The organism is Gordonia rubripertincta (assembly GCF_038024875.1).
Classification (GTDB): Bacteria; Actinomycetota; Actinomycetes; order Mycobacteriales; family Mycobacteriaceae; genus Gordonia; species Gordonia rubripertincta.
This window is the reverse complement of sequence record NZ_CP136136.1, coordinates 5,001,966-5,174,650: the sequence shown is the minus strand read 5'-3', so window position 1 is coordinate 5,174,650 and position 172,685 is coordinate 5,001,966. Positions and strand designations below refer to the sequence as shown.

At 67.2% G+C, this 172,685-nt stretch carries 161 protein-coding genes, 2 tRNA genes, 3 rRNA genes, 1 other RNA gene and 7 pseudogenes (1 of these 174 only partly in view); 103 read left to right on the top strand and 71 right to left on the bottom strand.

What is annotated here, in order from left to right:
* The coding region (locus RVF83_RS23670; RefSeq protein WP_341261977.1) for a YlbL family protein at positions 1 to 708 on the top strand (708 nt) is incomplete at its 5' end.
* Positions 709 to 731: 23 nt separating this feature from the next.
* Here the strand turns inward: RVF83_RS23670 and RVF83_RS23665 are convergent.
* Positions 732 to 1,289: a PPA1309 family protein gene (locus RVF83_RS23665; protein WP_005199603.1), complete on the bottom strand. Its 558-nt coding sequence runs from the start codon at positions 1,287 to 1,289 to the stop codon at positions 732 to 734.
* A 210-nt stretch (positions 1,290 to 1,499) separates the two neighbouring features.
* Between RVF83_RS23665 and RVF83_RS23660 the strand changes: the two genes are divergently transcribed.
* On the top strand, positions 1,500 to 4,457 hold the full coding sequence (locus tag RVF83_RS23660; protein ID WP_210735923.1) for a UPF0182 family protein: 2,958 nt from the start codon (positions 1,500 to 1,502) through the stop codon (positions 4,455 to 4,457).
* A gap of 72 nt (positions 4,458 to 4,529) precedes the next feature.
* On the opposite strand, the gene RVF83_RS23655 is transcribed toward RVF83_RS23660, so the two are convergent.
* Positions 4,530 to 4,829 (bottom strand): hypothetical protein, encoded by a 300-nt coding sequence (locus RVF83_RS23655; RefSeq protein WP_005199605.1) that lies wholly within the window; start codon positions 4,827 to 4,829, stop codon positions 4,530 to 4,532.
* A 227-nt stretch (positions 4,830 to 5,056) separates the two neighbouring features.
* Here RVF83_RS23655 and RVF83_RS23650 point away from each other — a divergent pair.
* From RVF83_RS23650 to rrf, 4 genes are all read left to right on the top strand, one after another.
* Positions 5,057 to 5,133, top strand: a tRNA-Met gene (locus RVF83_RS23650).
* Positions 5,134 to 5,993: 860 nt separating this feature from the next.
* Positions 5,994 to 7,514, top strand: a 16S ribosomal RNA gene (locus tag RVF83_RS23645).
* A gap of 465 nt (positions 7,515 to 7,979) precedes the next feature.
* Positions 7,980 to 11,111 (top strand): 23S ribosomal RNA (locus RVF83_RS23640).
* A gap of 114 nt (positions 11,112 to 11,225) precedes the next feature.
* Positions 11,226 to 11,342, top strand: a 5S ribosomal RNA gene (gene rrf / locus RVF83_RS23635).
* The 16S, 23S and 5S rRNA genes sit together here, the layout of an rRNA operon.
* Before the next feature lie 117 nt (positions 11,343 to 11,459).
* On the opposite strand, the gene RVF83_RS23630 is transcribed toward rrf, so the two are convergent.
* A complete protein-coding gene (locus RVF83_RS23630; protein WP_005198422.1) occupies positions 11,460 to 13,298 on the bottom strand; it encodes a flavin-containing monooxygenase in 1,839 nt (612 codons plus the stop codon).
* A 163-nt stretch (positions 13,299 to 13,461) separates the two neighbouring features.
* On the opposite strand from RVF83_RS23630, the gene RVF83_RS23625 reads away from it, so the two are divergent.
* The 6 genes and pseudogenes from RVF83_RS23625 to RVF83_RS23600 all read left to right on the top strand — a co-directional run bounded on the left by RVF83_RS23625 (position 13,462) and on the right by RVF83_RS23600 (position 18,795).
* On the top strand, positions 13,462 to 14,697 hold the full coding sequence (locus RVF83_RS23625) for a helix-turn-helix domain-containing protein (RefSeq protein WP_039880405.1): 1,236 nt from the start codon (positions 13,462 to 13,464) through the stop codon (positions 14,695 to 14,697).
* Between the two features lie 88 nt (positions 14,698 to 14,785).
* Positions 14,786 to 15,166 (top strand): annotated as a pseudogene (locus RVF83_RS23620) (pyridoxamine 5'-phosphate oxidase family protein); the annotation flags it as partial.
* A gap of 406 nt (positions 15,167 to 15,572) precedes the next feature.
* Entirely contained in the window at positions 15,573 to 17,453 is a 1,881-nt protein-coding gene (locus tag RVF83_RS23615; protein ID WP_005198425.1) for a propionyl-CoA synthetase, read from the top strand.
* A gap of 14 nt (positions 17,454 to 17,467) precedes the next feature.
* Positions 17,468 to 17,950: a DUF6790 family protein gene (locus tag RVF83_RS23610; RefSeq protein WP_005198426.1), complete on the top strand. Its 483-nt coding sequence runs from the start codon at positions 17,468 to 17,470 to the stop codon at positions 17,948 to 17,950.
* A 15-nt stretch (positions 17,951 to 17,965) separates the two neighbouring features.
* Positions 17,966 to 18,430, top strand: a complete 465-nt coding sequence (crcB, locus tag RVF83_RS23605) for a fluoride efflux transporter CrcB (protein WP_005198427.1) — start codon at positions 17,966 to 17,968, stop codon at positions 18,428 to 18,430.
* Positions 18,415 to 18,795, top strand: coding sequence for a fluoride efflux transporter FluC (locus RVF83_RS23600; RefSeq protein ID WP_005198428.1), 381 nt, complete (start codon positions 18,415 to 18,417; stop codon positions 18,793 to 18,795). The genes crcB and RVF83_RS23600 overlap by 16 nt, the downstream gene beginning before the upstream one ends.
* A gap of 76 nt (positions 18,796 to 18,871) precedes the next feature.
* Here RVF83_RS23600 and RVF83_RS23595 read toward each other — a convergent pair whose 3' ends face one another.
* Positions 18,872 to 20,110 (bottom strand): acyl-CoA dehydrogenase family protein, encoded by a 1,239-nt coding sequence (locus tag RVF83_RS23595; protein WP_005198429.1) that lies wholly within the window; start codon positions 20,108 to 20,110, stop codon positions 18,872 to 18,874.
* A 26-nt stretch (positions 20,111 to 20,136) separates the two neighbouring features.
* Positions 20,137 to 21,504: an acyl-CoA dehydrogenase family protein gene (locus RVF83_RS23590; RefSeq protein WP_039880450.1), complete on the bottom strand. Its 1,368-nt coding sequence runs from the start codon at positions 21,502 to 21,504 to the stop codon at positions 20,137 to 20,139.
* 161 nt (positions 21,505 to 21,665) lie between these two features.
* Between RVF83_RS23590 and RVF83_RS23585 the strand changes: the two genes are divergently transcribed.
* Positions 21,666 to 22,124: a DUF2752 domain-containing protein gene (locus tag RVF83_RS23585; protein WP_005198431.1), complete on the top strand. Its 459-nt coding sequence runs from the start codon at positions 21,666 to 21,668 to the stop codon at positions 22,122 to 22,124.
* 18 nt (positions 22,125 to 22,142) lie between these two features.
* Entirely contained in the window at positions 22,143 to 22,802 is a 660-nt protein-coding gene (locus RVF83_RS23580; RefSeq protein WP_005198432.1) for an MBL fold metallo-hydrolase, read from the top strand.
* Here RVF83_RS23580 and hisN read toward each other — a convergent pair.
* Positions 22,799 to 23,620 (bottom strand): histidinol-phosphatase, encoded by an 822-nt coding sequence (hisN, locus tag RVF83_RS23575; protein WP_051989289.1) that lies wholly within the window; start codon positions 23,618 to 23,620, stop codon positions 22,799 to 22,801. The genes RVF83_RS23580 and hisN overlap by 4 nt on opposite strands.
* A 19-nt stretch (positions 23,621 to 23,639) precedes the next feature.
* Here hisN and RVF83_RS23570 point away from each other — a divergent pair, with 19 nt between their 5' ends.
* The 7 genes from RVF83_RS23570 (at position 23,640) to smpB (ending at position 28,976) form a co-directional block, all read left to right on the top strand.
* Complete coding sequence (locus RVF83_RS23570; RefSeq protein ID WP_005198434.1) at positions 23,640 to 24,041, top strand: hypothetical protein; 402 nt, start codon at positions 23,640 to 23,642, stop codon at positions 24,039 to 24,041.
* Positions 24,042 to 24,119: 78 nt separating this feature from the next.
* Complete coding sequence (gene prfB, locus RVF83_RS23565; RefSeq protein ID WP_039880451.1) at positions 24,120 to 25,235, top strand: peptide chain release factor 2; 1,116 nt, start codon at positions 24,120 to 24,122, stop codon at positions 25,233 to 25,235.
* Positions 25,232 to 26,194 (top strand): mechanosensitive ion channel family protein, encoded by a 963-nt coding sequence (locus tag RVF83_RS23560; RefSeq protein ID WP_005198436.1) that lies wholly within the window; start codon positions 25,232 to 25,234, stop codon positions 26,192 to 26,194. The genes prfB and RVF83_RS23560 overlap by 4 nt, the downstream gene beginning before the upstream one ends.
* Positions 26,194 to 26,673 carry a hypothetical protein gene (locus tag RVF83_RS23555; protein WP_005198438.1) on the top strand — a complete coding sequence of 160 codons (480 nt, stop codon included), beginning with the start codon at positions 26,194 to 26,196 and terminating at the stop codon, positions 26,671 to 26,673. The genes RVF83_RS23560 and RVF83_RS23555 overlap by 1 nt, the downstream gene beginning before the upstream one ends.
* Before the next feature lie 88 nt (positions 26,674 to 26,761).
* On the top strand, positions 26,762 to 27,448 hold the full coding sequence (gene ftsE, locus RVF83_RS23550) for a cell division ATP-binding protein FtsE (protein WP_005198440.1): 687 nt from the start codon (positions 26,762 to 26,764) through the stop codon (positions 27,446 to 27,448).
* A gap of 55 nt (positions 27,449 to 27,503) precedes the next feature.
* Positions 27,504 to 28,412 (top strand): permease-like cell division protein FtsX, encoded by a 909-nt coding sequence (gene ftsX, locus RVF83_RS23545; RefSeq protein WP_005198441.1) that lies wholly within the window; start codon positions 27,504 to 27,506, stop codon positions 28,410 to 28,412.
* An 87-nt stretch (positions 28,413 to 28,499) separates the two neighbouring features.
* On the top strand, positions 28,500 to 28,976 hold the full coding sequence (gene smpB, locus RVF83_RS23540; RefSeq protein ID WP_005198442.1) for an SsrA-binding protein SmpB: 477 nt from the start codon (positions 28,500 to 28,502) through the stop codon (positions 28,974 to 28,976).
* A gap of 25 nt (positions 28,977 to 29,001) precedes the next feature.
* On the opposite strand, the gene RVF83_RS23535 is transcribed toward smpB, so the two are convergent.
* Positions 29,002 to 29,358 (bottom strand): hypothetical protein, encoded by a 357-nt coding sequence (locus RVF83_RS23535; RefSeq protein WP_005198443.1) that lies wholly within the window; start codon positions 29,356 to 29,358, stop codon positions 29,002 to 29,004.
* 128 nt (positions 29,359 to 29,486) lie between these two features.
* Between RVF83_RS23535 and RVF83_RS23530 the strand changes: the two genes are divergently transcribed.
* Positions 29,487 to 30,038: a TetR/AcrR family transcriptional regulator gene (locus tag RVF83_RS23530; RefSeq protein ID WP_005198444.1), complete on the top strand. Its 552-nt coding sequence runs from the start codon at positions 29,487 to 29,489 to the stop codon at positions 30,036 to 30,038.
* A gap of 89 nt (positions 30,039 to 30,127) precedes the next feature.
* Positions 30,128 to 30,503: a transfer-messenger RNA gene (gene ssrA / locus RVF83_RS23525) on the top strand.
* A gap of 55 nt (positions 30,504 to 30,558) precedes the next feature.
* Here the strand turns inward: ssrA and RVF83_RS23520 are convergent.
* The 8 genes from RVF83_RS23520 to RVF83_RS23485 form a co-directional block, all read right to left on the bottom strand.
* Positions 30,559 to 31,056 carry a hypothetical protein gene (locus RVF83_RS23520; protein ID WP_039880407.1) on the bottom strand — a complete coding sequence of 166 codons (498 nt, stop codon included), beginning with the start codon at positions 31,054 to 31,056 and terminating at the stop codon, positions 30,559 to 30,561.
* 268 nt (positions 31,057 to 31,324) lie between these two features.
* Entirely contained in the window at positions 31,325 to 31,480 is a 156-nt protein-coding gene (locus tag RVF83_RS23515; RefSeq protein WP_005198447.1) for a DUF6131 family protein, read from the bottom strand.
* Positions 31,481 to 31,638: 158 nt separating this feature from the next.
* Positions 31,639 to 32,514: a metal ABC transporter permease gene (locus tag RVF83_RS23510; protein WP_005198449.1), complete on the bottom strand. Its 876-nt coding sequence runs from the start codon at positions 32,512 to 32,514 to the stop codon at positions 31,639 to 31,641.
* Positions 32,511 to 33,284, bottom strand: a complete 774-nt coding sequence (locus RVF83_RS23505; protein ID WP_005198450.1) for a metal ABC transporter ATP-binding protein — start codon at positions 33,282 to 33,284, stop codon at positions 32,511 to 32,513. Before RVF83_RS23505 ends, RVF83_RS23510 begins: the two co-directional genes overlap by 4 nt.
* Entirely contained in the window at positions 33,281 to 34,204 is a 924-nt protein-coding gene (locus RVF83_RS23500) for a metal ABC transporter substrate-binding protein (RefSeq protein WP_005198452.1), read from the bottom strand. Before RVF83_RS23500 ends, RVF83_RS23505 begins: the two co-directional genes overlap by 4 nt.
* A 117-nt stretch (positions 34,205 to 34,321) precedes the next feature.
* Complete coding sequence (locus RVF83_RS23495) at positions 34,322 to 35,461, bottom strand: ABC transporter permease (RefSeq protein WP_005198454.1); 1,140 nt, start codon at positions 35,459 to 35,461, stop codon at positions 34,322 to 34,324.
* Complete coding sequence (locus RVF83_RS23490; protein ID WP_005198457.1) at positions 35,458 to 36,297, bottom strand: ABC transporter ATP-binding protein; 840 nt, start codon at positions 36,295 to 36,297, stop codon at positions 35,458 to 35,460. Before RVF83_RS23490 ends, RVF83_RS23495 begins: the two co-directional genes overlap by 4 nt.
* An 18-nt stretch (positions 36,298 to 36,315) precedes the next feature.
* Entirely contained in the window at positions 36,316 to 37,557 is a 1,242-nt protein-coding gene (locus RVF83_RS23485) for a CaiB/BaiF CoA transferase family protein (protein ID WP_005198462.1), read from the bottom strand.
* A gap of 142 nt (positions 37,558 to 37,699) precedes the next feature.
* Here RVF83_RS23485 and RVF83_RS23480 point away from each other — a divergent pair, with 142 nt between their 5' ends.
* On the top strand, positions 37,700 to 39,478 hold the full coding sequence (locus tag RVF83_RS23480; RefSeq protein ID WP_005198464.1) for a long-chain-acyl-CoA synthetase: 1,779 nt from the start codon (positions 37,700 to 37,702) through the stop codon (positions 39,476 to 39,478).
* A 30-nt stretch (positions 39,479 to 39,508) separates the two neighbouring features.
* Here RVF83_RS23480 and RVF83_RS23475 read toward each other — a convergent pair.
* Both RVF83_RS23475 and RVF83_RS23470 read right to left on the bottom strand, forming a co-directional pair.
* Positions 39,509 to 39,840: pseudogene (locus tag RVF83_RS23475) on the bottom strand (hypothetical protein).
* A 58-nt stretch (positions 39,841 to 39,898) separates the two neighbouring features.
* The gene (locus RVF83_RS23470) at positions 39,899 to 40,549 is read right to left on the bottom strand and encodes an alpha/beta fold hydrolase (RefSeq protein ID WP_005198466.1); all 651 of its coding nucleotides are present in this window, start codon (positions 40,547 to 40,549) and stop codon (positions 39,899 to 39,901) included.
* Between the two features lie 144 nt (positions 40,550 to 40,693).
* Between RVF83_RS23470 and pgm the strand changes: the two genes are divergently transcribed.
* Positions 40,694 to 42,337, top strand: coding sequence for a phosphoglucomutase (alpha-D-glucose-1,6-bisphosphate-dependent) (pgm, locus tag RVF83_RS23465; RefSeq protein WP_005198467.1), 1,644 nt, complete (start codon positions 40,694 to 40,696; stop codon positions 42,335 to 42,337).
* Here pgm and RVF83_RS23460 read toward each other — a convergent pair whose 3' ends face one another.
* Positions 42,338 to 43,036 carry a VIT1/CCC1 transporter family protein gene (locus RVF83_RS23460; RefSeq protein WP_005198468.1) on the bottom strand — a complete coding sequence of 233 codons (699 nt, stop codon included), beginning with the start codon at positions 43,034 to 43,036 and terminating at the stop codon, positions 42,338 to 42,340. It lies immediately after the preceding gene.
* 182 nt (positions 43,037 to 43,218) lie between these two features.
* Between RVF83_RS23460 and RVF83_RS23455 the strand changes: the two genes are divergently transcribed.
* The 7 genes from RVF83_RS23455 to RVF83_RS23425 all read left to right on the top strand — a co-directional run bounded on the left by RVF83_RS23455 (position 43,219) and on the right by RVF83_RS23425 (position 49,032).
* Entirely contained in the window at positions 43,219 to 43,968 is a 750-nt protein-coding gene (locus RVF83_RS23455; RefSeq protein WP_005198469.1) for a DsbA family protein, read from the top strand.
* 109 nt (positions 43,969 to 44,077) lie between these two features.
* Positions 44,078 to 44,150: transfer RNA gene (locus RVF83_RS23450), tRNA-Ala, on the top strand.
* 538 nt (positions 44,151 to 44,688) lie between these two features.
* The gene (locus tag RVF83_RS23445) at positions 44,689 to 45,852 is read left to right on the top strand and encodes an ABC transporter substrate-binding protein (protein ID WP_005198470.1); all 1,164 of its coding nucleotides are present in this window, start codon (positions 44,689 to 44,691) and stop codon (positions 45,850 to 45,852) included.
* Positions 45,833 to 46,897: a FecCD family ABC transporter permease gene (locus RVF83_RS23440; RefSeq protein ID WP_005198472.1), complete on the top strand. Its 1,065-nt coding sequence runs from the start codon at positions 45,833 to 45,835 to the stop codon at positions 46,895 to 46,897. Before RVF83_RS23445 ends, RVF83_RS23440 begins: the two co-directional genes overlap by 20 nt.
* Positions 46,890 to 47,693, top strand: coding sequence for an ABC transporter ATP-binding protein (locus tag RVF83_RS23435; protein ID WP_005198474.1), 804 nt, complete (start codon positions 46,890 to 46,892; stop codon positions 47,691 to 47,693). Before RVF83_RS23440 ends, RVF83_RS23435 begins: the two co-directional genes overlap by 8 nt.
* On the top strand, positions 47,690 to 48,325 hold the full coding sequence (locus RVF83_RS23430; RefSeq protein WP_005198476.1) for a hypothetical protein: 636 nt from the start codon (positions 47,690 to 47,692) through the stop codon (positions 48,323 to 48,325). Before RVF83_RS23435 ends, RVF83_RS23430 begins: the two co-directional genes overlap by 4 nt.
* The gene (locus RVF83_RS23425; RefSeq protein ID WP_005198478.1) at positions 48,322 to 49,032 is read left to right on the top strand and encodes a hypothetical protein; all 711 of its coding nucleotides are present in this window, start codon (positions 48,322 to 48,324) and stop codon (positions 49,030 to 49,032) included. Before RVF83_RS23430 ends, RVF83_RS23425 begins: the two co-directional genes overlap by 4 nt.
* A 132-nt stretch (positions 49,033 to 49,164) precedes the next feature.
* On the opposite strand, the gene RVF83_RS23420 is transcribed toward RVF83_RS23425, so the two are convergent.
* Positions 49,165 to 50,223 (bottom strand): N-acetylmuramoyl-L-alanine amidase, encoded by a 1,059-nt coding sequence (locus tag RVF83_RS23420; RefSeq protein WP_005198479.1) that lies wholly within the window; start codon positions 50,221 to 50,223, stop codon positions 49,165 to 49,167.
* Positions 50,224 to 50,377: 154 nt separating this feature from the next.
* Here RVF83_RS23420 and RVF83_RS23415 point away from each other — a divergent pair, with 154 nt between their 5' ends.
* Positions 50,378 to 50,791, top strand: coding sequence for an NUDIX hydrolase (locus RVF83_RS23415; RefSeq protein ID WP_083877530.1), 414 nt, complete (start codon positions 50,378 to 50,380; stop codon positions 50,789 to 50,791).
* Between the two features lie 67 nt (positions 50,792 to 50,858).
* On the opposite strand, the gene RVF83_RS23410 is transcribed toward RVF83_RS23415, so the two are convergent.
* Positions 50,859 to 51,473 (bottom strand): TetR/AcrR family transcriptional regulator, encoded by a 615-nt coding sequence (locus tag RVF83_RS23410; RefSeq protein ID WP_005198488.1) that lies wholly within the window; start codon positions 51,471 to 51,473, stop codon positions 50,859 to 50,861.
* A 220-nt stretch (positions 51,474 to 51,693) separates the two neighbouring features.
* On the opposite strand from RVF83_RS23410, the pseudogene RVF83_RS23405 reads away from it, so the two are divergent.
* Positions 51,694 to 53,508 (top strand): annotated as a pseudogene (locus RVF83_RS23405) (multicopper oxidase family protein).
* A 70-nt stretch (positions 53,509 to 53,578) separates the two neighbouring features.
* On the opposite strand, the gene RVF83_RS23400 reads toward RVF83_RS23405, so the two are convergent.
* The 6 genes and pseudogenes from RVF83_RS23400 to RVF83_RS23375 form a co-directional block, all read right to left on the bottom strand.
* A complete protein-coding gene (locus RVF83_RS23400) occupies positions 53,579 to 53,812 on the bottom strand; it encodes a hypothetical protein (protein WP_005198493.1) in 234 nt (77 codons plus the stop codon).
* A 68-nt stretch (positions 53,813 to 53,880) separates the two neighbouring features.
* Positions 53,881 to 54,357, bottom strand: coding sequence for a hypothetical protein (locus RVF83_RS23395; RefSeq protein WP_005198495.1), 477 nt, complete (start codon positions 54,355 to 54,357; stop codon positions 53,881 to 53,883).
* A 15-nt stretch (positions 54,358 to 54,372) separates the two neighbouring features.
* Positions 54,373 to 55,572, bottom strand: a complete 1,200-nt coding sequence (locus RVF83_RS23390; protein ID WP_005198496.1) for an NAD(P)/FAD-dependent oxidoreductase — start codon at positions 55,570 to 55,572, stop codon at positions 54,373 to 54,375.
* Between the two features lie 51 nt (positions 55,573 to 55,623).
* Positions 55,624 to 56,364, bottom strand: a complete 741-nt coding sequence (locus RVF83_RS23385; RefSeq protein ID WP_005198499.1) for a pyrimidine reductase family protein — start codon at positions 56,362 to 56,364, stop codon at positions 55,624 to 55,626.
* Positions 56,361 to 56,868: pseudogene (locus tag RVF83_RS23380) on the bottom strand (flavin reductase family protein). The gene RVF83_RS23385 and the pseudogene RVF83_RS23380 overlap by 4 nt, the downstream one beginning before the upstream one ends.
* A 160-nt stretch (positions 56,869 to 57,028) precedes the next feature.
* Entirely contained in the window at positions 57,029 to 57,994 is a 966-nt protein-coding gene (locus tag RVF83_RS23375) for a hypothetical protein (RefSeq protein WP_039880413.1), read from the bottom strand.
* A 389-nt stretch (positions 57,995 to 58,383) separates the two neighbouring features.
* Here RVF83_RS23375 and aqpZ point away from each other — a divergent pair, with 389 nt between their 5' ends.
* From aqpZ to RVF83_RS23355, 4 genes are all read left to right on the top strand, one after another.
* Positions 58,384 to 59,184 (top strand): aquaporin Z, encoded by an 801-nt coding sequence (gene aqpZ / locus RVF83_RS23370; RefSeq protein ID WP_005198505.1) that lies wholly within the window; start codon positions 58,384 to 58,386, stop codon positions 59,182 to 59,184.
* Positions 59,185 to 59,225: 41 nt separating this feature from the next.
* Positions 59,226 to 60,881 (top strand): ABC-F family ATP-binding cassette domain-containing protein, encoded by a 1,656-nt coding sequence (locus tag RVF83_RS23365; RefSeq protein WP_005198506.1) that lies wholly within the window; start codon positions 59,226 to 59,228, stop codon positions 60,879 to 60,881.
* A 73-nt stretch (positions 60,882 to 60,954) separates the two neighbouring features.
* Complete coding sequence (locus RVF83_RS23360; RefSeq protein WP_005198507.1) at positions 60,955 to 61,329, top strand: ArsR/SmtB family transcription factor; 375 nt, start codon at positions 60,955 to 60,957, stop codon at positions 61,327 to 61,329.
* 3 nt (positions 61,330 to 61,332) lie between these two features.
* The gene (locus RVF83_RS23355) at positions 61,333 to 61,818 is read left to right on the top strand and encodes an SRPBCC family protein (protein WP_005198508.1); all 486 of its coding nucleotides are present in this window, start codon (positions 61,333 to 61,335) and stop codon (positions 61,816 to 61,818) included.
* Positions 61,819 to 61,841: 23 nt separating this feature from the next.
* Here RVF83_RS23355 and ygiD read toward each other — a convergent pair whose 3' ends face one another.
* Positions 61,842 to 62,702: a 4,5-DOPA dioxygenase extradiol gene (gene ygiD, locus RVF83_RS23350; RefSeq protein ID WP_005198510.1), complete on the bottom strand. Its 861-nt coding sequence runs from the start codon at positions 62,700 to 62,702 to the stop codon at positions 61,842 to 61,844.
* Positions 62,703 to 62,815: 113 nt separating this feature from the next.
* On the opposite strand from ygiD, the gene RVF83_RS23345 reads away from it, so the two are divergent.
* The 3 genes from RVF83_RS23345 (at position 62,816) to RVF83_RS23335 (ending at position 65,989) form a co-directional block, all read left to right on the top strand.
* A complete protein-coding gene (locus tag RVF83_RS23345; protein ID WP_039880414.1) occupies positions 62,816 to 64,048 on the top strand; it encodes a serine hydrolase domain-containing protein in 1,233 nt (410 codons plus the stop codon).
* 33 nt (positions 64,049 to 64,081) lie between these two features.
* Positions 64,082 to 64,666 carry a DUF1707 SHOCT-like domain-containing protein gene (locus RVF83_RS23340; protein ID WP_005198513.1) on the top strand — a complete coding sequence of 195 codons (585 nt, stop codon included), beginning with the start codon at positions 64,082 to 64,084 and terminating at the stop codon, positions 64,664 to 64,666.
* 81 nt (positions 64,667 to 64,747) lie between these two features.
* Positions 64,748 to 65,989: a cation:proton antiporter gene (locus tag RVF83_RS23335; protein WP_005198515.1), complete on the top strand. Its 1,242-nt coding sequence runs from the start codon at positions 64,748 to 64,750 to the stop codon at positions 65,987 to 65,989.
* Here the strand turns inward: RVF83_RS23335 and RVF83_RS23330 are convergent.
* On the bottom strand, positions 65,943 to 66,989 hold the full coding sequence (locus RVF83_RS23330) for a PHP domain-containing protein (protein WP_005198516.1): 1,047 nt from the start codon (positions 66,987 to 66,989) through the stop codon (positions 65,943 to 65,945). The genes RVF83_RS23335 and RVF83_RS23330 overlap by 47 nt on opposite strands.
* Positions 66,990 to 67,079: 90 nt before the next feature.
* Positions 67,080 to 67,424: a histone-like nucleoid-structuring protein Lsr2 gene (locus RVF83_RS23325; protein WP_005198517.1), complete on the bottom strand. Its 345-nt coding sequence runs from the start codon at positions 67,422 to 67,424 to the stop codon at positions 67,080 to 67,082.
* A gap of 1,094 nt (positions 67,425 to 68,518) precedes the next feature.
* Here RVF83_RS23325 and RVF83_RS23320 point away from each other — a divergent pair.
* The 6 genes from RVF83_RS23320 (at position 68,519) to RVF83_RS23295 (ending at position 74,001) form a co-directional block, all read left to right on the top strand.
* Positions 68,519 to 69,364, top strand: coding sequence for a rhodanese-related sulfurtransferase (locus RVF83_RS23320; protein WP_005198519.1), 846 nt, complete (start codon positions 68,519 to 68,521; stop codon positions 69,362 to 69,364).
* Positions 69,352 to 70,416 carry a CobW family GTP-binding protein gene (locus RVF83_RS23315; protein ID WP_005198520.1) on the top strand — a complete coding sequence of 355 codons (1,065 nt, stop codon included), beginning with the start codon at positions 69,352 to 69,354 and terminating at the stop codon, positions 70,414 to 70,416. The genes RVF83_RS23320 and RVF83_RS23315 overlap by 13 nt, the downstream gene beginning before the upstream one ends.
* A 233-nt stretch (positions 70,417 to 70,649) precedes the next feature.
* Positions 70,650 to 71,660 carry an N-acetylmuramoyl-L-alanine amidase gene (locus RVF83_RS23310; protein ID WP_373278662.1) on the top strand — a complete coding sequence of 337 codons (1,011 nt, stop codon included), beginning with the start codon at positions 70,650 to 70,652 and terminating at the stop codon, positions 71,658 to 71,660.
* Positions 71,661 to 71,693: 33 nt separating this feature from the next.
* Positions 71,694 to 72,617, top strand: a complete 924-nt coding sequence (locus RVF83_RS23305) for an SDR family oxidoreductase (RefSeq protein ID WP_039880416.1) — start codon at positions 71,694 to 71,696, stop codon at positions 72,615 to 72,617.
* Entirely contained in the window at positions 72,614 to 73,393 is a 780-nt protein-coding gene (locus tag RVF83_RS23300; RefSeq protein ID WP_005198523.1) for a fructosamine kinase family protein, read from the top strand. The genes RVF83_RS23305 and RVF83_RS23300 overlap by 4 nt, the downstream gene beginning before the upstream one ends.
* Positions 73,394 to 73,443: 50 nt before the next feature.
* Positions 73,444 to 74,001 (top strand): nucleosidase, encoded by a 558-nt coding sequence (locus tag RVF83_RS23295; protein WP_005198526.1) that lies wholly within the window; start codon positions 73,444 to 73,446, stop codon positions 73,999 to 74,001.
* A gap of 94 nt (positions 74,002 to 74,095) precedes the next feature.
* Here RVF83_RS23295 and RVF83_RS23290 read toward each other — a convergent pair whose 3' ends face one another.
* The 4 genes from RVF83_RS23290 to RVF83_RS23275 form a co-directional block, all read right to left on the bottom strand.
* Positions 74,096 to 75,025: a DUF6542 domain-containing protein gene (locus RVF83_RS23290; protein ID WP_039880456.1), complete on the bottom strand. Its 930-nt coding sequence runs from the start codon at positions 75,023 to 75,025 to the stop codon at positions 74,096 to 74,098.
* Between the two features lie 4 nt (positions 75,026 to 75,029).
* The gene (locus tag RVF83_RS23285) at positions 75,030 to 76,259 is read right to left on the bottom strand and encodes a DNA recombination protein RmuC (RefSeq protein WP_005198529.1); all 1,230 of its coding nucleotides are present in this window, start codon (positions 76,257 to 76,259) and stop codon (positions 75,030 to 75,032) included.
* 55 nt (positions 76,260 to 76,314) lie between these two features.
* Complete coding sequence (locus RVF83_RS23280) at positions 76,315 to 76,872, bottom strand: methylated-DNA--[protein]-cysteine S-methyltransferase (RefSeq protein ID WP_005198530.1); 558 nt, start codon at positions 76,870 to 76,872, stop codon at positions 76,315 to 76,317.
* Between the two features lie 67 nt (positions 76,873 to 76,939).
* Complete coding sequence (locus RVF83_RS23275; RefSeq protein ID WP_005198531.1) at positions 76,940 to 78,472, bottom strand: AlkA N-terminal domain-containing protein; 1,533 nt, start codon at positions 78,470 to 78,472, stop codon at positions 76,940 to 76,942.
* A 106-nt stretch (positions 78,473 to 78,578) separates the two neighbouring features.
* Here RVF83_RS23275 and RVF83_RS23270 point away from each other — a divergent pair, with 106 nt between their 5' ends.
* The 7 genes from RVF83_RS23270 to RVF83_RS23240 all read left to right on the top strand — a co-directional run bounded on the left by RVF83_RS23270 (position 78,579) and on the right by RVF83_RS23240 (position 85,485).
* Positions 78,579 to 78,908, top strand: a complete 330-nt coding sequence (locus tag RVF83_RS23270; RefSeq protein WP_239582126.1) for a hypothetical protein — start codon at positions 78,579 to 78,581, stop codon at positions 78,906 to 78,908.
* A gap of 85 nt (positions 78,909 to 78,993) precedes the next feature.
* Positions 78,994 to 80,295: an AI-2E family transporter gene (locus RVF83_RS23265; protein WP_005198533.1), complete on the top strand. Its 1,302-nt coding sequence runs from the start codon at positions 78,994 to 78,996 to the stop codon at positions 80,293 to 80,295.
* Between the two features lie 84 nt (positions 80,296 to 80,379).
* Positions 80,380 to 81,459 (top strand): redox-regulated ATPase YchF, encoded by a 1,080-nt coding sequence (gene ychF, locus RVF83_RS23260; protein WP_005198534.1) that lies wholly within the window; start codon positions 80,380 to 80,382, stop codon positions 81,457 to 81,459.
* A complete protein-coding gene (locus RVF83_RS23255; RefSeq protein ID WP_005198535.1) occupies positions 81,452 to 81,808 on the top strand; it encodes a zinc ribbon domain-containing protein YjdM in 357 nt (118 codons plus the stop codon). The genes ychF and RVF83_RS23255 overlap by 8 nt, the downstream gene beginning before the upstream one ends.
* A gap of 138 nt (positions 81,809 to 81,946) precedes the next feature.
* Positions 81,947 to 82,384, top strand: a complete 438-nt coding sequence (locus RVF83_RS23250) for a VOC family protein (protein WP_005198536.1) — start codon at positions 81,947 to 81,949, stop codon at positions 82,382 to 82,384.
* A 163-nt stretch (positions 82,385 to 82,547) separates the two neighbouring features.
* A complete protein-coding gene (locus RVF83_RS23245; protein ID WP_005198537.1) occupies positions 82,548 to 83,963 on the top strand; it encodes an amino acid permease in 1,416 nt (471 codons plus the stop codon).
* A 103-nt stretch (positions 83,964 to 84,066) separates the two neighbouring features.
* Positions 84,067 to 85,485 carry a purine-cytosine permease family protein gene (locus RVF83_RS23240; protein ID WP_005198539.1) on the top strand — a complete coding sequence of 473 codons (1,419 nt, stop codon included), beginning with the start codon at positions 84,067 to 84,069 and terminating at the stop codon, positions 85,483 to 85,485.
* Between the two features lie 14 nt (positions 85,486 to 85,499).
* Here RVF83_RS23240 and RVF83_RS23235 read toward each other — a convergent pair whose 3' ends face one another.
* Positions 85,500 to 87,056 carry a PucR family transcriptional regulator gene (locus RVF83_RS23235; RefSeq protein WP_039880419.1) on the bottom strand — a complete coding sequence of 519 codons (1,557 nt, stop codon included), beginning with the start codon at positions 87,054 to 87,056 and terminating at the stop codon, positions 85,500 to 85,502.
* Positions 87,057 to 87,142: 86 nt separating this feature from the next.
* On the opposite strand from RVF83_RS23235, the gene RVF83_RS23230 reads away from it, so the two are divergent.
* Together RVF83_RS23230 and RVF83_RS23225 are read left to right on the top strand one after the other, a co-directional pair.
* Positions 87,143 to 87,637 (top strand): nucleoside deaminase, encoded by a 495-nt coding sequence (locus RVF83_RS23230; protein WP_039880420.1) that lies wholly within the window; start codon positions 87,143 to 87,145, stop codon positions 87,635 to 87,637.
* Positions 87,634 to 88,605 carry an isopenicillin N synthase family dioxygenase gene (locus RVF83_RS23225; protein WP_005198545.1) on the top strand — a complete coding sequence of 324 codons (972 nt, stop codon included), beginning with the start codon at positions 87,634 to 87,636 and terminating at the stop codon, positions 88,603 to 88,605. The genes RVF83_RS23230 and RVF83_RS23225 overlap by 4 nt, the downstream gene beginning before the upstream one ends.
* A 12-nt stretch (positions 88,606 to 88,617) precedes the next feature.
* On the opposite strand, the gene RVF83_RS23220 is transcribed toward RVF83_RS23225, so the two are convergent.
* The 4 genes from RVF83_RS23220 to RVF83_RS23205 form a co-directional block, all read right to left on the bottom strand.
* Positions 88,618 to 89,925 carry a S1C family serine protease gene (locus tag RVF83_RS23220; RefSeq protein ID WP_039880422.1) on the bottom strand — a complete coding sequence of 436 codons (1,308 nt, stop codon included), beginning with the start codon at positions 89,923 to 89,925 and terminating at the stop codon, positions 88,618 to 88,620.
* Between the two features lie 100 nt (positions 89,926 to 90,025).
* Positions 90,026 to 90,529, bottom strand: a complete 504-nt coding sequence (locus RVF83_RS23215; RefSeq protein WP_039880423.1) for an SRPBCC family protein — start codon at positions 90,527 to 90,529, stop codon at positions 90,026 to 90,028.
* Entirely contained in the window at positions 90,526 to 91,233 is a 708-nt protein-coding gene (locus RVF83_RS23210; RefSeq protein WP_005198555.1) for a hemerythrin domain-containing protein, read from the bottom strand. The genes RVF83_RS23215 and RVF83_RS23210 overlap by 4 nt, the downstream gene beginning before the upstream one ends.
* Before the next feature lie 30 nt (positions 91,234 to 91,263).
* Positions 91,264 to 91,911 (bottom strand): TetR/AcrR family transcriptional regulator, encoded by a 648-nt coding sequence (locus tag RVF83_RS23205; protein ID WP_039880424.1) that lies wholly within the window; start codon positions 91,909 to 91,911, stop codon positions 91,264 to 91,266.
* Between the two features lie 229 nt (positions 91,912 to 92,140).
* Here RVF83_RS23205 and RVF83_RS23200 point away from each other — a divergent pair, with 229 nt between their 5' ends.
* Positions 92,141 to 93,004, top strand: coding sequence for an AraC family transcriptional regulator (locus tag RVF83_RS23200; RefSeq protein ID WP_005198560.1), 864 nt, complete (start codon positions 92,141 to 92,143; stop codon positions 93,002 to 93,004).
* Between the two features lie 66 nt (positions 93,005 to 93,070).
* On the opposite strand, the gene cynS is transcribed toward RVF83_RS23200, so the two are convergent.
* Entirely contained in the window at positions 93,071 to 93,523 is a 453-nt protein-coding gene (gene cynS / locus RVF83_RS23195; protein ID WP_005198562.1) for a cyanase, read from the bottom strand.
* Positions 93,524 to 93,841: 318 nt separating this feature from the next.
* On the opposite strand from cynS, the gene RVF83_RS23190 reads away from it, so the two are divergent.
* On the top strand, positions 93,842 to 94,720 hold the full coding sequence (locus tag RVF83_RS23190; RefSeq protein WP_005198564.1) for a formate/nitrite transporter family protein: 879 nt from the start codon (positions 93,842 to 93,844) through the stop codon (positions 94,718 to 94,720).
* On the opposite strand, the gene RVF83_RS23185 is transcribed toward RVF83_RS23190, so the two are convergent.
* A complete protein-coding gene (locus RVF83_RS23185; RefSeq protein ID WP_005198566.1) occupies positions 94,707 to 96,794 on the bottom strand; it encodes a DUF2339 domain-containing protein in 2,088 nt (695 codons plus the stop codon). The genes RVF83_RS23190 and RVF83_RS23185 overlap by 14 nt on opposite strands.
* Positions 96,795 to 96,892: 98 nt before the next feature.
* On the opposite strand from RVF83_RS23185, the gene RVF83_RS23180 reads away from it, so the two are divergent.
* Positions 96,893 to 97,225, top strand: coding sequence for a hypothetical protein (locus RVF83_RS23180; protein WP_005198568.1), 333 nt, complete (start codon positions 96,893 to 96,895; stop codon positions 97,223 to 97,225).
* Positions 97,226 to 97,298: 73 nt separating this feature from the next.
* Positions 97,299 to 98,579, top strand: coding sequence for an MFS transporter (locus RVF83_RS23175; protein ID WP_005198570.1), 1,281 nt, complete (start codon positions 97,299 to 97,301; stop codon positions 98,577 to 98,579).
* 39 nt (positions 98,580 to 98,618) lie between these two features.
* Here RVF83_RS23175 and RVF83_RS23170 read toward each other — a convergent pair whose 3' ends face one another.
* Positions 98,619 to 99,221, bottom strand: coding sequence for a TetR/AcrR family transcriptional regulator (locus RVF83_RS23170; protein ID WP_005198572.1), 603 nt, complete (start codon positions 99,219 to 99,221; stop codon positions 98,619 to 98,621).
* Between the two features lie 180 nt (positions 99,222 to 99,401).
* Here RVF83_RS23170 and RVF83_RS23165 point away from each other — a divergent pair, with 180 nt between their 5' ends.
* The 6 genes from RVF83_RS23165 to urtE all read left to right on the top strand — a co-directional run bounded on the left by RVF83_RS23165 (position 99,402) and on the right by urtE (position 105,671).
* Positions 99,402 to 100,448, top strand: coding sequence for an oxygenase MpaB family protein (locus tag RVF83_RS23165; protein ID WP_005198574.1), 1,047 nt, complete (start codon positions 99,402 to 99,404; stop codon positions 100,446 to 100,448).
* A 299-nt stretch (positions 100,449 to 100,747) separates the two neighbouring features.
* The gene (gene urtA / locus RVF83_RS23160) at positions 100,748 to 102,031 is read left to right on the top strand and encodes an urea ABC transporter substrate-binding protein (protein ID WP_005198576.1); all 1,284 of its coding nucleotides are present in this window, start codon (positions 100,748 to 100,750) and stop codon (positions 102,029 to 102,031) included.
* Between the two features lie 83 nt (positions 102,032 to 102,114).
* Complete coding sequence (gene urtB, locus RVF83_RS23155) at positions 102,115 to 103,002, top strand: urea ABC transporter permease subunit UrtB (protein WP_005198578.1); 888 nt, start codon at positions 102,115 to 102,117, stop codon at positions 103,000 to 103,002.
* Complete coding sequence (gene urtC / locus RVF83_RS23150) at positions 102,999 to 104,111, top strand: urea ABC transporter permease subunit UrtC (protein ID WP_005198581.1); 1,113 nt, start codon at positions 102,999 to 103,001, stop codon at positions 104,109 to 104,111. The genes urtB and urtC overlap by 4 nt, the downstream gene beginning before the upstream one ends.
* Entirely contained in the window at positions 104,108 to 104,974 is an 867-nt protein-coding gene (gene urtD / locus RVF83_RS23145) for an urea ABC transporter ATP-binding protein UrtD (protein WP_005198582.1), read from the top strand. Before urtC ends, urtD begins: the two co-directional genes overlap by 4 nt.
* A gap of 4 nt (positions 104,975 to 104,978) precedes the next feature.
* Complete coding sequence (urtE, locus tag RVF83_RS23140; RefSeq protein WP_005198584.1) at positions 104,979 to 105,671, top strand: urea ABC transporter ATP-binding subunit UrtE; 693 nt, start codon at positions 104,979 to 104,981, stop codon at positions 105,669 to 105,671.
* A 69-nt stretch (positions 105,672 to 105,740) separates the two neighbouring features.
* On the opposite strand, the gene RVF83_RS23135 is transcribed toward urtE, so the two are convergent.
* Together RVF83_RS23135 and RVF83_RS23130 are read right to left on the bottom strand one after the other, a co-directional pair.
* A complete protein-coding gene (locus RVF83_RS23135) occupies positions 105,741 to 106,958 on the bottom strand; it encodes an RtcB family protein (RefSeq protein WP_005198586.1) in 1,218 nt (405 codons plus the stop codon).
* Positions 106,959 to 107,068: 110 nt separating this feature from the next.
* A complete protein-coding gene (locus RVF83_RS23130; protein ID WP_005198588.1) occupies positions 107,069 to 107,812 on the bottom strand; it encodes a hypothetical protein in 744 nt (247 codons plus the stop codon).
* Between the two features lie 65 nt (positions 107,813 to 107,877).
* On the opposite strand from RVF83_RS23130, the gene RVF83_RS23125 reads away from it, so the two are divergent.
* On the top strand, positions 107,878 to 108,057 hold the full coding sequence (locus tag RVF83_RS23125) for a hypothetical protein (RefSeq protein ID WP_005198590.1): 180 nt from the start codon (positions 107,878 to 107,880) through the stop codon (positions 108,055 to 108,057).
* A gap of 67 nt (positions 108,058 to 108,124) precedes the next feature.
* Positions 108,125 to 108,547 (top strand): hypothetical protein, encoded by a 423-nt coding sequence (locus RVF83_RS23120; RefSeq protein ID WP_005198593.1) that lies wholly within the window; start codon positions 108,125 to 108,127, stop codon positions 108,545 to 108,547.
* A 124-nt stretch (positions 108,548 to 108,671) separates the two neighbouring features.
* On the opposite strand, the gene RVF83_RS23115 is transcribed toward RVF83_RS23120, so the two are convergent.
* Positions 108,672 to 109,007, bottom strand: coding sequence for a transglycosylase family protein (locus RVF83_RS23115; protein ID WP_005198594.1), 336 nt, complete (start codon positions 109,005 to 109,007; stop codon positions 108,672 to 108,674).
* A gap of 269 nt (positions 109,008 to 109,276) precedes the next feature.
* Entirely contained in the window at positions 109,277 to 110,587 is a 1,311-nt protein-coding gene (locus tag RVF83_RS23110; RefSeq protein WP_005198596.1) for a cytochrome P450, read from the bottom strand.
* A gap of 89 nt (positions 110,588 to 110,676) precedes the next feature.
* On the opposite strand from RVF83_RS23110, the gene RVF83_RS23105 reads away from it, so the two are divergent.
* Entirely contained in the window at positions 110,677 to 111,270 is a 594-nt protein-coding gene (locus RVF83_RS23105; RefSeq protein ID WP_174351885.1) for a TetR/AcrR family transcriptional regulator, read from the top strand.
* Between the two features lie 3 nt (positions 111,271 to 111,273).
* Here the strand turns inward: RVF83_RS23105 and RVF83_RS23100 are convergent, their stop codons facing one another.
* The gene (locus RVF83_RS23100; RefSeq protein ID WP_005198600.1) at positions 111,274 to 112,359 is read right to left on the bottom strand and encodes an NADH:flavin oxidoreductase/NADH oxidase; all 1,086 of its coding nucleotides are present in this window, start codon (positions 112,357 to 112,359) and stop codon (positions 111,274 to 111,276) included.
* Between the two features lie 56 nt (positions 112,360 to 112,415).
* Between RVF83_RS23100 and RVF83_RS23095 the strand changes: the two genes are divergently transcribed.
* The 4 genes from RVF83_RS23095 to RVF83_RS23080 all read left to right on the top strand — a co-directional run bounded on the left by RVF83_RS23095 (position 112,416) and on the right by RVF83_RS23080 (position 115,333).
* Positions 112,416 to 112,934, top strand: coding sequence for a hypothetical protein (locus tag RVF83_RS23095; protein ID WP_039880427.1), 519 nt, complete (start codon positions 112,416 to 112,418; stop codon positions 112,932 to 112,934).
* A 21-nt stretch (positions 112,935 to 112,955) separates the two neighbouring features.
* A complete protein-coding gene (locus RVF83_RS23090) occupies positions 112,956 to 113,738 on the top strand; it encodes an enoyl-CoA hydratase (protein WP_005198605.1) in 783 nt (260 codons plus the stop codon).
* Between the two features lie 87 nt (positions 113,739 to 113,825).
* Positions 113,826 to 114,125, top strand: coding sequence for a hypothetical protein (locus tag RVF83_RS23085; RefSeq protein ID WP_005198607.1), 300 nt, complete (start codon positions 113,826 to 113,828; stop codon positions 114,123 to 114,125).
* A gap of 71 nt (positions 114,126 to 114,196) precedes the next feature.
* On the top strand, positions 114,197 to 115,333 hold the full coding sequence (locus RVF83_RS23080; protein ID WP_005198609.1) for a Rieske 2Fe-2S domain-containing protein: 1,137 nt from the start codon (positions 114,197 to 114,199) through the stop codon (positions 115,331 to 115,333).
* A gap of 60 nt (positions 115,334 to 115,393) precedes the next feature.
* Here the strand turns inward: RVF83_RS23080 and RVF83_RS23075 are convergent, their stop codons facing one another.
* Positions 115,394 to 116,005: a TetR/AcrR family transcriptional regulator gene (locus RVF83_RS23075; RefSeq protein ID WP_005198611.1), complete on the bottom strand. Its 612-nt coding sequence runs from the start codon at positions 116,003 to 116,005 to the stop codon at positions 115,394 to 115,396.
* 108 nt (positions 116,006 to 116,113) lie between these two features.
* Between RVF83_RS23075 and RVF83_RS23070 the strand changes: the two genes are divergently transcribed.
* Positions 116,114 to 116,866, top strand: a complete 753-nt coding sequence (locus RVF83_RS23070; protein WP_005198612.1) for an SDR family NAD(P)-dependent oxidoreductase — start codon at positions 116,114 to 116,116, stop codon at positions 116,864 to 116,866.
* Between the two features lie 13 nt (positions 116,867 to 116,879).
* On the opposite strand, the gene RVF83_RS23065 is transcribed toward RVF83_RS23070, so the two are convergent.
* From RVF83_RS23065 to RVF83_RS23050, 4 genes are all read right to left on the bottom strand, one after another.
* Positions 116,880 to 117,632: an IclR family transcriptional regulator gene (locus RVF83_RS23065; protein WP_005198615.1), complete on the bottom strand. Its 753-nt coding sequence runs from the start codon at positions 117,630 to 117,632 to the stop codon at positions 116,880 to 116,882.
* 258 nt (positions 117,633 to 117,890) lie between these two features.
* On the bottom strand, positions 117,891 to 118,565 hold the full coding sequence (locus RVF83_RS23060) for an IclR family transcriptional regulator (RefSeq protein WP_005198617.1): 675 nt from the start codon (positions 118,563 to 118,565) through the stop codon (positions 117,891 to 117,893).
* A 170-nt stretch (positions 118,566 to 118,735) separates the two neighbouring features.
* Positions 118,736 to 119,650 (bottom strand): biphenyl-2,3-diol 1,2-dioxygenase, encoded by a 915-nt coding sequence (gene bphC / locus RVF83_RS23055; protein ID WP_005198618.1) that lies wholly within the window; start codon positions 119,648 to 119,650, stop codon positions 118,736 to 118,738.
* 29 nt (positions 119,651 to 119,679) lie between these two features.
* Positions 119,680 to 120,852, bottom strand: coding sequence for an acyl-CoA dehydrogenase family protein (locus RVF83_RS23050; protein ID WP_005198619.1), 1,173 nt, complete (start codon positions 120,850 to 120,852; stop codon positions 119,680 to 119,682).
* Positions 120,853 to 121,093: 241 nt separating this feature from the next.
* On the opposite strand from RVF83_RS23050, the gene RVF83_RS23045 reads away from it, so the two are divergent.
* Positions 121,094 to 121,579 (top strand): nuclear transport factor 2 family protein, encoded by a 486-nt coding sequence (locus tag RVF83_RS23045; protein WP_005198621.1) that lies wholly within the window; start codon positions 121,094 to 121,096, stop codon positions 121,577 to 121,579.
* A 16-nt stretch (positions 121,580 to 121,595) separates the two neighbouring features.
* Here the strand turns inward: RVF83_RS23045 and RVF83_RS23040 are convergent, their stop codons facing one another.
* The 3 genes from RVF83_RS23040 to RVF83_RS23030 all read right to left on the bottom strand — a co-directional run bounded on the left by RVF83_RS23040 (position 121,596) and on the right by RVF83_RS23030 (position 123,823).
* Entirely contained in the window at positions 121,596 to 122,666 is a 1,071-nt protein-coding gene (locus RVF83_RS23040) for a 12-oxophytodienoate reductase (protein ID WP_244971894.1), read from the bottom strand.
* A gap of 117 nt (positions 122,667 to 122,783) precedes the next feature.
* Positions 122,784 to 123,323: a nuclear transport factor 2 family protein gene (locus tag RVF83_RS23035; RefSeq protein WP_005198625.1), complete on the bottom strand. Its 540-nt coding sequence runs from the start codon at positions 123,321 to 123,323 to the stop codon at positions 122,784 to 122,786.
* Positions 123,320 to 123,823 (bottom strand): flavin reductase family protein, encoded by a 504-nt coding sequence (locus RVF83_RS23030; protein ID WP_005198626.1) that lies wholly within the window; start codon positions 123,821 to 123,823, stop codon positions 123,320 to 123,322. Before RVF83_RS23030 ends, RVF83_RS23035 begins: the two co-directional genes overlap by 4 nt.
* A 182-nt stretch (positions 123,824 to 124,005) precedes the next feature.
* On the opposite strand from RVF83_RS23030, the gene RVF83_RS23025 reads away from it, so the two are divergent.
* Genes RVF83_RS23025 through RVF83_RS23015 form a run of 3 tightly spaced genes read left to right on the top strand, consistent with a single transcriptional unit; the run spans position 124,006 to position 126,775 of the window.
* Positions 124,006 to 124,875, top strand: a complete 870-nt coding sequence (locus RVF83_RS23025; protein ID WP_005198627.1) for an alpha/beta fold hydrolase — start codon at positions 124,006 to 124,008, stop codon at positions 124,873 to 124,875.
* Complete coding sequence (locus tag RVF83_RS23020; RefSeq protein ID WP_005198629.1) at positions 124,872 to 125,708, top strand: MaoC/PaaZ C-terminal domain-containing protein; 837 nt, start codon at positions 124,872 to 124,874, stop codon at positions 125,706 to 125,708. Before RVF83_RS23025 ends, RVF83_RS23020 begins: the two co-directional genes overlap by 4 nt.
* 2 nt (positions 125,709 to 125,710) lie before the next feature.
* Positions 125,711 to 126,775: a ferredoxin--NADP reductase gene (locus RVF83_RS23015; protein WP_039880432.1), complete on the top strand. Its 1,065-nt coding sequence runs from the start codon at positions 125,711 to 125,713 to the stop codon at positions 126,773 to 126,775.
* Positions 126,776 to 126,836: 61 nt separating this feature from the next.
* On the opposite strand, the gene RVF83_RS23010 is transcribed toward RVF83_RS23015, so the two are convergent.
* From RVF83_RS23010 to RVF83_RS22990, 5 genes are all read right to left on the bottom strand, one after another.
* Entirely contained in the window at positions 126,837 to 128,384 is a 1,548-nt protein-coding gene (locus RVF83_RS23010) for an FAD-dependent oxidoreductase (protein WP_039880460.1), read from the bottom strand.
* A 210-nt stretch (positions 128,385 to 128,594) separates the two neighbouring features.
* On the bottom strand, positions 128,595 to 129,746 hold the full coding sequence (locus tag RVF83_RS23005) for an acyl-CoA dehydrogenase family protein (RefSeq protein ID WP_005198635.1): 1,152 nt from the start codon (positions 129,744 to 129,746) through the stop codon (positions 128,595 to 128,597).
* Between the two features lie 20 nt (positions 129,747 to 129,766).
* On the bottom strand, positions 129,767 to 130,999 hold the full coding sequence (locus tag RVF83_RS23000) for an acyl-CoA dehydrogenase family protein (protein WP_005198636.1): 1,233 nt from the start codon (positions 130,997 to 130,999) through the stop codon (positions 129,767 to 129,769).
* 90 nt (positions 131,000 to 131,089) lie between these two features.
* Positions 131,090 to 132,283 carry an AI-2E family transporter gene (locus RVF83_RS22995; protein WP_005198639.1) on the bottom strand — a complete coding sequence of 398 codons (1,194 nt, stop codon included), beginning with the start codon at positions 132,281 to 132,283 and terminating at the stop codon, positions 131,090 to 131,092.
* A gap of 105 nt (positions 132,284 to 132,388) precedes the next feature.
* The gene (locus tag RVF83_RS22990) at positions 132,389 to 133,159 is read right to left on the bottom strand and encodes an IclR family transcriptional regulator (RefSeq protein WP_005198640.1); all 771 of its coding nucleotides are present in this window, start codon (positions 133,157 to 133,159) and stop codon (positions 132,389 to 132,391) included.
* 127 nt (positions 133,160 to 133,286) lie between these two features.
* Here RVF83_RS22990 and RVF83_RS22985 point away from each other — a divergent pair, with 127 nt between their 5' ends.
* The 3 genes from RVF83_RS22985 to dmpG are packed head-to-tail and all read left to right on the top strand — an operon-like array spanning position 133,287 to position 136,126.
* Positions 133,287 to 134,099 (top strand): 2-keto-4-pentenoate hydratase, encoded by an 813-nt coding sequence (locus tag RVF83_RS22985; RefSeq protein ID WP_005198642.1) that lies wholly within the window; start codon positions 133,287 to 133,289, stop codon positions 134,097 to 134,099.
* A gap of 27 nt (positions 134,100 to 134,126) precedes the next feature.
* Positions 134,127 to 135,089 (top strand): acetaldehyde dehydrogenase (acetylating), encoded by a 963-nt coding sequence (locus tag RVF83_RS22980; RefSeq protein WP_005198643.1) that lies wholly within the window; start codon positions 134,127 to 134,129, stop codon positions 135,087 to 135,089.
* Positions 135,086 to 136,126, top strand: coding sequence for a 4-hydroxy-2-oxovalerate aldolase (gene dmpG / locus RVF83_RS22975; RefSeq protein ID WP_005198645.1), 1,041 nt, complete (start codon positions 135,086 to 135,088; stop codon positions 136,124 to 136,126). Before RVF83_RS22980 ends, dmpG begins: the two co-directional genes overlap by 4 nt.
* A gap of 138 nt (positions 136,127 to 136,264) precedes the next feature.
* Here dmpG and RVF83_RS22970 read toward each other — a convergent pair.
* Positions 136,265 to 138,665 (bottom strand): annotated as a pseudogene (locus tag RVF83_RS22970) (acetyl-CoA acetyltransferase).
* A 196-nt stretch (positions 138,666 to 138,861) separates the two neighbouring features.
* Here RVF83_RS22970 and RVF83_RS22965 point away from each other — a divergent pair.
* The 3 genes from RVF83_RS22965 to RVF83_RS22955 all read left to right on the top strand — a co-directional run bounded on the left by RVF83_RS22965 (position 138,862) and on the right by RVF83_RS22955 (position 143,243).
* Positions 138,862 to 140,091, top strand: a complete 1,230-nt coding sequence (locus RVF83_RS22965) for an acyl-CoA dehydrogenase family protein (RefSeq protein ID WP_005198648.1) — start codon at positions 138,862 to 138,864, stop codon at positions 140,089 to 140,091.
* 17 nt (positions 140,092 to 140,108) lie between these two features.
* Entirely contained in the window at positions 140,109 to 141,413 is a 1,305-nt protein-coding gene (locus RVF83_RS22960) for a WS/DGAT domain-containing protein (RefSeq protein WP_005198649.1), read from the top strand.
* 177 nt (positions 141,414 to 141,590) lie between these two features.
* Positions 141,591 to 143,243 (top strand): HNH endonuclease signature motif containing protein, encoded by a 1,653-nt coding sequence (locus RVF83_RS22955; RefSeq protein ID WP_005198650.1) that lies wholly within the window; start codon positions 141,591 to 141,593, stop codon positions 143,241 to 143,243.
* Positions 143,244 to 143,325: 82 nt separating this feature from the next.
* On the opposite strand, the gene RVF83_RS22950 is transcribed toward RVF83_RS22955, so the two are convergent.
* Together RVF83_RS22950 and RVF83_RS22945 are read right to left on the bottom strand one after the other, a co-directional pair.
* On the bottom strand, positions 143,326 to 144,240 hold the full coding sequence (locus RVF83_RS22950; protein WP_005198652.1) for a hypothetical protein: 915 nt from the start codon (positions 144,238 to 144,240) through the stop codon (positions 143,326 to 143,328).
* An 82-nt stretch (positions 144,241 to 144,322) separates the two neighbouring features.
* A complete protein-coding gene (locus RVF83_RS22945; RefSeq protein WP_005198653.1) occupies positions 144,323 to 144,895 on the bottom strand; it encodes an HhH-GPD-type base excision DNA repair protein in 573 nt (190 codons plus the stop codon).
* A gap of 130 nt (positions 144,896 to 145,025) precedes the next feature.
* Between RVF83_RS22945 and RVF83_RS22940 the strand changes: the two genes are divergently transcribed.
* Positions 145,026 to 145,478 (top strand): hypothetical protein, encoded by a 453-nt coding sequence (locus RVF83_RS22940; protein WP_005198655.1) that lies wholly within the window; start codon positions 145,026 to 145,028, stop codon positions 145,476 to 145,478.
* Positions 145,479 to 145,487: 9 nt separating this feature from the next.
* On the opposite strand, the gene RVF83_RS22935 is transcribed toward RVF83_RS22940, so the two are convergent.
* From RVF83_RS22935 to RVF83_RS22920, 4 genes are all read right to left on the bottom strand, one after another.
* Complete coding sequence (locus RVF83_RS22935) at positions 145,488 to 146,192, bottom strand: lysoplasmalogenase (protein WP_005198657.1); 705 nt, start codon at positions 146,190 to 146,192, stop codon at positions 145,488 to 145,490.
* Complete coding sequence (locus RVF83_RS22930; RefSeq protein WP_005198659.1) at positions 146,192 to 147,478, bottom strand: lipase family protein; 1,287 nt, start codon at positions 147,476 to 147,478, stop codon at positions 146,192 to 146,194. The genes RVF83_RS22935 and RVF83_RS22930 overlap by 1 nt, the downstream gene beginning before the upstream one ends.
* A gap of 73 nt (positions 147,479 to 147,551) precedes the next feature.
* Positions 147,552 to 148,457, bottom strand: coding sequence for a hypothetical protein (locus tag RVF83_RS22925; protein WP_005198665.1), 906 nt, complete (start codon positions 148,455 to 148,457; stop codon positions 147,552 to 147,554).
* A 307-nt stretch (positions 148,458 to 148,764) separates the two neighbouring features.
* Entirely contained in the window at positions 148,765 to 149,598 is an 834-nt protein-coding gene (locus tag RVF83_RS22920; RefSeq protein WP_005198667.1) for a hypothetical protein, read from the bottom strand.
* Between the two features lie 317 nt (positions 149,599 to 149,915).
* Here RVF83_RS22920 and RVF83_RS22915 point away from each other — a divergent pair, with 317 nt between their 5' ends.
* The 4 genes and pseudogenes from RVF83_RS22915 (at position 149,916) to RVF83_RS22900 (ending at position 154,675) form a co-directional block, all read left to right on the top strand.
* A complete protein-coding gene (locus RVF83_RS22915) occupies positions 149,916 to 151,004 on the top strand; it encodes a thiamine ABC transporter substrate-binding protein (protein ID WP_005198668.1) in 1,089 nt (362 codons plus the stop codon).
* 7 nt (positions 151,005 to 151,011) lie between these two features.
* Entirely contained in the window at positions 151,012 to 152,673 is a 1,662-nt protein-coding gene (locus tag RVF83_RS22910) for an ABC transporter permease (protein WP_005198669.1), read from the top strand.
* Positions 152,670 to 153,728, top strand: coding sequence for an ABC transporter ATP-binding protein (locus RVF83_RS22905; protein ID WP_005198670.1), 1,059 nt, complete (start codon positions 152,670 to 152,672; stop codon positions 153,726 to 153,728). The genes RVF83_RS22910 and RVF83_RS22905 overlap by 4 nt, the downstream gene beginning before the upstream one ends.
* 13 nt (positions 153,729 to 153,741) lie before the next feature.
* A pseudogene (locus RVF83_RS22900) lies at positions 153,742 to 154,675 on the top strand (EamA family transporter).
* Positions 154,676 to 154,679: 4 nt separating this feature from the next.
* Here the strand turns inward: RVF83_RS22900 and RVF83_RS22895 are convergent.
* Entirely contained in the window at positions 154,680 to 154,856 is a 177-nt protein-coding gene (locus RVF83_RS22895) for a hypothetical protein (RefSeq protein WP_005198672.1), read from the bottom strand.
* 185 nt (positions 154,857 to 155,041) lie between these two features.
* Between RVF83_RS22895 and typA the strand changes: the two genes are divergently transcribed.
* The 7 genes and pseudogenes from typA (at position 155,042) to cofG (ending at position 164,286) form a co-directional block, all read left to right on the top strand.
* Positions 155,042 to 156,952, top strand: coding sequence for a translational GTPase TypA (typA, locus tag RVF83_RS22890; protein WP_005198673.1), 1,911 nt, complete (start codon positions 155,042 to 155,044; stop codon positions 156,950 to 156,952).
* 66 nt (positions 156,953 to 157,018) lie between these two features.
* Positions 157,019 to 158,954: pseudogene (locus tag RVF83_RS22885) on the top strand (ABC transporter family substrate-binding protein).
* Entirely contained in the window at positions 158,951 to 159,841 is an 891-nt protein-coding gene (gene mshB, locus RVF83_RS22880; protein ID WP_005198677.1) for an N-acetyl-1-D-myo-inositol-2-amino-2-deoxy-alpha-D-glucopyranoside deacetylase, read from the top strand. Before RVF83_RS22885 ends, mshB begins: the two are co-directional and overlap by 4 nt.
* A 5-nt stretch (positions 159,842 to 159,846) precedes the next feature.
* Positions 159,847 to 160,236 carry a hypothetical protein gene (locus RVF83_RS22875; protein WP_005198678.1) on the top strand — a complete coding sequence of 130 codons (390 nt, stop codon included), beginning with the start codon at positions 159,847 to 159,849 and terminating at the stop codon, positions 160,234 to 160,236.
* 62 nt (positions 160,237 to 160,298) lie between these two features.
* On the top strand, positions 160,299 to 161,453 hold the full coding sequence (locus RVF83_RS22870; protein WP_039880434.1) for an FO synthase: 1,155 nt from the start codon (positions 160,299 to 160,301) through the stop codon (positions 161,451 to 161,453).
* Positions 161,450 to 162,982 carry a flavin-containing monooxygenase gene (locus RVF83_RS22865; RefSeq protein ID WP_005198682.1) on the top strand — a complete coding sequence of 511 codons (1,533 nt, stop codon included), beginning with the start codon at positions 161,450 to 161,452 and terminating at the stop codon, positions 162,980 to 162,982. The genes RVF83_RS22870 and RVF83_RS22865 overlap by 4 nt, the downstream gene beginning before the upstream one ends.
* Positions 162,979 to 164,286 carry a 7,8-didemethyl-8-hydroxy-5-deazariboflavin synthase CofG gene (gene cofG / locus RVF83_RS22860; protein ID WP_005198683.1) on the top strand — a complete coding sequence of 436 codons (1,308 nt, stop codon included), beginning with the start codon at positions 162,979 to 162,981 and terminating at the stop codon, positions 164,284 to 164,286. The genes RVF83_RS22865 and cofG overlap by 4 nt, the downstream gene beginning before the upstream one ends.
* A 92-nt stretch (positions 164,287 to 164,378) precedes the next feature.
* Here the strand turns inward: cofG and RVF83_RS22855 are convergent, their stop codons facing one another.
* A complete protein-coding gene (locus RVF83_RS22855) occupies positions 164,379 to 164,762 on the bottom strand; it encodes a rhodanese-like domain-containing protein (protein ID WP_005198684.1) in 384 nt (127 codons plus the stop codon).
* On the bottom strand, positions 164,759 to 165,358 hold the full coding sequence (locus RVF83_RS22850) for a cysteine dioxygenase (protein WP_039880437.1): 600 nt from the start codon (positions 165,356 to 165,358) through the stop codon (positions 164,759 to 164,761). Before RVF83_RS22850 ends, RVF83_RS22855 begins: the two co-directional genes overlap by 4 nt.
* Positions 165,359 to 165,836: 478 nt before the next feature.
* Between RVF83_RS22850 and fdxA the strand changes: the two genes are divergently transcribed.
* Together fdxA and dapC are read left to right on the top strand one after the other, a co-directional pair.
* The gene (gene fdxA / locus RVF83_RS22845) at positions 165,837 to 166,166 is read left to right on the top strand and encodes a ferredoxin (protein ID WP_039880439.1); all 330 of its coding nucleotides are present in this window, start codon (positions 165,837 to 165,839) and stop codon (positions 166,164 to 166,166) included.
* A gap of 59 nt (positions 166,167 to 166,225) precedes the next feature.
* Complete coding sequence (dapC, locus tag RVF83_RS22840) at positions 166,226 to 167,368, top strand: succinyldiaminopimelate transaminase (protein ID WP_005198687.1); 1,143 nt, start codon at positions 166,226 to 166,228, stop codon at positions 167,366 to 167,368.
* 13 nt (positions 167,369 to 167,381) lie between these two features.
* Here dapC and RVF83_RS22835 read toward each other — a convergent pair whose 3' ends face one another.
* Positions 167,382 to 167,624 carry a DUF3072 domain-containing protein gene (locus tag RVF83_RS22835; protein WP_005198688.1) on the bottom strand — a complete coding sequence of 81 codons (243 nt, stop codon included), beginning with the start codon at positions 167,622 to 167,624 and terminating at the stop codon, positions 167,382 to 167,384.
* A gap of 133 nt (positions 167,625 to 167,757) precedes the next feature.
* Positions 167,758 to 168,723, bottom strand: a complete 966-nt coding sequence (dapD, locus tag RVF83_RS22830) for a 2,3,4,5-tetrahydropyridine-2,6-dicarboxylate N-succinyltransferase (protein WP_083877532.1) — start codon at positions 168,721 to 168,723, stop codon at positions 167,758 to 167,760.
* A gap of 215 nt (positions 168,724 to 168,938) precedes the next feature.
* On the opposite strand from dapD, the gene RVF83_RS22825 reads away from it, so the two are divergent.
* From RVF83_RS22825 to RVF83_RS22805, 5 genes are all read left to right on the top strand, one after another.
* A complete protein-coding gene (locus RVF83_RS22825; RefSeq protein ID WP_005198690.1) occupies positions 168,939 to 169,460 on the top strand; it encodes a DM13 domain-containing protein in 522 nt (173 codons plus the stop codon).
* A 44-nt stretch (positions 169,461 to 169,504) separates the two neighbouring features.
* Positions 169,505 to 170,602: a succinyl-diaminopimelate desuccinylase gene (gene dapE, locus RVF83_RS22820; protein WP_005198692.1), complete on the top strand. Its 1,098-nt coding sequence runs from the start codon at positions 169,505 to 169,507 to the stop codon at positions 170,600 to 170,602.
* A 52-nt stretch (positions 170,603 to 170,654) separates the two neighbouring features.
* The gene (locus RVF83_RS22815; protein WP_039880441.1) at positions 170,655 to 171,479 is read left to right on the top strand and encodes a TIGR00730 family Rossman fold protein; all 825 of its coding nucleotides are present in this window, start codon (positions 170,655 to 170,657) and stop codon (positions 171,477 to 171,479) included.
* Positions 171,476 to 172,012, top strand: coding sequence for a TIGR00730 family Rossman fold protein (locus RVF83_RS22810; RefSeq protein WP_005198694.1), 537 nt, complete (start codon positions 171,476 to 171,478; stop codon positions 172,010 to 172,012). The genes RVF83_RS22815 and RVF83_RS22810 overlap by 4 nt, the downstream gene beginning before the upstream one ends.
* 77 nt (positions 172,013 to 172,089) lie before the next feature.
* Positions 172,090 to 172,685, top strand: partial view of a long-chain-acyl-CoA synthetase gene (locus tag RVF83_RS22805; RefSeq protein ID WP_005198695.1) — the 5' end (the start) only. It continues 1,234 nt past the right edge of the window; 596 of the gene's 1,830 nt are visible here — the first part of the coding sequence; its start codon is at positions 172,090 to 172,092; its stop codon lies beyond the right edge, outside the window.

Below are 172,685 nucleotides of genomic sequence, written 5' to 3'. Positions count from 1 at the left end.
GTTCAGGAGGAGAACGCCCAGCAGATGACCGGTTCGGAGGAGAACGCCACCGTCGCGGCGCTGCGTTTCCTCGACCGTCCCACGGTCCTGCGGATTGCCGGCGTCGGCGCCGAGGGCCCGGCGGCCGGTGTCCTCCAGGCCGGTGACGTGGTCAACCGGGCCGGGGGAGTCGAGGTCGAGACGAGCAAGGAACTGCGCGACGTCGTGTCGAAGAACCCGCCGGGCACGGTGCTGCCGATGGAGATCGTGCGGCAGGGCACCCCACAGACCGTGACCGTCACGCTCGCCCCGCATCCCGACGACGCGAAGTCCGGATTCCTCGGTGTCGCGGCCGAGGTCGCCAACGCCGACCCGTCGCTGAAGGTTGCCTACACCGTCGGTGACATCGGCGGGCCGTCGGCCGGCATGATGCTGGCGCTGTCGGTCATCGACCAGTTGAGCCCGGGCGAGCTCACCCACGGCAAGTTCATCGCGGGAACCGGCACCATCACCGCCGACGGGGACGTCGGGCCGATCGGGGGCATCACCCACAAGACCCGGGCGGCGCACGACGCCGGTGCCACGGTGTTCCTGGTCCCGGCCCGCAACTGTGCGGAGGCCGTGTCCGACCGTCCCGACGGCCTCGAGCTGGTGAAGGTCGAGACGCTCGACGGCGCGGTCGACGCGCTCGACGCCATCGGCGAAGGACGCCCGGCCCCGACCTGTTGACCGGTGGTTCTCGTGCCTGCGGTTCAGGCCCCGGGTTCGTCGGGTGTGAAGGTGCCGGCGAGCGCCACACGCAGCTCGGTCCCGAGCTGCGGGTGCGTGAGGGTCTCGATCTCCTCGCCCGACTGATGACGTAACCGCATGATGGCGAGGTCCTGGCCGCCCCGCAGCACACCCGCCACCAGACGCGCCGGCTTCGACGCGCCATCGGAATTGCTTGCGGCCGAATCGGTTCCGTCCGCGACGTAACGCGGTGTGCCGTCGCCGCCGGGAGCGGGGGGAGCGACCACGATCTCGATGGCCACTGCGGCGCCGACGACGGCGTCGGGCCAGATCGCCGACGCCAGAAAGGCGTCGAGGTCGGGGCACTCCTGCTCGATCGGGGTCAGGGGCGAGTCGGCGTCGTCGCCGAGTACGTCCGGTGCCTGCTCCGCCAGGACCTCGGTCGGAACGAGGGCGAACACCGCCGGCGTCTGGCCCCAGCCCGCGGCGTCTACGTGGTCGAGGATCTCGCTCAACGCGCTCCCGAGCTCATCGGTGGAGAAGCCGCGGGGCGTCGTCGGGGGTGTCGTGGAGTCGGGCACACGCCCATCTTGCCCCGACGAGGCCGTCGTCGACGATCCCGGGGGAACCCGGACCGATCCCGGATCGTTGTCCCGACGCCCGAGTGCGATCAGCACCCGGGTGGTGCCAGTACAGTGGGCACCACGCCCGGGCTTGCTCGTCACGCAGGGCGTTGTCCGGATTGAGAGCTTTGGAGAGTGGGTCTGGTGGGCGTCCGAGGGCCGGCGGGAATGCCGACACTGTCACGCAGGAGCAAGATCGTCATCGGACTCGGTGTCGCCGTGCTGGTGCTCTTGCTCATCGGACCACGACTGGTCGGTCTTGCCACCGACTGGCTGTGGTTCCGCGACGTCGGGTACTCGAGCGTGTTCAGCACGGTCGTCTGGACCCGCGTCATCCTCTTCCTGGCCACGACGCTGGTGGTCGGCCTGATCGTCTTCGGCGCGGTCGCCCTCGCGTACCGGTCCCGGCCGGTCTTCGTGCCGACTGCGGGACCCAACGACCCGCTCGCGCGCTACCGGACCGCCATCATGACCAAGGTCCGCTGGTTCGCGGTGCTGCCGGCACTGATCATCGGCGCACTCGCCGGTCTCGTCGCACAGGGTTCCTGGGCCACGGTCCAGATGTTCCTGCACGGGACCTCGTTCGGTCAGAAGGACCCGCAGTTCAATCTCGACATCGGCTTCTACGCCTTCGACCTGCCGTTCTACCGGTTCGTGCTGAACCTGTTGTTCGTCGTGGTCGTCGTGGCCTTCCTGGCCAACCTGGTCACCCACTACATCTTCGGCGGCATCCGACTCGGCCAGGGCGGGGGATCGGTCACCATGGCCGCCCGCATCCAGCTCGCGGTCCTGGCCGGAACCTTCCTGTTGCTCAAGGCCGCGGCGTACTGGCTCGACCGGTACAACCTGCTGTCGAGTTCGCGGAAGTCCGAGATCTTCCCGGGTGCCAGCTACACCGACATCAACGCGGTCCTGCCGTCCAAACTCATCCTGATGGCGATCGCGATCATCTGTGCCGTCGCCTTCTTCGCCGCGGTCGTGCTGCGCGACCTGCGCATCCCAGCACTCGCGACGGTGCTGATGCTGTTCTCGGCACTGCTGATCGGCGTGGGCTGGCCTCTCACCATGGAGCAGTTCTCGGTGAAGCCGAACGCTGCGCAGAAGGAGGCCGAGTACATCCAGCGGGCCATCAACTCCACGCGGGAGGCCTACGGCATCGGGCCGGACAAGGTGATCACGCAGAAGGACTGGACGGCCCAGCCGGCGACCCCTGCTCTCGTCAACAGCGACCTCCCGACGCTGTCGAACGTGCGCATCCTCGACCCGAACGTGGTCTCGCCGACGTTCATCCAGCAGCAGCAGCGCCAGAACTTCTACGGCTTCCCGACCCAGCTCGCGGTCGACCGCTACAAGATCGACGGCGAACTCCGCGACTTCGTCGTCGCGGTGCGTGAGCTCGACCCGAGCCGCTACCTCGAGAACCAGCAGAACTGGTTGAACAAGCACCTCGTCTACACGCATGGCAACGGCTTCGTCGCCGCGCCGGCGAACCGGGTCAACGAGTCGGTCGACGAGAACGACATCGACGGTGGCGGTGACCCGTTCTACTACGTCAGCGACACCACGAACTACCAGACCGAGCAGTACAAGCGGGATGCCCCGATCAAGGTGACGCAGCCGCGCATCTACTTCGGTGAGCTGCTCGCCAAGATCGATCCCGACTACGCGATCGTCGGTTCCGAGGGCGGCGAGCCCCGCGAGCACGACATGGGCGACGCCAAGTACACCTACCAGGGCCCGGCGGGCGTCCCGCTGAGCAACTGGTTCAGCCGCCTGCTCTATGCGGGCAAGTACGCGGAGCGCAACTTCCTGCTGTCGGGGGAGATCACCTCGGCGTCGAAGATCATCTACAACCGCGATCCGCGGGACCGCGTCAAGCAGGTCGCGCCGTGGCTGACCGTCGACTCCAAGACCTATCCCGCGGTCATGGAGGACGGCTCGATCAAGTGGATCGTCGACGGGTACACCACCCTCGACAACTTCCCGTACTCGCAGCCGATGTCGCTGCAGAGCGCGACCGCCGACGCCCAGGACCTCAACCCCGGGCAGACCGGACGCACGCAGGTCAACAAGACCGTGTCGTACGTTCGCAACTCGGTGAAGGCCACGGTCGACGCCTACACCGGTGAGGTCCAGCTGTACGAGGTCGACACCGAGGACCCTGTCCTCAAGACCTGGATGAAGGTGTTCCCGGATTCCGTCGCCTCGCGTGCCGAGTTCGACAAGCAGACCTCGCTGCGCGAGCACGTCCGATACCCGGAAGATCTGTTCAAGATCCAGCGGGCGCTCCTGACGCGCTACCACGTCGACACCCCGGGGACGTTCTTCCAGGCGAACGATTTCTGGTCGGTGCCCTCCGATCCGACGAGCCCCGACGCAGAACAGCGCGGACTCGATCAGCCGCCGTACTACTTCGTGGCCTCGGATCCGGAGAGCAAGCAGGCATCGTTCCAGCTCACCTCTGTGCTCACCCGACTCAACCGGCCGATCCTCGGTGCCTACATCACCGTCTCGTCGGACCCGTCGAACTACGGGCAGATCACCGTCAAGGAGCTCCCGAGCAACAGCCAGCGGTCGGGACCGAAGCAGGCCTTCAACCCGATGAAGACCGATGGTCGAGTCGCCGAATCGCTGAAGGCTCTCGAGAACACGGCCAAGGTGACGTTCGGTAACCTGCTGACGCTGCCGGTCGGCGACAACGGAATCCTCTACGTGGTTCCGATGTACGCACAGGCCCAGGGCGAAGAAGCCTTCCCGCGGCTCTTCCGGGTGATCACCCGCTACGAGCCGAAGGAGCGTGAGGCCCGGATCGGTTACGCGCCGACGACAGCCGAGGCGCTGCGCCAGGTCGGGATCACGCCGGCCGCCGGTGTGGTTCCCGGCGAGCAGCAGTCCGAGAACGAGCCGGACCAGTCCGAGCAGCAGGGTGGCACGACGAACCCGCAGCTGCCGACGCCGCCGCAGGGCGGAACACCCGAACGCGACGCCGCGGTGAAGGCGATCGGGGATGCCCTCGGCGCGCTGCGCGATGCGCAGACCAAGGGCGACTTCGCCGGTTACGGTCAGGCCCTCGATCAGCTGAACAAGGCTGTCGCACAGTACGAATCACTGCCCGAGCAGAACTAGGCCGGACAGAGCCTGGTCGATGCGCCCTGGGATCAGGGTGCATCGACCGGCGTCAACGAGAAACCGAGCGCTTCAGTGGGCGGTACGCCCGGCTCCGCGATACTTGCGGATGTAGCGCTCGGTTTCTGCATCTGTGTTGTCCGGCAGGACCGGGCTGTGGTGATACCGGTGGCCGATCGTGTAGAAGATCGAGATCGCGCAAGTGAACGCGGCGAGCATGACCAGCGCGAAGAGAACTGCAAGGCCCGTGTTGCCGGCAGCCATGTGGACCAGCCACAGTGCGGCCGACAAGAAACCGCCGAGTGTGAGTAGGAAACCGACGAAACTGAGCGGGTGGTTGCCGTGGCTCTCATGGTGGAAGTGGGTGGACATGGTTCCCTCCTCGGTGGTGGGTCGGCCCGGTTCGGGTAGCGCCGAGTCTACGCCCGAGAGTGACCCAGCTCACAACGATCGCCGCCGGCCGATGGCGAGTGATGCGTCGTCGTGACTCGCGCGTACCGCGTCGGTGGCCGCCATCACAGGTATCTGTGCTGGTCACGGGCGGTTGTGGAGTCGATTTGCATCGCTGACAATCGCGTGTGTAACGTTGTGTTCACCAACGCGGGGTGGAGCAGCTCGGTAGCTCGCTGGGCTCATAACCCAGAGGTCGCAGGTTCAAATCCTGTCCCCGCTACCAACACAGAACCCCCGCCCGGGATGCCCGGGCGGGGGTTCTTGCTTTTGGCGGAGTGGATCGTGTTTCACCGGCCACGAGCAGACTTGAGCGCCCGGGGGAGTGGCTGTACTGAGAACCGCCGTGAGAACCGTTGCCCAGCAACTCGGTCCTGGAATCCAATCCACCCTGCACAGATGTCGGTGCCATGTTGCGTCGTCGGCCGGCCCCTGGGGGCGGACATTGGGAGCGGTATTCCGTAGCGAGGCACTCGAAGACGGACCGCTGTTCCCTCGGTGTGTGCGCCGACCTCGATGTTGATCCCCGGGCGTACCCTCTGACCAGGCGATTTGACGCTGACGACCCACGTGCGTAACTTATGTCGAGTCAGCGCGCCACGGCGCCGCCCCGGCCGGCCTGAGAGGGTCTGGTGATGGGGAGTGGAGATCGGGTTTGTTGCTGACCGCCCCTGAATTTGTGGTTCGAGTCCTTGTGTCTTGGATGCGGTTTGGGGTGGCTGGGTCTCTGTTGTGGGTCGCGAACTTCGGGTTTGCGGGTCGTGGTGGGGGTCTGGTAGGCTGGAAGAGTTGCCCCGGAGACGGGTGTGACGCGGATAGTCTGAACCTGGTCTGCTGGTGAGAGCCCTTGTGGGGGTGTGTAGCTGGTGGGTGTGTGTTCTTTGAGAACTCGATAGTGTGATGATGAATTGTCTGATGCCATTTTTTGGCATCGAGCATCTTTATTGATGTGGATGTTTGTTTTTTGTGTGGCGCTCGGCCCCGTCTGGGGTGTCACATTTGCTAGTTTTGGATTGGTCAGGTTTGCTTTCCTGATTGTGTTGAAACGCTGGCGCTTGTGGGTGCTGGTTTTTGTTTCACTATTTTTTCATGGAGAGTTTGATCCTGGCTCAGGACGAACGCTGGCGGCGTGCTTAACACATGCAAGTCGAACGGAAAGGCCCAGCTTGCTGGGTACTCGAGTGGCGAACGGGTGAGTAACACGTGGGTGATCTGCCCTGGACTCTGGGATAAGCCTGGGAAACTGGGTCTAATACCGGATATGACCTTACATCGCATGGTGTTTGGTGGAAAGCTTTTGCGGTTCAGGATGGGCCCGCGGCCTATCAGCTTGTTGGTGGGGTAATGGCCTACCAAGGCGACGACGGGTAGCCGACCTGAGAGGGTGATCGGCCACACTGGGACTGAGACACGGCCCAGACTCCTACGGGAGGCAGCAGTGGGGAATATTGCACAATGGGCGCAAGCCTGATGCAGCGACGCCGCGTGAGGGATGACGGCCTTCGGGTTGTAAACCTCTTTCACCAGGGACGAAGCGCGAGTGACGGTACCTGGAGAAGAAGCACCGGCCAACTACGTGCCAGCAGCCGCGGTAATACGTAGGGTGCGAGCGTTGTCCGGAATTACTGGGCGTAAAGAGCTCGTAGGCGGTTTGTCGCGTCGTCTGTGAAATTCTGCAACTCAATTGTAGGCGTGCAGGCGATACGGGCAGACTTGAGTACTACAGGGGAGACTGGAATTCCTGGTGTAGCGGTGAAATGCGCAGATATCAGGAGGAACACCGGTGGCGAAGGCGGGTCTCTGGGTAGTAACTGACGCTGAGGAGCGAAAGCGTGGGTAGCGAACAGGATTAGATACCCTGGTAGTCCACGCCGTAAACGGTGGGTACTAGGTGTGGGGCTCATTTCACGAGTTCCGTGCCGTAGCTAACGCATTAAGTACCCCGCCTGGGGAGTACGGCCGCAAGGCTAAAACTCAAAGGAATTGACGGGGGCCCGCACAAGCGGCGGAGCATGTGGATTAATTCGATGCAACGCGAAGAACCTTACCTGGGTTTGACATACACCAGACGCATGTAGAGATACATGTTCCCTTGTGGTTGGTGTACAGGTGGTGCATGGCTGTCGTCAGCTCGTGTCGTGAGATGTTGGGTTAAGTCCCGCAACGAGCGCAACCCTTGTCCTGTATTGCCAGCGGGTTATGCCGGGGACTTGCAGGAGACTGCCGGGGTCAACTCGGAGGAAGGTGGGGATGACGTCAAGTCATCATGCCCCTTATGTCCAGGGCTTCACACATGCTACAATGGCTGGTACAGAGGGCTGCGATACCGTGAGGTGGAGCGAATCCCTTAAAGCCAGTCTCAGTTCGGATTGGGGTCTGCAACTCGACCCCATGAAGTCGGAGTCGCTAGTAATCGCAGATCAGCAACGCTGCGGTGAATACGTTCCCGGGCCTTGTACACACCGCCCGTCACGTCATGAAAGTCGGTAACACCCGAAGCCGGTGGCCTAACCCTTGTGGAGGGAGCTGTCGAAGGTGGGATCGGCGATTGGGACGAAGTCGTAACAAGGTAGCCGTACCGGAAGGTGCGGCTGGATCACCTCCTTTCTAAGGAGCACACAACATCACCCATTTCTGCCGGCGTATGTCCGTGCGGTGGGTGTGTGTTCGAGGGTGAAACATCAGACAAACCCACATGATCGCGATGTCAGATGATGTCGCGGTCGGGTTACCGTTTGGCTGTGAGGCCGGCGGGTTCACGTCACACTATCGGGGTTCTGAGAGAACACGCGGCATGCCTTCGGGTGTGTGTGTTTGCTCTGACCTAGCTGTGTGGTTGGCGGTGTTGTTGAGGTGTCCTGTGATGGGGTGCGGAGATGCCAACGATCTCATGGTGTGTGTTGTTTGAGAAGTGCATAGTGGATGCGAGCATCTTTATTTCAAATCAACGTTTACGTTGGTCTGTGATTTAGCAGAAAATGTTTTTGTGATGTCTACATTCGATCCTTGCCGGCTGGTTGGGTCATCTTTGGATGGGCTGGTTGGTGGTGTGGGGGTGGTTTGTAGGTGTTGTTGTAAGTGTGTAAGGGCGTTCGGTGGATGCCTTGGTACCAGGAGCCGATGAAGGACGTGGTAGGCCGCGATAGTCCTCGGGGAGTTGTCAAACGAGCTGTGATCCGAGGGTGTCCGAATGGGGAAACCCAGCACGAGTGATGTCGTGTTACCCACCTCTGAATGTATAGGGGGTGTGGAGGGAACGTGGGGAAGTGAAACATCTCAGTACCCATAGGAAGAGAAAACAAAAGTGATTCCGTGAGTAGTGGCGAGCGAAAGCGGATGAGGCTAAACCATGCGCATGTGATACCGGGTAGGGGTTGTGTGTGTGGTGTTGTGGGGTTCATCTTCTTCCATCTACCTGTGGAAGCGTGAGTGAGAAAATCGTGTGTTAGGTGAAGTGGCCTGGAATGGTCTGCCGTAGACGGTGAGAGTCCGGTAGCTGAAAACACATGGTCTTGCGTGATGGGTGCCCAAGTAGCAGCGGGCTCGTGGAATCTGCTGTGAATCTGCCGGGACCACCCGGTAAGCCTGAATACTTCCTGGTGACCGATAGCGGACAAGTACCGTGAGGGAAAGGTGAAAAGTACCCCGGGAGGGGAGTGAAATAGTACCTGAAACCGGACGCTTACAATCCGTCAGAGCCTGTGAGTCCTTGTGGCTGTGGGTGATGGCGTGCCTTTTGAAGAATGAGCCTGCGAGTTAGTGCTCGGTGGCGAGGTTAACCCGTGTGGGGTAGCCGTAGCGAAAGCGAGTCTGAATAGGGCGAAAGAGTCGCCGGGTCTAGACCCGAAGCGGAGTGATCTACCCATGGCCAGGGTGAAGCGACGGTAAGACGTCGTGGAGGCCCGAACCCACTTCAGTTGAAAATGGAGGGGATGAGCTGTGGGTAGGGGTGAAAGGCCAATCAAACTCCGTGATAGCTGGTTCTCCCCGAAATGCATTTAGGTGCAGCGTCACATGTTTCTTACCGGAGGTAGAGCTACTGGATGGCCGATGGGCCCCACAGGGTTACTGACGTCAGCCAAACTCCGAATGCCGGTAAGTGAGAGTGTGGCAGTGAGACTGCGGGCGATAAGGTTCGTAGTCGAGAGGGAAACAGCCCAGATCGCCGGCTAAGGCCCCTAAGCGTGTACTAAGTGGAAAAGGATGTGGGGTCGCGAAGACAACCAGGAGGTTGGCTTAGAAGCAGCCACCCTTGAAAGAGTGCGTAATAGCTCACTGGTCAAGTGATCCTGCGCCGACAATGTAGCGGGGCTCAAGTACACCGCCGAAGCCGCGGCACTCACACAAGAGCCCGCCTTTCCCTCATGGGGGATTGGCTAGGTGTGTGGGTGGGTAGGGGAGCGTCCTGCATCCGTGGAAGCCACAGAGTGATCTAGTGGTGGAGGGTGTGGGAGTGAGAATGCAGGCATGAGTAGCGAAAGAAGAGTGAGAAACTCTTCCGCCGAATGACCAAGGGTTCCTGGGCCAGGCTAATCCGCCCAGGGTGAGTCGGGACCTAAGGCGAGGCCGACAGGCGTAGTCGATGGACAACGGGTTGATATTCCCGTACCCGTGTATCCGCGCCCATGCTGAATCAGTTGTACTAACCATCCAGATCCCCCAGGAGCACCTTCGGGTGCCGGGTGGGGTGATGCATGGGACCTTGGCTGGTAGTAGGCAAGCGATGGGGTGACGCAGGAAGGTAGTGGGGCCAGTCAGTGGTTGTACTGGTGTAAGCCTGTAGGGCGTGTTCTAGGCAAATCCGGAACACATGCAGCCTGAGAGGTGATGCGTAGCCGTTGCGGTGAATTCCATGATCCTATGCTGCCGAGAAAAGCCTCTAGTGAGTTGGTACACGGCCCGTACCCCAAACCAACACAGGTGGTCAGGTAGAGAATACTAAGGCGATCGAGAGAACTGTGGTTAAGGAACTCGGCAAAATGCCCCCGTAACTTCGGGAGAAGGGGGACCCATCCTGGTGACGGGATTTACTCCTTGAGCTGGTGTGGGTCGCAGAGACCAGAGAGAAGCGACTGTTTACTAAAAACACAGGTCCGTGCGAAGTCGTAAGACGATGTATACGGACTGACGCCTGCCCGGTGCTGGAAGGTTAAGAGGACCGGTTAATCACTTCGGTGGTGAAGCTGAGAATTTAAGCCCCAGTAAACGGCGGTGGTAACTATAACCATCCTAAGGTAGCGAAATTCCTTGTCGGGTAAGTTCCGACCTGCACGAATGGCGTAACGACTTCTCTGCTGTCTCAACCACAGACTCGGCGAAATTGCAGTACGAGTAAAGATGCTCGTTACGCGCGGCAGGACGAAAAGACCCCGGGACCTTCACTATAGCTTGGTATTGGTGTTCGGTTCGGTTTGTGTAGGATAGGTGGGAGACTGTGAAGTGGGCACGCCAGTGTTCATGGAGTCGTTGTTGAAATACCACTCTGATCGTATTGGACTTCTAACCTCGGACCCTGATCGGGTTCAGGGACAGTGCCTGGTGGGTAGTTTAACTGGGGCGGTTGCCTCCCAAAAAGTAACGGAGGCGCCCAAAGGTTCCCTCAGCCTGGTTGGCAATCAGGTGTTGAGTGTAAGTGCACAAGGGAGCTTGACTGTGAGACGTACATGTCGAGCAGGGACGAAAGTCGGGACTAGTGATCCGGCACCGGCAAGTGGAAGCGGTGTCGCTCAACGGATAAAAGGTACCCCGGGGATAACAGGCTGATCTTCCCCAAGAGTCCATATCGACGGGATGGTTTGGCACCTCGATGTCGGCTCGTCGCATCCTGGGGCTGGAGTAGGTCCCAAGGGTTGGGCTGTTCGCCCATTAAAGCGGCACGCGAGCTGGGTTTAGAACGTCGTGAGACAGTTCGGTCTCTATCCGCCGCGCGCGTAAGAAACTTGAGGAAACCTGTCCCTAGTACGAGAGGACCGGGACGGACGAACCTCTGGTGTGCCAGTTGTCCCGCCAGGGGCACCGCTGGTTAGCTACGTTCGGAAGGGATAACCGCTGAAAGCATCTAAGCGGGAAGCCTGTTCCAAGATGAGGTTTCTCACCCCCTTGCGGGGTTAAGGCCCCCTACAGACCATGGGGTTGATAGGCCAGAACTGTACGCACAGCAATGTGTTCAGGTGACTGGTACTAATCGGCCGAGGACTTACCAACAACACCCACAACATCACCAAAACAACTCTTTTTGGTGTGTTCGCATCCACTATGCATCTTCTGAGACAACACACAAACAAACAAATGACCGGTTTGTTGGTTGTTTCATAGAGTTACGGCGGCCATAGCGGAGGGGAAACGCCCGGCCCCATTCCGAACCCGGAAGCTAAGCCCTCCAGCGCCAATGGTACTGCACCTTAATCAGTGTGGGAGAGTAGGACACCGCCGAACACAACATCCCATTGTGGCCCTACACGAGTAATCGTGTAGGGCCACAATGCATTTCCACCCACACATGAGAATGCCCCACGACCATCCGGTCGCGGGGCATTCGTCGTCTCCCTGGACTCAGCTGAGGTGATGGACCTCGGCCAGTCCGTAGACCGGGGTGTCGAGCCCTTCGTACCGGGCCTTCAGCTGGAGAGCCAGGTAGAGCGAGTAGTGGCGGGACTGATGAAGGTTGCCGCCGTGGAACCAGAGGCCCGGTTGCTGTGTCGGCTTCCACATGTTGCGCTGTTCGCCCTCCCACGGGCCCGGGTCCTTCGTGGTGTCCGATCCCAGTCCCCAGACCTTGCCGACGCGATCCGCGACATCCTGACCCATCAGGTCGGCAGCCCAGCCGTTCATCGATCCGAATCCTGTTGCGTAGACCACGACATCGGCCTCGAGCTCGGTGCCGTCGGCCAGGACCACCGAGTTCTCGGTCAGGTGGTCGAGCTGCCCCTGGACCAGCTTGATGGTTCCGTTGGCGATGAGCTCGCTGGCACCGACGTCGATGTAGTAGCCCGAGCCGCGTCGTAGGTACTTCATGAACAGACCCGAGTCGTCGTCGCCGAAGTCGAGCTTGAAGCCGGCGGCCTCCAGGCGGTCGTAGAACTCCTTGTCCTGCTCGCGGATCTGGTTGTACACGGGCACCTGGAACTCGTGCATGATCCGGTAGGGCAACGACGCGAAGGTGAGATCGGCCTTCTTGGTCGTCATCCCGGAGGCGACGGCCTCCTCGCTGTAGAGCCCACCGAGGGCAATCGACCGCAGTGAATCGGACTTGACGATATGGGTCGATGAGCGCTGGACCATCGTGGCGTCGACGCCGTTGTCGACGAGCGCCTTGCAGATGTCGTGAGCAGAGTTGTTCGACCCGATCACGACGACCTTCTTGCCGGCGTACGCGTCTGGACCCGGATGCTGGCTGGAGTGATGCTGCTCGCCGGCGAAGATGTCCTGACCCGGAACCGCGGGGATCGAGGGCTTACCGGACATGCCCGTCGCGAGCACGAGCTGCGTCGGGTGAAGCGTCAGCCGTTCGCCGTCACGGTCGAGTTCGACGGTCCACCGTTCCTGCTCCTCGTCGTAGTTCGCCGAGAGACAGGTGGTCTTGCTCCAGTAGGGGACCTCCATGACCTTGGTGTAGAACTCGAGCCAGTCGCCGATCTTGTCCTTGGGAGCGAAAACCGGCCAGTTCTCCGGGAAGGGCAGGTACGGAAGGTGGTCGTACCAGACCGGGTCGTGCAGGCACAGCGACTTGTAGCGCTTACGCCACTGGTCGCCGGGCCGCTCGTGACGGTCGACGACGATCGACGGCACCCCGAGCTGCCGAAGCCGTGCTCCCAGCGCGATGCCACCCTGTCCGCCGCCGATGACGAGGACGTAGGGCTGGGCGGTCCGTCCTAGCTCGCGCTCCTCGTCGGCCTTCTTCTCCGCCCACGACCGGGTGTCGGGATCGGAGCCGTGTACGGCACCGAGCACGCGGCTGGGGCCGCGGTTCTCTTCGTAACCCTTGAGCTCCTGCATGGTGGTGAGGAGCGTCCACGCGCGGTCGACTCCGTCGGCGTCCGGGCGGATGCGAACATGTCCCTCACAGCGTCCGACGGCGGTCTCGAAGGAGAGGAAGGCCGATGCCACGCCGTCACCGTCGTCGGTGGCGGTCTCGGTCGTCGCGAAGCCTGCGGGGCGGGTGTCGGCGAGCCGTGCGGTCAGCATGTCGCTGATCTGCTCGTGTCCCTCGACCGTCTTGATGTTCCAGGTGAAGGCCGTGAGATCGCGCCAGTAGCTGTCGGTGAGGAACGCACTTGTCGCGCGTCCGACATCCAGTGCGGCCAGCGCAGCTTCGAACTCCTCCAGCCACGCGTCGACGCGCTGCTGTGGGGTGCGGCCGGTGCTGACCACCGGCTCCATCGTCTGGGTCATCATGTCTCCTCAAGCAGTTCGGGGTGGCCGTCGATAGTGACGCGGACCACAGTCTTGCTGACGACAGCAGACGCCTCTGATACCCATCGCGGCAAGGGTTGCAGCCCGTTGCGACCTGACCCTTCGTTGCATCGGGTCTGTGACGTGACGCACAATCATCGTGATGACGACTTCCGACCACGTGTCCGATCTGGAGCCTGCTGTCCAGGCCGGCGACGATCCACGCGAGTTCGCTCATGTCCTGAGTGCAGTACATGACGCGGCGATGTCGGGTGGGCGGATGCCGGCACGTCCGCGCGCCGTCATCGACGACTCCTGGCAGCGGCTCCGCCGGGCTGGACTCTCCCCGGACGCCGACACGGCGGTCGATCGGAGCCTGGACTTCGAGGAGCTCGAAGAGCGACGGCGCCAGTCGGGACTGGTAGAGGTCGTCGACGATCTCGCCCGCAATCTGGACTCCCTCATCGCCGACGGAGACAACATCCTGGTCATCGCCGATGCGCGAGGTCATGTGCTGTGGCGTAGCGGGTCGTCGAAGGTGCTCAACCGTGCTGATCAGCTTGGGTTCATCGAGGGCGCCGACTGGGCCGAGGGATCGGTGGGTACCAACGCGATCGGCACCGCCCTGATGTCAGGCAAGTCCATCCAGGTGTTCTCTGCCGAGCACTTCGTGCGGAGCCATCACTCGTGGACGTGCACCGGCGCACCGATCAAGGACCCACGGACCGGGGACGTGCTGGGCGTCGTCGACGTCAGCGGTCCGGCCGCGACGATCCACCCGACCACGCTGGCGCTCGTCCATGCCGTGGCCCGATTGGCGGAGTCGCAGCTTCGGGAACAGCATCACCGACGGCTCGACTGCCTCCGTGCAGTCGCCGCACCGATTCTCGCCCGCTCGCCGGGGCCGGCGCTGGCCGTCGACGTGGACGGCTGGGTGGCGGCCGTCGACGCGGTGTCCCCGCGATCGCGGCTGCTGTTGCCGCGCGGTGTCGGACCTGGCCGATCCTTCTTCGGTGCACTCGGCGAATGCGACGTCGAAGCGCTACCGGGCGGCTGGCTCGTGCGCGTCGCCGACGCCGCGGATGCGTCGACGACGCGGGTCTCCATGCGCACGGTCGTGACCGCAGCCGGGGGAGAGTCCGTCGAGGTCTCCGTCGAGGGAACCAGCGGCGGCTGGACCCACCGGTGTTCGCCCCGCCACGGCGACATCCTCACCTACCTCGCGCGACACCGCAGTGGGGTCACCGCCGCGCAGATGTCGACGCACCTCTTCGGTGTCGACGACCGGACGGTGACCGTCCGTGCCGAGATGTCGAGGCTGCGCAAGCGCTTCGGCGGACTGCTGATGGCGGGACCATACCGCTTCGCCGACGGCGTCGAGGTCAGTCTGGCCGACTGAGAACCCGCCCCCGGAGAACGCCCTGTAATCGACCCTCTGGAGCGGCGCCGCGGACATTCCTTCTGCGCCACACGACGCAGCCGACGCGGAGCTACCGGGTAACAATCGGGTCGACGGATACCTCAACATCCTCCGTAATCCCCACGCGGGCACGGTCTTCCTGATCCCCGGACGCGGGGACACCCTGCGGATCAACGGCCCGGCACGCATCGTCGACGACGGGAACTACTTCGACGACCTGGTGGTCAAGGGCAAACGCCCGATCCTCTCGGTGGAGATCGACGTCGAGGAGGTGTTCTTCCACTGCGCCAAGGCATTCATGCGATCGGACCTGTGGAAACCGGACACCTGGACGCCCGACGTGCTGCCGTCGACCGCAGCGATCACGAAACTCGTGCTGCCCGAGGTCGACGAGGCCGCGCTGGAGAAACGGTACTCGGAGAAGAACTACCGCAAGATCCTCTACTGATCCGAGCCACCGCGGCGAACGTCAGGGGTTCTCGTCCCCGTGAGTGGTGTCCCAGGGCAGTGTGCCCTCGAATGGTGCTGAGGGGGACGGGTTTCGACCGGATTCGAACGCATCGAGCGAACATGACGTCGGGTCGGGCAGCGCAAGGCGTCGTACTGGTCCACGATGGGCGCCGGTTGTGTACGCAGGGGCGATCATCGCACCGTGGGAATGGCCGTCCAGGTATGTCACCGACGATGCTCAGGAGCTGGACGAGTCCCATCGGCTACCGTTCGTCGCGCGCGGGCGACCGGTCGGCGCAGGTCACCGGATCTGATTTGGTGTCGGGCGTCACACCGATACGCTCTAGGGGCGGCGCGGCACGTGAGGGTGTCGCGCCCCTGAGTGCGCGGACGAAAGGATGGTCATGGGCCAGTACAGCGAAGCATTCACCCAGGCGGTCGACGATCGTGAAGGCTTCTGGCTCGAGGCCGCCAAGGCCGTCGACTGGACCACCGAGCCCAGCCGCGCCCTCGACGACTCGGCCGCCCCGTTCTACCGCTGGTTCCCCGGCGGCGAGCTGAACACCTCGTACAACGCCCTCGACCGTCACGTCGCGGCCGGACAGGGCGACCGCACCGCTCTCATCTGGGACTCGGCGATGGTCGGCGAGGTCCGCCGCTACACCTACGCCGAACTACTGGACGAGGTGTCCAGGTTCGCGGGCGTCCTCGCCGCCCGCGGCATCGCCGCCGGCGATCGCGTCGTCATCTACATGCCGATGATTCCGGAGGCCGCCATCGCGATGCTGGCCTGCGCGCGGATCGGTGCCGTGCACTCGGTGGTCTTCGGTGGCTTCGCCGCACCTGAGCTCGCCACCCGCATCGACGACGCCGAACCGGTCGCGATCGTCACCGCCTCCGGCGGTCTCGAGCCGGGCCGTGCGGTCGAGTACCTGCCGATGGTCGCCAAGGCGATCGACCTGTCGGCCGACGCGCCGCGGACCGTCATCGTCAAGGACCGTCCCGAGATTGCCGGCTCCGCCGCCGATCACGACGGCTGGCTGGACTGGGACACGGCGATGGCCGACGCGCAGGCCGCCGATCCGGTGCCGGTTGCCGCGACGGATCCGCTCTACATCCTCTACACGTCCGGCACCACCGGAAAGCCCAAGGGCGTGGTCCGCGACAACGGCGGCCATGCCGTCGCGCTGACCTGGTCGATGAAGAACATCTACGACATCTCCGCGGGCGACGTGTGGTGGACGGCCTCCGACGTCGGCTGGGTCGTCGGCCACTCCTACATCGTCTACGCGCCGCTGCTCGTCGGTGCGACGACCGTGATGTACGAGGGCAAGCCGGTCGGTACCCCGGACGCCGGCGCCTTCTGGCGGGTCATCGCCGACCACGGCGTCAAGGCGCTCTTCACCGCGCCGACCGCGATCCGCGCCGTCCGCAAGGCCGACCCGAACGCCGCTGAACTGGGGAAGTACGACGTGTCGACCCTGCAGACGCTGTTCGCGGCAGGAGAGCGGCTCGACCCCGACACCTTCACCTGGGCGTCGAGCACCCTCGGCGTCCCGGTCGTCGACCACTGGTGGCAGACCGAAACCGGATGGGCGATCGCGGCGAATCTCCGTGGCCTGGAACCGATGCCGATCAAGGCCGGTTCGCCCACCGTGCCGGTGCCGGGTTATGCCGTGAGCGTCGTCGACGCGGAGGGCAAGCCGGTGTCCGCAGGCGAAGAGGGCAGCATCGTCATCAAGCTGCCGCTCCCGCCGGGCACACTCGCGGGCCTGTGGCGCGACGAGGATCGCTACCGCAAGTCCTATCTGGCCGCCTTCGACGGCTACTACCTGACCGGCGACTCCGGTTACGTCGACGAAGACGGTTACGTGTTCGTCCTCGGCCGATCTGACGACGTGATCAACGTTGCCGGGCACCGACTTTCGACCGGAAGCATCGAAGCTGTCGTTGCCTCGCACCCGGCCGTCGCCGAATGCGCGGTCATCGGCATCCACGACGACCTCAAGGGGCAGCGTCCCAGCGGTTACGTGGTGCTCAAGTCCGGCGTCGACATCGAGGCCGACACGCTGCGCAGCGAGCTGGTGGCCAAGGTACGCAACGAGATCGGCGCGGTTGCCACCTTCCGCGATGTCACGGTGGTCCCGGCTCTGCCGAAGACGCGGTCGGGCAAGATCCTGCGCAAGACGATGCGCCAGATCGCCGATCACGAGGAGTACACGGTGCCGTCGACCATCGAGGACCCGGACGTGTTGACCGCGCTGGCCGAACAGTTGAAGGGGTGAGAAGGCCCGGCGCCGTGCCCGACCGCGTCCTCCGTACCGCGATAGCCGTCGTCCCGTTCGTCGGACTCGTCGGCACGATCGTCATGACCGTGATCGATGCGCTGTCACCGGGAGGCGACCTCGGCCGGGATCTGCTCGAGAACTCGGTGCTGTGGATGATCGGCGTGCAGGGTTGGATGACCGGCTGCGGGCACATGTTCTTCGGCGAGCCGATCGCGGACTCGATCGGCTGGCCGTCGAAGACGCCGTGGCAGTGGGAGGTCGGGCTCGCCAGCCTCGCCACCGGAGTCCTGGGTGTCATCGCGTCGGGGTTCGACGACGAGTTCACTCTGGCCACGATCATCGCGTTCTCCGTGTTCTACCTGGGCGCCGCGGTCGGGCACGTCCGAGAGATGGTGACCAGGCGGAACTTCAAGCCGGGCAACGCCGGACCGATCTTCTTCTTCGACGTCCTCGTGCCGGTCTACCTGATCGTGTTGTACACGGTCGTCACCTAGCGCAGACTGGGTCGCGTGCAGGTGGACGAGCACGACGAACTCCCCGTCGACCCCGACGAACGTCCGCTGCACCTTCGCGTGCACGCCCTGGCGTGGGTGTTCGCGGGAGGACTGATCGGTACCGGTGTGCGGTACTGGGCGGAGAAGACGTTTCCCTCCGCTGAGGGGCACTGGCCGTGGGCGACCTTCGCGGTCAACATCATCGGTGCGTTCATCCTCGGTGCGCTGCTCGAACTGCTTGCCCGGCTCGGGCATGACGAGGGATGGCGACAGCGGGTGAGGCTGTTCGGCGGCACCGGCATCTGCGGGGCGCTCACGACCTACAGCACCTTCGCACTGGAGATATCGGAGCTGACACGAGCCTCGGCGGTCGCGACCGCGCTCGCGTATGCGGCGGTGAGCGTCCTCCTCGGTCTGCTGGCGGCGGCCGGTGGCATCGCGCTCGCCTCGAGGTTCGCGACCCGATGGGCACGACGTTGATCGCGCTGGCCGTGATGGTGGCCGGAGCACTGGGTGCGGTGACGCGCTTCGTCGTCGACGGCGCGGTCAAGTGGAAGTGGCCGACCATCACGCCGTGGGGCACCTTCGTCATCAACGTCAGCGGTTCGGCACTGCTCGGCGTACTCGCCGGTCTCGTGCTCTTCCATGGTGCGCCGCACGAAATGCAGGCAATCATCGGGACCGGATTCTGCGGCGGCTACACCACTTTCAGCACTGCGAGCTTCGAGGTCGTCCGGCTGGCGGAGAACAAGCGGCGGCTGGTCGCCGGCGGGTACGCCGCCATAACGCTGCTCGCCTCGGTGGCGGCATGCGCAGCGGGATCGGCGCTGGTCTGGGCGGTCTGAGTCAGACGCGTCGCGACAGCAATCCGGCCCCGCACCTCGATGAGGTCGCGGGGCCGAATGCTGTTGCGTCAGGCGCTCACTTGAGCTCGGCGCTGCTCTTGTTGAGCACGCGGCGGGCGATGATGAGGTTCTGGATCTGCTGGGTGCCCTCGAAGATGTCCAGGATCTTCGAGTCGCGCGCCCACTTCTCTACCAGCAGGCGTTCGGAGTAGCCCAGCGTGCCGGTCAGCTCGACCACCTTGTTGGTGATGTCGGTGACAGTGCGTCCTGCCTTGGCCTTCGACATCGACGCCTCGGTCGAATTGGGCTGCTTGTTGTCAGCCATCCACGCAGCACGCATGGTGTGCAGGTAGGCGGCCTCGAAATCGGCCTCCATACGCAGGAACTCGGCGGCCGCGGCGTGCTGGTCGGCGGCCGGACGGTCGTAGTCGACCTCGATGCCGGCCTCGTCGAGGATGCGACGCAGCTCCTCGAGGGCTGCACGTGCGACACCCACGGCCATACCCGCGACGAGGGGGCGCGTGTTGTCGAAGGTCTGCATGACCCCGCCGAACCCCTTCTTGGTGTCGACCTCGGGGGAGCCGAGCAGGTTCTCCTTGGGGATGCGGCAGTTCTCGAAGCGGATGACCGCGGTGTCGGAGACGCGGATGCCCAGCTTGTGTTCCAGGCGAACGACTTCCACACCGGGATGCTCACGCGGGACCACGAAGCTCTTGATGGCCGCACGGCCGAGACTTTTGTCGACGGTCGCCCACACGACGATGTGGGTGGCGCGCGAGCCGGCGGTCACGAAGATCTTCTCGCCGTTGATCACGTACTCGTCCCCGTCGAGCGTCGCGGTGGTGCTCACCGCGGCCGAGTCGGAGCCGAAGCTGGGTTCGGTGATGGCCATCGCGGCCCACACCTTGCCGAACTGCTCGAGCTGCTCGTCGGTGGCGACCGCGGCGATCGCCGAGTTGCCCAGGCCCTGATAGGGAATGGACAGCATGAGGCCCACGTCGCCCCACGAGGTCTCCATGACGTTCACGACGGACTGCATGTTGCCGCCGTTGACGACCTGGTCCTCGGTCTTGGGCCCCGTCTTCTTCTGAGGGGTCTTCTTCTGCTGGCTGCGACCACCGTCGGCGCCCGCGCCGGCCTGACCGGTCTCCGAGAGACCGTCGTAGAGGCTCGCCAGGGTGTCGAGCTCGACCGGGTAATCGTGTTCGCGCAGATCGTACTTGCGCGAGATCGGCCGGAAGATCTCCGCCGCCGCCTGATGCGCCTGATCGATGGCGACGTGCAGCTTCTTCGGGAGTTCGAGATTGATGCTCATGTCAGTTTCCTTGGGTCACAGACGGTCTAGAGGACGACGATGCCTTCGCCGATACCTGCGCCACGCAGGTCGCGGTACCAGCGCTCGACCGGGTGCTCCTTGGTGAAGCCGTGACCGCCGAGGAGCTGGACGCCGTCGAGGCCGATCTGCAGCCCCTTGTCGATGGTGAGCTTGCGGGCGAGGGCGGCTTCGCGGGCGAAGCTCAGGCCCTGCTCGGCGCGGGCGGCGCCGCGCAGCGTGACCAGCCGGATCGAGTCGACCTCGGTGGCCATGTTCGCGACCATGAACGCGACTGCCTGGCGGTTGGAGATCGGCTCGCCGAAGGCCTCGCGCTCGTTGACGTAGGGGATGACGTAGTCGAGAACAGCGCGCGCGGTACCGGCGGCCAGGGCCGACCAACCCAGACGCGAGAGGCGCACGACGTCGCGGTACGCGGTGTTGGCGGCATCGCCCTCGCCGGCGATCAGCGCCGATTCCGGAACGGCGACATCCTGCAGGAGCAGGCGACCCATGCCGGCTGCGCGGACGCCCATGCCGGGATCGGCTTCGACGATGAGGCCCTTCGAGTCCGACTCGACGAGGAACAGGGCGGGCTTGCCGTCGAGCTGCGCGCCGACGATGAACAGTTCCGACGATCCGGCGGCCGGGACGAACGACTTCACGCCGTTGAGGCGGTAGCCGCTGGGTACGCGGGTTGCCTTGGTGCTCAACGAGAATGCGTCGAACAGTGGCCTCGGCTCGGCGATCACGACGGCCGACTGCGGCACGTTCTCGCCGGCGAAGTCGGGCAGGTAGGTGCGCTGTTGCTCATCGGTGCCGAAGTTGGTGAGGGTGGTGGCCACGCCGCTCGGTGCGAGCAGCGGGAGGGCCAGACCCATGTCGCCGTAGGCCATCGCCTCCGCGACCAGTGCGTTGGTGACCACGCCACGCTCGGTGGCCGCGCCGTCGAAGTCCTCGGGCACGTTGATCATCGTGATGCCCAGCTCGGCCGAGCGCTTGACGATGTCCTCGGGCGCGGTGGCCGCGGCGTCGGCGTCGTACGCGGCGGGGCGCAGGATCTCGGTGGCGAAGTCCTTCACCGTCTCCGCGATCATCTGCTGCTCGTCGTCGGGCGTGAGGTTGAAGTAGTCCTTGGGTGCGGTGGTCAGGCGCTTGGCGTCGTCCGAACCGCCCTGGACAGCCTTGAACGCGCGGTTCGCCGCACCGAGGGTCTGGAACCCGGTCTTGGTGGCCTGGTAGGCGACCCGGTTGATCGGCTCGCGGATCTTGTACTTGTCGGCGAACTCCGATCCCGTCACCGTCGACAGCACACGCATCGCGGTGCCGATGAAGTTGCGGGGATGCGGGTTTCGGCCGACTGCGGAGGTGTCGCGCGGTTCGGTGTGAGTTGTCATGATCACCAGCCGTTTCTTCAAGTAGCCCCGATCAGGGGCCTCTGCACGAGTTTTTGCGGACAGATCTTACTCGGTAGTAAGTCCAGACCTTACTCCGTAGTAAGAAGTTTGTCACCTACTTGTCCGACGCCGTCCTGGGGCCTGCGCGCTAGGCTGGCCGGGTGACCGTGGAAGACCGCTCCGACCTGCGCTTATCGTCGACCGGCGCACTGGGTGCGGCGGTCGTCGGACTGGCAGGGGCGGCGGCTGTCGGAGCCGCCTGCGCGTTCACGCCCGCCGGGATCGCCGACGGTCCGGGGATCTGCCCGTTCGCGATGATGACTGGCCTCCCGTGCCCGGGCTGTGGACTCACCCGCAGCTGGGTGGCGTTCATGCACGGCGACGTCGGGACGTCGTTCCGCTTCAATGTCTTCGGCCCGATCCTGCTCGTCCTGACAATCGTCACCGTCGTTCTCGCGGTCGTCACCCTGGTGCGGCGGAGGCGGTTCCCGCTCGAGGGTTGGCGCGACGTGGTGCTGGGTCGTGCCGGCGCCGTCCTTCTGGGGGCGTGGCTGATCTACGGACTGGCGCGCATCGTCGACGCCGCGGCGGGTTGGGGGATCTTCCCGATCGTGGTGTGAAGAAGGCAGAGTGGATGCATGCAGATCACCCACTTCGGCCATTCCTGTCTGCTCGTCGAGATCGACGGGACCAAGGTGCTCTTCGATCCGGGCAATTTCTCGCACGGCTTCGAGGGCATCAGCGGTCTCGATGCCATCCTCATCACCCATCAGCATCCCGACCATTGCGACGTCGCGAAGCTGCCCGACCTCGTCGCGGCCAACCCCGACGCCGTCCTCTACGCCGACCCGCAGACCACCGCACAGCTCAACGGCGACAACGTGGCCGGCGCGTGGACCGCGGCCCGCGGCGGTGACCAGATCGAGATCGGTTCGCTCACCGCACGTTTCACCGGCGGGCGGCACGCGGTCATCCATCCGGAGATCCCGGTGATCGACAACGTCGCCTACATCCTGGGAACCGCCGAGAAGCCGGGACAGTTCATGCACCCGGGCGACTCGTTCTACATCCCCTTCGAGCAGGTCGACGTCCTCGCACTCCCGTCGGCGGCGCCGTGGATGAAACTCAGCGAATCCGTCGACTACCTCCGCGCGATGGCGCCGCGGGTCGCGGTCCCGATCCACCAGGCGGTCTTGTCCGACGCGGGTTCGGCCGTCCACTACGCGCGGCTGTCGAACATGAAGGACGACGCGACCGAGTTCAAGGTGCTCGACGAGGAGACCGGTACGGAGCTCTAGGGCCGCAACGCGGCGAGCACCTCGTCGTGCAGGAGTCCATTGGTGGCGACGGCACTGCCGCCGGCCGGGCCGGGGGTTCCGTCGAGTGCGGTGAACCGGCCGCCGGCCTCGCGGACGAGGATGTCGAGGGGCGCGAGGTCCCAGAGGGAGACCTCGGGTTCGGCGGCGATGTCGACCGCGCCCTCGGCGACGAGGCAGTAATTGTAGAAGTCGCCGTAACCGCGGACGCGCCAGACCTGGTCGGTGAGGTCGACGAAGCGGTTGCGGATGCCCCGGTCGGCCCAGCCGAAGAGGCTCGAGAAGGCCAGGCTCGACGAGGACAGGTCGCCGACGCCCGACACGGCGAGCCCGCGGACGTCCTCACTGTCGAAACAGGTGTGGGCGCCGAGTCCGGTGGCCGCCCACCAGCGTCGGCGCAGGGCGGGCGCCGACACCACGCCGACCGTCGGGACACCGTCGACGAGCAGGGCGATCAGCGTCGCCCAGACCGGGACGCCGCGCACGAAGTTCTTGGTGCCGTCGATGGGGTCGATGACCCACTGACGACCGGACAGGGCGGCGTCCCCACCGAACTCCTCACCGAGAACCATGTCGGCGGGCCGGCGGGCGGCGAGCCGTTCGCGGATGAGCGTCTCGCAGGCGAGGTCGGCGTCGGAGACGGGCGTGAGGTCGGGTTTGTCGTCGACGCGGAGATCGACTGCCCCGAACCGGTCCATGGTCAGCGCATCGGCGGAATCGGCGAGTGACAGCGCGAGTTCGAGATCGTCGTCGTAGCTCTGTGAGGTGCTGGGGTTCTTCGGACCGGAGTCGGCGGACATGCCCGGTAGGGTAGCCCCCATGCTGCTCACCGTGACGTTCACCCTGTTGCTCGCCGCGCTGGTCGTGGTGCTGGTCATGCAGTGGCAGCGGGGACGCAATCCGCAGGCCATGTCCGCCGCAAAGGCCTCCCGGTATGTGCAGGGCACGCTGACGATCGTCGGGGTCTCCGACAACCAGTCCGACCCGCAGAGCGCCGCGGACAAGAACGGTCAGCGTTTCTACACCATCACCGGGACCATCGTCGGACCCCAGACCAACCCGACCGAGGTCTACGGAACCCTCGCTCTCGGAGCGGACGATCCGTGGCCGCAGGTGGGCGACGATCTGCCGGTGATCTACAAGCCGAACAAGGCGGTGACGTCCTGGCAGTTCGGCGTGCTGCCAGATTCGCAGCCACCCGCGGGACCCGGCGGAATCTGAACAGCGGGACCCGGCGGCATCTGACCTGCGGGGCCTGACGCTGTCTGACCCGGCCCGCGGTCGGTACTCTGGATGATTGTGCATCCCGACGTGACCGCAGACCTCGAATCCCTCGACGCCACCTTGACCACCGTGGAAAAGGTGCTCGACCTCGAGGAGCTACGCCGTCGAATCGACGAGCTGGAGATGCAGGCCTCGGATCCCGACCTGTGGAACGACCAGGACCACGCGCAGAAGGTCACCAGCGAGCTGTCGCACGCCCAGTCCGAACTCCGCAAGGTCTCCGAGCTGCGCCAGCGCCTCGAGGACCTGCCCGTGCACTACGAGCTGGCCGAGTCCGAAGAGGGCGAGGACAAGGCCGCGGCCCTGGCCGACGCCGACGAGGAGCGGTCCAGCCTGCGCGCCGACATCGAGGCCATGGAGGTCAAGACGATGCTCGCGGGCGAGTACGACTCTCGCGAGGCCGTGGTCAACATCCGGTCCGGCGCCGGTGGCGTCGACGCCGCCGACTGGGCGCAGATGCTCATGCGCATGTACATCCGCTGGGCCGAACAGAAGGGCTACGGCGTCGAGGTCTACGACACCTCCTACGCCGAAGAGGCCGGCCTCAAGTCCGCGACCTTCGCCGTGAAGGCGCCCTACATGTACGGCACTCTCTCGGTGGAGCAGGGCACCCACCGTCTCGTGCGGATCAGCCCGTTCGACAACCAGAGCCGCCGCCAGACCTCGTTCGCCGAGGTCGAGGTGCTGCCGGTGGTCGAGACCACCGACCACATCGACGTCGACGAGAACGACATCAAGGTCGACGTCTACCGCTCGTCGGGCCCCGGTGGGCAGTCGGTCAACACCACCGACTCCGCGGTGCGCCTGACGCACATCCCCACCGGCATCGTCGTGACCTGTCAGAACGAGAAGAGCCAGCTGCAGAACAAGGCATCGGCGATGCGCGTGCTGCAGGCCAAGCTCCTCGAGCGCAAGCGCCAGGAGGAGCGCGCCGAGCTCGACGCGCTCAAGGGCGACGGCGGCTCGAGCTGGGGCAACCAGATGCGGTCCTACGTGCTGCACCCGTACCAGATGGTCAAGGACCTGCGGACCGGTGTGGAGGACAACAACCCGACCGCCGTGCTCGACGGCGAGCTCGACAAGTTCATCGAAGCCGGTATCCGCTGGCGTATGGCGTCCGCCGAAGCGTGATCGTGCACCCCGGAGTCGAGTGGCTGGCCGCTGCGCCGTCCCCGACCGAACTCCTTCTCGGTCGGGTCTATGTCTGGCTGGCCACCAGCGGCCTCGAGATCGTCATCTGGATCCTCGGGGCGGTCCTGCTGGCCCGAGTCATCCGGTGGTTTGCCGGCAAATACGCGGCGCGGGTCGAGTCACGGTTCTCCACCAGCGACCTCATCGTGCAGACGGAGGACGCCAAACATCGTCGGGCGCTCGTCGACGTGGTGGCCTGGACGCTCATCGTGGGCATTGCGATCGTCGTCATCATCCACATCCTGGGCGTCTTCGGCATCCCGATCAGCGGGCTCACCGGCCCGACCGCGGTGATCGGTGCGGCACTCGGCTTCGGCGCGCAGCGAATCGTGCAGGACATCCTGGCCGGCTTCTTCGTCGTCGCCGAGAAGCAGTACGGCTACGGTGACGTGGTCAACCTGACGGTGACCGGCAACGCGCCGGCGGAGGGGACCGTGGAGGATGTCACCCTCCGCGTGACCAAGCTGCGCACCAGCGAGGGCGAGGTCATCACCGTTCCCAACGGTCAGATCATCAAGGCCACCAACCTGTCGAAGGACTGGGCGCGCGCCGTCGTCGACGTACCCATTCCGGCGGAAGCGGACATCGGTCTGGTCAACGAGACACTCGACCGCGTCGGTCGTGAGTTCTACGCATTGCCGCGCTGGCACGACCTGCTGCTCGACGCGCCGTCCTCCCTCGGTGTGGTCAGCCTCGAGCTCGATTCGATCACCGTGCGCATGGTCACGCGCACCCTGCCGGGCAAGCAGTTCGAGGTGGGTCGCGCACTTCGCGTCCACATCATCCGGGCGTTGGTCCGCGAGGGGATCAACGTGCCGCCGCGCGACATCCAGGCCTCGAGCGGTCCGCCGGCGACCCTGGCCGATCAGGTCGGTCGCGACCGGGACGGGGACGAGTGATGACCGGATCTCAGGAGAATCAGCCCGTTCAGTCGGGGGCGAGCGGCCAGGACGACGGTCGTCGTCGGCGCACCTTCCGGTGGAATCAGCACATCGGTCGGACGTCGATCCGGATCAGCACCGCCATCCTCTTCGTGGTGTTCATTGTCTGCTGCATCCTCTATGGCTACACCTCCCAGCGCTACGGCGTCGTCTCGCCGGAACCGCCGCGTCCTGCGCCGAGGACGTCGCAGGTCGTCGAACCGACCTACGAGCGGCCGCTGCCGTCGACGTACGAGGAATCCACCTCGCAGACGTCGTCGGCGTCGTCGACGACCGGCGAACCCGGGGTCGAGGGTGGGACCGGGACGCCTCTGCCGCCGGGACAGACGGGGTCGCCGTCGGAGTCCACCACGCGTCAGACGATCCCGGGTCTGCCCGGCGTCGAGATCCCGAACTTCGGGGCGCCGACGCCCACCACGCCCGTTCCGACACGCTGACGCCGGGGAACCGCTGGTCAGAGAGTTGTTCGACGCGGCGTGTTGCGCCTGAACGGACTCTCAGGCGTCGTCGTTACACTGGCTCATCGTGATCAAGCTGGAGAACGTCACGATGCAGTACAAGGCATCCTCTCGGCCGGCTCTGAAGGATTTGAGCTTCGAGGTCGACAAGGGGGAGTTCGCGTTCCTGATCGGGCCGTCCGGATCGGGCAAGTCGACGTTCTTCCGGTTGCTGCTCAAAGAGGACCGGCCCACGAGCGGCGATGTGTACCTCGGTGAGTTCCACGTCAACAAGATGCGGGCCCGTTCGGTTCCGAAGCTCCGCCAGTCGATCGGCTGTGTCTTCCAGGACTTCCGGTTGCTGCAGAAGAAGACCGTCGCCGAGAACGTCGCCTTCGCGCTCGAGGTGATCGGCCGGCCGAAGTCGACGATCCAGCGCGTGGTGCCCGAGGTGCTCGAGTACGTCGGTCTCGAGGGCAAGCACGACCGCATGCCCAACGAGCTGTCCGGTGGCGAGATGCAGCGTGTGGCCATTGCCCGCGCGATCGTCAACCGCCCGCTCGTGCTGCTGGCCGATGAGCCGACCGGAAACCTCGATCCCGAGACCAGCGAGGAGATCGTCGACGTCCTCGACCGGGTGAACCGTCGGGGCACCACGGTGGTCATGGCCACCCACGACCGGCACATCGTCGACGCGATGCGGCGCCGCGTCCTCGAATTCGACAACGGGCAGCTCGTGCGCAACGACCCGCAGGGTGTGTACGGAATCGGCTGACGACTCAGCCCACCCCCGACACACAACAACGACCCCCAAGGACGCCTGAGCAAGCATGCGAGCGAATTTCATCATCAGCGAGGTTCTCAACGGACTGCGCCGCAACGCGACCATGACCATCGCGATGATCATCACCACGGCGATCACGCTGGGAATGTTCGGCGGCGGTCTGCTGGTGATCCAGATGGCCGACAAGAGCCAGAAGATCTTCCTGGACCGGGTGGAGATGGAGTTCTACCTCAATCCCGAGGTCACCGAACGCGATCCGCAGTGTGAGGCGGACCCCTGCGCGCAGCTGCGGCGGGGACTCGAGAACGAGCCGGGGGTCACGTCGGTGACGTACCTGGACAAGGACGAGGCCTACAAGCGTGCGAAGGAGATCTTCGCCAACAACCCCGACCTCGCCGAGAACATCGTCGAGGGCACACTGCCGGCCTCACTGCGGGTACGGGTCTCCGACCCGGGGCAGTTCGACGCGGTGCTCACCGAGTATGCAGGCCGAAAAGACCTGGGCATTGACGCTTTCAAGGACGACCGCAAACTGGTGCAACGCATCTTCAGCGTGCTCGACGGGGTGCGCAACGCGACGTTCGCGATCGCGTCGGTGCTCGCGATCGCGGCCATCCTGCTGATCATCAACACCGTTCAGATCGCAGCCTTCACCAGACGGACCGAGGTGTCGATCATGCGACTGGTGGGCGCGACGCGGTGGTACACGCAGTTGCCGTTCCTGCTGGAGGCGGTGGTGTCCGCCCTTGCCGGTTCGTTGCTGGCGATCGGTGGCCTGCTGCTCGCGAAGAAGTTCTTCTTCGACACCGCGCTGAAGGAGCTCTACGGCGTGAGCTTCTTCGCCCGCATCGAACTGACGGATGTCTTGTTCGTTGCGCCCTGGCTGATCCTCGGCGGAATCGTGTTGGCGGGCGCGACGGCTTATGTCACCCTTCGTGTGTACGTCCGGGAATGAGCGGACCCGCCGCCGGCGTTCCACACAGGCTTGACTACGGTCTATTCGACCCGGACAACCGTCGATCCACGAGGAGGTGAGTGCGCGATGCCCAAGGAAAAGGGACGCAACGTGATTGCCCAGAACCGCAAGGCGCGCCACAACTACACCATCCTCGACGTCTACGAGGCCGGCATCGTTCTCGTCGGAACCGAGGTGAAGAGCCTGCGCGCCGGTAAGGCTTCGCTCGTGGATGCGTTCGCCACGATCGACGACGGCGAGGTCTGGCTGCACGCCCTGCACATCGCCGAGTACGGCCAGGGCTCGTGGACCAACCACTCGGTTCGGCGCAAGCGCAAGCTGCTGATGCATCGTCGTGAGATCGACAACCTGATCGGCAAGATCCGCGACGGCAACCTCACGCTCGTGCCGCTGTCTCTGTACTTCAGCGACGGTCGGGTGAAGGTCGAGTTGGCGCTGGCCCGCGGTAAGCAGGCGCACGACAAGCGCCACGACATCGCCAAGCGGACCGCGCAGCGTGAGGTCGAGCGCGAGGTCGGCCGTCGCGTGAAGGGGATGGGCTGACCGCTGACCGACCGTGTCGGTCGGGTCAGGCGGCCTTGTAGAGGCGGGTGCCCTCGGCGGGTTCGGGCGTCACCGCATGTCCTTTCCCTCGGTAGGTGCGCTCGTACTGCTCGACCTGCGCGCGGTGAAGGGGAGGCGTCATCGGGTCGGAGTACACCCGGACATCGCCCCCGCGTTGACTTTCTGCGGCCTGCGCCAGCTGGAGACGGAACGCTGCGATCGACAGCGCGAACAGTACGACCATCACGATCCCGGACGGCCACGCGGGGCCGCCGAACTGGCCGGCGAGGGTCAAGAGGAACACCCCCATGCTGACGAATCCGAGCAGCAGGATCAGGTAGCCGATGAATCCGTGGGACTTCGGATGGTTTGTGGTGCGCATTGATCCTCCTAGACAAAGCGATACATTCGGTGTAGCGATACATCAACTGTATCGCTACAGTATGTGTAGCGCCTGAGGGCTTCGTGCTATTCCTGAAGAACCGTTTTCCACGACGAAGGGGTCCGCAGGTGCCTGCTGACAGCGGTGCGAAGATCATCGAGGCTGCGCTGGAACTACTGCGCACAAGGGGGCCGTCGGGCGTGACGATCGAGGCCGTCGCCGCCCACTCCGGCGTCGCCCGGACCACCATCTATCGGCGTCACCGCAACCGTGACGAGATGCTCACCGCTGCACTCGTCGCCGTGGGGACGCCGCCGGCCCCCGATGAGGAACTGTCGGGGGAGCAGCGCCTCCGATGGGTGGTCCGGCACGCGGCGTCGATGGTGTCCGACGGCATCGGCTTCGGTGGGATGGCGGCGCTGATCACCGACGCCGATCCCGCCTTCACCGAGATCTTCCGCACCGTGCTGTCGACGCACCGCGCCGACCTCGCGAGGGTCATCGACGACGGCAAGAGTCGTGGACTCGTGGCGTCGACTGTGGAGCCGGACACATTCATCGATGGCGTCGTCGGAAGTCTTGTCGCCGAAAAGGCCAGGTCGGGAACCGTCGGCGAGGATTGGGAAGACCGCGTCGTCGCCATGTATGCGCCCATCGTGCTCGCGCCGGTGCCGCGCTGATCGAGCCCCGACGGTATCGGGAATGAAGTCCGCTGTCCGACTTGTTAGACTGAATTACTCACTGACTCCGGTCGGTGGGTACCTGTCTCGGGGCTGATCGGTTTCGACTACGTGCGTCGAGGTAGGGGAAGCGTGTCGGTGCAGGCTGGAGACCACCGTATAAGCGTCGCAGCAACCAATTAAGCGCCGATTCCAATCAGCGCGACTACGCCCTCGCTGCCTAAGTAGCGACGGCTGGTCTGTCGGCCCGGATTGTGCTCCCGAATCCGGATGCCGGCATCATCTCAGGGAGCTCACCGTCCTCGCCGGTCGCGGGTGAGGTCGGAACATCAAACAGCGACTGGGATCGTCATCTCGGCTTGTTCGCGTGACCGAGAGATCCAAGTAGAGACATAGCGGACTGCACACGGAGAAGCCCTACCAACACGACGGAGGACCCGGGTTCAATTCCCGGCAGCTCCACGGACGAAGCGCCCCACCTGTTCACAGGTGGGGCGCTTTGCGTTCGGGGTTCGACGGGTCAGCTCGGCTGGGGTTGTTGTCCGGCTGACGGCGTGCTCGGTGTCTGGCCGCCCGGCGCGTCCGTCGAATCGCGGTCGCCCGGTCGCGGTCCACGGGGGCCGGGCGTCCCATCGCCGTCGGGTCCGCCGCGGAACTGTCCGGGCGGGCCGCCACGACCTTCCAGCTGACCGAGGTCACCGCCGTGGCGAACCACTGCGACGCGGTCGTGGCGGTCGGACGTCGTGTCGGCGGTGATGTATCCGGCCCCAAAGCCGAGCGCGGCCGCTATCGCCGCCACCCCCAGTCCGCCTGCGATGAGTACCGGCGTCCTCGGCCTCGGCGTCCTCGACGGATAGACAGGTGCGGGTGCAGCGAGGTCTGTTGCCGGGGAGCCTGTCTCGGGGATCCGCGCGGTCGGCTGATCGTCGGCGGGTGCCGGCGCGATCGGGGTCGTCGACGCGTCGGGCGCGATATCCTCGTGCGACTCGGGCGTCGGATCATTCGGGGTCGTGTTCATGGCTGTCGCTCTCGTTCGCGATGGGGACTCCGGGTGCTCCCGGGTGGCGAACGCCATGGTGCTGACGCTTTCTGGAGTGACGCTGTCGGCGACCTGTACATCTGCTGGGAACGGCCCACGGCAGCCCCACGGCCAGAGCGCCCCACCTGTTCGCAGGTGGGGCGCTCATCGGTACAGCAGTCCTACAGGGGTCGCGTCGAGAAATTCGGGCCGACCCCGAACTTCGAGTTCGGCGAAAGCCCTGGTGCTGACCCTGCGAATGCCTGACTCAGTAGTAGTGCGCTCGACCGCCCACCGCGCGCCCGGTGGCACCGAGGACTGCGAGGATCACGCCGATCACGGCGATGATGATGCCCAGGGTCCACAGGATCGGGATGCCGAAAATGAATCCGAGAACTAGAAGAATGATTCCGAGAATGATCACCGCGCACGCTCCGGAGTTCGCAGTTACAGGATGCTCGACGCTGCTGCAAGCACCATTGATGTTACCCTCGTCACATCCGACGGCGCGCCAAACGATGCCCGACGTCGGACCACGTGCGCTCGCGGCGGGACTGGCGGCCGGGACCCGCCGGAGACGGCTCAGGCTGCGGCCGCGTCGGCCAGTGAGTGCTCGCGATGACGACGTCGCTTGCTGATGACGCCGTGGGCCGGGCTGAACAGGAACACGAGCAGGAACAGTATTCCCTGCACCAGCACGACCATGCCGCCGGGCGAGGTGTCCTGATAGTAGGAGACGTACAGGCCGATGACGCCGCACAGTGCCGAGGTGGCCGGCGCGATGATCAGCATCCGGTTGAAGCGGTCGGTGAGCAGTTGCGCTGTCGCGCCGGGGATGATCAGCATCGCCACGACGAGCACGATGCCGACCACCTGCAGTGCGGTCACGGCGGTGAGAGCCAACAGGGCGAGAAGTGCCGCACCCAACAGCCTCGGGCTGAGGCCGATGGCGAAGGCGTGGGTCGGATCGAACGCGTAGAGGGTGAAGTCGCGCCGCTTGAGCAGCAGGATCACCGCGACGATGGCGCCGAGGATCGCGATCTGGATCAGATCGGACGTCGAGACGCCGAGCAGGTTGCCGAAGATGATGTGGTTCAGATCTGTCTGGCTCGGCGTCACCGAGATCAGAACCAGACCGAGGGCGAACAACGTTGTGAAGACGATGCCGATCGCGGCATCCTCTTTCACCCGGCCGCCGTCGCGGACCGCACCGATCATCGCCACCGCGAGGAAGCCGAAGACCACCGCGCCGATGGCGAAAGGGAAACCGACGATGTAGGCGAGGACGACTCCCGGCAGCACCGCATGGGAAACGGCGTCACCCATCAGCGACCAGCCGATCAGCACCAGCCAGCACGACAGCAGCGCGCAGACGACTGACGCGATCAGCGTCGCCCACAGCGCCCGGGTCATGAAGGCGTAGGCGAACGGGTCGAGGACGTAGTCGACGATGTTCATGACGCCTCCTCCCGGCGGTCACCGGGAGTTCGTTCGGTCCGGTCCAGCGGGTCGAGTCCGAAGGCGCGCACCAGATTGTCGGTGGTGATGACCTCGGCGGGGTCGCCCTGCGCGACTACCCGGCGCATCAGCAGGATCGCCTCGTCGGCGAGGGTCGGCAGGACCTGGAGGTCGTGTGTGGAGACCAGGATCGTCACGCCGGAATCGGCGAGTTGGCGGAGCAACGCGGTGATGGTGGCCTCGGTACGTTTGTCGACGCCGGCGAACGGCTCGTCGAGCAACAGGATCGAGGCCTCCTGCGCGATGCCGCGTGCCACGAAGGCGCGCTTGCGCTGACCGCCGGAGAGCTGACCGATCTGACGGTCGGCGTAGTCGGTGAGTTCGACGCGCGCGAGTGCTTCGTCGACGGCGTCATGGTCGGCGCGCTTGGGTCGGCGGGTGAAGCCGAGATGGCCGTAGCGGCCGGTCATCACGACGTCGCGCACGGAGAGCGGGAACGACCAGTCGATGTCCTCGGACTGCGGGACGTACCCGACGAGGCCGGATTTGCGTGCGGCGGCAGGGGATCTGCCGGCGAGCGTGACCGAGCCGGTGGTCGGGGTGACCGACCCGACGATCGTCTTGAACAGCGTCGACTTTCCCGATCCGTTCATGCCGACGAGCGCGCAGATGCGGCCGGTCGGCACGCGCACCGAGGCGTGGTCGAGCGCGAGGATGCGGCCGTAGCGCACCGTCACGTCGTCGACCTCGATGGCATGCGAGGTGATCATCGGTTGTCTCCCGTCAGTCCCGACACGATGGTCCGGGCGTCGTGGCGGATCAGGTCGAGGTAGGTGGGCACCGGGCCGTCGGCCTCGGAGAGGGAGTCGACGTACAGCGTGCCGCCGAAGCGGGCGTCGGTGGCTCCGACGACCTGCTGCATCGCGGCGTCGGACACCGTGGACTCGCAGAACACCGCCGGCACCCGGTTCGTGCGGACGAAGTCGATGGCCGCGGCGACCTGCTGCGGGGTGGCCTGCTGCTCGGCGTTGACCGGCCAGATGTAGCGCTCGGTGAGTCCGGCATCGCGCGCGAGATAGGCGAAGGCGCCCTCGCAGGTGACCAGCGCGCGTTCGTTGGGCGGCAGATCGTCCAGCGCGGAGACCAGGTCGGTCTGCACCTGCTGCAGCTGCTTCTTGTACGACGCGCCGTTGGCCGCGAAGATCTCGGCGCCTTCGGGGTCCAGGTCGGTGAACGCCTCGACCAGGTTGTCGACGTAGATGCCGACGTTCACCGGAGACATCCACGCATGCGGATTCGGTTTGCCCGCATAGGCATCCGAGGCGATGTCGATCGGGTCGACGCCTTTGCTCGCGACGATGTGCTCGACGTCGAGCCCGTCGACGAACTGTCCGAACCAGGCCTCGAGGTTGAGTCCGTTGTCGACGACGAGCGATGCGGTCGCGGTGCGTCGCACATCGCCCGGAGTCGGTTCGTAACCGTGGATCTCGGCACCGGGTTTGGTGATCGACTCGACGCGCAGGCGGTCGCCCGCGACGTTCGACGCGATGTCGGCGAGCACGGTGAAGGTCGTCAGAACCACCTTCTCGTCGGGGAGTCGGCTGGACAGTGTGCAGCCCGAGATGACCGTGCACAGGACAGCGATCAGCGCCCCGGCGGAGAGTAGTCGACGCGCGCGCACCTCGGGCATGCCGACACTATAGTTTCGGGCGGCCGAACTTTCCAGTCGAGGGTGGCCGAAAGTCTGCGAGAAGGCGCTGGCCCCTCGACCACGGGTGCTACCCGGCCGGCGGATTTGTCGTGGCGCTCAGGCGATCCGGACCCCGCGTGCCAGTTTCCCCGCGGGGACTCGTAATCGTCGTGTGGCCACCCAGAATCCGATGCCTCCGAGGGCGAAGTAGAACGTGAGTCCGAAATACCACGAGTCACCGACCTTCGACGTCTCGTGTGCCGTCTCGCGGACGCTGTAATTTGCGGGGTCGACAGCCGGGTAGGTGTACGTGATGTCCGAGCAATACCTCGAACCGATGTAGGGGCCCGCGCGCACCGCGGAGAAGACCTGCGAGATCTCCGTCGCGACGCTGGACGCCGCCTCTCGGTCGAGAGGGTCGCGCTGAGGGGCGGCGGCATCGGCGACGATGAAGAACGGGTTGGGTGCCAACAACCACCAGATGTGTTCGTGATGGTGGAACTCGCGGTCCTCGCGGACCTCACGACAGGTCGACGTCGGGAGCTGCGGAGGGTTGTCGACGAACGTCGTGACCGGCCGGATGACCGTGTGCGTCTGTGTCGTTGCCGGGAAAAGCAGACCGAAGACGATGGGTAGACCCAGGATGAGGAACAGCACGCTCGCCTGGGTGAGGACCGCCGACCCGGCGGGCCGCGTCGTGATCGCGGAGAAACCGAGTCCGATGCCCGCATAGCAGGCGAAGAGGACGATCAGCACCGCCACGCCCCCGAGACCGTGTGCGACTCCATTCGGCGACGCGACGATGCCCCAGATGACATACGGGGCCGCGACCCCCACGAAAGCCAGACTCGCCAGCCAGCTGCCGATCAATTTCCCCAGTGCCAGCTGCGAATTCGTGATGGAGGTGGCTTGGACGACGGCCAGCGTGGCGTCCTTGCGATCGCCGTTGATCGTCGTCGCGGCCAACGTCGGAGCGACGATGATGCCGAGAAAGAGCAGAAACCCGACGAGGATCTCGTACAGAGCCGATGACCACCCCCGGTACGTGCCGCCGAATGCGACCACCGACAGGTACAGGGATCCCAGCACGACCAGGGACACCACCGCGAAAGAGGTCGCGAGAATGGCCTTCCACCGGGTCGTCCGCAGGCGTTGGCGCAGTTCGAGTTCCACGATGACCCAGACCATCCGCCACCAGGTGGTGAATGCGGTCGTGCGGCTCGTGGGTCGAGTCGGTTGTTCGAGAAGGGGGGTCATCGGCGCTCCGGGTCCAGGGCCAGATAGGCATCTTCGATACCGCTCGAGGTGGGTGCGAACTCCGCGACCGCGGCCCCGGAGCGGATCAACTCGCGCAGATATCCCGCGGCCGCGGGCTCGTCATCGAAATGCCGTTGCTCGGCGTCGGACATCGACTGGCCGGCCAGCCTGATGCGCCACACGTGGCCTGCGGCCGGTGGCGGTCGGTGAGTGCGTCCGCCGGTCATGAGCACCACGTCGTCGACCATCTCATCGAGTTCGGAAAGGATGTGGGACGACACCAGAACCGCGCACCCGTCATCGGCGAGTCGGCGGAGTTGACTGCGTAGGTCCATCCGCGACCGCGGGTCCATGCCGGAGGCCGGTTCATCGAGGAGAAGGAATTGCGGGCTGTGGACCAGTGCCCGGGCAAAGCCGAGTCGCTGCTTCTGCCCACGGGACAACTCGTGCGCCGGCCGGGCGGCGAACTCGCTCAGGTGGACCAGTTCGAGCAGTTCGTCGGCCCGCCGACGTGCCCAAGCCGTGCGCAAGCCGTACAGCCGGCCGAAAGTCGTCAGGATCTCGTGTGCGGTGAGGCTCTCCCACGTGCCGAAGACATCGGGCATCCAGCCGATGAGTCGCCGGGCGTCCTCGGGCGACGCCGGAGACCCGTCGATGACGATGGTGCCGTCGTCCGGTGCGAGGAGTCCGGCGAGTAGCAGGAGCAGCGTGGTCTTCCCGGCCCCGTTGGGGCCGACCAGTCCGCAGATCCGACCGGGGGTGAGTTCCAGGCCTGCGTCGGCGACAGCGAGGTGCCGGCCGAAGGTGCGTGAGAGCCCGGTCGCGACCAATGACATCCCCCGACCATAGTCGAGTCAGATGACCCCGCCCTCATGTAATTCGGTCAGGTCGGCCGACGACAGCCCCAGCATCTCGCCGTAGACGGCCTCGTTGTCGTACCCCGGCGTGGGCGGTCCGGCATTGCGGATGCCGCCGGGTGTCTCGCTGAACTGAGGGACGACGCCGGGTCCGAGTACGGTGCGCTGGGCGCCTTCGTCGTAGTGTTCGGCGATCATGCCGCGCGCCCGCAGGTGCGGGTCTGCGACCACCTCGGCGACCGTGTTGACCGGTCCCACAACGACTCCCGCGGCGCTCAGCACCTCGGTGAGTTTCTCGGCGGAGTACTGCGCCGACCAATCGCCGATCATCACGTCCAGCTCGTCCTGGTTGCGACCGCGGGCGGTGTGATCGGCGAACCGTTCGTCGGTGGCGAGTTCGGGACGGCCCATCGCCTGGCAGAGCCGGGCGAACACCGAGTCCTGGTTGGCTGCGATGATGACGTGGGTGCCGTCGCTGGTGGGGTAGAGGTTCGACGGCGCGATGCCCTCGAGTCGGGTGCCCGACGGTCCGCGCACCACGCCGCCCGCGTCGTAGTCGGCGATCGCCGATTCCTGCACGGCGACACAGGATTCGATGAGTGACGTGTCGACGACCTGGCCCTTCCCGGTCACCGTGCGCCGGTACAGCGCGGCCAGTGCACCCTGGGCGGCGAACATGCCGGCGAGGGTGTCGCCTATCGAAAGTGCCAGTCGCGGAGGCAATTGCCCGGGGTAACCGTTCAGATACCGTAGGCCGCTCGCCGCTTCGGCGACGGATGCATAACCGGCGCGCGTCGCATCCGGCCCGGTCTGCCCGTAGCCGGACACCCGCACGATGACGAGGCCGGGGTTGCGTTCCGACAGCACGTCCGGGCCGATGCCGAGACGTTCGAGCGTGCCGGGCCGGAAGTTCTCGACGACGATGTCGGCGCGGTCGGCGAGCTGGAGGAAGATCTCACGGCCGCGGTCGGAGCGCAGGTCGAGGGTGATCGCTTTCTTGTTGCGGGCGTGGACCGTCCAGTAGAAGCGGTGGCCGTCGACCTCGGCCTGACCCCAGGTGCGGATCGGATCGGGTTTACCCGGCGGTTCGATCTTGATGATGTCGGCGCCCATGTCGCCGAGGAGGCGGGCGGCGTGCGGACCCGCGATCAGGGTGCCCAGCTCGAGCACGGTGACGCCATCGAGCGGCCCCGGCGGGGTTCCTCCTCGGTTCGGCGCGTCAACGGTGTTGTCGGTCATGGGTACACAGTGTGGCCGGTCACAGGTGCAACGCCAAGACGAAGGGTGGACTCACGGTTGGAACGAATCGATCTATGCGTTCCATTGTTGCGGATCTCCGGCTATGGTGTGTGTCGTCGAACACACACCGGGGAGGCTTTGAATGGTTGATCACGCATCGGGGACCGGGCTCCTGCCCGACATCCGTCTCGCCGACATGGCGGCGGGCGTCGCATCGCTGCGCAAGGACATCGGGACCGTTCTGCGTGTGTTGCCGGAGATGCTGCCCAAGCCACCGACCACCAAGATGTCGATCGGCAAGCGCTTCCAGCAGTCCGTCGACAAGTACCCCGACCGCGACTTCCTGCGCTTCGAGGGTTCGTCGATCACCTACCGCGAGGCCAACGCCCGGGCCAACCGTCTCGCCGACTTCCTGACGCGTGAGGGCGTCGGCAAGGGCGATGTGGTGGCGGTGCTGTCGAAGAACCACCCCGATGTCGTGATCGCCATGCTGGGCATCGTCAAGATCGGCGCCATCTGCGGCATGATCAACTTCCACCAGCGCGGCGCAGTGCTCGAGCACAGCCTCGGACTCCTCGACGCCAAGGCTGTTCTGTACCAGGAAGATCTGGGCGAGGCCCTGGACTCGGTCCCGCAGAGTGCGCGTCCGGCAAAAGAATTCACCTTCGAAAAGCTGCCGTCGCTGGTCGCACCGTGCTCGCCGGTCAATCCGAAGGCCACCGAATCCGTCGAGGTCGGCTCGACCGCGATCCTGATCTTCACCTCCGGCACCACCGGATATCCCAAGGCCAGCAAGCTGAGTCACTACCGTTGGCTGGTCGCCATGAACGGCATCGGCGGCCTGGGGATCCGTCTACGCAGCGATGACGTGATGTACACGGCGCTGCCCTTCTACCACAACAACGCGCTCACGATCTCACTGTCGTCGGTGCTCAACTCCGGGGCCTGCCTCGCGATCGGCAAGCAGTTCTCGGCGTCACGATTCTTCGACGAGCTCATCGAGAACGACGCCACCGCGTTCAGCTACATCGGCGAGCTGTGCCGGTATCTCCTTGCGCAGCCGCCGAAGCCGACCGACCGCGCGCACCGCGTCCGGCTCGCCGTCGGCAACGGCTTGCGCCCCGACATCTGGGACGACTTCACCGGACGGTTCGGCATCGACCGCATCGTCGAGCTGTATGCGGCGAGCGAGGCCAACATCGGCTTCGTCAACGTCTTCGGGCTGTCGAAGACCGCGGGTTTCTCACCCCTGCCGTACATCGTCGTCGAGTACGACGAGGAGACCGGTGAGCCGCTCCGCGGACCCGATGGTCGGGTGCAGAAGGTCGGTAAGGGTGGCACGGGACTGCTTCTGGCGCAGATCAACTCGCGCGTCCCCTTCGACGGTTACACCGACCCGAAGGCCACCGAGAAGAAGATCGTCCGCGATGCCCGCAAGAAGGGCGACCAGTGGTTCAACAGTGGCGACGTCGTCCGCGACCAGGGCTTCCACCACATCGGCTTCGTCGACCGCATCGGTGACACCTTCCGCTGGAAGGGCGAGAACGTCGCCACCACCGAGGTCGAGGCCGTGATCGACGCACACGACGCTGTGGAGGAGGCCGTCGTCTTCGGTGTGCCGGTGCCCGGCGTCGACGGCAAGGCCGGGATGGCGGCGGTGAGCCTCCACGACGGTCAGGAGTTCGACGCCGCGGGCTTCGCCGCGCACGTCCGGAAGGGGCTACCGAGCTATGCGGTCCCGCTGTTCGTGCGGATCGTCGACCAGCTCGAGCACACGTCGACCTTCAAGAACATGCGCACCGAACTGCGCAAGCAGGCCTACTCCGAGACCGGTGACGACCCGATGTACGTACTCTCCGGCGACACCTACGTCGAGTTCTACCCGGAGTTCGTCGAAGAACTGTCCGGAGCTCGGCGATAAGAGTGAACGGGGACCGACGTGGTGGCGGTGTCAGCCGTCCACCACGTCGTAGACCGCCTCGGCCGGCGCGGCCAGGAGCCGATCCGCCATCTCCTGCTTGAGGTAGGTCAGGCGCGCCTCCTCCTCGGCAGTGCGCTGACCATCTCGAAGGTGTCCCGTACACCGGGCCCGGTGTGTGCCGTGGCCACGACGATGTCGCGGCGCTCGACCGAGCCGGGTTCACCGAGTTGAGGCAGAGCTCGCTCGAGGACCTTGAACGCGTGCGCGACGCCGCCCGGGAAGCCGGGACCGTGGTATCGGGTCACGTCGTCGATGGTGAAGGAGATCTGGGTGCCCTGATCGGTGACGGTGATCGCGCTCATGCGATGGACTCCTTCGTGGTGCGGGCCGCCGGGGACCGGAGACTTCAGCGTGCGAAGTCTAGTTACGGTGCACAGCGGCCAGGCGTTCGCCCACGAAGTCGAGTGCGCTCCGCTGCCACAGGCCGACATGGTCGAGCATCGCGTGGCCGCCGTCGGGGACGTTGACGAACTCGGCGTCGACGCCCTGTGCCGACAACTCGTCGATGCCCTTGCGGGTGCGCTTGGCGAAGGTGCGTTCGTCCGCGGCGCCGTGGACTGCCACCACGCGGGCACCCGGTTGGATGTGTCGCCAGTCGGCGTGCTGCCACCAGGGGGCGAGGGCGAGGACGCCGATGACACGGCGGTCGGCGGCGAGTTGCGCGGCGACCCGGCCGCCCATCGAATGGCCGATCGCGACGACCGGGGTGCCGGGGTGGCGTCGGCACAACTCGTCGAGCGCGGCGCGCGCCGGGAGCATCGGGCTGCTCTCGTCGCCGTTCCAGCCGTAGACGCGGTACCGCACCTGATGCACCCGAACGGCGCGTCCGTAGCGCAACCGCAACGACCACGTGAACGGGTACATGCGTAACGCCGATCCCTGCCAAGGACTGAACGGCTTGCGGCTGTCGTCGGTGCCGCCGGGCAGCACCAGGACGAGAAGTCCGGCCGGGGCTCGCCGGGTCGGGAACAGGCCGGGGGAGAGCAGTCGCAGGGGACCGGGGTTCAACATGGTCTGGCAGGCCTCCAACGGCACGTCGTCGATCGCTCCACCCTAGCGATTCGATTCCGGGCGGAATATGGACCGGTCTGGTGAGCTTGACGAATTGGTGTCGTCGGACGGGCGAATTCCGATCTTGATGGCAGAATCGCGGATATGGCACATTCCCGCGCTGGAACATTGGCCCTGCCCGAAGACCTCGTCGACGTGGAGGCACTCGAGCGTGCCTATTACGACAACGTCCCCGATCCGTCGGACCCGTTGCAGCAGGTCGTGTTCGGGACCTCCGGCCATCGGGGCTCGAGTTTCGACACCGCATTCAACGAAGCGCATATTCTCGCGACGACCCAGGCCATCGTCGAATACCGGCGCAGTGCGGGAATCACAGGTCCGCTGTTCATCGGTTTCGATACGCACGCTTTGTCGATTCCGGCGTGGCGGACCGCGCTGGAGGTTCTCGCCGCCAACGAGGTGGCGGTGTTGACCGCCGAGGACGACTCGTATACCCCCACCCCCGCGGTCAGTCGGGCGATCCTGACGTTCAACAAGGAGAACCCCGGCGTACTCTCCGACGGCATCGTGGTGACGCCGTCGCACAACCCGCCTCGCGACGGCGGGTTCAAGTACAACCCGCCGACCGGTGGTCCGGCCGACACCACGGTCACCTCGGTCATCGCCGCCCGCGCCAACGACCTGCTCGCGGCGAAGCTCGACGGCGTGAAGCGGATCCCGTTCGAGCGGGCCCGATCCAGTGAGTTCGTCCAGGATTACTCGTTCCTACAGGGCTACATCGAGGGCCTCGGCGGCGTCATCGACATGAAGGCAATCCATGACGCCGACATCCACATCGGTGCCGACCCGCTCGGTGGTGCGTCGGTCGGGTACTGGGCCCACCTCGGGCTGCGCTACAACCTCGAACACCTCACCGTCGTCAACCCCACCGTCGACCCGACGTTCTCCTTCATGACGCTCGACACCGACGGCAAGATCCGGATGGACTGCTCGTCGGCGAACGCGATGGCGTCGCTGATCTCCGCGCGCGACTCCTTCGACATCGCGACCGGCAACGACGCCGACTCCGACCGCCACGGGATCGTCACGCCCGACGCCGGCCTGATGAATCCGAACCACTACCTCGCGGTGGCCATCGACTACCTGTTCACGCATCGTCCGCAGTGGTCGGAGCAGGCGGCGGTCGGCAAGACGCTGGTTTCGTCGTCGCTGATCGACCGAGTGGTCACCGGAATCGGGCGGCCGCTGCTGGAGGTGCCCGTCGGTTTCAAGTGGTTCGTCGACGGTCTGCTCTCCGGACGCGTCGCCTTCGGTGGCGAGGAGAGCGCCGGGGCGTCGTTCCTCATGTTCGACGGCACGCCGTGGTCGACCGACAAGGACGGCATCATCATGGCGCTGCTCGCCTCGGAGATCCTGGCCGTCACCGGAAAGACACCGTCGCAGCGGTACGCCGAACTCGCCGAGCAGTACGGGGAGACCTCCTATACCCGTATCGACGCGCCCGCCTCGCGCGAGCAGAAGGCGGTGCTGTCGAAACTGTCGCCGGAGCAGGTGAAGGCCACCGAACTCGCCGGTGAACCGATCTCCGCGGTCATGACGACCGCACCCGGCAACGGGGCGGCGATCGGCGGTCTGAAGGTCACCACCGAGAACGCGTGGTTCGCCGCTCGGCCGTCCGGAACCGAGGACGTCTACAAGATCTACGCCGAATCCTTCAAGGGCCCTGAGCATCTCGCGCAGGTGCAGAAGGAGGCGCAGCAGGTCGTCGACACCGCTCTCGGGAGCTGATCAGCCGCCCGCGGGGACGCCGATCGCCAGGCCCACCAGATAGGTGGCGCCGGCGGCGATCGCGCCGAAGCACAGCTGGCGCAGCGCGCCCCGGGCGATCGGATGGCGGGTGACGTAGGCGGCGACGCCTCCGGCGATGAGCAGGCCGACGGCGCCGACCGACAGGCCGAGGATCAATGAGGAGAACCCGAGCAGGTAGGGGATCAGCGGGACGACGCCGCCGATGCCGAACATCACGAACGACGAGATCGCCGCCACCCACGGCGAGGGCTTGTCCGACGGGGCGACGCCGAGTTCCTGCGTGATGTGGACGTCGACCGCGCACTCAGGGTCCCGATGGATCTCGTGCGCCGCGGTGGTCGCGGTCTCCTCGGTCATACCCATCTCGGTGAACATCTCGACGAGTTCGTTGAGTTCCCCACGGGGATTCTTCGCGATCTCGGAGCGCTCGACATCCACCTCGGCGTCGAGTTGCTCGTTCTGCGTCGACACCGAGGTGAACTCGCCGAGGGCCATCGAGAACGCGCCCGCGATCAGCCCGGCGACACCCGACAGGACGATCGTGTGCGCACTGGCCCCCGCCCCTCCGACGCCGGCGACGAGGCTGATGTTGGTGACCAACCCGTCCATCGCGCCGAAGGTCGCCGCGCGCACCCGGCCGCCCGAGACGTCCGGGTGCTCATGGCTGATCGGGTTCATTTCCTCGTCGACATCGCTGTTGGTCACCCGGCGAGCGTAACGACGTATGGAACGAGCCGCCGGGCGCGACTTCCCCCGCCGGTCGAGCCGTGTCGAGATCATCGCGAAAGCGGCACGTAATCGGTGCTCTTCGGGTGTATCTACTCAGCCGATTATCAGTACGGCGCGGATATTGTCGTTACGTGAGCGAAAAGCGTAAGTCGGGAGCCTCCGTGCCCCGCGCCACCACATCGAAGTATCAGCCGAGCGCACCGTCGAGCACGATGACCTACGTTCTCGGCGGTATCGCGGTCCTGGTGATCGCGGGCCTGGTCATCGGCGGGATCTGGTGGAGCGGTCGTGACAAGGGAACCGCGGACCAGTCCGCACTCGCCGCCAGTTCGACGATGATCGTCGGACCCGAGAACGCGCCGCTGATCGATGTCTTCGAGGATCCCCTGTGCCCGGTGTGCAAGATGTTCGAGCAGCAGTCGGGACCTGCGATCACCGCCGCGGTCACCGAGGGCAAGCTGCGGGTGCGCTATCACACGCTCAACTTCCTGAACTCGCGGTCGGCGACCGGTGACTACAGCTCCCGGGCCGCGGGCGCGCTGACCTGTGTGGCGCAGGAGCAGAACACCGACCTGTTCCTCCGGTTCCACAGCGCACTGTTCGCCGCCCAGCCGGCCGAGGACGGCACCGGCAACATCACCAGCCCCGAACTGGCGCGCCTGGCGACCTCGCAGGGCGCGACGCCTGCGACCGCCAAGTGCATCACCGACAACGAGAAGGTCGCGCAGGCCGAAGCGAACGCCACCACGTCGAGCGACGAACTGAAGAAGGCCGCCGGCCAAGTCGGCACCCCGAGCGTCCTCCACGACGGCAAACCCGTCGAAGGACTGCTCGACGGCACCGGCTGGCTCGACGGAATCCTGTCCGGCAACAAGTCCTGATCCAAGGGGACCGGGCCCCGCAATGGGCCCGGTTCCTGCGGATTTGGTCGCCGTCGAGGCAGTGGTGTAACTTTCACAGTGCCCTTGAACAGGGCGAAACAAAAAATACGGGGCTATGGCGCAGCTGGTAGCGCACCACACTGGCAGTGTGGGGGTCAGGGGTTCGAGTCCCCTTAGCTCCACAATCGATAAACCCGCTCTGACTTCGGTCGGAGCGGGTTTCTTTATGTCCTGGGCGATCTCGGAGCGAGGCGATGTGTCCTAACTTTGTCCTACCACTGCCGAGATCGCTGCCGACGGCATGAAAGGCCAGCATGACTGGGTTCATGCCTCCCCGTTCCGTGCATCGACCCGAGTTCAAAGTCGGCGACCGCGTGCGGATCGCGCATTCACCTTGAAGTGCACTTCCCCAGAGCTCGCCCCGAAGACCGGCTCCAAAATCAGTTCGACTGAGTCGCCGTTCTTGATCGAGGGGATTCGGCGGACGTAGTTCCGCCCCTGCCCGTCGAGCTGTATGCCGATGGCCCAGATATCGACGTCAGTGCAGTCCTCACCGCTCCCCGTTTGTGAGGAGCCATAGATTCCCGCCCTGCCAGGGGAGGTGCCAACCGGTTCTCATGAAGCAGAGAGTAGGCAACCCCTCGCTCGCGTGCCGGGCGTCACGATCGGTCACCCGGTCATGGAACCATCGACGCCGCGGCTACGTCCAAATCAATCTCCATGACCTTGGCTGCCCGCCCCCGTCCGTCCACCCCTGCCGCGAACTTGTCGCGCCGCGACCTCATGCGTTCGATGGGGGTTGCCGCGCTTGCCCTGGGCGCCCTGGGTGTCACCGCGTGCTCGAGCCGCGAAGTCGTCTCCGAGACCGCCGGCACCGGCGCCGCGGGCGGTCCGATCACCGTCGTCGACCAGTATCAGAACACGGTCACCTTCGACACCCCGGTCGGCCGTATCGCGTCGACGATCATCCCGGTTCCGTCGATGATCATCGGTTCGGACCAGTCCACCGCCCGCAACGTCGGCGTCAACGAGGTCGCGATCTCGATGGCCTCCAAGGGCATGCTGGGCACGATGTTCCCGGCGTTCCTCGACACCCCGGTGGTCGCCGGCAACGACTTCGTGCCGAACGTCGAGCACATCTTGAGCCTCAACCCGGACGTCGTGATCCAGTGGGGCGACAAAGGCGACGACATCGTCGCGCCGCTGCGTAACGCCGGACTGAAGGTGCTGCTGCTCAAGTACGGCACCCAGGAGGATCTCGAGGCGTGGATCTCGATCTTCGGGGAATTACTCGGCAAGAAATCGGAGGCCGACGCGGTCCTCGCGACGATGGCCGCCGACCGCAAGACCGTCGAGAAGGCAGCCGCAGCCCATGCCTCGGCGGCTCCGCGCGTCATGTATATGTACAACGCGCCTGACCTCAAGGTCGGCGCCGACAACAGCTACATGGACTTCTGGATCAAGCTGGCCGGCGGCAAGAACGTTGCCTCGGGTGCGGGTAAGGGTTCGAGCTTCGGTGTCACCCGTGAGCAGATCCTGGGTTGGGATCCCGAGATCGTGATCCTCGGCAACTTCGAACCGACGACACCCGCCGACATCTACGCTGATCCCCGCTGGTCGTCGTTGTCGGCGGTGAAGAACAAGCGGGTCTACAAGGCCCCGCTCGGCGGTTTCTCCTGGGACCCGCCGTGCTACGAGTCCAACCTGATGTGGTTGTGGACCAACTCGGTCTTTTTCCCGGACGTCGACCACCAACTGCGCGGGCGCATCCGCGAGACCTACCGGACGCTGTACGCATACGACGTGACCGACGCCGACATCGATCGAATCCTGCACATGCAGGTCAACGCGGGCAGCGCGGACTATGACGACTTCCGCGCCTGAGCTCGTCGTCGAGCCCGAGAAGACACGTGCGTCGACGCGCATCGTGGTGCCGCTGGTCCTGACCATCGGCATCGTTGCGGTGGGCCTGATCTCGCTGTCGGTGGGTCGCTACACCGTTCCGGTCAACGAGGTCGCCCGCATCCTCGTCAACGAGGTGATCGCGTTGCCCCGCACCTGGACCGAGGCGGAGACCAACGTGGTTCTGGGCGTGCGACTTCCGCGCGTCCTGCTCGCCATGCTCGTCGGTGGTGGGCTGGCCCTGGGCGGCGCGGCACTACAGGCGGCGTTCCGCAATCCGCTGGTGAGCCCGCAGATCCTCGGGGTGTCCTCCGGGGCGTCGTTCGGCGGTGTCCTCGCGCTCATCTTCGGGCTCGGATCGGCTTTCCTCGTCGGTGGGGCGTTTCTGTTCGGGCTGGTCGCGCTCGGCATGGTGCTGCTGATCGGGCGCACCCGGGCGGGCGGGCCGATACTCACCATCGTGCTCGGCGGGGTGGTCACGAGCGCCTTCTTCTCGGCGCTGGTCTCGTTCATCACCTACGTCGCCGACCCGTACACGACGCTGCCGTCGATCGTGTTCTGGCTCATGGGTTCTCTGGCCACGGCCGACATGGGGAAGGTGCTGATCGCCGCCATCCCGATCCTCATCGGCACGACGGTGCTGATCGGGCTGCGCTGGCGGATCAACATCCTCTCGCTCGGCGACGACGACGCGACCGCGCTCGGACTGAACCCGGGACGGCTGCGCGCGGTGTTGCTGACGATGGTGGCGTTCATGACCGCCGGTGCCGTGGCGGTATCGGGGGTGATCGGCTGGGTCGGCCTGGTCGTCCCGCACATGGCCCGGCTGTGGGTCGGACCCGACCACCGGATCTCGATGCCCACGACGTTCGTCCTCGGCGCCGCATACCTGACGATCATCGATACCTTGTCGCGCACCATCAGCGCCGGCGAGATCCCGCTCGGTATCCTCACCGCGATCATCGGTGCCCCCGTCTTCGTTCTGCTCCTGAGCAACTCGCGCAGACAGGCGTTCATCGATGGCTGACCACAGCGCCCTCGAACTACGGAACGCCGGCTTCCATCACCCGCGCTGCGACTGGGTGTTCCGGAACGCCAACCTGCGCATCGACGGAGGCATCACCTCCATCCTCGGCCCCAACGGGCAGGGCAAGACCACGCTGCTGCGCTGTATCGCCGGCTTGACGCGGTTGTCCGAGGGCACCGTCACCCACGACGCCGCGATCGGCTATGTCCCGCAAGCGAGTGCGTCGAACTTCGCCTACTCGGCGTTCGACATGGTCCTGATGGGACGGGCCAAGAAGGTGTCGGCGTTCGCCACCCCCAGCCGTGCCGACGCCGCACGCACCCGCGAGATCCTCGAGCGGGTCGGGATCGCCGAACTGGCGACGCGCAGCTTCGCGGAACTGTCCGGCGGCCGGCGCCAGCTCGTGCTGATCGCACGAGCGCTGGTGTCCGACTGCAACTTCCTGATCCTCGACGAACCGGTCTCGGCCCTGGACCTACGGAACCAGGCCCGCGTGCTCGAGCTGCTGCGGAATCTGGCGACCGAGGGGATGGGCATCCTGCTCACCACCCATCACCCCGATCACGTCCTACACCTCGGCGGGCGCGCCGTGGTGATGCGTTCGGTCGACGACATCCGCGTAGGGGCCGTTCCGGAACTCGTCACCGACGATGTGCTCAGCGAGCTGTACGGAATCGACGTGGTGAGTACGACCGTCGACGACCGCGGCGGCCCCCGCACCGTTCTCTACACCCGATATGACACGTTCGCGGATACAGCCCCCGCGGCGCCCTCCCTACAGAAAGTATCTCGATGAGTACCGAACCGACTGCGCCGCAGTCACTTCCACCTGTTCTGCATCTGACCATGGGATCGAACGCCGGCATGTCCGGCGTCACCGACGTCTCGGCTGAGGTCACGCCCGTCGACCTGTACTCGCTCGACGAAGTGGATCTGACCACCGTCCGCGGGGTGCTGATCAACGGCAACTGCGACCAGATCTTCCTCGAACGACGTCGCGACCTGCTCACCGAGTTCGTCACCGCCGGTGGCCGGGTCGCGATCATGGGGCATCCCCTGACCCGTTTCCTGCCCGGCCTCGGCAAGTGGCGCAAGCTGCAGTACTTCGGCCCCAAGGACCTCGCGATCGTCTCCGGCGACGCGCATCCCGTGTGGGAGGGAGCCGATCCGGTCGACGTCAGTTTCCGACGCGGGGTGTCCGGCTTCTATGCCCGTGGCTACAGTGACAAGCTGCCGGAGGGGGCGGTGGTGGCAAACCGCATCGGCCGCAACGCACTTCCGGTCGACTACGTGTATCCGCTCGGCGCCGGCCAGGTGCTCGTCCACGGTGGCCTCGATGTTGGTGTCCACCAGGAGGACCCGAACACCTCCGCACGAATCTTTCCTCAGCTGCTCACGTGGCTCGCCCAGCAGGAGGCCCAGGTATGACCACGACCACCGATCCCGTCGCCGAACCCTTCGCCCGCACCGACCGCGCGCCGCGCTCGCGCCGGCGCCTGGCGTTCGTCCACGGCGGCTCGCACTTCCATCTGCAGACCCTGAAGGACCCGGCGGTCATCGTGCATCAGCCCGAGTTCGTCCCCCTCGGTGATCTCGCCGACGGTGATCTCGCCGACGGGGATCTCGACGCGTTCGACACCGTCGTGCTCGCCGACCGGCTTCATCCCGAACTCGTTCGCAAGCACACCGCGCAGCTCCTCGCGGTACCTCAGCGTGGCGGAACGCTCGTCGTGCTCGGTGAGAACGCCGCCCACACCTGGCTTCCGGGCGTCTCGTGGAGTCCTCGTCCGACCAACTTCTGGTGGTGGCTGGAGGGCTCGGACCCGTTGATCCGTACGCGTAACCCCGAGCACGAGGCGTGGGAGTACCTGTCCACCAAGTCCGTGATCTGGCATCACCACGGGTTGCTGCACACCGAGGCCGACGTCGTACCGCTCGTGGTCGCGGAGGAGCCCGACGAGACCGGTGCACGCGCCGACGCGGGCGCGATCCTCTACGAGGACACCGTCAGCACGCCGGGCCGGATCAGCGCCACCACCCTCGATCCCACGTACCACCACGGCAACAACTTCATGCCCGGTTCGACGCGGTTCCTGTACTCGCTCTTGAGGTGGCTGGACAACACCGGCAGCTGATCGTCGGGGAGTGTCTCGGTCGCCAGCACCGGCCATGACTCGTTCCGGTACTCACAAGGACACCGCGGCAACCGCGACGAGGATGAATGCCGCGACGATGATCGCCACCCTGAGGTATGGACGGTCTGGTGATCACACGGCGTCGCTGCGCCGACCCATCTCTTTGACCACCCCGGACGGGTCCCACTGCAGGCGCCCCTTCTGGAAGTCCTGTGCGAGTCCGCCGGTGCCGTTGTCGTATTCGTCGGATATCGGCCAGCCCAGGGGTCCGGTCTCGTGGCCTTCCGCCGCCCAGCGCCTGCCGATGACACCGCGCACCGGGAACCCGTCGTGCCCGTAACGGCGGTACAGGGTGCCGCCTTCGAATGCCTGGATGTCGCCGACGCCGGGCACGACGGTGTGGCGCAGCGTCGGGTAGCCGAGGAATCCGGTCTCGTAGCCGTACTGCGCGTAGGTCTCCATCAGGTGTGCCGGAACGGCCGTAGCCTCGCCGTTCCGCACATCGGGATGCCAGTAGATGGAACCGTTGGCGAACCGGGCGAACCGTCCGATGCCGTCCGCGGTCGAGAGCTCCCCATGTGTGAGCCGGGCGCCGATCCAGGCACGGGCAACGACGGCTTCGGCGTCGATCTCGTTCTCCACGGGTACCGGTGGGCCGCCGGCGATGAGGCGGGCGACCTCGGCCCGGAACGACACCATGTCGAAGTTCGGGTCGATCTTGCCCTCCGACGACCACTCCTTGTGACCGACGCAATCCGACGCGGGTCGGCCGATCCGACGTAGAATCGCCGCACAGCCACGCCGGTAGGCATCCATCTGCGCCGCCGGCCAGGCCTGACCCACGCCGTTGTTCACGCCCTCGATCCCGATGACATGCCAGTTCGCGTTGTCGGTCGGCCAGCCCGGATGGGAACCGGCCCCCGCATGCCACGCCACCCCGACGGCGATCACCCGGAACGTGCCGTCGCGCTCGAGGACGAGTTGCGCGAGAGGCCCCGGCAGGCCAGGCCTCCCGTTCTGCACGACCCGCCAGTCGTCAGGACCGCCGCCTGCGGTGTGGTGGCACATCACGCCGCGCAGGTCGCGGAAGTCCCCGTGCCCGCGGCCGCGCCAGCCGGCGTGTTCGATCACCTTCAGGCCCTCGGCACGCAACACGTCGGCCAGCCAGATCGGGTCACCGGTCCAAGCCACCGGGGTCACCTCCTCGACGCGACTCTCCGAAAGTCCACCGTTTCAATGATTTTCGCTGTTGATTCGAGCCTACGCCGACGTCTGGATCGGTCCGGGGACTCGGACGCGACCGCTGGTAGAGCCCCCGGTCGGGCGCGGGCTCTACAGTGGCTGGGTGGTCGAGTCGGCAGTCATCCGCGTGAGTGCGGTGGTCCTTCGGGATTCCACCGGCGCAGTCCTGACCGTGCGTAAGCGCGGCACCACCCGATTCATGTTCCCCGGGGGCAAGCCCGAACCCGGCGAGAGTGCGCTACACACCGCGATCCGGGAGTGCCGGGAGGAACTCCAGCTCGAACTCGATCCCTCTCAACTCCAGCCGCGCGGCGACTACCGGGCCGCGGCCGCCAACGAGGACGGATTCGACGTCGAGGCGGCGGTCTTCGTCTGCTCGACGCCGCTGGATCGGGATGCGGGCGCCTTGAGTCCCGCAGCCGAGATCGCCGAATTGCGCTGGCTGCCGCTCGACGGCTCGGTGTTGCCCTCGGATCTCGCGCCGCTGACCGAATGTGTACTTCCTGAACTGATGTGAGGATGCATTCGCGAACTAGCGCTTGTGATTTGAGGTAGCGAATTCTACTACAGGGTGAGTCGCAGCGTCAGGGGCTGTCCGACGCAGGCGGTTCCGGATCGGTAGAAGGTTGGGCCAGGGTCAAGGACAACAACCCGGGTATCGCGCGCTGTATGTCGTCCGGGGAGATGGTCGGTAGCCCTTCGTGTCCGTGGATGTAGCCGATCCCGGCGTACACCAGGACGTCGGACAACAGGCGGGCCTGACCCGGGTCCATCCCGAACTGACCCACGATGGCCTCGACCGCCTGGAAGATCTCCGCGTCGATGTTGCGCACCGTGTCGGCGATGTTGGCGTTGCTGCGCGCCCGGCTACGGATGGCGCGTTCCACCGTCAGATGATCCTTGCCGATCAGCATCGTCGACAAAGCGATCAGGCGGCCGTCGGGCGGCATCTCGGAGAGCTCGTCCACGTCGGTGATGCGTCGGCGGTTCTCCTCCTGCCAGCGCACGGCCATCGCTTCCCACAGGGCGTCGAGGTCTCTGAAGTGCCAGTAGAAGCTGCCCTTGGTGACTTCCAGCGTCGTGCACAAACGGGAGATCGTGACCCCGTGTTCACCTCCGTCTTCGGCGGTGAGCAGTGCGAATGCGGCGTCTACCCAGTCGGTGGCGCCCAGGCGTGAACTCCGACGGGACTCGGGCATCTTTCGGGCGGTCCTCTCCGGTCGGCGCGGACGATACGCGTGACCGAGTACACCACGACGACCCGGCATTCGAGGGTTGCACGGAGCTGTGTCCCGAGAACCATACCGGTGGTATGGTTCATCAGTTTCGAGTCGTCCGGGGTAGGGGGATCGCGTAGGGCAGAGGATCAATCGTCGGCAATTTCTGTGGGGGACAACCGCCGCCACCGCGGCGGCTGCGATGGCGGGCCGTTTCGGCACCCCGCCGGCAGCCGGGGATCCGCTGCCGGTCGCGAAGCTCCCGCCCATCAAGTGGCCGACCATCTTCCATTCACCGGAGATGGCTCCGTACGTCGACGACCTTCCCGTGCCGGGCACGATCACCTCGTCGCCGTCGAAGCCGATCGAGATCGTCGCCCGCACCACCAGTAACCGGTTCCATCGCGACCAGCCGAAGGTGCCGACGATGGCGTACAACGACGAGTCGTACCTGGGACCCACCATCGAGGCGCATGTCGGCGAGCAGACCACCGTGCATTATCGCAGCGAGCTCGGCAAGCATATCTTCGCGGCGGATCTGGACACGTCGCTGCATGGCGTCTCCGAGCGGTACCGCGACGAGCCGGTCACCTCGATGCATCTCCACGGCGGGGTCACCCCACCGCAATTCGACGGCAACCCCGAACGGCTGATGCTGCCGCATCACGGCACGGCGCTGTTCGAGTTCCCCAATCGTTAAGAGGCCGGCCACCTCTGGTATCACGACCACGCGATGGCGATCACGCGTGCCAACGTCTACGCCGGACTCGCCGGGATGTACTTCCTGCGCGACGACCACGACACGGGTACGCCCCAGAACCCGCTGGGTCTTCCCGCCGGTGAGTACGAGATCCCACTCATCCTGCAGGAGAAGATCTTCCGCGCCGACGGGCATCAGTCACTACGCTCTACGCCCGTGGTCCCCCAGGGGATGTGGGAGGGAGGAGCGGTCGGCGACCGCGGCCTGGTCAACGGCAAGGTTTGGCCGACGACGACGGTGGCCCGCGGGCTGTACCGTTTCCGGCTGATCAACGCGGCGTCGTTCTCGGTGTGGAATCTCTTCTTCTCCAACCGCATGCGCTTCTGGGTCATCGGCAACGAAGGCGGCCTGCTCAACGCGCCGGTCCCCACCCGATCGTTCCAGGCGGCGCCCGGCGAGCGCTTCGATCTACTCGTCGATTTCAGCTCATTGGCGCCCGGGGAGACAGTGGATCTGTGCAATGATCTGGTACCGCCGTTCCAGGCGGCGATGCTCGGCGAGGTGGCGATGACGCGGTTCTGCCGTTTCATCGCCGGCGCAGCACGCGGCGACCGCCGGGGCGTCCCGACGACGCTTCGGGGCGGTCGAGGACGCCCCGCCCGAATCCCGCCGATCGCCACCCCGCAGCGCATCCGGAAGGTCAGCGTCTCCCAGCCCTACGAACTGCGTGTCCCACCGGCCATCATGTCGTTGAACAACCTGCGCTACTCCGACCCCCAGATAGAGAAACCGCGGGCGGGCACCACCGAACGCTGGGACATCATCAACATCACCCCGGACCCGCATCCGGTCCACCTGCACCTGGTCATGTTCCGCATCCTCGGACGACGGCCCCTGCGCACCGTCGAGTACCAGGCGGCGAACCCGCAGCCGCCGATCGGTACCCGCTGGGCGCCGGATCCGAGCCGCTTCTACGCCGGACCGATGCGGGGGCCGGCCGCCTGGGAAGCGGGTTGGAAGGACACTGTGCACGCCACCGGCGGGCACGTGACCTCGATCGTCGTGCGCTTTCCGACGGCCGATGAACTGGGGTTCGACCCCGACGCGATCTTCTCCTCCGATCCGACGAAGTCCTGGACGCGCGCGTCATTCGGCGAGGCGGCGGCCCGGCCGGCACCGGCGTCGCCCCACAATCACGCCGGTGCCAGACCCGTGCACGGCATGGTCACCAAGGATCTCCAGGGGTACGTCTGGCACTGTCACATCCTCGACCACGAGGATCACGACATGATGCTGCGATACCGGGTGGTGCCCTGATCGGAGACGGCCTCGCGCGGAGGCGCCGTCGAGTGTTCCGCGGAACGCTCGACGGCCGCTCCCGGTGGCTTCATCCCCGGCGCTTGCGGCCCCACAGCAGGTAGATCGCCGGCGCGATCCCGGCGGTCGAACCGAACGACAGGCCGATCATCCAGGCACGCTTAGGGCCGTTGATCTCCTCGGGGCGGCGTCCGGCCAGGTCCCGCAGGGCCCACACGCGGGTTCCGGCATCGACTGCAGCAACGGCCACGATGGCGACCTTCGCGGTGGGGGACAGCTCTTTCCAGCTCTTCTTCTTGCTCATGGTCGAGAGCCTAGCGGAGCCAGCCGCTGTCCTTGCGAGAGTGCTTCGGGCGAAAGCGTTGTGACAGTTCAGGGTCCGTCGACCCAGAACTGGCCGCCGCACATGATCGCCCTTCCGGAAGGATCCTGGGCGACCTTGTCGACCGCAGGGTCGCAGGGCTCGCCGAGGTTGTGCACCGATCCGTCGTTCTCTGCGTGGCGAGCCCATCGGTAACCGCCGGACGCGCCCATGTAGACGCACACCAGACTCGTTCCATCGTCGGCGGTCCCGAAGGAACGCGCCTCCGACTCGAAACATAAGCCGCCCTCCGTCGGAGTCGACCCGGTCTGGGTCGGTGGGGCAATGACCGGGGGCGGCGGTGTCGGACGTGGCGGCCGCTGTTCGGTCGGGGTGTTGCTGACCGTCACCGTGACCGGAGCGGTCGCCGCGCGGTCATCTCCGTTCTTCGTCGCGGCGTAGACGCTGAGCCCGACGAGTACGGTTACGAGGATCACGGCGACCGCCGCGAGGGTCCACACGATGGATCTGGTGCGGTCCGGTTTCATGGCGCAGACGTTAGCTCAGACTCGTCCTCGCAGAATCAGATTCCAGTACAGACGGGGAAGCACGTAACGGTCGAAGGCCCACGCGCTGCGACGTGGCTTCAGGGGATCGACGAAGGACGGCAGCGACGAGGCCACGTTTCCGTCCCGGTCGAATTCTGCCGCGATGAGGCGATGCGATGCGGTCGTGATCGGGGCGACGGTGTACCCGTCGTAATCGCGCAGGGTCCCGCCGTCACGTGCGGCGAGAACGTTGTCGGTCAGGATCTCGACCTGCCGACGGAGTCCGCCTCCGGACGGATCGGTGGCGATGGCGGCACCGTCGCCGATCGCCCAGACCTCGGGATGGGTGCGATGACGGAGAGTGTGCGGATCAATGTCGACGAGTCCGCGCTCCTGGTCCCCGGCGAGTCCCGACTCCTCGATCATCGACGGGCCGCGGAAGGGCGGCACCACATGCAGCATGTCGAACTCCAGCTCCTCGGTGCGGTGAGCCGACGTCGCAGTGACCCGCCTGCCGCCGGGATGCAACTGCACCCCGGTACCCAGGAGGACACGGATTCCGAGCTCGTCGAGACGGGCGAACAGGCGGGCGTCGAGGTTGTCGACGCCGAGCAGAACCGGGCGGTCTACGACCAGGGTGATGTCGAGCGTCGGGAGGATTCCGGTACGTTCCCAGTGCGCGGCGGCGAGGAACAGCGGCTTGAGGGTGGTGCCGGTGCAGCTGACCGGGGATCGCGGCACCGTGAACACCGCTCGACCACCGCGCGGCATCGATGTCACCAGCTCCCAGGTCTTCGCCGCTCGATCGAGGTAGTTGCTGGTCACCGACGGGTCGTCGATCGTCTCACCGATGGCGGGCATCGCGTCCGAGTCGGGTACGAGACCGACCCCCAGGACCAGATCTCGGTACTCCACGACGATTCCCGACGCACACCGGAGCGTCCGTCGGACGGCATCGATCGACGTCACCGAATCCCGCAGCCAGGTCGCAGATTCCGGGGTCACCGATCGCTGGGTGCGCTCGGCGTCGCGGAGAGTTGCCTGTCCGCCACCGACATAGGACAGCAACGGCCGGTAGGTGTGTACGGCTTGGGGCTCGATGATCGCGACGTCAGAGACGCCGCGCCGGATCAGGCGTGCTGCGGCACTGATGCCGGCGTTGCCGCCGCCTACGACGACGACGTCGAACCGGCGGGTCTCGCTGGATGTGGTCATGGCCGCGGGTACCCGGTGGAACCGCCGGGAAACTGCACGGGTCCGTCGAAGTCACCGCACGTAGCGAAGGAAGACGTCGTCGCCGTGCGGGACGGCGTGCTTGAGCCGGAATCGACGAGGGGCGTCGAGCGGGCTGCGCACAGCGGCGGCGGGGTCGGTCACCGGGTTGCCTTCGGCGGTCACCTGGGGTGCCATCGTCACGCAGAACTCGTCGACCAGGTCGGCTTCGGACAGCTTGTCGAGCAGGCTCGGGCCACCTTCGCAATTGATGCGTCGCAAGCCTCGGGCGCGTAGTTCGGCGATCGCGGCGGTCAGATCGATGCCGTCGTCACCGAGCGCGATGATCTCCGCTCGACCCCGCACCGCGGAGGTGTCGGCCTGTGCCGAGGTGATGACGATCGGACGATGCTCGGGCGGAACGTCGAGCGACCGCTCGGGCAGTGTGCAGGTCAACGTGACGATTGCCAGGCGCGGGATGTCCGACGCCCCTGGCCACCGGTTGCGCGAGCGTAACTCGGTCAGTTCGTCGGACAGGGTAGGGGGACCGTACTTCTCGACGCGTGCGGTGGCGGCTCCGACTAACACGACATCGGACAACGCGCGGAGAGCGTGGAAGAGAGCGCGGTCGGCCGGCGAGGACAGCGGGCCGACACGGCCGCGGAAACTGACCGAGCCGTCGATGCTCATCACCATGTTGGTGCGGAGTCCCTCGGGGAAGTCGGCGTAGAGACGTTCGGCGAAGGACGGCGCGTCGAAGCCGGTGCCGTTCTGCACGTCGGTCTGGTCGCTCATGCGTCGTGTCCCGGCTCGATGTGGCGGGTGTCGGCGAAGCTGACCCACGAATCCCGCTCGGGATCGTCGACGAGTATCGCGCCATCGACCGGTTCGACGATGTGCGCCGTGTGGTCGCCGACATCGATGCGGTCGAGAATGCGTGCGGCAAACCACATCTCCGAGTCCTCGAGGATCGGCAACCCGTGCGGTCCCGCCGACCATCGGCAGCGCGCGAACTTGTCGATCTCGTCGCCGGTCTGTCCTCCGAACAGTTCCGCGAGTTCCCGGTGATCGCTCGGTATCAGGTGCACCGCGAGATACTCGGCGGCCGTCGCGACACCGTGCGTGTGATTGGCCTGGGAGATCCCGATCAGGAAGCGTCGTGGGTCGATGCTCGTCTGGGGTGGCGAATCCCACGAGACATCCCGAGCGTCGACCTTCGGCGACGGTCGTGATCACGAACACCGGGTAGTCGATGACTTCGACCATCTTGTCGAAAGCGTCCGTGCCGGCCACATCCACCTCTTCCTCTCGCGGTACGCAATGCCGTGAGTTGGTACCCGGTCGGTAGAGGGCTCAACCCTGCGGATGCGGACGGCACAGCACAACCGCCACCTCCGCGGCCGAACCGCCGGGCCTCACCCGGCGTTCCCGCACGGAGGTGGCGGCTCTGAGCGTCGAGCTACGCGGCGTCGGCGATCTGCTGACGCTGCGCGGTGTACATCTCGGCGAGGTTGCTGGTCACCTCGGAGCTGACCGACGGTGCGCTGTCACTGAAGGTGTTGTGGGACACCGAGAACGAGACGCCGCGCTCCTCGCCGACGACCAGCGTGCCCACCATGTGGACCTCGATGTCGGAGATGGAGAACTGACCGGTCATCCGGACGGCCTTGTAGTCGCCGCTGATGGGCAGGGTCTGCTCGTCGAGTTTCATTGCCACGGGGATGGTCTCGCCGTCCTCTTCGAGGTTCAGGGTGAAGGTCTCGCAGGCGGAGAGGATGTCGTCGAAGTCGTCGTATCCGCCGTCGGCAGGCTTGGTCACGTCGGCGCTGTACTGGTCGAGGCCGAAGAACACCTCGCCGCCGTCGGCGGTCTCGGAGAGTTCGCGCTGCGCGAAGTCGGCGCTGGTGTCCGGGGTGTTCACCAGTTGCGCGCACTTCTCGTTGTCGACGGTGGTGCCGTCGTCGTCGGACTGCTCGGTCTCCAGCGTGAATTCGCCGGTGATGTCCGGGAACTCGGACTCCGGCAGCAGCAAGGCGACAGCCGACGCGGTCGGGATCTTCGGCTCGTCGGAGCTGTTGTCACCGCCGCCCAGCGTGAACGCGAGGACGACCGCCACCACGACGATCAGCACGAGCAGGAGGCCACCGCCGCCGATCAACCACCACTTCATGCCGCCACCCGATGACGCCGGAGGCGGGGGAGGCTGCTGACCGTACGGCTGCTGACCGTATGGCTGCTGTCCACCGGGCTGTTGAACATACGGTTGGCCGTAAGGCTGCTGACCACCGGGTTGCCCGCCGTACGACTGTTGCCCGTAACCCTGCTGCGGGTAGGGCTGCTGACCATACGGTTGCTGACCATGGGGCTGCTGCCCATCCTGCGGGCCGAGCCGAGTGGGCTGGTTGGGATCGTAGGGACTACCCACGGTGGGCTCCTTCTCTGAGGCGATTACGCGAGATTCGACCGGAGGTGGTCATCGACTACGGGAGAGTACCGCGCGCAAAGGCGTCTTTCGTCGATGTTCGACAAAGGTCGACCGGCAGCATTCGGTTGAATGTTCTCGCAGTTCAGAATGAGTGTTGGGGGTCGTGAAGATTGCGTTCCCCGCCCTTTTCCCGAACGTGCGGAATGCCGTTTTTCATGCGGTCGAATGAGCACCGAAGGACACGTGGGGGTCAATTCTGAGCATGAGATCCGTAAACGGGCAGACATTCCCCGGTGACTGCGGTCCACTCGGGACACGGTGGCGGGGACATACCGGCTCGGCGTCGCCGTGCCTGTGAACTTCGAGCCGGGCGAAGGAGACACGGTCTCATGACAGCAAGTACTCCACGCCGGTTGCTCGCCGAGTTGTTCGGCACCTTCTGGTTGGTCTTCGGCGGTTGCGGCAGCGCGATCTTCGCTGCCAAGTACGTCGCGAGCGCCGGCGATGACAGAGACACCCTCATCCAGCTGGGCATCGGATTGCTCGGTGTCGCGCTGGCGTTCGGATTGACGGTCGTCACGATGGCCTACGCCGTCGGGCATGTGTCGGGGGCGCACTTCAACCCGGCGATCACCCTCGGCGCGGTCGTCAGTGGTCGTCTACCGGTGAAAGACCTGCCGGGCTATTGGATTGCCCAGGTCGTCGGCGGCCTGCTCGCCGGTACCCTCCTGTACGTGATCGCCAGCGGCAAGCCCGGATTCGAGGCAACCGGCAACATGGCGGCCAACGGTTACGGCGACCATTCGCCGAACAACTACACCCTACTGGCGGTCCTGATCGCCGAGGTGGTCCTCACGGCGTTCTTCCTGCTGGTGGTCCTCGGCGCCACCGACGGCCGGGCTCCAGCGGGATTCGGCCCGCTGGCCATCGGTCTGACGCTGACGCTGATCCACCTCGTCTCGATCCCGATCAGCAACACCTCGGTCAACCCGGCACGTTCGACGGCGGTCGCGTTCTTCAACGGCAACGGAGCCCCCGGCCAACTGTGGTTGTTCTGGCTCGCGCCGCTGCTCGGCGGCCTCATCGGTGGCATCCTCTACCCCCTGATGTTCCAGGACGGAAAGTTCGCGCTCGGCAAGGCGCCTGACGAACCGGCCCCCGCACCGACGCCGGGGAAGACCAGGGGCTGACCGGGCACGGCCGGCGTCGCCGGTGGTGCGACCATTGACCGATGACCGCAACTCTCGTCGCCAAGGATGTCGCGGGCGGATACGCCCACCGCGTCCTGTTCGATCATCTCGACCTCACCGTCGCTCCGGGCGATGTGGTCGGGGTGGTCGGCGCGAACGGGGCGGGTAAGACGACGCTGCTGCGGGTCCTGGCCGGTGACCTCGCACCACTGGCGGGATCGGTGTCGCGGGCGCCGTCGGACGCCTTCGTCGGCTGGCTTCCGCAGGAGCATGAGCGGATTCCGGGTGAGACCGTCCGCGAATACGTGGGGCGGCGCACCGGTTGCACGGCTGCCACGCAGGCGATGGACGCTGCGGCCGCGGCACTCGCCGACGACTCGGCCCCGGACGATGCCGCCGACGTCTATGCCTCGGCGCTCGACCACTGGCTCACCACCGGCGCCGCCGATCTCGACGAGCGGCTCCCGGCGGTCCTCTCCGACCTCGGTCTGGACACCGACGTCATCGACCCCGACACCACGCCGATGACCGCGCTGTCCGGTGGACAGGCCGCGCGCGTCGGCCTCGCCGCACTGCTGTGCTCCCGATTCGACATCGTCATGCTCGACGAGCCGACCAATGATCTCGATCTCGACGGCATCGCCCGACTGGAGGAGGTCGTCGCCGGCCTGCGCGGCGGCGTCGTGCTCGTGAGCCATGATCGAGAGTTTCTGGCACGCAGCGTGACCCGGGTGCTGGAACTCGATCTCGCCCAGCACACCAACACGGTCTTCGGCGGCGGTTACGAGAGCTACCTCGAGGAACGCGAGGTGGCGCGCCGGCACAAGCGCGAGGAGTACGAAGAGTTCGCCGCGAAGAAAGCCGATCTCGTGGCACGGGCGCGTACCCAACGGGAGTGGTCGAGCCAGGGCGTGCGCAACGCGATGCGCAAGGCTCCCGACAACGACAAGATCCGACGCCGCGCCGCCACCGAATCGAGTGAGAAACAGGCGCAGAAGGTCCGGCAGATGGAGAGCCGGATCGCGCGCCTGGACGAGGTCGCCGAACCGCGCAAGGAATGGGTCCTCGAGTTCACCATCGGTTCGGCGCCGCGATCGAGCTCCGTGGTGTCGACGTTGAACAACGTCGTTGTGCGACAGGGGGATTTCGTGATGGGGCCGGTCTCGATCCAGGTGAACGCCGGGGAGCGCATCGGCATCACCGGCCCCAACGGCGCCGGTAAGTCGACGCTGCTCCGACTGCTCCTCGGCCACCTCCAACCCGACTCGGGGACAGCGCAACTCGGAGCCAACGTCGCGATCGGCGAGATCGACCAGGCGCGTGGGCAGTTCACCGGTACGACGCCGCTGGCCGAACGCTTCGCCCAACTCGTACCCGACTACACCATGGCCGACGTCCGGACGCTGCTGGCCAAGTTCGGTCTTCGCGCCGACCATGTCGACCGGGCGGCAGGCGAGCTGTCGCCGGGGGAGCGCACCCGCGCCGGACTGGCGTTGCTGCAGGCCCGTGGCGTCAACGTCCTCGTGCTCGACGAGCCCACCAACCATCTGGACCTCCCGGCCATCGAGCAGTTGGAATCGGCGCTCGACTCCTATGACGGCGCGCTGCTCCTGGTCACCCACGACCGGCGGATGCTGGCCAACGTCCGCGTCGACCGGCACTGGCACGTCGAGGGTGGTCGCGTCACCGAGCAGTGACACGTTGCGCGGTGACGCACGACGACCACCGGCGAGGGGTTGACATACAACCGTTCGGTTGTATGTTGGAGGTGTGGCCGGAACCACTCGCACATCGCCAGACGAGGAAGACAGGGCCGACGCCCTGTTCCACGCGCTGTCCGATCGCACCCGCCGCGACATCTTGCGGCGCGTGCTCGCCGGTGAACACTCGGTCTCGGTACTCGCCGCGAAATACGACATGAGCTTCGCGGCAGTGCAGAAGCACGTCGCAGTACTGGAGAAGGCGGGTCTGCTGACCAAGCGTCGTCAGGGCCGCGAGCAACTTGCCAGTGGCGATGTCGCCGCGGTGCGTTCGGTGGCGTCGATGCTCACCGAGCTCGAACAGGTGTGGCGCGGTCGTATCGCGCGCATCGACGACCTACTCATGCTCGAAACACCATCACCTGCAACACCATCGGAGGAATGACCCATGCCCGTCATCGATGTGACCCCGGACCTCGACGCCCGCACGATCACCATCAACGCCGAATTCGCAGCCCCCGTCGAACGCGTCTGGCAGATCTACGCCGACCCGCGCCAGCTCGAGAAGATCTGGGGCCCGCCGACCTACCCGGCGACTGTCGTCGACCACGAGTTCAAGCCTGGTGGCAAGGTCACCTACTACATGACCGGCCCCGAAGGCGAGAAGTTCGGCGGCTACTGGGAGATCGAATCAGTCGACGAGCCACACGGTTTCACGTTCCTCGACGGTTTCGCCGACGCCGACCTCAACCCGATCACCGATATGCCCGTATCGCACAACTCCTACTCGTTCGTCGAGAAGGACGGCAAGACCGTCGCGACGTACATCGGCGCGTATGACTCCGCCGAAGCGCTGCAGAAGGTGCTCGACATGGGCGTCATCGAAGGCTCGACCGAGGCGATCAACCAGATCGACGAGTTCCTGGAGTCCTGAGACCTCGATACGGTCGGCGGGATTCAGATGTTGGAGTCCAGGGACGGGAACCCGTCGGGCAGTTCGGCGGCCGGTGCGTCGCCGAACGTTCCCGTGTTCACGTCCAGGCCGTGCGTGTAGGCGGCCATCGAGATCGAACCGGCCGCATGGCCGTCGACGAGCAGATCGAGCGGCGATTCCTGTGCGAGGCCGGCGATGTAGAGCAGCGGCAGATAGTGATCCGGTGTCGGCACCGAGTTGGCGAAGTCGGGATGCCCATCGAGTCGCAGTACGTCAGAGGGGTTGTCCTGCAATACTTCACGGGCAGCATCGTCGAACCGGTGGGCCCAGTCGTAACCGGTGTCGGCCTTGGCGAAGTCGATCGCGTGCAGGTTGTGCACGATGTTGCCGCTGCCGATGATGAGCACGCCCTGCTCGCGTAGTGGCGCGAGCTTGCGGCCCAGCTCGTAGTGGTGCTCGAAGTCCTTGAAGGCGTTGAGCGACAACTGTAGAACGGGGATCGAGGCGTCGGGGAACGTGTGCACGAGCACCGACCAGGTGCCGTGATCGATGCCCCAGCTGTCCAGGTCGTGACCACACCACGTGGGTTTGACGACGTCGGAAACCATCTCGGCGACCTCGGGGTCGCCGGGAGCGGGGTACTCGACGTCGAAGAGGTCCTGCGGGAACCCGTAGAAATCGTGGATGGTGCGCGGGCGGGGCATCGCCGTGACCGCCGTCGCGTTGGTGTACCAGTGCGCCGAGATCACCAGGATCGCCCGCGGCTTCGGAACCGCCTGCCCCAGCGCTCGCCACGCCTCGGTGTACCGGTTGCGCTCCAGCGCGTTCATCGGATTGCCGTGTCCGATGAACGCGGCCGGCATCGTCGGCTGGGCTGTGGTCATGGGGGCCGCCTCGTGTCGCGCTGGTCGGGTCACCGACGACGCTACGCCGCGATTGTGTGCCGAATCCGTCGGATCCGAACTCAGAGCGGTGGTCGATGTCAGACGCTGCCCGTATGGCGAAACGCTGGTCGGTGGTGGCGGCAATGGTGACGGTCCTCGTTCTCGGGGGGTGCGGGTCCGGCGGCTCGGGATCCCCGGAGTCGTCGGGTGCGTCGTCGAACCCGGAAACCGCCGCGAAAATCGAGCAGATCGTGCGGGACCTGAAGCTGTCGAAGCACCTCAAGTCGGTGATCGTCCGTGTGACGGACGACGGCGACGAGGTGATCACGAAGGCGTTCGGCGAATCCCAGACCGGTGTACCGGCCACCCCCGACATGCACTTCCGCAACGGCTCCGTCGCCATCGCCTACGTCGCCGCGGTGCTCCTGCAACTCGTCGACGAGGACAAGGTCTCCCTCGACGACACCATCGGCAGATGGGTGCCGCAGATCCCGCACGCCGACGAGGTGACTCTCGGTCAGCTGGCGACCATGACGTCCGGCTACCAGGACTACGTCCTCGGCAACGACGCCTTCGAGACGACCGAGCTCACCAACCCGTTCAAGGCGTGGACCACCGACGAGATGCTGTCCTACGCGGTGGACAAGCCCCTGCTGTACAAGCCCGGCACGAACTGGAACTACGCACACACCAACTACGTGATCCTCGGTCTCGCGCTGGAGAAGATCACCGGCAAGCCCGTCGAAGATCTGCTCAGCGAACGTATTTCGAAGCCACTGGGCCTCGACAACACCGTGTCGGACCTGACCGCGACGATCCCCGAACCCGCCCTGCACGCGTACTCCTCCGAACGTCGCGGCATCCTGAATCTGCCGCCGGACACGCCGTTCTACGAAGAGACGACGGGCTGGAACCCCTCGTGGAGCATCACCCACGGAGCCATCCAGACGTCGAACATCTACGACGTCGAGGCCACCGGCCGCAAGCTCTTCGCCGGTGAGACGCTGTCGAAGGAGTCCTACGAGACGATGACCTCGACACGACTCCGCGGCGTCGCGCGTCCGGTGCCCGGATGTGCGACGTGCATGGAGATGAACGAGCGCTACACCTACGGCATGGGCGTTGTCCTGACCGGAGATTGGATCGTGCAGAACCCGCTGTTCAACGGTTATGCCGCCGTGGTCGGCTACCTGCCCCAGGAGAAGGTGTCCATCGCGGTCGCGGTGACCTACGAACCGGAGGCGTTCGGACCAGACGGTTCCTACGACAACGGCGGCAACCCGATCTTCTCGCGGATCGCAGCGCTGATGGCGCCCGATCACGCACCACCGATTCCGCGAGACTAGAGCCGACGCGGCCCGGTGCCTAGGGTGGGGTACATGGTCGACCGCCTATCCGACGATGATCTACGGGTCGGGAACCCCGAGCGTGAGCGCGCGATCGCGCTGCTGAACGATGCCTTCGCATCGGGATATCTGGAGATCGTCGAGTTCGAGGACCGCTCTGGTCTGGTGTACACGGCGAAGACCCGCCGCGAACTCCGCACGATGCTCGAGGATCTCCCCAGTGCCGCCAAGCTGTTCCCCGAGCCACCCGCTGCCGCACCGGCCGGCCCCGCCGCCGAACCGCTCCACCTCGACGCGGACTGGAGCGAGGTCCGACGCAAGGGCGTGTGGGAGGTGCCCTCCTCGATCCTCGCGACAGCGTCAGTGGGCACCGTCGACCTGGACTTCACCGCGGCACGGTTCACCGGACCGTCGACCTCGGTGCAACTGCAGGTCTCGGCGTCGACGGTGAAACTCAAGCTCGGGCCCGAACACGAGGTACGTCACCGCGACCTCCACCTGTCCGGTTGGTCGAAGGTCAAGGACAAGGCCGGAGCCCCGACGCGGCCCGGGGGCGCGGTCATCGAGTTGATCGGATCGGCGTCCGGCATGACCTCGGTCATCATCCGCCGTACCTGACCGGTTCGCCACGGACTCCGTGTGATCGGGGAACGCGACGCTCTCGCGTGACGAGAGTGGCGCCGTGCCAGGATGTTCTGCATGATTCTCGCCGAGTCCGCGTCCACCGACACCTCGGTGATCGTGTCGCTGTTCTGGATCGTCCTCATCGCCGCGGTGTGCCCGCTGCTGTCGAGGCTGTCCCGCGGGTACGTTCCCGATGCCGTGTTGCTGCTGGTCTTCGGCATCGTCATCGGACCGCACGCGCTCGACTGGGCCGACCGCACGGGCATCGACATGCTCAGCCAGCTCGGTCTGGGCATGCTGTTCCTTCTCGCCGGCTATGAACTCGACCCGAAGCTGTTGAGCGGCAGAACCGGTCGCGTCGCGCAGCTGTCCTGGGCGGTGAGTCTGCTCATCGCCTGGGGATCGGTGGCACTGGTCGCCACGACCCTTGCGCTGGGGCTGGGCGAGGCCGGCTTCACCGCCCACATCGCGATCGCGATCACCCTCACCTCGACCGCGCTCGGCACCCTGCTGCCGATACTCAAGCAGGCGGGCCTCGACAACACGCGGCTCGGGCGTGCGGTGATGGCGCACGGCGCGGTCGGCGAGCTCGGACCGGTGCTCGCGATGTCGCTGTTGCTGACCAGCCGGAGCTTCGGTGGAGCGGTGATCGTGCTGGTGCTCTTCGTGTTGGCCGCGTTGATGATCGCGGCTGCCCCACAACGCATCCTCGCGCGCGTCCCCGGGATCGGACGGGCCGTCGGTGAGATGGCCGGTGGAACCGTGCAGCTGCCGGTGCGCGTCGTGGTCCTGCTGCTCGTGTCCCTCATGACGGTGGCCGCGGTCTTCGACCTCGACGTCGTGCTCGGTGCGTTCGCCGCGGGACTGATCCTCCGCCGACTCATCGGACCCGAGCATCCGCATGTCGGCAAATCCTTGGAGGTCATCGGGTTCGGGGTCCTCATCCCGATCTTCTTCGTCACCTCGGGTATGAACATCGACGTGTCCGCGGTCGCGTCGAAGCCGGGCACGTGGGTGGTCCTGGTGCTGGCCATCGCGATCGCGCGCGGGGTCCCGGTCTGGTTCAGCGCGCGCTACCTGGACGACGGGCACTTCCTGCGGCACCAGCGTGAGCGGACTCAGCTGGCTCTGTTCGCCGCGACCGGACTGCCGATCATCGTGGCGGTCACCGAGGTCGCGGTGTCCTCGGAGCTCATCTCCGCAGCCCTCGCATCGACCCTGGTGGCGGCCGGTGCGACGACGGTACTGCTGTTTCCCCTCGCCGCCCGGCTCATCGGGCGGTCCACTCCAGCAGGCGATCCGACGACCACGTCGTGACGATCCGGTCCGGGTCGATGTCGTGCTCCACGGCGCGACGCGCACCCAGGACCTTGAACTCGAGTTGCCCGGGTGCGTGAGCATCGGAATCGATCGCGAACAGACATCCGGACTCGAGGGCGACGTGGATCAGTTCGTCGGGCGGGTCCACGCGCTCGGGTCGCGAATTGATCTCCACGATCGTGTCATTCGCCGCGCACGCCTCGAAGACGGCTCGGGCGTCGAAGGTCGACGGGGGCCGATGGCCGCGTCCGCTGAGCACCCGCCGGCCGGTGCAGTGCCCGAGGACGTGGACGCGTGGGTCGGAGGCAGCGGTGATCAGTCGGGTCGTCATGGCGTCGCGGTCCATTCTCAGGTGCGAGTGCACGGAGGCGGTCACGATGTCGAGGCGCTCGATCATCTCGTCGGACTGATCGAGTGCACCGTCGTCGAGGATGTCGATCTCGATACCACGTAAGAGTCGGAAACCGTTGTCCTGCGCGCTGTTCCACTCGTCGATAGCTCCAATCTGGGACGTCAGACGTTCGGCGCTCAGCCCGTTGGCGACGGTCAACCGAGGTGAGTGGTCGGTGATGGCCAGCCACTCGTGGCCCATGGCCAGTGCGGCAGCGGCCATCTCGTCGATGGGCGCCCCGCCGTCGCTCCATTCGGTGTGCGCGTGGAGATCGCCGACTACGGCGGCGACCAGGTCGTCGGCACCGTCCGGCGGGTAGGCCGGGCCGTCGTCCTGTAGGCGGGCGAGATAGTCCGGAACCCGGCCGTCGACGGCCTGTGCGATGACGGCCGCGGTCGTCTTGCCGATCCCTTTCACCGTGGTGAGGGTTCGGCCCGACGCCCGGTCCCGTAGGTCGCCGGGGGAGAGGCGGGCCGCGGCCTGGCCGGCGCGTCGGAACGCTTCCACCCGGTAGCTGCTCTCCCGCCGCTGTTCGAGGAGCCAGGAGATGCGGGCCAGTGCCTCCACCGGGTCGACCGGTGCGTCGAGTGGCTCGAGCGGCTTCACGTCTGCACCCCACAGACGACGACCGCCCGGCGCACGAGTGCAGCCGGGCGGTGGTTCGGTACGGGCGAGGAGATCCTCACGCGTGACCGGTCAGTGTGCGGCCTCGAAGGCCTCGATGATGCTCTGCGGGATACGACCGCGGTCGCTGAGTTCGTAACCCTCGCGAATCGCCCATTCGCGGATGGCCTTGGTGGTCTCCTTGTTGCGCCCGCCGCCGGTGGTTGCGGTGGCGGTGGTTGCACGCTTGGCCACCCGACCGGTCTGGCGCGAGATGTCGAGGTACTTCGAGAGCGAATCACGGAATTGTTGAGCGTGCTTCGACGAAGTGTCGAACTCGTAATTCTTGCCGTCGAGTGACCATCGAACAGTTTCGTACTGATCCAAGACCTTGCCGTCGAGATCGTCGATGACCTGAACGATTTCCTTCTTCGCCATGAAACGCTTTCCCCTCGATTTGTGTCATGCGACCAACTCGGCCGTGGGAGGTCTATTAAACCTTGTCCACCCCGTTTTGATCTATTCTTTCGGTGCACAGCTTAGACCCAAACTATGAGTGGTCGCTGAGAACCCCCGCCTAGACCCTAAAGTATAGAAATGGCTGTGGGAAGTCGGGGCGCGAGAATTCTTACGTAGTGGGCACTGTACTGCTGTTGGATGACCGCGGTCGGGCCGTCTCGGTTCGGGAGGGGGTCCGAGATGTCCGAGTCCGAGACGCGACGGTCGTCGCACTCCGGGCTGATTCGTCTGATTCTTCTGGGGAGAGCGCCACCAGAGACTCGGGTGCGCGATCAGCGGCAAAGATGGTCCGGTATCCGTTGTCGGTCACCGAGAATCCCGCTTTCGACCGCGATTCGAGACAAAACAAGCCGACAGTCTCGACGAGGCAGGAGAATCGAGAAATAGAAATCGTGCGCCCGAAGTCGACTATTGAAGAGCGATAGAGAACCGGGTAGCGATTGGTGCACGCGCCACGCTGCGGACCGTCTGAACTGAGGATTGCGTAATCGGGTGACCAGTCGCAGGAGGCCGGTTCCGTGGACGGACGGGAGTGTCGCGTCGTGGGGCCGGAGTCGTCGCCCTCGTTGATACGGCATGCCAGCGACGACCTCCCGTTGGTGCCAGTCGAGCAATTGACTGATCGATCGGGTGTGGAGAAATGGAAGCCCGACGAGTCCTGTATCGGTGAATCGGGCGTGACCGATCCCTGATGAAATCGCGAATTGTCGACCCGGGGAGCGAGTGCGACGACTCGCCCAATTGTCCAATCGGGAAGATTCTGTGCCGTGTCCTCACCCGTGGTGGTGGTTGTCGATGCCGACTCGAGCTCGGTGAGGGTCGACAGTTCGTTGGTGGGCGGAATGACGATTCGTGAAGGTGTGGTGTCGGTGGGTAACGAACATCCCGCAACGGTCACGATTGTCGCGGTGATCACGATCGCGAACGAAGCGCAGATCACGCGGCCGAAATGAGCCGGCCGCCGGCGGGGGACAGGTACGGGCCGCCGCGATCGATTTCCGTACCCTTGCATTGTGTCGACCCCCAAGATCGTCCTGTTCTACGTCTTCGTCCCGCTGCCCGATCCGGAAGCCATTCGGTTGTGGCAGCTGTCGGTGTGCGAGTCGCTCGGGTTGCGAGGCAGGATCATCGTGTCACGACACGGAATCAACAGCACCGTCGGTGGCGACATCTCCGCGGTCAAACGCTACGTCAGGGCGACCCGTTCGTACCCGGGGTTCGCCGACGCGGACATCAAATGGTCGGACGGGACCGGCGACGATTTCCCGCGCCTGAGTGTCAAGGTGCGTCCGGAGATCGTGACGTTCGGAGTTCCCGACGAGCTCGTCGTCGATGAGAACGGCGTGGTCGGCGGCGGTACCCGGTTGTCGCCCGAGGAGGTGCACCAGCTCGTCGACGAACGCGGCGACGAGGTCGTCTTCTTCGACGGCCGCAATGAGATCGAGGCGCAGGTCGGGCGGTTCGAGCGGGCGGTGGTCACCAAGGCGCAGACCACCCGCGACTTCATCCCGCTGATCGAGAGCGGTGCCTACGACCACCTCAAAGACCGTCCGGTGGTCACCTACTGCACCGGCGGCGTCCGGTGCGAGGTCCTCAGCACGGTGATGCGCAATCGCGGGTTCAACGAGGTCTACCAGCTCGACGGCGGCATCGTCCGCTACGGCGAGCGCTATCGCGACGACGGACTCTGGCGAGGATCGCTCTACGTCTTCGACAACCGCATGAGCACCGAGTTCTCCGATCACACCGAGGTGCTGGGACAGTGCGTCGAATGCGGTGCGTCGACGAACAACGTGGCGAACCATCCCGATCGCGAGGGCCGGGACCTCGCGGTGATCTGCCCGGCATGCCTGGCCTGAACGCGTCCCGATCGGCCCGGCCGCCGGTTCCGGTGATCGTCGTCGCCGGTTTCCTCGGGTCGGGCAAGACCACGCTGCTCAATCACCTGCTGCGCTCCGCGGGTGCCACCGGTACGAGGCTGGGTGTGCTGGTCAACGACTTCGGCTCGGTCAACATCGACGCCCTGCTGGTGTCCGCGCAGGCCGACGGCGCGGTGAGCCTCAGCAACGGGTGCATGTGCTGCACGGTCGACGCCGACGGTCTCACCGACGCGCTGACCTCTCTCGTCCGGCCGAGCGCGAAGATCGACGCGATCGTCATCGAGGCAAGTGGTATCGCCGAACCCAAGTCGCTCATCCGGATGGTCACCGCGGTGGCGGATCCCCGCGTTCGCTACGGAGGTCTGGTCTACGTCGTCGACGCCGCGCACGTCCACACGCTGCGTGAGGAACATCCAGAGGTCGACGCGCACATGGCGATTGCCGATCTCATCCTGGTCAACAAGGCCGACCTGATCTCCGACGCCGACCTTAGGTTCGTCGAAGCTGTTGTTGCCCAGCTGAATCCGACCGCGGCTGCGCTGGTGACGCAAGAGGCCCGTGTCGACCCCGCGCTGCTGTTCGACATCGATGGGGTGGCTGCCGACGACGAACCCCGAAGCGGCCAACTGACTCTCGACGAACTTCTCCTCGAGGACCACGACCACTCCGATCACCAGCACCTGCACGCCGCGTACGAGGCGGTCACCTTCCGCAGCGACGAACCCCTCGACCCGCGCCGGCTCGCGCGATTCCTGGAGCGGCCACCGGGCGGATGCTTCCGGATCAAGGGCATCGTGCACTTCGACGTGCCGCGACACCGGCAGAAGTTCGTCGTCCACGGGGTGGGCGGTTTCGTCCGGGTGGAGCGCGAGTCGTGGGAGTCGGAGACGCCGTCGACCGAACTCGTCGCCATCGGTCGGGGCCTCGACCCCGACGCGGTGCACGCCGAGCTGCAGGCCGCGGTCGCGCGACCGGAGGACGCGGAGGACGAGCACGGCATCCTCAGCGTCCTGCGGCACCTACCCGCCTGACCGCCGACTCGGCGACACGTGTCATGGATCGCGCGACACGCCGGTTGGGATGTCACAGCTGGCTAACGAAATCCACAAGGTCCAGGTCTTCCATTTCGCAAACTCCGCGAATCCTGTTTCACTGTTAAGTCTGTTGCCAGTGTGACCAATGGTGTCTAACGGGAGGAGTGAGGCGGATGATCGGTGCGGAAAAGCGTGGTCGTCGCCTCGAAATACCGATGTTCCAGAAGATGATGAAGAAGCGCATGATGACGACCGCTTTCGCCGTGACGGCGGTGGCGTCGACCGTGATGGCGACCAACCTGGTGGTGGCACCGGCGCAGGCCGCGCCCGCCCGCGGGGCCGCGCTCGCGGGGAAAACGATCTTCCTGGACCCGGGCCATCAGGCGAGCGCTGCCGGCCGCAGCCTCAACGCGCAGGTGCCCGATGGGCGCGGGGGCAAAAAGGACTGCCAGACGACCGGCGCGACCGGTGTGAACGATGCGCGCGAGCACACCGTCAACTGGCAGATCAGTCAGCTGGTGAAGGCCGGACTGGAAAGCCAGGGGGCTCGCGTCGTGCTCAGCCGGCCCGACGATCGGGGCTGGGGCGGTTGCGTGGACGAGCGCGCCGCCGCGGCGAGCCGCTCCGGGGCAGCGGTGGCGGTGAGCCTGCACGCCGATTCGACGAGCCGCGGAGCGGACAGCGCCAAGAAGGGCTTCCACATGATCGTGCCGTCACTGCCGATCCCGGATCCCACCGTCAACCGCGTGCAGTCGGGTGAGGGGCGCAAGGCGTCGAACGTCATGCGCGATTCCTTCCTCGCCGCGGGCTTCCCGTCGGCCAACTACGCCGGCGTGAGCAATGGCATCCAGACCCGCCCCGACATCGCCGCGGTCAACCTGACCAAGGTGCCCGCCGTCTTCATCGAGATGGGCAACCTGTCCAACCCCGCCGAGGCGGCCGCCCTGGCCGGACGCGACGGCCAGCTGAAGTACGCGATGGCCATCACCGACGGCATCCTCAAGTACGTCAACGGCAGCGCGGCCACCGACTCTGCGCCCGCACCGTCGGTGCCGCTGGCCGACGACGCCAGTGGGCTGTCCGTGGTGATCCCGTTCGTCCAGCAGCTGCTCGCCACCGAGGAGCCCGAAGCCGTCGTGCAGCTGCTGGCGACTCAGGGGCAGGACGTGTCGGCGCAGGTCCTCAAGGCGATGCTGACGATCCTGTATGGCCTGTTCGACGGGAAGCTGCCGATCGGCTGAGCCTGCCCGCCTCCGGCGACTAACCTCGGCCCCATGGGCATTCGAGATCTCCTGGTGATGGACACTCCGGTGCCGTCGTTGCGTGGACGCAAGGTCCTGATCACCGGCGCGGCGAGTGGGATCGGGCGCGCGACCGCCCAAGCGGCGGCGGCGCAGGGTGCCGAGCTCGTGCTGACCGATCTGCACGCCGACCAGCTCGACGAGGCAGTCGCCGGAATCCTCCGCGCCGACGGCACCGTGCTCTACCATGTCGCCGGAGACGTCTCCGACTACGACTGGGTGGCCAACTTCGCGCGCCAGGTCGACGCCGAGGTCGGTGTGATGGACGTTGTGATGAACATCGCCGGGATCTCGGCGTGGGGCACGGTCGAGAACCTCGAGCACCGGCACTGGCGGTCGCTGGTCGACGTCAACCTGATGGGCCCGATCCACATCATCGAATGTTTTGTGCCGCAGATGGTTCGACGTGGCGCCGGCGGTCACATCGTCAACGTCTCGTCGGCCGCCGGACTTCTCGCCCTGCCATGGCACGCCGCCTACAGTGCGAGCAAGTTCGGGCTCCGCGGCGTCTCGGAAGTGCTCCGATTCGATCTTCGGCGCCACCACATCGGGGTGTCGCTGGTGTGCCCGGGCGGGGTGGACACGCCTTTGGTCGACACCGTCGAGATCGTCGGCGTCGACCGCGACGACCCGCGAGTCAAGGCCGCCATCAACAACTTCCACAAGGTCGCCGTGGCGCCGGAGACCGCGGCTGCGGCGATCCTCAAGGGGATCCGCAAGAACCGGTTCATGGTCTACACGTCCTTCGACATCCGGTTCGGCTACTGGTGGGCGCGGAAGTTCGCGCTGCCCTACGAGATCGTGATGAGGGTGGCCAACGACCGGTTCGACAAGCTCGCGCGGATCAGCGGTACCAAGCTCGAGGAGCGGGCGCGCGATCACCATTCGACGCAGTGAGCGGCGTTTTCCGCAAAACCCTGCGGGGTAGCGGTCCGCCGGGGGGCCATCCCGACTTCTTCGCCGCCGAGGCGGCCGGTCTGCGCTGGCTCGCCGACGCCGGTGCGCCAGTCGCGGAGGTGCTCGCCGTGAGCGCGGACGCCATCGAACTCGAGAAGCTCGACACGGCCCGTCCCGACCGCGAGGCGGCCCGCGCGTTCGGCGCAGCACTGGCGAGGATGCACGACGCCGGTGCCCCGCGGTTCGGGTCGCCACCGGCCGGCTTCGACGGCCAGTTGTTCATCGGACGACGCCCGCTGAGCTCCGTCGAGTACGACTCGTGGGGCGAGTTCTACGCCCGTGAGCGCGTCGAGCCCTATCTGCGTCCGGCGCGGGAGGCAGGCAGCTTGACTGCTGCGGACGAGGACTCCGTCCACGCCGCCTGCGAGCTGATCGCGAGCGGTGCCGTCGACGACGACGAACCCGCCGCCCGCATCCACGGCGACCTCTGGAACGGGAACGTGATGTGGACCCCGTCGGGCGTCGTGCTGATCGACCCCGCCGCACACGGAGGTCACCGCGAGACCGACCTCGCGATGCTTGCGCTCTTCGGCTGCCCGCTGCTCGACGAGATCATCGTCGGGTATCAGGAGACGCATCCGTTGGTCCCCGGCTGGAAGGGCAGGGTCGAGGTTCACCAGCTGCACCCGCTCGCGGTGCATGCAGCCGGACACGGCCCCGGGTACGGCACCGCGCTCGGCCGGGCGGCTCGCAGCGTCCTCGACGCTCACGCGTGATCGGTACACGCGATAATCACCTGGTGTCTGATGACGGTGTGCGGAGCGGTGTGTCCGGAAGTGTCCTGATCGTGTCGGCGACCCGAGCCGAGGCGCGGCATCTGCCCTCAGGGTCGCGGTTGCTCGTCACCGGGATCGGCAAGGTCCGGGCGACGATGGCGCTGAGCCGAGAACTGGCCATCGGTGCACCGGTCCGGCAGATCATCAACATCGGCACCGCGGGTGCGCTGCGGGACGGCGTCGTGGGCCCCGGGGGCGATCTGTTCATCCCTTCGGCGGTACTCGAACACGACATCAGCAGTGCCGAACTCAGGGCCATGGGTTACGACATGACCGACCGCTGGGACCTTCCGGACGGCGACGGCACGGTGCTCGCCTCGGGGGACACGTTCGTCGCCGACCCGGTACGGCGCGCCGAGCTCGCCCGCCACGCCGACCTCGTCGACATGGAGGGATGCGCGGTCGCCCACGTGAGCGCTCAGTTCGGCATCCCGTGCCGGCTCGTCAAGGCCGTGACCGACAACGCCGACGAAGGTGCGATGGAGTGGCCCGATCTGGTCGACGCCGCGGCCCGCAAGTTGGGGCAGTGGATCGAACTGAACGTCTGACGGTCGACGTCAGCCGCAGCAGAATGGCCGGCTGAGCACAGCGGCGCACGCTACAGACCGCGCGTGTGAGCGGAGGTGGCGATCCTGCGAGCGGTCAGGAGCGGGTGTCGGCGACGTCGGCCGGACCGGCGTCGGCGACCGACTCATACGCCTGGAATCCCGACCGGGTGGTCTCGGGACGAGCTGTGTCCGCCGGACCCGAGAGCGGGGCATCCGAGGGGGTGAGATCGGGTGCGGCGAGATCCGCGACCGTCGGACGAGCGGAGGCCGGGGTCCGCTGGGCGGTCCGTTCGACCGTCGCCGTACGCGCCGAGGTGGCCGGCCGCTCGGAGGTGGCCGGTCGTTCCGATGCATAGCCGGGGCGGGACCGCTGTGGCCGCGACCGGTTCGACGGCGACTTGGTGGTCGGTGCGGCGCCGGTATGTGCATGATCTGTCGGGGCGGAGCTGGACTTGGACCGACGGTGCTTGGTCGGACGCTCGGTCGGCTCGACAGTCTTCGTGCGGTCGGCCCGGTCCTTGCCTGCATTTCTCGATGCGCTGCGGGTCCCGGTCGGCTTTCCGCGGCCACCGCGGTTCTTGTCGTCGGCGCCGCGTGTCAGGAACCACCGGACCAGCACCAGCGCGAGGGTCACGAGGAACACCGTCAGCATCCAGGGGAAATCGGCGGCGATCGGCAGCAGCACCTTGAAGATCAGGCTCTTCAGGCCGGACGACGCCTGTTCGGAGTTGAGTCCGTACAGGGTGACGATGCTGACGAAGAACGCGATCAGCGGCGGCTGGGCGGCAGCGGTGAACAGGGCGCGGCGACGCACGGCGAGGGCGGCGAGAACGCAGCCGACGAGGTAGCAGAACTTGTAGATCCCGCCGAGCGAATCGTTGCTGCCGGCGTCGATCGCCGCTCCGAGGGCCGTGATCCCGGTTGCCAGGACGACGGCACCCCACCACGGCACACCGCGGACCGCGGGCAACACGGACTGCTGGTCCAGTGGTACCGCGGTCTGTAGACGTTGCGGGGAAGGCACATGGTCACGGTACCGGTTCATCGGCGGAAAACGCTCTACCGTCGGGACGTGGCGTGGACGCGATCGCCGATGTCGTCGCAGGTGCTCCCGCAGATCCGGCGGACCGGCAGGTGTCGTGGATCACCCGGGGTCGCGGCGGTTCGGCGGCGTCGCCCAGGGCATCGAGTTCGGCCAGGCGGCGGGCGGTGACGCCGAGCCGGCTCTCGACCGAGCCGATCGTCGAGTTGTACGCGTCGACCGTGCGCTGCAGCGATGTGCCCAGCGAACCGAGATGACCGAGTACGCCGGCGAGACGCTGGTGGAGTTCCATGCCGAGCGCGTGGATGACCGCGGCGTCGCGGGCCATCGCGTCATGGCGCCAGCCGAGGGCGACGGTCCGAAGCAGCGCGATGAGGGTCGTCGGGGTGGCGATGACCACATTGCGGCCGAAGCCGTACTCGAGGACCTCCGGGTCGGTGCGCACCGCGGCCTCGAGAACCGCGTCGGCCGGCAGGAACAGCACCACCATCTCCGGGGTGTTCTCGAAGGCCGTCCAATAGGCCTTGGCCGAGAGCCGCGCGATGTGCGCGCGGAGTGCCCGGGCATGCTCACCGATCAGGCGGTCTCGTGCCTTGGCGTCGGTGGCCTCCGCGGCCCGCAGGTACGCGTCGAGAGGCACCTTGGCATCGACGACGATGTCGCGTCCGCCCGCGAGATGGACGACGAGGTCGGGCCGGACCGTCGTGCCTTCCGTGGTCTTGTCCGGCAGCGACACCTGGGTGCTGAAGTCGCAGTGCTTGGCCATGCCGGCCAGCTCGACGACCCGTTCGAGCTGCACCTCGCCCCAACGGCCGCGCGAATGGGAACTGTGCAGGGCGTTTGCGAGCTGCCGCGTCTGGTCGTTTAGCGCCACCGACGCCGCATGGATGCCGCGCACCTGCTCGGTCAGTCCCGCGTAGGCGCCGATCCGGTTGGACTCGACCCGCCGCAGCTCGTCGGAGAGCTGCGACAGAGTGGCTCGCAGCGGTTCGACGATGTGCTGCACCTGGCTGCCGATGGCGGTGGACTGGCGACGGGCAGCGTCCTCGGTGGCCCAGGACAGCGACGACGCCACGTCGGAGCGGCCCTCGCGCAGCATCTCGACCTCGGCTCGGGCGGCGGCCACCACGCCGGCACTCCGCGCGGCATGCGCCCACCAACCGAGCGCGATACCGAGGAGGACGCCGAACACGAGTGACAGGGCTGCTGCGATCATGCCCCGATGGTGTCGGATGGTCCCGACAAAACCGTCTGAGCGGCCTCGGGCCGGTTCAGTCCTCGGCGGGAGCCTCGAAGTCGAGCAGCCACTTCTTGGTCTCCAGCCCGTAGCGGAAGCCGCCCAGCGATCCGTCGCTGCGCTTCACCCGGTGGCACGGAACGAACAGCGCGGCGGCGTTGCGGGCGCACGCGGTCGCCGCAGCCCGGACGGCGGCCGGTTCGCCCGCCCGCTCGGCGAATTCGGTGTAGGTGACCGGCCGGCCAGGTTCGACGAGGCGCAGGGCGTCCCAGGCCTTGTTGAGGAAGGTGCCGCCGGAGAGCTGGACCACCTCGACCCGCGACGGTGCGTCGACCTCCCCCGCGTAATACGCCGTGACGGCGTCGGTGAGGCTCCCGAGGGCCGCGGAGCGTTGCAGTGTTTCCGGCCGCAGCGAGCGGTGGATGAGGGCGGCGAGGTAGGCCGGGTCGTCGGTCCACCCGGACGCGAGGACGCGTCCGGAATCGTCGGCGATCACGGAGAACGGGCCGTTGGGGGTGTCGACGGTGGCGTATCCGCCGGTGATGACGGTGGTGATCGTGTCGTCGGAGACGGCGGGGGACGGTGCAGACATGTCGTTCCTGTCGGGTCGGGGTTCGGATCGAGTCGGTGTCGGGTGAGGCGTCATCGGAGTCCGCACGTCATAAGTCCTCGCCGGAGCCGGCGAGGCGGTGTCGCCACAGGTGCATCGTCGCGTAGGAACGCCACGGTGCCCAGTGATGGGTGTCGCGCAGATCGAGTCCGAGGTCGGCGGCCGCCCGGGCGACGATCAGGTCGTTCGCGAGCAGGACGTCGGGATCGCCGGTCACCCGCATGGTGACGATGTCGGCGGTCCAGGGGCCGATGCCGGGCAGTTCGATCAGTTGCGCACGTAGATCAGACGCATCGACCCCCACATGCGGTTCCACCCGACCTTCGGCCAGGGCCTCGGCCACCCCGATGACGGCGTCGATCCGGCGGCGCGGTCCGCGAAGGACGTCTCGCCCGTCGGCGGCGATCACGGCTGCGGTCGGGAACGCCTTCGGAACATGGTCATCCCTGGTGAGGCCCGCGTCGTACAGCGGTTGGCCCAGTGTGTCGACGAGCCGGTCGATCTGGTGCCGCGCCGCCGCGAGACTGACCTGCTGGCCGAGCATCGTGCGGATGATCGTCTCGACGGGATCGAGACTGCCCGGCACACGGAGTCCGGGTGTGCCCTCGATCAGGGGGCGCAGCGTCGGGTCGCCGGCGAGGGCTTCTTCTGCGGCGGCGATGTCCGCGTCGAGGTCGAGGAGTCGGCGCACGCGGTTGACTGCGGCTCCGAGGTCACGCATGTCGAGGTGGGAGAGAATCACGCCGACGTGGTCGTCGTGAGGTTCGATCTCGGCGATGGCGGGTCCGTGGGGGAGAACGATGACGCGCCGGAACCGCCAGCCGAGGGCCGCATCGGCGTCGGCGACGACCGCCTCGACCCCCGCCGCCACGTGCGCGGACAGGAACCAGCGCATCCACGTCCAACGGTAGGGCGCACGGAACGGCAGACGCAGGGTGACACTGCCCGGGGTAGACGCCCCGTCGGACTGCGGTCGGTCGCGGCGGTGGCGGAGGCGGCGGAGTTCGGTCGGGGTGAGTCCGAAGACGGCGCGGATGGTGTCGTTGAACTGCCGGATGCTGGCGAAGCCGGCGGCGAACGCGACGTCGGACATCGGCAGTGCCGTGCACTGGATCAGCACCCGGGCGTTGGTGGCGCGGTGGGCGCGGGCGAGTGCGAGCGGTCCGGCGCCCAGGTGGTCGGTGAGGACTCTGGTGAGGTGCCGGGGCGAATACTCCAGCCGCGCGGCGAGACCGGCGACGCCCTCACGCTCGACGACCCCGTCGGCGATCAGACGCATCGCCCGGGCGGACATGTCGGCATTGACATTCCACAGCGGCGATCCGGGGACGGCGTCGGGGGCGCATCGTCGGCAGGCGCGGTAGCCCTGCTGCTGGGCCGCGGCCGCGGTCAGCACGAACGCCACGTTGTGCGGTCGGGGCGTCTGCGCGGGACAAGACGGACGGCAGTAGATCCCGGTGGTGCGGACGGTGACGAAGAACTGGCCGTCGAACCGTGCATCCCGGGCTTGGACGGCGCGGTAGCAGCGGTCGAAGTCCGGAGCCGATCCCGGGACGGTCTGTTCGACGGATGCAGTGGTCACCTGTCCACTCTGACATTCCGCGCGAGCGAGTTCTGGCGGAAATCGGACGTGACGTCTGACAACGAAACTGTGATCTGGATAACACTCCTATGGCACGATTGTCGCCATGTCCACACGGTTCGATGGTCGACGCGGAAGCCGGCACGACGACCTCCCCCTCGCCGGACTTCCCGGATGGGGCCTGGAGATGATGATGGGCCTCTACGGCCCGGAGACGATCAAGCGCGTCCTGACGGAAGAGGCAGAACGGGGCATCACGCGCGAGTCGTGGGAGCGTGGGCGGGCCGACGAGTCGCTGAGCGGGCCGGTCGGTGCGCCGGACGTCGAGATGTGCGGCCGAGGCGACGTCCCGCCGGCCTTCAACCAGGTCGACGCCGAACTCGAGGCGGTCAACTCGCTGATCCGCTTCCTCGGGCGCAAGCTGCGCCGACGCTGACCGGCAGGGGCGCATTCGCCCACACGGCGGATGGCATCCGTCGCGTCGACGCTGCAATGTCATCGCGGTGTGTGAGGATCCACGGGTGACTGACAGCTCGGATGATCAACGTGCAGACGGCGAGGCCGGAACCGACAAGTCGGACTCCATCCCGGTAGGGGCCGACGCCGTGCTCGGGGGAGACGCCGTCCTCGGCGGGGTCGAGGAGAAGGCGTACCCGACGCGCGCCCAGGTGATGATGGCCGGCCTGCGCTCCTGCGCGACCGTGGGACTGCAGATCGTGCTGGTGGCGGCTGCCCTCTGGGTGATGTTCTGGCTGCTCGGCAAGTTCTGGGTGATCCTGCTGCCGGTCCTGCTCGCCATCATCGTGTGCACGATCCTGTGGCCGCCCGTGCGCTGGATGCGCAATCGCGGCGTCCCGGCCGCCGCGGCGTCGTTGGTCATGATGCTGATCGGTCTCGGTGTGCTCGGCGGGGTCATCGGCCTGATCGTGCCGTCGATCGTCTCGCAGGCTCCCGACCTCGCCAACCGCGCGACCGAGGGTGTGAGGCACCTGCAGGACTGGGTCCAGGGGCCGCCGCTGAACATCAAGGACGAGCAGCTCGACAACATCGTCAATGCCATCACCAGCAAGCTGCAGTCGAGTGCGTCGACCATCGCCTCGGGTGTGTTCAGTGGTGTGGGTACCGCGACGTCACTGCTGGTCACCGTCTTCACGTCGTTCGTGCTGGTCTTCTTCTTCCTCAAGGACGGACCGAAGTTCGTACCATGGCTCGACCGCTCGGTCGGCAAGCCCTCCGGCACCCACGTCGGTGAGGTCCTGACCCGGATGTGGAACAGCCTCGGCGGCTTCATCCGGACGCAGGCGATCGTCAGCTTCGTCGACGCTGCGCTCATCGGTCTCGGCCTGTTCATCCTCGGCGTCCCGCTGGCCGGGGTACTGGTCGTCGTCACGTTCCTCGGCGGGTTCATCCCGATCGTCGGTGCGTTCGTCGCCGGCGCGCTCGCCGTCCTCATCGCGCTCGTTTCCAACGGCCTGACCACAGCGCTGATCCTGCTCGGCGTCATCCTGGCGGTGCAGCAGCTCGAGGGCAACGTGCTGCAGCCGTGGCTGCAGGCCAAGTCGATGGATCTGCACGCCGTGATCGTGCTCCTCTCGGTCACTTTGGGCGGCACCCTGTTCGGCATCACCGGCGCCTTCCTCGCGGTGCCCGCGGTCGCGTCGCTGGCGGTGGTCCTGCGCTACCTGAACGAGCAGATCGCCGAGCGGGCGGGGGAGACGCTGGCACCCGAAGGTGCGCCCGTCACCAAACAGAAGGGCGTCCCCGACAAGGAGCCGCCCACGGACCCGCCGAACCCGGTCAAGGGTCTCCTGGACCGCGACTGACGACGGGGCCGGCGATCGGGGTCGACGCAGCAAGGCCCGACGCAGCGTCGGGTCGCGCGGCCGGTGCCGATAGACTGGGCGCCCGTGAGTCTCACCCTGGGAATCGTCGGTCTGCCCAACGTCGGTAAGTCGACCCTGTTCAACGCCCTGACCCGTAACGATGTGCTGGCGGCCAACTACCCGTTCGCCACCATCGAGCCCAACGTGGGCGTGGTCGAATTGCCCGACGCACGACTGAAGCGTCTCGCGGAGATCTTCGGCAGCGAGCGCATCCTGCCCGCCACGGTGTCGTTCGTCGACATCGCCGGCATCGTCAAGGGCGCCTCCGAGGGCGAGGGCATGGGCAACCAGTTCCTCGCCAACATCCGTGAGGCCGACGCGATCTGCCAGGTCGTCCGTGTCTTCGACGACGGCGACGTCGTGCACGTCGACGGCCGCGTCGACCCGTTCGCCGACATCGAGGTCATCGAGACCGAGCTGATCCTCGCCGACATGCAGACCCTCGAGAAGGCGATCCCGCGTCTCGAGAAGGACTCGCGCAGAAACAAGGACCTCGTCGAGACCCTCGAGGCGGCCAAGAAAGCGCAGGAGATCCTCGACAGCGGCAAAACGCTGTTCTCGCAGAAGGATTCGTTCGACCTGTCGTCGGTGCGCGAACTGCACCTGATGACCGCCAAGCCGTTCCTCTACGTCTTCAACTCCGACGAAGGCGTGCTCACCGACGATGCGAAGAAGGCCGAACTGCGCGCCGCCATCGCACCGGCCGACGCCGTCTTCCTCGACGCGAAGGTCGAGAGCGAACTCCTCGAACTCGACGAGGAGGACGCCCAGGAGTTGCTCGACTCGATCGGCCAGACCGAACCCGGCCTGACGTCGCTCGCTCGCGCCGGTTTCCACACCCTCGGCCTGCAGACCTACCTCACCGCAGGTCCCAAGGAGTCGCGCGCCTGGACGATCCGCCAGGGCGATACCGCCCCCAAGGCCGCCGGGGTTATCCACACCGACTTCGAGAAGGGCTTCATCAAGGCCGAGATCGTGTCCTTCGCCGACCTCGACGAGGCCGGCTCGATGGCCGCGGCCAAGGCCGCAGGCAAGGTCCGCATGGAGGGCAAGGACTACATCATGCAAGACGGTGATGTGGTCGAGTTCCGTTTCAATGTCTGATCAGCTCCCGCCCTGCCCGGAGTGCTCGCAGGAATTCACCTACGAGCAGGGTGCGCTTCTGGTGTGCCCGATGTGCGGGCACGAGTGGTCGGCCTCCGAGGCTGCGGAAGCCGCTGCGGAGGCAGTCGTGAAGGATGCGGTCGGCAACCTGCTGGAAGACGGTGACACGGTCACCATCGTCAAGACCGTCAAGGTCAAGGGCGGTGGTGGCGGCGTCATCAAGATCGGCACCAAGGTGCGCAACATCCGGCTGATCTCCGACGGCGTCGGCGACCACGACATCGACGCGAAGGTCCCGGATTTCGGTCAGATGCAGCTGAAGTCGAGCGTGGTGAAGAAGGTCCTCTGAAGTTCTCGTTGCGTTATGTCTCGCCAGAGCGGGACAAATCGCAACGGCTTCTGGGCGTCTCCTGGTCGGTGGCCTGAAATCGCCCTGTGAGCGCGCGGTTTGAAGCGATGAATCGGCGTGCGGGGGTTACCGTGCGATATGCCCATCAAACTCGAGAACGTCGGAATCGCCGTCCGCGATATCGAGGCGGCGATCGCCTTCTTCACCGACCTGGGTCTCACGGTCGTCGGCCGTGACGAGATCAGCGGTGAATGGGCTTCCACCGCAGTCGGTCTCGACGGCAACCACGCCAAGATCGCGATGCTGCAAACACCCGACGGACAGGGGCGACTCGAGTTGTTCGAGTACATCCACCCCGACGCCATCGAGACGACGCCGACGCTGCCGAACGAGATCGGCATGCACCGCGTGGCCTTCTCCGTCGACGACATCGACGCCGCTCTGGAGACCGCCGCGAGACACGGGTGCCACCCGCTCCGCGGGGTCGCGAACTACGAGAACATCTACAAGCTCACCTACCTCCGCGGCCCCAGCGACATCATCGTGATGGTCGCGCAGGATCTGACGAAGAGCTGACGTCTCACGGCCCGACCTCTGCCCGAGTCATAGCCCCGATTCGCGCTGAGCGCGGGTTCGAGCTGTCAAACGTCGGGCCAGGTTTCGGCGGCGCACCGGTTGGGAAAATCCGGGGACGGCGCCAGTCGTGGCGTGGAACACACCGGATGGAAGCGATGCCGCGATGAGCGAAACCCCGGCGCGAGTGAGCGCCTCCGACCCGCCGGCCGACCGGCTCGGATCGAGTCTCAAACCCCGCCACATCACGATGATCTCGATCGCCGGGGTCATCGGCGCCGGTCTGTTCGTCGGCTCGGCGAACGCGATCGAGAAGGCCGGCCCGGCTGTTCTCATCTCCTATGCGCTCGCGGGCACCCTCGTCGTGCTGGTCATGCGGATGCTCGGCGAGATGGCGACCGCCGACCCCGACACCGGTTCGTTCTCCGTCTACGCCGACCGTGCCCTCGGCAGGTGGGCGGGGTTCTCCGTCGGCTGGTTGTACTGGTGGTTCTGGGTGCTGGTGATCCCGGTCGAGGCGACCGCGGCCGCCGCGATCCTCACCGACCTGATCGGTGGCGCCCAGTGGATTTGGGCGCTCGCGGTGACGATCGCGCTGACCGTCACCAACCTGATCAGCGTCGGCAACTACGGCGAGTTCGAGTTCTGGTTCGCGCTCATCAAGGTCGTCGCCATCGTCGCGTTCATCGTGGTGGGCATCCTGGCGATCCTGGGTCTCATCCCGCACTCGGGGGTGAGCGGTCTCCACCATCTGTGGGAGCCGGATGGTTTCATGCCCAACGGTTTCGGTGCGGTCATCGCGGGGTTGCTCGTGACGATGTTCTCGTTCATGGGCACCGAGATCGTCACGATCGCGGCTGCAGAATCGCCCGATCCGGAGCGCGGCATCACCAAGGCCGTGAATTCGGTGATCTGGCGGATCTCGCTCTTCTACATCGGCTCGATCTTCGTCGTCGTGGCCCTGATGCCGTACGACCAGCTCTCCGACGGCTCATACCAGTCGGTGCTCGAGGCGATCGGTCTGCCCGGATCGGCGCTGATCATGGACCTCGTGATCCTCACGGCCGTGGCATCCTGTCTGAACTCCGCGCTGTATACGGCCTCGCGGATGTTGTACTCGCTCGGGAGTCGGCGCGATGCACCGCAGGCGGTCCGGTCGCTGACGGGCCACGGAGTGCCGTGGGTCGCGGTGCTGGCGTCGATGGTCGTCGGCTTCGTCGCCGTCATCGGCAACTATGTGTTGCCCGACAAGATCTTCGGCTACCTACTCGCGACGAGTGGTGCGGTCGCGCTGTTCGTCTATCTGAGTGTTTCGGCAAGTCAGCTCGTGCTCGGTCGGTCGCTGCGGGCCAGGGGAGAGCAGCCGTCCGTCAAGATGTGGCTGTTCCCGTACCTGACGATCGTGGTGATGGTGTTCATCGTCGGCGTGCTGGTGCTGATGGCCTTCGACGCCGAGCAGCGGGAGGCCATCGGGTTGTCGGCGTTGTCGGCGGTGGTGATCGTGACGGTCGGCGTCGTGCTGCATCGACGACGCTCCGGAGACGTGGTGGAGGAACGGGAGTCCACCGCCGGGCACGTGTGAGCAGCGTGGATGTCGCCCGCAAGTCGATCTGTCCGTCGGCAACGGGCGCTCACCGGACAGACTGTCGGTTGCCGACCGATGCGCTGACCAGCAGAGTGGCGCCATGGCAATCGGCGCACCCTTGAACAGTCCCGACGCGACGGATGCCCCGCAGGGCGGTTACGGCGACAAGGTGCTCGCCGTCGAACCCGGGGGCAACGAGGCGATCCCGGTCGAGGCTCGCCACGGCGCACCGCGAGGCCTGTTCTGGACCTGGACCGCGCCCAACCTCGAGTTCGCGACGATCTTCGTCGGTGTCATCTCGATCCTGTACTTCGGACTGTCGTTCTGGCAGGCCGTCGCGGCGATGGCCATCGGCAACCTGCTCGGGGCGGCGGCGCACTTCCTGCTGTCGGCAGAAGGTCCGCTGCACGGGGTTCCGCAGATGGTGCTCGGGCGCCTCGCGTTCGGGTACCGCGGCAACATCCTGCCGGCCACCTTCATGGCGGTGATGTGCGGCGTCGGATGGTTCGCGACGAACAGCGTCAGCGGCGCCTTCGCGTTGTCGACGCTGTTCGGGATCACGCCGTTGCTCGGGTTGGTCATCATCGTCGTCGCGCAGACCGCCTTCGCGTTCTTCGGGCACAACCTGGTCCAGCGGTTCGAACGCATCGCCGCTCCCGTACTCGCCGTCATCTTCGTGGTGGGCGCGGTGATCATCTTCGGCAAGTCCCATGTGTCCGCGCCGTCCGCTGACGGTGGCTTCGCCATCGGGGGGTTCCTGCTGACCATGGGTGCCGCGTTCGGTTACACCGCCGGGTGGACCCCGTATGCCGCCGACTACACGCGCTACCTGCCGCCGACCGTGTCCAAGGTCAAGACGGGGTTGTTCGCCTCTTCCGGTCTGTTCCTCTCGTGCACGTTCCTCATGGTGGTGGGCGCGGCATCGGTGACCATCGGAGACCCGGTGTCGGACAACCCGACCGAGGCGTTCACCGCCAACCTGCCGAGCCTCGTCGCCGATCTCACGCTCCTCGCGATCGCCGTCGGCGCCGTCGCCGCGAACGCGATCAACGTCTACTCCGGTTCGATGGCGTTCCTCGCCATGGGATTTCGGCTGCCCGTGGGCCTGCAGCGTGCGCTGGTGACGGTGTTCTTCGGCGTCGTCGGCTTCCTCGTCGCCTGGTGGGCCTTGGCCGATGCTGCGGCGTCGTATGAGGCGTTCCTGCTCCTCGTCGCGTACTGGATCGGGCCGTGGCTCGGTGTGGTCTTCGCAGATCGCCTGTTGCGCAAGGAGCCGCCGACCCTCACGCTCCTGTACGACACCCGCTACGCGAACTGGGGTGGGGTCGCGGCGTTCGTGCTCGGCCTGCTTGCCTCGGTCCTGTTGTTCTGCAACCAGGAGCGGTTCGTCGGGTATGTCGTCAGGGCGATCCCGGAGCTGGGCGACATCGGCGCTTTCGTCGGTTTCGCGCTCGCGTTCGGACTCTATCTGATCCTCGCCCGGGGACGAGTGGCGCAGTCGCAGCAACCCCGGTCCTGAGCCGGAGTCCCGGATCAGATGTCGAGGCCGGTCGACGCCCGGGAGGCGTTGACCGCCAACAACATCGACGGGTAGACCGCCGCGGCGGTGGGGTCGAACCCCAGCAGGCTCCGGATTCGGTCGAGGCGCTGATAGAGACTCTGCCGCCCGATGTGCAGCGCCGCCGCCGAGCGCGTCGCGCTACACCCGTGGCGCAGATGGACATCGAGCGTCGCGACCAACTGGGTGGACTGTCTCGCGTCATGTTCCACCAGCGGGGCCACCAGGGACTGCAGATCCGACCGCGTCTGCGCATCAAGTGCGTGCACGACGTCGTCGGCAACCAGTTCGCGACCGGTGAAGACGCGGCGGGTCCGGTCTTCGCGGACGTGCAGAGCGGCACGATCGAGACGGCGGGCGTTGTTCCGCAACGAATCCGCGATCGCCGCGACGATCTCGATTCCAGGTGAGGAGTCGCCCAGTCGGAACGTCTCGCCGACGACCACGGTGATCCGGCCCGGGCCTCCGGCCGCCTTGTCGACCGCGTCTGCGACGTGGTCGACGGGGTCCTCGGCGTCAGGGGGCGCCGCGACCAGCCCGAAGACCGTCGCGTCGATCGTCGCCTGGACCAGCCCCGAGGTCGCCGCCGCAGCGCGCGTCAGAACCGATTCGGCCATCCTCGGATCGAGCGCATCGGCCGCCACGGTCACGAGACGTGTGCTGTTGACAGCGGGCACGCCGGCGCTCGCGAGCCGCGCGATCAGGTCCGCGCGTCGCAGCGCGCGCCCACCGACCATCTCCTCGACGAGGCGCGCGCCGACGGCCGAATGCCGTGCGCCCGAGCGGGTCAGCGTCGAGGCGATCGGTCCGGTGGCCACCCTCAGCAGGGCGGTGAGCTGGGAAAGGGGCATCTCGGGTCCGTCGCCGGAGGCCACGAGTCGTGCGATCTCACGGTCGCGGACGATCACCGGAACCGAGACCGGGGACGCATCGACGAGACGCCATGCCGATCGGTCGTCGTCGACGCCGTGCACGGCGAGGAGTGCACCTCCGGCCCCGACCAGAACCAGTGCCCGCCCGGTTGTCTCGGCCACGTGCGCCAGCATCCGCGCGACCCCGCCCGGTGCCACGAGGTCGTCGTGCAGGGCGTCGTCGAGTGCTGTGCGGAGTCGTAGTTCGTCGATCTCGTCGGAGACGATCGCGGTGTTCGCGTCGCGACAGATGTCGATGAACGGCAGGACACGGTTCAATTCGATGATCGGCAGGCCAACCGATGACCCTTCGCGGACCATCTCCTCGGGGACGGCGTCGAAGGTCCGGCCGATCTCGAAAGCGATTCCGGCGACCCCGCGTTCGGCGAGATCACGCACGTAGTGACGCCTCGTGCCGGCGTCGAGGCCGCCGAGTCCCAGCCCCGTGGTGAGCAGGAGCTCCCCGCCCGAGAGCAGCGGACCGATCTCGAAGATCTCGCTGGAGTGGACCCATCGGACCGGGACGTCGAGCCGGTCGTGGGCGGTGAGTACCCGAGGGCCGGCGGGAATGAGATGCCGATGGATGACGTCACGCAACGACGTGACCGAAGAGCCGGACATGAAAGGACGATATGCACGTTCGGCGTCGTGTGCAGTACGACGAAGTGTCAGTTGCCGCTCGCCGGCCGGGTGGGCACCCTGTCGGTATGAGTTCCCGCACCGACGCCGTCTCGGGTATCGACCTCTCGCACCTGCTCGACACGGCCTACCGACAGGCCCGCCTGGGTCTCGACGAGGGCGGCATCCCGATCGGTGCCGCCTTGTTCTCCGCCGGCGGAGAGCTCCTCGGCGAGGGGCGTAATCGTCGTGTCCAACACGACGATCCGTCGGTGCACGGTGAGACCGACGCGTTCCGCGCCGCCGGCCGGCAGCGGGACTATTCGTCGACGATCATGGTCACGACTCTCGCACCATGCTGGTACTGCAGCGGCCTGATCCGGCAGTTCGGCATCGGCGCGGTGGTCATCGGGGAGAACCGTACGTTCCAGGGCGGCGAGGACTGGCTCGCCGAACTCGGAATCCCGGTCACGATCCTCGACGACCAGCGCTGCGTGACGATGATGACGGAGTTCATCGAGGCCGAACCCGCTCTGTGGCACGAGGACATCGGCGTCGCCGATGAGGATGGCGACGAGGCATGACCGACAGTCCGATCCTCACCGTCGACCTGTCCCGCTGGCGCGCGGGCGGAGCCGATGCCGCGGCGGTGTGCGCCGCGGTGGACGAATCCTTGCAAAAGGCGGGGTTTCTGCTGGTCACCGGACACGGTATCGACCCGGTGTTACCTGCCGAGCTGCGTGCGGCGGCGCGGGCGTTCTTCGCGTTGCCGGCCGAGGTGAAGCAGAAGTACGCGGTCGGCGTCGGCGGGCGCGGCTGGATCGGGCCGGGGATGGAGGCCAACGGATATGCCGAAGGTACCGAGACCCCGCCGGATCTGAAGGAGACCTACAACTCCGGTGCGCAGACGCCGGTGGGTGTCCCGGAGGTCGACGACTACTGGTTCGCGCCAGACGTCTGGCCGATCGAGGCGCCCCGGTTGAAGGAACTGTTCACCGCGTGGACCGCGCAGTGCAAGACGCTCTCCGACGACCTGCTCGCCCTGATGGCCGCGTCACTCGGGTTCGCCGCCGCCGACAATCCGTTCCGCGACCTCGCCGGGAACGCCACCTGGACGTCGAACATCAATCACTACCCGGCGATGGCGGTGGTGGGTGAACCCGAACCGGGGCAGTACCGCATCGGGCCGCACACCGACTTCGGGACCGTGACCGTGCTCGACCGGGAACCCGGCTCCGGCGGGTTGCAGGTCTACAGCGAGGACGGCGGCTGGGCGGACGCTCCGTACGACCCGGCCGCACTGACGGTGAACATCGGGGACCTGCTCGAGTACTGGTCCGGTGGACGGTGGCCGGCGGGACGCCATCGCGTGCTGCCGCCACAGCCCGACGCTCCCGAAGAAGACCTGATGTCGCTGATCTTCTTCTACGAGCTCGACCATGACGCGGTGGTTACCCCGATCGGGAAACCACTCGGACGGCGAGCAGGCCTCGAACCCGTGGTGTCCGGGGAGTTCATCCGGGAGCGTCTCGAGGCGATCACCGTCGGCTGAACGCGGGTCCGGTCACGGGATCGCGCCGAACGGGTTGCCGCCGAAGGGGAGTCGTGGACCTCCGGACTGCCCGTCGGATTCGGGCACCGTCGTCTGCTGCTTGTCGACGGTGCTGCCCAGCTTCACCTGGACGGTCCGGGCATCCGATCCCGAGCCGATGGTCACGGGTACCGTCGCGCCCGGGGCGTGCGTCAGGACCTGTGCCATCAGATCGGCGTAGTCGGCGACGGGGGTGTCACCGATCTTCGTGATCACGTCGCCGCTCGAGATACCCGCCGATGCGGCTGGTCCGCCCTGTTGCACCGTGACCTTCGCGCCGTCCCCCCGGCTCGATGATGACAACGAACCCGATACGCCCAGAACAGGTTTCGAGGCCTCGCCACTTTTCAGCAACTGGTTCGCGATACGTTCGGCGGTGTTGATCGGGATGGCGAAGCCGAGGCCGAAGGACTGCGGCCCGCCCGTCGAGGCCTGCCCGGTGTCGACGGCGGAGTTCACCGCGACGACCTGACCTTGCAGATTCACCAGCGGCCCACCGGAATTGCCGGGGTTGATGGGGGTGTCGGTCTGCAGGCCGTTGTAGACGGTGACCCCTGAACCCGTGTCGTCGCCGGCGGTCACGGTTCGCGAGAGCGCGCTGACGATGCCGGACGTCACCGTGTTCGAGAGACTGTCGGGGCTGCCGACGGCCACCACCTGTTCGCCGACCTGCAGCGCGTCCGAGTCACCGAGCGTCGCAGGGGTGAGACCCGACGCGCCGTCGAGCTTGATCACCGCGAGGTCGTACGACGGCGAGGTCCCGGTGACCGAGGCCGGGAACTGCTTGCCGTCGCTGGTCGTCACGACGATCTTGCTGCCCGATCCGGCACCGGCGACGACGTGGTTGTTGGTGAGTACATAGCCGTCCGACGACAGGACGATGCCGCTGCCGACTGCGCTGCCCTGGGCCATCTGCACCTTGATGTCGGCGGTTGACGCCGACGCCACCTTCGCCGCGTAGGTGATCGACCCCGGTTTGGCGTCGGCGGCCGTCACCGCGTTCGCGGGCTGGGAACTGAGTACCGGTGGCGTTGATGCGGCCTGGTGGTCGAGCAGCGCGCTGCCGCCGACGCCGATGGCGCCGCCGAACAGCCCGGCGAGCAGGGCAGTGACGATGATCGGCTTCGTGACGGTACGGGGCCGCGGAGGCGGGGACGGCGTAGCGGCCGCAGATGGTGAAACGAAGGGCGGACCGTCCCACCCGCCATACGGGGGTAGGGGATGGCCGGGCTGCCCCAGCGGTTCGGTGGGCGTGTGGTCGGGGGACTGAGGTGCGTTCACGGGACCACGATGCCGGGCATTGTTGAGAGTAAGCCGGTGGTTACCTGCGAACTTCCTGGCAACCCGGCCGTCGGGTTTCAGCTGTTTCTCGGCTTTGCTGTCATGCGTTGTGGGTCGGGAGTCGCGTGCGCGGCCGGGCTGCGGCGAGTCCGGCCAGCCGTTCGAGATCCTCGGCGAGCGCGGCACGCCGATCCCGGTGCCCCTTGATGAGCCACCAGTAGAAGCGGTCGAAACCCCGCGCGACGTGGAGCAAATCGTACGTCTGCACGATCCGCGTGCCGTTCGCCTCCGGCTCGAGCGTGATCCGCCATTCGGTGCTGTCGATCTTGCCCATCAGTCCGATGGTCTTCCAGGCCAGTACACGTGGCGGTTCGACCACGGTGAACACGCATGACCGGTTCCACAGGTAGATGCCGGACCTGTTGGTACCGCGGAAACGAACGCCGGGTGCCGCCGCGTTCTCGGGGCCGACCCAGCGCGCACCTCGGCACTCATGGCTCCACTCGCCGACCCGCGTCACGTCGCAGATGATCGCGAAAACGGCCTCGGGCGGGGCGTGGGCGAATGCTTCGTTGCGACCGTGGTGGGCGAGACGCCGAGTCATGACGCGTTCCTCGCGCCGACGGCGACCGGACCGATCTTCGACGCCGGACCGTGTCCCCACATGAGTTCGGCCCGACGCCGGTAACCGCGGGCGAAGCCGTGCACGAGGATGAACCGCGGGATGGCCGGCACGACACCGTAGATCAGATCTCGGTCTTCGTCTCCGAGGCCGTCGACGACCCAGTGGCCCTCTCGGCCGAGTTCGGCGAATCCCTTTGGCTTGACGAAATACTCGTGTTCGACGTCGCGGAACTCCGCGGTGCTGATAGTTGCCGCGACGACCGGCATGGCGTCGAGCTCCTCACGTTCGAGGTGGGGAAGCAGTACATCGGAGAGTCGATCCAGTGCGCGGATCAATGCCTCCCGTGACTCCGTGCTCACGCGGTAGTCAGAGGCGGCATCGACCAAAGCGTCGACGGCGGGGGCGATGCGAAGGTGGTCGGCTTCCATGTCATCGAGAAGTGCTGCGGCACCGGGGTTCCTCGACCGGATGAGCGGCCACAGTCCCTCGTCCTCGCCGGTGTGGTGGAGATGGAGGAAGTGCATCATCCATGTGAGGTGGTCGGCGAGGGCGCGCCGTCGGGCATCGTCGGGATGGGGCGGTGACGTGAGAACGACACGGGTACGCCGTAAGTCGCGGCGCAGCGCGCTGTGCACGACGCCCATGCTCCGGGTGTCGGCGGGTTCGTGCGGGGTGGTGGACATGGCGCTGTCCTCTCATTCGAAGGGCTGGAGTCAATCTGGACCGAGCAGCCGCAGGGTGGCGTCGGCGAGCCAGTTTCGATAGCGCGTCTGGCTCCATCCGGCGTTGTTGACGAGGAGGTCGTAGACCTCGGTGCTGATCACCGCCCACAAACCCTCGGCTTCGTCGTCGGTGAGTGAGCGTCCTGCGACGGCCTCGCCCGCCGCTCGTACATCCGAGCGCTGTCGGCGGTATGCGTCGGCGAGCCGGGCGGCGAGTTCGGGGTCGAAGGAGGCGCCTTCCCGTAGCGCGCGGTACAGACCCGCGGTTCTGCCGTAGATCTCGGCGGCCAGGGCGGCGCCGGCTGCCGACCGTTCACGACGATCGCCGGCGGACATCGCGGCGAACTCCGAGCGCTCGGCAAGGGGGACCGGACGATCGTCCCCGACCACCGCCACGTCGAAAGCGGCGAGAAAGAGCTTTGTCTTTGAACCGAACTTGGCATAGACGGTCTCGAAGGACACGCCGGCCCCGGCCGCGATCTCGCGTACCCCGACCGACCAGCCACGCTCGGCGAACATCCTGGTGGCCGTGTCGAGCACACGTGCGCGGGTTTCCGCCGCCTGGTCACGTCGCAGTGACGAGTCGTAGCCTCTCCGCGTCGCGGTGCCTGCGGAGGACTGCTGGTCTGACGTGCCCATACCTGAGTATGCGACTGCGCTCAATTCAATACAAGGGGTGTCAGACGAAAGTTTTCGGCTGGTGATCTGCGCTGATTCAGCACTTCGATGACTTCGCGCGCCGCCGTTTCATAGCTTCAACCCGCGCTCACCGCGAGTTGAAGCTATGGATTGCGCTGACAATTCGTGACCGGAACGATCGGGTGCGAGGCCGTGCGGGGCGACCATGATCGTGGACGAAAGGAGAGCCATGATCGGCACGCTCAACGCACTCGTCGATCTCGTCGACCGGAACACCGACGAGCCCATCGACCTGACCGGCTTCGCCAGGTCCCACGGGACGACGCAGTATCACCTGCGCCGGATGTTCGCCTCGCTGGCCGGGATGCCGTTCTCGGAGTACGTGCGGCGTCGCCGGATGACCCTCGCCGCAACGGATCTCGTGAGCAGCGACACCGGCCTGCTGATTCTCGCGGTGCGCTACGGCTATTCGTCGGTCGAGGCGTTCGGCCGGGCCTTTCGCTCGGTGCATGGAGTGTCACCGTCGGACGTGCGGACAAATGGCGGTCCTTTCGCAACGCAAACCGTACTCAGGTTTCGCCTGACCGTCGAAGGGAGCCGTCCTATGGACGTCACGATCACCGACCGACCCGCATTCGTACTCGCCGGGCACGCAGCACAGGTGCCGCTCATCTACGAAGGAGTCAATCCGCACATCCAACAGCACATCGCCTCGATCGCGCCCGAGGAACACGTGCGACTCAAGTCGATCAACGACACTGAACCTGCCGGCATCCTGGCCATCACGGACGGAAGCGAGCCCGACGTGCCCGAAGGCACACCGGTCACCTACCTGCACGGTGTTGCGCTGCAGCACGATTCGACGGTTCCGGACGATCTGTCGAGCATCCCGGTGATCGCCGGCTCGTGGGCCACGTTCCGGTCGTCCGGCCCGTTCCCGCAGATGCTCCAGGAGACCTGGGCCGCGACGGCCACCGAGTGGTTCCCGTCGAGTCCGTGGCGACTACGCCCCGGACCGACGTTCGTGCGCTACGTCGAGCTGACCGAGTCGCACGCCGACGCCGAGATCTGGATGCCGGTCGAGCGGGCCTGAGCCGCACGTTTATAGCCCCAACCCGCGCTCACCGCGGGTTGGAGCTACGAAACGGCGACGGCGCGATCACCAGTTGTAGTCGAGGAACTTCCCGTCGAAGGTCACGACCACGCGGTCGCCACCCGGGTGGGCGCGACGGGCGATGTCGACCTTGAAGTTGATCGCGCTCATGATCCCGTCACCGAACTCCTCGTGGATGAGCTCCTTGAGCGCCGGGCCGTAGACGTCCAGGGCCTCGTAGAAGCGGTAGATCGTGGGGTCGCTGGTCGCGGCCTCGTCGGGGGTCCGGGTCGGTTGTTGCCGCAGGCTCTCCGCGACGCCCTCGCCGAGGCCGAGCATCTCGACCACCGCGGTGGCCTTGTCCGCCGGGACGGGATGTTTGCCGAGCAGGGCCGCGACCGTCCACACCAGTGGTGCGTCGATCTTCTCGGCGATCGTCGCCCAGGTGAGTCCCTGCCGGATTCGGGCCGCGACGATGAGGTCGGCGGCGTCGGACTTCGGCATGATCGGGGTGGTCATCGTGTCTCCTCGTCGATTCGGTGATGCCCCGTCGACGCGAGGAACCGGCGGTCCGGTCGAATCCCGTTGGTACGTCGAGGTTGTCTCCACCATGCACACGTGCTTACGGATTTCCAAGGTGTTGCCGGACTCGGCCGGAGATTTCACACGACGGACACGACGGCACGACGACGAGGTAATCGCGGCGAAACATCACTTCGACGAACTGCTCGAGAGAGGTCGATGTAACACCGGGTCGTCCCGACGACACCTCGACGACATGTTGTCTCGATTCGATGGGGACAAGAGTCACGAATCGAAACGCTCGGGGAGAATCTCTTGTCCTATGTGAATCCGTCCGAATTCGCGGTGAAGATGGTCGACGCCGGTGAGGCGAAGGTGTTCCTGTCCACCCGCGACACGATCATCCGCGCCTACATGGCCGGCGCGATCCTCGCCCTCGCCGCGGCCTTCGCCGTGACGGTCACAGTCCGCACCGGCGAACCCCTGCTCGGGGCGTTGCTGTTCCCGGTCGGCTTCTGCCTGCTGTACCTGATGGGTTTCGACCTGCTCACCGGGGTGTTCACGCTCGTCCCCCTCGCACTGATCGACAAACGACGCGGTGTGACGGTGAAATCCATGCTGCGCAACTGGAGTTGGGTGTTCCTGGGGAACTTCCTGGGTGCCTTCACGGTCGCGGTGATGATGGCGGTGATCGTGACCTACGGCTTCAGCGTCGACCCGGACGAGATCGGTCAGCAACTCGGCCATATCGGCGAGAGCCGCACCGTCGGCTACGCCGAGCACGGCGCTGCCGGAATGCTCACGCTGTTCATCCGCGGCGTCCTGTGCAACTGGATGGTGTCCACCGGTGTCGTCGGCGCGATGATGTCGACGTCGTTGCCCGGCAAGGTTCTCGCCATGTGGATGCCGGTGATGGTGTTCTTCTACATGGGTTTCGAGCACTCGATCGTCAACATGTTCCTGTTCCCCTCGGGACTGATGCTAGGGGGCGACTTCTCGATCGGCGACTACCTCGTCTGGAACGAGATCCCCACGGTCATCGGCAATCTCGTCGGCGGACTCACCCTCGTCGGCCTGACGATCTACATCACCCACGCGCGCACCGCCGCCGACCGCCGACCCGTCTCCCATGACGAGACGACCGAGGTCGACGTCGCGGCGCCCGTCGAGATCGAGACCGTCAAGACGGTCTGACCGAGGTATCCGATCCCGGGGTCGTGATCGGCGACCCCGGGGCGCGTTCGCCCTGGAGCGCCCTGGCGTACCAGGCGCCGAGTCCCAGAAGGATCAGACCGGTCACGATGAACACGAGGACCCGGAAGATCCCGTCGAGGGTGGCCAGGTCGAACAGGAACAGCTTGGCCATCGCCGCGGCGACGAGCACCAGGCCGCCGGTGACCGCGGCGGTGCGTTCGTTGCCCGTGCGGCGCCGGGCGACGGCCAGCGCCGCGCCGGCGAGGACGACCCAGCAGGTGGTCGCGATGACGTGCCCGCCGAGGAAGCCGTCCGCCCCGGCGATCAGCACTCCGGACGTGACACTGATGGCGGTGACGGTGTACACCACGACGACGGCCGCAGCAGCGTAGGCGACGCGGCCCAGGTCCCCGGTCGTCAGTCGGGTCCACCCGACGGCGATCACGACGGCCCCCACGGCGGCGAGCAGGCCACCGATCACGATCGACAACGAGGCGCTGTCCTCCATGAGACGAGCCTGGGCCAGCACGTACGGCGGCATGTCGTCGAGCAGGGCTGCGAAGCCGATTCCCCAGAGGACCGTGCTTCCGCCCAGCAGCACGAGCGACGTCGCCGACGATGCGCGTGCCACCAGGGCCGTCACCGTTGCTAGGCCGAGTACCGCGGACACGGCCACCATGCCGTCGAAGCACACGAGGATCGCGACGAACAGCACGACGAGCGAGGTCGCGGTCCAGATCTGCGCGACCGGGTCGGGGAGTACGAAGCGCTCGGTCCGCACCACGGAGCCGGTGGCGGTGACACCGATGACGAGCACGGCGACCGCCGCCTGCAGCGCGACCGCACCCGCGGTGTCCAGGACCGCACCGGCGAACAGGACCGGGATCGTCGTGGCCGACGCCAGGCCCGCGTACAGCTCACGGAATCGGGTGTTGGGCATCGCCACGAGCGCGCCCGCGAACCCGAGGACGATCACGACGAGTGCGGCGCCGGCGAACTGGAATCCGGTGTTCGTGGTGCTCGTCCCGCCCAGGGCGGCCAGGCCGACGACGGTGAGCGGGACCGTGGGCGCGGCCAGTCGCACGGTGTGCAACCAGATCCAGTCGCGGCCCCACTGAACCCACGCCGACGCGGTAGCGAGTACCACCATGAACGCGATCAGGGTCATGTCGAGACCGCCGGTCAGCACCGGACCGAGAACGATGAGCGGAACCACCACGAGCAGGCCGAGATGTTCACTGCGCCAGCGGTATGCGAGAACCAGGCCGCCGGCCGCGACGGCGCCTGCGACTGCCAGACCCGCCACGACGGGGAGCCACTCGTAGATCTTGGTGGCGGCCAGGACGTCGAGGTAACCGGCCGCGATACCTGTGGCCGCCGTGGCGATCGCGCCGATCCGGCCATCCGGCTTGTGGCGCAACCAGATCGCGGTGCCGACGAGCGCGGTCGCGAGCACCGCGCCGCCCGCAACGCGGAACTCCGGGCGCAGGATGCCGGCCTGCGCGGCCAGGACCAGCAGCAGGGCGATGCCGATCAATGTGACGCCGACACCGGCGGTGGCGAGGATCTTGCCGATCAGACCACGCTCGGCGGCTGCGGCGACACGCTCGGACAACGGGCGCGCGGGGGGACGCGGCTGCAGGGGAGCGGCCGGTGGACGCACCATCGGACCGTACGCGGGATGCGTCCCCGGACGTGACGGAGCCGGCGGCACAGGCGGTCCGTAGCCATACGAACCCAGGCTCGGCGGACGTCCGGGTGATGCCCACGGAGTTGCCGGTTGCTGGTTGACCGGCGGCGGGCCCGTCGGAGGTGCGGGTGGTGTCAGGGCCACGGTGGGCGGGGTGAGCCGTCCGGCCGGAGCCTCCCGCCGTGCCGGTTCCGGCTGCACCGGATGGTCGGGCCGCGCGGCGTCGGCGGAAGAACTCTCGGCATCTGCGACGATCCGCCGCAGTTCGGCGAACTCGGCCGAGACCGTGGACATCTGGCGGGCGATGGCATCGAACTCGGTGGAGATCCGCGCGAGTGTCGCGGCTCCCGGATCGCCCCCGAATGGGCTGCTGGACGTGGTCATGGAATGACCTTGTCTCCTCACGGTCCACCGGACATGAGTAGTACTACTCACCGGGGTTGGGGGTTTCGTGCGCAGGTCGGTATGGGTATGCCGTCGGCATGAACGACGTACAGAATCCCACCGACCGCGGGCGACAGGACGTCGAGAAGAGGTGGCAGGACACCGGCAGCTACCGGTCCGCAGCGCTCTACGTTGCCGCCGTCGTCGGAGTCGGAGCCATCGCGTGTGCGATCTTCCTCGCCGTCGATCGCACGAACATGGTCCTCGCATCTCTGGTTCCCGGCGTATTCGTCCTCGGTGGTCTCGGCGCGCTGGTCATCGCCTACCGCACCTACCGCCGCGGCGGAACCTGGCCGATGTGGCAGGGCGCCGCGTGGTTCCTCTTCGCGTTGATGCTGGTGACTCTCTCGTTCCCGGCCATGGCGGGTTGACGCCGCGCCGGAATCGCTGAGAAGGGTCTGACCGCGACAGCCCCGTCCTCGTGACTGCGGCATGATGTCTGCCATGTCGACCCCGTCGCGCACCGGCACGCTCGCCGTCGGCACCATGGTCCTGCTCACGGCGCTCTACTTCGCGCAGGGCCTGCCGTACGGGTTGTTCAGCCAGGCGGTGCCCGTCATCCTGCGCGAGGAGGGGTACTCCCTCACGCAGATCAGCGTGTACGGGCTGCTCTTCGCGCCGTGGGGACTCAAGTTCCTCTGGGCGCCGTATGTCGACCGGTACGGAACCCGACGCCGCTGGCTCCTCGCGATGCAACTGACGTCCGCGACGGTCGCACTCCTCCTGGCCTGCCTCGACGTCTCCGGGACGCTGGCCTGGATCCTCGTCGGCATCGCGGTGATCAACCTGGCGTCGGCGACCCAGGACATCGCCACCGACGGGCTGGCCGTACAGACCCTCGGACCCCGACAACGGGGTCTGGGCAACGGGATTCAGGTGGGCGCCTACCGGGTCGGCATGATCGTCGGCGGCGGTGGACTCCTGTGGCTGTTCTCGCTTGCCGGATGGCACAGCCTCTTCGTCGCGATGTCGATCCTGCTCGTCATCCTCACGATCCCGGTCTGGTTCCTCGCCCGCACGCCCGCGGACGCGACGACAACGTCGACGGAACAGGCGCAGGTCTCGCGGCCGACGCCGTCACTGCTCCTCACCGGTTGGCTCGTCCGGCTACGACGCCCGGGCGTTGTGGTGTTCATCCTGGTCGTTGGGGCCTACAAGTTCGGCAACTCGATGGGTTCGGCTCTCGTCGGGCCCTTCATGTCCGACACCGGCCTGAGCCTGGGTCAGATCGCCCTCGTCGAGGGTGCGTTGTCGTCGGCGGGTGCGCTCGCCGGCGCGGCCCTCGGCGGGTGGCTGGCGTTCCGCTACGGACGCCGCCAGGCCCTGCTGTTCGGCGGTGTCACCCAAACTCTCAGTCTGGCTCTGTATCTGGTGGCTGCTTCGGGCGTCGGCGGGTTCTGGCTCGTGGTGAGTGCGAGCCTGGCCGAACACATTCTCGGTGGAGCGGCGACCGTCGCGGTGTTCACGCTCATGATGGACGCGTGCGAGAAGGGATACGAGGGCAGCGACTACACGCTGTTCGCCTGCGCGGTGGTCGGCGTGCAGGGTGCGGCCGGGTTCGCGGCAGGCGTCGTCGGTGATCTGTTCGGCTTCCCGACGCTGTTCGCGACGGCCCTGGTGCTCTCGGGTGTCGGCGTCGTCGTCATGATCCGCGCGCTCGATCGGGGTATGGGGCCGACGACGATCCAAGTGCTCGCGCGGACAGCGTCGCGCTCGGTGGAGTGAAACGTGGGGAGCTCGAGCACCTCGGCCGGCAGTCGGCGATCAGCGACGACCGGGGATGAGCGTGGCCAGGGCCTCGTCGACGACCCGTTCGAGGTCGTTCCCGAGACTCCCGGCGAGGAACTGTTGGGCGAGCTCGGCCATGGCGCCGGTGAAGACGGCCGCCCGCACCCGACCGGTGAGCGGATCGGTCTCCCGGGCGTCGGCCTCGGCGAAAGAGAGTTCGAAGAGCGTGTTCTGGGTCGCGGCACGCCGCTGCGCGAGCACCGGATTGGTCCGTCCCTCGGTGAACAGGATGCGGCCGCGACGCGGGTCTTCCGACGCGTGACCGAGGACCGCCAGCATGCCGGCGCGGGTGCGTGCTCGGACCGAGTGGCCTGCGGTGGTCATGGCGGCCTCGACCACCGCGCCCAGCTCGGCGGCGGTGGCGTCGTAGACGGCGCCGAGTAGCTCGTCGGTGTCGGCGAAGCTCTCGTAGAAGTAGCGGGTGTTGAACCCGCAGTGCCGGCACACCGACCGCACCGACAACTCGGTCTCGGGTCCGCTGCCTCCGAAGATGTCGAGAGCCGCGGCGATCAGGATCGCTCGGCGCTCGGCGCGGCGGTCCTCCAGGGGGACGCCGGCCCATCGGGTCGGACTCGACATCGTTTCACCATAGACGGGCTGACCCGGCACGGAGCAAGGTCTGGTCACGCATGTACCCAAAGCGTTAAAGTGAGTACAACCGTGACCACATGGCGACCGTGCCGATGTGGCGTCGTCGTATCGGTGGTCCGGGTCGGGGATGGCCCGGCTCCGGACGTCGATATCGAGAAAGGACGATCGATGAACGTTCCCCTGGCGCCCCTACGGCTGCCGTCGCCGGAATGGGTCCCGGTGGACCTGCCGCACGAGATGCTGGGATCGTGGCTCAACGGCAAGTTCGACGAGAACATCCGGGCGAAGTTCTTCCGCGGGATGGAATTCGACAACCCGGCCGGGGACCCCGGGTGGTTCGGACCGGACAGCGCCACCTGGTACGTCCACTCGCACACGCCCGCGTTGATCTTCGGACTGCAGAGCGCGTCGTACATCGAGCGCCTCGACCCCAGCATCTTCTGGATGGGCATGCATCACTCCCGTCTGGTCCGGCGACGTGCGGACGGCACCGCGACCACCGCCATCGACTCGGACGGTGCGATGACCCGACTCGGGCACTCGCTCGCGTTTTTCATGGGGACCGCCTACGGATCGACGGAAACCGCCGAGAGGCTCGCCCGTACCGTCCGGGCGATGCACCACACGATCAAGGGTGTCCGGCCCGACGGCGCGGCCTACGACGCCGACGATCCGGAGTGGTTGCGATGGAACTATGCGACGGTCGTGTGGGGTATCGCGACGGCGCACGAGATCTACCACCCGCGGCCCCTGCGCGGAGCCGAACTCGACATGTATTACCGGGAATTCGTGCGTGTGGGTCATGCGCTCGGCGGAACCGACCTGCCCACCACCAAGGCCGACACCCTGGAATGTCTCGAGTCGTACCTGCCCCGCCTGGCCCTGACGCACGGCAACGCGATGGCCACGGGCGCCAATCTGCGGAATCGCGCTCAGGCAGCGGTGGATTGGGCGATCCGGGACATCCAGCCGCGCTGGGCCCAGCAACTCATCTCCTACCGGCCGCCGAACCCGGTCGAACGGCGCGCCCGCCGATCCGCCGTGTGGACCATCATCAACTCGGCCCATCTGTCGATGGGGGAGGCGCCGGAATTCGCCGCCGCCAAGCGCCGCGTCGCCGGCGGCACCGACGTGCCCCACACCTTGCCCCGCTACGAACTCGGCTCCGACCCCGAGCTCGATCGCGCGGAGGTCGAAGCCGCTTTCACGCACTGAGGGCACGAGACGAAGGGCGACGCATTCCAGCCGATGTGTCGCCCTTTGTCGTTCAAAAAGCTATTCCGACAACAACATTCGGCAGCGTGAATTCGGCGTGAGCCGACCTGAAGCGGAAACAGGGAATTCATCTCCCGTCACGCCGACGAAACAAAGCCTAAATACGTTTACCCGACATACGCGAGGTCGCCGACCGAGTGGCAGCGCGTATCAATCGGGGGGTCACGCGGTGCGAGGAGCGCCGGGTATCTGTCACGGCCCGCCTATCCCACCTGAGACGTATTGAGAAAGGCCTTCGGATGCCGTTTGATTCATTGCCGTCCGCCGTCACCCCCACACGCCGTCGGCGGTACGGCATCCTCATCCCCGCGGCACTGTCCGCCGTCGCACTCGCGCTCAGCGCCTGTGGCAGCTCGGCCAGTGGCGACTCGGCATCGAGCGCCGAGTCCTGCGTCGACACCTCGGGCGACACCATCAAGGTCGGCTCGCTGAACTCGCTGTCGGGCACGATGGCGATCTCCGAGGTCACCGTGCGCGATTCGATCAAGCTGGCCGTCGACCAGATCAACGACAACGGCGGCGTGCTGGGCAAGCAGATCCAGCTCATCGGCGAGGATGGCGCCTCCGAACCCACCATCTTCGCCGAGAAGGCGGAGAAGCTGATCTCGGCGGACTGCGTCGCGGCGGTGTTCGGCGGCTGGACGTCGTCGAGTCGTAAGGCGATGCTGCCGGTCTTCGAGGACAACAACTCGCTGCTGTACTACCCGGTGCAGTACGAGGGCCTCGAGTCGTCGAAGAACATCTTCTACACCGGTGCCACCACCAACCAGCAGATCGTGCCGGCCCTGGAGTACCTGAAGGAGAAGGGCGTCAAGTCCCTCTACCTCGTCGGCAGCGACTACGTCTTCCCGCAGACGGCCAACCGCATCATCAAGGCCTACGCCGAGGCCAACGGCATCGAGATCAAGGGCGAGGACTACACCCCGCTCGGTTCCACGGACTTCTCGACCATCGTCAACAAGGTCCGGGCCGCCGACGCCGACGCCGTGTTCAACACCCTCAACGGCGACTCCAATGTGGCCTTCTTCCGTGAGTACAAGAACGTCGGTCTGACCCCGCAGGCGATGCCGGTCGTGTCGGTCTCGATCGCCGAGGAAGAGGTCGGCGGTATCGGTGTGGAGAACATCGAGGGGCAGCTCGTCGCGTGGGACTACTACCAGACCATCGACAACCCGGCGAACACGTCCTTCGTCCGTGACTACAAGGCCGCCTACGGCGCCAACAAGCCGACCTCCGATCCCATGGAGGCCGCCTACGTCTCGGTGTACCTGTGGAAGAACACCGTCGAGAAGGCGAACTCGTTCGCTGTCGCCGATGTCCAGAAGGCCGCCGGCGGGGTCACTTTCGAGGCTCCCGAGGGTCTGGTGACCATCGACGGCGAGAACAATCACATCACCAAGACCGCTCGCATCGGTGAGATCCGCGGCGACGGCCTCATCTACTCGGTGTGGGATTCGGGCCAGCCGATCGAGCCGGACCCGTACCTCAAGTCCTACCCGTGGGCCGAGGGCCTCAGCAGCTGACCTGACGTGACCCGTCTCGTGCCCCGCGCGAGACGGGTCACCCTGGTCGCCCGCATCGACACCCACGACGAACGGATGGGAACGTGGAAACCGTTATCGGACAGCTCTTCACCGGGCTCAGTCTCGGCTCGATCCTGCTCCTGGCAGCCCTCGGCCTGTCCCTGACCTTCGGTCAGATGGGCGTGATCAACATGGCCCACGGGTCGTTCATCATGGCCGGGTCCTACACCGCGTATTCGGTGCAGGAGTACCTGATCTCGAACGCTGGTGTGTCCCTGATCGTCTCGCTCTTCATCGGGTTCGGGGTCGGTGGCCTCATGGGTGTGCTGCTCGAGGTCACCCTCATCAAGCGCATGTACGACCGTCCGCTGGACACCCTGCTGGTGACGTTCGGCGTGGGCCTGATCCTGCAGCAGCTCGCGCGTGACATCTTCGGTGCTCCCGCGGTCCGCGTGACCGCGCCGCCGTGGCTGTCCGGCGGCGTCGACATCCTCGGTGCGGTGGTTCCCAAGACCCGTCTGTTCATCATGTTGCTGGCCGTCATCGCGGTGGTGGCGATCGCCGTGACGATGAAGTACACCCCGATGGGGCGTCGGATCCGTGCGGTCGTCCAGCACCGCGACCTGGCCGAGACCAGCGGAATCTCCAGCCGGACAACCGATATCACCACGTTCTTCATCGGCTCCGGGCTTGCCGGCGTCGCCGGTGTGGCGCTGACCCTCATCGGTTCCACCAGCTCCAACACCGGTATGACCTACCTGATCGATGCCTTCCTGGTGGTCGTCATCGGCGGCCTGGGCCAGATCAAGGGCGCGGTCATCGCGGCCATCGCCCTCGGCATCCTGAACTCGTTCATCGAATACAACACGACCGCATCGGTGGCCAAGGTCGCCGTGTTCGTGATCATCGTGATCTTCCTGCAGATCCGCCCCCAGGGCCTGTTCACGGTCCAGTCGAGGAGTCTCGTGTGAAGGACTATTTCAGCGGTCACTGGAAGACCTACGCGGGGTTCGCCGTCGCGGCGGTGCTCCTGTTCGGCGTCGCACCCGCGGTGCTCTCCGACTTCCGGCTCAATCTGCTCGGCAAGTTCCTGTGCTTCGGCATCGTCGCGGTCGGGATCGGTCTGGCCTGGGGTCGGGGCGGCATGCTGACCCTCGGCCAGGGTGTGTACTTCGGTATCGGCGCCTACATCATGGCGATGCACCTGAAGATCGCCGACGCCGAGATCCGCGGCGACGACGTGCCGGACTTCATGCAGATCGCCGGAATCCGCGAACTCCCCGGGTACTGGAAGCCGTTCGCCTCGCCGGTGGTGACCATCCTCGGAATCCTGTTGGTGCCCACCCTGATCGCGGTCCTGCTGGGTCTGGGTGTGTTCAAGCGGAAGGTCAAGGGCGCCTACTTCGCGATCCTGTCGCAGGCGCTCGCCGCCGCCTTCGCGATTCTGCTCATCGGCCAGCAGAGCACCGGCGGCAGCAACGGCCTCAACCGCTTCCGCAGCTTCTTCGGTCTCGCACTGAACGACCCGGTGAACCGGCACCTGCTGTTCTACATCGCGGCCGCCACCTTGCTCGTCGTCGTCGCGATCACCCGACAGCTGATGTACAGCCGCTACGGCGAACTGCTCGTCGCCGTACGCGATCAGGAGGAGCGCGTCCGCTTCCTGGGCTACGACCCCGCCAACGTCAAGGTCGTCGCCTACGCGATCGCCGCCCTGTTCGCGAGCATCGCCGGCGCCCTGTTCGTGCCCATCGTCGGCATCATCTCACCCGCCGACGTCGGCATCGTCCCGTCCATCGCGTTCCTGATCGGTGTTGCGATCGGTGGTCGCACAACACTTCTCGGACCGGTACTCGGCGCCATCGCGGTTGCGTGGGCGCAGACCAGCCTGTCGGAGAACTTTCCTTCCGGATGGACCTACGCGCAGGGCATCCTGTTCATCGTCGTCGTCGGCTTCTTCCCGGCCGGACTCGCCGGGATCGTTGCCGCGCTCAAGTGGCGCCGGAAGAAGGCGGCCGGTCCGTCGCCCACCGGTGACATCGACGAACTAGCAGATAGCAAGGTAGGAGCCTCCTCATGAGCGGATCAGAGACGGTGAGCCCGGTCGAACCGGTCGCCGGTGGCAACGCCGGGATGGACAGCGACTACCTCCAGGTGCGCGGCCTGTCCGTCGAGTTCGACGGCTTCAAGGCCGTCACCGACGTGGATCTCACGCTGCTGCAGGGGGATCTGCGGTTCCTCATCGGTCCCAACGGCGCCGGCAAGACGACGATCATCGACGCGATCACCGGTCTGGTGAAGGCCACCGGGTCGATCCAGAAGTCGGGAGTGGAACTCGTCGGCAAGAAGGTGCACCAGATCGCGCGCCTCGGCGTCGGTCGAACCTTCCAGACCGCCAGCGTCTTCGAGGAACTGAGCGTGCTGCAGAACCTCGACATCGCCGCCGGCGCGGGCCGGTCGGTGTGGACCATGCTTCGACGTCGGCCCACCGAGATCCCCGAGGGGATCGCCGAAGCCCTCGAGACCATCGGCCTGGAGGACCTGCGCGACACCCCGGCCGGCGTCCTCGCGCACGGTCAGAAGCAGTGGTTGGAGATCGGCATGCTGCTGGTGCAGAACGCCTCGGTCTTGCTGCTCGACGAACCGGTTGCCGGTATGAGCCACGAGGAACGTGAGGAGACCGGAAACCTGTTGCGCCGGATCGGCGGTGAGCGGACCGTGGTCGTCGTCGAACACGACATGGACTTCATGCGGGCATTCGCGACGTCGGTGACGGTCCTCGCCCGCGGTCAGGTGTTGGCCGAGGGCAGCGTCGCGGAGGTGCAGGCCAATCCGAAGGTCCAGGAGGTGTACCTCGGAACCGCCGCCGGCGGTGAGGAACTCGAAGAGATCGCCGCCGAATTCGACGACGCTCCGGTTGTCTCGGCCGAGAAGAAGGGCTGACACGATGCTGAAACTCTCCGGGGTGCACGCCGGATACGGCCGCACCGAGGTCATCCACGGCGTCGACATCGAGGTCCCGTCCGACGGGGTGGTCGCGGTGATGGGGCACAACGGCGCCGGCAAGACGACGCTGCTCCGAGCCGCCGTCGGTCTGGTGAAGACCACCAGGGGTTCCATCACGTTCGACGGTGTCGACATCACCAAGGCCCGTCCGAGCGCCCGGGTCAAGCACGGCATCGCCTATGTCCCGCAGGGCCAGCAGAGCTTCGGTCACCTCACCACCGCGGAGAACCTGCAGGTGGTGGCCGATGGCCGCAAGCGCGGCAAAGAACTCATCGCCGAGATGCTGGACATGTTCCCGGCGCTGCAGGAACTGTTGGGCCGGCGCGCGGGCCTGCTGTCGGGTGGTCAGCGTCAGCAGCTCGCGATCGCCCGAGCGCTCATCACCGAACCGCGGATGCTCATCCTCGACGAACCGACCGAGGGCATCCAGCCGTCGGTGGTCGCCGAGATCGAGCAGACCATCACCACCCTCACCCAGCGGGGCGGGCTCGGCGTGCTGCTCGTCGAACAGCACATCGGATTCGCTCTCGAAGCGGCACAACAGTATTACGTGCTCGAGAGTGGCCGGGTCACGTCGTCGGGTGAGGGCGGTGCGGCCGCGGAGGCGACCGTCCGCGAGGCGATGACGATCTAGGCGTCCGCGGCGGTCTGGTTCCGATCGGTCCCCGCGCTCGTGGCGCCGCCCACTCAACCGGCAGTGGGGTCAGACGCCCTTCACGTTGAGCAGCTGGGTCAGCACGGCCTCGACCTCGACCAGATCACGGGCGTCGTCCATGATCTGGTCGATCGGCTTGTAGGCGGCCGGGATCTCGTCGATCCATTCCGCGCCGTGCCGATACTCGATGCCGGTCATCGCCTCGGCGAGATCGTCGAGGGTGAACAGTTTCTTCGCCTTGGACCGCGAGAAACGGCGGCCCGCACCGTGCGGTGCCGAGAACAACCCCGACTCGCTCCCGAGCCCCCGCACCACATACGACTTGGTGCCCATCGACCCCGGGATGAGGCCGTATGTGCCGACACCGGCGTCGATGGCGCCCTTACGGGTGAGCCACACCTGACGGCCCGCGATCTCCACCTTCTCGGTGTAGTTGTGGTGGCAGTTGATCCGCCGGACCTCCACCGGGTCCACGAGCCGCAAAGCGTTGTCGCCCAGCCACTCACCGAACACGGTGACGAACCGGTCCATCATCTCCGCGCGGTTCTCGAAGGCGAACCGTTGCGCCCACCGCAGTTCCCGGATGTAATCCCCGAACTCCGGTGTGCCGGAGGCGAGGTACGCGAGGTCGGGATGCGCCAGCTGGATGTGCCAACGGCGGCACAGCTTCTGGGCGACCTTGATGTGTTTCTGCGCGATCTTGTTTCCGACGCCTCGGCTGCCGGAGTGCAGGAACAACCAGATGCTGCCGGTGCCCTCATCCCCGCTCTGCTCGTCCTCGACCTGTTCGCACAACTCGATGAAGTGATTGCCGCCGCCGAGCGAACCGAGCTGCTCACGCCACTTGGGTGAGTGCGCGAGGTCCACACCCTTCTCCGCGGCAGCGTGCTCCAACTCGACGATCCTGGCCTCGGTATGCGAGTGCAGCACCGTCTTGTTGTAGTTGCCCGGCGACAGCGGGATCGCCTTCTCGATGCGCGCGCGCAGGTCGGCGAGGTCGAAACCGGTGATGTCGGACGTGCGAAGCGACGTCTGCACGCCGATCATCCCGCAGCCGATGTCGACGCCGACCGCGGCCGGTATCACGGCGTCGACGGTCGGGATGACCGTGCCGACCGCGGATCCCTTGCCGGCGTGGGCGTCGGGCATCAGCGCGACGTGCGGATGGATGAACGGCAGTGACGAGATCTCGTGCGCCTGCGTCCGTGTCGTATCGTCGAGTATCGAGGCGAAGCTGAGTACCTTCGGTGCGATCATCTCGGGCATGTGTCCCCCCTGGGCGATGATGTGTGTTGTCGGTGGCGGGCTTGTGGCACGCACCGGCCGGTCAGTTCATCCCATCGGCCCATCAGGTGTCAACGGTATTTCGTTCTGCCCTAAGGCAGATGGACGGCGATCTCCGGCCCCAGGGTGTGCGGGGTGTGGAGGGGGAGGCGGTCGCCGCTCCAGAACCGGCCCGGGTCGAACCAGTTGGAGTCCTTGGTGGTGTCGAGAATCCCCATGTCGCGGTAGGTGATCGCGACGACCTCGGCGCAATACGCCGCCTCGAGGCTCACCGGTTCCGGCGACGAGACGTCGTGCTGCCGTTGCTCACGACGCTCTCGGACCTTGCGGTCGAGGTAGGGAATACCGCGAACAAGATCGGCCGAGTTGGGTACGCGTCCACGGAACCACCGACCGGCCAGGCGCGCGGTGGTCGGGAACGGGGTGCCGTCGAGGCGTGCGATCACCTTGAGCAGCTCGTCCTCCTGCGCCCGGCCGACCTCGGGACTGAGCTGACGAATCCAGCACTCTTGCTCATACCGGACCATCCACTGCTCGACGGCCTCACGCGCATCGTGCAGCTGGACCCCGCGGTGATTCGACCCGGTCCAGACGTCGGTCAGCTTGTCGCCGAGCTCGGCATGCCACAGCAGCGGCGGCAGATCGTCGATGCACACCGCCATCGCAACATGGTTCACCGGCGCATTCGTGAATGTGCGGATGGCGCGGTCGGGGCCGGAACGGCCGCGGAACAGCCAGACGTCGCCGGTGCGGGTGGCCTCGAGCGCGGTGGTCAGCGAGACACCGCCGGACTCTCCGGCGAGGTCGGCGCGCCGCGGTCTTCTGCTGTTGGGCATCCCCGAAGACTAGAGCGTGTGCGTGAAGACGGCCATCGGCGGCGGAGGCGACTTATCCTGCCCCCATGAGGAATCTGTGGAAGTGGCTGGGCCTCGCCGGTGCTGTCGGTGTGACGACCGGCGGAGTGCTGATCGCACGGGACCAGCGCCAGCGCAACGCCTACTCGGCCGACGATGTCCGCGAGCGGCTGCACCAGCGGCTGGCGGAGGCCGATGCTGCTGGTGGCGGAGACCAACGATCCTGAGGACACTGGTGGGAAAGGTCGGCCCCCACGGCCGACCGGGCACGCCGAACCACAGATAGGGAACACCATGAGCGACAACAGCGGATTCGGCAGCGGGCCGTTCAACTTCGGCCCCGAGGACTTCGACCGCTTCGCACGCGAGGCAGGCGAGGGGCTGCGCGACGTGTTCGGCAAACTCTTCGAGGGGCAGGCGGCGCCGGGAGCGTTCTCCATGTTCTTCGACGAGGCGGGCCGGGGTCGCACGCGGACGCAGCCGCGGCCGGAGACGGCCGGGGAGACCGGGTCGGGGGTTTGGGCGGTGTTCGTCGTCGACGAGGACGGCGGGGCCCGGGTCGAACAGGTCTATGCCACCGAGCTCGACGCGCTGCGCGCCAACAAGAACAACACCGATCCGCGTCGAAAGGTGCGGTTCCTGCCGTACGGCATCGCGGTCAGCGCACTCGACGAGGCGCTCGACGGCGAGCCCGGGGAGGACGGGAAGACCGACTGAAGGACTTCGCCGGAAACGGATGAGGCCGGTGGGTCCGAATGGACTCACCGGCCTCATGCCGTGCGAAGCACTCATCGATGCTTCTGGTGATGCAGTCAGGGCGCCTCACGCGCCGACGCTGCGATCAGAGATTCGCGCCGCAGACCGGCCACGCACCGGGGCCCTGGGTCGCCAGGACGTTCTCCGCAACGCGGATCTGCTCCTCGCGCGAGGCGTTCGCCGGGTTACCCGAGCCGCCGTTGGCCTCCCAGGTGCTCTGCGAGAACTGGAGGCCGCCGTAGTAGCCGTTACCGGTGTTGATGCTCCAGTCGCCACCGCTCTCGCACTGGGCGACAGCGTCCCAGTTGCCGGAGTCGGCCGAGGCGGTGGCCGCCATCATGCCGAACGGGGCTGCGGTGAGGGCGCCGACGAATGCGGCGCGAGCGACGAGCTTGGTCACGTTGTTCTTGGTCATACGCATGGTCTTCCTCCTGATCACCACCCGGGGTTGGCAAGGTGGTTGATTTCGGACGTGGCCGACCCTACGGCTCGATAACGGTCAGGTCACGTCAGGGTCGTGACCTGCAGAATCTCGGTAACGCATGGATAACGCCGTTAGCTTTGGGACAAAAGTCCAGCGCATCGCGGCATTCGGGGAACGAATCCGAACACGCGTGTTCGGACGTGTTCGATGACGAAGGTCACACCGTGGAAGTGGTGTGGACCACTTGCTCGCGGGGCCTCGGAAGACTATCGGCGCCGTCGGACGGCGATGCGTCCACCGCGAGCGGGCGCGTAAGCGACGCCTCGGGAGAACCAGCGTTCGGCGCGTGCGTCGGTGGGGAGTAGTTCGAAGTCGCCGAGGATCGTCCGCAGCGCCACGTCCATCTCCATCGTCGCGAACGCGGCGCCGATGCAGCGTCGTGTCCCGCCGCCGAACGGTAGCCACGCCGGCGACGGCGCGCTGCCCAGGAAGCGGGTCGGATCGAACCGCTCAGGATCGGTGAACTCGCGGCTGTCGTCGTGGAGCAGAGCGATGGAGACCATGACGTTGTATCCGCGAGGTATGCGCCATTCGCCGAGTTCGAGTTGGTCGGCGACGACGTGGCGGGCGGCGAAGTCGATGACCGGGCGGTTGCGCTGGGTCTCGAGGATGGTCGCGTGCCGGTACTCGGTGCCGCCTTCGTCGACCTCGGCGACGAGTCGTCCCAGGACTTCAGGGTGGCGACGCAGGCGCTCGAACGCCCAGGCGAGCGTCGTTCCGGTCGTCTCGTGTCCGGCGGCGAGCATGGTCATCAGCTCGTCGCCGATCTCGTCGTCGCCCATCGACGTGCCGTCGTCGTAGCGGCTGCGCAACATCAGGGCGAGGATGTCGTCGCGTTCCTCGAGTCGGGGGTCGTTGCGTGACCTGGTGATCAGGTCGCCGAGGAGTGCCTTGCCTTCCGCGCGCATGCGCTCGTACCGATGGTTGGGGTCGACGGCGCGCAGCACGCGGGGCAGGTTGGGGACGGTTGCGGCGCGGGAGCCGACGGTGACCATCGGCGGGATGATGCGCCGCAGGTTCTCCAGGTCGTCGCCGACGGCGCCGAACACCGCGCGGAGGATCACGTTGAGGGTGATCCGCATCATCGGCTCCATCGAGGCGAACTCGGTCTCGACGGGCCATGTCGAGGCCTCGGCCCGGACCTCCTCCTCCACGATCTGCTCGTAGGTCTTCATCCGCTTGCCGTGCAGCGGTGGCGTCAGCAGCTTCCGGCGTGCCCGGTGCTCCCGGCCCTCGAGGGAGAAGATCGAACCGGCACCGAGGATGCGGCCCAAGTTTGGTTGAACGTTGACGACCTTGTCCCCGGCGGTGAACAGCTCTCGTGCGAGCGCGGCGTCGGAGATCACCACCGCTTGCCCGAACACGGGGAGGTCCACGGTGAAGGCCGATCCGTGTCGGTCGTGGAGGCGGCCGAAGAACAGTCGTCTCGAGGCGATCGCCGCCAGTCCCTGCACCGCCGAGGGCAGCCGCGTGGCGGGCGGAAGGTGCGCGTCACTGCGCAGGACGGATGTACTCATCGGCTCGAGGCCTCCCGGGTTTGGTACGTCGGCGTACCAGCGACGGTACGCGTGGGTACCGGGGAGGGCAAGAGGCATATGCTCGCTACGTGGAACTGTGGCCCGACGGTGCGACGTCGACGAGGGAGCGACTCCTCGCGGCGATGCTCGAGTGCATCACCGAATCCGGTTACCGCGAGACCACCATCGCCGACGTCGTGCGCGTGGCCCAGACGTCGCGACGCACCTTCTATCAGCAGTTCGCCGACAAGCAGGACTGCTTTTTCGAGCTGCTGCGGGAGACCAACCGGTTCATGATCGCCCGGATCGCGGCGGGCGTGGACCCCGAGGGGAGCCCGGAAGAGCAGGTGCGACAAGCGGTCACGGCCTACGCCACCACCAGCGACCGATATCCGGGGCTCATGCTCTCGTGGATTCGCGAACTACCCGCGCTCGGCGGGGCCGCTGCGCAGGTGAAGAACGAGGCGATGGATGACTGGGTCGACCTCTTCGTCGGACTCACCTCCACGCCCACGCTGGCTGCGGCCGGGGTGAAGCCGATCAGCCGGCAGCGCGCGGTGTTCCTGTGGGGCGGGGTGCGCGAACTGACGGCGAGTGCCGTCGAATCCGGATCACCGTTGAGCGAGATCATCGAACCGGCGACGGCCGCTTGTTTCGCGCTCATGGGGCCCGTCCAGAGCTGACGATCAGCGCCAGGCACCCCGCAGATATTGCGGCGGGTAGGGCGCTTCGTCGGGCGAGAGGCCGAGTTCGTGGGCGGCCCGCTGGGGCCACGAGGGCTCGCGCAGTGCGACCCGACCGAAGAGAACCGCGGTGATGTCATCGTCACCGGCGATCTTCTCGGCCTGGTCGGGCTCGACGATGAGTCCGACCGTCGCGGTCGGGACACCGGAATCCCGGTGGATGGAGCGGGCCAGGTCGACCTGGTAGCCGGGGCCGACCGGGATGTCGGCGAGTACGTTGCCGCCCGAGGAGACGTCGATGAGGTCGACGCCGCGGGCGCCGAGGATCTCGGCGAGCCGGGCGGATTCGGCGACATCCCAGCCGCCGTCGCGCCATTCCGTGCCGGAGACACGGATGAACAGCGGCTTCGACTCGGGCCATACGGCCCGCACGGCCTCCACGACCTCGAGCACGATGCGGGTGCGGCCGGCGAAGTCGCCGCCGTACGCGTCGGTGCGGGTGTTGGAGAACGGCGACAGGAACTGGTGCAGCAGATATCCGTGCGCTGCGTGGATCTCGACCACGTCGAAACCGGCCTCGTCGGCACGGCGAGCGGCCTGGGCGAAGGCGTCGACGACCTCGGCGATCTGCTCGGTCGTCAGTGCAACCGGCTCGGCATACCCCTCGAAAGGCACGTCAGACGGTCCGACGGTCGTCCAGCCCCCGTCGTCGAGGGGGATGCTGCCGGACCTTTCGTCGAACGGCGAGTACGTCGAGGCCTTACGGCCCGCGTGGGCGATCTGGGTGCCGATGGTCGCACCCTGCGAGTGCACGAAGTCGACGATCCGTGTCCAGGCCTGCGCCTGCTCGTCGTTCCACAGCCCGGCGTCCTGGGGGCTGATGCGGCCCTCGGGGACGACCGCGACGGCCTCGGTGAGGATCAGGCCGAAGCCGCCGGTGGCGCGGGCGCCGAGATGGGCGAGATGCCAATCCGTCGGTATTCCGTCGCGGGCGAAGCAGCTGTACTGGCACATCGGCGCGAGCCAAATCCGGTTGGGGATCTCGGCATCGCGGAGCGTGATCGGTTCGAAGAGCGCGGTACTGGTCACGAATAGGGTCAACGGCCTCGGCTCCGGGCTATTCCCCGGGCGGTAGGTTGAGATCCATGACGCAGCCACCGCGAAGTCCGCGCCGCGTGCTCCTACCCCTGGCGGTGGTCGTGTTCGCCGCGGTGTGGATCGGGGTCGCCGTGGTCGGTTCCGACGAACTCGCCGGCCACATCGGCATGGACGGGGAGGTCACCCGCTGGGACTCGAAGTGGGGGCTCCTGAGCGGTCTCGGTCTCGTCGCGGTGCTGATCGCGGTGATCTTCGGTGGCGCCGAACGGATTCTGTCGCGCCTCCCGGCCCGCGCGGTCAACTTCCCGAGCCGGCGGCGCAAGGAGTATTGGATGGCGCCGGCGAACCGCGAGGAGTTCAACCGTCGGATGGGTGACGACCTGTCGTTGATGGGCGGCGCGACGCTGTTGATGATGGCCTGGCTCCTCGCGGCGTCGGCGATCATCGGCAGCGGCGACAGCGCGTCGTGGACCTTGGCGATACCGGTCCTGATCTACCTGGTGGCCGTGCTCGGTTACACCGTCTACATCAGCGTCGGTCCGCGGTACGCGATCCCCGGCGTTTGACACGAAAGAAGGAGCCCGACGATGAGCGAGACGACAGATGCGGTGTCGATTGAGGTCGACGCGCCGCTCGGGGTGATCACCCTGCGCGCGGCTCGGCGCCGGAACCCGTTGTCCACCACCACGATGAAGGCTGTTACGGCCGCACTCCGCCGATTCGACGAGGACTCGGGCGTGCGGGTCATCGTGATCCGGGCGGAAGGTCCGGCCTTCTCGGCCGGGCACGACCTCGGGGAACTCGTCGACCGCACCCTCGACGACGAACGCGCCGTCTTCGACACCTGCGCCGAGCTGATGCGAACCGTCCACGAGGTGCGCCAGCCGGTGATCGCGGAGGTCGCGGGCATGGCCTTCGCTGCCGGATGCCAGCTGGTCGCGACCTGTGATCTCGCCGTCGCCGGGCGCAGCGCGACGTTCTCGACCCCCGGCGTACGGATCGGCCTGTTCTGCTCGACGCCGATGGTCGCGCTGACACGCGCCGTCGGCCGCAAACGTGCCATGCACATGCTGCTGACCGGGGAGGCGATCGACGCCGAGACGGCCGCCGACTGGGGGCTGCTCAGCGGCGTGGTAGACGATGCCGAACTGGCCACGACGGTCCGGGAACTGGCTCTGCACATCGCCGGCTCAAGTGCCCGGACGGTGTCGATCGGTAAGCAGGCCTTCTACAAGCAGATCGAGCTCGACGAGGCGTCGGCCTATGTGGAGATGTCGGAGACGATGGCGAGCAACGCGATGACCTGCGATGCGCAGGAGGGGATGTCGGCGTTCCTCGCCAAGCGCGCACCGGTGTGGAGCGACAGCTGACGGAGCTGTTCCGCTGAGCTGAAATCGTGTGGTGGCCGCCACACCCCGGTTCCTAGTCTTTCCTCATCCGAGGAAGGGAATGGACCAATGCAGCCGCTCGTCTGTCAGACCTGCGACGCCCGCGTGTCAGTCGCGAAATACAGTCCTGCTCACACCAGCATCCAGTGGACCGCCGAGGCCAAGCAGTTCTGCCATGAGATGGCGTCTGCCTCCGCTGTGGGGAACGGCAACTGCGGTTACGTTCTCCGTTGTGCGGCACTGGATCGCAGCATCGACGAGGCGGTGACGCGCGGGGACGTGCCGATGTCGACGAGGTCGGAGCCCCGCGTCCGACCGCTGTCCGCGGGCGACGTCGTCGCCGAGACCCCTGCGGCCGTGCCGTCCTAGCCGCCCCTGCGAGCGCGACGCCTTCTCATCTCAGCCTGTCAGTTCAGCCCCCTACACCCATTGGAGAGACCATGACCGTCGAACAGGAACGAATCGAGATCCGCAGCATCGACACCGGCACAAATCCGACGCGTTTCGCGCGCGGATGGCACTGCATCGGGTTGGCGAAGGATTTCCGGGACGGAAAGCCTCATCAGGTCCAGGTCTTCGGGACCGATCTGGTCGTCTTCGCCGACTCGAAGGGCGAGCTCCATGTCCTCGACGCGTTCTGCCGCCACATGGGCGGCAACCTCGCCCGCGGTGAGATCAAGGGCGACACGATCGCTTGCCCCTTCCACGACTGGCGGTGGAACGGCAAGGGCCGCTGCGAATCCGTGCCGTACGCGCACCGGACGCCCAAGGTCGCCCGCACGAAGGCGTGGACGACCATGGAGCGCAACGGCGTTCTGTTGGTGTGGCATTGTCCGCAGGGAACCGAACCCACCCCGGAACTCGCGATCCCGGAGATCGAGGGCTACGAGGACGGCGAGTGGAGCGACTGGACCTGGACGACGATCCACGTCGAGGGTTCGCACTGCCGGGAGATCGTGGATAACGTCGTCGACATGGCGCACTTCTTCTATGTGCATTACCAGATGCCGGAGTTTTTCAAGAACGTGTTCGACGGGCACATCGCCGGCCAGCACATGCGCTCGTACGGACGCGACGACATCAAGACCGGCGTGCAGATGGATCTGCCGGAGGCGCAGACCATCTCGGATGCGTTCTACTATGGCCCGTCCTTCATGTTGGACACCATCTACACCGTCGCCGACGGCACCACCGTCGAGTCCAAGCTGATCAACTGCCACTACCCGGTCACCACGAACTCGTTTGTCCTGCAGTTCGGCACCATCGTGAAGAAGATCGAGGGCATGTCCGATGAGCAGGCCGCCGAGATGGCGACGATGTTCACCGACGGTCTCGAGGAGCAGTTCGCGCAGGATATCGAGATCTGGAAGTACAAGTCGCGCATCGAGAACCCGCTGCTGACCGAAGAGGACGGGCCGGTCTACCAGTTGCGCCGCTGGTACAGCCAGTTCTACGTCGACGTCGAGGACGTCACACCGGACATGACCCAGCGCTTCGAGTTCGAGGTCGACACCAGCCGTGCCCTGCAGAACTGGCACAAGGAAGTCGAAGAGAACCTGGCTGCTCCCAAGGAATGACAGTCTTCCCCTCGGCCCGATCTGGACAAGGTCGGGCTGAGGTGTTACGCGGTTTCACCGCTACGGGCCGGGATGTCCCGTCACGCTCGCGGTCGGGTTGCGCATACCGCTCACGAAGACCGAGATGATGGTGCGTGCCAGGTCCGCCAGGGTGTTCTCCGGCGTCGGGCGGAACCATCGCGACGCGTGCCAGACGGCGTCGTAGATCAACTCTTGGAAGACCTTCGGGTCGATGTCGGTGCGGAACTCGCCCGCGTCGACCCCCTCCGCGATCGCCTCCCGCCAGGCGATCTCCATCAGGTCCGCGGTCGCCGTCATGTCGGCCTCCACGACCCGCTCCCGCATGTAATCGCCTTCGCGCCGCCAGATGGAGGTGGCGCCGTCGTACTGCTCGCTGGTCTCCAGCGCGATCTGGGCGAGTGCCACCAACCGCTCGACGGGCGCGAGACGGCGTGCCAGCACCTCCGCGCATCGACCCGACAGGTCGAGGATGTACTCCCGCATGATCTCGGTGACGATGGCTTCCTTGGACGGGAAGTAGTGGTACAGCGCGCCCGAATGCACCCCCACCGCATCCGCGATCTCCCGGATCGTGGTGGCGGAGACGCCTTTACGCGCGAAGATCACCGCCGAGCGGTCGAGTATCAGCTTCCTGCGTTGCTGCGGATCCACGAATCCCCACCCCTGTCAGCGTTCGGGCACCGTCCGTGCCGTGCACGGAGATTGTGCCACATTCATTGATCAAGTGATCAATGAACCGTCTCGGAATGAGGAGTACACATGGTTCTCGATGATCGCGTTGCGCTCGTGACCGGCGCAGGCCAGGGTATCGGCCGGGGGATCGCCCTCGCACTGGCCGCCGCAGGTGCGACAGTGGCCGTGGCCGGTCGTACGCCGGGCACGATCGAGTCGGTGGCCGCCGAGATCGTCGCCCGCGGCGGCCGCGGCGCAGCGTTCACCTGTGACGTCACCGACGAGGCCGCGGTCTCTGCGCTGGTGGCCGCGGTGGCCGCGGAGTTCGGCGGCATCGACGTGCTGGTCAACAACGCGCAGACGCCGGCGCCCGGAACTCTCCTCGAGATCGATGAGGCCACCTACCGGGCCGCCCTCGACTCGGGCCCGACCGCCACCTGGCGGTTGATGCGTGACTGCCACCGGTATCTCTGCGGGGGCGGCGCGGTCGTCAATCTCGGCTCGGCGGCAGGTATCCGGTGGAATCCGTCCGGTACCGGCGCCTATGCGGCGGCGAAAGAGGCGGTGCGAGTGCTGACCCGAACTGCGGCCTGCGAATGGGCGGCCGATGGTATCCGGGTCAATGCGATTCTCTCGCTGGCGAACTCGCAGACGATGGAACAGTGGGCGCAATTCGATCCGGACGGCGCCGCTGAATACCTGCAGACGGTGCCGCTGGGGCGTCTCGGTGATCCGGAGACCGACATCGGCCCGGCCGTGGTGTTCCTCTGCAGTGACGCCGCCCGGTACATCACCGGCCACACACTCGCCGTCGACGGCGGTCAGGCGCTGGTTCGCTGAGACCGGCGTCGGGTCAGCCTGCGCGCCGGACGGAACCGTTGTCGGACAGGGCCTGCCAGATCGCGTTCGCCGTCGCCCGGACGGGGGTGGCCAGCAGTGCGCCGTCGACCGTCTCGGCCGGGCCGGTGACCGCGATCGCGCCGGCGCAGCTGCGCAGGTCGCCGATGGGTGCGGCCACACATGCCACGCCGAGGGCGGCCTCGTCCCGTTCGTAGGCCGTTCGGCGTTGACGTACGACGGCCATCTCGCTTCGCCGACGCGCCTCCTCGGCCGCCGAGGTCAGCACCTCGACCGTCGGCCTTCGAGGAGCAGAACCGTTGTCGCAGAAGGCGAGCAGCGCCTTTCCCAGTGCCGTGCGTCCGGCGGGCTGGAGGCCCCCGATGCGCGTCGGCAGGGCGATGGGGCCATATCCGACCTTGTCCAGGATTCGGACGTCGTTGCCCTCGAGCACGCCGAGGTGGACGACGAGTCCGGTGGTCGCATACAGCTCGTTCAGGAACGGATGCGCGATCTCCTGGAGTCCTGAGCGCCGTCGGGCCAGCGCGCCCCACTCGAACAGTGACCGTCCGAGCGTGTAGGTCTGCCCGTGCCGTTCGACCCACCCCAGTTCGACGAGCTGGGAGAGGAGTCGATGAGCCGACGATCGGGGGAGGCTCGTGCGATTCGACAGTTGCGAGAGCGTCAGGTCGCCGCCATCGCGGAACTCCTCGAGCAGGACCGCCGCTCGGTCGATGACGGCGGGGGAGAAATCGTCACTGTTGCGCATGTGAACCTCCAGCGGAGCAGGCCGGGCTGTGGCCTGTGGGCGCTCGGTGGGGGCGCCCGGGGACTGTCAGTGGCTGATCGATCCTATTGATCAAGCGATCAATCAATACGGAAAAGATAGCAGGAGTGTGACGTGGGTCAAAGCTGATTGGGCGAAATCGTCGAATCACAGCCGCGATGCGTGGTGACTCGGATGGTGAACTGCGGCAGCACAACCGCCCGGCGGCCTGATGGGCTGTCGGGCTCGGCGGGGCGTCCGCTAGGAGAGCGAGTGCACCACGGCGCGCACGCCGCGGCGGAGTTCCTCGTCGGCGCTCGGATGCATGCGGGCGGTCGGGAAGGTCAGCGAGATCACCGCGACGCCTGGGGTGAGGTGATCCGTCGCGGCCCGGCCGGGTACGTCGAATGTCGCTGCGAGACAGCGGATGTGTTCGCCGCCGGCGAGGGCGCGTTGGGTGTCGTGGAACTGTGTCGGACCGCCGGCCTCATGCCGGGCCAGGGCGGCTCCCTCGATTGTCTCGTGCAGGCCACGACGCTGGCCCACGCGCGTGTCCAGGCTGGCGGCCGCCCACCGTCCGCCGATCTTCTCCAGGATCAGGACGTCCTCGTCTACGGCGACGGCCACGTGAACCGCGCCCCGCGTCCGACGGTAGAGCTGGTAGGCGACGGGCTGCGCGGCCTGGTGGACACGGTCGTGTACCTGGGCGATCGAGCCGAGCTCGGCCATCTTGGGGCCGAGCAGATACGTCGTGCCCTCGCGGCGGATCCAGCCCACGGCGACCAGTTGCGTCAGCATTCGATGCGTGGTCGAGCGCGGGAAGCCGGTGCGGTCGGCGAGTTCCGTCAGCGTGAGGCCGTCGCGATGACGGAACGGCTCGAGCAGGAGGAGTGCGCGTCCGAGGACGGAGGGGGGCTGGCCGACTGAGGTGGTCACGGTGTCTCCAACTACCAGCGCAGGCGGGGGATCCTCGCTGATTGATTGATCAATCATTCAATCCGATGCTAGCTCGCGCAGCGCGCTCTGGGAAGTGGATCGGGGACAAGACGAGAGGAGCACCGCGACGACGTGTCGCGGTGCTCCTTTGCGTGAGTGGTCGCCGGTGCTCAGCCCTCGCCGACGGGGATGAACGCCTTCAGTGGTTCCGAGCCGCTCTGATCGTGACCCCAGTAGGCGTCGGCGGTGATCTCCTCGGAGGTGTAATGCCGCTCGTCGACGAGCATTCCCTCCGTGCCGAACTCCAGGTCCCAGCCGCCGGGCGCCCGGACGTAGAACGAGATCATCTTGTCGTTGGTGTGCCGGCCCAGCGTCGACGAGATCGAGAACTTCTGCTTGTTCACCCGGTCGAGTGCCTGACCGACCGCGTCGAGGGTGTCCACCTCGGTCATCAGGTGCACCAGGCCGGGCTCCTCGGTCGGCGGGGCCGGGCACAGCGCCAGGCTGTGGTGCCGCTCGTTGATGCCGAGGAAACGAACCCGTGCCAGGCCCTCTTCGTCGAGTCGGATGGAACCGCGCGGCAGGAAGCCGAGCACCTGGGTGTAGAAGTCGTACGACTCGGCGAACTGGGCGCTCGGGAGAACCACGTGACCCAGTCCCAGGCCGCCGGTGACCCAGCGTCCGCCGAAGGGCGTCACGACGGGGCTGTGATCGAGCACCGGACCGTAGAAGACCTCGAGCCGCGTTCCGGCCGGATCGTCGAAGGCGATGGCGCCCTCGGCGTCGATGTAGCCGGCCTCCTTGCGGGACATCACTGTGACGGCGACGCCCGCGGCCTCCACTGCCTGACGGACGCGTTCGAGTGCGAACTCGTCACGCACCTCCCAGCCGACGGCCAGTGCCTTGTCGGAGTCGCCGGGCAGCACGGCGATCCGCGAGCGACGCTCGTCGATCCGCGCATACAGCGCATCGGCTTCGGGGCCGCTGCCCACGGCCATGCCCAGGCCGTCGATCAGCAGCTCGCGCCAGCGCGCGACATCGGTGCTCTGGACTCGCAGGAAGCCGAGTCCGCGTAGTTCTGTCATCGTTGTCATCCTCGAGAAGTGTTGTGGGGTCAGATCATCGCGCGGTAGGCACCCTGCGGGTCGCCACCGAGCTGGGTCAGTGCGGCCGAGTGGTAGATCAGTCCGGGGACATGGATCGCGTGGGTCAGGCCGACGTGCGCATCACGCCAGAAGCGCTGCATCGGGGTCTTGAGATGAGCCGCTGCGCCGCCGGCGCGGGCGAAGATCTCGTCCATCGCCCGGGTGGCGCGCCACGCGGCCGACACCTGGGTCCGGCGCCCCTCGGCACGCTCGGCAAAGGTGATCTCCACGCCCTTGTCGGTCTTGTCCCAGAACCGGTCGACCATCTCCAGCAGGGAGACCCGCGAGGCGGAGATCTCCGCTGCGGCCTCGCTGATGGCGAACAGGACGTAGGGGTCCTCCTTGATCGGGATGCCGCTGACCTGGACGCGCTCCTTCTGTGCTGCGACGTAGCAGGCGAGTGCGCCCTCGGTCATGCCGATCAGTGCGGAGGTGATGCCCAGCGGGAAGATGTAGGAGAACGGGAACTTGTAGAGGGTCTCGTCACGTCCGGCGTGCTTCCAGCCCTCGCCGCTCAGGACGATCTCCGCATCGATGGTGCGGTAGGTGGGGATGAAGGCGTCCTTGACGATCAGGTCCTTGGAGCCGGTGCCGCGGAGTCCCACGACATTCCAGCTGTCGGCGTCGATCTCGTAGTCCGAACGCGGCAGCACGACGTGGAGGATCTGACCGGTGCGGTTGCCGTCCTTGTCGCCCACCGCGGCCCCGATCATGACCCAGCCGCAGTGGTCGGTGCCCGAGGAGAAGGACCAGCGACCGTTCAGGACGTAGCCGCCGTCGGTCGGCACGGCCACACCCATCGGTGCGTACGGGGAGGCCATCCACATGTCGTTGTCGGCGCCCCAGATCTCGTTCTGTGCCGTGTCGTCGAAGGCGGCGAGTGCCCACGGGTGGACTCCGACGATGCCGGCGACCCAGCCGGTCGCGCCGTCGAGCGCCGCGGTGGCCATGACGGTCTCGGCGAACTCGCGAGGGTGGGATTCGAAGCCGCCGTACTCCTTTGGCTGCAGCATTCGGATGACCCCCGAGTCGCGCAGGCTCTTCGCCGACGCATCGGTCAGACGCATCAGCGTCTCGCCCTCGGCGGCATCCGCGCGGATCTCGTCCGCGTGCTGCATGATTCTGTCCAATACCTGGCCCATGATGTGACTCTTTCTTCGGGACGGCCTCGAGACGGCCGGGGACTTCCGTGTTCTTCCGAACGCACCCGCCTGGTCGGTGCAGGTGTGATGCGTCCTACATTCGCAGTGAGCGTGGCCTCGGCGCACGGGAGTTTCAGTTGAACGGGACAGCGGTGGTGGCCTCGGCCGGCGGATCGGTAGGAAAGTGGCTGGACGGCCGCCGCTTCCGACACCACAGGTCGTCCCGGAGAAGGGATTGCAGATGACAGACATCCAGGAGCAGCTCGACGCTCTGCTCGACCGTGTTCGGGTCCTCGAGGACCGAGCCGCCATCGGTGAAGTGCTGACGGCCTATGGCCCGGCCGTCGACGCGGGCGATGCCGAGGCCGTGGGAAGGCTGTGGGCACCGGATGCCGTGTACGACCTCGACATCGGCGTGATGAACGGGCGGGCGGCGATCACCGAGATGGTGCGGACCTCGCCCCACCAGGACTACATCCACGGCGGATGCGGACATCTGTTGGACCCCATCAACATCCGCCTCGACGGTGACACCGCGGTGGCGACCTGCCACTCCCTGCTCGTGCGCCGCAACACAGACGAGGACTCGTTCCGGGTGTGGCGTGCGAGCGCCAATCGTTTCGAGCTGGCGCGCATCGACGGGCAGTGGAAGATCACGCGTCGCACCGCTCGGCTGCTCGACGGCAGTGCCGACGCGCGCGAACTGCTCGGGCGCGCGTCGGACTGAACCGGCGGGCGGCGTCTCAGACCAGGCTGCCCTCGTGGACCGCACGATCGAACGGGGTCAGCGGGGCGCCGGTCCGCAGCGCGGTTGCCAGTTCCGGGTTGGCCAGGTGCAACCGACCGATCGCGATCAGGTCGAACTCGCCGGAACCGATGCGGTCGTCCACCTCGCCGATGTTGTCCACCAGCGGCGCTGCGCCCTCGATGCGGCTGTCGCGCATGGGTTTACCGAGCCCCACGCTTCCCACGGCCATGGCGTGGGCGCCGGTGAGCTTCTTCGCCCAGCCCGCCAGGGACAGCTCGCTACCCTCGAAGGCCGGCAGGTCGAATCGTCGGTTGCTGGCGTCGAAGACGTCCACCCCGGCGTCGGCGAGCGCCCCGAGGATCGCCCCGAGTTCGTCGGGGGTCTCGGCGATGCGGGCGGTGTAATCCTGCTGTTTGTGCTGGGAGAAGCGGAAGAAGATCGGTAGGTCGGGGCCGATCTCCGCCCGGATCGCCTTGACCACTTCGGCGGGGAAGCGGGTACGCGCCTGCAGGTCTCGTCCCCAGCGGTCGTCGCGACGGTTGGTGTCGGCCCACAGGAAGGCATCGAGCAGATAACCGTGACCCCCGTGCAGCGCGATGCCGTCGAAGCCGACCTCGACCGCGTTCGCGGCCGCTGACACGAAAGCGGCGATGATGTCGTCGATGTCGCGCTCGGTCATGGGCGGGGTCTGCGGCACCGAACGCGCCACGTACTCATCGGAGTACGAGGTGACCCCGGGCGTGCCCCACAGTCCCGAGGGCCGCATCGGGCGGACCGCCGGGTCGACCTCGCACATCGCGCCCCAGAGCGGCCCCACGTGCCAGAGTTGCGGGATGATGCGCCCGCCTGCCGCGTGCACGTCGTCGACCACGGTTCGCCAACCGGTCAGGGCGCCGTCGCCGTACATCCGAGGGACATCCGGATTGTCCACCGCCGCCACATGATCGATCGCCACACCTTCGGTGACGATCAGGCCGGTGCCGCCGGCGGCTCGTCGTGCGTAGTAGCGTGCGACGTCGGAGCCGGGGACACCGCCGGGGGACGAGGACCGGGTCATCGCCGACATCGCGATCCGGTTGGGCAGTTCCAGTCCGCGGATGCGCAGTGGTTCGAAGAGGGCGGAGGAGTTCCCGGGCGATGCGGTGGGCTCGTCGGACACCAAAGGACGCTCAGACACAGGCGATCACAGGGCTTTCAGGAAACGGAAGAAGTCGGGGGAGGAGTCGACGCGCAGGCGGGTGAGCTTGCGATAGCTGATCAACCACTGCCCGTTCACCTTTCGATACTCCTCGTGGTAATGGCCGAAGCCGCGCAGATGGTACTCGCCGGCGTCGTCGGACCACCAGAGGTTGTCTTCCATCGCCCAGATGCCGCGCGCGGTGGTGGGCGAGGTGAGTACGATCTCGGGACTGTGCCCGTGGTGAGCGGTGGTCACGGGCACCGGACCGTCGAGCAACGCGCGGATGGTAGACGCCAGCTTCTCCTTGCCGACCACGCGATTGGACTCGCCGTCGGTATGCGGCTGCTTGTCATCGGGCAGGCCGCCCCACGTCTCGCTGATGACGTCGTCGGTGTGCAGACCGGCGTAGAGGTGCCACTGTTTGGTGTCCATACAACGGAGGCGGACGGCAAAGACCCGTTTGATCTCCTCGATGGCGAGGAGGGTCTCCGCGGCGGACATGCCGTCGGGGATCCAGCCGCACACGGTTTCGGTCCCGCTCATGCGGTGAGCCGATCGGCGGGGGAGTCGATCCCGAGCTTGCCACGGAAGAACAGAAGGGGCCGTTCCTCGTTGGGCGTCTCGAGTTCCAGCACCCGGCCGACCACCACGTCGTGGTCGCCTGCGGTGTGGACATCGTGGATGTCGGCGTGCACGCGCATCAGCACATCGGGCAACGACGGCGTCGACCAGTCGGACAGCTCCCAGTCGAGGCCGTCGAACTTGCGCCCGTCGCGGGAGCCGAACCGCGAACAGATGTCGGCCTGGTTCTCGTGCAGCACGTTCACCGTGAAGCGTCCGGCCCGCAGGATGCGCGGCCACGACCGGCCGCGGTGATCGGCGCAGAACAGGACCATCGGCGGTTCCAGCGACACCGAGGCGAAGGACTGGCAGACGAAACCGGCGGGTCCGGAGTCGTCGAGCCCGGTCACCACGGTCACCCCGCTCGCGAACTGACCGAGCGCCTTACGCATATCAGTCTGAGACATCGCTTCGATCGACATCGTGCACCTTTCCGTTTGTCCGCCGTCGCCGAGAGGCCGGCTCCGTTCATCGGGCCAGCGTAGGGTCCGCCGGCGCCCGCGCCCAGCATGCTTTCGTTCAGTGGGAAACCGACGCGGCCGGTGTTCCGCTCAACTGGAGCGGTGCTGCACAACGGGGCGCGGCACTGGCAGCCTCACCGTTCATGAGCGTTGACGTCACCTATGGAGGCAGCCGCCGCAAGCTCGAGACGAGCCTGGGCGTGCTGCAGTATCACGAGGCCGGCGAGGGGCCTCCCTTGTTGCTCCTGCACGGCTCCGGCCCGGGCGTCACGGGGTGGCGGAACTACCGCGGGGTCATCGGCGAGCTCGCCGAGCACTTCCGTTGTCTGGTCCTCGAATTCCCCGGCTTCGGCGTCAGCGATCCGGTCGACGGGCATCCGATGATGATGGCCGAGACGGCGATCGGCGTGTTCCTCGACGGCCTGGGCATCGGTACCGCAGACATGATCGGCAACTCCATGGGCGGGATCGTCGCGACGAAGGTCGCCATCGCCGAACCGGAACGTGTCGGCAAGCTCGTCACCATCGGCGGCATGGGCAAGAACATCTTCTCCTCGGCGCCCAGCGAGGGCATCAAGCTGCTGATGGAGTTCACCGACGAGCCCACCCGCGAACGACTGATCCGCTGGCTGTCGGCGATGGTGTACGACCCGTCGCTGGTGACCGAGGAGCTCATCGAGGAACGATGGGAACTGGCCACCGAACCGGAAACCCTCGAGATCGCGCGACGCATGTACAGCACCAAGGCCTTCACCGCGACGATGGCCGCCAATGCGATGGCCGACACCGTCCCGTACTGGGCGCAGCTGCACAAGGTGACGTCGCCGACCCTGATCACCTGGGGCCGCGACGACCGGGTGAGCCCCGTCGACTCGGCGATCTTGCCGATGCGCGACATCCCCGACGCCGAGCTGCATGTCTTTCCCCGGTGCGGACACTGGGCGATGATCGAAGCCCGCGAGGCCTGGCTGTCGGCCGTGCTGGCCTTCCTGACGCGGGACCGTGTCGCATGAGCACCGACGCCTCGACGGCGCGGAACGCCGGTGCCTGGCGCGGAGCCGATCTCGGGACCCGAACCGTGGCCTACGACGAACGCGACGCGATCCTCTACGCACTCGCCGTCGGGGCTCGGGCGGACGAGCTCGACCTCGTCTTCGAGGAGCGGCTGCGGGTCTTGCCGACCTTTGCGCTGACGCTCGCACAGTGGGCGCCGGATGAGCTCGGCGACCGCGGCGCCTTCGACCCGACCACCGCCCTGCACGGTTCGCAGCAGCTGAACGTGCTGGCATCGTTGCCGCCGCGCGGTGAGGTGACGATGACCGCCTCGGTGGGGGAGGTCTGGGACAAGGGCTCGGCCGCGGTGCTCGAGGTGGTGGTCCGCAGTGACTACTTCGTCGCCACCTGGTCGTTGTTCGCGCCCGGTGCCGGCGGTTTCGGCGGCGACCGCGGACCCGGCAAACCGGCTGCCCGGCCGGGCGCTCCGACGATGACCGGACGATTCGAGACCACCCCGAATCAGGCTGCGCTGTACCGCCTCACGGGTGACCTCCACCCGATCCACATCGACCCGGCCGCGGCGTCGCGCATCGGACAACCGCGTCCGATCCTGCACGGGCTGTGCACTCTCGGCGCCGCAGTACTCGACGTCGCGCGGCTGATCGGCGCCCATCCCGCGGATCTGCGGTCGCTCGACGGCCGATTCGCCACCGCGATCTTCCCCGGCGACGACGCGGAGTTGCGCGTGTTCGGTGAGGGGCGCGAGGTGACGTTCGAGATGGTGCGCGATGGCAAACCTGTCATCGCGAACGGGGCGGCGGGTTTCGACGAGTCCGAAAGGCGGCAATGAGCATGACCATCACCGACGCGGCCGAACAGGTCATGACGTCCTCGCGCGGGGTGCCGTTGGAGGTCGCCGCCGTGATCGAGGAGACCCCGGATGCGCGTTCACTGGTGTTCACGGTCCCAGCCGACCGACGCGCCGAGTTCGCCTACACCCCGGGGCAGTTCCTCACGCTGCGGATTCCGAGTGAACGGACCGGTTCGGTGGCCCGGTGCTACTCGCTGGCCAGCTCGCCGTTCACCGACGACCTGCTGAAGGTGACGGTGAAGCGGACCGCCGCGGGCTATGCCTCGAACTGGTTGTGCGACAACGTCAGAACGGGCGACCTGATCGAGGTTCTGCCGCCCGCCGGGGTGTTCACACCCGAGGACTTCGACGACGACCTGTTGTTGTTCGCCGGCGGTAGTGGCATCACGCCGGTGATGTCGATCCTCAAGGCGGCATTGAGCGAGGGATCGCACGAAGTGGTCCTCTTCTATGCGAACCGCGACGAGAGTTCGGTCATCTTCGCCGGCGAACTGCGTGAGCTCGCCGCCGCCTACGCAGACCGGCTCACGGTGATGCACTGGCTCGAGAGCGTACAGGGGGTGCCGACGGTCGCTCAGCTCGCGGCACTGTCGGCGAAGCTCGACGGCCACCGGGTGTTCACGTGCGGGCCCGCACCCTTCATGGGCGCGGTCCGCGACGCGACGGCTCGCGCGGGGATCGTGCGGAACCGAGTGCATGCCGAGGTCTTCACCTCGCTGTCCGGCGACCCGTTCGCCGAGGTCGAGCTGCCCGACGTCGACGCCGGGACCGGTGACGCGGCGTCGGTGACGGTGAACCTCGACGGGCAGGAACACGAGTTCAGCTGGCCACGCTCGGCGACCCTGGTCGATGTCCTCCTGTCCAAGGGGATCAGCGTCCCGTTCTCGTGCCGTGAGGGTGAATGCGGTTCGTGCGCAGCCACCCTCACCGCCGGTGAGGTCGACATGGACAACAGTGCGGTCCTCGACGACGAGGACATCGCCGACGGGATCATCCTGGCCTGCCAGGCACGGCCCCGCAGCAAGAACCTCAGCGTGGAGTTCTAGCGGGGCTTTTCCCCGAGAATGCAAGCGGCGCAGGCGAGAGATCGCCTGCGCCGCTTGCGCGTCACCGGTCCTGATCGGTTCCGATCATGTGATGGACCGCGCGGTAGGAGAACGTCATCGCGGTGCCCAGCGGGACTCCCGGGCCCGGGTAGATCGACCCGCTCACCGAGGCGCTCGTGTTACCCGCGGCGTACAGGCCCTCGATCGGGTTGCCGTCGGCCGTCAGTACGCGGGCATCGGCGTCGGTCCGGACACCGCCCTTGGTACCGAGGTCACTGAGGACGATGCGCGCCGCGTGGAACGGTCCGGTCGCGATCGGCGGCAGCGCCACGTTGGGCAGCTCCCGCGGCGGGCAGAAGAACGTGTCATAGGGGTCCTCACCTCGGGCGAAGTCCTCGTCGACGCCGCCTTCGGCGAAGCCGTTGAACCGCTCGACCGTGGCACCCAGCGTCGCCGCGTCGACGCCGATCTTGTCCGCGAGTTCCTCGATCGTGTCGGCCGAGACCCAGGTGCCCGCGGCGAAGTGGTCCCCGGCCGATGCCTCCGGAATCGACATCGCCGGCAGGACCGGGCCGCCCTCGGACGAGTCGAAGATCAGGTACGACGGCAGCGCCGACTCGCCACGCGCGATCATCGCCCGGCCGAACCGGTCGTAGGGCAGCGACTCGTTGAGATAGCGGTTGCCCGAGGCGTCGACGAGAATGCCACCTCGGACACAGACCATGAAAGCGCCCGAGCCGTCCGGTAGTTCGACGCCGGGGCAGAACCACGCCTGGTCGAGCAGCGCGGTGTCGGCGCCGAGCTCGACAGCTGCGCGGATCATGTCACCGGTGTTGGCGCCCGCCGGGCCCATGCTCCACTGCGCCTTGCCGGGGGTGCCGTGGGCGGCGCGCATCTCGTCGCTGCCCTCGATGCCTCCGGCGGCGAGCAGGACGCCGCGTTCGGCCCGGACCCGAAGCGTCCGACCATCGGCATCGGTGGCCTCGACACCCACCACCCGATCGTTCTCGGTCAGGAGCCGGGTGACCGCGGTGCGGGTACGCAGGTCCGCACGACCGGTGCCCTGCAGCGCCAGCAGGAGTCGCCCGATCAGCGCCCGTCCGGCGATGAGGGTCTCGTCGGGGTGCGGCTGTCCGGCGCGGTCGACGATCGGAGCCGGGCGCACCAGCTTGCGCACCTCTCCGGCAGCCACGCTCGGCAGGTCGACTGGGATGATCGACCTACCGGCATCCATGCGGCCCGGAGCGTCGAAGTAGTCGGGGAACGGCTGGTATTCGAACTCCAGGTGCGGATCGCGTTCGAGGAACTCGACCACGGCCGGTGCGGTCGTCACATAGGCTTCCTGCCGATCGGCCTCCGCGTCGCCGAGCAGTGCCCGCAGATAGGTGCGGGCCATGTCGGTGGAGTCGTCGAGACCCGCCCGTTCCTGGACGGCACTACCGGGCAGCCACAGTGACGCACCCGAGTACGACGATGTGCCGCCGAAGACCGCGGTCTTCTCCAGAACGACCGTGTCCAGTCCGTTCGCCGCCGCCGTGTAGGCGCCGGTGAGGGCTCCGCCGCCCGATCCGACCACCACGACATCGCAGCGAATATCCCAGTCCTGCATGCTTTTACCTCCGAGTTGTTCGTAGGTCTCATGCAAGCGCACGGTGTGACCGGACGCACGCGGGTTTCCGCCCATTGAACACCGCGCCCATTGAACACCGCGCCCATTGAACACCGCGCCCATTGAACACCGCGCCCATTGAACACCCCGGTCACAGAACTCCCCCGCCGCGACGGTGGCCGTCGCGGCGGGGGAGCAGGTGCGTGCGTGTCAGGCGTCCATCTGCGCGGTGGCGGCCGCGAACCGGGCGAGATGTGCGTCGGCGGTACCGAACTCGTACTCGATCGCAGTGAGGCGCTTGAAGTAGTGGCCGATGGCCAGTTCCTCGGTCATGCCCATGCCGCCGTGGAGCTGCACCGAGTTCTGCCCGATGAAGCGGGCGGCGCGGCTGATCGTGGCCTTGGCGGCGGAGACCGCGGCGGCACGCTCGGCGGGCTCGGCGTCGAGGGACAGGATCGCGAAGTACTGGGCGGCCACGGACTGCTCGAGCTGCAGATGCATGTCGACCATGCGGTGCTGCAGCACCTGGAAGCTGCCGATCGGGACGCCGAACTGCTCACGTTGCTTGGCGTATTCGACAGTGTCGGTGAAGACCTTGCGCATCAGCCCGACGGACTCGGAGACGACGGCTGCGGTGGCGGTGTCCCAGGCCTTCTCGAGCAGGTCGATCGCACCGTCGCCGGCGATGAGCGCATCACCGGGCAGCCGGACGTTGTCGAAGGTGATGTCGGCGGCCTGACGATCGTCGATGGTGCGGAGCCGGTGGAGCTCGAGGCCGTCGGGCACGCCGTCGGCGAGATCGATCAGGAACAGCGAGACGCCTGCGGGATCGTGCGGCTCACCGGAGGTGCGGGCGCTGACGATGAGGTAGTCGGCGAGCGGTGCGGTGGTGACCACGGCCTTGCTGCCGTTGAGTTTCCAGCCCTCGCCGTCGCGATCGGCGCTGGTCTCGATCCGCGACAGCACGCCGCCCGACCCGTCTTCCAGCGCGGCGAGCGCGCTCAGGGCTTCGCCCGCGGCGATACGACCGGCTGCCTCGAGCGCCACCGAGTTGCCGGTGGCGTGCAACAACCCGGCACCGAGGACCACCGAGTCGACGAAGGGCTCGACGACGAGGGCGTGTCCGAGTGCCTCGGTGACGACCATCAGTTCCTCGGCGCCGCCGCCGAATCCGCCGATCTCCTCCGGCAGGCACGCACCGACGACACCGAGGTCCTCGACGAAGGCCTTCCAGATCTTGGGCTGCCAGCCCTCGCCGACTTTCGCGGCGTCGCGGCTGACCTGCAGGTCGTAGCGTGCGTCGAGGAACCTGTTGAGTCCGTCGGACAGCAGCTGCTGTTCGGGGGTGAGTGTGAAGTCCATCAGTTATCTCCTGTGACCCGTCAGAGACCCAGAGCCGCTTTGGCAAGGATGTTTCGTTGAATTTCGTTGCTACCCGCGTAGATCGAACCGGCGCGGTCGTTGAAGTAGTGCAGTGGAGCGACGGCCTGCCAGGGCTCACCGCTGACGTAACCGTCGGTGGGCGGGGTGTACTGGAAGATCGGACCGCCGGGGCGGGTCGCATGCGGTTGGAAGACGCGGCCGTGCGGGCCCGCAGCCTCGAGGGACAGCGTTGTGATCTCCTGGCTCAGTTCGGTTCCCAGGATCTTCAGCATCGACGCGATCGAACCGGGATCCTTGCCAGACGTCATCGCCGCAAGTGCTCGGTACTCGAGGACCTCGAGGATCTTCGCGCGGATCTGGAGGTCGGTGAGCTTGCCCGCGAACGCCGGATCCTCCGACAGCGGCCCGCCGTTCGGTGCGGTGACCGTCGCCGCGTCACGGCCGAGCTGTTCGGCCATGACCTGCAGTGCAGGTGCAGCGGCGCCGCCACCACGCTCGAACACGAGCAGGTACTTGGCGACAGTCCAGCCGTCGTCGATCTTGCCGAGCACGTTCTTCTTCGGGACGCGCACGCCATCGAAGAACACCTGCGCCTGGACCTGCTCGCCGGAGGCGAAGACGAGGTTCTGGACCTCGATGCCGGGGGAGTTCATGTCGATGAGCAGGAAGGTGATGCCCTGCTGCTTGCGCTCCCGGCGCGAGGTGCGGACCAGGCAGAAGATCCAGTTGGCCTCGGCGGCGTGGGTGGTCCAGATCTTGGAGCCGGTGACGACGAGGTCGTCGCCGTCGTCGACCGCGGCCATCGACAGCGACGCGAGATCGGAGCCGGACTCGGGCTCGGAGTAGCCCTGGCAGAAGAAGACGCTGCCGTCGAGGATGCCGGGGAGGAAGAAGTTCTTCTGCTCGTCGGTGCCGAACGCCATGATCGCGTGGGAGACCATGCGGATGCCCATCGGCGACAGCGCGGGTGCGCCGGCCAGGATCGACTCGCGGCTGAAGATGTAGTGCTGGGACTGCGACCAGTCGCAACCGCCGTACTCCACCGGCCAGGCCGGCGCGGCCCAGCCGCGCTCGTGCAGGATGGCCTGCCACGTCATCGAGGCCTCGTGGTCGGAGTAGACCGACGTGCGCAGCGTGCCCGCCGCGCGCAGGTCATCGGTCAGCTTCTCGTCGAGGAACGCGCGTACCTCGTCGCGGAACGCGGCGTCGGCCGGAGACCAGTTCATGTCCATGAGCGATGCGCAACCTATCTGTAAACGGTTGTGGTCAGATTGGGGTCGAATGGCAATCTACCGAATGTTCGCTCCGGAGCGTAGTCCGGCTCACGAATCGGTTCCCAGTGTGACGTGCGTGGGGTCGTCCGGGGGCGATTCGGGCGTCGTCGGCGGGGGCGACTCCTCAGGAACTGGCTTGGTGCCCGACGAGGACAACAGGACGTCGGCCCAGCGGGTGGCCGGGTCGATGTCGATGAGCAGGGCCTTGGCCAGCAGCGTCAGCGGTACCGCGAGGATCGCACCCAGCGGCCCGATGGCCCAGGCCCAGAAGATCAGCGACAGGAAGGTCAGCGTCGTCGACAGACCGACGGCGTCACCCACGAACTTCGGTTGGATGACCGACTGGATGATCACGTTGATGACGCTGTAGACCGCGATGACGACGAGCATCTTGGTGACGCCGCCGTCGAGCAGCGCCAGGAGCGCGGGCGGGACGAGCCCGATGACGAAGCCGATGTTCGGGATGTAGTTGGTGATGAACGAGAGCAGGCCCCACAGGATCGGAAGGGGAACGGATAACAACGCAAGGGCGATGCTGTCGAAGACCGCCACGATGAGGCCGAACACCGTCGACACCCATAGGTATCTACGGGTGCCCTGCGCGAAGGTGCCGAACGCCGACGCGATGTCGGGCCGCATGCCCCGAAGGTGATCCATCCGGTCGTCGAAGCCGACCGAGTCGGCCGCCATGAACAGCAGCAGGGCGAGCACGAGAACGAGGGCCGACGCGACGCTCAGCGTGCTGGCCAGCAACTCGGTGACCACGTTGACGACCTTGCTGGTGTCGACATGCGAGATCATGTCCTGGACCTTGTCCTGACTCACGCCGTGGCTCGTCAGAAAGTCCTGGAAGCTAGTGATGATGTCGTCGAACTTGTCGTCGTAGTCCGGGAGGATCGACGCGAGCCGGGCCACCGAGAACACCAGCGTCGCGAACAGCCCGATCAGGATTCCGTAGACGAGCGCGACCGTCGTGAGAAATGCCGCCCAGCCGGGTAATCCCTTGGTGCGCAGCCATCTCGGTACCGGTTGCACCGCCACGGTCAGCATCAGCGCCAGGAAGGTCGGCGCGGCGAACGACGAGACCGCCTTGATGCCGCCGACCGCGACCACCAGGCCGGCGATGGTGATCAGGACTATCGTCCCGCGGGGGAGGGCCCAGGCGGGCGGGTCGGTTCGGTAGGGCGGTGCCTCGGGCGCGCGCGTGGCCGCCCGGGAGCGGTTCGTGCTCCGACGTGCCATGCTCTCGCCTCACTCTCTTCGACGCGGATCGTGCGCGGTGTGCGCGACCGTCGTCCAGTGTTCAGGACGGCGATCTGTGGCGGAGCGCTTTCCGGTGGCGGGGTGTCAGCCGTCGATGAGGTGGGCCCGTCGTGCCAGCGTCGAACTCGCCCCCGCCGCGGCGGCCCGGACCGCGGTCGCGTGCGCTCTCGGGTGGAATCGGTGTACCGGACCGGTGACGCTGATCGCGGCGAGCGGGGCGTCGTCGGCGTCGAGTATCGGGGCGGCGACGCAGACGAGGCCGAGGGTCGATTCCTCGAACTCGAAGGAGATGCCGTCCTCAGCGATCTGCGAGAGCTGTGCACGAAGGAGCCCGGGGGCGACGATGGTGTGCGGTGTGCGCCGGCGCAGTGGGCGAGCGAGCTGCTCGGCGATGACGGAATCCGGCGAATTCGCCAACAGCGCCTTCCCGATGGCTGTGCAGTACAACGGCATTCGACCACCGAGTCGCGACGGCGCGTCGGCCTGTCGGTGCCCGCCGATTTTCGAGACATAGACCACCTCGAAGTCCTCGAGGATGCCCAGATGGACGGTTTCGCCGGTCCGGACGTAGAGGTCCTGCATGAACGGGGTCGCGACCTCGATCAACCCTCGCTCCGGAGACGCGCGCATGCCGAGCTCGAACAGGCCGCTGCCGAGCGCGTACCCGTTCGGTGTGCGGTTGAGGAGACGGGCGGCGACGAGCTGACCGGCGAGCCGGTGGACGGTCGTCTTGGGCAGGGCGGTGCGTTCCGCGAGTTCGGCGAGCGTGACCTGCCGGTCGTTGGGGTCGAAGGCCTGCAGCACGGCGATCGCTTTACCGAGCACGCTCGAGCGATCGAGCTGTTCCTCGCTCATATAGGGCCTCCCTGGCGTTCCGCTCATCGGAACGCGATCCTCGACCCAGGGTATAGCCGAGCCCCACGATGGTCGGGAACCGCCCGCGAGATCGGGCAGACGACCGAACCGACAACAGAGGCAGCACATGAGTACCCCGACCTCGGCCCCCGACCGAACCGACCACGACGCCGCGATCGCCGCTGCGGCACAACGGCTCAGCGGTGCGCTCTCGCAACGCCGGCCGTGCGCCCCGATCCGGGATCTCATCGCCGCCGACGACATCGAGTCGGCCTACCGCGTCCAGACGCTGTTCAACGCCGACCGGACCGCCGCGGTGGTCGGCCGCAAGATCGGGGCCACCTCGGAGGCGGTGCAGACCCAGCTCGGCGTCGACCAGCCCGACTTCGGAGTGCTGTTCGCCGACATGGCCTTCGGTGACGGTGACACGATCCCGGTGGGGACGCTCCTGCAGCCCAAGGCCGAGGCCGAGGTCGCATTCATGCTGAAGAGCGACCTGGCAGACGGTGACCTCGACGTCGAACAGTGCCGTGCCGCCATCGAGTACGCGGCGCCGGCCCTGGAGATCGTCGACAGCCGGATCACCGGCTGGGACATCACCTTCGCCGATACCGTCGCCGACAACGCATCCGCCGGGCTGTACGTGGTCGGGAACGCTCGTCGCACCCTGGACGAGTACTCGCCGGTCGACTCCACGATGACCATGACGATCGACGGCGAGATCGTCTCGGAAGGCAACGGGGCCGCGTGCCTCGGGGACCCGCTCAACGCCGTCGCGTGGCTCGCGCGCCGGGCCCGGCAGTTCGGGGAACCGCTGCGTGCGGGCCAACTGATCCTGTCCGGAGCGTTGGGGCCCATGCGACCGATCGCCCCCGGGGCCACGGTGACCGCCGAGATCGGTGAACTCGGCTCGGTGACCGCCCATTTCACGTCCGACTGACTTTCCCACACCCAAAGGAGAACGATCATGACAGCAGAGACGCCACGGACCAAGGTGGCGATCATCGGCTCGGGCAACATCGGTACCGACCTGATGATCAAGGTGCTACAGCAGTCGCAGTATCTGGAAATGGGGGCGATGGTCGGCATCGATCCCGATTCCGACGGCCTCGCCCGCGCCCGCGCGAAGGGTGTGCCGACGACCCACGAAGGTGTCGAAGGCCTCACGCGCATGGAGGGTTTCGACGAGATCGAGATCATCTTCGACGCCACCTCGGCCAAGGCGCACATCGCCAACGACGCCCTGCTCCGCCCGCTGGGCAAGCGGATGATCGATCTGACCCCGGCCGCCATCGGCCCGTTCGTGGTGCCCGCGGTGAACCTCGCCGACCACATCGATGCCGAGAACGTGAACATGGTGACCTGTGGCGGTCAGGCGACCATCCCGATCGTCGCGGCCGTGTCCCGGGTCGCCCCCGTCGCCTACGCCGAGATCGTCGCCTCCATCTCGTCGCGTTCGGCCGGGCCGGGTACCCGGGCGAACATCGACGAGTTCACCGAGACCACGTCCAAGGCGATCTGCTCGGTCGGTGGCGCGCAGCGAGGCAAGGCGGTCATCATCCTCAACCCCGCGGAACCGCCGCTGATCATGCGCGACACCGTGTTCTGTCTCGTCGACGCGCCCGACGAGGGCACCCACGAGGAGATCCGGTCCTCGATCGAGAAGATGATCGGCGACGTCGCCGCCTACGTTCCCGGGTGCCGCCTCAAGCAGGAGATCCAGATCGCTGCGATCCCGGCCGATCAGCCTGTTCACACCCTGCTCGAGGACGGCACCGAGATCACCCCGACCCACCAGGTGTCGGTGTTCCTCGAGGTCGAGGGCGCCGCTCACTACCTGCCCGCCTATGCCGGCAACCTCGACATCATGACCTCCGCCGGCCTGCAGGTCGCCGAGCGGATCGCGCAGCAGAAGGACAAGGCACGATGAGTGACACCAACGCAGGCTCCGAGATCTTCGTCCAGGATGTGACCCTGCGCGACGGCATGCACGCCGTCCGCCACCGCATCACCCCGGAGAACGTCGGCAAGATCGTCCGCGCGCTCGACGCGGCCGGGGTCGACGCCATCGAGGTGGCCCACGGTGACGGTCTCGCCGGTGGCTCGGTGAACTACGGGCCGGGCAGCAACACCGACTGGGAGTGGATCGAGGCGGCCGCGGCCAACATCACCAACGCGCGCCTGACAACTCTGCTGTTGCCGGGCGTGGGCACCATCGAAGAACTGCAGCACGCCTACGATCTCGGCGTGCGGTCGGTGCGGGTGGCCACCCACTGCACCGAGGCCGACGTCTCGGCACAGCACATCGCGAAGGCGCGCGAGATCGGCATGGACGTCTCGGGCTTCCTGATGATGAGCCACATGGCAGAACCCGCGAAGCTGGCCGAGCAGGCCAAACTCATGGAAAGCTATGGCGCACACTGCGTCTACGTCACCGACTCCGGTGGCCGTCTGACCATGGACGGCGTCCGCGAGCGTGTCCGCGCATACCGCGACGTGCTCGATCCTTCCACCGAGATCGGTATCCACGCGCACGAGAATCTGTCCCTCTCCGTGGCCAATTCGGTGATCGCGGTGGAGAACGGGGTGTACCGGGTCGACGCATCGCTCGCCGGACACGGTGCGGGAGCGGGCAACTGCCCGATCGAGGCGTTCATCGCGGTCGCGAACATCAAGGGTATGCGGCACGGTTGCGACCTCTTCGCCCTGCAGGATGCGGCCGACGACATCGTCCGTCCGCTCCAGGACCGCCCGGTGCGCGTCGACCGCGAGACGCTGACCCTCGGCTACGCCGGCGTCTACTCGAGCTTCCTACGCCACGCCGAAGCCGCGAGCGCCCGCTACGGCGTCGACGTCCGCAGCATCCTGCTCGAGGCCGGCAACCGCAAGCTCGTCGGCGGTCAGGAGGACATGATCGTCGACATCGCACTGGATCTCGCGGCAGCGGAGACTGCGCAGGCAGGCTGACCGTCGCTCCCTGAGGTGCGAGGAGCGTAAGCGACGAGCCACGAAGGGCTTGGTGAGATCATCTCGCCGAGCCGTTCGTGGCTCGCTGCGCTCGCACCCCGGGGAGCGGAAGGGGGGCACCAGGATTGGGGGTGGGTGTCAGCGACCCTTCCACTGCGGCTCGCGCTTCATCACGAACGCCATGATGCCCTCGAGGGTGTCGCCGCTGATGATCAGCGAGTCGAGCACGTTGGTGCTCGCGCGGACCGCTTCGACGGTGTCGGTGATCGCGTCCGACTGCTCCATGGTCGCGATGGACGCGCGGACCGAGGTCGGCGACGCCGCGAGGATCTCTTCGGCCACCTCGCGGGCGGTCTCGAGAACCTTTCCGGCCGGGGCGATCCGGCTGACCAGACCGGCGGCAGCGGCCTCGGTGGCCGAGATCCGGCGACCGGTCAGGATCATGTCGCGGGCCAGTGCCGGCGGGATCAGCCGCGGCAGGCGGACCAGACCGCCTGCGGCGGCGGCCAATCCGACCTTCACCTCGGGCAGACCGAACGAGGCCTCCTCGTCGGCGACGATGATGTGGCAGGCCATGGCGATCTCACACCCGCCGCCGAGAGCGAAGCCGTTGACGGCGGCGATGACCGGCTTGGGCAGGCTCGCACGTGCGGTGAGCCCGGCGAATCCGTTCTTGGGCACCGACAGCGCGGCCGGGCTGGCCGTCGCGGCGAGGTCGTTGCCCGACGAGAAGGCCTTGTCGCCCTTGCCCGTCAGGATCGCGACCCAGAGGTCGTCGTCGGCGAAGTAGGCGTCGAAGATCGAGTCCAGTTCGGCGTTGGCGGCCGGGTTCAGCGCGTTGCGCGCGTCGGGCCGGTTGATGGTCACCTCGAGGAGGTGTCCGTCGCGTCGGATCTCGACGTGCTCGTAGCTGTCGCGGAAAGCCGGTGCGACCGCGGGGTACTTGGCGTCCATCGCCGCCTCGGTCAGCTTGACGCGGTTGCCCTCGTCGAAGGAACGCACCACGATTTCGGTGCCGGCCGGGTCGTCCGAGGTCAGCAGCAGGTCGAAGAACTCGTCGTCGTCGGAGTCGAGGTTCGCGACGAACCGCGCTCCGAGGCGATCCGGTGCGGCGTCGTCGACGAGGCGGCCGACCACGACGCCGGTCCGCTTACCGCTCTTCGACGGGATGACCGTGTAGGTCTCGAGGATCGCCGGGCCGTCGGCGTCGCCGACGGTGGGAACGGTGGGCGCCGCGTCGAGCTGGGCCTGGACCTTGGCGCTGTTGCCGGTGCGCCACGGTGCCGGGGCCGTCGAGTAGACGCCGGCCGCATGCTTGCTGAGTACACCGCCGTTGGCGATGACGAGACCGAAGTCGCCGGGGGACTGCCGGACGCGCGTGACGACCTCGGCGATCGCGTGCAGCGAGTAGTTGTTGCCGGGACCGCCGAAGAACGGCAGGCCGCCGGTGACGGTGAGGCCGCGCGGGTCGTCGGGGGAGAGGCCGAGGCCGTCGAGGATGTTGAAGACCGCGATCGGGAAGCAGCTGTAGATGTCGATGACGGAGACGTCGTCGAGGCCGATCTCGGCGACCTCGAGTGCGTGCTTCACCGCGGCCGGGGCGGCCGGTGCGGAACCGAGGTCGGTACGGAGCAGAGAGGTGCGCTCGACGGTCTCGGCATGGCCGTGCAGGAACACCCACTTCGAGGGGTCGATGCCGGCGGCCTGCGCGGCCCGGATCGACATGACGACGACGGCGGCCGACTGGTTCACCTGGTCGCGGGCGACGATGTAGCGAGTGAACGGATCGGCGACCACCCGGTTCTCGGCGGTCACGGTCACCAACTCGGCGGCGTCGCGCTCGGTCGGGGCGGCCGAATGCGGGTTGGCGGCAGCGACCTTCGTGAACGGGGCGAATAGCTCGCCCATCGCGGTCGCGTACGCCTCGCGACCCAGGCCGGTGTTGTGGCGGCGGGCGTTCTCCAGCAGGGCGTACTGCGGGATCACCGTGGCGAGGCCGTGACGCATCTCGGCGACGGTGATGATGCCCTTCAGGCCGTAGCCGCGGTCCTCGAGCTGTCCGCCGACCTCTTCGGCGAAGCTCGGACGCTCGTCGTCTGGCTTGGACTGGAGGTTGCGCACGGTCGACATGACCTCGGCGCCGAAGATGATCGCCGCGTCGGAGTCGCCCGCCGCGATGTCGCCGGCGAGTTCGGTGAGGATCGTCTGCGGGGTCTGACCGCCGGTGACGGCCTGCACGGCGCGACGGGGGTCGGCGCCGACGCGCTTGCCCACGGCGCGGGGCATGTTGTCCGGGCGGCCGAGCGGCGACGAGGACAACGGACTGGAGATCTCGAACGATCGGATCGCGGCGATGGTGTCGATGGAATACGCGAGGTCGGCGGCCCCGGCGTCGTCGAAGGCAGCGGTGACGGCGCGCGCCGCGAGGTCTGCTTCACCCCAGTGCCTCGTAGCCGGGATCGGTCAGACGCTCGGAGGCCTGACCGACGCCGACGACGACGGGGGTGTTCGGATCGAGATCAGCGATCGAGATTGGCATACGCCCACAATGGCACAAACGCGTGATCGGCGTCTCAACGTGGTCTCGGATGCGCCATACCTGCGGGTTCGGCCTTCAGTGTGGCGGTGGATCCGGGCCTTGGGAACGTTGCGTTCAGCGCGGTTTCAATCGTGGCCGAAGGGCGGGCCGGCGGCGACACTTCTCGCCGAGAAGTCTGTACCGAAAGGACCATTTGATGACCGCAACCGTGCCCACGAGCACGTCGGCCGCCGGCACCACCGACGACCGGCTCGACGAGGTGTTCGCCCCGATCTTCGCTCGCATCGCCGAAGGCGCAGTGGCTCGCGAAGACGATCGCCGCCTCGCACACGACGAGGTGTCGTGGCTGCGCGAGGCGAAGTTCGGCGCGTTGCGCGTGCCGGTCGAGCTCGGCGGGTACGGCGCGTCGGTGCGTCAGGTCTTCCGGCTGCTCATCGACCTGGCCACCGCGGAGTCGAACCTCCCGCAGGCGTTGCGCGTGCACTGGTCGTTCGTCGAGGATCAGCTCAACGCGTTGCCCGATCCGGAGGCCGAGCGCTGGCTGCGCAAGGTTGCGGAGGGCACGCTCGTCGGCAACGCCATCACCGAGCCCGGTGTCGGCGCCATCGACCGCTACCAGACCCGCCTCACCCGGGACCCGGACAACAGCGACGGCGACGCGTGGCGCCTGGACGGCACCAAGTACTACAGCACCGGCAGCCTGTACTCCGATCACATCCTGGTCGCCGCCGACCAGGACGGCGAGCGTGTCTCGGTGCTCGTCGACGCCGACGCCGAGGGCGTCACGCAGCACGACGACTGGGACGGCTTCGGCCAGCGCCTGACGGCGAGCGGCACCACCGAGTTCAGTGGCGTGCAGGTGTCCGGCGACCGCATCCTCGGCCCGGGTTACGGCGTCGCGGGCCGCACCTACGCCACCTCGTACCTCCAGCTCGTGCAGCTGTCGGTGCTGGCGGGCATCGCGCAGCGCGCCACCGACGACGTGTCCGAGTGGGTCCGCGAACGCAAGCGCACCTTCACCCACTCGACCGCCGAACTACCCCGCCACGACCCGCTGGTGCAGCAGGTCATCGGCCGGCTGACCGCGGCCGCCTACTCGGCGCGCACCATCGTCCTCGACATCGCCGATCAGCTCGACCGTCTCGCCGAGACCGGCTGGCAGGACGAGAAGCTGCTCGACAAGGTCGAGTTCGACGTCGCCCGCGCACAGGCGACGGTCATCCCGCTGGTGCTCGACGCGACCACCCAGCTGTTCGAGGTCGGCGGTGCGTCGATCACCTCCGAGCGCCTGCGCCTCGACCGGCACTGGCGCAACGCCCGGGTGATCTCGGTGCACAACCCGCTGATCTTCAAGCTGCAGGCCATCGGTGACCACGTCCTCAACGGCACCGATCTGCCCTACGCATGGAGTGCCGGCCAGAAGTAGGGCGCTACCCTGGCCGCATGCAGCGGATGGCGGCGGCGGACGCCGCGTCGTACTGGATGTCCGAACGCATCCCGAACGACCAGTTCCTTCTGTACTGCTTTGCCGCACCGTCGATCTCGCTCGACGAGTGCGCCCGGCGACTGTCGGTGCGGGCGAGGCACGTCGACGACCTGCGTCTAAGGGTCCACGACGTCCCGGCAACGGCCGACCGTCCGTACTGGGTTTCCGCCGAACCCACACCCGACCAGGTCCGCGTCGACACCACGACACGGACCTGGTCGTCGTGTCTGGACGCCGTCGGTGACCTCGTCGCAGATCCGCTGGTGCCGTCCCGAGCGGCCTGGCGTCTGCATCTGTTCGGTCCGGTGACCGACCTTCCGGCCGGTTGTGGTGAGTCGGTCACGGGAGTCGTTGTCGTACTGCAGATCTCGCATGCGCTCGGTGACGGCCGGCGCGCATCGCAGATCGCCCGGGACCTGTTCACCGCGCCGTACGACAATCGCCGTGGTGGCGGCTTCGGAATGCCCGGGCCGGTTCGCGATGTCGGAACCCTCGCGCTGGGTGCACTGCGGTTCCCCGGAGAATTCGTCTCGACGGTCCGACACGGAGTGCAGGTCGCTCGGATTGGGAAACCGGCGAATCCGGGAAAGCCGGGTTATCCGCTGACGACACTGAACCGCAGCCCCGGGTCGCGGCGACTCCTACGGGTCATCGTGCTCGACCGCGAGCGTCTCACCGCAGCCTGCTCTCCGGTCACCGTCGCCGTGCTCGTTGCCATCTCGCAGGCGCTACCGCGATACCTGAGCGACGACTGCAGACGTCTCGGTATAGAGCTCACGGTCGGACGATCGGATAAATCGGAGGCGCGCAACAACTTTCGTACTGTGGGGATCGATCTTCACCTCGAAGTCGACGATCCGCATGAACGAGCACGACTCGTCCGCGGTGAGATCGACGCCGCCCGCGCCGCGGACGCGGACCCGGGACGAGTAGCGCAACGACGCGTATCGGAGGCCACGCCGGCGATCCTCGCGCGGTGGGGCATCCGGGCCTTCGACCTCGACACCCGCCCGGAGACGGTCACCGGCGTCACCGTCGTGTCCTCCGTCGACCGCGGTGCCGCCGACCTCGACCTCGACGGCGGCGAGATCCTGTTCACCACCGGCTTTCCCGCCCTGTCACCGGTGCAGGGACTCACACACGGCGTACACGGCATCGGTGACCGCATCGCGGTGTCGGTGACGACGAGTCCGGAGATCATGCTCGACGTCGACCGGTACGTGGAGTTGCTGACGGACGCTCTCGATACATCTCGCCGTTAGGTTCCCGCTCAACGGGTTCCCTTCCGCCGGCGAGTCTCCTTCCCGCGGGCGCTATCCGTTGAGCGGAAGGGAAATTGCCACGCGGGAACATATACTACCGAAAGTAGTTGTTGCGCCGTCTGATCCGACGATCTGTTGCCGATCAGAACTGTCGGTGGCCACTCGTATGGTGGTGTCATGGCTTTCGAGTTCGGCACCGTCGACCCCGCCGGGGATCTCCCCGACGCGGGGTTCGACGTGTTCGGACCTCTGGCTGAGCTCTCCCCGGAAGCTTTGGTCGACACCGCGCGGTATTCGGCGTCGATGAACGCGGTCAACACCTGCCGGATGTTGATGGCCGCCAGCCTGCTGCACGACCGGCGCGAAGAGGACTACCTGGTGCGGCGCAGCGCACTTCACACCGGGCAGACAGGCTCGGTCGACGACCTCCTCGGCATGAGTGCTGACGCGTTGTCCGGCATCGACCCGTATGAGGAGTTTGGCCCGAACGGTTTCGAGCAGGCCACCGCCGAGTTCGGTGCTGCGATGAATATGACCCCGGCCCAGGCGCGGGACGTGATCCGCACCGGCGATGCGATGCGATATCGACTGCCACTGACCGGCACCACTTTGGCCGGCGCGCGTATCGATATGACCCGGTTCCAGATCGCGATGAAGCGCACCGACTTCGTCGACGACGCCACCATGCCGGGCGTCGATGCGGCGTTGGCCGAGGCCATCCTGGCGCGCGATCCCATGTCGACGGCGCGGTTCACCACCATGGTCGACCAGATCGTTCACACCCACGCTCCGGAGGCGGTGAAGCGTCGCAACGAACACGCCGCCCGCGACCGCGGTCTCACGATCCGTCCGGACCGGCACCAGCCCGGCCAGTCCCGCATTTCTGGACACGTGCCCACTATCGACGCCGCCGCGCTCAACGCCCGGCTGATCGCCATGGCTGACGGTGTCCACAAGCGTGATGGGCGCACCATGAGCCAGCGCCGCGCCGACGCGCTCCTCGCTCTCGCGCACGGCAGACAGGAGCTGGACTGCCAGTGCCCCGACTGCGCACCCGAACCCGCCGGGCAGGAGCTCGACGCCACCGACGCCTCCGGACCAGCGGGGAACGACACTCTCACAGCCGATCCCAGTGACGGTGCGGCCTCATTGTCGGCCGATGACTGCACGTGCACCTGCACCGGTTGCCGGGCTCCGCGTCCGACGTTTCACATCGTGGCCAACGAGACCACGATGCAGGGCCGCGACAACGACCCCGGCATGCTCGACGGCTACGGGCTACTCGAGGCCGACGCCATGCGCGCGCTGTTCGCCGACGCCACCCACACCTACGTCACCACCGGCGTGCGCACCGAACCGGCCGACGCCGATGCGGCGGGCGCTGCGGCCGCCAGCCGCTACGTCCCCAGCAAGAAACTACAAGCACTCGTACGCGTCGGTGAACTGTGCTGCACCTTCCCCGGCTGCAACCAGCCGGTGTGGACCGTCGACCTGGACCACACCCACCCGTTCGACCACCACAACCCCGACCGCGGCGGAAAAACCATGCAACGGAATCTGAAACCGTTGTGCCGCTTCCATCACCGCATCAAGACCTTCGGCCGGTGGCGGGATTCCCAGGACGAGTACCTGGCGATCTGGTTCGAAGCACCCACCGGCCACACGTATTTGGGTAATCCGTTCACCGGGCGAGACCTGTTCAGCTCGTTGAGAACTCAGCCACCCGACCACCCGGCCCGGCAACGACTCACCACCGAGCGAGCCGCCCGCACCACAACGCATCGTCGACAACAAGACGCGTGGGACCGAGACAACCCACCACCCTTCTGACACCGAACGGGTGAGTGGGTGGGTGGAGGCGGCCTCGATACGCCTCGTCGCACGCTCCTCGGTTACTCAGCGATCACCGTTGTTAACCGTTGGTGTCTGCATCTGCCGGGGAGGCCCCGTTGCCGTTGCCGCCGGAACCCTTCGGGCCGCGGGTGAGCCGCTTGGGCAGACGCTCGGCGAGACCGCCGAGGGGAGCAACCGTCTGGTTCAGCAGGTCCACTGTCTCGGCGAGCTCGTGCACCGTGTCCTGCATGGCGATCAGATTCGGTGCGAGCTGACCGATCACCTCGGTCAGCTCGGTGATCCGGTCCAGCGGGCCGCCCGGTGCGATGGCGCGTTCGACGGCGCCGCCTTCACCGACCAGTTGATCGAGGAGGCCGGCCTCGGCGGCGAACCGGTCCAGGATGCCGCCGGGAACCGTGACCTTCTCCAACATGCCGTCGGGTGCGGTCAGTTTGTCGACGATGCCGCCCTCGGAGGTCAGGCGTTCGAGAATGCCCTCGTTCTCGGTGAACTGGTCGACGACCCCGCCCGGGCGGGTGAGGCGGTCGAGCGGTCCGTCCTTGGCGGTCAGACGCATCAGGATCCCGCGTTCGTCGGCCATCTGGTCGAGGAGTCCGCCCTTGGCGGTGAGCTTCTCCAGCGGACCGTCGGGCGCGGTCAGCCGGTCTACGACCCCGCCCGGGTTGAGGAGCCGTTCCATCGGCCCGCCCGCGGCCAGGATGCGTCCGAACGGTCGGTCCGGGCCCAGCAACTCGGACAGTTGATTGAGGAGCTCGAGGGGGGTACGCGCCGCACCGAGTTCATCCTCGACCCCGAAAGCCCTGGTGATCTCGTGCTGGACGCTGCCCGCGGTGATGCGTGCGATCGTCACCGCGGACTCGGCCGCGGCGAGGACCACTCCGGTCACGGTGAACCCCAGTCGGAGCGGCATCTGGACGAGCACACGAGTCGGGTCGGTCCCGGAAGGTGCGCTCCGGTCGGGAAGAGACTCCATGGTTCCCGACACTAGGCCACCGGCTCGCGATCGTGGGTCAAGGTCGGGCGATTCGTGGGTCAGGTGACCAACGTCGTAGCGTCTACTCCTTCGCGGCCTTCGCAGCGGCCTTGGCCGCCTTCTTGAAATCGCGGACCTTCTGCAGCGAGTCGGGATCGACGACGTCGGCAACCGAGCGGTATCCCTGTTTGCCGTAGTCACCGGCGACCTTGGTCCAGCCGGACGGTTTCACGTCGAGCTGCTTGGCGACGAGCGCGACGAATATCTTCGCCTTCTGCTCACCGAACCCGGGCAGATCGCGGAGGCGTTTCATCAGGTCGGCACCGCTGCTCGCCTCGGTCCAGATGCGGGAGGCGTCCCCGCCGTACTCCTCGGCAACGACCTTCGCGAGCGCCTGCACGCGCCCGGCCATCGAGCGGCCGTAGCGGTGGATGGCCGGCGGAGTGGAGCACAGATCGGCGAAGGACTCGGGGTCGGCGTCGGCGATCTCGACCGGGTCCATCGTGCCGAAGCGGTCGCGGATCTTTGCCGGTCCGGCGAAAGCGCGCTCCATCGGGAACTGCTGATCCAGCAACATCCCGACGAGCAGGGCGAACGAATCGGTCGAGAGCAGTTCGTCGGCCGCGGGTTCCTGGGCGATCTGGATCTTCGGCATGGGATCGATTCTGGCAGACGCCGTGCGCGCGCCGCTCTAGACTGCCCCCATGATCAGCGGGGAGAGCATGACGGGGCGAGCAGGATCACGTGGCGCGTTCCATGCGGGCGTCGGGGCGGTCGTCGCCGCGGTGGTGGCGACGCTCCTCGGCGTCGTCGGGCAGGGGAGTGCGAACGCGATCCCGGACTACACCGAGCCGAACTACGTCACGACGCTGAACTGCGACAGCGTGAACCCGTGGCCGGCGGGAACGGTCAAGATCCGGGTCGACGTGTTCAACAACATCCGGTTCCCCGCCGACGGCCTGCCCGGGCCGGCGATCGCGCTCATCGGCACCGATCGGGCGAAACCCGTTGCGCTGGAATACACCTACGATGTCACCGTGTTGTGGCGGAACCTGCGGACCGGGCGCACCGGCACCGTCTTCGTGCCGGGGCGCGGGTTCACCGTCAAGTGGCAGGTCGACATCCATCCCGGCCGTGGTCCGGTCGCGTTCACGATCAAACAGAAACTCGGCGCCCTGGCGTTCGTCCCGATGGTCAACCCGCAGTACTCGTCCTGCAGCGGGCGGGCGACGGCCTGACCGGAACGATCAGCGTCGACGCAGGCGCTCGGTGAGTCCGCCGATGAGCAGGAACTGCGCGGCGAAGTAGCTGGCGAGGACCCACGCCTCGCCCGCCATCCGGATGCGCGGGTCGGTGACGAGGTGACGGCGGTTGATGATCGCCAGATCCGACAGCAGGAACGTCACCCCGCCGATCCGCAACCGCGGCTGCGGATCGGGCATGGCGCTCGCGGTCGCCGACATCGTCGCCAGGGTGTTGCCGTAGGTGCCCAGGACGGGCAGCAGAGCCGGGCGGTGACGGGCCAGCACCGCGGCCGACTCGGCGAGCACCCCGACGCGGGGGAGCAGATGCTTGGCCTTCGGTCGGGCACCCGCGCGCCACATCGTCGCGATGTAGCTCAACTGGGCGCCGGCGAACAGCGTCGCACCGAGACGCAGATACCGGTCCTTGGCGACCGGCTCGGTCTCGAACTCCTCGAGCAGCATCAGCCGGTCGCCGGCCATCGAGAACGCCAGTGCGCCCGCCAATCCGGCGTTGTCGACGACATCGCGCTCCCGCGCACCGGCCGCCGCCTGCGCCACCAGCAGCAGCATCGGCAGCGGTTTGGTGAGGCCCGCCGCCCGCCGGTACCCGAGAGCACCGGTGACGGTGGCCGCCGCCGACGTCGCCACGTAGGCGACATCGAACGCCCGCTGCTTCGACAGGCGAAGGTCGGAAAGGCGGCGACCCATCACCGACTCAGGACTTTGGCGATGAAGGCTCGGATGTCGTTGTCGGACAACTTCACCGACTGCGCAGAGTCGAGGGTGAGGTAGGTGCGGGCCTGCACCTTGCGATCGGCGCGCGCCTCGTTCAGGTACTTCAGCGACAGCGGCACGACGACCGACGTGTCCTGGAGCGACTGGGTCATGATGACCGGCTTGACGAAGCCACGGCTCGGGAGGTCGGTGGCCTCGGTGAGCAGATTCGTCAGCTCGGTGTTCCCCGACACCGGCTTGGCGAACAGGGAACCCATGGCGAGACCGTCGACGTTCTTGCGGAACTCGGTGATGCATTCGTTGGCGGCCTTGGCCATCCACTTCTTGCCGGTGTCGGTCAGCAGCGAGTCGACGTCGAGCTTCGGGTTCACGTTCCGGATCGCGCTGAGGGTGTACAGCGCGTCGGCGGCGAGACCGGACGGGATGCTGGCCGACGACGGTCCGAGATTGGCGAGGAGCGCACCGAACTCGGCGGGGATCGACGTCGCCGCGGCACCCTTGAAGTCCAGCGAGTTGCGGGCCTGCAGCTTCGGGGCCAGGCGGGCCAGCGTGATCGCAGCGGCGGCACCCTGACCCTCGCCGACGACGGCCCACGAGCGGGACAGGTTGTCGGTGACGTCGCGGGCGGCGCTCACCGCGTCGACGATGTTGCGGGCGGTCGCTTCGATGTCGTAGTACTGCGGGGTTCCCGGCGTGCCGACGCCGGCGTAGTCGGTGGAGACGACGGCATAGCCGCGGCCGAGCCACCGGCTCAGCTCGGTGGTGTCGTCCTTGGTCGGACGCTCCGACGGTGCGCACTTGTCGGCGATGCCGCGCGAGCCGTGGGCCCAGGCGACGATCGGCCAGCCACCGGCGGGTGCCCGGCCGGCCGGGACCATCAGCACGCCCGACGACAGGTGTGCCTTGCCGTCGGCGCCGGTGCTCCAGTAGGTGAAGTCGTTGCCGGCGGCGGAACCGGCCACCATGCGGCCACGGGGCAGGTCACGATTGGCGTAGACGGCACCCGGCGCCTGGCCGGGACCACGGGTGTCGATCGTGCCCGCGTTGTCGTCGGCTGGGGCGCCCGTTTCCTCATCCGCGGCGTCGGTCGTGGTGCCGGGCGAGGGGGTGCTGGTCGACGGGGTGGTCGTGGTCGGTTCCGCGGCGGCCTCGGCGACGAGGCCGAACGAGGTCAGGCCCATGGTGAGGGCTGCGGCGACCGCGACCGTGCGGGCGATGGAGGCACTCCGACGGGTTGAAGAGATGCCGTGCGTATTCATGTGTCGTCTATTCGTTCGGTGTGACGGGTGGAAAGGTCTACGGCGGGAGAGAGTCTCGCCGGCGGACCGGGGATCAGGCGTTGACGATGCCGACGGCCGGGAGGAACCAGCAGTTCTGCGAGCCGTTTTGCGCGGTGCCGAAGACGGCGGACAGGATGGTGCCCTTACCGGTCTTCACCGGGGCGAGGCGCACACCCGAGAGCAGGGGCAGGGCGGTGAGGGTGGCGCCGTTCTTGAGCGGCTCGAGGTCGGCGAAGCCGCCCTGCAGGGTGCTGGTGTTGAACCATGCGACCTGCATGGTGCCGCCCTTGCCGGCGTTCGGGGTGGCCGGCACGAATGCATATGCGGTCTCGCCGTTCTCGACCACGTTCAGCTTGTCCGGGATCCCGGCGATCGGCAGCATGTCGAGGAGCGGCTTGAGCTCGGCGACCGGATCGGTCTTCAGCGGCCACGGGCCCGCGACCGCTCCGGCGCCCGCGGTGACCAGACCGAGCGGGTTGTCCGGGGTGGGGGTCGTGCAGAAGGGGGCGACAGACGGGGTCAGCGTCTGGATGCCCAGGCTCTTCAGCAGCGCCAGCGGATCGGTGGTGGAGGCCACCGGCTGAGGGGTCGCTGCAGAGGGGGCAGCGGCCGGCTGGGGCTGCGACGCGTCGAAGGGCAGCGCACCGGCGCGTCCGACGACGTCCTGTACCGAGAGCTGCCCGGAGCTGCCCATGACCGCCTGAGCGGCCTTGAGGGCCATCTGGTCGACACCCGCGGACTTCAGGAGACGGACCGCGCCGGCCAGTTCGGCGTCGAACGGGATGGAATACGCGCTCAGCATGTTGGGCGGGAGGAGAGGAAGCGACGGCACGGCCGAGGCCGGGGCGGTCGACGTGACCGCCGCGGCGGCCATCGCCACGCCCACCAGGCCCACGCCGCAGCGCCGGATTCCGCGCCGACCGATCAGTGGACGTGTGAACCGAGACGTGATGGACATGGCACTCCTTCGAACAGTCGAACACCCCGCCACGTGTGGCGGGTGTGACAGATGGGACTTGAGTTAAAAGAGACCATGTGTGAGACGAGTGCGGCAAGTCGCGAGTCCGACCTGTGACATGCGCGCGATCGGTGAGATACCGACATTCCCGACGACCTGGCGTTTTGCCACAGGGCGATTGCGACGGGCGCCACAGCCGTTTCGTCGGGGACGGGGCCGTGAGACGTGGTGGAGGCGGGGAAACGGTCATGAAAAGGCGGCACCCCGGCGAGATGCCGGGGTGCCGCTTCGGGAAGTCGACCGGAGGTCAGATGACGGCGAGGCCGATCACCGGGACGATCGTGCAGGACACGACCTGCCCCTTGGTCTTGGTGGTCACGTTTCCGTGGATCGCGGAGATGACGCGACCCTTGCCGGTCCGGGCGATGCCGGTGAAGGTGCCGGGGCCGTCCTTGACGTTGATCTTCGGGTTCCGCTTCAGCGTGGTGGTGCCGGTGCGGCCGGTGTCGACGTTGAGCCAGCTCACGATCAGCGGCTGTGCCTTGTTGTCGATGGCGGGGCCGGTGCCCAACGCGGTGTAGACGTAACCGCCCTCGCCGCGCTTCGGGCCGGGTGCCGGCGCCTCCTGCGGGCCTGCGGTGACCAGGGCGCGGCCGAGCGAGCCGCCGCCGGGGATGCAGCCGAGACCGAAGGTCGGGTACAGGAATTCCTGGATCTTCGGAGCCTTGGGGCCCTTCGGGATCTCCGGATCGCCGGGCTTGGGTTCGGCGGCCAGCTGGCGGGCCGTGGCCTTGCGTCCGGGCTCACCGAGGAAGTCGGCGACCGAACGCCAGACCTTGGAGACCTCGGCAGGCATTCCGGGCGTGTTGGCGAACGCCTCGGCCTGCTGCAGGAGCTGGGCGTTGACCTTGCCGTCGGGTCCGGGGGTGGCCACCGAGCCGATGATTGCCGGGGCGAACGCACCGAGCGAGTCCAGCACGCGCTGGTCGACCTTGGGAGCGGGCGCGGCGTCGGCGACGGCCGGAAGTGCGAGGCCGGCCGCGGCGACGAGGGCCGAGGCGCTGAGGAACAGGCGGGTACGCCGGCTCCGGTGCGGGCGAGAGGTGGTCGAACGCAACCTCGACGGCCGTGTGAAACGCACTGGTGGTGTCCTATCGGTCGTGGCGCTGCGTGGCGGGAAGAGATGCCTCGTGCGCCTCGTGGTCGTGTGGATCCTGGTCGTGTGAATCGCCCGGGGCTTGAAGGGCGTCTGTCGATCTTCCCACCCCGGACGTCGCGGGTCATTCTAAGCCCCTCTATGTCTTCTGTGTCCAGGCAGTCCGGCCGGTTGCGACTGTGACGTATGTGGTTATTGATGCAATTGTTACAGAAGTGGGTCGCGTGGGCGGCAATCGTGCGACTCGTCGCCACCTGGTTGGATATGGGGGAGATGGGACAGCCAGTCGCGAGGAGTCGGATGTGAACCACCTGCCGGGCGTGGACGAACTGCAGGCCGAGCGTGGCGGCCGTCGTCGAGGGCGGTCGGGGATCGTCTCGCGGGCCGTCGCGCTCACCGTCGGCCTGGGAATGGTCCTCACGACCGCCGTGGCCTGTGCCGACGAGTCGACGACGGGCGGCGAGGTCACGCTGCTGACCCATGAGTCCTTCGAGTTGCCCGAGTCGGTCATCGACGGGTTCCGTCAGCAGACCGGGCTCACCCTCAAGATCGTGCGCTCCGGCGATGCCGGACAGCTGGCGTCGACCGTGTCGCTGACCCCGGGCGCGCCCAAGGGCGATGCGGTCTACGGCATCGACAACACCTTCGCGTCCCGGCCGATCGAAGCGGGAGCCCTGGAGTCCTACGAGTCACCGCTCGCGGTCGACGGGGCCGACGAATACGCGGTGCCCGGTGCGGCCGGCCAACTCACCGCCGTCGACCGCGGCGACGTCTGCCTCAACATCGACGACGCCTGGTACGAAACGCGATCGCTGACCCCGCCGACGAGCTTCCGCGACCTGGTGAAGCCGGAGTACGCGGCGCAGACCGTGCTCACCGATCCCGCGACCTCCTCGCCGGGCACGGCCTTCCTGCTGACGACGGTCGGCGCACTCGGCGACGGCTGGCCGGACTATTGGAAGCGGGTGGTCGGCGGTGGCGCGACCGTCGTCTCCGGCTGGGAGGTCGCCTACAACCAGTTGTTCAGTGCCGGAGAAGGGAAGGGCGACAAGCCGATCGTGCTGTCGTACGCGTCCTCGCCGGCCGCGACCCCCGGCACCAGCGCCCTCCTCGACAGCTGCTTCCCGCAGGTCGAGTACATCGGCGTGCTCAAGGGCACCCGCAACTCCACCGGTGCGCGCAAGCTCGTCGACTACATGCTGAGCCCCGAGGTTCAGTCCGCCCTGCCGGAGTCGATGTACGTCTACCCGGTGCAGCGCGACGTCGAACTGCCCGAGGGCTGGCCGGCCCGCGCGGCCGTGCCGGCGTGGATGTCGTCGCTGCCACCTGCCACGATCGCGGAGAACCGCGAGCGCTGGCTCGACCAGTGGCGTGACGCTGTCGGCAGGTGACCGCCCGGTGAGCCGGGCCGGGGTGCGGCCCGCGGGACGGACGGCGACGGTCGCCGGCCGGGTGGCATTGCGTCTGATCCCGGCTCTGTTCATCGCCGTCCTCTTCGCGTGGCCGGTGCTCGCGCTCGTCCGTCGCGGGGTGAACCTGGCCGCGGCGTCGGGGGAGCCAATCGGTGAACTCCTCTCTCGGACCGACGCATTCGCGCTCCTGGGGGTCACGCTCGGGCAGGCGGCGGCGTCGACCGTGCTGGCGCTCCTCGCGGCCGCGCCGATCGCCTGGCTGTACGCCCATGTCGGCGGACGGGCGTCGGTTCTGCTCGCGGTAGCGGTGACGGTGCCGTTCGTGCTGCCGACGGTGGTCGTCGGCGTCGCCTTCCGGTCGCTGCTGACCGGCCCACTGTCTTTCCTGCACATCCAATCCGGTCTCGGTGCAGTGCTGGCCGCGCACGTGTTCATCAACGTCGCCGTCGTCGTCCGTGTGGTCGGTGCGGCGTGGCGGAACCTCGACCCCCGGTTGCTGGAGGCCGCGCGCACCCTGGGCGCCGGGCGGCTGCGGGCGACGCTGACGGTGGTGATCCCCCGACTGCTGCCCGCGATCGCTGGTGCCGCCGCATTGATCTTCCTGTTCTGCTCCACCAGTTTCGGCGTCGTGATCATCCTGGGCGCGGGGGAGTTGCGCACCCTCGAGACCGAGATCTACACCCAGGCCATCGGCTATTTCCGCATCCCCGAGGCGGTGGTGCTGTCGATGGTGCAGATCGTCGTCGTGTTCGCCGCCCTGATGCTCACCCGCGTCTTCGCCGACCCCGCCGGGACCGGTTCGGCCCGTGGCGGTGTCGAGCGGCGTCGTAGGGATGTCACGTTCGCGCACGGGCGGTTCGTGCGTCCGGCGATGTGGCTGGTGAGCGCGTGGACGGTGCTGCTGCTCGTCGGGCCGGTCGTGGTGTTGATCGCCAGGTCGGTGCGGCCGACGGTCGGCGGGGACTGGACGCTCGCCGGATACCGGGCCCTCGCCGAACCGGTCAACGGCGTGACGCCGCTGGAGAGTCTGCAGTACTCGCTGGTGTCGGCGGCGTTCGCGACCGTCATCGCGCTCGCGGTGGGCATGCTCGCCGCCGTCGCGCTCCATCGCTCCCGCGGGGTGGTCGGTTCGATCGCCTCGGCCATTTCCCTTGTGCCGCTCGGGATCAGCGCTGTCACACTGGGTTTCGGTTACCTGATCGTACTGGCGTCGATGCCCTATGCGATCGCGGCGTCGCCGGCGATCATCCCGTGCGTGCAGGCGCTGATCGCCATCCCGATGGTCATCCGCATCATGCTCCCCGCGCTGGAATCGGTACCGGTCCGGCTGCGTCAGGCCGCCGCGACGCTGGGGGCCCGGCCCGCCCGCGTGTTCGCGACCGTCGACCTGCCGATCGTCGGCCGTTCGGTGGGTGCGGCCGCCGGTTTCGCCTTCGTCATGGCGCTCGGCGAGTTCGGGGCCAGCAGCTTCCTCGCCCGCGCCGACACGACGACGCTGCCGGTGCTGATCGGCTCTGCGCTCAACCGGCCGGGCGCGGCCAACCTCGCGACCGCGATGGCCGCGTCGGTGGTGCTGGTCGCCGCGACGACCCTCGCCGTGCTGGTGGTCGAAGCGTTCCGTCCCCGTTCGGAGGTGCCGCTGCTGTGACCGGACGAGACGCCGCGACGAGGTCCCACGCACTCCTCGAGATCTCCGACCTCGCCGTCGCCTACGGCGGGCACACCGTGATCGACGGATTGTCCTGGCAGGTCGGCGGATCGGGGTCGCTGGTGACCGCCGTCCTCGGCCCCTCCGGGTGTGGAAAGTCCACGCTGCTGCGCGCCGTCGCCGGGCTGGAGCAGCCGGCCCGGGGCGTCGTGCGCTTCGACGGTCAGGACCTTGCGGGGGTCGAGGTCCACCGTCGCGACTTCGGGGTGGTCTTCCAGGACGGACAGCTCTTCGGCGGACGCAGCGTGGCGTCGAACATCGGATACGGACTGCGGATGCGGCGCTGGTCGCGTCGCCGGATCGCCGACCGCGTGACCGAGTTGCTCGACGTCGTCGGGCTCCCCGGTTACGAGAAGCGTTCCGTCGACACCCTTTCCGGAGGCCAGGCGCAACGGGTCGCCCTGGCGCGTGCGCTCGCTCCGCATCCGCGACTCCTCCTGCTCGACGAACCCCTGGCCGCACTCGACCGGCGTCTGAGGGACGAACTGGCGGTGGAGATCTCGGAGATCGTGCGCGCAGCGGGCGTGCCGACCGTCGTCGTCACCCACGATCACGCCGAGGCCGCGACCATGGCCGACGAGATCGCGGTGATGCGCGCCGGCGCGATGGTGCAGGTCGCCACGCCCTCCCACCTGTGGCGCTGTCCGGTGGATGAGTGGACGGCGCAATTCCTCGGCGTCACCACCGTCGTCGACGCGCAACTGCGCGCCGGGATCGCCGACACCGTGCTCGGCGAGATCGCCCTCGACCTTCGCGACGGTTCGCGCCGGCTCGGCCTCCGTCCGGAGTCGGTCGAGGTCATGGCGCGGGCCGGGGCAGACGACCTGGGCACGAGCTTTGCGACGGTCGTGCTCGTCGCCGAACTCCCGGCCGGCCCACGTGTTCGCATCGAAACCGCGGTCGGCGAGATCGACGCCGTGGCAGACGAATCCGTTGCCATCGGCGACCGGGTACGAATCCGACTGGTTCCCGAGCGGGTCGCGGTCATCGGATGACGAGGGTCGCCCGATGACGGACATCGCGCGCCGCGACCTGCTGCTCCCGCCGGGGCTGATGGTTCTCGGCGCGACATCGATGTATCTCGGTGCGGCGGTCGCCGTCGGCCTCTTTGACGACGTGGCGCCGTCGGCGGTTGCCTGGTTGCGCATCGCCGGCGCCGCACTGGTGCTGTTGATCTGGGGTGCGTCCGCCGCGGTCGGCGTGGCAGTGGGCCCGCCTGCGGCTGGCCGGATGCTTCGGCCTGATCACGGCGGGCATGAACATCACCTTCTACGAGGCGCTGGCTCATCTGCCGATGGGGACGACCGTCGCGCTGGAGTTTCTCGGCCCGATCATGGTGGCGGCCTTGGGTTCCCGCACCCGACGCGACATCGCCGCGCTCGTGCTCGCGGGGCTCGGCGTCGTCCTCATCGCCGACGTCCGGTGGTCGGGGACCGGCGTGGGGGTGCTGCTCGCGCTGGCCGCCGCCGCGTGCTGGGCCGGGTACATCGTGCTGGGGAAGCGGGTCGCGGCGCGCGGTGCAGGTGTCGAGGATCTCGCCACGGGTTTCGTGATCGCCGCTCTCGTCACCTCGCCGCTGGCGTGGTGGGTGGCCGAGGCGGTCAGGGAGGGGGTCTCGCCGGCCGCGCTGATCGGCCAGGGGTTGGTGCTGGGTGTGGCGTCGACCGCGATCCCGTACGCCCTCGACCAGGTCGTGCTGCGCCGCGTCGGTCGTGCGCGGTTCGCGATCCTGCTCGCGCTGCTCCCGGTGACGGCGGCGGTGATCGGCCTGATCGTCCTCGGTCAGGTGCCCCGGCCGCTGGAGGCCGTCGGGATCGCGGCAGTCGCGCTGGCGGTCGCCGTGCGCTCGGTCGACCCCGCCGAGCGGCCGATGAACCCCGCGGAGCGGCAGATGAACCCCGCGGAGCGGCAGATGAACACCGACGAGATCCCGCCGAGCTGAGTGCTCAGGCGGCGCGTGCCTTCTTCAGCGCCTTGCTGAGTTCCTTCTTGCTCATGTCCGAGGTGTCGAGCTTGCGCATCCGGTGGATCACCACGGGGCACCGCACGCACCGTGTGGTGCTCTTGCAGCATTTCTTCTTGGGCTTCAGAGAGCCCACCTTGGCCGCGTCGACCTTACCCATGCGGCGAGGTTAGCAGACCCTAATAACGGGTGCTCGGAAGCCTGTGATCGCGGTCTCACCACATAAACCGATACTCTGTAGCGTTGAATCCCTAGGTGATCTGCACTTGTCGCCGGTCAGAGCTGTTCGGCCGCGAGCTGAATGCCTGCCGCCGAGGCGGTCCCCATCAACACGAAAGAGAGCCTGTGAGCGCTGCCCCCACCTTCCGTAACGTCGCGATCGTCGCGCACGTCGACCACGGAAAGACCACCCTCGTCGACGCCATGTTGCGCCAGTCCGGCGTCTTCGGCGAGCGCGCCGAGGTCGTCGACCGGGTGATGGACTCCGGTGACCTCGAACGTGAGAAGGGCATCACCATTCTCGCCAAGAACACCTCGGTTCACCGGCGCCAACCGGATGGCACCGAGGTGGTCATCAACGTCATCGACACCCCCGGTCACGCCGACTTCGGCGGTGAGGTCGAGCGCGGCCTGTCGATGGTCGACGGAGTCGTGCTGCTGGTCGACTCGTCCGAGGGCCCGCTCCCGCAGACGCGCTTCGTGCTCCGCAAGGCCCTTGCGGCCGAGCTCCCGGTGATCGTGGTCGTCAACAAGACCGACCGCCCCGACGCGCGCATCCAGGAAGTCGTCGACGAGACGCAGGACCTGCTGCTCGACCTCGCCTCCGACCTCGACGAGGAAGCCGCGAAGGCCGCCGAGCTCGTGCTCGAACTCCCGGTCCTCTACGCCTCCGGCCGCGCCGGCGTGTGTTCCATCGAGCAGCCGGCGAATGGCGAGATCCCGGACGCCGAGAACCTCGACGCCTTCTTCGACGTCCTGCTCGAGCACGTCCCGGCGCCCAAGGGCGATCCGGAGGCGCCGCTGCAGGCCCACGTCACCAACCTCGACGCGTCGGCCTTCCTCGGCCGTCTCGCGCTCGTCCGCATCCACAACGGCACCCTGCGCAAGGGTCAGCAGGTGTCCTGGTGTCGCGAGGTCGACGGTGAGCCCGTCGTCGAGCGTGCCAAGATCACCGAACTCCTCGCCACCGTCGGCGTCGAACGCGCACCGGCGGAGTCGGCGGTCGCCGGCGACATCGTGGCCGTCGCGGGTATGCCGGAGATCATGATCGGCGACACCCTCGCCGACCTCGAGAACCCGCAGCCGCTGCCGCGCATCACCGTCGACGAGCCGGCCATCTCGGTCACCATCGGCACCAACTCCTCGCCCCTGGCGGGTCGCGTGTCCGGTCACAAGCTGACCGCCCGCATGGTGAAGCAGCGCCTCGACTCCGAGCTCATCGGCAATGTGTCGCTGCGAGTGCTCGACATCGGCCGTCCGGACGCCTGGGAGGTACAGGGTCGAGGTGAGCTCGCGCTCGCGATCCTCGTCGAGCAGATGCGTCGCGAGGGCTTCGAACTGACCGTCGGCAAGCCGCAGGTGGTCACCCGCAAGGTCGACGGCAAGGTCCAGGAGCCCTACGAGCACCTCACCGTCGATGTCCCCGAGGAGTACCTCGGCGCGGTCACCCAGTTGCTGGCCGCACGCAAGGGCCGCATGGAGCAGATGAACAACCACGGCACCGGCTGGGTCCGCATGGAGTTCATCGTCCCGTCGCGCGGTCTGATCGGTTTCCGCACCGACTTCCTCACCGAGACCCGCGGCACCGGCATCGCCAACGCCGTCTTCCAGGGTTACGACAGCTGGGCCGGCGAGATCCGTGCCCGCCACACCGGCTCGCTCGTGAGCGACCGTTCCGGCACCGTCACCCCGTTCGCGATGATCCAGCTCGCCGACCGCGGAACCTTCTTCGTCAACCCGGGCGACGACAGCTACGAGGGCCATGTCGTGGGCATCAACCCGCGCCAGGAGGACCTCGACATCAACGTCACCCGCGAGAAGAAGCTGACCAACATGCGTCAGTCCTCGGCCGACGTGATGGAGACGCTGGCCAAGCCGATGCAGCTCGATCTCGAAGGCGCCATGGAATTCTGTGCCGCCGACGAGTGTGTCGAGGTCACCCCCGAGGTCGTCCGAGTGCGTAAGGTTCACCTCGATTCGTCGACGCGTGCCCGTGAGCGCTCGCGGGCCAAGTCCCGGGACGCTGCGGTCAGCTGACCGCCGAGCCGGTCTCCCGCACGAGCGGGGGACCGGCACTCGTCTGATCGACCGAGAAGCATCGTCATGGGGGTATCCGAGGTGAAACGCGCGAGGCCACAGGGTCGCGACGCCATGAACCGGACCCGGAGCCGTGTGCTCGGGTTGCTCTCGTACGGCGCCGCCCTGCTCATCGCCCTGACGGCGTGCACGGCGGATCCGCCGCCGCCCGTCCGCGACACCGGTCCGCCGCCGACGCCGACCGAGTACCCGGTCGCGAAGACGGTCTTCGTCGCCACCGACTCGGTCGGCAACGGATTCAACCCGCACATCGCGGCCGATCAGAACCCGGTGACCACCGCGGTCGCCGCGATGACTCTGCCGAGCGCCTTCTCGCCCGTGCAGACACCCGCCGGACCGGTTTGGGAACTGCAGCGCCACTTCGTCACCTCCGCCGAGGTGACGTCGCGGCAGCCGTTCACGGTGACCTACCGCATCCACACCGACGCCCAGTGGTCCGACGGTCTGCCGGTGACCGGCGACGACTTCAGCTACCTGTGGCAGCAGATGTCGCGCCAGCCCAATGTGGTTGCCCCGGCCGGCTACCGCCTCATCGACTCCGTGCAGTCGCGCGAGGGCGGCAAGCTCGTCGAGGTGCGCTTCGAACGGCCGTATCCTGCCTGGCGCGAGCTGTTCACCGGCCTCTTGCCGAGTCACGTCCTCAAGGGCGCCCCCGCGGGCTTTCAGACCGGCATGGACACCGGCAAGCCGGTGTCGGCCGGCCCGTACGCCATCGTCGGGATCGACAAGACCCGCGACGAGGTGCGGCTGGCCCGCAACGACCGCTACTGGGGTGACGCCGCCGCGACTGGACCAGGTCGTGCTCCGCCGCGCAGGCAGCAACGCCCAGATGCTCGACTCCGTCCGCTCCGGCGACTCCGAGATCGTCGCGCTCGGCGCCTCGCCGGCGACCGCCGCCGAGCTGGCGGCCCTGCCCGGCCTGGAGACCGAACGCAGCCTCACCTCGCGGTCGCTGGGGATCAGCGTCAACGCCCGCACCGACGCGATGAGCTCGGTCGAGGTCCGCCGCGCGATCCTCGGCCTCGTCGACCCGCGGCTGACCACGTTCGCCGGTGCGGGGGACTGGATCGTCGAGCCGTACGCGAACACCGTCTTCGCGCCCTCCGACCCCGGCTACACGCCCGTCTCGCGCCCGCGTCCCGATCGTGCCGCGGTCGACGCACTCCTCGCCGACGCCGGGTACCGCCGAGCGGACCCGGAGACGGCCGGAGAGGCCTCGCCGGTCCCCGAACCGTCGACCGGCGCACCCGCTTCGGGAACTCCCTCCGCGTCGGGCCCGTCCACTCCGTCGAACCCGGCGGCGACGCCGACCCCGGGTGCGATCGAGGTCGCGAAGCTGCCCGAGGGCATCCTCCCGTTCCAGAAGGACGGTCAGGACCTGCTCGTGCGCGTCGGCGCCGTCGCCGGTGACCCGCGGGCCACGTCGGCCGCGTCGAGCGTCGTCGACCAGCTCCGCGGCGCCGGAATCCGTGCCCAGGTGGTGACGATGCCGAACAGTGAGCTGTACGGCTCGGCCCTGACCCAGAAGCGCGTCGACCTCGTCGTCGGCTGGACCGGACTCGGTGTGCCGCCCGCAGCGTCGCTGGCGTCGCAGGTCGACTGCAACCAGCCCAAGCCGAGCACCGAGCCGTCGCCCGCCACGCCGCCGACGCCGACCAGCATCGCGCCGAGCGGTGGGGATGTCGGCGACAGCTACGCCAGCAACGTCTCCGGTCTCTGCGATCCCACACTGATCGAACTCGCGCGCGACGCGATGGCCGAGGAGGACCCGATCGCGACGCTCAGCGAGGCGGAGCCGCTGCTGGCCGCACAGGCGATCTACCTGCCGCTGTTCCAGGATTCGATGGTCGTCGGCGTCACCCCCGAGGTGCGCGATGTGCCTCTCACCGGCCCGATCCAGGAGTCGATCTTCGGCACCGCGGTCAACTGGGAACTCTCGTGACCGACGCTTCTCCCACCGCCGACCGGCGGCTGTTGCTCGTCCACGCCCATCCCGACGACGAGACGATCATGACCGGCGGGACCATCGCCCGCTACCTCGCCGAAGGCGTCGACGTGCGCGTGCTGACCTTCACCCTCGGCGAGGAGGGCGAGGTCATCGGTGATGAGTTCGCACAGCTTGTCGCCGACGGCGGCGCCGACCAGCTCGGCGGGTACCGCATCGCGGAGCTGACCCGTGCCCTCGCCGCACTGAGCCCGGCCGAGGGGCCGACCCTCACGCCGCGCTTCCTCGGCGGTGCCGGCCGCTGGCGCGACTCCGGCATGGCCGGTGCACCGTCGGCGAACCACCCGCGCGCGCTCGTGCAGGCGCCGTTCGACGAGCCGGTCGGCGTGCTGCTCGACCTGCTCCTCGACTTCGCCCCGCAGGTCGTGGTCAGCTACGACGCGTCGGGCACCTACGGTCACCCCGACCACAAGCTCGTCCACGAGGTCACCGCCGCCGCAGTGGCACGTGCGCGAGAAGCCGACGCGGGCCCGGCGAAGCTGTACGAGTCGGTCACCGAGTACAGCGCCCTGGGGAACGGTCTGGCGGCCGCCCGGGCCGTGCCCCACGGCTGGCGCATGCCGCACCCAGGCGAACTCCCGAGTTACCCCGACGATGAGATCACCACCGAGGTCGACGTGCGGGCGTACTACCCGCACAAGGTCGCCGGACTCGCCGCGCACGCCACACAGGTGACCGTCGCGCCGTCGGGGACCGAGTACGCGCTGTCGAACAACATCCTGCAGCCGATCCTCGACCACGAGCACTTCATCCTCACCGACCACGATCCGCGTCCGGCCCTCGACGGCGACCGGGAGACGGACCTCTTCTCCGGGATCGGATAGCGCCGATGCCAGTCCTCGATCCGCACGTCCGCAACCGGCTCCTGCTGGCGCTGCTGATCCTCGACGGGTTCGTGGTGGGCCTGCTCAGCGTGGCGTTCGCATACCAGCGGTTCGGCGGGGTCGCGCTGCCCGTCGCGGCACTGATCGGCGGTCTTCTCAACGCGGTGCTGCTGTGGCTGGCGGCCGGGTACACGTCGTCGCCGCTGCGGTATGCGCCGCTCGGCGCGTGGGGGCTCGTCGTCGTCATCGCCGGCGGCATCCCGGGGCCCGGTGGCGACGTCATCCTGAGCACGTCGGGGAACTACCTGGTCCAGACCCTTTTCCTCCTCGTGCTGGGCGTCGGCCCGGCGGCCTTGCTGGGCTGGACCCAGCGGCTCCCCGAGGCCGACGACTGAGTTTCCCCGCCGCTGTTCCCTCGCTTCGGAGAGCGATCCCGAACGAGCGTTAGAGTGTGGTCATGGTTCTGCGCGCGTGGGCCGAAGACATCACGGCCCCGATCGAGCGCGTCACAGCGGCCCTGAGCCGTCTTCGTGACGACCCGACAACCCTCGGCCCCGATGCCCTCGACGACGAGGGCTGGGTCGCGCTGCTGGGTGCGTCCGGGACCCACCTGGAAGAACTGTGCGAACTCGCCGACACCGTCCGAGCCCGGGTCACCGACCCCGAGGTCCTGACCTTCGTCGTCAACCGCAATCTGGACACCGGGGTCGCCGCCCGCCTCATCTCCGATTCACGTCGCCCGGGCGAACCTGCGCTCGCCGATCTGGTCGGGGAGGCCGTGGAACTCGGCGCCACCGAGATCTGCATGCAGGGACCGTTGCCCGCCGACCGACCGGCCACCGACTACGTCCGCCTCGTCGAAGAGATCACCGGCGCGGCAGACGGTCTGCATCTGCACGCGTATCGCGCCGCCGAGATCGCCGACGGCGCGAGCCGGACCGGGGTGACGGTCGGCGAACATCTCCGTCGCCTGCGCGCCGCCGGGCTCGGGTCCATCCCCGGAACCGCCGCCCTGATTCTGGACGACACCGTCCGCGGACACCTGTCGCCGACCGGGTCCGCACCCGCCCGCGACTGGATCGAGGTCATCGAGGCCGCGCACGGCGCCGGGCTGTTCTCGACGGCCACGATCGTCTACGGACATGTCGAGACCCCGGAGCAGCAGGTCGCTCACCTGCGTACGCTGCTCGGGATCCAGCGCCGTACGAGCGGATTCACCGAGCTGATCCTCATGCCGATGGTCGCCACCAACACGCCGCCGCATCTGACCGCCGCCGCGACGTCGACCGCCTCGCAGCGGGAGACCCGCGCGTTGCACGCGGTCGCCCGGCTGATGTCCGTCGGTCTCATCGACCACGTGCAGGTCGCCTGGACCAAGCTGGACCCCGACACCGTGGACCTGCTGCTGCACGGCGGTGCCGACGACATCGGCGGCCTGCTGCTCGACGGCCGGCTCATGCCGGACGCCGGTCCGGAGATGGGTCGCGTCCTCGACGTCGACACCCTCGTCGGCATCGCCGAACGCGCCGGTCGCGCACCGCGTCAGCGCACCACCCGTTATGCCGAGCCGGAAGCCGATCGGCTGATCCCCATCCCGCAGGTGCGTTCGTGACGGTGACGACGCAGGGGGGTGAGCGGGTGGACATCGACACGGTCCACGACGTCGATGTCGCCATCATCGGTGCCGGGTTCGCCGGCCTCGGGATGGCCACGCAGCTCGCCCGTCGCGGCCGCGAATCCTTCGTCGTCCTCGAACGTGCCGACGCGGTGGGCGGCACCTGGCGGGACAACGTCTACCCCGGTATCGCCTGTGACATCCCCGCACACCTGTACTCGTTCTCGTTCCGTCCGCCGGCCGACTGGGCGTCGCGGTACCCGAGTGGCCACGAGATCCGCGACTACCTCGAGCAGACCGTCGCCGACGAGGGTCTCGCCGAGCACATCCTGCTGAACTGCGAACTGCGACAGGCGGCCTGGGACGAGGTCGCAGCCCGCTGGACCATCACCGCCGGGACCGCGGACGGACCCGGCCAGACCTTCCGCGCGCGAAGTCTGGTCCTCGCCGTCGGCCGGTTGTCGGAGGCGAAGATCCCCGACATCGAGGGTCTCGGCGATTTTCCCGGCCAGGTCGTCCACACGGCGGCCTGGCACGACGACGTCGCCGTCGAGGGTGCCCGGGTCGGCGTGGTGGGAACCGGTGCCTCGGCCGTGCAGCTGATCCCGCACCTGGCCGGCGCAGCCGAGGAACTCGTCGTCTTCTGCCGGACCGCTCCCTACGTGGTGCCGCGCGAGGACCGCCGGTACACGGCCGACGAACGCGCCGCGCTGCTCGATCCCGAGGTCGCCGGCGAGGTCCGCCACCGGCTCCTCACCGAGGCCGACGGGGCGTTCCGCCAGCGACTCGGCCTCCACCCCGACATCGACCAGATCCGGGCCCGTGCCCGCAACCATCTCCACGCGCAGGTCGACGACCCGGAACTGCGTGAGCTGCTGACCCCGGATTACGAGATCGGCTGCAAGCGAATCCTTCTCAGCGACGATTTCTATCCGGCGCTGCAGCGGTCGAACGTGGTGTTCGAGCCGAGCGCGCTGGAGTCGATCGCCGAGTCCAAGGCCACCGCGCGTAGCGGACGCACGTTCGATCTCGACGTCCTCGTCATGGCAACAGGGTTCGAGTCCGCCCGTCCGCCGGCCGCGAGCCGGGTCGTCGGCCGCGCGGGCGTGCGTCTCTCGGAACACTGGGCAGCGGGCATGACCTCATATGCGTCGACCGTCGTCAGTGGCTTCCCCAACATGTTCGTCCTCGACGGGCCGAACGCGGCGCTCGGCCACAACTCGGCGATCTACATGATCGAGACGCAACTCGACTACGTGCTCGGTGCGCTGGAGTTCATGGGCGGCACCGAGGTCCGGGCGCTGGAGGTCTCCGCGGAGGCCGAAGCCGCCTACACCCGCGAGATCGACGAGCGCAGTGCGTCGACGGTATGGCTGACCGGTTGCGACAGTTGGTATGTCGACCCGAAGAGCGGCCGCCTGACGCTGCTGTGGCCGGGGACGGCGGCGTCGTTCCGCGAACGCAACGGCACCTTCGATCCCGCGCCCTATCTGACCATCACCGATTCTCCGGAGGGGGAACGATGACCGACCTCAGCATCCCCGTGGTACGGACCAACGCAGTGGAAAGCGCTGCCACGGAACGTCCTTCGCGTGACGCGATCGATGCCGCCCTGGCCGCCGCCGAGGCCCGGGAGTCGATCGACATCCATCAGGCCGTCACGTTGCTGTCTTCTGCCGGCCAGGATCTCGCGCGCCTGCAGTCGATCGCGGGCGCGATCCGCGACGAGGGGCTCGCCGCGGTCGGCCGGTCGCGCCAGGTCACCTACTCGCGCAAGGTGTTCATCCCGCTGACCCGACTGTGCCGCGATCGCTGCCACTACTGCACCTTCGTGACCGTGCCCGGGAAACTCGCCCGTGCCGGCGAGGGGTTGTACCTCGAACTCGACGAGGTCGTCGACCTCGCCCGCCGCGGAGCCGAACTCGGTTGCAAGGAAGCGCTGTTCACGCTCGGCGACCGTCCCGAGGACCGGTGGCCGGAGGCCCGCGAATGGCTTGCCGAGCGCGGATATTCGTCGACCCTCGACTACGTCCGTGCAGCCGCCGTGGCCGTGCTGACCGAGACCGGCCTGCTGCCGCACCTGAACCCCGGGGTGATGAGCCTCGAGGAACTCCTGCACCTGCGGCCCGTGGCCCCGTCGATGGGCATGATGCTCGAGACCACGTCGCGTCGACTCTTCACCGAGAGGGGGCAACCGCACTACGGCAGCCCGGACAAGGATCCGCTGGTCCGGATGCAGGTGCTGCGCGACGCCGGCGCGGCGCGTGTCCCGTTCACCACCGGCATCCTCGTGGGGATCGGCGAATCGTTGTACGAGCGAGCCGAATCCCTCTTGGCCATCGCGGAGGTGCAGGCCGCCGGCGGTCACATCCAAGAGGTGATCGTGCAGAACTTCCGGGCCAAGCCCGACACCGCGATGCGATCCACCCCCGACGCGGAGATGAGTGAGTTCCTGGCGGCGGTCGCTGTCGCACGGATCGTGCTCGGACCCCACATGCGGGTGCAGGCGCCGCCGAACCTCGTGTCCCCGGCCGAATGCGCCGCGTTGATCGCCTCCGGCATCGACGACTGGGGCGGGGTGTCGCCGCTGACCCCCGACCACGTGAACCCGGAACGTCCCTGGCCCAACCTGGATGCACTCGCAGCCCGGACCGCCGAGTCGGATTTCGTTCTCACCGAACGCATCACGGCCCAGCCGACATATGTGCTCAACGCCGCGGACTGGATCGACCCGGCCCTCACGCACCACGTCGCCGCGCTGGCCGACCCGGAGACCGGACTCGCCGCCGACACCCGTCCCGCGCCGCGACCCTGGCCGGCTGTCGCCTAGACGCCGCAGGAGCGCCGCTTCTGGCCCGAATCGCCGTCTCTAGCTGACGATTTCGCCGGGACGTCGCGATTCTGTGGCGGCTCCGGGGGTGATCAGCCCAACAGCGGCGCAAGCGCCTCGTACCCGCCGATCACGTCGGTCGCGCGATGGAGTCCGAGGTCCTGCAGTGCCGCCGCGGCGAGACTCGATGTGTAGCCCTGCTGGCAGAGGATGATCCACCGCACGTCGTGATCGACGGCTTCGGGGATTCGGGCATCGCTGGCGGGATCGCACCGCCATTCGAGGACGTTGCGCTCGATGACGAGCGCCAGATCCGTCTCGCCCTCCTGGGCGCGCTGGGCAGCCGGCCGGATGTCGACGAGCACCGCGCCGGCCTCGAGTTCGGCGGGGACCGACGCGGCGTCGATGCGCTGTAGTCGCGAACGTGCCTCGGCGAGGATGTCGTCGATGGTGCGGGGAGCCGGCTTGTCGCTCATTCGGGTTCGTCGGTCAGGACCGTGCGGGTACGACGCAGATGGCCGACGTCGGCCACCTCGTAGTACGACATCGCGGTCAGCGGCGGGGAGTAGGCGTGGACGCTGAGCGTCGGCTCGGTGACCTGAATCGTCGGGTTCTTCACGACGTCGTGCACCCACCCGAGGGGGAAGGCCGCCTGATCGCCGGCGTCGAGGACACGCACAGCCAGATCGTCCCCCGTCCAGTGGTACTCCCGCAAGGAGCCTGAGAGGACGGTCAGCGCGCCGAGCGAGCCGGCGTGGTCATGCAGCTCGGTGGCCTCGCCCGGAGTCCAGCTGATGAGCCAGACATCGAGGTCGTCGTCGGCGTGGATACGCGTCGACCAGCGGTGCGTGGTGTCCCATTCGGCGGGCAGCAGGGCGTCGTGCCGGCCGTCGAGGACGTCGGCGACCCCCTGGTCGGTGATGCGCAGCAGGTCGGCGGGTCGCAGACGCGTCGGCAGGTGGGTCCGCGGGCGCGGCGCGTCGGCGGCCACGCGCGTCCGGGTGATCGGGGTGAGGCCCGGCGAGGTGAGCGACGGAGAGGAGGAGGTGGAGCGCGCAAGGGTCGAGGTTATGAGAGATCCTTGAGGGAAGTGGACGTGCGGGTCGGGGGCCGGAGATCAGCGACAGCACATACACATGTCCCGCGACGCCGGCTCGAGGCCCGACACAGCCCAGAGGCTGGTGCGAGGGCGGCCCACAGCGACCGGATTCACGACGATCATGCCGCCGACGATGCCTCGCGCGTTGTTCTCTGTCCATAATTGGCGGCACCCTGAGTGAAAGTCCGGTTTCACTGTGGTGCGCGCCCGGCCGGGATAGGGGACATCTTTACGGGAGTGGGCCGCTGGTGATGTGATTCTCGGCACAACGGGGCGTTCTGCGTGCTGTTGAGCCGGGGGTGATTTCATCGTGGGCACCACCGGGGCGGATACTCTGGGTTGCGGTTCGACCAGCCCTCGGACCGCAACCGGCGCCGACGCCGGAGGGTCGTTCGACGCCGAACTGCTCATCCGCCTCGCGCCGACAACGATCTTCCTAGCGAAGGAGTGAGTGGTGACCTACATCATCGCGGAGCCTTGCGTCGATGTCCTGGACAAGGCTTGCGTGGAGGAATGCCCCGTCGACTGCATCTACGAGGGTGGGCGCATGCTCTACATCCAGCCGGATGAGTGCGTCGACTGCGGTGCGTGCGAGCCGGTGTGCCCGGTTGAGGCAATCTTCTACGAGGACGATGTCCCGGATGAGTGGGAACCCTACGTCAGCGCCAACGCCGACTTCTTCGACGATCTCGGCTCGCCCGGCGGCGCCAGCAAGGTCGGCAAGACCGACGCCGACCCGGCGTTCATCAAGGGCCTGCCGCCCATGAACGTAGAAGACTGACGGCCCGACGGCTTCCCGTCTTCGAAGTAGACCGCCCGGACGGATAGGACTGGCCCGCAGTGAGCACCCCCACCTCTCGCGCAGCAGCGCCGCTGCGTGTGTCGGCGACGCGCGTGAGCGGTCGGCTGCCCGATTTCCCCTGGGACACCCTCGCGGGTGCGAAGGCCACGGCGCAGTCCCATCCCGACGGCATCGTCGACCTGTCGGTCGGCACGCCGGTCGACCCGGTGCCGGAGCTGATCCGGAACGCACTGGCCGACGCGTCCGGGTTCCCGGGGTACCCGACGACCATCGGCACCACCGAGCTGCGCGAGGCTGCTGCCGAGTCGCTCACCCGGCGCCACGGCGTGACGAACCTCGATCCGTCGGGCATCCTGCCGGTCATCGGCACCAAGGAGGCGATCGCCGGCTTGGCGTCGACCTTCGGCGTCGGTCCGGGAGACGACGTGGTGATTCCCGAGGTCGCCTACCCGACCTATGAGGTCAGTGCGCTGCTGGCCGGCGCCCGCGCTGTCCGGGCGGACTCGACCGTCGCGCTCGGCCCGATGAACCCGGCGCTGATGTTCATCAACTCACCGGCGAATCCGACCGGCAAGGTCCTCGGCGTCGACCACCTGCGCAAGGTCGTCGGCTGGGCGCGCGAACGCGGCACGGTCGTGGTGTCCGACGAGTGCTACCTCGGGCTGAGCTGGGAGGGCGAGCCGCTCTCGATCCTCGACCCGAGGGTGTGCGACGGCGACCACACCGGTCTGCTTGCGGTGCACTCGCTGTCGAAGATCTCCAACCTCGCGTCGTACCGGGCCGGCTTCTTCGCCGGCGATACTGAACTCATCGCCGAACTGCTCGCGGTCCGCAAACACGCCGGCTTCATGCTGCCCTTCCCCATCCAGGGGGCGATGACCGCCGCGCTCCGCGACGATGCGCACGTCGACGAACAGCACGCACGCTATGCGGCGCGGCGTCGTACGTTGCTCGCCGCGGTCGAGGCGGCCGGTTTCCGCGTCGACCACTCCGAGGCCGGCCTGTACCTATGGGCCACCCGCGACGAGCCGTGCCGCGACACCGTCAGTTGGCTAGCCGAACGCGGAATCCTCTGTGCCCCCGGCGATTTCTACGGTCCGGCCGGGGAGAAGCACGTCCGCATGGCGCTCACCGCCACCGACGAACGCATCGCCGCCGCGGCCGCGCGCCTGGCCGCCTAGGCGTCTCGGGCGGTCAGCCCCGCCCGCTCTTGCTCTGCAGTCGCTCGATCTCTTCCGACGCCTGGGCCTTGGTGAGGTCGGCCGAGATGGTCTCGCCCGCCTCGCGGGCCAACGTGTCGAGATAGCTGCGCTGTGCGCCGGTCATCGGTTCGTCGCCGGTCACCCAGTCGTCGGGATCCTTCTCGGTGCTGTTGCCGGCCCCGGCGCCGAGGACGTCGTCGCCGCCCGGCGTCGAACTGCTGTTCGATGTGCTCATGGGTCCACCGTACGAGTCATTCCGCGATCCGGCCACCCGCCCGCGCGTGACTCACAGGGAAACCCACCACAAATGGCCGAACCCAGCACCTTGTCGGTGCTGGGTTCGGCAACGGGGGGGTCTGCGGTCGACCTCAGTTGTGCTTGTGCAGCGCCTCGTTGAGTGCGATGCCGTCGCCCTTCCATGGCACGACCTCGACCGCGCCGGTCAGGCTGTTGCGACGGAACAGCAGGTTCGACTGGCCCGCCAGGTCGCGCGCCTTGACCTGGGTGCCGTCCGGGCCGGTCACCTTGGTGCCGGCGGTGACGTACAGGCCGGCCTCGATGACGCAGTCGTCGCCGAGCGGGATGCCGCAGCCGGCGTTCGCGCCGAGCAGGCAGCGCTTGCCGAGGGAGATGATCTCCTTGCCGCCGCCGGAGAGCGTGCCCATCGTCGACGCGCCGCCACCGATGTCGGAACCGTCGCCGACGACGACACCTGCAGAGATGCGACCCTCGACCATCGACGCGCCGAGGGTGCCGGCGTTGAAGTTCACGAAGCCCTCGTGCATCACGGTGGTGCCGGCGGCCAGGTGGGCGCCGAGACGGATGCGGTCCGCGTCACCGATGCGGACGCCGCCGGGGACGACGTAGTCGACCATGCGGGGGAACTTGTCGATCGAGTACACGGTCACCGGACCGCGGGCGCGCAGCTTGGCGCGAACCGACTCGAAGTTCTCGATCGCGCACGGGCCGTGGTTGGTCCAGGCGACGTTGGCGAGCAGCCCGAACATGCCCTCGAGGTTCGCGCCGTGCGGCTCGATGAGGCGATGGGAGAGCAGGTGGAGTCGGAGGTAGACGTCGTAGGCGTCGACCGGGGCGACCGACAGGTCGGCGATACCGGTGCGGACCGCGATGGTCTTGACGCCGCGGGCCTCGTCGACACCGACCAGTTCGCGCAGTTCCGCCGGCGTCGACTGCTCGTCGAGGACGACGGTCTCTGCGGTCTCGACGCCGTCGAGTTCGGGTGCGGGGAACCAGACGTCGAGCACGACTCCGGGAGTCGACCCCCCGTCGATCACGGTTGCGATGCCAGTTGCGTGTGCGCCAGTAGTTGTCACGAGACCCGAGTCTAGGCGATCGACCGCGGTGAACGACGCCGTGCCTCCTGCCGCCCGCCGTCGGTGGCGCTCCGGGTCCGACGGGTGCTCGGCCCGTCATGCGAACAGCGCAAAGTCCTGGTGGGAGCGGGTTCGGGGCTCGTATCGTCGCTGGCATGACCGGCCACGACCGACCTTCCTCACCCGTCCCGCGGCGCCGGCGTCGATGGCCCTGGGTGCTCGGCGGCGTGGGCGTGCTGGTCGTGGTCGCCGTCGCGGTTGCCGCGGTGATCTTCCAGCCGTGGCTGATCTTCGTCGACACCGAGGTCGACGACGAGATCCCGGTCGCGGTGACGCCATCGACCTCCCAGGACGGTCAACCCCCGCCGGCGGCGCCGACCCTGCTGTCCGCGGGGCGCCTGATCAGCCATGAGCATTCGACCTCCGGAACCGTGTCGGTCATCCAGAAGCCCGACGGCACACGCGTTCTCGCGATCGAGAACCTCGACACCACCACCGGACCCGACGTCCACGTCTGGCTCTCCCAGGCCGAGGTCGTGGAAGGCTTCGGCGGATGGCGCACAGCCGCCGGTCCGCCCCATGTCGACCTCGGGACGATCAAAGGAAACAAGGGCGACCAGGTCTACGAAGTCCCCGCGGACGTCGACCTCGACGCCTATCCCGCGGTGTTCCTCTGGTGCGTGAAGTTCAGCGTCTCGTTCGGTGCGGCCGAGCTGGCCGCACCGGGCGTCCGCTGATCCATGTCGGTTGAGCCTGTCGGAACCCGGATACGGTAGGTGGCGTGAGCACCGTACTCGACCTCGCCGCCGATCCCATCGCACTGACCGCCGCCCTCGTCGACATCGAGAGCGAGTCACGTAACGAGTCCGCCATCGCCGACGCGGTGGAAGCGGCACTGCGGGAGCAGACGACGGGCTTCGAGATCCTCCGCCACGGCAACCGGGTGCTCGCCCGCACCAACCGTGGGAAGGCGCAGCGCGTCATCCTCGCCGGACACCTCGACACCGTGCCCGTCGCCGGCAACCTGCCGTCGCGGCGCGAGACGGATCCCGAGGAGGGTGACGTCCTGCACGGCTGCGGCACCGTCGACATGAAGTCAGGCGACGCGGTGTTCCTGCATCTCGCCGCGACGCTCGAGGATCCCGCCCACGACCTGACACTGATCTTCTACGACTGCGAGGAGATCGCCGCTGAGTTCAACGGGCTCAACGACATCGAGCGGGAACTGCCGGAGTGGCTCGCCGGTGACGTCGCCATCCTCGGCGAACCCACCGCCGGTCTCATCGAGGCGGGTTGCCAGGGGACGCTACGGGTTCGGCTTGCGACGTCGGGAACGCGATCGCACTCGGCCCGGTCGTGGATGGGCGACAACGCCATCCACAAGCTCGGGGGAGCGCTGACCACCCTGGCCGCCTACGAGCCGCGCCGCGTCGACATCGACGGGTGCGAGTACCGCGAGGGACTCTCGGCGGTCGGGCTCGCCGGTGGTGTCGCGGGCAACGTCATCCCCGACGCCGCGTACGTCGATGTGAACTTCCGCTTCGCCCCGGACCGGTCCGTCGAGCAGGCCCTCGACCACGTCCGCGAGGTCTTCGCCGGCGACCTCGCCGACGGTACGGTCACCCTCGAGGTCACCGACGCCGCGGCCGGCGCGCTCCCCGGCCTGGCCCACCCGGCGGCAGCCGCCCTCGTCGAGGCCGCACAGGGACGCTTCCGCGCGAAGTACGGCTGGACCGACGTCTCGCGGTTCTCTGCCCTCGGCATCCCCGCGGTGAACCTCGGCCCCGGCGACCCTAATCTCGCCCACCGCCGCGACGAGCGGGTCCCGGTCGAGCAGATCCGTACGGTCACCGAACTGCTTCGCGCCTACCTGTCCTGACCCGGGCCGACGCCGGACGAGAGCGGCATCCCACGCTGCTAGCGTGAGCCGCATGTCGACCAATCCGGAACCTCCTGCGCACGATCCCGCCGCCGACGACGTCTGCTATGTCGGACCGATCCGAATCCGGCCGGAGCAGCGGGGCAAGACGACCGACCGGCGACTGCTCGAGTGGGTCGACCCGCGCGACCCGGAGAGCCGTGCCGAACGCACCATGCGCGACTCGTGGCGGGTGTTGCGCATCCAGTCGGAGTTCGTCGCCGGATTCGACGCCATGAGCGGCGTCGCCGAGGCGGTGACCGTGTTCGGGTCGGCACGACTGAAGCCGGACTCGCCGGAGTACGCGCTCGGCGTGCGGGTCGGGCGCGCGCTCGGCGAGGCCGGCTATGCGGTCATCACCGGCGGCGGGCCGGGCGCCATGCAGGCGGCGAACCAGGGTGCGCACGAGGCGGGCGCCCAGTCGATCGGCCTGAACATCGAGCTGCCCTTCGAACAGGGCCTCAACCCGTGGGTCGACCTCGGCATGAACTTTCGCTACTTCTTCGTCCGCAAGACGATGTTCGTGAAGTACGCGCAGGCCTTCGTCTGCCTGCCCGGAGGCATGGGCACGCTCGACGAGCTGTTCGAGGCGCTCACCCTGGTGCAGACCAAGAAGGTGGTGCGGTTCCCGATCGTGCTGGTGGGCAGCGACTTCTGGGGCGGGTTGCTCGACTGGATGCGCGACGTCCTGGCCGCGCGCGGCATGATCTCGCCCGAGGACCTCGACCTGCTGACCGTCGTCGACGACCCCGACGACGTCGTCGCGGCGATCGAGGCGGCCGCCCCGACTCATCCTGGCGTGAACCCGCCCGGAGTCGATGGCACGATTGCCCGGTGAGTGCCGTCTGTGTCTACTGCGCGTCCGGTCCCGTCGAGCAACGCTTCCTCGATCTCGCCTCCGAGGTGGGGGTGGCGCTCGCAGGTGCGGGCCACACCGTCGTCTCCGGCGGCGGCAACGTCTCCATGATGGGTGCGCTGGTCACGTCGGCGCGCGCGGCGGGCGGCCACACCATCGGCATCATCCCGAAGGCGTTGATCGAGCGCGAGGTCGCCGACCTCGGGTCCGACGAACTGGTCATCACCGAGACCATGCGTGAACGCAAGCGCCTCATGGACGAGCGCGCGGACGGTTTCATCACGCTCCCCGGGGGTATCGGAACCCTCGAGGAGCTGTTCGAGACCTGGACGGGTGGGTACCTGGGCATGCACGAGAAGCCGGTGGTCCTGCTCGATCCTTTTGATTTCTACGCGCCGCTCCTCGGCTGGCTGCGAGAGTTGTCGACAACCGGATTCGTCTCCCAGCGATCGTTGGATCGACTGTTGGTCACGGCCTCCGTCGACGAGGCTGTCGAGTTGGCGACACAGCGGTAGGAACTCCCTACCGGCCGGTAAGGTAGCGCGGTGAGTGCGCGGGGCACTCACGACGCCCAGCGGAGAGCGGAGGCCACATGTCCCCAGAGACCCAGCCCAAGGACGTCCAGACGGACTCGAAGACGGACGGTTCGAACCAGGACGCGGTGAAGACAGTCGGGGTGGGGGATCTCCTGCGCGGCGTGGTGAAGATGGCGCCACACGCGACCGGGATGATCAAGCACGCACCGGGCCTCATCCGACGCCCGCCGGAGGCGCGGAAGACGATCGGCTCGGTCTTCCAGAAGCTGGCCAACGCTCATCCGGACCGTCCGTTCGTCCGGTTCGAGGGACGCACGACCACCTACGGTGAGGCCAATCGCCGTGTGAACCGTTATGCCGCAGTCCTTTCCGATGCCGGCGTCGGCAAGGGCGACGTGGTCGCCCTGCTCTCCAAGAACAACACCACCGATCTGCTGCTGATGCTGGCGACGGTGAAGATCGGCGCGATCGCCGGGATGCTGAACTACAACCAACGCGGGGATGTCCTCGAGCACTCGGTCAAGCTGCTCGGGGCCACGGTCCTCGTCCACGATCCGGACTGTGCCGAGGCCTTCGAGTCGATCCCGGAATCGGCGCTGCCCGATCATGTCTTCGACTTCGCCGAATTCGACGCCGCCGCCGAGGACAAGCC

Bases quoted from the DNA above. Each gene is read 5' to 3' on its own strand.
- RVF83_RS23660 (WP_210735923.1), top strand. From the start codon at position 1,500: ATGCCGACACTGTCACGCAGGAGCAAGATCGTCATCGGACTCGGTGTC.
- RVF83_RS23655 (WP_005199605.1), bottom strand. From the start codon at position 4,829: ATGTCCACCCACTTCCACCATGAGAGCCACGGCAACCACCCGCTCAGT.
- RVF83_RS23630 (WP_005198422.1), bottom strand. From the start codon at position 13,298: ATGACCCAGACGATGGAGCCGGTGGTCAGCACCGGCCGCACCCCACAG.
- RVF83_RS23625 (WP_039880405.1), top strand. From the start codon at position 13,462: ATGACGACTTCCGACCACGTGTCCGATCTGGAGCCTGCTGTCCAGGCC.
- RVF83_RS23615 (WP_005198425.1), top strand. From the start codon at position 15,573: ATGGGCCAGTACAGCGAAGCATTCACCCAGGCGGTCGACGATCGTGAA.
- RVF83_RS23600 (WP_005198428.1), top strand. From the start codon at position 18,415: ATGGGCACGACGTTGATCGCGCTGGCCGTGATGGTGGCCGGAGCACTG.
- RVF83_RS23595 (WP_005198429.1), bottom strand. From the start codon at position 20,110: ATGAGCATCAATCTCGAACTCCCGAAGAAGCTGCACGTCGCCATCGAT.
- RVF83_RS23590 (WP_039880450.1), bottom strand. From the start codon at position 21,504: ATGACAACTCACACCGAACCGCGCGACACCTCCGCAGTCGGCCGAAAC.
- RVF83_RS23580 (WP_005198432.1), top strand. From the start codon at position 22,143: ATGCAGATCACCCACTTCGGCCATTCCTGTCTGCTCGTCGAGATCGAC.
- hisN (WP_051989289.1), bottom strand. From the start codon at position 23,620: ATGTCCGCCGACTCCGGTCCGAAGAACCCCAGCACCTCACAGAGCTAC.
- RVF83_RS23570 (WP_005198434.1), top strand. From the start codon at position 23,640: ATGCTGCTCACCGTGACGTTCACCCTGTTGCTCGCCGCGCTGGTCGTG.
- RVF83_RS23555 (WP_005198438.1), top strand. From the start codon at position 26,194: ATGACCGGATCTCAGGAGAATCAGCCCGTTCAGTCGGGGGCGAGCGGC.
- ftsX (WP_005198441.1), top strand. From the start codon at position 27,504: ATGCGAGCGAATTTCATCATCAGCGAGGTTCTCAACGGACTGCGCCGC.
- smpB (WP_005198442.1), top strand. From the start codon at position 28,500: ATGCCCAAGGAAAAGGGACGCAACGTGATTGCCCAGAACCGCAAGGCG.
- RVF83_RS23535 (WP_005198443.1), bottom strand. From the start codon at position 29,358: ATGCGCACCACAAACCATCCGAAGTCCCACGGATTCATCGGCTACCTG.
- RVF83_RS23520 (WP_039880407.1), bottom strand. From the start codon at position 31,056: ATGAACACGACCCCGAATGATCCGACGCCCGAGTCGCACGAGGATATC.
- RVF83_RS23510 (WP_005198449.1), bottom strand. From the start codon at position 32,514: ATGAACATCGTCGACTACGTCCTCGACCCGTTCGCCTACGCCTTCATG.
- RVF83_RS23505 (WP_005198450.1), bottom strand. From the start codon at position 33,284: ATGATCACCTCGCATGCCATCGAGGTCGACGACGTGACGGTGCGCTAC.
- RVF83_RS23500 (WP_005198452.1), bottom strand. From the start codon at position 34,204: ATGCCCGAGGTGCGCGCGCGTCGACTACTCTCCGCCGGGGCGCTGATC.
- RVF83_RS23495 (WP_005198454.1), bottom strand. From the start codon at position 35,461: ATGACCCCCCTTCTCGAACAACCGACTCGACCCACGAGCCGCACGACC.
- RVF83_RS23490 (WP_005198457.1), bottom strand. From the start codon at position 36,297: ATGTCATTGGTCGCGACCGGGCTCTCACGCACCTTCGGCCGGCACCTC.
- RVF83_RS23485 (WP_005198462.1), bottom strand. From the start codon at position 37,557: ATGACCGACAACACCGTTGACGCGCCGAACCGAGGAGGAACCCCGCCG.
- RVF83_RS23480 (WP_005198464.1), top strand. From the start codon at position 37,700: ATGGTTGATCACGCATCGGGGACCGGGCTCCTGCCCGACATCCGTCTC.
- RVF83_RS23470 (WP_005198466.1), bottom strand. From the start codon at position 40,549: ATGTTGAACCCCGGTCCCCTGCGACTGCTCTCCCCCGGCCTGTTCCCG.
- pgm (WP_005198467.1), top strand. From the start codon at position 40,694: ATGGCACATTCCCGCGCTGGAACATTGGCCCTGCCCGAAGACCTCGTC.
- RVF83_RS23460 (WP_005198468.1), bottom strand. From the start codon at position 43,036: ATGAACCCGATCAGCCATGAGCACCCGGACGTCTCGGGCGGCCGGGTG.
- RVF83_RS23445 (WP_005198470.1), top strand. From the start codon at position 44,689: ATGACCTTGGCTGCCCGCCCCCGTCCGTCCACCCCTGCCGCGAACTTG.
- RVF83_RS23440 (WP_005198472.1), top strand. From the start codon at position 45,833: ATGACGACTTCCGCGCCTGAGCTCGTCGTCGAGCCCGAGAAGACACGT.
- RVF83_RS23435 (WP_005198474.1), top strand. From the start codon at position 46,890: ATGGCTGACCACAGCGCCCTCGAACTACGGAACGCCGGCTTCCATCAC.
- RVF83_RS23430 (WP_005198476.1), top strand. From the start codon at position 47,690: ATGAGTACCGAACCGACTGCGCCGCAGTCACTTCCACCTGTTCTGCAT.
- RVF83_RS23425 (WP_005198478.1), top strand. From the start codon at position 48,322: ATGACCACGACCACCGATCCCGTCGCCGAACCCTTCGCCCGCACCGAC.
- RVF83_RS23410 (WP_005198488.1), bottom strand. From the start codon at position 51,473: ATGCCCGAGTCCCGTCGGAGTTCACGCCTGGGCGCCACCGACTGGGTA.
- RVF83_RS23400 (WP_005198493.1), bottom strand. From the start codon at position 53,812: ATGAGCAAGAAGAAGAGCTGGAAAGAGCTGTCCCCCACCGCGAAGGTC.
- RVF83_RS23395 (WP_005198495.1), bottom strand. From the start codon at position 54,357: ATGAAACCGGACCGCACCAGATCCATCGTGTGGACCCTCGCGGCGGTC.
- RVF83_RS23390 (WP_005198496.1), bottom strand. From the start codon at position 55,572: ATGACCACATCCAGCGAGACCCGCCGGTTCGACGTCGTCGTCGTAGGC.
- RVF83_RS23385 (WP_005198499.1), bottom strand. From the start codon at position 56,364: ATGAGCGACCAGACCGACGTGCAGAACGGCACCGGCTTCGACGCGCCG.
- aqpZ (WP_005198505.1), top strand. From the start codon at position 58,384: ATGACAGCAAGTACTCCACGCCGGTTGCTCGCCGAGTTGTTCGGCACC.
- RVF83_RS23365 (WP_005198506.1), top strand. From the start codon at position 59,226: ATGACCGCAACTCTCGTCGCCAAGGATGTCGCGGGCGGATACGCCCAC.
- RVF83_RS23355 (WP_005198508.1), top strand. From the start codon at position 61,333: ATGCCCGTCATCGATGTGACCCCGGACCTCGACGCCCGCACGATCACC.
- ygiD (WP_005198510.1), bottom strand. From the start codon at position 62,702: ATGACCACAGCCCAGCCGACGATGCCGGCCGCGTTCATCGGACACGGC.
- RVF83_RS23345 (WP_039880414.1), top strand. From the start codon at position 62,816: ATGGCGAAACGCTGGTCGGTGGTGGCGGCAATGGTGACGGTCCTCGTT.
- RVF83_RS23340 (WP_005198513.1), top strand. From the start codon at position 64,082: ATGGTCGACCGCCTATCCGACGATGATCTACGGGTCGGGAACCCCGAG.
- RVF83_RS23335 (WP_005198515.1), top strand. From the start codon at position 64,748: ATGATTCTCGCCGAGTCCGCGTCCACCGACACCTCGGTGATCGTGTCG.
- RVF83_RS23325 (WP_005198517.1), bottom strand. From the start codon at position 67,424: ATGGCGAAGAAGGAAATCGTTCAGGTCATCGACGATCTCGACGGCAAG.
- RVF83_RS23315 (WP_005198520.1), top strand. From the start codon at position 69,352: ATGCCTGGCCTGAACGCGTCCCGATCGGCCCGGCCGCCGGTTCCGGTG.
- RVF83_RS23310 (WP_373278662.1), top strand. From the start codon at position 70,650: ATGAAGAAGCGCATGATGACGACCGCTTTCGCCGTGACGGCGGTGGCG.
- RVF83_RS23305 (WP_039880416.1), top strand. From the start codon at position 71,694: ATGGGCATTCGAGATCTCCTGGTGATGGACACTCCGGTGCCGTCGTTG.
- RVF83_RS23285 (WP_005198529.1), bottom strand. From the start codon at position 76,259: ATGATCGCAGCAGCCCTGTCACTCGTGTTCGGCGTCCTCCTCGGTATC.
- RVF83_RS23280 (WP_005198530.1), bottom strand. From the start codon at position 76,872: ATGTCTGCACCGTCCCCCGCCGTCTCCGACGACACGATCACCACCGTC.
- RVF83_RS23270 (WP_239582126.1), top strand. From the start codon at position 78,579: ATGTCCACACGGTTCGATGGTCGACGCGGAAGCCGGCACGACGACCTC.
- RVF83_RS23255 (WP_005198535.1), top strand. From the start codon at position 81,452: ATGTCTGATCAGCTCCCGCCCTGCCCGGAGTGCTCGCAGGAATTCACC.
- RVF83_RS23250 (WP_005198536.1), top strand. From the start codon at position 81,947: ATGCCCATCAAACTCGAGAACGTCGGAATCGCCGTCCGCGATATCGAG.
- RVF83_RS23245 (WP_005198537.1), top strand. From the start codon at position 82,548: ATGAGCGAAACCCCGGCGCGAGTGAGCGCCTCCGACCCGCCGGCCGAC.
- RVF83_RS23240 (WP_005198539.1), top strand. From the start codon at position 84,067: ATGGCAATCGGCGCACCCTTGAACAGTCCCGACGCGACGGATGCCCCG.
- RVF83_RS23235 (WP_039880419.1), bottom strand. From the start codon at position 87,056: ATGTCCGGCTCTTCGGTCACGTCGTTGCGTGACGTCATCCATCGGCAT.
- RVF83_RS23230 (WP_039880420.1), top strand. From the start codon at position 87,143: ATGAGTTCCCGCACCGACGCCGTCTCGGGTATCGACCTCTCGCACCTG.
- RVF83_RS23225 (WP_005198545.1), top strand. From the start codon at position 87,634: ATGACCGACAGTCCGATCCTCACCGTCGACCTGTCCCGCTGGCGCGCG.
- RVF83_RS23215 (WP_039880423.1), bottom strand. From the start codon at position 90,529: ATGACTCGGCGTCTCGCCCACCACGGTCGCAACGAAGCATTCGCCCAC.
- RVF83_RS23210 (WP_005198555.1), bottom strand. From the start codon at position 91,233: ATGTCCACCACCCCGCACGAACCCGCCGACACCCGGAGCATGGGCGTC.
- RVF83_RS23205 (WP_039880424.1), bottom strand. From the start codon at position 91,911: ATGGGCACGTCAGACCAGCAGTCCTCCGCAGGCACCGCGACGCGGAGA.
- RVF83_RS23200 (WP_005198560.1), top strand. From the start codon at position 92,141: ATGATCGGCACGCTCAACGCACTCGTCGATCTCGTCGACCGGAACACC.
- cynS (WP_005198562.1), bottom strand. From the start codon at position 93,523: ATGACCACCCCGATCATGCCGAAGTCCGACGCCGCCGACCTCATCGTC.
- RVF83_RS23185 (WP_005198566.1), bottom strand. From the start codon at position 96,794: ATGACCACGTCCAGCAGCCCATTCGGGGGCGATCCGGGAGCCGCGACA.
- RVF83_RS23180 (WP_005198568.1), top strand. From the start codon at position 96,893: ATGAACGACGTACAGAATCCCACCGACCGCGGGCGACAGGACGTCGAG.
- RVF83_RS23175 (WP_005198570.1), top strand. From the start codon at position 97,299: ATGTCGACCCCGTCGCGCACCGGCACGCTCGCCGTCGGCACCATGGTC.
- RVF83_RS23170 (WP_005198572.1), bottom strand. From the start codon at position 99,221: ATGTCGAGTCCGACCCGATGGGCCGGCGTCCCCCTGGAGGACCGCCGC.
- RVF83_RS23165 (WP_005198574.1), top strand. From the start codon at position 99,402: ATGAACGTTCCCCTGGCGCCCCTACGGCTGCCGTCGCCGGAATGGGTC.
- urtA (WP_005198576.1), top strand. From the start codon at position 100,748: ATGCCGTTTGATTCATTGCCGTCCGCCGTCACCCCCACACGCCGTCGG.
- urtD (WP_005198582.1), top strand. From the start codon at position 104,108: ATGAGCGGATCAGAGACGGTGAGCCCGGTCGAACCGGTCGCCGGTGGC.
- urtE (WP_005198584.1), top strand. From the start codon at position 104,979: ATGCTGAAACTCTCCGGGGTGCACGCCGGATACGGCCGCACCGAGGTC.
- RVF83_RS23135 (WP_005198586.1), bottom strand. From the start codon at position 106,958: ATGCCCGAGATGATCGCACCGAAGGTACTCAGCTTCGCCTCGATACTC.
- RVF83_RS23130 (WP_005198588.1), bottom strand. From the start codon at position 107,812: ATGCCCAACAGCAGAAGACCGCGGCGCGCCGACCTCGCCGGAGAGTCC.
- RVF83_RS23125 (WP_005198590.1), top strand. From the start codon at position 107,878: ATGAGGAATCTGTGGAAGTGGCTGGGCCTCGCCGGTGCTGTCGGTGTG.
- RVF83_RS23120 (WP_005198593.1), top strand. From the start codon at position 108,125: ATGAGCGACAACAGCGGATTCGGCAGCGGGCCGTTCAACTTCGGCCCC.
- RVF83_RS23115 (WP_005198594.1), bottom strand. From the start codon at position 109,007: ATGCGTATGACCAAGAACAACGTGACCAAGCTCGTCGCTCGCGCCGCA.
- RVF83_RS23110 (WP_005198596.1), bottom strand. From the start codon at position 110,587: ATGAGTACATCCGTCCTGCGCAGTGACGCGCACCTTCCGCCCGCCACG.
- RVF83_RS23095 (WP_039880427.1), top strand. From the start codon at position 112,416: ATGACGCAGCCACCGCGAAGTCCGCGCCGCGTGCTCCTACCCCTGGCG.
- RVF83_RS23090 (WP_005198605.1), top strand. From the start codon at position 112,956: ATGAGCGAGACGACAGATGCGGTGTCGATTGAGGTCGACGCGCCGCTC.
- RVF83_RS23085 (WP_005198607.1), top strand. From the start codon at position 113,826: ATGCAGCCGCTCGTCTGTCAGACCTGCGACGCCCGCGTGTCAGTCGCG.
- RVF83_RS23080 (WP_005198609.1), top strand. From the start codon at position 114,197: ATGACCGTCGAACAGGAACGAATCGAGATCCGCAGCATCGACACCGGC.
- RVF83_RS23070 (WP_005198612.1), top strand. From the start codon at position 116,114: ATGGTTCTCGATGATCGCGTTGCGCTCGTGACCGGCGCAGGCCAGGGT.
- RVF83_RS23065 (WP_005198615.1), bottom strand. From the start codon at position 117,632: ATGCGCAACAGTGACGATTTCTCCCCCGCCGTCATCGACCGAGCGGCG.
- bphC (WP_005198618.1), bottom strand. From the start codon at position 119,650: ATGACAGAACTACGCGGACTCGGCTTCCTGCGAGTCCAGAGCACCGAT.
- RVF83_RS23050 (WP_005198619.1), bottom strand. From the start codon at position 120,852: ATGGGCCAGGTATTGGACAGAATCATGCAGCACGCGGACGAGATCCGC.
- RVF83_RS23045 (WP_005198621.1), top strand. From the start codon at position 121,094: ATGACAGACATCCAGGAGCAGCTCGACGCTCTGCTCGACCGTGTTCGG.
- RVF83_RS23040 (WP_244971894.1), bottom strand. From the start codon at position 122,666: ATGTCGGCGATGACCCGGTCCTCGTCCCCCGGCGGTGTCCCCGGCTCC.
- RVF83_RS23035 (WP_005198625.1), bottom strand. From the start codon at position 123,323: ATGAGCGGGACCGAAACCGTGTGCGGCTGGATCCCCGACGGCATGTCC.
- RVF83_RS23030 (WP_005198626.1), bottom strand. From the start codon at position 123,823: ATGTCGATCGAAGCGATGTCTCAGACTGATATGCGTAAGGCGCTCGGT.
- RVF83_RS23025 (WP_005198627.1), top strand. From the start codon at position 124,006: ATGAGCGTTGACGTCACCTATGGAGGCAGCCGCCGCAAGCTCGAGACG.
- RVF83_RS23020 (WP_005198629.1), top strand. From the start codon at position 124,872: ATGAGCACCGACGCCTCGACGGCGCGGAACGCCGGTGCCTGGCGCGGA.
- RVF83_RS23015 (WP_039880432.1), top strand. From the start codon at position 125,711: ATGACCATCACCGACGCGGCCGAACAGGTCATGACGTCCTCGCGCGGG.
- RVF83_RS23010 (WP_039880460.1), bottom strand. From the start codon at position 128,384: ATGCAGGACTGGGATATTCGCTGCGATGTCGTGGTGGTCGGATCGGGC.
- RVF83_RS23005 (WP_005198635.1), bottom strand. From the start codon at position 129,746: ATGGACTTCACACTCACCCCCGAACAGCAGCTGCTGTCCGACGGACTC.
- RVF83_RS23000 (WP_005198636.1), bottom strand. From the start codon at position 130,999: ATGGACATGAACTGGTCTCCGGCCGACGCCGCGTTCCGCGACGAGGTA.
- RVF83_RS22995 (WP_005198639.1), bottom strand. From the start codon at position 132,283: ATGGCACGTCGGAGCACGAACCGCTCCCGGGCGGCCACGCGCGCGCCC.
- RVF83_RS22990 (WP_005198640.1), bottom strand. From the start codon at position 133,159: ATGAGCGAGGAACAGCTCGATCGCTCGAGCGTGCTCGGTAAAGCGATC.
- RVF83_RS22985 (WP_005198642.1), top strand. From the start codon at position 133,287: ATGAGTACCCCGACCTCGGCCCCCGACCGAACCGACCACGACGCCGCG.
- RVF83_RS22980 (WP_005198643.1), top strand. From the start codon at position 134,127: ATGACAGCAGAGACGCCACGGACCAAGGTGGCGATCATCGGCTCGGGC.
- dmpG (WP_005198645.1), top strand. From the start codon at position 135,086: ATGAGTGACACCAACGCAGGCTCCGAGATCTTCGTCCAGGATGTGACC.
- RVF83_RS22965 (WP_005198648.1), top strand. From the start codon at position 138,862: ATGACCGCAACCGTGCCCACGAGCACGTCGGCCGCCGGCACCACCGAC.
- RVF83_RS22960 (WP_005198649.1), top strand. From the start codon at position 140,109: ATGCAGCGGATGGCGGCGGCGGACGCCGCGTCGTACTGGATGTCCGAA.
- RVF83_RS22955 (WP_005198650.1), top strand. From the start codon at position 141,591: ATGGCTTTCGAGTTCGGCACCGTCGACCCCGCCGGGGATCTCCCCGAC.
- RVF83_RS22950 (WP_005198652.1), bottom strand. From the start codon at position 144,240: ATGGAGTCTCTTCCCGACCGGAGCGCACCTTCCGGGACCGACCCGACT.
- RVF83_RS22945 (WP_005198653.1), bottom strand. From the start codon at position 144,895: ATGCCGAAGATCCAGATCGCCCAGGAACCCGCGGCCGACGAACTGCTC.
- RVF83_RS22935 (WP_005198657.1), bottom strand. From the start codon at position 146,192: ATGGGTCGCCGCCTTTCCGACCTTCGCCTGTCGAAGCAGCGGGCGTTC.
- RVF83_RS22930 (WP_005198659.1), bottom strand. From the start codon at position 147,478: ATGAATACGCACGGCATCTCTTCAACCCGTCGGAGTGCCTCCATCGCC.
- RVF83_RS22925 (WP_005198665.1), bottom strand. From the start codon at position 148,457: ATGTCCATCACGTCTCGGTTCACACGTCCACTGATCGGTCGGCGCGGA.
- RVF83_RS22895 (WP_005198672.1), bottom strand. From the start codon at position 154,856: ATGGGTAAGGTCGACGCGGCCAAGGTGGGCTCTCTGAAGCCCAAGAAG.
- RVF83_RS22875 (WP_005198678.1), top strand. From the start codon at position 159,847: ATGCCAGTCCTCGATCCGCACGTCCGCAACCGGCTCCTGCTGGCGCTG.
- RVF83_RS22870 (WP_039880434.1), top strand. From the start codon at position 160,299: ATGGTTCTGCGCGCGTGGGCCGAAGACATCACGGCCCCGATCGAGCGC.
- cofG (WP_005198683.1), top strand. From the start codon at position 162,979: ATGACCGACCTCAGCATCCCCGTGGTACGGACCAACGCAGTGGAAAGC.
- RVF83_RS22855 (WP_005198684.1), bottom strand. From the start codon at position 164,762: ATGAGCGACAAGCCGGCTCCCCGCACCATCGACGACATCCTCGCCGAG.
- RVF83_RS22835 (WP_005198688.1), bottom strand. From the start codon at position 167,624: ATGAGCACATCGAACAGCAGTTCGACGCCGGGCGGCGACGACGTCCTC.
- RVF83_RS22815 (WP_039880441.1), top strand. From the start codon at position 170,655: ATGTCGACCAATCCGGAACCTCCTGCGCACGATCCCGCCGCCGACGAC.